207 protein-coding genes and 2 tRNA genes (1 of these 209 only partly in view) are annotated in these 224,903 nt (G+C 64.6%); 79 read left to right on the plus strand and 130 right to left on the minus strand.

Features of this window, described 5'->3' with window-relative positions; translation table 11 throughout:
- Both M2395_RS13510 and M2395_RS13515 read right to left on the minus strand, forming a co-directional pair.
- A protein-coding gene (locus M2395_RS13510) for a hemagglutinin repeat-containing protein (RefSeq protein WP_123430228.1) crosses the window boundary here: on the minus strand, positions 1-1,467 show its 5' portion. It extends 7,839 nt beyond the left edge of the window; only the first 1,467 of its 9,306 coding nucleotides appear in the window; the start codon lies at positions 1,465-1,467; its stop codon lies beyond the left edge, outside the window.
- Between the two features lie 27 nt (positions 1,468-1,494).
- Positions 1,495-3,237, minus strand: a complete 1,743-nt coding sequence (locus M2395_RS13515) for a ShlB/FhaC/HecB family hemolysin secretion/activation protein (protein WP_053156866.1) — start codon at positions 3,235-3,237, stop codon at positions 1,495-1,497.
- Positions 3,238-3,549: 312 nt separating this feature from the next.
- On the opposite strand from M2395_RS13515, the gene M2395_RS13520 reads away from it, so the two are divergent.
- On the plus strand, positions 3,550-3,825 hold the full coding sequence (locus tag M2395_RS13520; RefSeq protein ID WP_053156863.1) for a hypothetical protein: 276 nt from the start codon (positions 3,550-3,552) through the stop codon (positions 3,823-3,825).
- Between the two features lie 61 nt (positions 3,826-3,886).
- Here the strand turns inward: M2395_RS13520 and M2395_RS13525 are convergent, their stop codons facing one another.
- Positions 3,887-5,227, minus strand: a complete 1,341-nt coding sequence (locus M2395_RS13525; protein WP_011059887.1) for a DEAD/DEAH box helicase — start codon at positions 5,225-5,227, stop codon at positions 3,887-3,889.
- 193 nt (positions 5,228-5,420) lie between these two features.
- Here M2395_RS13525 and M2395_RS13530 point away from each other — a divergent pair, with 193 nt between their 5' ends.
- Positions 5,421-6,719 (plus strand): mechanosensitive ion channel family protein, encoded by a 1,299-nt coding sequence (locus tag M2395_RS13530; RefSeq protein WP_011059886.1) that lies wholly within the window; start codon positions 5,421-5,423, stop codon positions 6,717-6,719.
- 89 nt (positions 6,720-6,808) lie between these two features.
- Here M2395_RS13530 and M2395_RS13535 read toward each other — a convergent pair whose 3' ends face one another.
- The 3 genes from M2395_RS13535 to M2395_RS13545 form a co-directional block, all read right to left on the minus strand.
- Positions 6,809-7,672, minus strand: a complete 864-nt coding sequence (locus M2395_RS13535; protein WP_011059885.1) for a carboxylate/amino acid/amine transporter — start codon at positions 7,670-7,672, stop codon at positions 6,809-6,811.
- A gap of 259 nt (positions 7,673-7,931) precedes the next feature.
- On the minus strand, positions 7,932-8,531 hold the full coding sequence (locus tag M2395_RS13540) for an FMN-dependent NADH-azoreductase (RefSeq protein WP_011059884.1): 600 nt from the start codon (positions 8,529-8,531) through the stop codon (positions 7,932-7,934).
- A gap of 158 nt (positions 8,532-8,689) precedes the next feature.
- Positions 8,690-9,004 carry a hypothetical protein gene (locus M2395_RS13545; protein ID WP_011059883.1) on the minus strand — a complete coding sequence of 105 codons (315 nt, stop codon included), beginning with the start codon at positions 9,002-9,004 and terminating at the stop codon, positions 8,690-8,692.
- A 49-nt stretch (positions 9,005-9,053) separates the two neighbouring features.
- On the opposite strand from M2395_RS13545, the gene M2395_RS13550 reads away from it, so the two are divergent.
- From M2395_RS13550 to aqpZ, 5 genes are all read left to right on the plus strand, one after another.
- On the plus strand, positions 9,054-9,977 hold the full coding sequence (locus M2395_RS13550; RefSeq protein WP_011059882.1) for a LysR family transcriptional regulator: 924 nt from the start codon (positions 9,054-9,056) through the stop codon (positions 9,975-9,977).
- A 30-nt stretch (positions 9,978-10,007) separates the two neighbouring features.
- Entirely contained in the window at positions 10,008-10,811 is an 804-nt protein-coding gene (locus tag M2395_RS13555) for an alpha/beta fold hydrolase (protein WP_011059881.1), read from the plus strand.
- A gap of 3 nt (positions 10,812-10,814) precedes the next feature.
- Entirely contained in the window at positions 10,815-11,378 is a 564-nt protein-coding gene (locus tag M2395_RS13560; RefSeq protein WP_011059880.1) for a peptidylprolyl isomerase A, read from the plus strand.
- 90 nt (positions 11,379-11,468) lie between these two features.
- A complete protein-coding gene (locus tag M2395_RS13565) occupies positions 11,469-13,301 on the plus strand; it encodes an ABC transporter ATP-binding protein (protein ID WP_077933561.1) in 1,833 nt (610 codons plus the stop codon).
- Between the two features lie 218 nt (positions 13,302-13,519).
- Positions 13,520-14,218, plus strand: a complete 699-nt coding sequence (gene aqpZ, locus M2395_RS13570) for an aquaporin Z (protein WP_011059878.1) — start codon at positions 13,520-13,522, stop codon at positions 14,216-14,218.
- 16 nt (positions 14,219-14,234) lie between these two features.
- Here aqpZ and M2395_RS13575 read toward each other — a convergent pair whose 3' ends face one another.
- On the minus strand, positions 14,235-15,359 hold the full coding sequence (locus tag M2395_RS13575; RefSeq protein ID WP_041116577.1) for a GNAT family N-acetyltransferase: 1,125 nt from the start codon (positions 15,357-15,359) through the stop codon (positions 14,235-14,237).
- A gap of 75 nt (positions 15,360-15,434) precedes the next feature.
- Positions 15,435-16,340: a LysR family transcriptional regulator gene (locus tag M2395_RS13580; RefSeq protein WP_123430227.1), complete on the minus strand. Its 906-nt coding sequence runs from the start codon at positions 16,338-16,340 to the stop codon at positions 15,435-15,437.
- Positions 16,341-16,424: 84 nt separating this feature from the next.
- Between M2395_RS13580 and M2395_RS13585 the strand changes: the two genes are divergently transcribed.
- Positions 16,425-17,792, plus strand: a complete 1,368-nt coding sequence (locus tag M2395_RS13585; protein ID WP_011059875.1) for an MFS transporter — start codon at positions 16,425-16,427, stop codon at positions 17,790-17,792.
- Entirely contained in the window at positions 17,773-18,174 is a 402-nt protein-coding gene (locus M2395_RS13590; RefSeq protein ID WP_026019998.1) for a nuclear transport factor 2 family protein, read from the plus strand. The genes M2395_RS13585 and M2395_RS13590 overlap by 20 nt, the downstream gene beginning before the upstream one ends.
- Positions 18,175-18,278: 104 nt before the next feature.
- On the opposite strand, the gene M2395_RS13595 is transcribed toward M2395_RS13590, so the two are convergent.
- From M2395_RS13595 to aceK, 6 genes are all read right to left on the minus strand, one after another.
- A complete protein-coding gene (locus M2395_RS13595) occupies positions 18,279-19,613 on the minus strand; it encodes an OprO/OprP family phosphate-selective porin (RefSeq protein ID WP_011059873.1) in 1,335 nt (444 codons plus the stop codon).
- Positions 19,614-20,038: 425 nt separating this feature from the next.
- Positions 20,039-20,272, minus strand: coding sequence for an anti-sigma factor (locus M2395_RS13600; protein WP_011059872.1), 234 nt, complete (start codon positions 20,270-20,272; stop codon positions 20,039-20,041).
- A complete protein-coding gene (locus M2395_RS13605) occupies positions 20,266-20,880 on the minus strand; it encodes an RNA polymerase sigma factor (protein ID WP_011059871.1) in 615 nt (204 codons plus the stop codon). The genes M2395_RS13600 and M2395_RS13605 overlap by 7 nt, the downstream gene beginning before the upstream one ends.
- A 77-nt stretch (positions 20,881-20,957) precedes the next feature.
- Positions 20,958-22,079 carry a beta-ketoacyl-ACP synthase III gene (locus tag M2395_RS13610; RefSeq protein WP_019093329.1) on the minus strand — a complete coding sequence of 374 codons (1,122 nt, stop codon included), beginning with the start codon at positions 22,077-22,079 and terminating at the stop codon, positions 20,958-20,960.
- A 274-nt stretch (positions 22,080-22,353) separates the two neighbouring features.
- The gene (gene hrpA, locus M2395_RS13615) at positions 22,354-26,265 is read right to left on the minus strand and encodes an ATP-dependent RNA helicase HrpA (protein ID WP_123430226.1); all 3,912 of its coding nucleotides are present in this window, start codon (positions 26,263-26,265) and stop codon (positions 22,354-22,356) included.
- A 135-nt stretch (positions 26,266-26,400) separates the two neighbouring features.
- On the minus strand, positions 26,401-28,122 hold the full coding sequence (gene aceK, locus M2395_RS13620) for a bifunctional isocitrate dehydrogenase kinase/phosphatase (protein WP_011059868.1): 1,722 nt from the start codon (positions 28,120-28,122) through the stop codon (positions 26,401-26,403).
- 248 nt (positions 28,123-28,370) lie between these two features.
- Between aceK and M2395_RS13625 the strand changes: the two genes are divergently transcribed.
- Positions 28,371-29,270: a DMT family transporter gene (locus M2395_RS13625; protein ID WP_077933554.1), complete on the plus strand. Its 900-nt coding sequence runs from the start codon at positions 28,371-28,373 to the stop codon at positions 29,268-29,270.
- Positions 29,271-29,832: 562 nt separating this feature from the next.
- Positions 29,833-32,985, plus strand: coding sequence for an autotransporter domain-containing protein (locus tag M2395_RS13630; protein ID WP_233447051.1), 3,153 nt, complete (start codon positions 29,833-29,835; stop codon positions 32,983-32,985).
- A 110-nt stretch (positions 32,986-33,095) separates the two neighbouring features.
- Here M2395_RS13630 and M2395_RS13635 read toward each other — a convergent pair whose 3' ends face one another.
- The 4 genes from M2395_RS13635 to cysK form a co-directional block, all read right to left on the minus strand.
- A complete protein-coding gene (locus M2395_RS13635; protein ID WP_053156843.1) occupies positions 33,096-33,473 on the minus strand; it encodes a hypothetical protein in 378 nt (125 codons plus the stop codon).
- A gap of 348 nt (positions 33,474-33,821) precedes the next feature.
- Positions 33,822-34,685: a DMT family transporter gene (locus M2395_RS13640; RefSeq protein ID WP_019093320.1), complete on the minus strand. Its 864-nt coding sequence runs from the start codon at positions 34,683-34,685 to the stop codon at positions 33,822-33,824.
- A 354-nt stretch (positions 34,686-35,039) separates the two neighbouring features.
- Positions 35,040-35,978: an aspartyl/asparaginyl beta-hydroxylase domain-containing protein gene (locus tag M2395_RS13645; protein ID WP_053149623.1), complete on the minus strand. Its 939-nt coding sequence runs from the start codon at positions 35,976-35,978 to the stop codon at positions 35,040-35,042.
- Between the two features lie 226 nt (positions 35,979-36,204).
- Positions 36,205-37,179, minus strand: a complete 975-nt coding sequence (gene cysK / locus M2395_RS13650) for a cysteine synthase A (RefSeq protein ID WP_011059857.1) — start codon at positions 37,177-37,179, stop codon at positions 36,205-36,207.
- A 248-nt stretch (positions 37,180-37,427) separates the two neighbouring features.
- Between cysK and M2395_RS13655 the strand changes: the two genes are divergently transcribed.
- The 3 genes from M2395_RS13655 to M2395_RS13665 all read left to right on the plus strand — a co-directional run bounded on the left by M2395_RS13655 (position 37,428) and on the right by M2395_RS13665 (position 40,684).
- Positions 37,428-38,504 (plus strand): DUF748 domain-containing protein, encoded by a 1,077-nt coding sequence (locus tag M2395_RS13655; protein ID WP_065364374.1) that lies wholly within the window; start codon positions 37,428-37,430, stop codon positions 38,502-38,504.
- Positions 38,505-38,647: 143 nt separating this feature from the next.
- On the plus strand, positions 38,648-39,493 hold the full coding sequence (locus M2395_RS13660; protein WP_011059855.1) for a MoxR family ATPase: 846 nt from the start codon (positions 38,648-38,650) through the stop codon (positions 39,491-39,493).
- Positions 39,494-39,505: 12 nt separating this feature from the next.
- On the plus strand, positions 39,506-40,684 hold the full coding sequence (locus M2395_RS13665) for a VWA domain-containing protein (RefSeq protein WP_011059854.1): 1,179 nt from the start codon (positions 39,506-39,508) through the stop codon (positions 40,682-40,684).
- 71 nt (positions 40,685-40,755) lie between these two features.
- On the opposite strand, the gene M2395_RS13670 is transcribed toward M2395_RS13665, so the two are convergent.
- The 4 genes from M2395_RS13670 to M2395_RS13685 all read right to left on the minus strand — a co-directional run bounded on the left by M2395_RS13670 (position 40,756) and on the right by M2395_RS13685 (position 44,479).
- Positions 40,756-41,673: a biotin-dependent carboxyltransferase family protein gene (locus M2395_RS13670; protein WP_123430225.1), complete on the minus strand. Its 918-nt coding sequence runs from the start codon at positions 41,671-41,673 to the stop codon at positions 40,756-40,758.
- Positions 41,670-42,374: a 5-oxoprolinase subunit PxpB gene (gene pxpB / locus M2395_RS13675; RefSeq protein WP_123430224.1), complete on the minus strand. Its 705-nt coding sequence runs from the start codon at positions 42,372-42,374 to the stop codon at positions 41,670-41,672. The genes M2395_RS13670 and pxpB overlap by 4 nt, the downstream gene beginning before the upstream one ends.
- Complete coding sequence (locus M2395_RS13680) at positions 42,371-43,123, minus strand: 5-oxoprolinase subunit PxpA (RefSeq protein ID WP_053149614.1); 753 nt, start codon at positions 43,121-43,123, stop codon at positions 42,371-42,373. The genes pxpB and M2395_RS13680 overlap by 4 nt, the downstream gene beginning before the upstream one ends.
- Positions 43,124-43,195: 72 nt before the next feature.
- Complete coding sequence (locus M2395_RS13685) at positions 43,196-44,479, minus strand: MFS transporter (protein WP_011059850.1); 1,284 nt, start codon at positions 44,477-44,479, stop codon at positions 43,196-43,198.
- 137 nt (positions 44,480-44,616) lie between these two features.
- Between M2395_RS13685 and M2395_RS13690 the strand changes: the two genes are divergently transcribed.
- Positions 44,617-45,537 carry a LysR family transcriptional regulator gene (locus tag M2395_RS13690; RefSeq protein ID WP_053156822.1) on the plus strand — a complete coding sequence of 307 codons (921 nt, stop codon included), beginning with the start codon at positions 44,617-44,619 and terminating at the stop codon, positions 45,535-45,537.
- Between the two features lie 211 nt (positions 45,538-45,748).
- On the opposite strand, the gene M2395_RS13695 is transcribed toward M2395_RS13690, so the two are convergent.
- From M2395_RS13695 to M2395_RS13705, 3 genes are read right to left on the minus strand one after another with little or no spacing between them, the layout of a single operon-like run.
- Complete coding sequence (locus M2395_RS13695; RefSeq protein ID WP_011059848.1) at positions 45,749-46,291, minus strand: DUF2937 family protein; 543 nt, start codon at positions 46,289-46,291, stop codon at positions 45,749-45,751.
- A 10-nt stretch (positions 46,292-46,301) separates the two neighbouring features.
- Positions 46,302-47,078, minus strand: a complete 777-nt coding sequence (locus M2395_RS13700) for a class II glutamine amidotransferase (RefSeq protein ID WP_123430223.1) — start codon at positions 47,076-47,078, stop codon at positions 46,302-46,304.
- 33 nt (positions 47,079-47,111) lie between these two features.
- Entirely contained in the window at positions 47,112-47,609 is a 498-nt protein-coding gene (locus M2395_RS13705) for an MFS transporter (protein WP_123430222.1), read from the minus strand.
- Between the two features lie 100 nt (positions 47,610-47,709).
- Here M2395_RS13705 and M2395_RS13710 point away from each other — a divergent pair, with 100 nt between their 5' ends.
- Together M2395_RS13710 and M2395_RS13715 are read left to right on the plus strand one after the other, a co-directional pair.
- A complete protein-coding gene (locus tag M2395_RS13710) occupies positions 47,710-49,764 on the plus strand; it encodes a S9 family peptidase (protein WP_123430221.1) in 2,055 nt (684 codons plus the stop codon).
- A 102-nt stretch (positions 49,765-49,866) separates the two neighbouring features.
- Entirely contained in the window at positions 49,867-50,340 is a 474-nt protein-coding gene (locus tag M2395_RS13715) for a cyclic nucleotide-binding domain-containing protein (RefSeq protein WP_011059844.1), read from the plus strand.
- A gap of 30 nt (positions 50,341-50,370) precedes the next feature.
- On the opposite strand, the gene M2395_RS13720 is transcribed toward M2395_RS13715, so the two are convergent.
- Positions 50,371-50,682, minus strand: coding sequence for a hypothetical protein (locus tag M2395_RS13720; protein ID WP_123430220.1), 312 nt, complete (start codon positions 50,680-50,682; stop codon positions 50,371-50,373).
- A 75-nt stretch (positions 50,683-50,757) separates the two neighbouring features.
- On the opposite strand from M2395_RS13720, the gene M2395_RS13725 reads away from it, so the two are divergent.
- The 4 genes from M2395_RS13725 to M2395_RS13740 all read left to right on the plus strand — a co-directional run bounded on the left by M2395_RS13725 (position 50,758) and on the right by M2395_RS13740 (position 52,990).
- Positions 50,758-51,444, plus strand: a complete 687-nt coding sequence (locus M2395_RS13725) for a spermidine synthase (RefSeq protein WP_015634551.1) — start codon at positions 50,758-50,760, stop codon at positions 51,442-51,444.
- A gap of 49 nt (positions 51,445-51,493) precedes the next feature.
- Entirely contained in the window at positions 51,494-51,871 is a 378-nt protein-coding gene (locus M2395_RS13730; RefSeq protein ID WP_011059841.1) for a YajD family HNH nuclease, read from the plus strand.
- 197 nt (positions 51,872-52,068) lie between these two features.
- Positions 52,069-52,536 (plus strand): RNA methyltransferase, encoded by a 468-nt coding sequence (locus M2395_RS13735; protein ID WP_011059840.1) that lies wholly within the window; start codon positions 52,069-52,071, stop codon positions 52,534-52,536.
- An 82-nt stretch (positions 52,537-52,618) separates the two neighbouring features.
- Positions 52,619-52,990, plus strand: coding sequence for a DUF2892 domain-containing protein (locus tag M2395_RS13740; protein ID WP_011059839.1), 372 nt, complete (start codon positions 52,619-52,621; stop codon positions 52,988-52,990).
- Between the two features lie 44 nt (positions 52,991-53,034).
- Here the strand turns inward: M2395_RS13740 and M2395_RS13745 are convergent, their stop codons facing one another.
- Complete coding sequence (locus M2395_RS13745) at positions 53,035-54,270, minus strand: hypothetical protein (protein WP_019093313.1); 1,236 nt, start codon at positions 54,268-54,270, stop codon at positions 53,035-53,037.
- A 45-nt stretch (positions 54,271-54,315) separates the two neighbouring features.
- Entirely contained in the window at positions 54,316-54,765 is a 450-nt protein-coding gene (locus M2395_RS13750) for a YcgN family cysteine cluster protein (RefSeq protein WP_015634549.1), read from the minus strand.
- A 274-nt stretch (positions 54,766-55,039) separates the two neighbouring features.
- On the opposite strand from M2395_RS13750, the gene M2395_RS13755 reads away from it, so the two are divergent.
- On the plus strand, positions 55,040-55,633 hold the full coding sequence (locus M2395_RS13755; protein WP_011059836.1) for a nitroreductase family protein: 594 nt from the start codon (positions 55,040-55,042) through the stop codon (positions 55,631-55,633).
- A 113-nt stretch (positions 55,634-55,746) separates the two neighbouring features.
- Here M2395_RS13755 and M2395_RS13760 read toward each other — a convergent pair whose 3' ends face one another.
- From M2395_RS13760 to M2395_RS13775, 4 genes are all read right to left on the minus strand, one after another.
- On the minus strand, positions 55,747-56,679 hold the full coding sequence (locus tag M2395_RS13760) for a D-2-hydroxyacid dehydrogenase (protein ID WP_123430219.1): 933 nt from the start codon (positions 56,677-56,679) through the stop codon (positions 55,747-55,749).
- A gap of 120 nt (positions 56,680-56,799) precedes the next feature.
- The gene (locus M2395_RS13765) at positions 56,800-57,093 is read right to left on the minus strand and encodes a YcgL domain-containing protein (RefSeq protein WP_011059834.1); all 294 of its coding nucleotides are present in this window, start codon (positions 57,091-57,093) and stop codon (positions 56,800-56,802) included.
- Complete coding sequence (rnd, locus tag M2395_RS13770; RefSeq protein WP_011059833.1) at positions 57,090-58,223, minus strand: ribonuclease D; 1,134 nt, start codon at positions 58,221-58,223, stop codon at positions 57,090-57,092. Before rnd ends, M2395_RS13765 begins: the two co-directional genes overlap by 4 nt.
- Before the next feature lie 122 nt (positions 58,224-58,345).
- The gene (locus M2395_RS13775) at positions 58,346-59,008 is read right to left on the minus strand and encodes a class I SAM-dependent methyltransferase (RefSeq protein WP_072443303.1); all 663 of its coding nucleotides are present in this window, start codon (positions 59,006-59,008) and stop codon (positions 58,346-58,348) included.
- 163 nt (positions 59,009-59,171) lie between these two features.
- Between M2395_RS13775 and M2395_RS13780 the strand changes: the two genes are divergently transcribed.
- The gene (locus M2395_RS13780; RefSeq protein WP_019093311.1) at positions 59,172-59,960 is read left to right on the plus strand and encodes a transporter substrate-binding domain-containing protein; all 789 of its coding nucleotides are present in this window, start codon (positions 59,172-59,174) and stop codon (positions 59,958-59,960) included.
- Here M2395_RS13780 and cynR read toward each other — a convergent pair.
- Positions 59,933-60,823, minus strand: coding sequence for a transcriptional regulator CynR (cynR, locus tag M2395_RS13785; protein WP_011059830.1), 891 nt, complete (start codon positions 60,821-60,823; stop codon positions 59,933-59,935). The genes M2395_RS13780 and cynR overlap by 28 nt on opposite strands.
- Positions 60,824-60,932: 109 nt before the next feature.
- Between cynR and M2395_RS13790 the strand changes: the two genes are divergently transcribed.
- The 5 genes from M2395_RS13790 (at position 60,933) to M2395_RS13810 (ending at position 65,536) form a co-directional block, all read left to right on the plus strand.
- The gene (locus M2395_RS13790; RefSeq protein WP_011059829.1) at positions 60,933-61,592 is read left to right on the plus strand and encodes a carbonic anhydrase; all 660 of its coding nucleotides are present in this window, start codon (positions 60,933-60,935) and stop codon (positions 61,590-61,592) included.
- 36 nt (positions 61,593-61,628) lie between these two features.
- Positions 61,629-62,099, plus strand: coding sequence for a cyanase (gene cynS, locus M2395_RS13795; protein WP_123430218.1), 471 nt, complete (start codon positions 61,629-61,631; stop codon positions 62,097-62,099).
- A gap of 208 nt (positions 62,100-62,307) precedes the next feature.
- Complete coding sequence (locus tag M2395_RS13800; RefSeq protein WP_019093310.1) at positions 62,308-63,492, plus strand: cyanate transporter; 1,185 nt, start codon at positions 62,308-62,310, stop codon at positions 63,490-63,492.
- Positions 63,493-63,508: 16 nt separating this feature from the next.
- Positions 63,509-64,417 (plus strand): DMT family transporter, encoded by a 909-nt coding sequence (locus M2395_RS13805; RefSeq protein ID WP_015634544.1) that lies wholly within the window; start codon positions 63,509-63,511, stop codon positions 64,415-64,417.
- A gap of 180 nt (positions 64,418-64,597) precedes the next feature.
- Positions 64,598-65,536, plus strand: a complete 939-nt coding sequence (locus tag M2395_RS13810) for a LysR family transcriptional regulator (protein WP_041752006.1) — start codon at positions 64,598-64,600, stop codon at positions 65,534-65,536.
- 3 nt (positions 65,537-65,539) lie between these two features.
- On the opposite strand, the gene M2395_RS13815 is transcribed toward M2395_RS13810, so the two are convergent.
- The 7 genes from M2395_RS13815 to M2395_RS13845 all read right to left on the minus strand — a co-directional run bounded on the left by M2395_RS13815 (position 65,540) and on the right by M2395_RS13845 (position 72,431).
- Positions 65,540-65,905 carry a 5-carboxymethyl-2-hydroxymuconate Delta-isomerase gene (locus M2395_RS13815; protein ID WP_011059824.1) on the minus strand — a complete coding sequence of 122 codons (366 nt, stop codon included), beginning with the start codon at positions 65,903-65,905 and terminating at the stop codon, positions 65,540-65,542.
- An 82-nt stretch (positions 65,906-65,987) separates the two neighbouring features.
- Positions 65,988-67,175, minus strand: coding sequence for a low temperature requirement protein A (locus tag M2395_RS13820; RefSeq protein WP_015634542.1), 1,188 nt, complete (start codon positions 67,173-67,175; stop codon positions 65,988-65,990).
- A 301-nt stretch (positions 67,176-67,476) separates the two neighbouring features.
- Entirely contained in the window at positions 67,477-68,397 is a 921-nt protein-coding gene (locus M2395_RS13825; RefSeq protein WP_011059822.1) for a LysR substrate-binding domain-containing protein, read from the minus strand.
- Positions 68,398-68,496: 99 nt separating this feature from the next.
- The gene (locus tag M2395_RS13830; RefSeq protein ID WP_015634541.1) at positions 68,497-69,825 is read right to left on the minus strand and encodes an MFS transporter; all 1,329 of its coding nucleotides are present in this window, start codon (positions 69,823-69,825) and stop codon (positions 68,497-68,499) included.
- A gap of 72 nt (positions 69,826-69,897) precedes the next feature.
- Positions 69,898-70,830, minus strand: coding sequence for a 3-keto-5-aminohexanoate cleavage protein (locus M2395_RS13835; protein WP_011059820.1), 933 nt, complete (start codon positions 70,828-70,830; stop codon positions 69,898-69,900).
- Positions 70,831-70,929: 99 nt separating this feature from the next.
- Positions 70,930-71,718, minus strand: coding sequence for an SDR family oxidoreductase (locus M2395_RS13840; protein ID WP_011059819.1), 789 nt, complete (start codon positions 71,716-71,718; stop codon positions 70,930-70,932).
- Entirely contained in the window at positions 71,715-72,431 is a 717-nt protein-coding gene (locus tag M2395_RS13845) for a GntR family transcriptional regulator (protein ID WP_011059818.1), read from the minus strand. Before M2395_RS13845 ends, M2395_RS13840 begins: the two co-directional genes overlap by 4 nt.
- A 296-nt stretch (positions 72,432-72,727) precedes the next feature.
- On the opposite strand from M2395_RS13845, the gene M2395_RS13850 reads away from it, so the two are divergent.
- From M2395_RS13850 to M2395_RS13870, 5 genes are read left to right on the plus strand one after another with little or no spacing between them, the layout of a single operon-like run.
- Entirely contained in the window at positions 72,728-74,848 is a 2,121-nt protein-coding gene (locus tag M2395_RS13850; protein WP_123430216.1) for a 3-hydroxyacyl-CoA dehydrogenase NAD-binding domain-containing protein, read from the plus strand.
- A gap of 17 nt (positions 74,849-74,865) precedes the next feature.
- Positions 74,866-76,047, plus strand: a complete 1,182-nt coding sequence (locus M2395_RS13855; protein ID WP_015634539.1) for an acetyl-CoA C-acyltransferase — start codon at positions 74,866-74,868, stop codon at positions 76,045-76,047.
- A 10-nt stretch (positions 76,048-76,057) separates the two neighbouring features.
- Positions 76,058-77,245: an acyl-CoA dehydrogenase family protein gene (locus M2395_RS13860; protein WP_123430215.1), complete on the plus strand. Its 1,188-nt coding sequence runs from the start codon at positions 76,058-76,060 to the stop codon at positions 77,243-77,245.
- A 10-nt stretch (positions 77,246-77,255) separates the two neighbouring features.
- Positions 77,256-78,389, plus strand: a complete 1,134-nt coding sequence (locus M2395_RS13865) for an acyl-CoA dehydrogenase family protein (RefSeq protein ID WP_047284350.1) — start codon at positions 77,256-77,258, stop codon at positions 78,387-78,389.
- A 5-nt stretch (positions 78,390-78,394) separates the two neighbouring features.
- The gene (locus M2395_RS13870) at positions 78,395-78,613 is read left to right on the plus strand and encodes a hypothetical protein (protein ID WP_053149576.1); all 219 of its coding nucleotides are present in this window, start codon (positions 78,395-78,397) and stop codon (positions 78,611-78,613) included.
- Between the two features lie 56 nt (positions 78,614-78,669).
- Here the strand turns inward: M2395_RS13870 and M2395_RS13875 are convergent, their stop codons facing one another.
- From M2395_RS13875 to M2395_RS13885, 3 genes are read right to left on the minus strand one after another with little or no spacing between them, the layout of a single operon-like run.
- Positions 78,670-79,638 (minus strand): nitronate monooxygenase family protein, encoded by a 969-nt coding sequence (locus M2395_RS13875; protein ID WP_123430214.1) that lies wholly within the window; start codon positions 79,636-79,638, stop codon positions 78,670-78,672.
- Between the two features lie 31 nt (positions 79,639-79,669).
- The gene (locus M2395_RS13880) at positions 79,670-81,025 is read right to left on the minus strand and encodes an MFS transporter (protein ID WP_123430213.1); all 1,356 of its coding nucleotides are present in this window, start codon (positions 81,023-81,025) and stop codon (positions 79,670-79,672) included.
- Positions 81,026-81,073: 48 nt separating this feature from the next.
- Complete coding sequence (locus tag M2395_RS13885; RefSeq protein ID WP_077933537.1) at positions 81,074-82,777, minus strand: long-chain fatty acid--CoA ligase; 1,704 nt, start codon at positions 82,775-82,777, stop codon at positions 81,074-81,076.
- 322 nt (positions 82,778-83,099) lie between these two features.
- Between M2395_RS13885 and M2395_RS13890 the strand changes: the two genes are divergently transcribed.
- Positions 83,100-83,549, plus strand: coding sequence for a PaaI family thioesterase (locus tag M2395_RS13890; protein ID WP_015634532.1), 450 nt, complete (start codon positions 83,100-83,102; stop codon positions 83,547-83,549).
- 158 nt (positions 83,550-83,707) lie between these two features.
- A complete protein-coding gene (locus M2395_RS13895) occupies positions 83,708-84,496 on the plus strand; it encodes an IclR family transcriptional regulator (protein ID WP_015634531.1) in 789 nt (262 codons plus the stop codon).
- A gap of 197 nt (positions 84,497-84,693) precedes the next feature.
- On the opposite strand, the gene M2395_RS13900 is transcribed toward M2395_RS13895, so the two are convergent.
- The 13 genes from M2395_RS13900 to dapA all read right to left on the minus strand — a co-directional run bounded on the left by M2395_RS13900 (position 84,694) and on the right by dapA (position 103,137).
- Complete coding sequence (locus tag M2395_RS13900) at positions 84,694-87,681, minus strand: GLUG motif-containing protein (RefSeq protein ID WP_053149572.1); 2,988 nt, start codon at positions 87,679-87,681, stop codon at positions 84,694-84,696.
- A 143-nt stretch (positions 87,682-87,824) separates the two neighbouring features.
- A complete protein-coding gene (locus M2395_RS13905) occupies positions 87,825-88,967 on the minus strand; it encodes a fimbrial protein (RefSeq protein WP_227454107.1) in 1,143 nt (380 codons plus the stop codon).
- Positions 88,968-89,187: 220 nt separating this feature from the next.
- Complete coding sequence (locus M2395_RS13910) at positions 89,188-92,223, minus strand: GLUG motif-containing protein (protein ID WP_077933535.1); 3,036 nt, start codon at positions 92,221-92,223, stop codon at positions 89,188-89,190.
- Positions 92,224-92,298: 75 nt separating this feature from the next.
- Positions 92,299-93,930, minus strand: coding sequence for a ShlB/FhaC/HecB family hemolysin secretion/activation protein (locus M2395_RS13915; RefSeq protein ID WP_202602883.1), 1,632 nt, complete (start codon positions 93,928-93,930; stop codon positions 92,299-92,301).
- Between the two features lie 94 nt (positions 93,931-94,024).
- Entirely contained in the window at positions 94,025-94,783 is a 759-nt protein-coding gene (locus tag M2395_RS13920) for a fimbria/pilus periplasmic chaperone (RefSeq protein WP_077933533.1), read from the minus strand.
- The gene (locus tag M2395_RS13925; protein WP_169892597.1) at positions 94,783-97,365 is read right to left on the minus strand and encodes a fimbria/pilus outer membrane usher protein; all 2,583 of its coding nucleotides are present in this window, start codon (positions 97,363-97,365) and stop codon (positions 94,783-94,785) included. The genes M2395_RS13920 and M2395_RS13925 overlap by 1 nt, the downstream gene beginning before the upstream one ends.
- Before the next feature lie 175 nt (positions 97,366-97,540).
- The gene (locus tag M2395_RS13930) at positions 97,541-98,284 is read right to left on the minus strand and encodes a molecular chaperone (protein ID WP_011059801.1); all 744 of its coding nucleotides are present in this window, start codon (positions 98,282-98,284) and stop codon (positions 97,541-97,543) included.
- 27 nt (positions 98,285-98,311) lie between these two features.
- Positions 98,312-98,878: a fimbrial protein gene (locus M2395_RS13935; protein ID WP_123430211.1), complete on the minus strand. Its 567-nt coding sequence runs from the start codon at positions 98,876-98,878 to the stop codon at positions 98,312-98,314.
- A gap of 568 nt (positions 98,879-99,446) precedes the next feature.
- Positions 99,447-99,536, minus strand: a tRNA-Ser gene (locus M2395_RS13940).
- 84 nt (positions 99,537-99,620) lie between these two features.
- Entirely contained in the window at positions 99,621-100,334 is a 714-nt protein-coding gene (purC, locus tag M2395_RS13945) for a phosphoribosylaminoimidazolesuccinocarboxamide synthase (protein ID WP_011059799.1), read from the minus strand.
- A gap of 28 nt (positions 100,335-100,362) precedes the next feature.
- On the minus strand, positions 100,363-101,121 hold the full coding sequence (locus M2395_RS13950) for an MBL fold metallo-hydrolase (RefSeq protein ID WP_011059798.1): 759 nt from the start codon (positions 101,119-101,121) through the stop codon (positions 100,363-100,365).
- Between the two features lie 4 nt (positions 101,122-101,125).
- On the minus strand, positions 101,126-102,241 hold the full coding sequence (gene bamC / locus M2395_RS13955) for an outer membrane protein assembly factor BamC (protein ID WP_011059797.1): 1,116 nt from the start codon (positions 102,239-102,241) through the stop codon (positions 101,126-101,128).
- Positions 102,242-102,258: 17 nt separating this feature from the next.
- Entirely contained in the window at positions 102,259-103,137 is an 879-nt protein-coding gene (dapA, locus tag M2395_RS13960; RefSeq protein ID WP_123430210.1) for a 4-hydroxy-tetrahydrodipicolinate synthase, read from the minus strand.
- A gap of 326 nt (positions 103,138-103,463) precedes the next feature.
- Between dapA and M2395_RS13965 the strand changes: the two genes are divergently transcribed.
- Positions 103,464-104,024 (plus strand): glycine cleavage system protein R, encoded by a 561-nt coding sequence (locus M2395_RS13965; protein ID WP_011059795.1) that lies wholly within the window; start codon positions 103,464-103,466, stop codon positions 104,022-104,024.
- A gap of 9 nt (positions 104,025-104,033) precedes the next feature.
- Complete coding sequence (locus M2395_RS13970) at positions 104,034-104,507, plus strand: peroxiredoxin (RefSeq protein WP_011059794.1); 474 nt, start codon at positions 104,034-104,036, stop codon at positions 104,505-104,507.
- Between the two features lie 36 nt (positions 104,508-104,543).
- Here M2395_RS13970 and M2395_RS13975 read toward each other — a convergent pair whose 3' ends face one another.
- Together M2395_RS13975 and M2395_RS13980 are read right to left on the minus strand one after the other, a co-directional pair.
- Positions 104,544-105,614 (minus strand): AI-2E family transporter, encoded by a 1,071-nt coding sequence (locus M2395_RS13975; protein WP_123430209.1) that lies wholly within the window; start codon positions 105,612-105,614, stop codon positions 104,544-104,546.
- A gap of 40 nt (positions 105,615-105,654) precedes the next feature.
- Positions 105,655-105,894, minus strand: a complete 240-nt coding sequence (locus M2395_RS13980) for a sulfurtransferase TusA family protein (protein WP_011059792.1) — start codon at positions 105,892-105,894, stop codon at positions 105,655-105,657.
- A 232-nt stretch (positions 105,895-106,126) separates the two neighbouring features.
- Here M2395_RS13980 and M2395_RS13985 point away from each other — a divergent pair, with 232 nt between their 5' ends.
- Positions 106,127-107,560, plus strand: coding sequence for a M48 family metalloprotease (locus M2395_RS13985; RefSeq protein WP_011059791.1), 1,434 nt, complete (start codon positions 106,127-106,129; stop codon positions 107,558-107,560).
- A 75-nt stretch (positions 107,561-107,635) separates the two neighbouring features.
- Here the strand turns inward: M2395_RS13985 and M2395_RS13990 are convergent, their stop codons facing one another.
- From M2395_RS13990 to rpoE, 4 genes are all read right to left on the minus strand, one after another.
- Positions 107,636-109,066, minus strand: a complete 1,431-nt coding sequence (locus M2395_RS13990) for a DegQ family serine endoprotease (RefSeq protein ID WP_011059790.1) — start codon at positions 109,064-109,066, stop codon at positions 107,636-107,638.
- 224 nt (positions 109,067-109,290) lie between these two features.
- Positions 109,291-110,247, minus strand: coding sequence for a MucB/RseB C-terminal domain-containing protein (locus tag M2395_RS13995; protein WP_015634518.1), 957 nt, complete (start codon positions 110,245-110,247; stop codon positions 109,291-109,293).
- An 8-nt stretch (positions 110,248-110,255) separates the two neighbouring features.
- On the minus strand, positions 110,256-110,843 hold the full coding sequence (locus M2395_RS14000) for a sigma-E factor negative regulatory protein (RefSeq protein WP_123430208.1): 588 nt from the start codon (positions 110,841-110,843) through the stop codon (positions 110,256-110,258).
- Positions 110,844-110,874: 31 nt separating this feature from the next.
- On the minus strand, positions 110,875-111,456 hold the full coding sequence (gene rpoE / locus M2395_RS14005) for an RNA polymerase sigma factor RpoE (RefSeq protein ID WP_007930230.1): 582 nt from the start codon (positions 111,454-111,456) through the stop codon (positions 110,875-110,877).
- 558 nt (positions 111,457-112,014) lie between these two features.
- Here rpoE and nadB point away from each other — a divergent pair.
- Positions 112,015-113,631 (plus strand): L-aspartate oxidase, encoded by a 1,617-nt coding sequence (gene nadB, locus M2395_RS14010; RefSeq protein ID WP_011059787.1) that lies wholly within the window; start codon positions 112,015-112,017, stop codon positions 113,629-113,631.
- Here the strand turns inward: nadB and M2395_RS14015 are convergent.
- Both M2395_RS14015 and M2395_RS14020 read right to left on the minus strand, forming a co-directional pair.
- The gene (locus M2395_RS14015) at positions 113,600-114,052 is read right to left on the minus strand and encodes a protein YgfX (protein ID WP_077933489.1); all 453 of its coding nucleotides are present in this window, start codon (positions 114,050-114,052) and stop codon (positions 113,600-113,602) included. The two genes, nadB and M2395_RS14015, sit on opposite strands and share 32 nt — an antisense overlap.
- On the minus strand, positions 114,036-114,290 hold the full coding sequence (locus M2395_RS14020; protein WP_011059785.1) for a succinate dehydrogenase assembly factor 2: 255 nt from the start codon (positions 114,288-114,290) through the stop codon (positions 114,036-114,038). Before M2395_RS14020 ends, M2395_RS14015 begins: the two co-directional genes overlap by 17 nt.
- A gap of 149 nt (positions 114,291-114,439) precedes the next feature.
- Between M2395_RS14020 and M2395_RS14025 the strand changes: the two genes are divergently transcribed.
- The gene (locus M2395_RS14025) at positions 114,440-115,381 is read left to right on the plus strand and encodes a folate-binding protein YgfZ (protein WP_123430207.1); all 942 of its coding nucleotides are present in this window, start codon (positions 114,440-114,442) and stop codon (positions 115,379-115,381) included.
- A 37-nt stretch (positions 115,382-115,418) separates the two neighbouring features.
- Positions 115,419-116,240 (plus strand): HDOD domain-containing protein, encoded by an 822-nt coding sequence (locus tag M2395_RS14030; protein ID WP_011059783.1) that lies wholly within the window; start codon positions 115,419-115,421, stop codon positions 116,238-116,240.
- A gap of 7 nt (positions 116,241-116,247) precedes the next feature.
- Here the strand turns inward: M2395_RS14030 and M2395_RS14035 are convergent, their stop codons facing one another.
- Together M2395_RS14035 and M2395_RS14040 are read right to left on the minus strand one after the other, a co-directional pair.
- On the minus strand, positions 116,248-117,633 hold the full coding sequence (locus M2395_RS14035) for a sensor histidine kinase (RefSeq protein ID WP_011059782.1): 1,386 nt from the start codon (positions 117,631-117,633) through the stop codon (positions 116,248-116,250).
- On the minus strand, positions 117,626-118,297 hold the full coding sequence (locus M2395_RS14040) for a response regulator (RefSeq protein WP_011059781.1): 672 nt from the start codon (positions 118,295-118,297) through the stop codon (positions 117,626-117,628). The genes M2395_RS14035 and M2395_RS14040 overlap by 8 nt, the downstream gene beginning before the upstream one ends.
- A 236-nt stretch (positions 118,298-118,533) precedes the next feature.
- Between M2395_RS14040 and M2395_RS14045 the strand changes: the two genes are divergently transcribed.
- The 5 genes from M2395_RS14045 to M2395_RS14065 all read left to right on the plus strand — a co-directional run bounded on the left by M2395_RS14045 (position 118,534) and on the right by M2395_RS14065 (position 123,949).
- Positions 118,534-119,826: an OprD family porin gene (locus M2395_RS14045; protein ID WP_015634513.1), complete on the plus strand. Its 1,293-nt coding sequence runs from the start codon at positions 118,534-118,536 to the stop codon at positions 119,824-119,826.
- 79 nt (positions 119,827-119,905) lie between these two features.
- A complete protein-coding gene (locus tag M2395_RS14050; protein WP_011059779.1) occupies positions 119,906-120,892 on the plus strand; it encodes a tripartite tricarboxylate transporter substrate binding protein in 987 nt (328 codons plus the stop codon).
- 58 nt (positions 120,893-120,950) lie between these two features.
- Positions 120,951-121,409 (plus strand): tripartite tricarboxylate transporter TctB family protein, encoded by a 459-nt coding sequence (locus M2395_RS14055; protein ID WP_011059778.1) that lies wholly within the window; start codon positions 120,951-120,953, stop codon positions 121,407-121,409.
- 1 nt (position 121,410) lies between these two features.
- On the plus strand, positions 121,411-122,925 hold the full coding sequence (locus M2395_RS14060) for a tripartite tricarboxylate transporter permease (protein ID WP_011059777.1): 1,515 nt from the start codon (positions 121,411-121,413) through the stop codon (positions 122,923-122,925).
- On the plus strand, positions 122,918-123,949 hold the full coding sequence (locus tag M2395_RS14065) for an AbrB family transcriptional regulator (protein ID WP_072443256.1): 1,032 nt from the start codon (positions 122,918-122,920) through the stop codon (positions 123,947-123,949). The genes M2395_RS14060 and M2395_RS14065 overlap by 8 nt, the downstream gene beginning before the upstream one ends.
- Positions 123,950-124,103: 154 nt before the next feature.
- Here M2395_RS14065 and ung read toward each other — a convergent pair whose 3' ends face one another.
- Positions 124,104-124,796 carry a uracil-DNA glycosylase gene (gene ung, locus M2395_RS14070; protein ID WP_011059775.1) on the minus strand — a complete coding sequence of 231 codons (693 nt, stop codon included), beginning with the start codon at positions 124,794-124,796 and terminating at the stop codon, positions 124,104-124,106.
- A gap of 132 nt (positions 124,797-124,928) precedes the next feature.
- On the opposite strand from ung, the gene M2395_RS14075 reads away from it, so the two are divergent.
- Entirely contained in the window at positions 124,929-126,041 is a 1,113-nt protein-coding gene (locus M2395_RS14075; protein WP_011059774.1) for an enoyl-CoA hydratase/isomerase family protein, read from the plus strand.
- Positions 126,042-126,156: 115 nt separating this feature from the next.
- On the opposite strand, the gene M2395_RS14080 is transcribed toward M2395_RS14075, so the two are convergent.
- Both M2395_RS14080 and M2395_RS14085 read right to left on the minus strand, forming a co-directional pair.
- On the minus strand, positions 126,157-126,552 hold the full coding sequence (locus M2395_RS14080) for a hypothetical protein (RefSeq protein WP_011059773.1): 396 nt from the start codon (positions 126,550-126,552) through the stop codon (positions 126,157-126,159).
- Between the two features lie 274 nt (positions 126,553-126,826).
- Positions 126,827-127,036: a hypothetical protein gene (locus tag M2395_RS14085; RefSeq protein ID WP_227454106.1), complete on the minus strand. Its 210-nt coding sequence runs from the start codon at positions 127,034-127,036 to the stop codon at positions 126,827-126,829.
- A 339-nt stretch (positions 127,037-127,375) separates the two neighbouring features.
- Between M2395_RS14085 and M2395_RS14090 the strand changes: the two genes are divergently transcribed.
- The 5 genes from M2395_RS14090 (at position 127,376) to M2395_RS14110 (ending at position 131,234) form a co-directional block, all read left to right on the plus strand.
- A complete protein-coding gene (locus M2395_RS14090) occupies positions 127,376-128,863 on the plus strand; it encodes a sensor domain-containing diguanylate cyclase (RefSeq protein ID WP_123430206.1) in 1,488 nt (495 codons plus the stop codon).
- On the plus strand, positions 128,856-129,074 hold the full coding sequence (locus M2395_RS14095; RefSeq protein ID WP_011059771.1) for a cysteine-rich CWC family protein: 219 nt from the start codon (positions 128,856-128,858) through the stop codon (positions 129,072-129,074). The genes M2395_RS14090 and M2395_RS14095 overlap by 8 nt, the downstream gene beginning before the upstream one ends.
- 29 nt (positions 129,075-129,103) lie before the next feature.
- Positions 129,104-129,796 (plus strand): pseudouridine synthase, encoded by a 693-nt coding sequence (locus M2395_RS14100; protein ID WP_123430205.1) that lies wholly within the window; start codon positions 129,104-129,106, stop codon positions 129,794-129,796.
- A gap of 324 nt (positions 129,797-130,120) precedes the next feature.
- Positions 130,121-131,005, plus strand: coding sequence for an alpha/beta fold hydrolase (locus M2395_RS14105; protein WP_015634505.1), 885 nt, complete (start codon positions 130,121-130,123; stop codon positions 131,003-131,005).
- Between the two features lie 155 nt (positions 131,006-131,160).
- A tRNA-Gly gene (locus M2395_RS14110) sits at positions 131,161-131,234 on the plus strand.
- Positions 131,235-131,340: 106 nt separating this feature from the next.
- On the opposite strand, the gene M2395_RS14115 is transcribed toward M2395_RS14110, so the two are convergent.
- On the minus strand, positions 131,341-131,769 hold the full coding sequence (locus M2395_RS14115) for an SMI1/KNR4 family protein (RefSeq protein WP_123430204.1): 429 nt from the start codon (positions 131,767-131,769) through the stop codon (positions 131,341-131,343).
- A gap of 272 nt (positions 131,770-132,041) precedes the next feature.
- Between M2395_RS14115 and M2395_RS14120 the strand changes: the two genes are divergently transcribed.
- Positions 132,042-132,770, plus strand: a complete 729-nt coding sequence (locus tag M2395_RS14120; protein ID WP_041752001.1) for a bifunctional 2-polyprenyl-6-hydroxyphenol methylase/3-demethylubiquinol 3-O-methyltransferase UbiG — start codon at positions 132,042-132,044, stop codon at positions 132,768-132,770.
- A 79-nt stretch (positions 132,771-132,849) separates the two neighbouring features.
- Here M2395_RS14120 and M2395_RS14125 read toward each other — a convergent pair whose 3' ends face one another.
- Positions 132,850-134,625, minus strand: coding sequence for a sensor domain-containing phosphodiesterase (locus tag M2395_RS14125; RefSeq protein WP_053149541.1), 1,776 nt, complete (start codon positions 134,623-134,625; stop codon positions 132,850-132,852).
- A gap of 375 nt (positions 134,626-135,000) precedes the next feature.
- Here M2395_RS14125 and M2395_RS14130 point away from each other — a divergent pair, with 375 nt between their 5' ends.
- The 4 genes from M2395_RS14130 to M2395_RS14145 all read left to right on the plus strand — a co-directional run bounded on the left by M2395_RS14130 (position 135,001) and on the right by M2395_RS14145 (position 139,113).
- A complete protein-coding gene (locus M2395_RS14130) occupies positions 135,001-136,539 on the plus strand; it encodes a DUF1800 domain-containing protein (protein WP_174394858.1) in 1,539 nt (512 codons plus the stop codon).
- Positions 136,540-136,566: 27 nt separating this feature from the next.
- The gene (locus M2395_RS14135) at positions 136,567-137,754 is read left to right on the plus strand and encodes a DUF1501 domain-containing protein (RefSeq protein WP_072443248.1); all 1,188 of its coding nucleotides are present in this window, start codon (positions 136,567-136,569) and stop codon (positions 137,752-137,754) included.
- A gap of 476 nt (positions 137,755-138,230) precedes the next feature.
- Complete coding sequence (locus M2395_RS14140) at positions 138,231-138,518, plus strand: hypothetical protein (RefSeq protein ID WP_015634499.1); 288 nt, start codon at positions 138,231-138,233, stop codon at positions 138,516-138,518.
- A gap of 220 nt (positions 138,519-138,738) precedes the next feature.
- Positions 138,739-139,113, plus strand: a complete 375-nt coding sequence (locus M2395_RS14145) for a hypothetical protein (protein ID WP_015634498.1) — start codon at positions 138,739-138,741, stop codon at positions 139,111-139,113.
- A 59-nt stretch (positions 139,114-139,172) separates the two neighbouring features.
- Here M2395_RS14145 and M2395_RS14150 read toward each other — a convergent pair whose 3' ends face one another.
- The gene (locus M2395_RS14150; RefSeq protein ID WP_015634497.1) at positions 139,173-139,709 is read right to left on the minus strand and encodes a GNAT family N-acetyltransferase; all 537 of its coding nucleotides are present in this window, start codon (positions 139,707-139,709) and stop codon (positions 139,173-139,175) included.
- A 231-nt stretch (positions 139,710-139,940) separates the two neighbouring features.
- On the opposite strand from M2395_RS14150, the gene M2395_RS14155 reads away from it, so the two are divergent.
- Positions 139,941-142,097 carry a TonB-dependent siderophore receptor gene (locus M2395_RS14155; RefSeq protein WP_123430202.1) on the plus strand — a complete coding sequence of 719 codons (2,157 nt, stop codon included), beginning with the start codon at positions 139,941-139,943 and terminating at the stop codon, positions 142,095-142,097.
- 57 nt (positions 142,098-142,154) lie between these two features.
- Here the strand turns inward: M2395_RS14155 and M2395_RS14160 are convergent, their stop codons facing one another.
- The 4 genes from M2395_RS14160 to M2395_RS14175 all read right to left on the minus strand — a co-directional run bounded on the left by M2395_RS14160 (position 142,155) and on the right by M2395_RS14175 (position 147,539).
- Positions 142,155-143,165, minus strand: a complete 1,011-nt coding sequence (locus M2395_RS14160) for an Ldh family oxidoreductase (RefSeq protein ID WP_123430201.1) — start codon at positions 143,163-143,165, stop codon at positions 142,155-142,157.
- A gap of 115 nt (positions 143,166-143,280) precedes the next feature.
- Positions 143,281-144,855: an aldehyde dehydrogenase (NADP(+)) gene (locus M2395_RS14165; protein WP_053149527.1), complete on the minus strand. Its 1,575-nt coding sequence runs from the start codon at positions 144,853-144,855 to the stop codon at positions 143,281-143,283.
- 32 nt (positions 144,856-144,887) lie between these two features.
- Complete coding sequence (locus M2395_RS14170; protein ID WP_015634493.1) at positions 144,888-146,459, minus strand: APC family permease; 1,572 nt, start codon at positions 146,457-146,459, stop codon at positions 144,888-144,890.
- Between the two features lie 159 nt (positions 146,460-146,618).
- Positions 146,619-147,539 (minus strand): dihydrodipicolinate synthase family protein, encoded by a 921-nt coding sequence (locus M2395_RS14175; RefSeq protein ID WP_065364414.1) that lies wholly within the window; start codon positions 147,537-147,539, stop codon positions 146,619-146,621.
- Positions 147,540-147,815: 276 nt separating this feature from the next.
- Here M2395_RS14175 and M2395_RS14180 point away from each other — a divergent pair, with 276 nt between their 5' ends.
- The 5 genes from M2395_RS14180 to M2395_RS14200 are packed head-to-tail and all read left to right on the plus strand — an operon-like array spanning position 147,816 to position 152,217.
- Positions 147,816-148,748 carry a 4-hydroxyproline epimerase gene (locus M2395_RS14180; RefSeq protein WP_123430200.1) on the plus strand — a complete coding sequence of 311 codons (933 nt, stop codon included), beginning with the start codon at positions 147,816-147,818 and terminating at the stop codon, positions 148,746-148,748.
- Positions 148,745-149,866 (plus strand): FAD-binding oxidoreductase, encoded by a 1,122-nt coding sequence (locus tag M2395_RS14185; RefSeq protein ID WP_123430199.1) that lies wholly within the window; start codon positions 148,745-148,747, stop codon positions 149,864-149,866. The genes M2395_RS14180 and M2395_RS14185 overlap by 4 nt, the downstream gene beginning before the upstream one ends.
- On the plus strand, positions 149,863-150,096 hold the full coding sequence (locus M2395_RS14190; RefSeq protein ID WP_011059752.1) for a 2Fe-2S iron-sulfur cluster-binding protein: 234 nt from the start codon (positions 149,863-149,865) through the stop codon (positions 150,094-150,096). Before M2395_RS14185 ends, M2395_RS14190 begins: the two co-directional genes overlap by 4 nt.
- Positions 150,093-151,382, plus strand: a complete 1,290-nt coding sequence (locus M2395_RS14195; RefSeq protein WP_123397652.1) for an FAD/NAD(P)-binding oxidoreductase — start codon at positions 150,093-150,095, stop codon at positions 151,380-151,382. Before M2395_RS14190 ends, M2395_RS14195 begins: the two co-directional genes overlap by 4 nt.
- Before the next feature lie 58 nt (positions 151,383-151,440).
- Complete coding sequence (locus tag M2395_RS14200; protein WP_011059750.1) at positions 151,441-152,217, plus strand: AraC family transcriptional regulator; 777 nt, start codon at positions 151,441-151,443, stop codon at positions 152,215-152,217.
- Positions 152,218-152,224: 7 nt separating this feature from the next.
- On the opposite strand, the gene M2395_RS14205 is transcribed toward M2395_RS14200, so the two are convergent.
- Positions 152,225-152,998 carry a GNAT family N-acetyltransferase gene (locus M2395_RS14205; protein WP_041116421.1) on the minus strand — a complete coding sequence of 258 codons (774 nt, stop codon included), beginning with the start codon at positions 152,996-152,998 and terminating at the stop codon, positions 152,225-152,227.
- A 202-nt stretch (positions 152,999-153,200) separates the two neighbouring features.
- Between M2395_RS14205 and M2395_RS14210 the strand changes: the two genes are divergently transcribed.
- Entirely contained in the window at positions 153,201-153,611 is a 411-nt protein-coding gene (locus tag M2395_RS14210; protein ID WP_072451069.1) for a low affinity iron permease family protein, read from the plus strand.
- Positions 153,612-153,649: 38 nt separating this feature from the next.
- Here M2395_RS14210 and M2395_RS14215 read toward each other — a convergent pair whose 3' ends face one another.
- The 7 genes from M2395_RS14215 to yiaY all read right to left on the minus strand — a co-directional run bounded on the left by M2395_RS14215 (position 153,650) and on the right by yiaY (position 160,425).
- On the minus strand, positions 153,650-154,558 hold the full coding sequence (locus tag M2395_RS14215; RefSeq protein WP_072443239.1) for an SDR family oxidoreductase: 909 nt from the start codon (positions 154,556-154,558) through the stop codon (positions 153,650-153,652).
- A 43-nt stretch (positions 154,559-154,601) separates the two neighbouring features.
- Positions 154,602-155,132: a DUF4142 domain-containing protein gene (locus M2395_RS14220; RefSeq protein ID WP_123430198.1), complete on the minus strand. Its 531-nt coding sequence runs from the start codon at positions 155,130-155,132 to the stop codon at positions 154,602-154,604.
- Positions 155,133-155,291: 159 nt separating this feature from the next.
- Positions 155,292-156,641: a bifunctional diguanylate cyclase/phosphodiesterase gene (locus M2395_RS14225; RefSeq protein ID WP_011059745.1), complete on the minus strand. Its 1,350-nt coding sequence runs from the start codon at positions 156,639-156,641 to the stop codon at positions 155,292-155,294.
- 104 nt (positions 156,642-156,745) lie between these two features.
- On the minus strand, positions 156,746-157,384 hold the full coding sequence (locus tag M2395_RS14230; RefSeq protein ID WP_011059744.1) for a LysE family translocator: 639 nt from the start codon (positions 157,382-157,384) through the stop codon (positions 156,746-156,748).
- Positions 157,385-157,623: 239 nt separating this feature from the next.
- Positions 157,624-158,355 carry a hypothetical protein gene (locus M2395_RS14235; protein WP_015634482.1) on the minus strand — a complete coding sequence of 244 codons (732 nt, stop codon included), beginning with the start codon at positions 158,353-158,355 and terminating at the stop codon, positions 157,624-157,626.
- Between the two features lie 25 nt (positions 158,356-158,380).
- Positions 158,381-159,118 carry a hypothetical protein gene (locus M2395_RS14240; protein ID WP_123430197.1) on the minus strand — a complete coding sequence of 246 codons (738 nt, stop codon included), beginning with the start codon at positions 159,116-159,118 and terminating at the stop codon, positions 158,381-158,383.
- Between the two features lie 158 nt (positions 159,119-159,276).
- The gene (gene yiaY / locus M2395_RS14245; protein ID WP_011059741.1) at positions 159,277-160,425 is read right to left on the minus strand and encodes an L-threonine dehydrogenase; all 1,149 of its coding nucleotides are present in this window, start codon (positions 160,423-160,425) and stop codon (positions 159,277-159,279) included.
- Between the two features lie 158 nt (positions 160,426-160,583).
- Between yiaY and M2395_RS14250 the strand changes: the two genes are divergently transcribed.
- Positions 160,584-161,603, plus strand: a complete 1,020-nt coding sequence (locus M2395_RS14250) for a DUF4917 family protein (protein WP_041752724.1) — start codon at positions 160,584-160,586, stop codon at positions 161,601-161,603.
- 109 nt (positions 161,604-161,712) lie between these two features.
- Here M2395_RS14250 and M2395_RS14255 read toward each other — a convergent pair whose 3' ends face one another.
- Positions 161,713-162,255 (minus strand): helix-turn-helix domain-containing protein, encoded by a 543-nt coding sequence (locus M2395_RS14255; RefSeq protein ID WP_072451074.1) that lies wholly within the window; start codon positions 162,253-162,255, stop codon positions 161,713-161,715.
- Positions 162,256-162,416: 161 nt separating this feature from the next.
- Here M2395_RS14255 and M2395_RS14260 point away from each other — a divergent pair, with 161 nt between their 5' ends.
- Together M2395_RS14260 and M2395_RS14265 are read left to right on the plus strand one after the other, a co-directional pair.
- Entirely contained in the window at positions 162,417-163,199 is a 783-nt protein-coding gene (locus M2395_RS14260; RefSeq protein WP_011059738.1) for an aldolase, read from the plus strand.
- Positions 163,200-163,230: 31 nt separating this feature from the next.
- Positions 163,231-164,118: a dihydrodipicolinate synthase family protein gene (locus M2395_RS14265; protein ID WP_011059737.1), complete on the plus strand. Its 888-nt coding sequence runs from the start codon at positions 163,231-163,233 to the stop codon at positions 164,116-164,118.
- 69 nt (positions 164,119-164,187) lie between these two features.
- Here the strand turns inward: M2395_RS14265 and M2395_RS14270 are convergent, their stop codons facing one another.
- The 19 genes from M2395_RS14270 to M2395_RS14360 form a co-directional block, all read right to left on the minus strand.
- Entirely contained in the window at positions 164,188-164,721 is a 534-nt protein-coding gene (locus M2395_RS14270) for a hypothetical protein (protein WP_041116411.1), read from the minus strand.
- Positions 164,721-165,365, minus strand: a complete 645-nt coding sequence (locus tag M2395_RS14275) for a hypothetical protein (RefSeq protein WP_053156731.1) — start codon at positions 165,363-165,365, stop codon at positions 164,721-164,723. Before M2395_RS14275 ends, M2395_RS14270 begins: the two co-directional genes overlap by 1 nt.
- Positions 165,366-165,637: 272 nt before the next feature.
- Entirely contained in the window at positions 165,638-165,976 is a 339-nt protein-coding gene (locus tag M2395_RS14280) for a YegP family protein (protein WP_011059734.1), read from the minus strand.
- Positions 165,977-166,038: 62 nt separating this feature from the next.
- Positions 166,039-167,370, minus strand: a complete 1,332-nt coding sequence (locus M2395_RS14285) for an LLM class flavin-dependent oxidoreductase (protein WP_123430418.1) — start codon at positions 167,368-167,370, stop codon at positions 166,039-166,041.
- 13 nt (positions 167,371-167,383) lie between these two features.
- Positions 167,384-168,811, minus strand: a complete 1,428-nt coding sequence (locus M2395_RS14290; RefSeq protein ID WP_123430196.1) for an MFS transporter — start codon at positions 168,809-168,811, stop codon at positions 167,384-167,386.
- A 130-nt stretch (positions 168,812-168,941) separates the two neighbouring features.
- On the minus strand, positions 168,942-169,691 hold the full coding sequence (locus tag M2395_RS14295) for a tRNA-dependent cyclodipeptide synthase (RefSeq protein WP_011059731.1): 750 nt from the start codon (positions 169,689-169,691) through the stop codon (positions 168,942-168,944).
- 4 nt (positions 169,692-169,695) lie between these two features.
- Positions 169,696-170,472, minus strand: coding sequence for a 2OG-Fe(II) oxygenase (locus M2395_RS14300; RefSeq protein ID WP_011059730.1), 777 nt, complete (start codon positions 170,470-170,472; stop codon positions 169,696-169,698).
- A gap of 292 nt (positions 170,473-170,764) precedes the next feature.
- Positions 170,765-171,832: an aliphatic sulfonate ABC transporter substrate-binding protein gene (locus M2395_RS14305; RefSeq protein WP_123430195.1), complete on the minus strand. Its 1,068-nt coding sequence runs from the start codon at positions 171,830-171,832 to the stop codon at positions 170,765-170,767.
- 52 nt (positions 171,833-171,884) lie between these two features.
- The gene (locus M2395_RS14310) at positions 171,885-174,353 is read right to left on the minus strand and encodes a TonB-dependent siderophore receptor (protein WP_015634472.1); all 2,469 of its coding nucleotides are present in this window, start codon (positions 174,351-174,353) and stop codon (positions 171,885-171,887) included.
- A 25-nt stretch (positions 174,354-174,378) separates the two neighbouring features.
- Positions 174,379-174,876 carry a RidA family protein gene (locus M2395_RS14315; protein ID WP_123430194.1) on the minus strand — a complete coding sequence of 166 codons (498 nt, stop codon included), beginning with the start codon at positions 174,874-174,876 and terminating at the stop codon, positions 174,379-174,381.
- 88 nt (positions 174,877-174,964) lie between these two features.
- Entirely contained in the window at positions 174,965-176,542 is a 1,578-nt protein-coding gene (locus tag M2395_RS14320) for an FAD-dependent oxidoreductase (protein ID WP_123430193.1), read from the minus strand.
- Positions 176,543-176,808: 266 nt separating this feature from the next.
- On the minus strand, positions 176,809-178,020 hold the full coding sequence (locus M2395_RS14325; RefSeq protein ID WP_123430192.1) for a dipeptidase: 1,212 nt from the start codon (positions 178,018-178,020) through the stop codon (positions 176,809-176,811).
- A 203-nt stretch (positions 178,021-178,223) separates the two neighbouring features.
- A complete protein-coding gene (locus M2395_RS14330) occupies positions 178,224-179,192 on the minus strand; it encodes an ABC transporter substrate-binding protein (RefSeq protein ID WP_123430191.1) in 969 nt (322 codons plus the stop codon).
- A 12-nt stretch (positions 179,193-179,204) separates the two neighbouring features.
- Positions 179,205-180,014, minus strand: a complete 810-nt coding sequence (locus M2395_RS14335; protein ID WP_015634468.1) for a class II aldolase/adducin family protein — start codon at positions 180,012-180,014, stop codon at positions 179,205-179,207.
- A gap of 161 nt (positions 180,015-180,175) precedes the next feature.
- Positions 180,176-181,114, minus strand: a complete 939-nt coding sequence (locus M2395_RS14340) for a D-isomer specific 2-hydroxyacid dehydrogenase family protein (protein WP_123430190.1) — start codon at positions 181,112-181,114, stop codon at positions 180,176-180,178.
- Positions 181,111-182,316, minus strand: a complete 1,206-nt coding sequence (locus M2395_RS14345) for an acyl-CoA dehydrogenase family protein (RefSeq protein ID WP_015634467.1) — start codon at positions 182,314-182,316, stop codon at positions 181,111-181,113. The genes M2395_RS14340 and M2395_RS14345 overlap by 4 nt, the downstream gene beginning before the upstream one ends.
- Positions 182,313-183,092 carry an ABC transporter ATP-binding protein gene (locus M2395_RS14350; protein WP_011059720.1) on the minus strand — a complete coding sequence of 260 codons (780 nt, stop codon included), beginning with the start codon at positions 183,090-183,092 and terminating at the stop codon, positions 182,313-182,315. The genes M2395_RS14345 and M2395_RS14350 overlap by 4 nt, the downstream gene beginning before the upstream one ends.
- Positions 183,093-183,095: 3 nt before the next feature.
- Entirely contained in the window at positions 183,096-183,917 is an 822-nt protein-coding gene (locus tag M2395_RS14355) for an ABC transporter permease (RefSeq protein WP_123430189.1), read from the minus strand.
- A 222-nt stretch (positions 183,918-184,139) separates the two neighbouring features.
- Positions 184,140-185,039, minus strand: a complete 900-nt coding sequence (locus tag M2395_RS14360) for a LysR family transcriptional regulator (RefSeq protein ID WP_011059718.1) — start codon at positions 185,037-185,039, stop codon at positions 184,140-184,142.
- Positions 185,040-185,145: 106 nt separating this feature from the next.
- Here M2395_RS14360 and M2395_RS14365 point away from each other — a divergent pair, with 106 nt between their 5' ends.
- The 7 genes from M2395_RS14365 (at position 185,146) to M2395_RS14395 (ending at position 192,929) form a co-directional block, all read left to right on the plus strand.
- Positions 185,146-185,775 (plus strand): hypothetical protein, encoded by a 630-nt coding sequence (locus M2395_RS14365; RefSeq protein ID WP_015634464.1) that lies wholly within the window; start codon positions 185,146-185,148, stop codon positions 185,773-185,775.
- Entirely contained in the window at positions 185,772-187,355 is a 1,584-nt protein-coding gene (locus M2395_RS14370) for a rhodanese-related sulfurtransferase (RefSeq protein ID WP_123430188.1), read from the plus strand. Before M2395_RS14365 ends, M2395_RS14370 begins: the two co-directional genes overlap by 4 nt.
- 252 nt (positions 187,356-187,607) lie before the next feature.
- Positions 187,608-188,156: an RNA polymerase sigma factor gene (locus tag M2395_RS14375; RefSeq protein WP_011059715.1), complete on the plus strand. Its 549-nt coding sequence runs from the start codon at positions 187,608-187,610 to the stop codon at positions 188,154-188,156.
- Complete coding sequence (locus M2395_RS14380) at positions 188,153-189,115, plus strand: FecR domain-containing protein (protein ID WP_011059714.1); 963 nt, start codon at positions 188,153-188,155, stop codon at positions 189,113-189,115. Before M2395_RS14375 ends, M2395_RS14380 begins: the two co-directional genes overlap by 4 nt.
- A 121-nt stretch (positions 189,116-189,236) precedes the next feature.
- Positions 189,237-191,798, plus strand: a complete 2,562-nt coding sequence (locus M2395_RS14385) for a TonB-dependent receptor (protein WP_123430187.1) — start codon at positions 189,237-189,239, stop codon at positions 191,796-191,798.
- Positions 191,799-192,008: 210 nt separating this feature from the next.
- Positions 192,009-192,299, plus strand: coding sequence for a hypothetical protein (locus M2395_RS14390; RefSeq protein WP_225368733.1), 291 nt, complete (start codon positions 192,009-192,011; stop codon positions 192,297-192,299).
- 9 nt (positions 192,300-192,308) lie between these two features.
- On the plus strand, positions 192,309-192,929 hold the full coding sequence (locus M2395_RS14395; protein ID WP_123430186.1) for a hypothetical protein: 621 nt from the start codon (positions 192,309-192,311) through the stop codon (positions 192,927-192,929).
- Positions 192,930-192,932: 3 nt separating this feature from the next.
- On the opposite strand, the gene M2395_RS14400 is transcribed toward M2395_RS14395, so the two are convergent.
- The 8 genes from M2395_RS14400 to M2395_RS14435 all read right to left on the minus strand — a co-directional run bounded on the left by M2395_RS14400 (position 192,933) and on the right by M2395_RS14435 (position 200,731).
- On the minus strand, positions 192,933-194,141 hold the full coding sequence (locus M2395_RS14400) for a PotD/PotF family extracellular solute-binding protein (RefSeq protein ID WP_011059710.1): 1,209 nt from the start codon (positions 194,139-194,141) through the stop codon (positions 192,933-192,935).
- Positions 194,141-195,148 carry a GTP-binding protein gene (locus M2395_RS14405; RefSeq protein WP_065364433.1) on the minus strand — a complete coding sequence of 336 codons (1,008 nt, stop codon included), beginning with the start codon at positions 195,146-195,148 and terminating at the stop codon, positions 194,141-194,143. Before M2395_RS14405 ends, M2395_RS14400 begins: the two co-directional genes overlap by 1 nt.
- Positions 195,145-195,444: a hypothetical protein gene (locus tag M2395_RS14410; RefSeq protein ID WP_011059708.1), complete on the minus strand. Its 300-nt coding sequence runs from the start codon at positions 195,442-195,444 to the stop codon at positions 195,145-195,147. The genes M2395_RS14405 and M2395_RS14410 overlap by 4 nt, the downstream gene beginning before the upstream one ends.
- Positions 195,445-195,457: 13 nt before the next feature.
- The gene (locus M2395_RS14415) at positions 195,458-196,207 is read right to left on the minus strand and encodes an SDR family NAD(P)-dependent oxidoreductase (protein ID WP_015634457.1); all 750 of its coding nucleotides are present in this window, start codon (positions 196,205-196,207) and stop codon (positions 195,458-195,460) included.
- 96 nt (positions 196,208-196,303) lie between these two features.
- On the minus strand, positions 196,304-197,065 hold the full coding sequence (locus tag M2395_RS14420) for an SDR family NAD(P)-dependent oxidoreductase (protein ID WP_011059706.1): 762 nt from the start codon (positions 197,063-197,065) through the stop codon (positions 196,304-196,306).
- Between the two features lie 12 nt (positions 197,066-197,077).
- Complete coding sequence (locus tag M2395_RS14425) at positions 197,078-198,418, minus strand: MFS transporter (RefSeq protein WP_123430185.1); 1,341 nt, start codon at positions 198,416-198,418, stop codon at positions 197,078-197,080.
- A gap of 28 nt (positions 198,419-198,446) precedes the next feature.
- Positions 198,447-199,328: a polysaccharide deacetylase gene (locus M2395_RS14430; RefSeq protein ID WP_011059704.1), complete on the minus strand. Its 882-nt coding sequence runs from the start codon at positions 199,326-199,328 to the stop codon at positions 198,447-198,449.
- A 44-nt stretch (positions 199,329-199,372) separates the two neighbouring features.
- On the minus strand, positions 199,373-200,731 hold the full coding sequence (locus M2395_RS14435; protein WP_123430184.1) for an amidase: 1,359 nt from the start codon (positions 200,729-200,731) through the stop codon (positions 199,373-199,375).
- A 395-nt stretch (positions 200,732-201,126) separates the two neighbouring features.
- Here M2395_RS14435 and M2395_RS14440 point away from each other — a divergent pair, with 395 nt between their 5' ends.
- The gene (locus M2395_RS14440) at positions 201,127-202,128 is read left to right on the plus strand and encodes a GntR family transcriptional regulator (protein ID WP_011059702.1); all 1,002 of its coding nucleotides are present in this window, start codon (positions 201,127-201,129) and stop codon (positions 202,126-202,128) included.
- A 133-nt stretch (positions 202,129-202,261) separates the two neighbouring features.
- On the opposite strand, the gene M2395_RS14445 is transcribed toward M2395_RS14440, so the two are convergent.
- Both M2395_RS14445 and M2395_RS14450 read right to left on the minus strand, forming a co-directional pair.
- Positions 202,262-202,567 carry a ribbon-helix-helix domain-containing protein gene (locus M2395_RS14445; RefSeq protein ID WP_011059701.1) on the minus strand — a complete coding sequence of 102 codons (306 nt, stop codon included), beginning with the start codon at positions 202,565-202,567 and terminating at the stop codon, positions 202,262-202,264.
- A gap of 14 nt (positions 202,568-202,581) precedes the next feature.
- Positions 202,582-203,163: a DJ-1/PfpI family protein gene (locus M2395_RS14450; protein WP_011059700.1), complete on the minus strand. Its 582-nt coding sequence runs from the start codon at positions 203,161-203,163 to the stop codon at positions 202,582-202,584.
- Positions 203,164-203,359: 196 nt separating this feature from the next.
- Here M2395_RS14450 and M2395_RS14455 point away from each other — a divergent pair, with 196 nt between their 5' ends.
- Entirely contained in the window at positions 203,360-204,274 is a 915-nt protein-coding gene (locus M2395_RS14455) for a DMT family transporter (RefSeq protein WP_072443213.1), read from the plus strand.
- Here the strand turns inward: M2395_RS14455 and M2395_RS14460 are convergent.
- The 5 genes from M2395_RS14460 to M2395_RS14485 form a co-directional block, all read right to left on the minus strand.
- Positions 204,262-205,479 (minus strand): SAM-dependent methyltransferase, encoded by a 1,218-nt coding sequence (locus tag M2395_RS14460; RefSeq protein WP_123430183.1) that lies wholly within the window; start codon positions 205,477-205,479, stop codon positions 204,262-204,264. The genes M2395_RS14455 and M2395_RS14460 overlap by 13 nt on opposite strands.
- 258 nt (positions 205,480-205,737) lie before the next feature.
- Positions 205,738-206,355, minus strand: a complete 618-nt coding sequence (locus M2395_RS14465; protein WP_041116364.1) for a TPM domain-containing protein — start codon at positions 206,353-206,355, stop codon at positions 205,738-205,740.
- A 29-nt stretch (positions 206,356-206,384) separates the two neighbouring features.
- Entirely contained in the window at positions 206,385-207,143 is a 759-nt protein-coding gene (locus M2395_RS14470; RefSeq protein ID WP_123430182.1) for a YgcG family protein, read from the minus strand.
- Positions 207,144-207,176: 33 nt separating this feature from the next.
- Positions 207,177-208,097 carry a YgcG family protein gene (locus M2395_RS31670; RefSeq protein WP_053156709.1) on the minus strand — a complete coding sequence of 307 codons (921 nt, stop codon included), beginning with the start codon at positions 208,095-208,097 and terminating at the stop codon, positions 207,177-207,179.
- Entirely contained in the window at positions 208,097-208,705 is a 609-nt protein-coding gene (locus M2395_RS14485) for a LemA family protein (RefSeq protein WP_011059694.1), read from the minus strand. Before M2395_RS14485 ends, M2395_RS31670 begins: the two co-directional genes overlap by 1 nt.
- Positions 208,706-209,087: 382 nt before the next feature.
- Between M2395_RS14485 and bglX the strand changes: the two genes are divergently transcribed.
- Complete coding sequence (gene bglX, locus M2395_RS14490; RefSeq protein ID WP_053156707.1) at positions 209,088-211,379, plus strand: beta-glucosidase BglX; 2,292 nt, start codon at positions 209,088-209,090, stop codon at positions 211,377-211,379.
- Positions 211,380-211,622: 243 nt separating this feature from the next.
- On the opposite strand, the gene M2395_RS14495 is transcribed toward bglX, so the two are convergent.
- The 10 genes from M2395_RS14495 to M2395_RS14540 form a co-directional block, all read right to left on the minus strand.
- Complete coding sequence (locus tag M2395_RS14495; protein ID WP_015634449.1) at positions 211,623-212,780, minus strand: phosphatidylserine/phosphatidylglycerophosphate/cardiolipin synthase family protein; 1,158 nt, start codon at positions 212,778-212,780, stop codon at positions 211,623-211,625.
- Position 212,781: 1 nt separating this feature from the next.
- Complete coding sequence (locus tag M2395_RS14500; RefSeq protein ID WP_015634448.1) at positions 212,782-213,363, minus strand: YceI family protein; 582 nt, start codon at positions 213,361-213,363, stop codon at positions 212,782-212,784.
- A gap of 81 nt (positions 213,364-213,444) precedes the next feature.
- Positions 213,445-214,752 carry an OprD family outer membrane porin gene (locus M2395_RS14505; protein ID WP_015634447.1) on the minus strand — a complete coding sequence of 436 codons (1,308 nt, stop codon included), beginning with the start codon at positions 214,750-214,752 and terminating at the stop codon, positions 213,445-213,447.
- 183 nt (positions 214,753-214,935) lie between these two features.
- The gene (locus M2395_RS14510; RefSeq protein WP_015634445.1) at positions 214,936-215,703 is read right to left on the minus strand and encodes an IclR family transcriptional regulator; all 768 of its coding nucleotides are present in this window, start codon (positions 215,701-215,703) and stop codon (positions 214,936-214,938) included.
- Positions 215,704-215,783: 80 nt separating this feature from the next.
- Positions 215,784-217,247, minus strand: coding sequence for an amidase (locus M2395_RS14515; protein WP_123430181.1), 1,464 nt, complete (start codon positions 217,245-217,247; stop codon positions 215,784-215,786).
- Positions 217,244-218,554 carry an MFS transporter gene (locus M2395_RS14520; RefSeq protein ID WP_123430180.1) on the minus strand — a complete coding sequence of 437 codons (1,311 nt, stop codon included), beginning with the start codon at positions 218,552-218,554 and terminating at the stop codon, positions 217,244-217,246. Before M2395_RS14520 ends, M2395_RS14515 begins: the two co-directional genes overlap by 4 nt.
- A 101-nt stretch (positions 218,555-218,655) precedes the next feature.
- Positions 218,656-219,831, minus strand: a complete 1,176-nt coding sequence (locus M2395_RS14525) for a M20 aminoacylase family protein (protein ID WP_015634442.1) — start codon at positions 219,829-219,831, stop codon at positions 218,656-218,658.
- A gap of 171 nt (positions 219,832-220,002) precedes the next feature.
- Positions 220,003-220,332, minus strand: a complete 330-nt coding sequence (locus tag M2395_RS14530; protein WP_011059685.1) for a hypothetical protein — start codon at positions 220,330-220,332, stop codon at positions 220,003-220,005.
- A complete protein-coding gene (locus M2395_RS14535) occupies positions 220,329-221,426 on the minus strand; it encodes a serine hydrolase (protein ID WP_015634441.1) in 1,098 nt (365 codons plus the stop codon). Before M2395_RS14535 ends, M2395_RS14530 begins: the two co-directional genes overlap by 4 nt.
- A gap of 195 nt (positions 221,427-221,621) precedes the next feature.
- On the minus strand, positions 221,622-222,500 hold the full coding sequence (locus M2395_RS14540) for an acyl-CoA dehydrogenase (protein ID WP_011059683.1): 879 nt from the start codon (positions 222,498-222,500) through the stop codon (positions 221,622-221,624).
- A gap of 140 nt (positions 222,501-222,640) precedes the next feature.
- Between M2395_RS14540 and olsB the strand changes: the two genes are divergently transcribed.
- Together olsB and M2395_RS14550 are read left to right on the plus strand one after the other, a co-directional pair.
- The gene (gene olsB / locus M2395_RS14545; RefSeq protein WP_015634439.1) at positions 222,641-223,396 is read left to right on the plus strand and encodes an L-ornithine N(alpha)-acyltransferase; all 756 of its coding nucleotides are present in this window, start codon (positions 222,641-222,643) and stop codon (positions 223,394-223,396) included.
- Positions 223,396-224,190 (plus strand): lysophospholipid acyltransferase family protein, encoded by a 795-nt coding sequence (locus tag M2395_RS14550; protein ID WP_011059681.1) that lies wholly within the window; start codon positions 223,396-223,398, stop codon positions 224,188-224,190. Before olsB ends, M2395_RS14550 begins: the two co-directional genes overlap by 1 nt.
- Positions 224,191-224,295: 105 nt before the next feature.
- Here the strand turns inward: M2395_RS14550 and M2395_RS14555 are convergent, their stop codons facing one another.
- Positions 224,296-224,877, minus strand: a complete 582-nt coding sequence (locus M2395_RS14555; protein WP_053156698.1) for an ACP phosphodiesterase — start codon at positions 224,875-224,877, stop codon at positions 224,296-224,298.
- Between the last annotated feature and the right edge of the window lie 26 nt (positions 224,878-224,903).

Genomic DNA, 224,903 nt, shown 5'->3' on the forward strand with positions numbered 1-224,903 from the left:
GCTGCCCTGGCTCGACAGCTCGCCACCGCTGTTGCCCAGGTGGCCGAGGGTGGCATTGAGGGACTGCTGGCTCTTGATCAGGCCGCCCTGGCCGTTGCGCACTTGCTCGGCATCGAGTTGCAGGCGCTCGGCGCTCAGCAGCTTGCCCTGATGGCTATTATCCAGAGCCCCGGCACTGACCTTCACCTGGCGCTGCCCGCTCAGGGTGCCGCCTCGGTTGTCCAGGATCTGTGCCGTGTTCAGGGTCAGGTCGCGGCTGGCGACAATGCTCTTGCCGCGGTTGTCGAGATCCCGGGCGTTGAGGCTGATATCGCCGTTGGCGTTGCGAGAGTTATCGGCATTGACCCCGGCTTCGATGATGCCCTGGTTGCTCAGTTGGCCACCGCTGTCGAGGGTGATGCGGTCCCGGGCGGCGAGGGTTTTCTGGCTGCTCAGGTCGCCCCGGGTCTGTACCTTGAGTTCGCTACCGGCGTAGACCGCGCCCTGGGCCTCCAGGCTGCCGGCCTTGATCGCCACCGCGCCCTTCTCGGCAGTGGCGTCCGCCATGCGCAACTGGCCGTTGGCATCCAGTTGGATATCACCGCCACTGGCAATCAGCTTGCCGTCGAGCTTCACCCCCACCCCGGCCTCGGTGCCCACCAGTTTGATGGCCCCGGCGTACATGCCGCCCAGGGCTGATGAGTCGATGGCCAGTTGCGGTGCATCCGCCGGGTTGGCGGTGCGGGCCGTGGCATTCAAGGTCTTGGCGTCGACGTCGTTGGCCCCGGCGATCACCGTCAGGTGCCTGGCCTGGATCTCGGCGTTGAGCTTGGCGCTGCGGGTGATGATTTCGAACTGGTCGATATTGCTCGCGTTGAGGCCCGCGCCTTCGATGGCGACGCTGCCCTGGTCCACCTGGTAACGCTGGACCTGGCCGTTCTCGATCACCGGCTTGCCGGTGGTCAGGGTGGCCTTGGGGGTGTTGATGAAGCCGCAGCCGTTGCAGGTCACGCCGTAGGGGTTGGCGACGATGACATGGGCCGCTTGCCCGGCCACTTCGGTGTAGCCCTTGAGCTGGCTGGGGCTGCCGCCGTTGACCTCGTTGAGGATCACATTGGCCGCGCGGCCACCCAGGTTGGAGTTGCCGAGAATGATTCCGCCCAGTTGGGTTTCCTGGGTACGACCGGTGGCGTTGTTGAGGATCACACCCTGCTGGCCGACGTTGTAGTCGCTGAACTTGTTATGCGACAGCCCGCCGCCATTGGGCGTGGCAATGTTGACGATGGGCACGCCATTGCCGGCCTGGCCGAGGCTGGTGCCGCTGCCGTTGACTACGATGCCGTCGGCCATCGCCACCAGCGGCTGCCAGAACATCACATTGGCCAGGATGAACGCCAGACCGCGTTTGGACAGCCCCCAGAACGTATCCCGCGCTTGCAGGGTGGCGGAAGGCTGGCGGGCCAGAAAGGCGAACTGACGAGCGTCCATGTCGTATATCTCGGGCAAAGAGCGGAGTTAAAGGAACAGGTCCAGGCGGAAATAGATCGGGGCTTCCCGTTCACTCAGGGCTTCGGGCCGTTCGAGGGAATGGGCAAAGGTCACGCTGGCGGCAAGGTGCTTGCCCCGGGCGAAGAATTCGATGGAGTCGCTGGAGACCCGGCCATGCTGCTCGGCGTTGTAGCGGTCGTTGCGGATCGCGCCGAAGTCATAGCCCAGCCCCGTGCCGTATTCGGCGAACACCGGACGCAGCCAGTCCCAGCCCACCGGACGAGTCCAGCGCAGGTCGTTGCGCCAGTAGTAGCCGCTGTCGCCGTTCAGGCTCTGGTCCTTGTAGCCGCGGATCGAGGACTGGCTGCCCAGGCTCATGCGTTGCGAACTGAACAGCAGGTCCTCGCTGCGCTGGCCGGTGACCAGGCTGCTGAACACCAGGGACTCTTCCCCCAGTTTGAACGGCTGCAGGTAGCTGGCGGTGGCGGTGTACTTGCGGTAGCGGGCGTTGGCCTGGCGATTGCCGTATTTGTCGCGCTGGTTTTCGCGCTGGGCATCGAAGGCGCCAATACCGTCCTGCAGCCCCAGGTCGAGGTTGAGGAAGGCACTGCCGATACGCCGGCCGTGGTTGATGCCGAACTGGGCTTCGCTGAGGCGGTTGCTGCTGTTACTCAGCTTGCTGTCTTCGATGTAGTTGTTGGTGCGCAGGTAGCTCAGGCCGCTGTTCAGCGAGGTCTTGCTCAGGGCGTCGCGATGGATCACCCGCTCCAGGCGCAGTTGATGGTTCTGGCTGTCGCCGGTCTGCTTGAAGTTGAAGCCCTGGCCCTGGGCCAGGGAACGGTATTCGCTCTGGCTGTAGCTGTAGCTGAGGTTCCACCAGCCAAACGGCAGGTTGTAATAGAGCATGGCGTTGCGCGAGGTTTTCTGGTGGTCGCTGATGGCGTCGTGGCCGCCGCGCAGCACCAGTTGGTCGGCCAGCCCCAGGGGGCTGTCCCATTCGAAGGAGCTGCCCCACTGCTGCTCGCCGGTGCTCTTCTGGCCCTCGTTGCTGCGTGATAGGCCAACGCGCCAGGGCTTTTGCGCGTTGTTCTTGACCAAGACCTCGCTGCCGCCCACGGCCTGGCCCGGGGCCAGTTCCATCTGCGCCTGGTTCGACGGCAGGCGGTTGAGCTGGTCCACCATCTGTTCGATCTGCCGCAGGTTGAGCAGCTCACCGCTACTGCCGGGGAAGGCCATGTTCAGCTCACGGGCACTGAGCTTGCTGTCTTCGGCGGCCTTGAGCCCTTCGAGCTTGCCTTCCACCACCAGCACTTGCAGGTGGCCGCTGGAGAGGTCTTGCTGCGGCAGGTAGGCACGGCTGGTGACCAGGCCTTTTTCGATATAGCGGTCGGTGATGACCTTGAGCAGTTCATTGAGCTGCGCTACCCCCAGGCACTGGCCGATGTAGGGCTGGAGCAGGCGCTCGCGCTCGGCAGCCGACAGCGAGTCGGCGCCCTTGAGCTGGATGTCCTTGATCGGGAAGCAGCGGCTGTCGGCCGGCGCCGTGGGCGCTACAGGCGCGGCGCTCTTGCCGGGCAGGTCCTTGAGTTCTTCGAGGCGCCGCTGCTGTTCTTCCAGCAGGCGATTCTGGCGGTCGCGGATCAGGTCCTGGTCGCCGGGGTTGAAAGCCGGGCCCGGCAACGGCGCGGCAGTGGCGCTGGGCAGCGCAGTGACCAGCAGCAAGCAGGACAAGGCACAGCACAACCTCATCCCGAGGGTGGAGAGAGACATATTCGGTCCTTCGAAACGGCAGCAAGGGTAGAGAAAGGGCGCGCGATGTTAATGTGCCACCATTCTGACGTCAATTAAGCGCGAGCATCGTCGATGGATGGCTGGTTTTGCGGGGCACGCGCCCTGCTACAAGGCCGGATGCTAGAGCTATCGGCGACGCCGGCAAATCAGATCCATCTGAATTGCCGAGTAAGAATTCCTGATCAGGCACGGCAATCAAAGCCGCGGCCACCGGCTCAATCCAACTGAACTTTCCCTGCCTCCGCTGCCTCAACCGGATGACTGCCCGTTCCGAATCACGAGGCCTACGCCATGAACAACCTGAGCATTCTTACCCTCGCCAGCAGCCTGCTGTTCGCCCTGCCCACCTGGGCCTGCACCCCGGACGAAGCCACCGCCAAGCGCGAACAGCTGGCCCAGGAAGTCAGCAAGATCACCGAGCAGAACCCGGCCAAGGCCAAGGAGATCAATGCCGAACTGCAGAAGATGGACCTGAGCACCTCCAGCAAGGACCTGCCGGACAATTGCCAGTTGATCGATCAGCGGCTCAAGGAACTGGCCACTGCCGAGAAAAAGGCCGAGAGCTGACACCCGCAAAGCAAAAAGCCCGGACCAGGTCCGGGCTTTTCATCTGCATCAGGCGCCAGGCTTATTCAGCGGCGGGGGCCTGTGGCTTGCGGCGTTTGAGCGGCGCCAGGCCATCCTGGCTGACCAGGCTGTCGCTCTTGGGCCGGTTGGCGGTCTTGCGCTTGGTCGGGGCCTTGGCCACGGCCTTTTTCTTGTCGCCCTTGGCGTCGGTCTTTTTCTTCTTCACGCCCACCGCCTTGCCGGAGGCCTTGACCTTCTTCGGCCCGCTGTAGGTGCCTTTGACTTCCTTGATGGTGCGGCGCTCGAAGCTCTGCTTGAGGTAGCGCTCGATGCTCGACATCAGGTTCCAGTCGCCGTGGCAGATCAGCGAGATGGCCAGGCCATCGTTGCCGGCACGGCCGGTGCGGCCGATGCGGTGCACGTATTCGTCGCCGCTGCGCGGCATGTCGAAGTTGATCACCAGGTCCAGGCCGTCAACGTCCAGGCCGCGGGCAGCGACGTCAGTGGCCACGAGGATCTTCACCCCGCCCTGCTTCAGGCGGTCGATGGCCAGCTTGCGGTCCTTCTGGTCCTTTTCACCGTGCAGGACGAAAGCCTTGTAGTCCTGGGCCACCAGGCGGCCGTAGATGCGGTCGGCCATGGCCCGGGTGTTGGTGAAGACGATGGCCTTCTGGTAGGTCTCGTTGGCCAGCAGCCAGTTGACGATCTGTTCTTTGTGCTGGTTGTGGTCGGCGGTGATGATCTGCTGACGGGTGGTTTCGTTCAGCTGGCTGACGCTGTTGAGTTGCAGGTGCTCAGGGTTGTTGAGGACCTTGGCGACCATTTCCCGCAGGCCGGAGCCGCCAGTGGTGGCGGAGAACAGCATGGTCTGCTGGCGGTTCGGGCATTCGTCCACCAGGCGCTGCACGTCTTCGGCAAAGCCCATGTCGAGCATGCGGTCGGCTTCGTCGAGCACCAGCACTTCGACTTCCTTCAAATCCAGGTTGCCGGCGTTGAGTTGCTCCAGCATGCGCCCCGGAGTGCCGATGAGGATGTCCGGCACCTTGCGCAGCATGGCAGCCTGGACCTTGAAGTCTTCACCACCGGTGATCAGGCCCGACTTGATGAAGGTGAACTGGGAGAAACGCTCGACTTCCTTGAGGGTCTGCTGGGCCAGTTCCCGAGTCGGCAGCAGGATCAGGGTCTTGATGCTGACGCGGATCTTCGCCGGGCCGATCAGGCGATTGAGGATCGGCAGGACAAAAGCCGCGGTCTTGCCGCTACCGGTTTGTGCCGTCACCCGCAGGTCACGCCCTTGCAGCGCGAGCGGAATAGCCGCTGCTTGCACCGGCGTCGGCTCGACAAATTTAAGCTCGGCCACGGCTTTGAGCAGGCGTTCGTGCAGGGCGAATTGGGAAAACACGGGTGCTACCTCGAAGATATGCAAAAAAACAGCTGCATAGGGTACCGGTTTCGAGCGCGAAGGCCGAGTTTCTTTGTGCAAACGGTGGCAAAGAGTTGGTTTTTTGTTAACCGATTTGTCCTTAACCGTAACTTTCCCAGGGTTAAATGCTCTAATCCCCCTCCTGTGCCTTATAGAAGAATCGTTTTAGCCCATGGATTTCAAACAGCTCTGGCTCAATACCCAGGATCTCTGGGGAGCACTCGACCAACACCCTCTCCTGCACGCCGGCATCGGCCTGGCCCTGTTACTGGTGGTCGCCCTGCTGGTCGGACGAGTGGCACGCTACCTGGTCCTGCACGCGGTCAAGCTGCTGGGCCGCCAGCCGGCCCTGCACTGGCTCAACGACCTGCGCCACAACAAGGTGTTCCACCGCCTGGCACAGATGACTCCATCCCTGGTGATCCAGTTCGGCCTGCACCTGGTACCGGAGCTGAGCAAGACCAGCCTGCTGTTCCTCGGCAACCTGGCCATGGCCTTCACCATCCTGTTCCAGCTCCTGGCCCTGAGCGCCCTGCTCAATGCCCTGCTGGACATCTACGCGCGCACCGAACACGCCCGCACCCGCTCGATCAAGGGCTATGTGCAGTTGGCGAAAATGGTGTTGTACGTGTTTGGCGCGATCATCATCGTCGCCACCCTGATCGACCGCTCGCCGCTGTTGCTGCTGTCGGGCCTGGGCGCCATGTCGGCGGTGATCCTGTTGGTCTACAAGGACACCCTGCTGTCCTTCGTGGCCAGCGTACAGTTGACCAGCAACGACATGCTGCGGGTCGGCGACTGGATCGAAATGCCCCAGGTCGGCGCTGACGGCGACGTGGTGGACATCACCCTGCACACGGTCAAGGTGCAGAACTTCGACAAGACCATTGTCTCCATCCCCACCTGGCGGTTGATGAGCGAATCGTTCAAGAACTGGCGCGGCATGCAGCAGTCCGGCGGCCGGCGGATCAAGCGCAGCCTGTACATCGACGCCAGCGGCGTGCGCTTCCTGCATGACGACGAAGAAGTGCGCCTGAGCAAGGTGCGCCTGCTCACCGACTACATCGGGCGCAAGCAGTCCGAGCTCAAAAGCTGGAACGAAGCCCAGGGCAACGTCGCCGCGCTGTCGGCCAACCGCCGGCGCATGACCAATATCGGCACCTTTCGCGCCTATGCCCTGGCGTACCTGAAGAGCCACCCGGAAATCCAGCCGAACATGACCTGCATGGTGCGCCAGATGCAGACCACGGCCCAGGGCATTCCCCTGGAGATCTACTGCTTCACCCGCACCACCGCGTGGGTGGATTACGAGCGCATCCAGGGGGATATCTTCGATTACCTGCTGGCGGTGATGCCGGAATTCGGCCTGAACCTGTACCAGCAGCCCAGCGGCACCGACCTGCGGGCCGGCCTGCTGCCGGCGGTGCTGGGTGCCAGCCATGTACCGACAGTAGAGAAGCAGGCTCTGTAACCCGGTAGGAGCTGGCTTGCCAGCGAAGGCGTTGGCCGGCCAGACGCAACGCTTGCGGGCCCTTTCGCCGGCAAGCCGGCTCCTACAGGTTAGGGCGTCAGGCGCGGCGCCGCGCCCCGGCGGCTGATCCACACCGCCCCCAGAATCACCAACCCGCCCAGCAACAGCCGCCCCAGGTCTTCGTGCTGGTTCCAGATCAGCAGGTTGATCAACAGCCCCACCGGCACATGCAGGTTGTTCATCACCGCCAGGGTGGCGCCCGTCACCAGGCACGCGCCCTTGTTCCACCAGTACATGCCCAGGGCCGTGGACACCAGGCCGAGGAACAGCAGCACCGCCCATTGCAGCGGCGCGTCGGGCAGGTAGTGGGCCTTGCCGAACAGCAGGAACGCCGGCAACACCACCAGCAGCGCCCCCAGGTAGAAGTAGCCGAAGCGCCGGTAGTGCGGCTCGTCGCTGGGGTAGCGCGCCACCAGGTGCTTGTACAGCACTTGCCCGGCGGCATAGGTGAAGTTGGCCAGTTGCAGCAGCAAGAAGCCCATGAAGAAGTCCGGGTTGACGCTGTCGTAGCGGATCACCACCGCGCCTGCCACCGCCACCAGCGCCGCCAGCAGGCCCCAGGGGTTGAAGCGCCGGTTCAGGGCGTCTTCGATCAGGGTCACATGCAACGGCGTGAGGATGGTGAACAGCAGTACTTCCGGCACCGTCAGCACGCGAAAGCTCAGGTACAGGCACACGTAGGTGATGCCGAACTGCAGCGCACCGATCAGCAGCATGCCGCGCATGAAGGCCGGGGCCACCCGGCGCCAGCGGGTCAGTGGAATGAACACCAGCCCCGCCAGCAGCACCCGCACCAGCACCGCGAAGTAACTGTCGACATGCCCGGCCAGGTATTCGCCGATCAGGCTGAAGGAAAACGCCTGGATCAGCGTGACAAAAAGTAGATAGCCCATGTTCGCCTCGTCTTGAATGGCGGCGACGATAGCGGTTTTGCCCCCTCAGATGAAATCCCGGGCAAAAAAAAGCCCGATCTCGCTAGGCGTGCAATCGGGCGTCGGTACTGAAGGAGCAACCAGTACAAAGGGAGGTTCGATGCGCGAACCGGCTTGAAGGGGGATGCGCAGGCGCTACTTGAACACCGGTGGATTATCTGCAGATTAACGGCGCCGCCCTGCCCTTCGCTGAGCGGCGCCTGGGCTCAAGAGTCGCGGCTCAGGCCACCTGGGCCAGCTTGGCATTGGCCTGGTTCAGGCCCTTCTCGTGGAAGTCCCCCCCCAGGTTCAGGCCTTCGGCGTGGATGAACTCCACATCGTGGATGCCGATAAAGCCCATCACCTGGCGCAGGTAGGGTTCCTGGTGGTCCGCGGTGCTGCCGGCGTAGATACCGCCGCGGGCAGTAAGCACGTAGGCACGCTTGCCGGTGAGCAGGCCCTGGGGCCCGGTGTCGGTGTACTTGAAGGTCACCCCGGCGCGCAGTACGTGGTCGAGCCAGGCCTTGAGGGTGCTGGGAATGGCGAAGTTGTACATCGGCGCGGCCATGACCAGGACGTCGGCGGCCAGCAATTCCTCGGTCAATTCATTGGAGCGTTGCAGGGAGTCCTGCTCGGCGGCGCTGCGCTGCTCGGCGGGTTTCATCCAGCCCCCCAGCAGGTTGGCATCCAGGTGCGGCACCGGGTTGCGGGCCAGGTCGCGTACCGTGATCGAATCACCCGGGTGGGCGGCTTGCCATTGCTGGATAAAGGTCTGGGTCAACTGGCGGGATACGGAATCCTGCTGGCGGGCACTGCTTTCAATGATCAGGACGCGGGACATGGCACAAATCTCCATCGGGGTATGCGTAAGTCGATGGAGCGCAGATTAAACAGAGTGATATCGATGAAAAAGCGCAAATAACTGCTATAACCAATCAACAAATTCGTTTATAAGCGGAGCCAGCCCTGCAGCAACCGGCCGGGCCGGGCCCACTTCGATCATTTGGCCTGGCAGGTCAGGTCCAGGCGCAGCTTGATGATCTTGCGATTGAACTTGGCGGTAACGTTCTTGCTCTGCCCTGCGGCGACTTCCACCTTGCGGGTGCGCGGCGCTTCGGGGCCATTGCGAAACACCACCGAGCACAGCGCATCGCTCTTGCCGTAGTTGTTCAACTGGATGGAGCCGATGTCTTCATCGGTGTCATAGGCCGTGTAATCGATGCTCTGGCCGTTGAGCTGCTTCTCGACTTCGATGGGATAGGCCCAGGCGCTCAAGGGCAACAGAGCCAGCAACACACAACAGAATTTTCTCATTCGGCAGTCTCCAGTAAGGAGCGCCAGCTTAGGACAAGAGGAGCCCCTCATGAAAGCGCCCCGCGTGACCCTGGATCAATGGCGCACCCTGCAGGCGGTGGTCGACCACGGCGGTTTCGCCCAGGCCGCCGAAGCGCTGCACCGGTCCCAGTCCTCGGTCAGCTACACCGTGGCCCGCATGCAGGACCAGCTCGGCGTGCCGCTGCTGCGCATCGACGGCCGCAAGGCAGTGCTCACCGAAGCCGGCGGCGTGTTGCTGCGCCGCTCCCGGCAACTGGTCAAGCAGGCCAGCCAGCTGGAAGACCTGGCCCACCATATGGAACAGGGCTGGGAAGCCGAAGTGCGGCTGGTGGTGGACGCTGCCTACCCCAACGCGCGCCTGGTACGCGCCCTGACCGCCTTCATGCCGCAAAGCCGTGGCTGCCGCGTGCGCCTGCGCGAGGAAGTGCTGTCCGGGGTCGAGGAAGTGCTGCTCGAAGGGGTGGCCGACCTGGCCATCAGCGGCTTCAACATTCCCGGCTACCTGGGTACCGAGATGAGCTCGGTGGAGTTCGTCGCCGTGGCCCACCCGGAACACGCCCTGCACCGCCTGCAGCGGGAACTGCACTTCCAGGACCTGGAAAGCCAGCTGCAAGTGGTGATCCGCGACTCCGGCCGCCAGCAACCGCGCGATGTCGGCTGGCTCGGCGCCGAACAGCGCTGGACCGTGGGCAGCCTGGCCACCGCCGCGACCTTCGTCGGCAGCGGCCTGGGCTTTGCCTGGCTGCCCCGGCACCTGATCGAGCGCGAGCTGCGCGAAGGCCTGCTCAAGGTCCTGCCCCTGGACCAGGGCGGCAGCCGCCACCCGACCTTCTACCTTTACTCCAACAAGGACAAACCCCTGGGCCCGGCGACGCAGATCCTCGTGGAGCTGCTGCGCACCTTCGACACCGCGCCCCTGGATGCGCCCTTTGCCGCCCCCGAGCAAGCCTGACGCCCCACCCACCAGAACAGGAGTTCTGCCATGGCCTATTTCGAGCATGAAGGTTGCACCCTGCACTACGAGGAATACGGCCGGGGCGAACCCCTGCTGCTGGTCCATGGCCTGGGTTCCAGCGCCCTGGACTGGGAAAAACAGATCCCCGCGCTCTCGGCCCGCTATCGGCTGATCGTCCCGGACATCCGCGGCCACGGGCGCTCCGACAAGCCCCGGGAGCGCTACAGCATCAAAGGCTTCACCGCCGACATCGTGGCGCTGATCGAGCACCTGAACCTGGGCCCGGCCCACTACGTCGGGCTGTCCATGGGCGGCATGATCGGCTTCCAGCTGGGGGTGGACCAGCCGCAGTTGCTCAAGAGCCTGTGCATCGTCAACAGCGGCCCCGAGGTCAAGCTGCGCAGCGCCAACGACTACTGGCAGTGGTTCAAGCGCTGGAGCCTGGCCCGGGTGCTGAGCCCGAGCGCCATCGGCAAGGCCCTGGGCCCGCGGCTGTTTCCCAAGCCGGAACAGGGCGAGCTGCGACAGAAGATGGCCGAGCGCTGGGCAAAAAACGACAAACGTGCTTATCTCGCCAGCTTCGACGCCATCGTCGGTTGGGGGGTTCAGGAACGTCTGTCGCGAATCACCTGTCCAACCCTGGTCGTCAGCGCCGACCGCGACTACACCCCGGTGGCGCTCAAGGAGGCTTATGTCAAACTGCTGCCGGACGCGCGGCTGGTGGTGATCGAGGACTCCCGACACGCCACGCCGCTGGACCAGCCGCAGCGCTTCAACCAAACCCTGCTGGACTTCATGACCACAGTCGACACCACCACCCAGGATCACTGACCCATGCTGAAAAAAATCGCCCTCGTCGCCGGCTCCGTACTCTTCGCGGCCAACCTGATGGCCGCGCAACCGGCCAAGGCGCCCCACGTCCTGCTGGACACCAGCTTCGGCAAGATCGAAGTGGAACTGGACCCGGTCAAGGCACCGATCTCCAGCAAGAACTTCCTCGACTACGTCGACAGCGGCTTCTACACCAACACCATCTTCCACCGGGTGATCCCGGGGTTCATGGTCCAGGGCGGTGGCTTCACCGCGCAGATGGTGCAGAAAGACACCCGCGACCCGATCAAGAACGAAGCCTCCAACGGCCTGCATAACGTGCGTGGCACCCTGTCCATGGCCCGTACCTCGAACCCCAACTCGGCCACCAGCCAGTTCTTCATCAACGTCGCCGACAACGCCTTCCTCGACCCGGGCCGCGATGCCGGCTACGCCGTATTCGCCAAGGTGGTGAGCGGCATGGACGTGGTGGACCAGATCGTCAACTCCCAGACCACCACCAAGCAGGGCATGCAGAACGTGCCGATCGACCCGGTACTGATCAAGTCGGCCAAGCGTATCGACTGATACTTCGCAGCCTGTCCCGACGGCGGCGCCCTACCCGGCGCCCCGTCCGTTTTCTGCACAGGAGAGCCCGTACCCCGGGCTTCAGACCCCATGCTCTTTCGTCGTTTTGAACAACTGATCGACATCTTCCGCGACGCTCCCAGCGCCACCCCGCCCAACCGGGTCCTGCCCTTCTACTTCCACTACATCAAGCAAGTCTGGCCGAGCTTCGTCGCCCTGCTGGTGGTGGGCCTGTTCGTGGCCCTGATCGAGGTGTCGCTGTTCAGCTACCTGAGCACCATCATCGACCTGGCCCAGGGCACCCCCAGCGTCCAGGTGTTCACCGACCACGGCCTGGAACTGGCCTGGATGGCGGTGGTGGCGCTGCTGTTCCGGCCCCTGATGGTGGGCCTGCACGACCTCCTGATGCACCAGACCATCAACCCTGGCATGACCAGCCTGATCCGCTGGCAGAACCACAGCTACGTGCTGCGCCAGAGCCTGAACTTCTTCCAGAACGACTTCGCCGGGCGCATCGCCCAGCGCATCATGCAGACCGGCTATTCGCTGCAGGACTCCTCGGTGCAGGTGATCGATGCCCTGTGGCACGTGACCATCTACGCCATCGGTTCCCTGGTGCTGTTCGCCGACGCCGACTGGCGCCTGATGATCCCGCTGCTGCTGTGGATCGCCGGCTTCATCGGTGCCATGCGCTACTTCGTGCCACGCATCCAGAAGCGCTCGGTGGACGCCTCCGACGCCCGCTCCAAGCTGATGGGGCGAATCGTCGACGGCTACACCAACATCACCACCCTCAAGCTCTTCGCCCACACCCACTTCGAGCAGAGCTACGCCCGCGAGGCGATCGCCGAGCAGACCGAAAAGAGCCAGCTGGCCGGGCGCGTGGTCACCGCCATGGACGTGACCATCACCAGCCTCAACGGCCTGCTGATCGCCGGCACCACCGGCCTGGCCCTGTGGCTGTGGAGCCAGTCGCTGATCAGCGCCGGGGCCATTGCCCTGGCGACCGGGCTGGTGATCCGCATCGTCAACATGTCCGGCTGGATCATGTGGGTGATCAACGGCATTTTCGAAAACATCGGCATGGTCGAGGACGGCCTGAAGACCATCGCCCAGCCCCTGCAACTCACCGACCGCGAGCAGGCACCGAAGCTGGCGGTGGCCCAGGGCGGCGTGCGTTTCGAACATGTGGAATTCCACTATGGCAAGGCCAATCGGGTCATCAGCGACCTCAACCTGGAGATCCGCCCCGGGGAGAAGATCGGCCTGATCGGCCCGTCCGGGGCGGGCAAGTCGACCCTGGTCAACCTGCTGCTGCGCCTCTACGACCTGCAGGGCGGCAAGATCCTCATCGACGGCCAGGACATCGCCGGGGTAACCCAGGAAAGCCTGCGCGAACGCATCGGCATGATCACCCAGGACACCTCGCTGCTGCACCGCTCGATCCGCGACAACCTGCTCTACGGCCGCCCCGACGCCACCGACGAGCAACTCTGGGAAGCAGTGCGCAAGGCCCGCGCCGACGAGTTCATCCCGTTGTTGTCCGACGCCCAGGGCCGCACCGGCTTCGATGCCCATGTCGGCGAGCGCGGGGTCAAGTTGTCCGGAGGCCAGCGCCAGCGCATCGCCATTGCCCGGGTGCTGCTCAAGGATGCGCCGATCCTGATCATGGACGAAGCCACCTCGGCCCTGGACTCGGAAGTGGAAGCGGCGATCCAGGAAAGCCTGGAGACCCTGATGCAAGGCAAGACCGTGATCGCCATCGCCCACCGCCTCTCCACCATCGCCCGCATGGACCGCCTGGTGGTCCTGGAACAGGGGCGCATCGCCGAGACCGGTACCCACGCCGAACTGCTGGCCCACGGCGGCCTGTATGCGCGCCTGTGGCAGCACCAGACCGGAGGCTTCGTCGGCATCGACTGACCGGCGGCGGCTACAGGGTGCTGATCAGCTACAGAAAGTTGCCGCACAATGCGCCAGAGCCCCGTTTTCAGGGGGCTCTGGCGTTTTTCATGGGCGAGTGGAATTGCGCCGAAAGCCTGCTGTAATGAGCCTAGGTTCCGGAGCGGAACCTGTAGTTAACCTGCGGGATGCATAACAGTTGTATCGCGTTGATAGGTTGACCTATCAAGGACTCTCTCATGTCTTTGTTCAAACGTTCTGTCACCGAATTGCTCGGTACGTTCTGGCTGGTCCTGGGCGGTTGCGGCAGCGCCGTTCTGGCGGCGGCCTTTCCCAACGTCGGTATCGGCCTGCTCGGGGTCGCCCTGGCCTTCGGCCTGACGGTGCTGACCATGGCCTTCGCCATCGGCCATATCTCCGGTTGCCACTTGAACCCCGCGGTGTCCGTCGGGCTGGTGGTGGGTGGACGCTTTCCGGCCAGGGAACTGCCGGCCTATATCGTCGCGCAGGTGATCGGCGGGGTAATCGCCGCGGCGCTGCTGTACTTCATCGCCAGCGGCAAGCCGGGGTTCGAACTGGCCTCGGGGCTGGCGTCCAACGGCTATGGCGCACACTCCCCCGGGGGCTATTCCATGGCCGCGGGTTTTGTCTGTGAGTTGGTGATGACCTTGATGTTCGTGGTGATCATCCTCGGTGCCACCGACAAACGCGCCCCGGCGGGGCTGGCGCCCATCGCCATCGGCCTGGCCCTGACCCTGATCCACCTGATCTCGATCCCGGTCACCAACACCTCGGTCAACCCGGCCCGCAGCACCGGACCGGCGCTGATCGTCGGCGGCTGGGCGTTGCAGCAGCTGTGGATGTTCTGGCTGGCGCCGATCCTTGGCGCAGTGATCGGCGGCGTGGTCTATCGCTGGCTGGGCAAGGAAGACGGCTGAGCAACGCCGGCGAGGGTCACGCCTGCCGATAGGGCAAGGCGTCCCTCGCCTCTTGCGCATAGGCGCGGATTCCGGCCTGTTCCTGTTGCAGGAAATCCTTCACCGCAGCCTTCAGCCCAGGATGGCGCAGGTAGTGCCAGGAGCGGGTGAGCACCGGTTCGAAGCCGCGAATCAGCTTGTGCTCGCCCTGGGCGCCGGCGTCGAAGCGCTGCAGCCCCTGGGCGATGGCGTACTCCATGCCCTGGTAGAAACAGGTCTCGAAATGCAGGCGGTCGAACTCCGCCAGGCAACCCCAGTAGCGCCCATAGAAACTGTCGCCGCCCACCAGGCTGAAGGCCATGGCCACCGGGCGCCCGCCCTGCTTGGCCAGGACCACGCGGATCGCTTCGGGCATACGCTCGGCCAGCAGGCTGAAAAATGCTCGGGTCAGGTAGGGTGACTGGCGCCGCACCGCGTAGGTGTTGGCGTAGCAGGCATAGACGAAATCCCACTGCCCCTGGTCCAGTTCATGGCCTTCAAGCCACTGGAAATCAATGCCCTGCCCCGCCACCTGCTCGCGCTCCTTGCGCATCTGCTTGCGCTTGCGCGAGCTCAGGGCATCGAGGAAATCCTGAAAGTCCCGGTAGCCACGGTTCTGCCAGTGAAACTGGCAGCCCAGGCGCTGCAGCCAGCCCGGTTGCTGCGCCAGGGCCGCGTCGCTGAAATCGTCGGTGAAGTTGATATGGGCACTGGAAAGCCCTTCGATCTCCAGGTAGCCGGGCAGGCTTTTCAGCAGTTCGAGCGCATCTGCCTGGGTCGCTGCCAGCACCCGGGCGCCGCTCACCGGGCTGAACGGCACCGCCGTCAGCAGCTTGGGGTAGTAGTCGATTCCGGCCCGGTCGCAGGCATCCGCCCAGCCATGATCGAACACGTATTCGCCGTAGGAATGCCATTTGCGATAGCTGGGCAGCGCCGCCAGCAGCCGACCGTCTTCGACATGCAGCAGGTGCTCGGCCTGCCAGCCAGAGCGCGGGCCAAGGCTGCCGCTGTCTTCCAGCGCACTGAGAAAGGCGTGGCGCACAAAGGGTTGCCCGTCCTTGAGCAGGCCATCCCATTGCGCAGGATCGACGGCGGACAGGCTGTTCAAGGATTGCAGCGGCATCGGGGTCCCCGGAATTCAGATCGAACAACCCGGGGAGTATCCTCCATCCCCGGGTTCACCGAAACCGCCGCAGCGCTAGCGCCCCAGGTGCTCCGCCAGAAAGTCGATGAACACCCGGGACTTGCGCGGCAGGTGCGCACTGTTGGGAAACAGCACATGCACCGGCTGCGTGGCCAGCCGGTACTCGGGCAATACCCGCACCAGCCGGCCGTTGCCCAGGTCATCGAGGACCATCCACTCTGGCAGCACCGCCAGCCCGAGGCCGGCCAGGGCCATGGCGCGAATCGCCGTCGCCGAGTTGGACTCGTGCCCGGGGCTGACCTTGACCTCCACCTCGCCACGGCGCGGATGGCTGAAGGTCCAGCCCGGCGGCCCGCCCAGGTTGCTGTTGCCAATCCAGGGCCAGGCATCGAGCTCTTCAGGCTGCGTCACCTGCCGGTCCTTGAGCAGCGCCGGGCTGGCCACCAGGACAATGGCGTAGTCCGCCAGCTGGCGCCCCTTGAACCCCGAGTCCGCCAGGTGCCCGAGGCGGATCACTAGGTCGAGCTTTTCCGCCACCAGATCATTCAACGACGAGTTGAAGTGATAACTCAGGCGCACCTCGGGATAACGCGCGGTGAACAACGGCAGGATCGGCAACACGAACGTCTCGGCATACTCCGCCGTGGAGCTGATACGCAACTTGCCACTGACCCGGTCGCGCCCGTGCAGCACATTGTCGAAGGCGGTGTCGATATTGGCGACAATCCCCTTGAACTCGTCGTAGAGGGCCTGGCCGGTCTCGGTCAGTGTCACCTGCCGCGTGGTGCGGATCAGCAAGGTGCTCGCCAGCGCTTGCTCCAGGGCCTTTATGTGCAGGCTGGCCATGGCCTTGCTGATGCCCAGGTACTGCGCGGCGCGGGTGTATGAGCCGAAGTCCACCACCACAAGAAAGGTCTGTACCCGGTGCAGCTGGCCGTGAAAATTTTCGCTCACTGTCAAATCCCATTAAACAATGCGTCAAGTATAGGCACCTCGACACCCTGCCCCCAAGCTCCCTAAGCTGCGCGCCAAAAGGGAGACGGCATGACTTACAGATACAAAGTGGCGGTGGTATTCCTTCTCGGATTCTTCATCGACTGCGTCAACATTTTCATGTCGGCGGTGGCCCTGCCCACTATCGCCGCCCAACTGCAAGTGTCCAGCGCCGCCGTGGCCTGGGTCGCCAATGCCTACATCCTCGGCCTGACCCTGGTGATCGCCATCAGCACCTGGCTCGCGGCGCGTTTCGGCAACCGCCAGGTGCTCTGCGCCTCGATGCTGCTGTTCAGCGTTGCCGGGCTGATGTGCGGGCTGGCCGACAGCTTCATGCCACTGGTGTTCTGGCGGCTGGTCCAGGGCATGGCCGGCGGCCTGCTGATTCCCCTGGGGCAGGCACTGACCTTCAACCTGTTCCAGGGCACGCAACGGGCGCGGATCTCCACCCTGGTGATGGCCGTGGCGCTACTGGCGCCAGCGCTGTCGCCCACGGTGGGTGGCGCCATTGTCGACCACAGTTCCTGGCGCTGGGTGTTCTTCGCCAGCCTGCCGCTGTCGCTGCTGGCGGCGTTGCTGTCCTGGTGCTGGATCAACGCCGAGCGCTCGGCGCCACCGCCGCGCCCGGACCTGCGCGGCCTGCTGCTGGTGACTGCGAGCCTGGGCTGCCTGTTGCTCGGCATGTCGCTGTACGGCAGCGGCTACCCGGCCCATCAGGCCGCACCGGGCCTGGTTGCCGGCCTGCTATTGGCCGAGTGCTACCGGCGTCACTGTCGGGCCTGCGCCCGGCCCATCGTCGAACTGCGGCTGCTGAAAAATCCGCGCCTGGGCCTGTCGGTGGCTATCTATCACGCGATCCCCGGGCTCTTCACCGGGGTCAATCTGCTGAGCCTGTTCTTCCTTCAGGAGAGCCTGCACCTGAGCGCCCAGCACAGCGGCATGTTCATGCTGCTGTATGCCGCCGGCGCACTGCTGGCGATGCTCGCCTGCGGACGTTTGTACAATCGCCTGGGCGCCGCACGGCTGTTCGCCATCGCCCTGGTGCTGCACAGCGCCGGCATCGCCAGCCTGTACGGGGTCGATTCGCTGGCCGATCTGCCCCTGATCAGCCTGGCCTACCTGCTGATGGGCCTGGGCGGCGGCGCCGGTGCCAATACCGCGCAGACCACCGCCCTGCTGGACTTCGACGGCGCCGATACGCACAAGGCCAGCGTGATCTGGAACATCAACCGGCAGATGGCCTTCAGCCTCGGCGCGGCCTTGCTGTTGATGCTCTACAACCTGCTGCTGGGTTATCGGGGCGTCACCGGCGCCTACCACCTGAGCCTTTTGCTGGCCGCCGCAGCCGGCCTGCTACCCCTGTTGACCCTGAACCGACTCCCACCACCCGAGGCCTCCCATGCCCAACTCGATCGCTAGACAGGCGCAATACAGCGTGCACTGGATTCACCAACTGATTCACAGCGTCTTCACCAACCAGCGCGGGGATGCCGAGGCCTGCATCGATCCCTTGCTGGGGCTGTTCGCCGAAGACTTCCAGATGGTCACCACCGGCGGCGCCATGGTCGGCCGCGAGCAGGTGGAACAGCTGTTTCGCGAAGGCCTGGGCCAACGCCCCGGTCTGGAAATCAGCATCAGCCAGGTGCGCTGTGTGTGGCAGGAAGGCCAGAGCGCGGCGATCCACTACAAGGAAACCCACCGCCTGGGCCAGGTCGAAAGCGCGCGCCTGTCCCTGGCGATCATTCGCGTGCAGGGCGATGCGGCGCAGTGGCTGTACCTGCACGAAACCGCCTGCCCTTGAGAGGCGCCCGTGCAGCGGGCAAAAAAAACCCCGCCGGGGCGGGGTTAAAAACGAGAGGAGCTATAACGGATGAGAAAGAGCTCTACCTGGGTGTTGCAACAGCCTTAGAACACGTACTGCACACGGGCTACGAGGGCATCGCCGCTGTCATCGCCAACGTTGTTGGTGATCTTGTCGGTGTTGACCTTGATGTAGTTGGCGGAAATCTTGATCGCCTCGTTGGCGTACCAGTTGACCCCGATGGTGTTCATGGTGGCCTTGGCATCGCCGACGTCACGGGTGGCGGTGGCGGCTACGACGTTCTTGTCATCGACCTTGATGTTGTCGTAGCGGTAGAACACTTCCCAGGCACCGTACTGCTTGTTCTCGGGCTTGATGGTGTCGAACTTGGCGCCGTCGAGTTTGTACACCCGGGCCTCGCCGGTCAGGGTATAGGCCAGTTGGCCGTAGAAACCGGTGGCCTTGACGTCCTTGTAGGCGTTGCTGTCGGCCTGCAGCTTGCGGGTCAGGTATTCCGCCTGGGCCGAGAACGGGCCGGTGGCGAAGGCGAATTCACCGCCGAACACCCGGTCATTGTCATAGGCGCCAACGGCCGTCTGGCTCGACGCGTTGAGGCCGGCGCCGCCGCCGAAGGTGGCACGGTTGCCGTTGGTGCCGGCATCGTTGCCGCCGTTGGTGGCGATACCACGCACGCCCAGGCGTGGGCGGATCCGCGAGTCGAAAGCGGTGTCGCTCACATCACGGCTGGCAAAGTCCAGACCGAAGTGCAGGACGTTGCCGGTCTCGTGCATCGGGGCGAACACGGCACGGGCGTTGAACTGCTTGACGCTGTCGCCGTCCTTGTCGTTGATGTCCTTGGCCGCCACGCTGCCGGACAGGTAGGCCATGTCGGCGACCACCGAGCTGGCCTGCAGGCCCATGCCGTTCTCGTGGGAGTTGACCCAGTCGGCCAGCTCGTAGGCGGCGTTACGCTCCATGGCGGTAACCCACTTGGAACTGGTGGCCTTCTCCAGGCCGAAGTCTTCGTCGAAGCGGCCGGCGCGCAGGGTCACCGGCTTGAAGCCGACGTAGGAGATGGACGCCTCGTCGAAGTAACCGTCATCGGCGGTGCCCGAGTTGTGGGAGAAGTCGTAGTTGATCTGGTATTTCCAATCCTTGTAGGCGGTGCCGCCCAATTCCAGATAGGCGCGGCGGAAGTACGCGCCGTCGCCGCTGTCACCATTCTTGGTGTAGAACCCGTCGAAACGGCCATAGTCGGCTTGCAGACGACCGCCCAGCTTGAAGCTGAACGCGGAGTCGGTGGTAGCAACCTCAAGGCCGCCCTTGGTTTTGACTACGATATCGGCGCCGTCGGTGGTGACGGTGCCAGCGAAAGCCTGGGCGGTTACTGCCAGGGCCAGGGCGCTGGCGGCAAAACCGGCGAAGTGCTTACGGATCATCGAAGAGTTCCCCTAATTGGTGGTCTGTAGCGTTGGAAAACACGCGGGGTTGGCCCGCTGGTGTTGGGTGGGAATCTTGGCGAGGGGTTATTTCAGCCGGGTTGCTAATAGATAAAGATTTGATTACAGGGGAACTTTTTTACTTCGAAATGAAATAAGGCAAAAAGCCTGTACTAGAGCCTTTGCCCTGGGTTTTGCGGGGGAATAGGGGGACACAAGAACACTGTCACCTTTGATCGGATGACAGTTTCATGTGGCGTCTGTAGCCGTCGAGCCCCGGCGAGGCGGCGAACGGCTCTGTAGGAGACGCCGCGATCCTGAGGGCGCTGGAGGTTCGACGGGAGACCGTCAAGCAAGGCCCTGAGGGCCTTTTCGCAGCCTCGCCGGGGCTCGACAGCGGCTACCGAGCCATGGGGGAGGCAGGATCAGCGGTGGTTCTGGCGCTCGGCGGCCAGACGCTCGGCCAGTTCGTCGAGACCTTCCAGGGGCGGCTCCGGAAGCACCCGCAAGGTGGCCTGGAGCAGGCGCATCTGGCGAATGAAACGCCGGCAGTTGGGGCAGAACAACAGATGATGGCGCACCATCAAGCGCTCGCGAAAGCTCAACTGGCCATCGAGATAATCGCTGGATCGTGCCACTTGTTCCTTGCAGGTCAGCATTGGCCGGTTTCCTCAAAATGCTCCACGGTGGCGAAGACCTTCAGACGCGCCCGGTGCAGCAGTACCCGGACATTGGAGAGCGTGAGCCCCAAAAGGTTACAGATCTCTTCCAGCTCCAGGCCCTGGCGTTCGCGCAACAGCAGGACACTGCTCTGCAACTCCGACAGGCTGAGCAAGGTGTGCTCCAGGCAGTCACGCAGTTCGGACTCGGTCAGCAGGGCCTCCGGGGTGTCTTCGTGCCAGGCGAAAGGCGCCACCAGCCAGTGACCATCGCTGGAGGAGAAACGCTCATCACCCACGGTGCCATGGGGCGCCGGCAGATCGTCTAGCAACACTTCCCGGCGGTTCTGCTTGTAGCGGCTCTTGGCCGCGTTGGCGGTGATGGTCAGCAGCCAGGTCTTGAGGCTGGAACGCCCCTGGAAACCCGCCAGGTTGCGCACCACCGACAGCCAGGCGTCCTGTACCACTTCGTCGGCGTGGCGGTTGCCGACAATGGCGTAGGCCACGGCGCGCATGGCGCTCTGGTAGGTGCCGACCAGTTCCTTGTAAGCCTTTTGTTCGCCCGCCAACAGGCGCTCTAGCAGTTGCGTGTCATCAGCAGCGGCCATTCGTGCCTCGTTCAATCATGCAGGTTTGAGGGGGTGTGACGCGCCAATCCCGCCCGACGCCACACCCCAACCCTGAATCAACGCTTGCGCAGCAACACGCTACCGATCGAATAACCGGCGCCAAAGGAGCTGAGCACGGCCAGGGAACCGCTGGCCAGGTCGTCCTGGTACTTGTGGAAGGCAATCACCGAACCCGCCGAACTGGTGTTGGCGTAAGTGTCGAGAATCACCGGCGCTTCTTCCACCGAGGCTTCGCGGCCCAGGAGCTTCTTGACGATCAGGTGGTTCATGCTGAGGTTGGCCTGGTGCAGCCAGAAGCGCTTCACGTCGCTGACGTTGAGCTGGTTTTCTTCCAGGTGCGCAGCGATCAGCTCGGCCACCATCGGGCATACATCGCGAAATACCTTGCGGCCTTCCTGGACGAACAGCTTGTCGCGGGCACCGATACCCTCTTCCGCGGCGCGGTTGAGGAAGCCGAAGTTGTTGCGGATGTTGTTGGAGAACTGGGTCAGCAGCTTGGTGCTGACGATGTCGAACTGGTGCTCGGAGGTGGCCAGGTCGGCTCGCTCGATGACCACCGCGGTGGCGGCGTCGCCGAAGATGAAGTGGCTGTCGCGGTCACGGAAGTTCAGGTGCCCGGTGCAGACTTCCGGGTTGACCATCAGGATCGCCCGGGCCTGGCCCAGTTGCACGCTGTTGCAGGCCGCCTGGATGCCGAAGGTCGCCGAGGAGCAGGCCACGTTCATGTCGAAGCCAAAACCCTGGATGCCCAGTGCGGCCTGGACTTCGATGGCGATGGCCGGGTAGGCGCGCTGCAGGTTGGAGCAGGCGACGATCACCCCGTCGATGTCGGCGGCAGTCTTGCCGGCCCGCTGCAGGGCTTGCTCGGCGGCGGCCACGGCCATCTGGCAGAGTACCGACCATTCGTCGTTGGAGCGTTCCGGCAGGCGTGGAGCCATGCGCTGCGGGTCGAGGATGCCGTCCTTGTCCATGACGAAGCGGCTCTTGATGCCCGAGGCCTTTTCGATGAAGGCGGCGTTGGATTCGGTCAGGGCCTGCACTTCGCCGCGCTCGATGGCGGCAGCGTTGTCACTGTTGAACTGGTGGACGTAGGTATTGAACGATTCCACCAGCTCTTCGTTGGAGATGCTGTTGGCCGGGGTAAACAGGCCGGTGCCGCTGATGACGACGTTGTGCACGGTCGTTCCTCTAATGTGTTGAGGCAGAAGGTATTGGCACTCACGTGCCAAACCGTAAAGGGACGACTCCCGCCAAGGGAGCCGTTTCTGGCATCGCTTTATTCCGATCCGCCCAGGCTGCCTGCGATGCAGAAAGCCGGGGCCGGCATTTATGACGGCGGAGTTTGCCATAACCTCCGCCATTTCGCCGCAACTGCAAGATCGACGGAGTCAACCCTGTGCCGCCCCTGGCGGCGCTTTCGCTGGCACGCCAGCGCCTGCGAAGGGCTTTAGATCAGGCGTCGACCAGGCTCCACTGCTTGCTCAGGCGCTTGTCGGAAATCGGCACCTTGGTCCCCAACTGCTGGGCGAACAGGGACACCCGGTACTCCTCCAGCCACCAGCGGTACAGCTCCAGCTGCGGGTCGCGCTTGCCTTCCTGGGCATGCTTCTGGGCCCGGGTCTGGTACTGGCTCCACAGGCCCGAGAGCTCGCTGCTCCAGACCCGGTCCTTCTGCACCTGGCTGCCGAGTTTCTCGAAGCGCAGTTCCACGGCCTTGAGGTAACGCGGCAGTTCCTTGAGCCACAGGGCCGGGGTTTCCCGGACAAAGCCCGGGTACACCAGGTTCGCCAGCTGGGCCTTGATGTCGTTGAGGGCCACGGCCTGGGCCAGGTCGATCTTGCCCTTGAAGCGCTTTTGCAGGCCGTGCCAGAGCTTGAGGATCTCCAGGGTCAGGCGTGCCAGGCGCTCGGCGTGCTCGGTCCAGGCACCACGCTTGCGCTCGGCCAGGGAGGCCAGGCCCGCGCCATCCCGAGGCAGCACGGCCTCGCCTTCAAGAATGCAACTGTCGAGGCTGGCCAGGAGAATGTCCTCCACCAGCGCATCGACCCGGCCCAGTTCGCGGTACAGCAGGCCCAGCTCGGTAAGGCCCGGCAACTTGCCCCGCAGGAACTTGGCCGGCTCGGCCAGTTGCTGCAACAGCAGGCGCTGCAAGGCCCGGCGATGCTGGAACTCGGCTTCGGCAGCGGTGGAGAAGCGCCCTTCCTTGACCGTACCCGCCTCCTCCACCAGGGCCGGGTACACCGTCATCGACAGCCCGGCGATCTTCTGCTGGGTCTTTTCCGCCACCGCGGCAAATACCTTGGCTTGCACCGGTTGCTGGCTCTTGGCAGTCTGCGGCACCGCCAGGGCAGCCTGGCTGGCTTCGGCGAAACGCGCGGTCAGTTCGGCCAGGTCGCGGCCTTCGCCGAGGAACTTGCCCTGGGCGTCGACGATTTCCAGGTTCATCCGCAGGTGGCTTTCTACCTGTTGTTCGGCTTCGCTCCAGGCCTCGTCGCTGACCCGGGTACCGGTCATGCGCAGCAGCTCGCGGCCCAGGGCCTGGGGCAAGGAGCCCTCGGCGAAGACCATGCGCTGCAGGGCGGCCTTGACGAAGTCCGGCACCGGCACGAAGTTCTTGCGCAGGGCCTTGGGCAGGTTGCGCACCAGGGCGATGCACTTGGCCTCGATCAGCCCCGGCACCAGCCATTCCAGGCGTTCGGCGGGCAGTGCCGGCAGCAGCGGCGCTGGCACCCGCAGGGTCACGCCGTCCCGGGGATGGTTGGGTTCGAAGTGGTAACTCAGGGCCAGTTCCAGGTCACCGATATGCAGGGTGTCCGGGTACTGCTTGGCGGTGACCTCGCTGGCCTCGCGGGCCAGCACGTCTTCCTCGCGCATGATCAACAACTGCGGGTTCTTCTGGCTGTGCACCCGGTACCAGCTGTCGAAGGTCGCGGTCTGGTGGATCTCCGCTGGCAGGCGCGCGTCGTAGAAGGCGAACAGGGTTTCCTCGTCGGCCAGGATGTCGCGGCGCCGGGCCTTGGCCTCCAGCGCATCGAGCTGTTCCAGCAGTTGGGTGTTGGCGCTCAGGCACTTGGCCTTGGACTGGATTTCGCCACGCACCAGGGCCTCGCGGATGAACAGCTCGCGGGACACCACCGGGTCCACCGGGCCGTAATGCACTGGCCGGCGGCCGACCACGATCAGGCCGAACAGGGTGATCTGCTCGTAGGCCACTACCTGGCCGCGCTTCTTCTCCCAATGGGGCTCGAAGTGGTTCTTCTTCACCAGATGGCCGGCCAGGGGCTCGATCCAGTCCGGCTCGATCTTGGCCACCATGCGCGCATAGAGCTTGGTGGTTTCCACCAGCTCGGCGGTCATCAGCCATTGCGGGCGCTTCTTGCCCAGGCCCGAGGACGGGTGGATCCAGAAGCGCCGCTGGCGGGCCCCCAGGTAGTCGCCGTCTTCGGTCTTCTGGCCGATCTGGCTGAGCAGGCCTACCAGCACCGCCTTGTGCAGTTTCGGGTAGTCCGCCGGCTCCTTGTTCAGGCTCAGTTGCAGGTCGCGGCAGATCAGGCTCAATTGCCGGTGCGAATCACGCCACTCGCGCAGGCGCAGGTAGTTCAGGAAATTCTTGCGGCACCAGTTGCGCAGCGGGCTGGCGGTGAGGGCCTGGCGCTGTTCTTCGAAGCCGCGCCACAGGTTGACCAGCCCGGCGAAGTCCGAATCCACGTCCTTCCACTGGGCGTGGGCCTGGTCGGCGGCCTGCTGGCGCTCCGGCGGACGCTCGCGGGGGTCCTGGATCGACATGGCGCTGGCGACGATCAGCACTTCCTGGAGGCTGCCGAGCTTGGCCGCTTCCAGCAGCATGCGGCCCATGCGCGGATCCACCGGCAGGCGCGCCAGTTGCCGGCCCAGTGGTGTCAGCTGGCTGTTGCGGTCGACTGCCGAGAGTTCCTGCAGCAGGTTGAAACCGTCGCTGATGGCCTTGCCATCCGGCGGTTCGATAAACGGGAAGGCGGTGATTTCCCCCAGGCGCAGGTGCAGCATCTGCAGGATCACCGCCGCCAGGTTGGTACGCAGGATCTCCGGGTCGGTGAATTCCGGCCGGCCGAGGAAATCTTCCTCGCTGTACAGGCGCACGCAGATCCCCGGTTCGACCCGGCCGCAACGGCCCTTGCGCTGGTTGGCGCTGGCCTGGGAAATCGCCTCGATGGGCAGGCGCTGGACCTTGGCCCGGTAGCTGTAGCGGCTGATGCGCGCAGTGCCGCTGTCGATCACGTAGCGGATGCCCGGCACGGTCAGCGAGGTTTCGGCGACGTTGGTGGCCAGCACCACGCGGCGGCCCGGGTGGGACTGGAAGATGCGCTGCTGTTCGGCCGGCGACAGGCGCGCGTACAGCGGCAGGATCTCGGTGTGCTTGAGCTGGGCCTTGCGCAGCATCTCCGCGGCGTCGCGGATCTCCCGCTCGCCGGGCAGGAACACCAGCACGTCCCCGGGGCTGCGCCTTTCACTGCGTTCATGGGCGGCGATTTCATCCAGGGTGGCGAGGATCGCCTGGTCCACCGTGAGGTCGTCCTCGACCCGGTTGCCCTCCTCGTCCTGTTCCAGGGTCAACGGGCGATACCAGGTTTCCACCGGGAAGGTGCGGCCGGAGACCTCGACGATCGGCGCGTTATCGAAGTGCTTGGAGAAGCGCTCAAGGTCGATGGTCGCCGAGGTGATGATGACCTTCAGGTCCGGGCGCCGCGGCAGCAGGGTCTTGAGGTAGCCGAGGAGGAAGTCGATATTCAGGCTGCGCTCGTGGGCCTCGTCGACGATGATCGTGTCGTAGCGTTCCAGGTAGCGATCGTTCTGGGTTTCCGCCAGCAGGATGCCGTCGGTCATCAGCTTGATCAGGGTGCTGGAATCGCTCTGGTCCTCGAAGCGCACCTGGTAGCCCACCAGCGAGCCCAGGGGCGTGGCCAGCTCTTCGGCGACCCGGCTGGCCACGCTGCGGGCGGCAATCCGTCGGGGCTGGGTATGGCCGATCAGGCCATGCTGGCCACGACCGATTTCCAGGCAGATCTTCGGCAACTGGGTGGTCTTGCCCGAGCCGGTCTCGCCGGCAATGATCAGCACCTGATGCTTGAGCAGCGCCTCCTTGATCTCGTCGCGCTTGGCGGCAATCGGCAGGCTGTCGTCATAGCGGATCTGCGGCACGCTCTGGCGCCGCGCCGTCACCAGGTTGCAGGAAGCCTGCATGCGCTCCAGCCACTGGGCGAGCTTGGCCTCGTCTGGCTTCTTGCGCAGTTCGAGCAACTGCCGGCGCAACCGGTGACGGTCGCCGAGCATGGCTTGATCGAGGTTTTTCAGCAGTTGGTCGATTGCAGGCGATTCGTCAGTCATCAGGTACGCAAGGGTCGTCTATTTAGGCAGGGCGCGATTGTCGCAGAAAAGTCCATGCAATACGTAGGAGCCGGCTTGTCGGCGAAGGGGCCGGTGAGGACGCCCTCGCCGGCAAGCCGGCTCCTGCACGTCTATTTATTCGTCTTCCAGGCCTTGGCGCCGGTAAGGGAAGACATCGATCACCTTGCCGGCGCGGATGGCCTCCTGCAGGCCCTTCCAGTAATCGGCGTTGTACAGCTCGCCGTGCAACTGGTCGAACAGCTTGCGCTGGCCGGCATCGGCGAACAGGAACGGCGGGAACTCCTCGGGGAACACGTCGTGGGGGCCGATGGAGTACCAGGGTTCGGAAGCCATTTCATCTTCCGGGGTACGGGGGGCCGGAATGTGGCGGAAGTTGGCTTCGGTGAGGAAGCAGATTTCGTCGTAGTCATAGAACACCACCCGGCCATGGCGGGTGACGCCGAAGTTCTTCAGCAGCATGTCGCCGGGGAAGATGTTGGCCGCCGCCAGCTGCTTGATCGCCAGGCCGTAGTCCTCCAGGGCCTCGCGCACCTGGGCTTCGTTGGCATGCTCCAGGTAGAGATTGAGCGGGGTCATGCGCCGCTCGGTCCAGCAGTGGCGGATCAGTACCGTCTGGCCTTCCACCGCCACCGTGGAGGGCGCCACTTCCAGCAGTTCCTCAAGGCACGCCGGGTCGAACTTGCTCAGGGGGAAGCGGAAGTCGGCGAACTCCTGGGTATCGGCCATGCGGCCCACCCGATCCACGCTTTTCACCAGCCGGTATTTCTCGATCACCGTGGCCCGGTCGACGTTCTTCGACGGCGAGAAGCGGTCCTTGATGATCTTGAACACGGTGTTGAAGCCCGGCAGGGTGAACACGCTCATGACCATGCCGCGCACCCCGGGGGCCATGATGAAGCGATCGTCGGTGCTGGCCAGGTGGTTGATCAGGGCACGGTAGAACTCCGACTTGCCGTGCTTGTAGAAACCGATGGAGGTGTACAGCTCGGCGATGTGCTTGCCCGGCAGGATGCGCTTGAGGAAGCCGATGAATTCCGCCGGCACCGGCACGTCCACCATGAAGTAGGAACGGGTGAAGGAAAAGATGATCGAGACGTCCGCCTCGTCGGTGATCAGCGCGTCGATCTGGATCCCCCGGCCTTCGCGGTGCAGTAGCGGGATCACCAGCGGCCACTGTTCTTCATGGGTGAAGATGCGCCCCACCAGGTAGGCGCCCTTGTTGCGGTAGAGCACCGAGGAAAACAGTTCCAGGGTCAGTTCCGGGTCCTTGCACACCCAGTCCGGCAGGTTCTCCCGCAATTGCGCCTCCAGGCGCCGCAGGTCCCCCGGCAGGTCGGCGTAGTCCTCGCTGAAGCGGTAGTCGGCGAACACCTGTTCGAGCATCGTCGCCAGTTCGCCCTGGGGCTTGTAGCTGCGGGTCTGCGCGGCCCGGGCCCGGCGCAGGCTGGGCCGGGTAGTGTGGATGAACATGCAGCCATCGCTGATCAGGTCGTGGCTGAACAGGCCGCAGAAGATCGAGTTGTACCAGGTCTCGGACAGCTCATCGTCAAAGCGCAGGTCGATCAGGCTGATGTAGGCGCTTTTCACCAGTGGCCACTGGCTGACATCCATCAGCGACTCGGTGCTGAAGGCCTGGTGCAGACGCGCCACGGTCTCGCCCACCTTCTCTTCATACAGGTTGATCCGCGCTGCCGAGGCCTTTTGCGCTTGCTGCCACTGCGCCTGCTCGAAGCGTTGCCGGGCACCGTCGGTGATCTGGCGAAAGTGCTCGCGGTAGTCGTCGAAGCCATCGAGGATCATTCGAGCGATATCGGCGGCGGGCCATGACTGCGACATAAAGAGACCTCTGCGGGAATTTACGATGCCAGAGCTTAGCCAGTGAAACGAGGTGAAGAGAAGCGTATTTTTGTGATGGGATGTACGCCGAAAAATGACCCGGCGGTCGCTCTGTCTCCAGGCCTCTGCAACGCAGGATTGAACGCAACAATCGGGGTGCGGGTTTTCTTCGCCCCGTGCGCCAATAAGGTTTGCCATGCCCGGCCACGCTGGGCAAGATCCCTCGCCCCGAACCCAAGGAACCTCCTGTGAAACCTGTCGATCTGCTGCGCCTGCTGTCGCTGGCCGCCATCTGGGGCGCGAGCTTCTTGTTCATGCGCATCATCGCCCCGGTGCTGGGCAGCGTGCCCACGGCCTTCTTCCGGGTGTCCATCGCCGCGCTCGGGCTGCTGGTGATGCTGGCGTTGATGCGGGTCGACTGGAACTTTCGTGGCAAGCTCAAGACCGTGCTGCTGCTCGGGGTGATCAACTCCGGGATACCCGCGACGATGTACTCGGTGGCGGCCCAGGTGCTGCCCGCCGGCTACTCGGCGATCTTCAATGCCACCACGCCGTTGATGGGGGTGTTGATCGGCGGCCTGTTTTTCCATGAACGCCTGACCCCGAGCAAATTCGCCGGGGTCTGCCTGGGCCTGCTCGGCGTCGGCATCCTGACTCGCGCCGGCCCCGTGGCCTTCGACCGAGACCTGCTGCTGGGCGCCCTGTCCTGCTTGATGGCCACCACCTGCTACGGCTTCGCCGGGTTCCTCGCCCGACGCTGGCTGGACCAGGCCGGCGGCCTGGACAGCCGCCTGTCGGCCCTGGGCAGCATGCTGGGAGCGACCCTGCTGCTGTTGCCGCTGTTCGCCTACAACGCCATCAGCCAGCCGCCCCCCAGCTGGGGTGGCTGGAGCGTATGGCTATCGCTTTTGGGGCTGGGGCTGGGCTGCACCGCGTTTGCCTACGTGCTGTATTTCCGCCTGCTCAGCGCCATCGGCCCGGTGCGTTCGATGACCGTGACCTTCATGATCCCGCCATTCGGCGTACTGTGGGGCGCGTTGCTGCTAGACGAGCCGCTGTCCATGGCCCACCTGTATGGCGGCGCGCTGATTGCCGCCGCGCTGTGGCTGGTGCTCAGGCCGGGACCCCGGGCCATCCCGAGCGAATAGCTGACCGATCGCTGATCTCCCCCAGATACCTGCGGTGGTGGAATAACCAGGAAAGTTAAAAACAACTTTCAAGCACTCCCCCCACCGCCTCATCTAAAACACACTTCCATCCTCGCCACACTCCCCCGCAAAAAATCTGGAAAGATGAAATTCTACTGATCCAGAAATCAAGTATCAGACACTTCCAATCTAAAACAACTTAAACAACCTACAAATAACAAAGACGATTCTGCGCCTTTAATCAGATATTCCTTACTCCCCCGAAATACTCCATCTCCCCTCTGCCCCTGCCTGTAGCACGCCCCTATCCTCTTTGAACCACCGAACCCATTGCAACTTCCCGGACCGTTCCAACACCGCCAGAACTTGCATGAATACAACACTCGAGTCGGACTTTTTTACAGCACGAGCCTAGGACAACTCACAACCCAATAGTTCTTATTTCGTCTCGAGAGTTAGCCCCTCCAACGCTGTAACTCCCCCCTTGCACAACGCTATTTGCCAACACGCTCAATGTTGTTTTCAAACCCTCGACTGAACAGGCATCTCCTTGAAGAATAAAATGTTGCAAAAGAACCATTTCAAATACGCCAGTACCACGACCGCTGTTGCTCTAGCACTGAGTTCGTTATCCCCCGCGGTCCTTGCCGAGACGACCTGGACCGGGGATGCCTACCACCTGGCAGTCGACCCGAACGGCAACGCCTATCGGGTCAACGAAGACAACGCCTGGGAAAGAAATGGCAACTGGAGCAAAGGCGCTCCCGCCAGCAATGAAGTCGTCAACGTTGACAGGCCGCTCAGCAGGGGAACCAACGATGTCGCGCAATTGGATAGCGCACAAATGATCGGCAGTCTCAACGTCGGCACCAGCAGCAATGGCCTGGGCCAGTTGAATGTGGGCGGCAACGGCTGGCTGGAAATCGCCGACGCACTCACCCTGGGCAGCGTACAAGGCGCCGTGGGCAAGGCCTCATTCAACAACGGCGCAAGACTGGGCACAGCCGGTGACTTGATCGTCGGCAAAAGCGGGTCCGGCGAGTTGAACCTGGGCAGCGGCTCGCGAGCCCACACCCAGGGCAATGCTCTGATCAGCGCCGAGCAGGGTGCATCTGGCGCGCTCAACGTCGATGGCGGCGCAACCCTGACCAGCGACAAGACATTGACTGTCGGCGGTGCCGGCAACGGTTCGCTGACCGTCGGCAACGGCGCTCAGGTCAACGCTCGGGACAGCATTGTGGCGGCCGACCCGGGCGCCACCAGCGCTATCAACATCAGTGGCGCAGGCAGCCAATTGAACGTCTCCGGCAACATGACCCTGGGCCAGAGCGGCAAGGCGGCCCTGACGCTGGCCGATCAAGGCCAGGCCAGGGTCGGCAGCGGCGCCCTGCAGATTGCCCGGGACGCCAGCGCCAGCGCTGCGCTCTATGTGGGGGCGGCCAGCGCCAATGCCGCTGACGCTCGGGCTGCGGGCCAACTGGATGCTGCACGGGTGATCTTCGGCCTGGGCCAGGGGCTGGTCCAGTTCAACCATAGCGACAGCGACCACTCGTTCGACGCCGGCTTCGAAGGCCATGGACGCATCAGCCACATCGCCGGACAGACCCTGTTCAACGGTGACTCCAGCACCTTCAGCGGCGAACTGCATGTCCAGGGTGGCGAACTGCTGCTGAACAACGCCATGGCCGGACAGGTGCAGGTCGATCGCAACGCCAGCCTGCACATCGGCGCCCACAACGGCAGTGCCGGCGCAGTACTGAGCGATATCGGCAACGATGGCCAGGTGGTGTTCGATCGCAACAACTCGTACCAGTACGACCAGGTGATTTCCGGTAGCGGCTCGGTCGAGCAACGTGGTACCGGTACCACCGTGCTCACCGCAGAAAACACCTACAGCGGCGGCACGCTGATCAGCAACGGCACCCTGCAACTGGGTGCCGGCACAAGCGGCGGCCGCAGCGGCTCGATTCTCGGTGACGTGCAGATCGATGCGCCCGGCAACCTGGTGTTGAACCGCGCCGACAGCTACCGCTTCGGGGGCTCAATGGCGGGTAGCGGTACGCTCAACAAGCGCGGTACCGGCCGCACCGAACTGAGCGGCGACAGTTCCAACTTCCACGGCCAGAGCCAGGTCGAAGCCGGTATCCTCGCCGTCAACGGCACCCTCGGTGGCTCCACCGACGTGCATGCGGGCGCGACCCTGGCCGGCAATGGCCAGGTCGGCAATGTCACCCTGCACGACGATGCCACAGTGGCCCCGGGCAACGACATCGGCACCCTCACCGTGTCTGGCAACCTGGACCAGCACAGCGGCTCGACCTTCTACACCGAACTGCTGAGCACTGGCGCCAGCGACCGACTGCAGGTGAACGGCGCAGCGCGGCTGGACGCCGGCAGCATCGTCAACGCCGACAAGCTCGACAGCGCCCGCTACGAGCTGGACAGGCGCTACCTGATCCTCGCGACCCAGCAGGGCCTGAGCGGTCGCTACAACCTGACCGGCGATACCCGAGTCTCGACGTTCTACAATCTGGTGGATAACTACGACAGCCACAACGCCTACCTGGATGTACAGCAGACCCGTCTGTTCCAGGACGCCGCCCTCTCGCGCAACCAGCGCGCCACGGCCACTGCGCTGCAAAGCCTGAAGGGTTCTGCCGTACCGGCTCTGACGCCACCGGTGCACAACAAACTATTCGAGGCCATCGCCTACCTGCCCGACGATCACCAGGCCCGCGCGGCCTTCGAGCAACTGTCCGGGGATTTCCACAGTTCGACCCGTTCGGCGCTGATCCAGGACAGCCGCCTGGTCCGCGACGCGGCAAACAGTCGCCTACGTTCGGTGACCGCCACCCAGGACAGTGGCGCCAGCCGTGACAGCGATTCAGGCCTGACCCCCTGGATCACCACGCTGGGCAACTGGGGGGAGCTCAAGGGGGGCAGCAATGTCGCCAGATTGCGCAGCGACACCCAGGGCGTGCTCGCCGGTGTCGACACCCAGGTCGGTGACAGCGGTCATATCGGCGCGTTAACCGGTTACAGCCGAACGGAACTGAAAAGCTCGTCACGGGATGCTTCCAGCGACAACGACAATATCCACCTGGGGGTCTATGGCGGGGCCCAGGTCAGCGACTTCGACCTGCGTGGCGGCCTGGCCTACACCTGGAGCCGGATCGACGCCAAGCGTTCGGTGAACTTTGCCGGCTACAGCGACCATCTGCAGTCCACCCATCAAGCCGGCATCCTGCAGGCGTTCGGTGAAGTGGGCCGGCGCCTGGACTTCGGCCCTTCAGTACAGCTGGAACCCTTTGCCAACCTGACCCACGTGCAGGTCAAGAGCGATGGCTTCAAGGAACATGGGGGCCTCGCGGCCCTGAGCGCCAAACAGGTCTCGGACCAACAAACGTTCGCCACCCTGGGGTTGCGTGCCAGTGCCAGCAAGCCACTGGACAGCGGCAAGTCGCTCAGCCTCTTTGCCAGTGCCGGCTGGAAACATGCCTTGGCCGGCGCTACACCGGCCAACACCTATCGTTTCGACGCAAGTGATGCTTTCCGTGTCGAAGGCGTGGCCTATTCACGCAACAGTGCAGTACTCGAAACGGGCGTGGAAACCAGGCTGACCCCTGAGTTGAGCCTGGGCGCCGCATACAGCGCGCAACTGGGTGATGCGTCCAGCGAGCACGGCCTGCGCCTGAACGCTAGCTACCAGTTCTGACCCGGCCATGACCACGGTGCGGCGGCTACGCCGCGCCATATCGCTGATCGGGCGGCAGCCAGGCCCTCAGCTTGGCGTGCTATGGCCAGAGGCTGCCGACGGCTGCGGCTTCAAGGAACACTCAGGGTGATCAGGTAGGCGCCCGAGGTCACGGCCTTGCCTGCCTGGTCGATAACGGCATAGTGCTGGTCGTAATAGCGCCCCTCGCGCCCGCTGTCGGCCAGGAGCTTGACCTTGACTACGGAGTTTCCCGGGCCGCTGGCGCTGGCCAGCGGGCCGACCCGCCGAACGTCAATGGATCCCCCACGCGAGCCCTGAGGGCACTGCCGCAAGTTCAGCCCATCGCTGGCAGCATTGGAGGTGCAGTTGGACTCTACGATCTTGCCGTAAAAACGGATGATGCCTTGCCCTGAGGGAGTGGCGGCAAGGCAACTGCCCGATAGCCCAAGGAACAGACTCAAAGCAGTGGAAGCAAGCGCTACGTTCATCCTGACTCTCCTTGTGTGTAAGGACTGTATCGTCAGTCTAGGTACGGGCTTTAGCTTTTGAGAAAAGTCTGATGGACTGTTTGGAAGCATTAGAAAAGAAGTCCAATCAACTGGTTATCAAAATCACCTGCAAGCGTTGCTCAGGCGACTCTTCGAGCTGCCTCACGCGGCGCTGAAGCCCTATCCCAATGCAGTTGGCGAGTACCTTTTCGACAATGATGCCATATGGCCACCATTCGACATAAAAGTCGACCCTTCATGCCATAAATAGGGAAAACAACCGACCGGGCATTGCACCCGGCCGGTGTCGTCAGCGACGGCGCGCAGAGCTCACGCCGCCCAGGGCGGTCAAGGCTGCTTGCGGAACACGAACACCAGCCCGACGATGATCAGGCCCATGCCCACCAGGCTCAGCAGCCCCAGGCGGTTGCCGAAGAACAGGTAGTCCATCAGCGCGGTCACCGCGGGCACCAGGTAGAACAGGCTGGTGACATTCACCAGGTTGCCCTGGGCAATCAGCCGATACAGCAACAGCGTGGCCAGCACCGACACCACCAGCCCCATCCACAGCAGTGGAATCACGAAACCTGCACTGTGCTCGAAGTGAAACGGCTGGAACGGCACGAACAGCGCGCACAGCAGCAGCCCTGCCAGGTACTGCACCGGCAGCGTGCCCAGGGGATTGTCGGTGATGCGTTTCTGCATGATCGAACCGGCGGTCATGCTGACCAGGGCCAGCAGCCCGCACAGCATGCCGGTGATGGACATCCCCGCCAGGCCGATGCTCTGGTAGACCACCATCACCAGCCCGGCCAGCCCCAGGCTCAGGCCAAACAGCCGGCTCCAGGAGCGCTGGCGCTCCATCAGCACCACCGTGAGGATCGGCTGCACCCCCATGATGGTGGCCATGACCCCGGGGGTCACCTTCAGGTCCAGGGCCAGGATGTAGAAGATCTGGTAGGCCCCCAGCAGCACCAGGCCGGTGGCCACGGCAAAGCCCATGGCCCGGCGCCCCCGGGGCAACCTGAGCTTGAGCAGGGGCGCCAGCAGCATCAGACCGATCAGGGCAATGACGAAGCGCAGCAGCAGGAAGGCAAAGGGTGAAGCGTGGGCCAGGCCCCATTTGGAGAAGATGGCGCCACTGCTCCAGAGCAGGACGAACAGGCTCGTGGAAGCGGCCGCGAGCGCGGACTTTTTTGAAATGAGCAACATGAAAACCACCTGTAATCAGGCAAGAAGCCAATTCAGCCGAGGCTGAAGTTCAGTAGTGTTTTTTTCAGGCGGGCGCAGGGAACAGCAGCGGTTGCTGATCAGCCCGAGAAGCCAACGCCCGGCGGTGATACGACTGCGTACACCGGCGTGCTACTGACAGGTGGGGGGTACTGACCGATCTGCACAGGCTGCTGATTCCCGCACGGCACGACGCCAGCGTTGACCGCTGAAACCACTACCGCGTTGAGGAGGGAAAAGGCCATGTACTGATGGTTCTCGAGAGAGGAAAAACCTGAGCCGCTGTGGACTCATCGGACGCCGAATATAACCAGCGCCCGATATTCATTGCAAGATTTATCCGAACAGCCACTTCCACAGGACTACCAGCACCACCACGGCCAGCACCGGGCGCAGGATGCGGTACAGCTGGGGATGGCGGCGCTTCCACTGCTTGACCACGCCACTGAAGCTGTCGCTGAAGCGCTTGCTCCAGGCGTAGGCCTGGTTGATCCCGCCGACACGCTCGTCATCCAGGTTCTGCGGCGCGGTGGCGCGGCCCAGTTGGGCGCTGACCCAACGGTTGATGCGGGTCATCAGGCGGCTGCTCAGCGGACGCTCGATGTCGCAGAACAGGATCACCCGGGTGATCTCGGTTTCGTTCTTCACCCAATGCACGTAGGTCTCGTCGAACATCACGTCTTCACCGTCGCGCCAGGCGTACTCCTGGCCATCGACGAAGATCCGGCAGGCGTCGGAGTTGGGGGTCGACAGGCCCAGGTGATAACGCAGGGAACCGGCGAAGGGATCGCGGTGCGGGTTGAGGTGGCTGCCGCCGGGCAACAGCGCGAACATCGCGCCCTTGACGTTGGGAATCGCGCTCACCAGCTCGACGGTCTTCGGGCACAGGGCCTCGGCCGAGGGCAGCGGCTTGTCGTACCACTTGAGGTAGAAGCGCTTCCAGCCCTTCTTGAAGAAGGAACCGAAACCGGCATCGTTGTTCTTCTCGGCGGCGCGGATGTAACCCTCGTCGAACAGGTGCATGGCCTCTTCGCGGATCACTTCCCAGTTGTCCCGCAGGATGTCCAGCTCGGGAAACTTGCTGCGGTCCAGGTACGGCTTGGAAGGCACCCCGGAGAACAGGTACATCAGGGCGTTATAGGGGGCGAACAGCGCCGAATGGTTGACGAACTGGCGCAGTACCGGCAGACGCGCCTTGCCGCGCAGGTGCACGTAGAGAATGCTGCCGACGAACAGCGACAACACCGCGACCTTGGCGGTAAAGGAAAAGCTCATGCAACGACTCCTTGGAAATAGGCACCTGTAGGGGGAGCGTTCACCCGACCTGGCAGCCGGCAATGATAAACACTCCTGGGTCCTGGAAAAACCCGCACAACCCAACATTCAGCGTTAACGGTTATGCAACAAAGGCGTTAAGTAGCATAAGCAGCCAGGCCCTGGCCTGATATGGGTCAGCATTCGCCGGCAAGCCGGCTCATGCGGGCGAATGCCTGATCCGTGCTTACTGCTGGTTTTCCTGCTCGGTGAACAGGTCGCTGAAGAGCATGCTCGACAGGTAGCGCTCACCGGAGTCCGGCAGGATCACCACGATGGTCTTGCCCTGCATTTCCGGGGTTTCCGCCAGGCGTACCGCCACCGCCATCGCCGCGCCGCAGGAGATGCCGCAGAGGATGCCCTCTTCCTGCATCAGCCGCAGGGCCATGGCCTTGGACTCTTCATCGGTCACCAGCTCCACCCGGTCGACCATCGCCAGGTCCAGGTTCCTGGGCACGAAACCGGCACCGATGCCCTGGATCTTGTGGGGGCTGGGCTTGATCTCTTCACCGGCGAGTTTCTGGGTGATCACCGGAGAAGTCGCCGGCTCCACCGCCACCGAGAGAATCGGCTTGCCCTGGGTCTTCTTGATGTAGCGCGACACACCGCTGATGGTGCCCCCTGTGCCAACCCCGGCCACCAGCACGTCCACCGCGCCGTCGGTATCGTTCCAGATTTCCGGACCGGTGGTCTTTTCGTGGATCGCCGGGTTGGCCGGGTTATCGAACTGCTGCGGCATGAAGTACCTGGCCGGGTCGCTGGCAACGATTTCCGCCGCCTTTTCGATCGCCCCCTTCATGCCCTTGGCCGGCTCGGTGAGCACCAGCTCGGCGCCCAGGGCCTTGAGCACCTTGCGCCGCTCGATGCTCATCGACGCCGGCATGGTCAGCATCAGCTTGTAGCCACGGGCGGCGGCGACGAAGGCCAGGCCGATCCCGGTGTTGCCCGACGTGGGCTCGACGATGGTCATGCCCGGCTTGAGCTTGCCGCTGCTTTCGGCGTCCCAGATCATGTTCGCGCCGATCCGGCACTTCACCGAATAGCCCGGGTTGCGCCCTTCGATCTTGGCCAGGATGGTCACCCCGCGCGGGGCGATGCGGTTGATCTGCACCAAGGGCGTATTGCCGATGGAATGGGCGTTATCAGCAAAAATTCGGCTCATGGCTGGGTCCTTATGCAGCAGTGAAGAAGTCCCCAAGGGTATGCCTGGCGCCCTTGAGCGTCCAGTCGCGCAACACCCGGGCCAGCCGGGTCGGTCGCGCCTATACAAGAGACACATCAGCGACGCCGAGTTCATGGCCCGGCTCCTGCGTTCCCCGAACCTGCGCCCCAGGCCACCCCGGGAACATTGACTCGAACGTCTGCCAACGGACGCAGTCAATGCCTGTATACGGCTGGAGGCTGCTGATCATGAAAGCTCGTTACCGTTGGCCCCTGTGGGTCCTGGCAAGCCTGGTGGTGCTGCTGGTGGCCCTGCATATCGCCCTGCCCTACCTGGTGCGCGACTACTTGAACGACAAGCTGGCGGACATGGGCGACTACCGCGGACGCATCAGCGACATCGACCTGGCCCTGTGGCGCGGCGCCTACCGCATCAATGGCCTGGAGATCGTCAAGGTCAGCGGCAAGGTGCCGGTGCCCTTCGTCAAGGCGCCGCTGATCGACCTCTCGGTGAGCTGGCATTCGCTGTGGTACGACCACGCGGTAGTGGCCAAGGTGCAGTTCATCCAGCCGGAGCTGAACTTCGTCGACGGCGGGGCCGACAAGCAGGCATCGCAGACCGGTGAGGGCACCGACTGGCGAGCCCAACTGGGCAAGCTGCTGCCCATCACCCTCGACGAACTGCGGATCGATGACGGCAAGATCCACTTTCGCAACTTCAGCTCCAAGCCGCCGGTGAACATCGGCGCGACCCAGGTCAACGCCAGCTTCTACAACCTGACCAACGTGGTGGACACCCAGGGCAAGCGCGATGCGCGCTTCGACGGCAAGGCCCTGCTCCAGGGCCAGGCGCCCATGGAAAGCACCGCCACCTTCGACCCCTTGAGCAACTTCGAGAACTTCGAGTTCCGCCTGCGGGCCCGGGATATCGAGCTCAAGCGCTTCAACGACTTCGCCTCGGCCTACGGCAAGTTCGACTTCAATGCCGGGCACGGTGACGTGGTGATCGAAGCCCAGGCCGAGAAGGGCCAGTTGCACGGCTATATCAAGCCGCTGTTGCGGGACGTGGAAGTCTTCAACTGGCAGCAGGACGTGGAGAACCGCAACAAGAGCATTTTCCGCTCGGTGTGGGAGGCCCTGGTGGGCGCCGGGGAAAACCTCCTGAAGAACCAGCGCAAGAACCAGTTTGCCACCCGGGTCGAACTCAGCGGCAGTGTGCACCAGCAAGATATCAGCGCGTTCCAGGCGTTTTTGCAGATTTTGCGCAATGGGTTCATCCAGGCCTTCAATGCCCGTTACGAACAACCCAAGCCCTCGCCTGACTGAGTCACCCCGTGACGCTCCATTCAGAGACTGAATGGGGCGTCCACGTTCACAGTCGACCGGGCAGCGCGTTATAGTCGCGCCATCACTCCCCATTCAATCGACCTGCCCCGGGCAGCTCGCCGTCACCGTTCGAGGAATTGCAGATGAAGTTCGAAGGCACCAGCGCATATGTCGCCACCGATGACCTGAAGCTGGCAGTCAATGCCGCCATCACCCTGGAGCGTCCGCTGCTGGTCAAGGGCGAACCCGGCACCGGCAAGACCATGCTTGCCGAGCAACTGGCCGAATCCTTCGGCGCCAAGCTGATCACCTGGCACATCAAGTCCACCACCAAGGCCCACCAGGGCCTGTACGAGTACGACGCGGTCAGCCGCCTGCGCGATTCGCAACTGGGCGTGGACAAGGTGCACGACATTCGCAACTACCTGAAGAAGGGCAAGCTGTGGGAGGCCTTCGAATCCGAGGAGCGGGTGATCCTGCTGATCGACGAGATCGACAAGGCCGACATCGAGTTCCCCAACGACCTGCTGCAGGAACTCGACAAGATGGAGTTCTACGTCTACGAGATCGACGAGACCATCAAGGCCAAGCAGCGGCCGATCATCATCATTACCTCCAACAACGAGAAAGAGCTGCCGGACGCCTTCCTGCGTCGCTGCTTCTTCCACTACATCGCCTTCCCCGACCGCACCACCCTGCAGAAGATCGTCGATGTGCACTACCCGGACATCAAGAAGGACCTGGTCAGCGAAGCCCTGGACGTGTTCTTCGATGTGCGCAAAGTGCCGGGCCTGAAGAAGAAGCCCTCGACCTCGGAACTGGTGGACTGGCTCAAGCTGCTGATGGCCGACAACATCGGCGAAGCGGTGCTGCGCGAGCGCGATCCGACCAAGGCCATCCCGCCCCTGGCCGGCGCCCTGGTGAAGAACGAGCAGGATGTGCAATTGCTCGAACGCCTGGCGTTCATGAGCCGTCGCGGTAGTCGTTAAGAGGCTGATGCCATGCTGCTCAACCTGTTCAATGAAATGCGCGCGGCCAAGGTGCCGGTGTCGGTGCGCGAGCTGCTGGACCTGATCAACGCGCTCAAGCAGCGCGTGACCTTCGCCGACATGGACGAGTTCTACTACCTCGCCCGGGCGATCCTGGTGAAGGACGAACGGCATTTCGACAAGTTCGACCGGGCCTTCGGCGCCTACTTCAACGGCCTGGAAAAACTCGACGACCACCTGCAGGCGCTGATCCCCGAGGATTGGCTGCGCAAGGAGTTCGAGCGCTCGCTGACGGATGAAGAGCGGGCGCAGATCCAGTCCCTGGGCGGCCTGGACAAACTCATCGAAGAGTTCAAGAAACGCCTGGAAGAACAGAAGGAACGCCATGCCGGCGGCAACAAGTGGATCGGCACCGGCGGCACCAGCCCGTTCGGCTCCGGTGGCTTCAACCCGGAAGGCATCCGCGTCGGCGATGCTGGCAAGCGCCAGGGCAAGGCGGTGAAAGTCTGGGACCAGCGCGAGTACAAGAACCTCGACGACTCGGTGGAACTGGGCACCCGCAACATCAAGGTGGCCCTGCGCCGGCTGCGCAAGTTCGCGCGCCAGGGTGCGGCGGAGGAGCTGGACATTGACGGCACCATCGACCACACCGCCCGGGATGCCGGGCTGCTGAACATCCAGATGCGCCCGGAACGGCGCAACAGCATCAAGTTGCTGTTGCTGTTCGACATCGGCGGTTCCATGGATGCCCACGTGAAGATCTGCGAGGAACTGTTCTCGGCCTGCAAGACCGAGTTCAAGCACCTGGAGTACTACTACTTCCACAACTTCATCTATGAGTCGGTGTGGAAGAACAACATGCGCCGCGGCTCCGAGCGCACCTCGACCCAGGACCTGCTGCACAAGTACGGCGCCGACTACAAAGTGATCTTCGTCGGGGATGCCGCCATGGCGCCCTATGAAATCACCCAGGCCGGCGGCAGCGTGGAGCACTGGAACGAAGAAGCCGGCTACGTGTGGATGCAGCGCTTCATGGAGAAGTACAAGAAGCTCATCTGGATCAATCCCTATCCCAAGGACACCTGGGGCTACACCGCTTCAACCAATATCGTTCGCGAGTTGATCGAAGACCAGATGTACCCGCTAACCCTGCGTGGCCTGGAAGAAGGCATGCGCTTCCTGTCCAAATAAACCCGTTCGCCGGCAAGCCGGCTCCTACAGGGCGATGTAGGAGCCGGCTTGCCGGCGAAGCTTTCAGCCCCTCACTGGAACCGGCGCAGGAACGCCACCTGCTGCCGATGCGCCGTTTCCTGTACCACCGGCGCCAGGCGCACTTCGCTGCCCGGCAGGCACTGCGCCAACCGCGCCAGGGACAGTGGGGTCAACGCCCCCAGCCGTGGATAGCCGCCAATGGTCTGCCGGTCATTGAGCAGGATGATCGGCTGGCCGTCCGGCGGCACCTGGATCGCCCCCAGGGGAATGCCCTCGGAAATCATCGGCCGGCCCTGGTACTGCAAGACCGGCCCGAGCAAGCGCGCGCCCATGCGGTCGGCCCGGCTGTCCAGGCTCCAACTGCTATTGAAGGCATCGTACAGGCTCAAACCGCTGAACTGGCCGATCTGCGCCCCCAGGATCACCTCCAGCGGTGCAGCGGATTGCCAATCCGGCAGTTGCTCCGCCGACAGGCTCTTGAGCGCACCGCCAGCTCCCGAATAACTCAACACCCCACCCTCGCTCAGGGCGCGGCCATAACCATCGGGGCCACCCAGGGCTTCACGCAACACACTGGCGCAACTGCCCAACACCTTGGGCGCGTCGAAACCGCCAGGGGCGGCCAGATAGGCCCGGGCCCCAGAAAATGGCTGGGTGAATTGCAGCCGCTGGCCCTTTTGCAGGATGAAACTGCGCCCCGGGGTCAAAGGCCGCTCATCCACATAGGCCCCAAGATCAGCCCCGGCCAAAGCCAGCAGGCAATAGTCCTCGGCCTGCAGGGTGAAACCGCCCAGGGTGATTTCCACCACCGGCGCATCCAGGGCATTGCCCAGCAGCCAGTTGGCCCAGGACATCGACACCCAGTCCAGCGCCCCGCCCTGGGTCACGCCCAGGTGGCGCACGCCAAAGCGCCCGGCATCCTGCAGCAGGCACAGCGGGGTGCTGGCCTCGATCGTCAGTCGGCTCATGCAGGCACCTCCAGTGGCGTGTCATCGCCCCCCAGGCGCAGGAACTCGGCCCGCTCCACTGGGGCAAAGCGCACCCGGTCCCCCGGTTGCATCAGGCTGTAGCCGTCGCGCTCGCGGTCGAACAACCGGCTCGGGGTGCGGCCGATCAGGTTCCAGCCCCCCGGCGATACCACGGGGTAAGCCGCGGTCTGCCGTTCGGCGATCCCCACACTGCCCGCCGCCACCCGCTTGCGCGGGGTGTTCAGCCGCGGCGCCGCGAGTGCCTCCTCCACCAGCCCCATGAAGGCAAACCCGGGAGCGAAGCCCAGGGCAAACACTTGATATTCACGCTGGCTGTGACGCTCGATCACCTCGGCCACCGACAGCCCGCTGCGCCGGGACAACAGCACCAGTTCCGGCCCGACACTGAGGTCGTACCACACCGGCAGCACGTGCTCGCGCCCGGCCTGGGTGGTGCCGGGCGCCAGGTCGGCCAAGGCGACCTCGATCCGCTGCCGGGCCTCGGACGGGCTCAGGGCCAGCAAATCGTAATGCACCATCAGCGTGGTATAGGACGGCACCAGGTCGACCAGAGACTCGCCGAAGGCCCGCCGCAGTCCTTCGGCGGCGGCCAGCATCCAGGGCATGTTGTCCTCGGCGATCACCTCGAACAGCCGCACCATCAGGCAGTCGATGGCGACTACTTCAACCTGTGGCTTCATAGGCCGGACTGCTGGTTCAGGGCCTCGCGAATGCGCTGCACCGCCGCCACCGAACTGGCGTTGTCGCCATGCACGCACAGTGTGTTGGCGTGCAGCAACAAGGCGCTGCCGTCGCTGGCGGCCAGGGGCTCGCCGCGGGCGATGGTCAGGGCCTGCTGGAGGATGGTTTGCGCGTCATGGTGCACCGCCCCCGGCAACTGCCGCGACACCAGATGCCCGGCGTTGTCGTAGGCGCGGTCGGCAAAGGCTTCGAACCACAGGGTCACGCCGTACTCATCGCCCAGGGCCTGGGCCGCGCTGTTGTCGCGGGTGGCCATGAGCATCAGCGGCAGTTGCGGGTCGTAGGCTGCCACGGCCTGGATCACCGCCCGCAGTTGCGCAGGCTTGGCCATCATGTCGTTGTACATCGCGCCGTGGGGTTTGACGTACTCGACCCGGCCGCCCTGGGCTTGGCAGATGCCGTCCAGCGCACCGATCTGATAGTGCAGCAGGTCCTGGATTTCCTCGGGCGAGTAGCTCATGGAGCGGCGGCCAAAGCCTGCCAGGTCCTGGTACGCCGGATGGGCACCGATGCGCACGCCATTGGCCAGGGCCAGGGCCACGGTCTTGCGCATGATGCCCGGGTCACCGGCGTGGAAACCGCAGGCGATGTTGGCGCAGTCGATAAAGGGCATGACTTCGGCATCCAGGCCCAGGGTCCAGTTGCCAAAGCTTTCGCCGATGTCGCAATTCAATAACAGGCGGCTCATGGTCAGTGTTCCTGTGTTTTTTATAAGGGGTCAGCTGCGGGGCAGCGCTGGCAATGCCCGGCAGATTATCAGTTAGCGTGCCTCAAGTTCCTTGCCGCGGGTTTCCGGCAGGCTCAGCGCTGCCAGCACCACCACGCCGTAGGACACCGCGGCAAAGGTGCCGATGGCCGCGCCCAGCGGCACATGCTGGCTGAGCAGGCCGATCAGCAGGGGGAACAGCGCCGCCAGCGCCCGGCCGCTGTTGTAGCAGAAACCCTGGCCGGAACCGCGGATGCGGGTGGGGAACAGTTCGGTGAGGAACGCTCCCATGCCGCTGAAGATGCCCGAGGCGAAAAAGCCCAGGGGAAAGCCCAGCCAGAGCATCACCGCGTTGCTCACCGGCATTTGCGTATAGAGCAGGACGATGGTGAAAGAGCCGGCGGCGAACAGTACGAAATTCTTCTTGCGCCCGAGAATATCGGTCAGGTAGGCGCTGATCACATAGCCCATGTAGGAGCCGAAGATCACCATGGCCAGGTAGCCGCCGGTGCTCAGCACGCTCAGGCCACGCTCGGTCTTGAGGAAGGTCGGCAGCCAGAAAGTGATGGCGTAGTAGCCGCCCTGGGCCCCCGCCGCCAACAGCGATGCGCGCAGGGTGGTGCTGAGGATCCCCGGGGCGAAGATCTCGTAGAACCGGGCCGGGTTGCTGGGCTCTTCCCGGGCCCGGGTTTGGCGATAGACCTCAGGGTCCTTGACCAGGCGGCGGACGAAAATCACGAAGATCGCCGGCAGGATGCCCAGCAGGAACAGCCCGCGCCAGGCGTCTTCCGGCGGCAGCAGGGAGAACAGCAGCGCATATAGCAACGCCGTTATGCCCCAGCCCAGGGCCCAGCCGGACTGCACCATGCCCACCGCCTTGCCACGGTTCTTGGCACGGATCACCTCGCCGATCAGTACCGCCCCGGCGGTCCACTCGCCACCGAAGCCGAAGCCCATCAGGGTCCGGGCGATCAGCAACTGCTCGTAGTTCTGCGCCAGGCCACACAGAAAGGTAAAGAATGCGAACCACAGGACCGTGAGTTGCAACGTGCGTACCCGGCCAATGCGGTCGGAGAGGATCCCGGCGATCCAGCCCCCCAGGGCGGAGGCCAGCAAGGTACTGGTATGGATCAGCCCGGCTTCGGCGGAGGTGATGCCCCACAGTGCGATCAGGGTCGGGATCACGAAACTGAGCATCTGCGTGTCCATGCCATCCAGGCCATAACCGAGCTTGCAGCTCCAGAATGTCCGGCGCTCCTGCTGGTTGATGTCCCGGTACCAGTCAAACGGGCCGGCGCGGCGCGGGGCCTTGGCGGCCAGTGTTTCGGGCGCACTCATGGCGATCTCCAGGGTAATTTATTGGTGTTGTTCTGGGCCCCGACGACGCATATCGTGGGTTGGCGCATTCTTCGGCTCGAGCGCCAACTGCGTCCAACTAATAAAAACTGCCCTTATGCATAAGAAAAGTTGATCCCATGAACCTCAAGTTCCTCGAAACCTTCGTCTGGGTCGCGCGGCTGAAGAGCTTCAGCCACACCGCGGAAAAACTCTTTACCACCCAGGCGGCGATCTCCAGCCGCATCGCGGTGCTGGAGGGCGAGCTGGGCGTGAAGCTGTTCCTGCGGGACTCCCGGGGCGTCAGCCTGACCCCGGAAGGCGTCAAGGTGCTGGAGCACGCCGAGCAGATGCTCGACACCCTGCAGGTGCTGAAACAGTCCATCCAAGCGCCGTCGAGCAAGGTCGGGCGGGTTCGCATCGGGGTCATGGATACGGTGATCCACACCTGGCTCAGCCCCCTGGTGGCGGAGATGATGGACCACTACCCGCAGGTGGAAATCGAGCTGGTGGCCGACACGTCGCTGAACCTGTGCGAACAGTTGCAAAAGGGCTTTCTCGACCTGGTGCTGCAAACCGACCTGCTGCGCCAGGAAAGCATCCGCAGCCTGGAACTGGCCAGCTATCCCATGGGCTGGATCGCCGCCAGCAACTCGATCTACAACCGCGACTACGCCAACGTCGCCGAGCTGGCCCGGGAACGGATCGTCACCTACTCGAAGAACTCCCTGCCCCACCAGCAGGTGCTGAGCCTGATGCAGGCCAACGGCGTGCTGGCGCCGCGGCTCAACTGCGTCAACTCGGTGTCGGCCATCACCCGCCTGCTGCGGGACGGCTTCGGCATCGGCGCCCTGCCGCCGGTGCTGGTGCGCGAGGAACTGGCCCGGGGCGAACTGACCCTGCTGGCCATCGAACAGCGCCCGCCGAACCTGCAAGTGGTGGTGTCGTGGCGAGTGGGAGTGGAATTGGTGGAGGACATAGTCGAGCTGTGCCAGCGCGTGGTGCAGCGCTATGGGCAGAAGGTCGGCGCGGATTACCTGGTGCTCAGCGAACCCCAGTGAACATCGCCATCGCCCCCCTCGTAGGAGCTGGCTTGCCAGCGAACCGCGCGCAGCGGTGTGTCAGGCGCGCCGCTTTCGCCGGCAAGCCGGCTCCTACACAGAAAACAAAATCGATACGGCTCCCGTAGGAGCTGGCTTGCCAGCGAAGGCGATCTTCAGTCAGGCGCAAGCCACGCGGCCCCCTTCGCCGGCAGCCGGCTCCTACAAGGGGTCAGAGGCCTTTGAGGTCGCGCTCTTCAATCGGGCGGCTCTGGCGCAGGCGCTTGCCGCCCAGCACTACCCAGTCGATCAGCCGGTACAGGCATTCCAGGCCGAAGGACAGCAGCAAGGCGCCACTGATACCCCAGATCATGGCTTCCGGGGTCAGCAGGATCTGGTAGCTGTAGCCGTCCCAGGTTTCCTTGCGGATTTCCGGGTCGGGGGCCAGGGCCACTTGCAGCAGGCGGATGTACCAGGGCCCCTGCATCGCCTGGTATTGCTTGTCCAGGGCCAGCTGGCGGCTGAGCAAGCCGCTCAGGCTCTCGGCATCGCTGCGAAACACCGGATCGTCGCTGGCCCGGTAATGGGCCACCAGGGCGTTCATGTCGCCCTTGAAGAACTGCTGCGCGGTGCCCTGGAAGCCCTGCAGGCTGTGCTGCGACTCGATCAGATGCGCCTCGACGCGCTTGGCGTAATCACTGATGAAACCCGGCACTTGCACACCGATCAACAGGCCGGCGGCGAACAGCACCAGCCGCAGATAACTGAGCAACATAGGGATGTCCTTATTCGGTCTGGCCATGGCTGACGCATTCACCGCGCCGCCACAGGCTCCACTGGCCCGGCTGGTAGCGGGTCCAGGTTTCGTTTTCGGTCAAGGGTTCAGTGGCGATCACCGTGACCACGTCGTTGGGCGTGGTTTCGGCCTGGAAGTCGACGATCACATCCACATCCTTCAGCCGCGCCGGGCCGAATGGGGAGCGCCGGGTGATCTGCGCCAGTTTGGTCGAGCAATAGCAGAACAGCCAGTCACCGTCGCTGAGCAGGCCATTGAACACGCCCTTGCTGCGGTATTCGCTGCAGGCCTGGATCAGGGTCGGCAGCAGTTCCTCGATTTCCACCGGCTCGGGAAAGGCGGCCCGCACCCGGTTCAGCAGGTCACAGAAAGCCGCTTCGCTGTCGGTATCGCCCACCGGGCGGTAGAAGCTGGCCTGGGGCTGGAAATCCGCCAACTGGCCATTGTGCGCAAAGCACCAGTTGCGGCCCCACAGCTCGCGGACAAAAGGATGAGTATTGGCCAGGCAGACCTTGCCGACGTTGGCCTGGCGGATATGGCCGATCACCACTTCGCTCTTGATCGGGTAACGCTGAACCAGGTTGGCCACTTCCGACTCGCTGCTGGCCGCCGGGTCCTGGAACAGGCGCAGGCCGCGGCCTTCATAGAAAGCGATGCCCCAGCCGTCGCGATGGGGGCCGGTGCGGCCGCCGCGCTGCATCAGCCCGGTAAAGCTGAAGACGATATCGGTCGGTACATTGGCGCTCATGCCCAACAACTCACACATGCTCGGACTCTCGCTTCAATGCCGGGGGCAGCGTTACAAACGCGGTTCGACCCGCGTATTCAGGGGGGTGCCGGCTGCAGGCTGGCGGCCGTAACGGTCATTGCCGGCGCCACCGAAGGGCTGGTCATCCTCCACTTCGGCAGCCTTGGCGGCAGCTTTCGCCGCTTCGTTGCGTTCCCGGCGCTCCCTGGCCGCGCGCTCGACGGGCCAGCGGATCAGCACGAACAGCAGGTAGACGCCAAAGGCGATCATGCCGTACATGAACAGGTCGGATACCGCACGCCAGGCGTTGTTGCCGACCTTGAAGGCTATATCCAATGCGGTGATGGCCACGGCCGGGGCAAATTTTTCCTTGACCGGGTCGATGATGGTCGGGCTGAACAGCAGCACCGCCACCAGCACTCGCAGCGGTTCGCGCAGCCAGCGCCACATCCAGCGGGTCAGGCGCATCCACACCAGCAGGCAGCCCAAGGCGGCGAAGGCATAGAGCCCCCAGGCGATCAGATAGTCGTTCTCGGTCATGGTGTCCATGGCAAGGCAGGCAAAGAGGCGCTTATGATAACGACTTTTGCCGTGTCAGGCTGCACCGCCGTCTGCCCAGCCCTCATTTGTCATCGCCCGAGAGCCACCCATGCCCTTAACCGCCAACGACAGCAGCGCCCCGATTGCCCACAAGGCCGAAGGCGCTGACCCGTATGCCTGGCTGCAGGAACGCGACACCGACGCGGTGCTCGATTACCTGAAGGCTGAAAACAGCTACCTGGACGCCCAGTTGGCGCATCAGGGGCCCCTGCGTGAAACGCTGTTCCAGGAGATCAAGGGGCGGATCCTCGAAACCGACCTGTCCCTGCCCTCGCCCTGGGGCCCGTACCTGTACTACACCCGCACCACCGCCGGCGACGAATACGCCCGCCACTACCGCTGCCCGCGCCCGGCGGACGACAGCCTGACGGTGGACGAAAGCCGCGAGCAACTGCTGCTGGACCCCAACGCCCTGGCCAATGGCGGCTTCTTCTCCCTCGGGGCCTTCAGCATCAGCCCCGACCACCAGCGCCTGGCCTACAGCCTCGACACCACTGGGGAGGAAATCTACACCCTGTTCGTCAAGGAGCTGGCCAGCGACAAAGTCAGCGAGCTGTCCTTCGACAACTGCGACGGCAGCATGACCTGGGCCAACGACAGCCTGACCCTGTTCTTCGGCGAGCTGGACGATACCCACCGCCCGCACAAGCTGTTGCGCTACCGGCTGGATGGCACCGCCGCCGAGGAAGTGTTCCACGAGCCGGACGGACGCTTCTTCCTGCATTGCTACCGTTCCAGCTCCGAACGCCAACTGCTGCTGTCCCTGGGCAGCAAGACCACCGGCGAGACCTGGGCCCTGGACGCCACGCAGCCACAGCTGCCGTTCACTTGCCTGGCGCCGCGGGTCGAAGGCCATGAATACGATGTCGACCACGGCCTGCTGGACGGCCAATGGACCTGGTTCATCCGCAGCAACCGCGACGGCATCAACTTCGCTCTCTACCAGGCCGCGGACAACGGCGTGATCCCCGAGCAGGACGACTGGCAACTGCTGGTGCCGCACAACCCCGAGGTGATGCTCGACGGCGTGACCCTCAACGCCGCAGCCATGACCCTGAGCCTGCGCGAAGGCGGCCTGCCGATCATCGAAGTGCACCCCCGGGACCTGCCGGTGTACCGCGTGCAACTGCCGGATGCGGCCTACAGCCTGCACGTGCAGAACAGCCTGGAGTTTTCCAGCGAGCGCATCCGCCTGCGCTACGAGGCCCTGAACCGCCCGGCCCAGGTGCGCCAGCTGCAACTGGCCGACGGCCAGCAGCAGGTGCTGAAGGAAACCCCGGTACTGGGCCCGTTCGACCCCGAGGCCTACGTCAGCCAGCGCCTCTGGGCCACCGCCGCCGACGGCACCCAAGTGCCCATCAGCCTGGTGGTCAAGCGCGACTGCCTGGGCCAGCCGACGCCGCTGTACCTCTACGGCTACGGTGCCTACGGCGAAAGCCTGGACCCCTGGTTCTCCCACGCCCGCCTGAGCCTGCTCGATCGCGGCGTGGCCTTTGCCATCGCCCACGTGCGCGGCGGCGGCGAGCTGGGTGAGGCCTGGTACCGCGCCGGCAAGCAGGAACACAAGCAGAACACCTTCAGCGACTTCATCGCCTGCGCCGAACACCTGATCGCCCAGGGCCTGACCAGCGCCCAGCAGTTGGCCATCAGTGGCGGCAGCGCCGGCGGCCTGCTGATCGGCGCGGTACTCAACCAGCGCCCCGACCTGTTCAAGGTCGCCATCGCCGAAGTGCCCTTCGTCGATGTGCTCAACACCATGCTCGACCCGGAGCTGCCGCTGACCGTCACCGAATACGACGAATGGGGCAACCCCGAGGAGCCCGAGGTCTACGCACGGATCAAGGCCTACGCGCCCTACGAGAACGTGCGCGCCCAGGCCTACCCGGCAACCCTGGTGATCGCCGGCTACAACGACAGCCGCGTGCAGTACTGGGAGGCGGCCAAATGGGTGGCCAGGTTGCGGGCCACCAGGACCGACGACAACCCGCTGCTGCTCAAGACCGAGCTGGGGGCCGGCCATGGCGGCATGAGCGGGCGTTACCAGGGATTACGTGACGTAGCCCTCGAATACGCCTTTATCCTGAACATTCTGGGCCTGGCCTGAGGAACTCCCGGCGGCGTTCCTGTCTTAACCCAGAACGCCGCCGGCAACCGCCGGACCGGGCCTGCGCCCGTGCAACAGACACAAGAAAAAGACCGTGATCCCATGTCCGAACCCACCTTACTGAACAACGAGATCCGCGACTGGCTGATGGACTGCGGCCTGTTCGACCAGTTGTTGCCCGCCGACTTCAACGCTGCGGCCGGCTACTTCAGCATCAGCAGCATCGCCGAGGGCGAAGCGATCTTTCATGAGGGCGATGCCGGCAGCTTCATGTGCATCATCCACAGCGGCCAGGTAGCTGTGCAAAAGCGCAACCACGACGGCCAGCCCCTGACCATCGCGACCCTGCGCAGCGGCCGGGCCTTTGGCGAAATGGCGGTGCTCGATGGCGAGCGACGTTCGGCTACCTGCGTGGCCGCCAGCCATTGCCAGTTGCTCAACCTGGGCAAGGACTCCCTGGAAAAGATGCTCAACGATGCGCCAAAGATCGCCGCCAAGATCATCCGCGCCCTGGCCGTGTCGCTGTCCAAGCGGCTGCGCATGGCCGACGGCCAGTTGCTCGCGCAGCAGATCTGAGCCCCGGGGTACCCTCGCCCGCTACATCCATCAACCCTGAACCTTGGGTTTGCTGTCGTTCTGCTGCAGCCCTGGCAGGGTCTGGTCCTTGGGCGGCTTGGGCATGTCGATCGGCGGCAGCAGGGGCGCGCTGCCACTGCTGCCGGCTTTCGGCGTGCTGGGCGGGGTGACTTGCGGATAAGGCGTAGGGGTCGCGGTACCCGGGGTGCCGAGGGTCGGCGCCGGGGTCACCACCGGGGCGCTTTGCGGCTCGTCGGCCAAAGCCGGGCCGGCACCAAGCGCCAGGGCTGCGGTGAGGGCGAGCGCCGCTTGGGCAATCACCGTTAGAATAGTGCGCTTCATCAATGGCTCCATTGCTATTGTCTGGCGTCAGGCTACTCCCAACCGGGGCGTTTTGCCTTCCTCAATGAGATCTCCATGAAACGTTTCGTACTGCTGGACACTACTGCGATTCCTGAAAACGGCGGTGCCTTGTGCCTGTTCGAATACGGTGAGGATTTCGTCATCAAGATCCAGGGCGGCGACGGCGGCCAGTTGATGAACACGCGCATGCACGGTTCCGAGGATGCCCTGGCGCAGATCCCCTGCAGCAAGGTCGCCGGGCGCCCGAACTCACGGGTGCTGATCGGCGGCCTGGGCATGGGCTTCACCCTGGCCGCGGCTCTCAAGCACCTGGGCAAGAGCGCCGAGGTGGTGGTCGCCGAGCTGGTGCCCGGGGTGGTGGAATGGAACCGTGGCCCGCTCGGCGAAAAGTCCGGCCGGCCGCTGCTGGACCCGCGCACGGTGATCCGCCTGGAAGACGTGGCCAAGGTCCTGCAGGCCGAGCCCCAGGGCTTCGACGCGATCATGCTCGACGTCGACAACGGCCCCGAAGGCCTGACCCAGAAAGCCAACAGCTGGCTCTACTCCAGCGCCGGCCTGGCCGCCTGCGCCCGGGCCCTGCGGCCCAAGGGCATTCTTGCGGTGTGGTCGGCCAGCGCCGACCGGCAGTTCTCCGAGCGCCTGCGCAAGGCCGGCTTCAAGGCCGAGGAAGTGCAGGTCTTCGCCCATGGCAATCGCGGCACCCGGCACACCATCTGGATTGCCGAGAAGCTCAAGGCCTGAGCTAAACTTTGTCCATTACCGTCATTAGTCCTTCTACAAAGGTGAACCCATGAGTTCGTCCACTCCCCCGTCCAACACCGCCAAGCTGGACCGTATCCTTGCCGACGCCCAGCGCGACCGGGAAATGGGCTACCGCGACAAGGCACTGAAAATGTACCCCCATGTCTGCGGCCGCTGCGCCCGGGAGTTCTCCGGCAAGCGCCTGAGCGAGCTGACCGTGCACCACCGCGATCACAACCACGACAACAACCCCCAGGACGGTTCCAACTGGGAACTCTTGTGCCTGTACTGCCACGATAACGAGCACTCGCGCTACACCGACCAGCAGTACTTCGGCGAAGGCTCCCTGAGCACCCCGAAAGTCGCCAAGGCGACCCACAACCCGTTCGCCGCCCTGGCCGGGTTGATGAAGAAAGACCCGGAGTAAGCACCAGCCGCCGGGCATATTGTGGCCAGCGAGCGTGCTCCCGTTCGGCGGCAAGGCAGCCGTAAACCCTGTGTCCCCGGCCGGCCTGCTATACCGCATTGGCCGGCGTCGGGAGCAAGCTCCCTCGCCACAACAAGCCACCGAGCCGTGGGCAATCCCCGTATAATCGCGCTCTTTTCCCCCAAGGCGCTTTGTTCGTGGCAAACAAAAGGTACAGCTGCATCGGTTTGTATAACCCCAAGTCACCGGAGAACGTCGGTTCGGTGATGCGCGCCGCCGGCTGCTATGGCGTCGCCTCGGTGTTCTACACCGGCAAGCGCTATGAGCGGGCCCGCGACTTCGTCACCGACACCAAGAAGGTCCACCAGGACATTCCGCTGATCGGCATCGACGACCTGAAGAAAATCCTCCCCCTGGGCTGCATTCCGGTGGCCGTGGAACTGGTCGAGGGTGCCCGCCCACTGCCCGAATACACCCACCCGGATCGCGCCCTGTACATCTTCGGCCCGGAAGACGGCTCCCTCGACAAGGAGATCCGCGACTGGTGCGAGGACGTGGTCTACATCCCCACCACCGGTTGCATGAACCTGGCAGCGACAGTCAACGTGGTGCTCTACGATCGCCTGGCCAAGGGTAACAACACCCGCTCCGGTCCCAAGTTCTGAGCACACGCCGGTCATTGCCCGGGAACCTGTGACGCCTTCGTGCAGTCAGCCTTGTATCCCTTACCGCCCTTGGAGACAGATCATGAGCGAGCGCAAACAGCTGCAAACCATCGAATCGACCCCGTTCCAGAGCCAGCCCACCCAGAATGTCCAGGGCTGGGAGCGCATCGGCTCGCTGGCCGGCGGCGTGGTGATGATGGGCAAGGGCCTGCGCCGTGGCGGCGTATTCGGCCTGATCCAGGTAGCCATCGGCGGCGTGGCCCTGGCCCGGGGCATCACCGGGCACAGCTCGGCGAAAAGCCTGCTGGAGAAAAGCCGCCAGGACATGAACAACGTGCGCAACAAGATCGAACGCGCTGCAGAAGAGCTGCGCAACCTGAAAGCCGATGCCGAAGCCGCCGGCCGCAACGCCAAGGCCGCCAGCAATGATGAAGTGAAGGTGCCCAAGGCCTGAAGCCGGGGCGTCCTCATGGACGCCTGGGCCCCAGCCGCGCCGGGTCAGCGCAGCAGGCTGGTGTCGAGGACCCTGGAGGACTCGCCCAGCACGCTTTCACTGAGCTGGATGAATTCGGCGGTGCTGACGCTTTCCAGGCGCATCGCCGCTTGCAGGACATCGTCCAGGGAGCGCTTGTTGCGGGTCTTGAGGCGAATCTCCCGATCCAGCTCCTGCAATAGCAACACCGCCTTGGCCACTGTGGCGCTGTCCACCTGTTCGCCGCGCAGGCTGGTGACCTTGTGGCCGTCCCGGGCCAGGCGCTTCTCCAGCACCTGGTAACGTTCATCGCTGATGCCACCGGCACGGCGCAGCAGCTCGATGGCGTAGTACTGCGCCAGCCCTTCACTGATCCAGTCGCTGCGCTGGCTGTCGTTGATCCGTGCCAGAGATTGCACCAGCTCCCGCAGCAAGGGGCTGGCGCCGCTCTCGCTGACCAGCGGCAGGCGGCTGTGCAGGAACAGTGAATCGCGCCCGGCCAGGCTGCCGCGCCACATCGGATCGGCCGCGCCGACGATCAACAGCTTGCTCGGCTGGCGGGGAAACACCGCCTGCACCTGCGGCCAGACAAAGGTCAGCAGGGTCAGCACATCCATGCGCCGCATGCCCTGGCCCAGTGGCGAGACCACGCTGACGTCGGTTTCCCCCAGGCGCGTGCGGCGGCTGCCCAGGGTGCCGGCGAGCATCCAGCCGGCGGGACGGTCGAACAGCCGCGAGGGGTTGTCGATGCGAAAACGGTGCTTGCCGATCCGCGGCCAGGCGGTCTCGATGCTCTTCCAGCCGGCGGGCAGTTCGAAATCCAGGCGCGCCACCAGCTCGATGCCGTCCTGCTGGTCCAGGTGCGCCGGCGGCACCAGGGTTTCGCCGCGCAGCAGGGCCCAGTTGGCAGTACTGCGGCTGTCATAGCTGCCCTTCTTGATGCTGTGGTTCAGGCGTACCCGGTAGCTCAGGCTGGCCTTGCCGCTGGCCGGGCGCCAGACCCCACGCTGACCGCCGGCACCGGCGGGGGCGGCCTGCCATTGGCCGTCGGCCTTGAAGTCGCTGTAGTCGCCGGTCGAGCCCAGATCGAAATCCAGGCTGCGCAGCGCCGCGCCGTCGGCCAGGGTCAGGCGCACTTCGGCCTGATCGCTCTGGGGCAGGAAGCGCACGTGATAATCCAGATCGACCTTCTTCGCCGCAAACGCCGATGCGCTCAATGCCAGCATCGCAGCGGCCAGCGCCAGCTTCGCCCCCACCCTCATACCCTCTCCTTGCTATTGAAACCTTGAAGCCGGCGCGGCGAACCCTCAGCCTGCGCGGAAAATCAGATGATCCTCCCAATCCTCTTCCGCCACGCTGCCTTCGGCGAGCATGCGGCCGGACTGGGAAATACGTTCGTGGTGCACCGCATCGCGGTCGCCGCACACCAGGTGGTGCCACAGGGGCAGGTCCTTGCCCTCGCTCACCAGGCGGTAGCCGCAGGTGGGAGGCAGCCACTTGAATTCGTCGGCCTTGCCCGGGGTCAGCTGGATGCAGTCGGGCACCGAGTCGCGGCGGTTGGGGTAATCGCTGCACTGGCAGGTCTTGAGGTCCAAAAGCTTGCAGGCGATGCGCGTGTAATAGACGCTGTTGTCGTCCTCGTCTTCAAGCTTTTGCAGGCAGCACAGACCGCAGCCATCGCACAACGACTCCCATTCGTCCTGGTCGAGTTGTTCGAGGGTTTTGCGTATCCAGAAAGGTTCGACTTTGGCGGCCATGGCTCAAGCATCAATATCCGAGGGTGAAAAGGCCGCCAGTCTAGTGCCGAAGAACCGGCGGGCCAAGCGCTGGCGACTGTCGGTAGGCCGGGACTTGTCAGCGGGCCATGGGCACAGTAGCTTTGCCCCTCGGACCGACCCGCGTCCGTGTGCCATTAACGCTTGACCGCGTTGCACCCGGCAAACCGCACGGGGTCAGGAATACCCCTTCGCTCAGCTCATCTGCGCTTGCCGGTTTATTCCACTCATCTCACATGCTGCCAGGAGTTTTTCCATGAGCGCCAACACTCGCGTTGCCGACTACGCCATCCACCCGCAGTTCACCCAGCGCTGGTCGCCCCGGGCCTTCACCGGCGAAAGCATCCCCGAAGAAACCCTGCTGAGCTTCTTCGAAGCCGCACGCTGGGCGCCTTCGGCCTACAACTCGCAGCCCTGGCGCTTCCTCTATGCCCGCCGCGACACGCCGAACTGGGAACGCTTCCTCGGCCTGCTCAACGAATTCAACCGTGGCTGGGCGCAACACGCTTCGGCCCTGGTGATCGTGATTTCCAAGACCACCTTCACCGTGCCCGGCGCCAGCGAGGAAACCCCGGCCCTGTGGCACACCTTCGACACCGGTTCGGCCTGGGGCCACCTGGCCCTGCAAGCCAGCCTCAGTGGCTGGCACACCCACGGCATGGCCGGTTTCGACCAGGAACTGACCCGCAAGGAACTGAAGATCCCCGAAGGCTATGCCGTGCACGCCGCCGTGGCCGTGGGCAAGCTGGGAGACAAGTCGACCCTGGCCGACTACCTCCAGGCCCGGGAAGAGCCAAGCCCGCGTCGCCCCCTGAGCGAAACCGTGGCCGAAGGCGATTTCAGCCTCTAAAGCCGCGATCGCCTCTGTAGGAGCGAGCTTGCTCGCGAAGCCCTGAAGGGCGCCGCGCTTGCCTGGCAAGCGCGGCTTTCGCGAGCAAGCTCGCTCCTGCGATCAGGTCCGTTTCAATAGCCCCGGGCGAAATCCACTTCGCCGCGCAGGGCCTGCCCAGCCTGATAAGCCCGCAGGTTGTCGGCGAACAACTGCACCATCAATTCCGGCGAGGTCGGCGCCGAACTGTGGCCCGTCAGCAGCAAGCCCCAGGCGGTCCAGAACGGATGCCGTTGCGGCAAGGGCTCCTGGCGGCAGACATCGATCACCGCCCCCGCCAGATGCCCATCCTTGAGGGCCTGCACCAGGTCCGCATCGACCACCGCCACGCCCCGGCCAACATTGATGAACAACCCCGTGGGCTTGAACTGCTTGAACAGCGCCGCGTCGTACAGGTCGTGAGTGCTCGGGGTGTTGGGCAGCAGGTTGACCACGTAGTCCACCTCCCCCACCAGGCGCCCCAGGTCTTGCAGGCCGGCCACTTCGATAAAGGGCGCCTGCTCCCGGGGCTGGCTGGCGATGCCGTACAGCTTCACGCCAAACGGCAGGAGGAACTGCGCCACGCTCTGGCCGATGTCGCCGGTGCCGACGATCAGCACCTTGCGCCCCACCAGGCTCTGGCCCAGGCGGTTGTCCCACTTGCGCTCGACCTGGCTCACCAGGCGCGCCAGCACCTCGCGCTCATGGCCCAGGATGTAGGTCAGCACGTACTCGGCCATCACCTGGCCGAAGATGCCCACGGCCCGGGTCAGGCGGTAGTGCCGCGGCAGGCCGTCGGCCAGCAGCGGGGTAATGCCGGCCCAGGTGGATTGCAGCCACTGGGGCTGGTGCCCCTGGCGCAGCAGGGTGGCCAGCAGGTCCGGCTGCCCCAGCCAGACCGGACAATCCGCCGCCAACCGTGCCAGCTCGGCGGAGTCGCCACTGGTCAGCACTTCCAGCTCCGGGGCCGCCTGACGCAACAGGCGGGCATAAACAGCGTGATCGTGTTCGGCAATCAGAACGCGCATGGCTCAAACCTTAAAAAACGGTGCAGGCAGCCGCCGACGGAGAATCGCTCCATCGATCAAGGCGGCTGCCAGGTCAGTCAGTTGCACTTACAAGGAGGCCCGGGACCGGGCGCCTACAGGTCAGACCGGATCATTGCGACGCAGCAGCTCTTCGGGCAAGTGCTCGATGTACTCGTCTTCTGCCGGTGGCATCTGCAGGTGGTAGCCCTGCTTGTCGAGGTTTTCCAGCACCTGGTGGATGTCCTCGCGGGACAGCTTGCGCTCCGGGCTCAGCACCAGGTCGAAGGCATGTTGCGGCTTGCCGAAGGCCAGCAGCAGGTTTTCCGGCACGCGTTCCAGAGCCTCGCTTTTGAGCACGTAGAGGTACATCTCGTTCTTGCGCGGGCTTTTGTAGATGGAGCAGATACGTTTCAAGGCTGTTCTCCGGCGGTGGCCAGGCTGTCCAGCAGCGCCTGGCCCATCAATTCGCGGCGCCAGCCACGCAACGAATCAGGCAATTGGTAAGGCCCGTTGGGGAAGCCGCTCTTGAGCAGGCTCTCCAGGGTTTTCTTGCGCAGCATCACTTCCGGGGCGATCCCCAGGCGCTCGGCCTGGGCCTGGCCCACGGCCTTGAGGCGCTTGAGCAGGGCCGCGGCTTCGATCGGCAGGGGTTCGGGCACGGCCGGCGGCCATTGATCCGGGCCGACGCTGGCGGTGCGCTTGATCAGGTCGAGGAGGAACTCGCCGTCCTGGCGCACGGTACGCGGGTGCATGTCTTCGATCTTGGCCAGCGCCGACAGGTTGTCCGGCTGGGTCTTGGCCAGGGGCCACAGGGCATGCTCGCGCACGATACGGTTGCGCGGCAGGTTGCGGGCACGGGCCTCGCGCTCGCGCCAGGCACACAGTTCACGCAAGACCGCCAGCTGGGCGCGGGACAGTTTCCAGGCCAGCTTGGCTTCGCGGTAGACCTCGTAGGGGTCCACTTCGCGGCGCAGGTTGGCCACCAGCTCGGCGCCGTCTTCCAGCACCCAGCGGTACTTGTCCTCGGACAACCTGGGCCGCAGTTCGGTGAACACCTGGGCCAGGTGCACGGCGTCTTCGGCGGCGTAGCTGACCTGGGTTTCCGACAGCGGGCGCTGCAGCCAGTCGGAACGGGTCTCGCCCTTGGGCAGGTCGATGCCCAGGACTTCCTGCACCAGGCGCGAATAGCCCATGGAGAAACCCAGGTTCAGGTAGGCGGCCGCCAGTTGCGTGTCGAACAACGGCGCCGGCAGGCTGCCAGTCAGGCGCAGCAGGACTTCAAGGTCCTCGCTGCAGGCGTGCACCACCTTGACCACTGCCGGATTCTCCAGCAGGGCCGCCAGTGGCTGCCAGTTGTCGATGGTCAAAGGGTCAATCAGGTAGGCGCGCTGCCCATCGCCAATCTGCAACAGGGCGGCAATGGGATAGAAAGTGTCGACCCGCATGAATTCGGTGTCGAGGGCGACGAATGGCAACTGCTGCCACTGGGCGCAAAGCTGACCGAGGCTATCGTTGTCGCGAATCCAATGTATATCGATGGCCACACGGCTCTCCCTTGAAGAATGGCGCGCAGTATATATCGCCTCCGGCGATTTCCGAGCATTCACCCGACAAGAGCAAGTGAGAAACCATCTGCCGGAGGGCAAGAATAGTCCGAGACTCTGGGCTAACCCTGTTTTCTCAGCACATAGACCCGCGAAGGCGCCCAACCGGGCAGCAGGTCCCGATGGTCGAGCACTTCAAAACCGGCTTCGCGGAACTCCGCTTCCAGCTGCACCTTGCTGGCCAGCGGCAGCATGCCGGAGCTGGCAGAAGCGGGTCGGGCGATCTGCAACAGCGGTTCGATCCGCGTGGCCAGGATCACCGTGTCCCGGCTGACCCGGTAGAACTCGCGCAGCAAGGCCAGGCGATCCTCACCCCGGGTCACGTGGGCAAAGAGTTGCATGCAGATGATGCAGTCCACCGCATTGGCCGACAGGCCGATATTGAACGCCGAACTGTGAAAGGTCTTGACCCGTTTCAGCAGGCTGGCCGGGTGGTGGGTCTGGGCATGGTTCAACATGTCCTGGGAAGGGTCCGCCGCCAGAATCACCCGGTTGCCGTGCTCGCCCAGCACCGGCCAGTAGCGCCCGGCGCCGCAGGCCACATCCAGGATCAGCCCCGGCTCGCCGGCTTCCTTCAGGGCGTGACGCACCAGGCGTGCCGTGCGCCAGGCGGCCAGGCGCGCGCCAATCCCGGCTGGCCGGGGCTCGCGACAGACGCGCGCGTGCTCCTGGTCGTAGCGCCGAGCGAACTCAAGTTCGATGGACGGTGGGGGATGGGACGACATGAACGGCGAACTCTTTTTGGAATCCAGGGGCCACAGGTTAACGTGCCATTCGTGAAAAAAAGGTCGAAAGCCCGCATCGCCTTCCAGCACCGGTACTTGCCTTGCCTGGCCGGCGGCTGGCGCCAATAATGCTCCGCCCCCCTGCCCCTCAAGGAACGATTCCATGCTCCCGCGCCTGCTGTTGTGTACCCTGCTGGGCCTCAGCGCCCCAGCCCTGAGCTTCGCCCAGGAGCCCACCTCGCACCTGGACCAGGTGATCGAGCGCGGCCATCTGACGGTCTGCACCACCGGCGACTACAAGCCCTACAGCTACCTGCGCGACGACGGCCACTACGAAGGCATCGACATCAGCCTGGCCGAATCCCTGGCCGAGAGCCTCGGGGTGCGGGTGAAGTGGGTCAACACCACCTGGAAAGGCCTGATGGCGGACTTCCAGAGCCAACAGTGCGACATCGCCGTCGGCGGTATTTCGGTGTCACTGGAGCGGCAGAAAAAAGCCTTCTTCAGCCAGCCCCTGGGCATCGATGGCAAGATCCCCCTGGTGCGCTGCCAGGATCTCAAGCGCTACCAGACCCTGGAACAGATCAACCAGCCCGAGGTGCGCCTGATCGAGCCACCGGGCGGCACCAACGAAATCTTCGCCCGGGCCCACCTGCCCAAGGCCAGCCTGACCCTGTTCGCCGACAACGTGACGATCTTCGATCAGTTGCTGACCCACCGCGCCGACGTGATGATCACCGACGCCTCGGAGGCGCGCTTCCAGCAACGGCACAAGCCGGGGCTGTGCGCAGTCAACCCCGAGCGCTATCTGCAATACAGCGAGAAGGCCTTTCTCCTGCCTCGGGACGATGTGGCCTGGAAAAGCTACGTCGACCAATGGCTGCACCTGAGCAAGGCCACCGGCGCCTACGACCGGGTGGTCAATCAGTGGCTGGCCGCGCCCTCGTCCTGATCCAGCAGCAGCTGCCGGAAAGCCTGGCAGGCGGCGCTGCGATAGGCGCCCTTGCGCCCCAGCAGCACCACGCTGCGCGGCGCCGGTGGTGACTGCAAGGCCAGGGTGCGCAGCCCCGGCTGCTCCCGGGCAATGGAGCTGGGCAGGATGGTCGCCAGTTGCCCGCGCCGGACCATCTCGACAATCGCACTGACCGAATTGGCCTCGGCGGCGATCGGCGGGGCAATGCCCTGCTGCCGGCAATACAGGTCGATGTGCCGGCGGGTGGCGAAGTCGGCGCTGAGCAGCACCAGGGGCTGGCGGCCCAGGGCCTCGGCACTCAAGGGCAGGCGCTCGGGCTGCGGATACTGCGGGCCGACCATCAGGCTCAGGGTCTCGATGAACAGCGCCTGACTCTCGATCTCCGCCAGGTGCTCGCCGGCGAAGGCGATACCCAGGTCCAGGCGGTCTTCGGCCAGGGCCGCCTCCAGGCGGTCCTGGGTCATTTCCTCGATGCTCAGGCCGATTCCCGGGTGCTGCCGGTAAAAGCGGCTGAGCAAGGGCCCGGCCAGGTAGGCGGTAAAGGTCGGGGTCAGTGCCAGGCGCAGCGAGCCGCGGCTCAGGTCCTGCACATCGTGGATCGCCCGCCTGGCCGCCTCCAGGTCCTGCAGGGCGCGGCGGGCATAGGCGACATAGGCCTGGCCGGCATCGGTGAGGCGCACGCTGCGCCCGGAACGGTCGAACAGCGGCGCCCCCAGGCCCTCCTCCAACTGCTTGATCTGTTGCGACAGGGTCGGCTGGGACACATGCAGCGCCTCGGCAGCCCGGGTGAAGTTGCAATGCTCGGCCACGGCCAGCAGGTAACGGATGTGACGCAACAGCATGGGGAATTCCAACTATAGGCTGTACTTATGGAAAGCATAATAAGCCGGTCTTGGACGCTATAGCTGAAAACTTCCATCCTTGCCCCATCAGCGACGCAAGGAGAACCCCATGCAGAACATCATCGACGGCTTCCTCAAGTTCCAGCGCGAAGCCTTTCCCCAACGCAGTGAACTGTTCAAGCAACTGGCCAGCACCCAGAACCCCGGCACCCTGTTCGTCACCTGCTCCGACAGCCGGGTGGTGCCCGAACTGCTGACCCAGCAAGAGCCCGGCGACCTGTTCGTGATCCGCAACGCCGGCAACATCGTGCCCAGCTATGGCCCCGAGCCGGGCGGCGTATCGGCCACCGTGGAATACGCGGTGGCAGTGCTGGGGGTGAGCGACATCGTCATCTGCGGCCACTCCGACTGCGGCGCGATGACCGCCATTTCCACCTGCAAGTGCCTCGACCACCTGCCCGCCGTGGCCAACTGGCTGCGCCATGCCGAGTCGGCCAAGGTGATCAATGCCGCCCGCCAGCACGCCTCGCCCGCCGAGCACCTGGACGCCCTGGTGCGCGACAACGTGATCGCCCAACTGGCCAACCTCAAGACCCATCCTTCGGTGGCCCTGGCCCTGGAACAGGGCCGGCTCAACCTGCATGGCTGGGTCTATGACATCGAGAGCGGCGCCATCGTCGCCCTCGACGGCAACACCCAGCGTTTCGTCTCCCTGGCCGAGTACCCGCACACCTGTGCCCTGGCCAGCCAAGCTTCCAGCGCTGCCTGAGCAGCCCCCGTTTCGTCACTCAAGAGGAGTCACCCCATGCTGCAATCCCAATTCGCCCAAGCTCCACGCCTGGCCCTGGCCGACACCATCATCGACGCCAAGGCGCGCAAGAACCTGTCGTGGCAGGACCTCACCGACGGCACCGGGCTGAGCCTGGCTTTCGTCACCGCCGCTCTGCTGGGCCAGCACGCCCTGCCGCCCACCGCCGCCGACCTGGTGTGCGACAAGCTGGGCCTGGACCAGGACGCCAGCCGCCTGCTGCAGAGCATTCCCCTGCGCGGCAGCATCGCCGGCGGCATCCCCACCGATCCGACCGTGTATCGCTTCTATGAAATGCTCCAGGTCTACGGTTCGACCCTCAAGGCCCTGGTCCACGAGCAGTTCGGCGACGGCATCATCAGCGCCATCAACTTCAAGCTGGACATCAAGAAGGTCGAAGATCCGGAAGGCGGTTCCCGCGCAGTGATCACCCTGGACGGCAAGTACCTGCCGACCAAGCCGTTCTGACCCCGGGTTGCAGGTTGCTCCAGCGGTAGGTGCCTGCCGGGCGTGCGTATCGTCCGGTTTGCGGCCCTGCGGCCCGGATCGCAGCCTGCGGCAGCGGCTACAGGTCCGCGGTGTTATTTAGTTTTTAAATAACACCGCGGACTTTCTGATTTGCCCCCACTCCAGACCGAGCCGCCTAATCGGGTCCTTGTTTGTTGAAGGTCCGACCATGGAAAACGTTCGTGCAACTTCCCGCCCCGCACTCTGGCTGATGGTCAGTGTGATTCTGGTGGCGCTCAATCTGCGTCCGTCGATGGCCGCCGTCGGCCCGCTGCTGTCGGGCATTCGCGGCGATATCCCCTTGAGCTTCAGCCTGGCTTCCCTGCTGACCATGCTGCCGGTCATGGCCATGGGCCTGGCGATGTTCTTCGGCATGGGCATCAGCCAGCGCCTGGGCGAGCACCGCACCGTGGTCCTGTCGCTGCTGGTCATCGGCCTGGCCACGGTCTCGCGACTGTTCATGGATTCGGCGGCCGAGCTGATTCTCAGCGCGGTGCTGGCCGGCATCGGCATCGCCCTGATCCAGGCACTGCTGCCGGCGCTGATCAAGTCGCGCTTTGCCGACAATGTCTCGTTGTTCATGGGCCTGTACGTCACCTCGATCATGGGCGGTGCAGCACTGGCCGCGTCCTTCTCCCCCCTGGTGATGAACCACAGTGGCAGTTGGCGCCTGGCCCTGGCGATCTGGGCCGCCCTGGCGCTGCTGGCCCTGGTGTTCTGGTACGCCCAGCGCGCGGCCCTGCCCAGGCTGCCGGGCAAAGGTGGAGCACGGGAGTCCTTTGCCGGTAATCGCCGGGCCTGGCTGCTGGCGGTGTTCTTCGGCCTCGGCACCGCTTCCTACACCTGCGTGCTGGCATGGCTGGCGCCCTACTACGTGGAGAACGGCTGGAGCGAGCAGAACGCGGGCCTGTTACTGGGCTTTCTCACCGCCATGGAGGTGATTTCCGGGCTGGTCACCCCGGCCATCGCCAACCGCAGCCAGGACCGGCGCCTGGTGCTGGTGGCCCTGCTGGTACTGATCATCGCCGGCTTCTGCGGCCTGATCCTCAGCCCCAAACACCTCAGCCTGCTGTGGCCGTGCCTGCTGGGCCTGGGAATCGGCGGGCTGTTTCCCATGAGCCTGATCGTCTCCCTGGACCACCTCAGCGACCCGCGCCGCGCCGGTGGCCTGACCGCTTTCGTGCAGGGCATCGGCTACCTGATTGCCGGGCTGTCGCCGTTGCTGGCGGGCATGATCCGCGACCAGCTGGGCAGCTTCGAATGGGCCTGGTGGTCACTGGCCGCGGTGATGCTGGTGATGATCCTCATGGCGCTGCGCTTCGATCCGAAGCATTACCGCCAGCACATCCGCTGAGCCGAGGGAAGCCATCATGAACCCGGCGAACTTCACCCAGGCCAACCTTGGCATGCTGCTGTGGGCGGTGCTGATTGCCGCTTCGTTCTTTGCCGCCGCCGAGGTCAGCCAGGCCATCGACCCGGTACTGCTGACCGCCCTGCGCCTGTTGTTCTCGGCGCTGATGTTCGTGCCTCTGTTGTGGCTCAAGGGTTCGGCGCCCATGACCCTGGCCGGCTTGCGCGCCCATGGGCTGCTGGGCCTGCTGCTGGCGCTGTATTTCGGTTCGCTGTTCGAAGCCCTGCGCTATACCTCGGCGGTCAACACCGGGACCCTGTTCACCCTGGTGCCGCTCCTGACCCTGGTGTTCGAAGCCTGGCTGCTGCCTGGCAGCGGCCTGCGGCGCCGCCTGCTGCCGATGCTGGTGGCGGGGGCCGGGGCGCTGCTGCTGATCCTCAAGGGCGGCGCGCCAGGGCAATTGCCGTCGCTGTACGCCATGGGTATCTACGCCCTGGGCTGCCTGGCCATGGCCGCCTACTCGCCGCTGAGCCAGCGCTTCAAGGCCGGCAGCCTGCAAGGGCGCAGCCCGGCGGCCATGACCTTCTGGAACATGCTGTTCGGATCGCTGTTCCTGTTTGTCGCCAGCCTGGCCAGTGGCGGCTGGCGCAGTGCCGCGCTACTGCGCGGCAACGACCTGCTGTGGCTGCTGTACCTGGCGCTGTTCGCCACCCTGGCAACCTTCTGGCTGCTGCATCGGGCCATCGGCGTCATCGCCCCGTCCACGGTGATTTCCTACATCTACCTGAGCACCCTGTTCCTCACGCTGTTCCACTGGTTGTGGCTGGGCCAGGGGCCACAGTTGACAGAAATGCTCGGCGCCCTGCTGGTGGCCCTGGGCATGCTCGGCCTGGTGCGCGGCAGCCGCCCGACAGCCGCGGCGGCCTGAAATCTACCCGGGACAAGCACCATTGCAGTGCGCGAAACTGCGCAGGTCGTGTTATCGGACATTTATGTCCCGATGCTGTCCGCGAATCCCCGCCCCGGGCATTTAATTAGGACGATCGTTCCGCTAGCATCGATCCGGTTTGCGCGCCACCGGCGCCAGGTGCTCAGCGGGATGGAACGGATGCTCATCAGCAATGTGCTCAGAAAACTCGACATGCAGGACCTCATGGTCTTTATCGCGGTGTACGAGCAAAGCAGTGTCACCGGGGTTTCGGAAACCCTCTGCGTCAGCCAGTCGACCGTCAGCTACTGCCTGAAGAAACTGCGCAACGGCTTCGAGGACGAACTGTTCATCAACACCCGCACCGGCATGCGCCCGACCTACAAGGCCACCAGCATGTACAACCACGTGCTGAGGATCCTGGAGAGCATCAACCTGTGCCACAGCGGTGTGCCGGCCTTCGACCCGACCCGCCAGGCCGTGACCTTCAATCTCTGTGCCCCGGAATACTTCGAGCTGTTGATCCTGCCGCGCCTGCTCAAGGGCTTCGACTACGCCGACCTGCCGGTGACGGTCAACGTGCAGAAGCTGGAAAGTGATATTCCCGCCGAGGACCTGCGCGATGGCAGCGTCGACCTGGTGATCTGTTTCGGGCCCGACTTCCATCGCCGCCACGCCGACTTCAAGTCGCAGATGCTGCTGGAGGACGACCTGGTGTGTGTCTTCGACAAGCGTGCGACCCCGCCCAGGGAACCGCGCTTCAGCCTGCAGTCGTTCATCGAGCGGCGGCACGTGTTTCCCACGCCCTGGACGTCGGACAGCAACATGGTGGACGGCTGGCTGGCGCGCCAGGCCCACAAGCGGCAGATCGTCGCCCGCTCCAACAGCTACAGCGCAGCGCTGAAGATGATCACCGGCACCGACTTCCTCCTCACCCTGCCCCGGCGCATCCAGGCACTGCTGGCCAACGAGGCAGTGTTCAACCATTGCGAGGCCCCCAGCGGCCTGCCGGGATTCAGCCTGGACATGCAGTGGAGCCAGCACACCGATCAGGACAGCGCGCAGACCTGGTTCCGTGAACAGATAGTCAAGGTCTGCGCCGAGCAGGGGCTGGCCTGATCCTCAGCGGCCGACGGCGGCCTTGCTGTAGGACGCGCGGTCGATATCGACGATCTCCACGCACAGTTGCACCTGGACATCCGCCGGCCATGGCGCCAGATCCTGCAACACCGCCAGCAGGCTCTCGGACAACTGCTTCTTGACCTCTGGCGAGCGGCCGCTGAGCAAGGCCAGCTTGACGTGGACAAAGCCGCGCTCGCCAATCCCGGTGCCGACCCGGAACGCTTCGACCTTGACTGCACGGCTCTTGATGTCGAACTCGTCGGAGAACTGCCCGGACGCCACCAGCCCATGATTGAGTCGCAGCAGCGCCTTGTCGACGTCCAGTTGCGGCAGGTTGGCGGTGTATTCCATATGCAGGTGCGGCATGGCAAAGCTCCCGGTCAGTCAGGGGTAAAAAGGCGCTCCATACTACACAACCCGCCCCACGCCGCCGCAGTAGCCGTTAGCCTCATTGCCTGGACGCCGCCCTTTCCCGCAGGGCCAGGGTTTCCCAGGCCGCCACCAGCAGCATCACCAGGGTGGTCAGGCTGCCCAGCGCCAGGGCGGAAAACCACTGGTTCCAGGCCGCGGGCAACAACAGCAGCAAGGCCGCGAGCCCGGCCAGGTGCGACAGCGGCGGCAACGGCCGCTCGTTCATCACCCACTTGAACAGCGCGCAACCGAGCAGGAACAGCCAGGGCCCGCCGACGATCACCAGCACCGCGGCCTGGCTGGCATGCTGCGGGTGCACCAGCACCAGTTCGTCGGCCACCGCACTGACGATGATCCCGGCGACGATCAGCACATGCAGGTAGGTGTAGGCAATACGCGCCTGGCGCCCCGGGTCGCTGGAGTGGGCGATGCGGTGGTGGGCACGCTCGGCGCCGCTGTCGAAATACACCCACCACATGGCAATGCTGCCCAGCACCGCCACCACGAAAGCCAGTACCCCTTCGGCACTGGTGGCCAGCTCGGCGAAGGTGGCGCCGGTGACCAGCAGGGATTCACCCAGGGCGATGATCACGAACAGAGCGCAGCGCTCGGCCATGTGGTTGCCTTCGACATTCCAGTCTTCCAGGGTCGAGCGGCCGAGCCCCGGCACCCAGAAATACAGCGACGGCGACAGCACCTCGATGGCCAGGGCCAGCCCCCAGCACGCCAGGCGCTGCGGGCCTTCGAGCAGGCCACCGGTGATCCAGAAAACGCCCGAGAACATCAGCCACAAGAGGATCCGCTGGAAGTTGCGGGTCATGTTCAGCGGCTCGCCGCGCACTGCCCACAGCGAATAGGCGGTGCGCCCCACCTGCATGAACACATAGGCGCCGGCGAACAGCAGCCCACGCTCGCCGAAGGCCTGGGGAATCGACGAGGACAGCAGCAACCCGGCCACCATCAGCACGAACAGGCCGAGGCGGATCGGCAGGGCTTCCGGGTCCAGCCAGTTGGTGATCCACGAGGTGAAGATCCACACCCACCACACCGCCACCATCAGCAACGCCACCTGCAGCGCTCCGCCCAGGGACAGATGAGCCAGCAGGGAGTGGGACAGTTGGGTCACGGCAAACACGAACACCAGGTCGAAGAACAGCTCGACCATGCCAACCTTGCCGCTGTCGTGGCTGCCACGCCCACGCAACAGGGAACGGGAACGACTCATGGGCAAACTCCACCGATCAATGTTTCAACAGACGATCCACACAGCAAAGCAGCCGCCTGTGCCTATGCCAAGCTGGCGGCCTCCGTTCACTGCGCCGCCGTAGCCGCTGTAGCCTCTGTAGCCGCTGTAGCCTCTGTAGCCTCTGTAGCCTCTGTAGCCTCTGTAGCCTCTGCCGCAGACTGCGACCCGGTCCGCAGGACTGGCAAGGCCGCCCACCCGATCCGCCAGGCATACCGCATGGGCAGGTTTGGGGCCCGCTGCGCGGTCCATCGCAGCCTGCGGCAGCGGCTACCAGGCGCGATTAGCTCGCGAGGGGCGCCCGCTCGCTCATGAAGGCTTCCAGCCGCGAGCGCAGCCAGCGTTCGGCGGGGTCGGTGTCCACATGGCTGAGCCAGACCATGGACAGGTCCAGGGTCGGGGTCTTGAACGGAAACGGCTCGCAGTACAGCTGCCCCGAGGCGGCCATGGCGGCGGCGGCATAGTCGGGCAGGCTGGCGATCAGCTTGGTGCCGGCGAGCAGGGCCGGCAGCGAGCTGTACTGGGGCACCGACAACACGACCTGGCGGGTGCGGCCGATCTCCGCCAGCCACTCATCGGCGAAGCCGGCGACATTGGCGGTGTGGGACACCAGCACATGGGGCCGCGCGCAGTACTCATCGAGGGTCAGCGGTGTGTCGCTGGCATCGGCCCGCAGCACGCTGGGCTGGATATGCCGCAGCAGCTTGCGCTTGGCGTTGGCCGGCAGGCCGCGGGTCTGGCTGATGCCCACGGTGATATCGCCGGACGCCAGCAGGTCGGGAATCCGCCAGTAGTCCACGTGCTGCACCACGACCACCACTTGCGGCGCTTCCTGGCGCAGGGCCCGCAGCAGGGGGGGCAGCAGGCCGAACTCGACGTCGTCGGACAGGCCGATGCGAAAGGTCATGGTGCTGCTGGCGGGATCGAAATCGTGGGTCAGGCTCAGGGCCGAGGACAGTGCGTCCAGGGCCGGCGACAGGTGCTGGATGATCTGCTCGGCACGAGCCGTGGGCTCCATGCGATGGCCGACGCGAATGAACAGCGGGTCGTTGAACATCGCCCGCAGGCGGTTGAGCGCGGAACTGATGGTGGGCTGGCCGAGGAACAGCTTCTCCGCCACCCGGGTGACATTGCGCTCGAGCATCAGCGCCTCGAACACCACCATCAGGTTGATATCGGCCTTGCGCAGTTCATTGCGATTCATTGATGTTGCCCCCGGTCCCCAGACGGGAAGCAGTGTAGAAAGGCCGGAGGGCTGGCGTCCAGGCAAGATCTGCCAAGCGACGCCAACCCCGGGCAGACCTCAGGCGGAGTTTCTCGCCAGCCCACTCGCCCTTTGCTCACAGCGGTCCTCCTGGCCCTGGCGCAAACGCAGTGCCGCCAATGCCGCCACCAGCAGCACCAGGGCAATCACCTTGAGGCCATTCATGGCATTGCCGGTGCTCATCTCGATCGCGCCCATCACCGAAGGGCCGACAAAACCGCCCAGCAGCCCGCAGGAATTGACGAAGCCCAGGCCACCCGCCAACGCCGCGCCTTTGAGCCGTGAAGCCGGGTACAGGAAGATGATCGACTGCACCACGAAGAACATCAGCGCCGCCACGCAGAACCCCAGCAGGCTGAACACCGGCCCGGAAAACGCCGCGATCGACAGCCCCGCCGCCATCACCAGCAAGCCACAGACCAGCAGGCGCCGCGAGCGTTGCGGGCTGTTGGCCAGCCGGGGCAAGGCGATAGCCCCGACGGCTGCGGCGATCCAGGGCAGCGAGGTCAAAAGGCCAACGCTCATGATGCTCAGGTTGCCGTACTTGCCGATGATGCTGGGGAGGAAAAAGATCACGGTGTAGATGGTGATCTGATGGCAGAAGTAGACAAAGATCGCCAGCAGGATCTGTGGCGTGAAGCATTGCCGGAACGAGTGCCCGCCCTGCCCCGCGCCCTCGTCGGCTTCCCGGGCCAGGCGCTGTTCGATGGCCGCCGCTTCCTCGGCGCTCAGCCAGGGAGCACGGCTCGGGCGGTCCGGCAGGCGCCGCCATACCACCCAGGCGAAGAACACCGCCGGCAGGCCTTCGAGCAGGAACATCCACTGCCAGCCGTGCCAGCCCAAAAGGCCGTCCATCTTCATCAGCGCCGCGCCCAGCGGGCCGCCAATGATATTGGCCAGGCACACCCCCAGCAGGAAATAGCCGGTGGCCCGGGCCCGCTGCTGGCGGTCGAACCAGTAGGTCAGGTACAGCATGACCCCGGGAAACAGCCCGGCCTCGGCGATCCCCAGCAGCAGGCGCAGCACATAGAAGGAGGTCTCGCCCTGGACGAAAGCCATGGCAGCGGAGATCAGCCCCCAGGTCACCATGATCCGGGCGATCCAGAAGCGCGCGCCGACCTTGTGCATGATCAGGTTGCTCGGCACTTCGGACAGCGCATAGGTGAGGAAGAACAGTCCGGCCCCCAGCCCGTAGGCCGCGGCGGAAATCCCCAGGTCCACATCCAGCTGATGCTTGGCCAGGGCGATATTGGTGCGGTCGAGAAAACTCAGGACATAGGCCGCGATCAGCAGCGGCATCAGCTTGAGGAACATCAGCCGGGTCAGTTGTTGCGGGTCCCGGGGCGGCGCGGCGGTTGCAGTGTTCATGGGCATATCCCTTTGTAATTGTTATGCGGGATCGCCAGCGCCCGGAAGGCGCCGGCAGCGGGCCTGCGGGGCTTAGAACGCGACCTGGTCGCGTCCCTTGAGCCCGAGCAGGGTGCGGGCTTCGTCCGCCGTCGCCACCCGGCCGCCCAGGGCCTCGATGACGCTGCGGATGCGTCGTACCTGGTCGGCGTTGCTCGCCGCCAGCTTGCCGGGGCCGTCCCACAGCGAGTCCTCCAGGCCGACCCGGGCATGGCTGCCCATGGCCAGGCCCATGGTCGCCAGGGGAATCTGGTTGCGCCCGGCGCCGAGGATCGACCAGTGATAGGCATCGCCGAACAGCCGGTCAGCGGTGCGGCGCATGTGTGCCAGGTCCTCGGGGTGGCCGCCGATGCCGCCCCGCAGGCCGAACACCGACTGGATGAACAGCGGCGCCTTGAGCAGGCCGCGCTCCAGGAAATGCGCAGCGGTGTAGAGGTGGCCGATGTCGTAGCACTCGATCTCGAAGCGCGTGCGGTTCTCGGCACAGGCACTGAGGATATGGGCGATATCGCGGAAGGTATTGCGGAAAATCCGGTCGTCGCTTTCCTCCAGGTACGGCCGCTCCCAGTCGTGCTTGAACTCGGTGAAGCGGTTGAGCATTTCGTACAGGCCGAAGTTCATCGAGCCCATGTTCAGCGAGGCCAGTTCCGGCTTGAACTCCAGCACCGGTTGCAGGCGCTCCTCGACACCCATGGTCGGCGCGCCGCCGGTGGTGAGGTTGATCACCACGTCGCAGGCGGCCTTGATCTGCGGCAGGAAGCGCCGGAACAGCTCGGGGTCCTGGCTCGGCCGGCCGTCCTCCGGGTCCCGGGCGTGCAGGTGGACGATGGCCGCCCCGGCCTCCGCGGCGGCGATGGCCTCGGCGGCGATCTCCCCGGCCGTGACCGGCAGGTGGGGCGACATGGACGGGGTATGAATGGCACCGGTAACGGCGCAAGTGATGATGACGGGTGTTTTTCCAGGCATGACGGTACTCCGACTTTTATTCTTGATGAAAAAAATCCCAGGGTGTCGCTACAGGTTTCAGCGCCGGCGGTCCTCGCCGGCGCGGCCAGCCGGCGGGAGCTAGAGGTATTCGACGTTGCCGTCGACGCTGATCGCCTGGCCAGTGACGTTGCATGCCGCCGGCGAACAGAGGAACAGCGCCATGGCCGCCACGTCTTCGGCACTGACCATGCGCTTGAGGGAGATCTTCTCCAGGTACTGCTCGCGCATCTGCGCCACCGGTACCCCGGTCTGTTCGGCCCGGGCCTGGATCACCGCCTCCATCCGCGGCCCCTCGACTATCCCCGGCAACAGCGCGTTGACCCGGATATCGCTGGCACCCAGCTCCGCCGCCAAAGACTTCATCAACCCGACAATCGCCCATTTGGTAGCGGCATAGGGCGTGCGCCAGGCGTAGCCCAGGCGCCCGGCCACGGAGGCGATGTGCAGCAGGTGGGCCTTGTCCGAGGCCTTGAGCAGGGGCACCGCGTGGTGGGCGAAGCGGTATTGCGCGGTCAGGTTGATATCGATGGTGCGCTGCCAGTCGGCATCGCTGACGGCATCGATGCCCGCGGTCGGCCCGGCAATGCCGGCGTTGTTGACCAGCACATCGAGGCCACCGAAGTGCTGCACCTGAAGCTTGAACAAGGCTTCGATCTGCGCCGGGTCGGCGACATCGGTACGGGTTGCCAGGGCCTCGGGGTAGCGATCGCGAAAGGCCGCCAGGGCCGCTTCACTGACATCGCACACATGCACCTGGGCGCCGGCTTCAAGGTAGGCAGCGGCCAGCACTTCACCGATGCCCGCCGCGCCACCGGAAATCATCACCCGCAAGCCCGGATAAGGCTGCAAACGCTGAAGGATGCTCATGCCCGGCCTCCTTTGCGCTGAGCTGCACCGTCGCTCTTGGCCAGCAGGCGGCCCAGGGAATCCGCCGCCTGCATGATGTCGTCGGTGACCGCCGCTCGCGCCGCCGGGCCATCGCCGGCGACCAGGGCCTCGACGATTCGGTTGTGGGCTTCCATGGAACGTTGCAGGTGGGCCTTGTCCGGCGCCACCAGGGCGAAGCAGGGGCCCATGTGCAGCCAGAAGTTCTCCACGGCGGCCATGGTCAGTTCGGCCCGGGCCACCGCATAGATGCGCCGGTGGAAAGCGAAGTTGGTCCACAGGTAGCGGGAGACATCCACCTCGTCGGCGGCCTTCTGCATCTGCCGGCAGAGATCGGCGATCTCCTGCATATCGGCCTTGTGCAGATGCTGCACGGCCTTTTCCGCCAGCAGCCCCTCCAGGGCCACCCGTGCATCACGGATTTCCCGCAGGCGCTCCACCGTCATCATGCGTACCCGCAGGCGGGAGGTTTCCGTGACCTCGAAGGCATTTTCCGCACTCAAGCGCTGCAGGGCTTCGCGCACCGGCATCGGGCTGGAACCCAGGGCTTCGGCCAGGCCACGAATGGTCAGTTTCTGGCCGGGCTGGAATCGGCCACTCATCAAGGCTTCGCGAATCTGTCGATACACCTGTTCCTGCAAGGTATCGCGAGAAACCTGACGCAAGGTAGGCAGGGGGATAGGACCTTCGGACATGGGGGTGACACCTGTGTTGTGATTCTTGTGGGCAGCAATATGTGATCACAAATCAAATATGTCAAATATTCATCCTCACGTCTCTGAAGCAATCAAGGGCTTAAATCAAGTAAAAAGAATCTTTTTATTCCGCACTGCGAAACATCATTCCGTATTGACCCACTAATTTATTGATGACAGGATTATTTTCACCAGCCGATTCAAACAGCGGAATCCAATCCTGATTTCCGTTCAGCGCCCGGAGCCCCTGGGCAACCATCGGCCTCACGCTGCCCTTTCCTCGGGAGACTGCTGCAATGAGTCGCGACACCGCCCAGCCCTCTGTGGCATCCGCCCTGCACGGCAACATTCTGGTCCTTACCCTCGACAACCCACCGGTGAACGCCCTTGGCGTGGAGGTCAGGCGCGGGCTGCTGGCCGCCCTGGACAGCGCCGCCGACGATCCGACGGTGGCCGCCATCCTGCTGGTCGGCGCCGGGCGCCACTTCTGTGGCGGCGCCGATATTCGCGAATTCGGCCAGACGCCCCAGGCCCCGGCATTGCCAGCGGTGGTCAAGCGCATCGAGGACAGCGCCAAACCGGTGGTGGCGGCCATCCAGGGCGTGGCACTGGGAGGCGGCCTGGAAGTGGCCCTGGCGGCCCACTACCGCCTGGCCCTGGGCAGCGCCCGCCTCGGCCTGCCGGAAGTGCTGCTCGGCCTGCTGCCCGGGGCCGGTGGCACTCAGCGCCTGCCACGCCTGATCGGTGCCCGGGCGGCCCTGGAACTGATGCTCAGCGGCCGTCACCTGAATGCCCGGGAGGCCCTCGACCTGGGGGTGGTGGACCGCCTGGCGGAGGGTGAGGATACCCTGGCTGCCGGCCTGGCCTATGCCCGCGAGCTGGTGGACAGCCATGCCGGCGTGCGGCGCACCCGGGACGCCCGGGCCCTGGGCGATCAGCATCGGCAACGCGAACAGATCAACGCCGCCCGCGAACAGCTCACGCACAAGGCCAAGGGCCTGCTGTCGCCGCAGAACATCATTCGTGCGGTCGAGGCGGCCCTTGACCGGCCCTTCGATCAAGGCCTGGAGGAAGAACGCCGGCTGTTCCAGGAATGCCTCGACAGCCCGCAGCGTGCCGGGCTGGTACACGCCTTTTTCGCCGAGCGCGAAGTGCTCAAGGCCCCGGAAACCCGCATCGCCCAGCCTCGCCCCATCGAACAGGTGGCCGTGGTCGGCGGCGGCACCATGGGCGCCGGCATCGCTGTCTCGGCCCTCGACGCCGGCCTGCAGGTCACCATGATCGAGCGCGACCAGCAGGCCCTGGACCGCGGCCGGGGCAACGTCGAGAAGGTCTATGACGGGCTGATCGAAAAAGGCCGCCTGGATGCCGCCGGCAAGGCCGCGACCCTGGCCCGCTTCCGCGCCAGCCTGGACTACCAGGACCTGGCCCGGGCCGACCTGGTGATCGAAGCGGTGTTCGAGGACATGGCCGCCAAGCAGGCGGTGTTCAAGGAACTGGACCGGGTGTGCAAACCTGGCGCGGTACTGGCCAGCAACACCTCCTACCTGGACCTCAACGCCATCGCCGACAGCGTCTCGCGGCCTGCCGATGTCATCGGGCTGCACTTCTTCTCCCCCGCCAACATCATGAAGCTGCTGGAGATCGTGGTCCCGGCCAAGGTCGCACCGGACGTGGTGGCCACGGCCTTCGAACTGGCGAAGAAACTGCGCAAAGTGCCGGTGCGTGCCGGGGTCTGCGATGGTTTCATCGGCAACCGGATCCTCGCGGTCTACCGCCAGGCGGCGGACTACATGATGGAGGACGGCGCTTCGCCCTATCAGATCGACCAGGCCCTGCGCGACTTCGGCTTCCCCATGGGGCCCTTCCAGGTGGCCGACCTGGCCGGCGGCGACATCGGCTGGGCGACGCGCAAACGCAAGGCCGCCACCCGCAATCCCGACGCGCGCTACGTGCAGATTGCCGACCGCCTGTGCGAGCGCGGCTGGTTCGGACACAAGACCGGCCGTGGCTACTACCTCTATGCCCAGGGCCCGCGCAGCGCCACCCAGGACCCGGAAGTCCTGGCCATCATCGACGCCGAACGGGCCCGGGCCGGCATCACGCCCCGCACCTTCGGCAACCCGGAGATCCTGCGGCGCTACATGGCGGCGATGATCAACGAAGGCGCCAACGTGGTGCACGAAGGCATCGCCCTGCGCCCCCTGGATGTGGACATCACCTTTATCCATGGCTACGGCTTCCCGCGCTATCGCGGTGGCCCGCTCAAGTACGCCGACCAGTACGGCCTGCCCCAGGTGCTGGCGGACATCCGCGAATTCGCCGAACAAGACCCGCTGTTCTGGAAAGCCTCGCCGCTGCTGGAGCAGTTGGTGGAGCGCGGCGAGAACTTCGACAGCCTCAACCACAGCCATTGACTCAAGGAGCACGCGCCATGCGCGAAGCCGTCATCGTATCCACCGCACGCACGCCCCTGACCAAGGCCCACCGCGGCGAATTCAACATCACTCCCGGCCCGACCCTCGCCGCTTTCGCGGTACGCGCCGCCGTGGAACGGGCCGGCATCGACCCGGGGCTGATCGAGGACGCCATCCTCGGTTGTGGCTACGGCGAAGGCACCACCGGGCGCAACGTCGCGCGCCTGGCGGTGGTCCGCGCCGGCCTGCCCATCGGCATCGCCGGCACCACGGTGAACCGCTTCTGCGCCTCCGGCTTGCAGGCCATCGCCATGGCCGCCGGGCGTATCGTGGTCGATGGCGCCCCCGCCATCATTGCCGGTGGCGTGGAAAGCATCTCGCAGATCCGCGGCCGCGGCAGCGACGACCCGGACCTCGATCCCTGGCTTGTGCAGCACAAGCCGGAGCTGTTCCTGCCGATGATCGAGACCGCGGACATCGTCGCCGCGCGCTACGGCATCAGCCGCGAGGCCCAGGACCGTTTCTCGCTGCGCAGCCAGCACAAGACCGAAGCGGCGCAACGGGCCGGGCACTACCGCGAGGAAATCATTCCCTGCACCACCACCATGGCCGTGACCGACAAGCAGAGCGGCGAGGTCAGCCAGCACCAGGTCACGGTGGACGCCGACACCTGCAACCGCCCGGGGAGCACTTACGAGGCCCTGGCCAAACTGGAACCGGTGCTGGGCCCGCAGCGCTTCATCAGCGCCGGCAACGCCTCGCAACTGTCCGACGGCGCCTCGGCCTGCGTACTGATGGAGGCCCGAGAAGCGGCCCGCGCCAACCTGCAACCACTGGGCGTGTTCCGTGGCATGGCGGTGGCCGGTTGCGAACCCGACGAAATGGGCATCGGCCCGGTGTTCGCCGTACCCCGGCTGCTGGCCCGGCACGGCCTCAAGGTGGACGACATCGGCCTCTGGGAACTCAACGAAGCCTTCGCCTCCCAGGCGCTCTATTGCCAGCAGCGGCTGGGCATCGCCGATGAATGCCTGAACGTCAACGGCGGGGCCATCGCCCTCGGCCACCCGTTCGGCATGACCGGTGCGCGCCTGGCCGGCCATGTGCTGCTCGAAGGTCGGCGCCGCGGGGTCAAGTACGCCGTGGTCAGCATGTGCATTGCCGGCGGCATGGGCGCCGCCGCGCTGTTCGAAATCTATTGAGGACGCCGACATGGACCTGAGTTTCACCCCCCAAGAAGAAGCCTTCCGCAATCAGGTGCAGGCCTTCCTCGCCGAACACTTGCCCAGCGAACTGAGTGACAAGGTGGCCAATGGCGAACGCCTGTCCAAGGCCGACATGGACCATTGGCATTCGACCCTCAACACCCGCGGCTGGCTGGCCAACCACTGGCCCGAGGCCTTTGGCGGGCCGGGCTGGAGCGCCGTGGAGAAATTCATCTTCGAACTCGAATGCGGCCTGGCCAACGCGCCGCGCATCGTGCCGTTCGGGGTCAACATGCTGGGCCCGGTGCTGATCAAGTACGGCACCCCACAGCAGCAGGACTACTGGCTGCCGCGCATCCTCGACGGCCGCCACTGGTGGTGCCAGGGCTATTCGGAACCCGGTGCCGGCTCGGACCTGGCGGCGGTCAAGACCACGGCCGTGCGCGACGGCGATCACTATGTGGTCAACGGCCAGAAGACCTGGACCACCCTGGGCCAGCACGCCAACATGATTTTCTGCCTGGTGCGCACCGACCGCGAGGCCAAGCCCCAGGAAGGCATCAGCTTCCTGCTGATCGACATGGCCAGCCCCGGGGTCGAGGTGCGTCCGATCATCACCCTGGAAGGCGACCACGAGATCAACGAGGTGTTTTTCACCGACGTGCGGGTGCCGGTGGCCAACCTGGTGGGCGAGGAAAACAAGGGCTGGACCTGTGCCAAGTACCTGTTGACCTACGAGCGCACCAACATTGCCGGGGTCGGCTTGTCCATGGCCGCGCTGCAACGCCTCAAGCGCGTGGCAGCACAGCGCACCCGCAATGGCCGGCCACTGCTGGAAGACCCGCAGTTCGCTGCACGCCTGGCCCGGGTCGAGATCGACCTTGAGAACATGAAGACCACCAACCTGCGGGTGATCGCAGCGGTGGCCGGTGGCGGCGCGCCCGGCGCGGAAAGCTCGATGCTGAAGATCTGCGGCACGGAAATCCGCCAGGAGCTCACCGCTCTGCTGCGCCGGGCCATGGGCCCCGCCGCCCGGGTCATGCAGGACGCAGGCGACACCGGGGCGATGGACCTGGGCCCGGCCTTCGCCAGCAGCGCGGCGGCGCAGTACTTCAACAATCGCAAGCTGTCGATCTTCGGCGGCTCCAATGAAATCCAGAAAAACATCATTTCGAAAATGATTCTCGGGCTCTGAGGGTGCGCACATGAACTTCGAACACAGCGCAGAACGGCGCATGCTCGGCGACAGCTTGAACCGCTTTATCGCCCAGCACTACAACCTGGAAAAACGCCAGCAGAGCCTGCAGTCAGGCCAGGGTTTCAACTCCGGGATCTGGCAGCAGCTGGCAGAGATGGGGGTGATCGGCGCCCTGTTCAGCGAAGCCGACGGTGGCTACGGCGGCGGTGGTTTCGACCTGGCCCTGGTCTTCGAGGCCGTGGGCCGCGGGCTGCTGGTGGAACCGCTGCTGGGCAGCGCGGTGCTGGCCGGGGACGCCATCGCCAGCGCCGGTAGCGAAACGCAGAAGATCGAGCTGGCGCAGATCATCGACGGCAGCCTGATCGCCGCCCTGGCCCATGACGAACCCGACAGCCACTACGAACTCAACCGGGTCGCCTGCCGCGCCGAACCCCAGGCCGACGGCTGGCGCCTGGATGGCACCAAGAGCCTGGTGCTGCACGGCGAGCAGGCCGGGTTGCTGGTGGTGTCGGCCCGCACCGCCGGAGCCATTGACGACAGCCAGGGCATTTCGCTGTTCCTGGTGCCCAGGGACACCCCGGGCCTGGAGATCCGCGGCAGCGCCACCCTCGATGGCGGCCCCGTGGCGCAGGTGCGCCTGAACCAGCTGCTTGTGCCGGGCTCCGCCCTGCTGGGCACCCTGCACCAGGGCCATGCCACCCTGGAGCGGGCCATTGGCCGCGGCGTGCTGGCGTTGTGCGCCGAAGCCCTGGGCGCCATGGAAGTGGCCAAAGTGGCGACCCTGGATTACCTGCGCACCCGCCAGCAGTTCGGCCGCCCGATCGGCAGTTTCCAGGCACTGCAACATCGCATGGCGGTGCTGCTGCTGGAGATCGAACAAGCGCGCTCGGCGGTGATCAATGCCGCCTCGGCCCTGGAGGCCGATCGCCTGGACCGCGAGCGCGCGCTGTCAGCGGCCAAGGTCAGCATCGGCCGCATCGGCACCCTGGTGGCGCAAGAATGCATCCAGCTGCACGGCGGCATCGGCATGACCTGGGAGCTGCCCCTGGCCCATTACGCCAAGCGGCTGGTGATGATCGACCATCAGTTGGGGGACGAGGATCACCACCTGCAACGCTACATCGCCCTCGGCAAGCAATAGGCCCCATGAATCGCGGCCCGGGCGGCCACCTGAGCCTGTCGCAAGGGCAGCAGGTGTCGCCGCCTTCCTTGCCCGGTGCGCAGCGCGCTGCCCGACGCTGCGCTCAATCCCCCCTGCTGAACCCAGGCAAGGGCGTGGCCAAGGTCGACAACCGCTACCTGGAGGTCATGGAGAGCCTGGCCTACCGCGGCCACGCCCTGAGCCTCATCCACAAGATCTGGTAGATCGCGAAAACGACGCTGCCGGCCATTGCCGGCAGCCTCCCCTTCCCACTTGCGCGTTACAGCAACCGGGTGCGCAACCCCTGGCAGGCCTGCTGATACTCCCTGCCCAGGCGCGCCACCAAGTCTCCGGCGCTCGGTACGCCGTCAACCACGCCAATCCCCTGGCCACAGCCCCAGATCTCCTTCCAGGCCTTGGGCTTGTGCCTGTCTGCGCCGAAGTTCATCTGCGAGGGATCGCTGCTGGGCAGGTCATCGGGGTCCAGCCCCGCGGCCACCAGCGAGGCCTTCAGGTAATTGCCGTGCACCCCGGTGATCAGGTTGGTGTAGACGATATCCTCGGCCGTCGACTGGCTGATCATCTGCTTGTAGCCCGCCACCGCGTTGGCCTCCTGGGTGGCGATAAAGGCCGAGCCGATGTAGGCCAGGTCCGCCCCCAGGGCCTGGGCCGCGAGGATCGAACGCCCCGAGGCAATGGCCCCGGAAAGCAGCAGCGGGCCATCGAACCATTGGCGGATTTCCTGCACCAGGGCAAACGGCGACTGGGTACCCGCATGCCCTCCGGCGCCGGCCGCCACGGCAATCAGGCCGTCGGCGCCCTTGTCGACGGCCTTGCGCGCAAAACGGTTGTTGATCACGTCGTGCAGCACGATGCCGCCGTAGCTGTGCACCGCCTGGTTGATCTCGGGGCGCGCGCCCAGGGAGGTGATGATGATCGGCACCTTGTGCTGCACGCAGACCGCCATGTCCTGCTCCAGCCGGTCATTGGAGCGGTGGACGATCTGGTTCACCGCAAACGGCGCGGCGGGCCGCTGCGGGTGCAGCCGGTCGTGCTCGGCCAGGGCCTGGGTGATCTGCTCGATCCACTCCCCCAGGCGCTCGGCCGGCCGTGCGTTCAACGCCGGAAAGGAACCGACGATCCCGGCCTTGCACTGGGCGATCACCAGCTCGGGAGTGGAAATGATGAACAGCGGCGCGGCCACCACTGGCAGGCGCAAATGCTGGGTGAGAATCTTCGGCAGGCTCATGTTCGGGCTCCTGGGCAATCCAATGGGTAGTTCATGATTCGGCGACGACCGCAGCGACCTTGGGCACCCGGGCGATGCGCGCGGTCACCAGTACCAGCCCGCCCGCCAGCAGGTACATGACAATCCCCAGGTACATGCTCGACACGTGGCCGCCGGTATGGCTGTTGATCACCCCGTTGAGCCAGGGTGTGACCGCCGGGCCGAGGTTGCCCAGGCTGCTGATGAAGGCAATGCCCCCGGCGGTGGCCGCCACCGACAGGTACTCGCTGACCAGGGCGAAGAAGATCGGCGTGCCGGCCTTGATCCCCACGTAGGCAAAACCCAGGGCCGTAACCGACAGCAGCAGGTGGCCGTTGAGCAAGGTGGTGACCGCCAGGCCGAACACCGCGATGGCCATGCAGCCGACGAAGTGCCAGCGCCGCTCCCGGTGCTTGTCGGAGTGCTGCCCGATCAGCACCATGCCGACGATCCCGACGATATTGGGGATCGCGGTGATCAGCCCGACCTGCAACAGGTCCTTGCTGCCCCAGCCCTGGATCAGGCTCGGCATCCAGAACACCAGCATGTAGGTGGCGCCCAGGAACATGAAATAGGCCGTGGACAGCAGGTAGATCCTGGGGTCGCGAAACATCTGCGCCAGGCTGTCCTGGGATTTGTCCCGGGCGTTCGCCAGATCCCGGGCCATGTCGGCGTCCAGCAGGCGCTTTTCCCCGGGGCTGAGCCAGCGGGCCCGGGCCGGGCTGTCCTGCAGATAGAGAAAGGCCACCACCCCCAGGACACTGGCCGGCAGCCCCTGGATCATGAACATCCATTGCCAGCCGTGCAGGCCGACCGCGCCGTCCAGGTACTTGAGGATGCTGCACGAGACCGGCCCGGCAATCAGCCCGGCGACCGCGGCGGCGGTCATGAAGATGGCGATCACCTGCCCCCGGCGCGGCGCCGGGAACCAGTAGGTGAAATACAGGATCACTCCGGGGAAGAACCCGGCCTCGAAGGCCCCCAAAAGAAAACGCAGAACGTAGAACTGCATCGAGGTGCTGACGAACATCATCGCCGCGGCCACCAGGCCCCAGCAGAACATGATCCGCAACAGGGTCTTGCGCACGCCGCTGCGCTTGAGCATCAGGTTGCTGGGCACTTCGAAGATGAAGTAGCCGATGAAGAAGATCCCCGCCCCCAGGCCATACACCGCATCGCCGAACGGCAGGGTCTGCTTCATCTGCAACTGGGCGTAGCCGATGTTCACCCGGTCCAGAAAGGCCACCATGTAGCACAGCATCAACAGCGGCAGCAGACGCCAGCGGATCCTGGCGTACAGCGTGTCGAGCTGCCGGGCATGCTCGGGTGAGGCGTGGGGATCCTGGACCGTTATTGTTGTTGTAGTCATTGTCGTCTCCGACGCAGTCGCGGGTTGGCCCGCCAGGGAAATCACTCTTCAGCTATGGGTCGCCTCGCGATCCTGGAGCACGCGCCACATCACCTTGCCGGAGCCGGACTTGGGCAGGCTGTCGACGAATTCCAGCACCCGCGGCACCTTGTAGGCGGCCATGTGCTCGCGCGCCCAGGCGATGATCTCTTCGCTGGCGGTGTGGCCCCGGGCCTCGCTGCGCAGCACCACCAGGGCCTTGACGCTTTCCCCGCGGTAGGCGTCCCGGGTGGCGATGACACAGGCTTCGTGCACCGCCGGGTGCTTGAACAGCAGCGCCTCCACTTCCGCCGGCCAGACCTTGAAGCCGCTGCTGTTGATCATTCGCTTGAGGCGGTCGGTGAGAAAGAAATAGCCCTCCTCATCCATGTGCCCCAGATCGCCGGTGCGCAGGAAACGCTTGCCCTCGAACTCGATGAACGCCGCCTCGGTAGCTTCAGGGTTGCGCCAGTAGCCTTTGAACAGCATCGGGCCAAAGGTGATGATTTCCCCCACCTCGCCGGGTGCAAGTTCCTCCAGGGTGCGCGGGTCCACCACCCGTGAATCGACGCCAAAGAACGGCATGCCCAGGCATTGCAGCTTGGCCCGCTCAGGGGGGTTGCCATGGCTGGCGGCGGCGGTTTCGGTGAGGCCGTAGCCTTCGAGAAAAGTCAGGCCGAACTCCTGGCGCAGGCGCTGCGCCACCGCCTCGGGCATCGCCGCCCCGCCACCGTTGATATGCACCAGGCTCGACAGTTCGAAGTCCTGGTAATGGGGGCTGGCGAACAGGTCGATGACCATGGTCGGGATGCAGGTCCAGTGGGTCACCCGGTACCGCGAGATCAGCCGCCCGGCCAGTTCCCGATCCCAGCGCGGCATGATCACCGTACTGGTGGCGTCGAACACCGCCCGCAGGACAAAGCACACCAGGCCGGTGATGTGGAAGAACGGCACGACCCCAAGGCCCACCGACTCCACGGTGGATTGGGTCCAGCTGCCGCTGACCGCGTTGCTCATCAGGCTGCGATGGGTGTGCATACAGCCCTTGGGATGGCCGGTGGTGCCCGAGGTGTATTGCAGCAGCGCCAGGTCATCAGCCTGGGCAGTGTGCGGGCCGGGGCAACGTGCCTGGGCCAGGGCCTGGTTCCAGCGCTGGTAGCCCTCGGGCAGCGGTGGCTCGCTGCGCAGCCAGGCATCGATCTCGGCGCTGGCGACCTCCGCCGGGTGCATGTCCGCCGGCGCCGGCATGGCATCGCTGTAGCGGGTCACCAGGACCCGGTGCAGTCGCTGCTCGGGTTCGAGGCTGGCATTCGCCGCCTGGGCGATGGGCGCCAGGTCCGCGGCGCAGATCAGTACCCGCGCCTGGGCATCGCCGAGCTGGTAGCTCAGCTCTTGCACCTTGTTCATCGGGTTGATCGGCACCAGCACCGCATTGGCCCGCAGGATGGCGTAGCAGGCGATGATGAATTGCGGGCAGTTCTGCAGGTACAGCGCCACCCGGTCACCGGGCTCGACCCCTTCGCCCTGCAACCAGCCGGCCAGCGCCAGGGCCTCGGCCTGCAACTGGGCAAAGCTCAGCGTGTGGCCGAAAAACCGGTAGGCGACCTTGTCCGGGTAACGCCGGGCCGCCACCTCCAGGTTGAACCAGAGCGAGGTGGCCGGCACCGACAAGGCCAGGGGCAGGCGCTTGGGCCAGACACGGTGATGGGGGCGCTGGGTACGAGCGGTGGACATGGAAGACTCCTTCAAGCCCGGGAATGATCGAGGGAACAGCCATGGACAGCGTCATCCGGTGCCGGCTGGCCAGCCAGGCCGCACGTTGATGGGCCACCGCCCCGGGTCGATCCTGCCCCATGCGGGGCGTGATTTTCAACCACTTATATTCCGCTGTGCGAAATAACATTCCATATTGACCGGTAGAATATTCGCTGACATCCTGCATTTCAACGAGCCATTTGCCCTGCGAAACACAATCAGAACAATCACTGCTGCCTGGCCACGGGAAACACCTGCCCTCCAGGACACCCGACCGGGACTGACCCAAGAGCCATCGCCCATGAGTGCCGTACCCGAAGTTTCGATGCTGCAAGGCCTGTTCAGCGGATTCGCGGCCCATCTCGGGTTGAACCTGCGGGAATACCAGCAGGCGCAAACCGTTATCGCGGTCACCGTCCAACCTCATCACCTCAACCAGGCCGGCAATCTGCACGGCGGTGTCATCGCCTCCCTGGCCGACACCGCCATGGGCATGAGCGGCACCTGGCATGCCGACCCCGCCCAGTGGCGGCTGGCCCTGACCCTGTCCCTGAACATCAACTACATGGCCGCGATCCCACCGGCCACCGAGGTCCGGGCCGTGGCTCGCCTGCGCGGCGGCGGGGCCAAGATCTTCATGGCCAGCTGCGACCTGCTGGATGCCCAGGACCGCCTGCTGGCCAGCGCCGAAGGGGTGTTCAAGCGCGGCCGCCTGCGCGCGGCAGCCACTGAGGTTGTGGCTTGCCCTTGATTGGCCGGTGATGGCGTCAGGAACGGAATCGGGTTTCGTCAGGGAATCGCAGATTTCAATTGCGGCGGTTCCGGGATAACATTTTTCCTTTGTTTCCACGAATCCGCTGCGTGGTCAACCGGCATTGCGCCCGGCACCAGCCCCTACCGGAAGACCCCATGCAAGACCCGAACGACTCCCCGGAACAAGCGCCCAAAGACCGTAAGTTCGTCGAAGCCCTGGCCCGAGGCCTGGAAGTCCTGCGGGCCTTTACCCACGGTCACGCGGTACGCGGCAACCAGGACATCGCGCGCATCACCGGCCTGCCCAAGCCCACGGTGTCGCGCCTGACCTACACCCTGACGCAGCTGGGCTACCTCAAGTACAACCAGGACCTGGAGAAGTACCAGCTGGATTCAGCGGTACTGGCCCTGGGCTACGCCTACTCCGCCAGCCTGCGGGTGCGCCAGCTGGGCAAGCCGTTCATGGACGAGTTCTCGCGCCGCACCAACACCACCGTCAGCCTGACTTGCCGCGATCGCCTGTCGATGATCCACGTCGACAGCAGCCGCCCGCCGGAAGTCGCCAGCCTGCGCATGGAGCCCGGGCTGCGCCTGCCCCTGGCCACCAGCGCCGCCGGGCGCGCCTACCTGGCCGCCACGCCGAAAATCGAGCGTGACCATCTGTTGGGGGAAGTGGCGAAAAAGCTCGGTGATGAATGGCCTGCCCTGGAAAAATCCCTGGAAGACTCCTTCCGTGAATACGAAGAGTTCGGCTTCTGCCTGTCGCTGGGCGAGTGGGACCGCAACGTCAACGGTGCCGGCGTGCCACTGCGCCTGGCCGACGGCAGCATCATGGCCCTGACCTGCGGCGCCCCGAGCTTCCAGCTGTCCAGCGAAAAACTCGAAAGCTCCCTGGCCCACCAACTGGTGATGCTGGCACGGGACCTGGAAAGCCTGGGCGTCTGAGGCAGGCCATAAAAAACCCCTGATCCGCGATGGATGCAGGGGTTGGTTTCAAGGTTGCCCAAACGCCAGCCAATCGAAAGTGCCCAAGGGCAGGACACTCCATCGATGCTGAAGCAGGCAGCCGATTCCGGACACGCCCTGGGTTGCCAGGGCATATCCGAAGTGGGCAAGTGCCTCTATCGACGGCCGGGGGCGATTCAGTTGCCCATCACCCCCTGGTTGAAGTCGGCCGCCTGACTGAATGGGCGGTCGTAACCCAGGCTTGCGTAGTTGGGCGCAATCACCTGGATATTGCCGAAGGATGCGGACTGGCGAATGTCACCCAGGTCCACCCCCGCCAAGCCGCCAAGCCGTGCATCCCGGCTGCCTGAAACCTCACCACTGGCAAGCGCGTTGACGATCCGCGCGTTGTTCTGCCCCACCAGGCCACCGACCACGCTGTAACTGCCCCCGGAGACATTGCCCTTGGCCGAAGCGGTGTCGATAAGGCTGTCACCCTTGAGAACGCCATGCGTACCCACCAGGCCGCCCACCGCGCTCTTGGCGCCAGCACTGGCATCACCACGGGCTTCCACCGACTTCAGGTCCCCGGCGTTGTAGCCGATGAGCCCGCCGACATGGCTTTGGTCCTTGCCCACGACGTTGCCCCAGGCCGTTGAGTTGGCAACCAGCCCGCCCACGTTGTAGCCGACCAGCCCGCCCACGTTGCTGTTGCTCGCGCCCTGGACCAGGCCGAAGGCCTCGGCAAGGCTGATGTGGCCGTCGATGTTCTGCCCCACCAGACCACCGATGTGCAGGCTGCTGCCGCCATTGACCGAACCACTGGCCGTGACGTTGTGCAACGTGCTGTCCTGGTTCAGGCCCACCAGGCCACCGGCCGTGGCAAAGTTCTTGCCCAGCAGCCCGCCGCTGGCGACAGAGTCACTGATGCGGCCCGACTCGTTGCGCCCCACCAGGCCGCCGGCATGGCTCGCGCCATTGCCCGAGACCGCCGTCGAAGACTGGGAACCCTCGATGCGGCCGCCCTGGTTGTAACCCACCAGGCCACCCAGGTTGGTGCCCTTGTAGCTGTAGCTGTCACCACTGGAAACCGTTCCAGAACTGGAGGAACCGGCAATCAGCCCTTGATGATTGACGCCCACCAACCCGCCCACACCGCCCTCGGCGTTGCTGGCGATGCTGGCGGTGAGCCGGACATCGGCGCTGCTGTTGGTCACGGTGCCGCCACTGCCCGCCACCTGACGGTTTTCGCCCACCAGGCCACCGGCCGCCGAGGTAAAGCTATTGCCCAATACCACACCGGCCACCGACGACGCGTCGATGGAGCCACCGGCGTTGCTGCCCACCAGGCCGCCGACCAGGTTGTCCTGCCGGCCCTTGGCATTCACCCGCAGTTTGCTGGCACTGACGTTGGCGATTTTCCCGCTGTTGCGCCCCACCAGGCCACCGACGGCACTGCTACCGGTGGTGGACGTGGCGCCGTTGATGGTCATCGAGGCCAGCTTGAGGTTGCCGATGCTGCCGGACGAACTGGCGAACAGCCCGCCGTCGGTGCCGTTGCTGTTGACCGTCAAACCGCTGAGGGTGTTACCCAGGCCCTCGAAGACGCCGCTGAAGGTTTGCTGCCCACCGATGGAGGTCAGGCGTGCACTGCTGTCGATGGAGTTGCCCAGCACGTAGCGGCCCGCCAGATCCTGGTCGATCGCCTGCAACTGCGTGGCGTTTTGAATGACGCTGTAGGCTTCGCCGTTGGCATCGAAGCGGGCGCCGTTGCCGGACAGGGTGACGCCGCCATTCTGGCCCAGCGCAAAGTTGCCGCCATGGTTCAGCCCGAGGCTGCTGTTGCTGCCGCTCAGCGTCAGCTGACGATTGAGCTTGATGTCCCCCTGGGCGTTGAGTTCCACCCGGGCATTGGCGCCACCGGCAAACAGGCTGTCATCCAGGCGGATGTCCTTGGCCGAAGAGAGGGTCAACTGGTTGCCACTGAACCAGAAGAGCCCGTTTTCCACCGCCACGTCGCCCTTGCCACTGGCCAGTTCGATATGAGTGGTTGCCAGGTTGCGCGACAAGGTGTCGGCATGGGCAGTGTTGCTCTTGGCGGTGAGGAAGGAGCCCACCTTGACTTCGTTGCTGGCGATCTTCCAGGTGCCCGTCTGGCCATCCCTGGCCTGGGTGTCGACCTTGGTCGTCAGTTGCACCCGAGTGTTGGCGCCCCGGGTTTCGATCACCCCGCCATCGCCCTTGCCGTCCAGCGCACTGGCGCGCAGCGAGCCATCGACGCTGACCACGCCCACGTCGCCGCCATCCAGGGTAATGCGCCCGGCCTTCTGCGACAGGGTGTTGGCTTCGACGGTGCCCTGGTTGTTGACCACCGTCTGCAGCATGGAGCTCGCGCTCTTGGCGGTCATCAGCACCTGCCCGCCATCGGCCTTGAGCAGGCCGGTGCCGGTGTTGTGCACCAGCGCGTTAAGCGCTGCGCTGTCGACATGCAGGTCCAGCAGTTGGTTGTCATCGAAGCTGACGGTGAAGCCATCGCCTGCGGCCAACGCCACACGGCCGTTCTGCGCCTTGATGGTGCCCTGGTTGGTCACCCTGGCCCCGAGCAGCGCCACGCCACCGCCGTCAGCGGCAGTGATGGAGCCCTGGTTGACCACCTCGGCTGCCGAGGTGCCGGCGAACTTGTAGTTGCCGGCCTTGAAATCGGCATCGCTGATATCCCGGGTCGAAGCCACCAGGCCACCGACATTCACCTGAGCGCCCTGGCCGAACACCACGCCGTTGGGGTTGATCAGGAACACCCGACCATTGGCGTTGATCTGCCCGTGAATCTGGCTGCCATTGACACCCACGACCCGGTTCAGGGCGATCGAAGTGCTGGTGGGCTGGTTGAAGGTCACCGACTGACCGTTCTGCACGTTGAAATCCTTCCACTGAGTGACCAGCTTGTCCGTCTGCTGATTGATGGACATGTGCTGGCCCTGGGTATGGAAATCGGCACTGCCGGACACCACCTCCCCTCCCGTGGGCAAGGCAAACGCCGAAGGCAACCCGGTCAATGCCAACAGACTGGCAACTGCCACCACCAGGCCCTTGCCGGAGCCGGCACGCCGACGCCGGGCGCCTTCGTGAGTGACGTTCCAGCAGCCCTGGGCCTGGTTCCATACCAATGCATAGATCTTGTTCATGAAAACTCCATATCGATTTATCTACGTACTGCAAACCTTTGCAGCACGGCACTGCCGCTGAAGTGCGCGCTAGGCCTTCAAACTGGACGACGGTGTTGGGTAGAACTTGCCCACGGACGGCCCGGCTCAATGAGCGGTCGCGATCATGGGAAGGTAAAAGTGAACTCTGCAGCCCCGTTGGCAGCCCCTCCGGCGTGAACCTCCTGGTCATTGCCGATGCGGATGTAGCTGGCTCGCAGGGGAATGCTTGCGCCATCGCCGATGCGCTGCATCTCGTAGCTCTGGCCGCTGTACTCGATGCGCTCCGAGGTCAGCCCATTGGTCATGACAATGCCGAACCCGCGGGTGGTGGAATCGATCAGGCCCAGCACGCCCTTGACCGCAGAGCCCCCTGACTTGTCGATAAAGCTGATGCGAGGCCGGGCCTGCATCGAACAGCGGCTCAACCCGATGCTGAAGGGAACCTCGGGCGAGGTGGCATTGACCTGGGGAAAGTCCGCCAGGGAGAAGCGCCCCAGGCGCACGCCGATCTCCTTGTAGGCTTCCACCACACAGGTCTTGGGCAGCTCGATGTCCATGTTGAAGTCCAGGCCGCCCATGACCAGGCTCTTGCGGCAGCTGTAGGTCAGCGGCGGGCTGAGCTTGCCCAATTGGGATCCCAGGGTTGATTCGTTTTTTTCCAGGTCGTACGCATACAACTGCAGGTAGGACGAGCCTGTTACCTGGGTCACTTTGAGAGTGCCCGTGGGCAACTGATCCGGCGGTACGGTCAGGATCAGCGATTGAATAATCTGGGTGACCATGGTCTGAGCGGGTAAACCGCTCTCGTAGATCAGGTCATCATTTTTTTCCAGGACAATGGGAGAAGTGACCTGGGTCACTCGTATTCTCTCCCGCCCTTGCGGAGCTACGTCCAGTCGCAGGCCAATGCCGGCGACATCGGTAGGCGCGGCGTCATCGGTCTGCGGCGTACCGGGGCTCCAATGTCCGGCGGTCACCAGCTCCCGCGGTTTCCCGGAGATCGCCAGGTTGAAACTGGTATGCAAGGTCACCGTACGCTCCCACAACACGGTTCCCACCGGGGTATTGGTGTTCAACGGGTTGACCAGCCTCCAGGGGGAACCGGCCTTGCTGCTGAGGTTGCAATCCCTGGCATAACCGTTCAACGAGGCCGCTTGCGCCTCTGCGCCGCCCCAGCCGCAAAGCACCCCTGCGAGCATGACGCCATGAACCCACAGGGGCAGCGGTCTGCAATCGGCTACAAGCCTCAGCCATTGGCGAATCATCTGTCTTTCTCCCTGTCTGCGCCTTGGTGATACCGCCCATGACAAGGGCAGCGTTCTGCACAAACGAGATGGATTGCCCAACAGTGGCCGGCTGCTCGCGGCCACCCCTAAAAAAGATCATCAAGGAACGAGACAAGCAGGTACCCGCCAGCAGCCGGAACCCGGTGCGCCAGGCGCACCGGGGGCAACTGCCATTCCTCGGATCAGTGGTTGTGGATCATCAGTTGCGAATGTCGCCCTGGTTCAGGCCGACCGCGGGTACCTGAGTCGCCAGGCCCAGCGCCGTGTTGTTGCGCATGTCGCCGTAGTTGACCCCGACCAGGCCGCCGTAGGTCTGGGCGTAGTTCGACACGAACTTGACGTTGCCGTAGGCCACGGAGTTGCGCAGATCGCCCATGTTCAAGCCGACCAGGCCACCCAGGCGGGCATAGGTGCCGCCGCTCACCTGACCATTGGCCAGGGAGTTGGTGATGAACGAATTGTTCTGGCCGACCAGGCCACCCACCGAACTCTGGCTACCGCCCACCACATTGCCTTTGGCCGAGGCACTGTTGATCCGGTGATCGACAAAGTCGCCGTTGGTCCCCACCAGCCCGCCGACAAAGCTGTTGGCGCCGCCGCTGACGTCACCGCTGGCCTCGGCCGAACTCAGGTCACCGTCGTTGTAGCCCACCAGGCCGCCGACGTAGCTGAGGTTGCCGCCGCTGACCTTGCCACGGGCCACGACATATTCGGTGTTGCCACCAAAGTTGTGCCCGATCAGGCCACCGATGTTGCCGCTGGCTCCGCCGACCACATCACCTGTCACTTCAGCCCTGTGGATCCGACTGTTGTCGTTCTTGCCCACCAGCCCGCCGACGTTGGCACCGGTCGAATCGCTGACCTTGCCTGTGGCCTCGACGTTATTGAGCTCGCTGTTCTGGTTCCAGCCCACCAGGCCACCGGCAGCCACGGAGCCCGCCCCGACCACCGCGCCACTGGCGCTGGAGTAGACGATAGCGCCGTTGTTGTTGAAGCCCACCAGGCCGCCGATACGGCTGGCGGTGTACCCCCAGACGCCGACCGAGGAGCTGGCGCGTTCGATCCTGCCACCCTGGTTGTAACCCACCAGGCCACCCAGGTTCGGGTCCTGGACGTAACGGTTGAACCCGGTACCGACGGTGCCAGCACTCGAAGAGTCGCTAATCAGGCCGCCCTTGTTGACGCCTACCAGGCCGCCCATGCCGCCATTGGTGGTGACCTGCATGGTGCCCAGCACCCGCACGTCGGTGGTGCTGTTGGTAATGGTGCCGAGGCCAGTCGAAGCGACGTTGTTTTCCCCCGCCAGCCCACCGACGGCGGAGGTGTTGGCATTACCGGTCACCGTACCGGCCATCGAGCCACGATCGATGGTGCCGCCGGCGTTGACACCGACCAGGCCGCCGACAATGTTGTTCTGGTTGCTGTTGGCGAAGACGTTGAGGTTGGTGCCACTGACGTTTTCGATGCGGCCGGTGTTTACGCCGACCAGACCACCGATTTTGCCGAAGCCTGCGTTGGAGGTGGCACCGTAGATGTTCATCGACGCCAGCTTGAGGTTGCTGATGGTGCCGGACGAGCGACCGAACAGACCGCCGTAAGGGCCGTCGGTATTGACCGTGAAACCACTGATGGTATTGCCCAGGCCGTCGAAGACCCCGTTGAACTCTCGACTGCCACCAATGGACTTGATGCTGCCGGTGCCCTTGATGTCGTTGCCCAGCACATACAGGCCGTCGAGGCTGGTACCGATCGCCTGCAATTGCGCGGCGTTCTGGATCACCTTGTACAGGTCGCCATTGGCGTCGAACCAGGCGCCACTGCCGGACAGGGTGACCTGACCCTTCGGCCCCAGGGCGTAGCTGTTGCCGTAGTCCAGGCCCAGGCTGCTGTTGACCCCGGTCAGCGCTACGGCACCATTGATCTTGATGTCCCGATTGGCATTGAGCTCGATACGGGCGCCCGCACCGCTGCTCTTGAGGTTCTTGTTGAGGCTGATGTCCTGGGCCGAGGCCACGCTCAATTGATTGCCGCTGGCCCAGGCGATATCACCATCGATCGACACGTTGCCGGCCTTGCTGTTCAACTCGATGTTGGTGGTAGCCAGGTTGTGCGACAGGGTATCGGCATACACGGTGGTTTCACCGGGCGTGGAGGTCGGATTGACCGTGACGTCCGAAGAGCTGATCTTCCAGGTCCCGGCCCGGCCATTGTTGGCCAGGGTGTTGACCCGGGCGGCCAGTTGCACCTTGGTGGTGGCGCCCTTGGTTTCCACCACGCCGCCATCGCCGATGGCAGTCAGTGCATTGGCGCTCAGCGAGCCGCCGACGTTGACCACGCCGACGTCACCGCCGTCCAGGGTGATCTTGCCGGCCTTGCGCGACAGGGTGTTGGCTTCGATGGCGCCCTGGTTGTTGACCACGGTCTGCAGCATCGAGCCTGCGCTCTTGGCGGTCATCAATACCTGCCCGCCGTCGGCCTTGAGCAGCCCGCCGTTGCTGACCAGCGCATCGATCGCCGCGGCATCGACTTTCAGGTCCAGCAGGTTGTTGCTGTCGAAGCTGACGGTGAACTCGTTGCCGCCACCCAGGGCCACGCTGCCCTTCTGCGCCTTGATGTCACCTTCGTTGCGCACGGTCTTGCCGATCAGCGCCACGCTGCCGCCATCGGTGGCGGTAATCATGCCGTTGTTGACGACTTCAGCCTGCGAGGTCCCGGCGAACTTGTAGTTGCCGGCGGTGAAGTTGGCATCGGTGATGTTCTGGGTCGAGGCCACCAGGCCACCGACGTTGACCTGGGCGTTGTTGCCGAATACCACCCCGTTGGGGTTGATCAGGAACACCTGGCCGTTGGCATTGATCTGCCCCTGGATGTTACTGCCATTGACGCCAATCACCCGGTTCAGGGCCACCGAGGTCTTGGTCGGCTGGCTGAAGGTCACCGTCTGGCCACGGTTCACGCTGAAGTCGTTCCAGTTGGTGATCAGCTTGTCGGAGTGCTGGTTGATCGACATCTGCTTGCCATTGTCGAACGTCAGGATGTCCGCCGTGCCGGAGACCACCGTGCCTCCCGTCGGCAACGCGAAGGCCACAGGCAGAACACCAATGCCCAGCAGCCCGGCCACCATCACCACCAGGCCCTTGCGTGTTCCGGAGCGGCGACGACGGCGTGCGCCCTCGTCGGTCACACTCCAGCAGCCCTGGGCCTGATTCCACACCAATGCATAAACCTTATTCACGTTGACTCCTTATCTACTTATTAACGCCCTGCAACCTATGCAGGACGGCACCACCTCCGAAGCACACGCCGGCCTTCAGAAATACTGTGTCGCGCTGGCCCAGATCCGCGGCGTGCGCTCGGGCCCGCTGCCTTCCTGGTTGTTGTCCAGGGCCCAGGCACTGGTCACGCTGATCTGTTGCGAAGGACCGCTCCAACTGGCACCCACACCGGCGCCCGACAACTGGCGGCGGTTCTCGTCGTGGATCCAGGGGCTCTTGTTGACCTGCACCGCGCCGTGATCGACAAACGCCTTGAGCTGCCAGCGCGGGGCCAGGAGAAAGCGCAGTTCCAGGCTGGCCTGCCAGCCCTGGTCGCCACTGCCGCTGCCCTGGGGATAGGCGCGCACATCGAAGGGGCCGCCGATGCCGAATTTTTCCGAGCTGTCCAGGTTGGTCGAGGACCATTGGCCGTTGAACTGGCCATAGAGCTGAAAGCGCGGGCTCAGGTACTGCAGGCGCGCGGCATTGAGGTTGAGCTTCTGAAAGCCACCGTTGGTGCCGGCCGTGAAATGGTCGCGCCACTGGTCCATCGGGTCGTCGATGCTCAACCGGCCACTGCCGTAGGTGAGGTAGAAGAAGTTCTGCCCGCCGCCGAGCAGGCTGTCCTGGGAGTTGCCGTTGAGGCTCAGGCTCCACAGTTCCACATGCTTCTGGCTGCTGACTTCGAACAGGTCGATGTCGTCGCGCAGGCGCTTGTCCTCGTACTGCAACTGGGCGCTGAGATCGAAGGTGCGGCTGCGGATCAGCGGCTGAGTGATGAAGACACTGCCGATGCTCGCCTGGCCGTGGGCCTCCAGCACCTCGAAGTCCCGGCTCAACTCGTAGTTCATCCGCGAATAGGCCACGCCCACACTGGTGGACCAGGGGCCCAGGGGAAGCTTGTAGGCGGCGCGGTAGTAACGCTGGTCCTCGTCGCTGCCGAGCAGGCGCAGGTTGAACTGATCGCCCAGGCGCAAGGGGTTGTTGAGGTTGAGGCTGCCCCCGAGGCGGTATTCGCCGGTGTAGTAGCCGCCGAAGTTGTCGGCTTCCAGGGTGCCGCTGGCCCAGGGCCCGGGCTGCGCATTGACCAGCAGGTCGGTGGTGCCGCGCTGCTCGCCGGCACTGAGAGTGCCCTTGACCCGGACCCCGGGAAGGTCGCTCAACAGCAGCAGGCTGCGTTCAAGATCTTCACTGCGGACCGCGGTATCGCTGTGCAGTGACGACAGCGGGCCTGTGATCACCGAGTTCAGGGCCCGGGACTGGTTGTTCACTTGAATACGACCATAGCGACCTTCCATGACCTCGATACGCACCACGCCGTCCTCGATGTCCTGGGCCGGCAGGAAGGCCCGGGCCAGCATGTAGCCCTGGTCCTGGTAATAGGTCGTCAGGCGCTCGGCGGCCGCGCGCAGCTGGTTCAGGTCCAGCTCCTGGCCCTTGAGGTCCGCCAGCAGGGCTTGCAGCGTCTCGTTGCTGAACACCTGGTTGCCGACGATCACGAAGTCGTTGACCTGCAAGCGGATGCCGGAGGTGTCCGGAGCCTGGGCAGGGGCGCTCGGCGGCTTCGCCGGCAGGTCCAGCTCCGGTGCCGGCTGCTCCGGCAAGGCCGGTTGCGTGGCCTGGATGTCGCGCATCGCCTGCCCGGCGTTGGGCACATACACCGCGGCAGCCGCCACTGCGGGCAACATCAGCAGCAAGCCCAGGCAGCCCCCGGACAATCGCTGCCAGCGCCGTTCAAGGCCCCCCGCAAGCAGGCTGTTCGATGACTTGCCCAAGGCAACTTCAGTCTTGTATCCGCGCACTTCCACTCAGCGTCTCCCCGCTGTCAGTTGCCACTTGGTAATGAACCACCGCCTGATCCGGGGTAATTCCCTGCATATCGGGCAGGGCGATCCGCGCCGAGCCGAAGGGCTCCACGGTGATCCCCTGCAATGTGATTGATCGATTGCCGCTGCCCAGCGCCACCTCAGCGAAGGACACGTAGTACGGGGTCGGGTTGCCGGCCAGCAGCGCCGCGCCGCCCGCCCCCGCCGCCACAAGGCTCCAGCGCAACTGGCGGACCGCTTCGTCAGCCTTGCCGGACAAGCCCTGGGGGCGGTACAGCAGCTTCATGCGCATGCGCGATGCCAGCCGCAGCAAGTCGTCCTTCGCGGCCGCCAGGGGCGGTACTTCGAGAAAGTTGATCCAGAACACCGACTCCCGATCGCCGGGTAATGGCTCGCCGCTGTAGCGCAGGACCAGGGCTGCGTTCTGCCTTGGCTCGAGCCGGGAGATGGGTGGCGACAGCACGAACGGCACCACCAGGGCGCTGGGGTCGACCTCGGCGTCGCCCTTGTCCAGCCAGGCCTGCAACAGGATCGGCGCACGGCCGCTATTACCGACCCGGATGCTGATGGCCGGCTTGCCGGCGGGATAGATGAACCGTGTGCCGACAATCGACAGGTCGGCCTGGGCCCAGCCGCTGGACAAGGCCAGCAGCCCCAGCAGCCACCGGCAACCACGCAGGGAGCAAAGACGGCCATATCCGCCTTGATGGTCCATCAAGGCCGCTCCTCTACGGAACCTGCCGGCATCGCCCGGCAGGGGCGCTGAAGCACCACATAGCCCGTGGCGGAGGCCGTATCGCGGGGCGGCAACTGGTAGTCGATCAGGCACTGCTGATCCGGCTCCTGGCCCCATTCCACGCGAATCGTGCCCTGGTCCTGCTCGGTACGCAGCACCAGGCGGCTGCCCTGGCCCACCGCCCCCAGCTCGGCACCGTCCTGGGCATCGACAGCCACGGCAGCAAACGGCAACTGCTGGCCATCGGGCTGCTGGCTGTCGATCAGCACCGCACGCGCCCTGCGGGTCGGGTACGAAAGCATCACCACCGCCCCCGCCACCGGCGCCACATGGCGTGAGCTGAGCAGCAGCTCGACGTCGTCGGCAACGCCAGTGGGGTCGATGTCCACGGTGTTCAATTGATAGGGGCTCAGGCTGGAGACCACGGCATAGCCGCTTCCATCCACCCGCGTATCGGCATAGCCGACCCGGGCGCCCTTGGCATCGGGAGCATGCACCAGGCCCGTGGTTTCACTCAGGGTCTGGGCGAAGGTCAAGCCACCCGAATGCAGCACCATGCCCCCGGAAGCCCCCAGAGACTGCTGGCGATAGTCGCGCCCCTGGGAAAAGCTCGAACTCAGGGAAACCTCGGGCAGGAAATAGTTGAGGCTGGCGTTGGTCGAGGTTTCGCCCTGGCGCTGGTCATGGGCGGCGGACAACGCATAGGTGGCGTCGCCATCCTTGTCCAGTACGCCGGAAATGCCGCTGGTGTAGTGCGCGCCAGAACGCTTGTCATGGCTGGCGTAGCTGTTGATCGTGGTACCCCGGCGCCCTTCCCGCCCCAGGGGAATCGACAGGCTGAAGCTGAAAAACGTGTTGTCCGCCCCCGCGCCTGCCCGTGAACCACTGCTGGAAGCACGCATGCGCTGAGCCATGAAGGAGTAGCTGTTACCGCGCCACTGGTTGCTGTAACCCATGGCGAAGTTCAGGGTCTGGCCCTGGCGATTCCAGTACTGGAGGCTGGAGCCCGTGGCATAGAGCTGCCCTGCGCCGTCGCCCAGTTGCTGGTTGATGTTGATATCCAGGCGGTCACGGACCCGGGCGAACGAGTCGACACTTTCGCCCTGGTTGACGTGGTCCTGCAGGGTGATGGCGTCCTGCAGGCCCAGGTAACCGCTGGTGGAATAGCGGTAGGCCAGCAATGAGAAGTTGGTCCCGCTGTTGGGCAGGTTCTTGCTGTAGGACAGGCGCACGCTTTGGCCCTGCATGCTGCCGCCCCGGGGCAGCTCGGTTCTGGCCTGGGTCAGGTCCAGGCCAAAAGCCCCGAGGGAAGTATTCAGTGCGCTGCCGATCAGCGCCGACATGTAGCTGCCGGTGAGTGCCGTGCCGGCATAACCGGTCAATTGGTTATCCAGGCCGTAGTGCAGGGTGCCCTGGGCCACATATTGCTCGCTGCCACCGAGCCCGGGGTTCGCCACCTTGCCCGCCGTCAGGCTGTAGCGTGAGGTGCCGGGGCGCAGGGTTTGCACGGTGGTGGCAAAAGGTACGGTAAAGCGGCTGGTCTGGCCGTTGGCCTCGGTGACCGTCACGTCCAGATCCCCACCAAAGCTTGCCGCTTGCAGATCGGAAATCTCGAACGGCCCCGGTGCAACGGAGGTTTCATAGATCATGTAGCCGCGCTGATAGACCGAGACCTTGGCATTGGTGCTGGCCGTGCCGCGGATCTGCGGTGCGTAGTAGCGCTGGCTCTCGGGCAGCATGCGCGGGTCGCTGGCCAGCCGGACACCGCGAAACGATACCGAGTCGAACAGATCGGCTTCGGTCACGCTCTCTCCCACCAGCAACTGCGAGTGCCAGGCCGGCAGGTCGGTCTGGGCATAGATGTAACCGCGCTGATAATGGCCGCCCACCTCCGGCGACCAGGTGGCGGTGCCGCTGTGACGCAGACGCCAGTCACCCAGGTTGAGCCCCAGGTTGAGCCCGGCATAGCCATCGGTCTGGCTTCGCCCATTGCTCTGGGAACTGAACAGGCTGGTGTTGTAGTTGAGCGTGGCCGCGGACACGCCGTAATCCCAGCTCGCCGGATCGACATAGGTTTTCGACAGGTTCTGCTGCAGGAAAAGCTGCGGCACCGACAACTCGATCTTCTGTTCCGCAATTTTGACGCGGGTGGTCGCGCCAGGGATGTAGCTGCCCAGGTCGCCGCAAAACAGCCCATCGCCCATGAGAGGGTGAGAGGAATGGGTGCCCAGACTCGCATCGGTCTTTTTCAAGTCGATACCCAACTGCTGCAACAACGAACGGTCGTAGCACGGCTGGCTGCCCTGGGGGTCATCGCTGGCGCGGAACTGGATTTCCTGCAACGCCCGCCACTGACTGCTCACCAGCACATCAAGCAAGTATGTGCCGGGCGCGACATAGCCCAATTGTTGAAAGCGCGAGGTATCGATGGGAGTGCCCTTACCTTGAAATAGCATCTGGCTGTCGAACAACACATCCTGGCTGGAGCCCGTATCCGCAGCCTCTGCCGTCGCCGGCGCGATGCCGTCCTGGTCGGCCACCAGCACCATGGAATTGCTCATCAGCACCGCCGCCAGACACAGTGACTGCGTCGCCGGAACCCGTCTGCGGCCGGATGAAGGCCCAGAACAGCTCGCACGCAAATGCCGATGGCACGGAATACGCGACATAACGAGATCCCTGCCCCTCAAGAAAACCAAGCCACTGAAAAGCCCGCAGAAGTGATGAGGAACCCCGTCAAAGAAGCGACTTTTTCAGCAGGCCTCGGCCGCCGAAATCATCGATCACCTCATATTCAATTGATGCCTTGGTCGGCTGTGACGGAGCGCTCGCTGGCCAGGGGAAAGACTCATATCCGAAGGGTGCGACCATGCCTGGCTTCAAATCGATTCGACGGCCTGACACAGCAACTTCCATGCGTCCGAAGGACACGTAATAAGGTGTTGGATTGAACACTTTGATAACCGGAACTTGCGAAGCGCCTGCTCGACTTAATTCCCACTTGAGCTTTTCGCCAGCCATGCCCGCATTGCCAATCAAGTTGTCAGGACGGAAGAAAATCTTGATCCGAGTCCTGAATGCAAACTGCAACACGTTCTCGTCCTGTTTTCGCCGTGGTGGCGTTTCCAGTACATTCAGCCAAAACAATGACTCGCGATCTTTTGCCAAGGGTTCTTTTGAATAAGACACACGCAATATTGCCGAGCCTCCCGCTTCCACCCGGCTGACTGCTGGGGCCAGAAGAAAGGGAACCTTGATTTCCTCAGGAGACTTGTTGGCATCGCCTTCGTCGATCCAACTTTGCGCCAACAAGGCCACAGAGCCGGTGTTACTCAACTTCAATGTAACTTCACGAGCCTCTGCTGGATAAACCAGGCGCGTACCTTCCAGTACTATCCCGGCATGCGCGACCCCCGACAGTATCCCCAGGAACATGACACCGATAACGAGAGAATGAACAAAACGCGCAGTCGGCGTCATGACCTGCCCCTTAATAACTAACTGCTGTTATTGGTATGCAAGGGTGTAGCGGATGTAGGACACGCCCGAACCCGCACCGACGGAGGCTTCAGTAGATACGTAAGCGGCCTGGTACTTCAGGGTTGCAGTCTTTTCAGTGGAGATCGTAGCGACCTGGGGTGCGGCTTCCGCCTGACCCAGGACGATCTTCGCCGGAGTAGTGCCGTGGTCGTTGTAGATCTGGATCTGCACGCCCCTTGCAGGCTTGCTACCGATCAGCTTGAGGTTGCCGGAGGCAGGGTCGACGTTGCCGAGTTGATCGAACTCGATGGAAACGCTCTTACCAGCAGTACAGCTGGCACCCGAAAGCTGTAGTACGAACGGTTTCAGCGTAGAGGTCTTGCCGATCTCGCTAAATACAGACGGGTTGATAGTACCGAGTTCAACGTTAGTCTCGTTACCTTCGCCCGGGGCCTTGCCGTTGATATCGCAGGTGGTGTCAGAGATGCTGCCACTGAACTTCACCACGCCATCGGTAGCCTGGGCAAAGGATGGAATCAATGCTGCCAGCATCAACCCGGAAGTTGCCATGGACAAGAGAGTCTTGCGTTTCATCTGATTTCCTTTTCCAAATGATTATAAGGAAGCAACAACAAAACACTTCCCTCCGAAAGCAACCGACAATAATACTGCCGCCAGCCTGGAAGAACGGATTTGCCTGACCTTATAAAAGTTAATTAATGCTGCTTGTTCCCGGCATCCCGGCCGGCTTGAACTACAAGTTCGGATCGGGTCTGCCAGCAGCGACCAAGCATATAGAAGAGTCGATTTATTTGGATCAAGATCACTACAGCATGATTTCCGGGAATGCTCGCGCAGAGAAACAGGAAATTTCTCGGAAGGGAAAACCGACTTAAACAACAGACAAACTAAAGTTACTCGCCAATAACAACTTCCTGGAATATCAATCCAATAGCCGATAACAGCATCAAGTATTGTGGACTATTGATATTTGGCCACGCACCGCCGAATCGACCGGGCGCAGGACGCACTGATTCCGCCGGCGCTAACAGTTCGGCAGAAGGCGTTGCTGGAAAACGAGGGGGGCGCACGGCCCGGGGCGGCCGATTGCGAGCAACAAAAAAGCCCCGGAAATCGATGATTTCCGGGGCTTTCATTTGTATGGCGGAGAGATAGGGATTCGAACCCTAGGTACCGGTGAAGGTACAACGGATTTCGAATCCGTCCCATTCGGCCACTCTGGCATCTCTCCAACGGCGCGCATCATAACAGCACCTTTGCTCGAAGCGAAGCCCCCCGAGCAAATTTTTTCCGTGCTATCAGATGCTTGCGTCGATTACAGCGGTACGCCGAGGCGCTGGGCCACTTCTTCGTAGGCTTCGATCACATCGCCCAGGCCCTGGCGGAAGCGGTCCTTGTCCATCTTCTTCTTGGTGTCCTTGTCCCACAGACGGCAACCGTCCGGGCTGAACTCGTCGCCCAGGACGATGGAGCCGTCGCTGAACACGCCGAACTCCAGCTTGAAGTCCACCAGCAGCAGGCCGGCGTCATCGAACAGCTTGCTCAGCACTTCATTGACCTTGAGCGACAGCTCTTTCATGCGCGCCAGTTGCTCGGCAGTACCCCAGCCGAATGCCACCACGTGGGATTCGTTGATGAACGGGTCGCCCTTGGCGTCGTCCTTGAGGAACAGCTCGAAGGTGTAGGGGTTGAGCTTCATGCCCTCTTCCACGCCCAGGCGCTTGACCAGGCTGCCGGCGGCGTAGTTGCGCACCACGCACTCCACCGGAATCATGTCGAGCTTCTTCACCAGGCATTCGTTGTCACCCAGCAGCTTGTCGAACTGGGTCGGCACGCCGGCGGCTTCGAGTTTCTGCATGATGAAGGCGTTGAACTTGTTGTTCACCATCCCCTTGCGGTCCAGCTGCTCGATGCGCTTGCCGTCGAACGCCGAGGTGTCGTTACGAAACAGCAGGATCAAGCGGTCGGCGTCGTCGGTCTTGTAAACCGATTTGGCTTTGCCGCGGTAGAGTTCTTCACGTTTTTCCATGATGGGCTCCGCTTGCTAAGTAGGTGGGCTAGGCGATGTGGCGCCAGTCGAGCCCTGAATCTTGATCGGCCAGTTGCAGCCAGTCCGGGTCGCACCCGAGGGTGTCGACAAAACATTGCCGGGCCAGCTGCGGCAGGTTGTTCTTGCTGCTCAGATGAGCCAGGACCAGGTGCTGCAGGTCCTGCCATCCCAATTCGGCCACCAGGCTTGCGGCCTGATGGTTGTTCAAATGTCCCAGGTCGCCGCCAACCCGCTGCTTGAGAAAGTACGGGTAATAACCCCGTGCCAGCCGATCCCGGCAATGGTTGGCCTCGATCATCAAGGCATCCAGGCCACGGTAGCCGTCCAGCACCCCGGCGCAGTAGGAGCCGAGGTCGGTCAGCAGGCCGAAGCGCCGCTGGCCATCACTGAAGACAAATTGCGTAGGTTCCTGGGCGTCGTGGGCCACGGCAATCACGTCGATGCGCAAGGCGCCGATCTGCAGCGACTCGCCACCGCGGACAAAACCCGCGACCTCCACCGGTTTGCGCATCCCGCGCAAGGTGCCCTGGCTGAGGTAGACCGGTAGATTGTAGCGCCGAGACAGCAAACCCACGCCATGCACGTGGTCGGCATGTTCGTGGGTTACCAGGATGGCGCTCAACTGCGCGGGATCGACTCCCAGACGCAGCAGGCGCCGCTCGGTTTCCCGCAGGGAGAAACCACAATCCACCAGAACGCAGGTGTCGGCACTGACGATCAGCGTGCCATTCCCTTGGCTACCACTGCCGAGAACGGCAAAACGCATCGGATCAGCCCAGGTTGTCCTGAATCACGCCCAACACTTTGCGTGCCACATCGGCCGGCGCCACGGTGTTGATGTTCTTCTCGACGGTGACCTGGACGTTCTCGCCTACCTTGCTCAGGCGAACCTGATAGCGCTCGGCACGGGCTTCGATCTCTTCCTTGGCCGGCTTGCTGCCGAACAACTTGCCGAAGAAGCCCGGCTCGTCGTCTTTCTTCTCGGCTTTTTCCGCCAGGTTGATGTAGTACAGGCCCAGGCTGCGGTTGATGTCCTCAACCCGCCATTCGCCCTGTTCCAGGGCACGGCCAACACTGGACCAGGCGCGATCGAGGTCGGCGCCCAGGTTCAGTACCGGGTTGCCGCTGCCATCCTCGCTGAGGCTGACTCGGCTCGGGGTATCGAAATCGCGGGCCGCCAGCAGAGACACCGAACCGCCCTTCTCGGAGGTGCGGCTCATGCTTGCCAGCATGTCGTCCACCAGCGCTGCGTCCAGGCCGGTGTTGACCGAACGGTTGGTGAACTCCACGTCGGCAGTGCTGCCGGCGGGACGCTCGGCACTGACCACATAGACTTCACTGGTGTTGCGCTGCACGCCTGGCTCGATGCGTACCCGTACGCGGGTTTCGCTGTCGGCGGCGACGCCGGCACTGCTCAGGCGCTTGGCCACGGCCGCGGAAAGCTCGTCGGAACGCTGCCAGCCGGTGGTGAACTCACCGGTTTGCGGGCGCTGCTGATCCAGGCGGAAACCGTTGTCCTGGAAGAACTGCACCGCCACTGGCCAGACTTCGGCCGGTGGATGCTGGGCCATGACCCAACGCGAATCGCCGCTCTTTTGCAGGGTGTAGTCGCTGGCATCGGCAATGGCCGACAGCGGCTGGGGACGAGGCACTTCGTACTCGCCCTTGACGTTGTCGTCGGCCACGTTGCGCGGAATCGGCAGCAGAGGGTCCAGACGCTTGGCGGTCTGTACATCCGGCGGCAATTGCATCGGTGCTGTTTGTTGCGCTTGCAGGTAATCGCTACCCCGGTCACGGAAGTAGCCTTCCGGGCCCCAGATCCAACCGCAGCCACTGGTGCTGGAGATAATCAAGGCAAGTGCGGAAAGTCCGGCCATTCGCTTCATGCGTTGTACTTCCTCAATTAAACCAAGACGCCGGACTGGCGCATGGCCTGCCGCAGCGGTTCGTGACAGGCGGCACTGAGCCAGGTGAGCGGCAGACGGATACCGTCCGGCATCAAGCCCATTTCGTGCAGGGCCCATTTCACGGGAATAGGGTTGGATTCGATGAACAGAGTCTTGTTCAGCGGCATCAGGGTCTCGTGGATCTCCCGGGCCTTGGCGGCATTGCCGGCCATGGCCGCGGCGCACATCTGGCTCATGGCCCGTGGCGCGACGTTGGCGGTCACCGAGATATTGCCCTTGCCGCCCAGCAGGATCAGCTCGACTGCGGTGGCGTCATCGCCGGAGTACACCAGGAAATCGCCGGGCACGCCGGCCAGGATGGCCTTGGCGCGCTGCAGGTCGCCGGTGGCTTCCTTGATCCCGATGATGTTCTTCACGCTGGACAGGCGGATCACGGTCTCGGCCTGCATGTCGCATGCGGTGCGGCCCGGAACGTTGTAGAGGATCTGCGGGATGTCCACGGCCTCGGCAATGGCGCGGAAATGCTGGTACAGGCCTTCCTGGGTCGGCTTGTTGTAGTACGGGGTCACCAGCAGGCACGCATCGGCGCCGGCGATCTTCGCATTGGTGGTCAGCTCGATCGCTTCGCGCGTCGAGTTGGCGCCGGTACCGGCGATCACCGGAATGCGCCCTGCAACCTGGGTGACCACCCGACGAATCACTTCGATGTGCTCGTTCACATCCAGGGTGGCCGACTCACCTGTGGTGCCGACCGCCACGATGGCGTTGGTGCCCTCTTGCAGGTGGAAGTCCACCAGTTTGCTCAGGCTGTCCCAGTCGAGATTTCCCTGTGCATCCATGGGTGTGACCAGTGCCACCATACTGCCCGCAATCATGCAACCGCTCCTGCCGGAAAAAGAGAGCGGTAATGGTACTGGCGCCAAGTTCCTTGCACAAGCGAAGTCCCGCGCCATGAGCATTCCCCTGAGCGATGGTTTTCGCTACCCTTCAGGCTTTGATCGCTACTGATAAGCGTGTAGACCGGGTTATCGCCTGCCTGTTGGATCTGCAAAGCCCCACTCCCGCGTTGCCAGCCTGTGTTCCGAGCGTTTCGGGGCCAGTCGCCGGCTTGTGGTCCGAGGCCTTGAAGTTCCGCCGGCGACGCTTGCCCGGTACTGGCTTGTCAAAAAGTACCGACCGCTCATCGCTTTAGGAATGCTGCATGTCCACCCCCACAGTTCGCGAACAATTCCTTGTCATCAGTGCCCTCGGCGCCAACCCCATGGAGCTGACCAACGTCCTGTGCCGCGCCAGCCATGAAAACCGCTGCGCCGTGGTGACGTCGCGCCTGACCCGGCATGGCGAGTGCAGCGCGCTGGTTCTGGAGATTTCCGGCAGCTGGGACGCCCTGGCGCGCCTGGAAAGCAGCCTGCCGTTCCTGGCCAAGAAGCATGCCTTCACGGTCAACGTGGTGCGCAGCGCCGCCCTGGAAAGCCGCCCCCAGGCCCTGCCTTATGTGGCCTACGTCAGCGCCGCGTACCGCTCGGACATCGTCAATGAGCTGTGCCAGTTCTTCATCGACCATCAGGTCGAGCTGGAAAACCTCACCTGCGATACCTACCAGGCTCCACAGACCGGCGGCACCATGCTCAATGCCACCTTTACCGTGACCCTGCCCGCCGGCACCCAGATCAGTTGGCTGCGCGACCAGTTCCTGGACTTTGCCGACGCCATGAACCTCGACGCGCTGATCGAACCCTGGCGCCCACAGAACCCTATGTAAGGAAGCCCCATGGCCGTTGCTATCGATCAACCTATTGCCGATTTCCAGGCCCCCGCCACCAGCGGGCAGACCGTCAGCCTGTCCGACCTCAAGGGCAAGCAAGTGGTGATCTACTTCTATCCCAAGGACAGCACCCCGGGCTGCACCACCGAAGGCCAGGGCTTTCGCGATCAATACGCCGCCTTCCAGGCTGCCAACACCGAAGTCTTCGGCGTTTCCCGCGACAGCCTGAAGTCCCACGAGAACTTCAAGTGCAAGCAGGAATTCCCCTTCGAGCTGATCAGCGACAAGGACGAAGCCGTCTGCCAGCTGTTTGACGTGATCAAGCTGAAGAAGCTCTACGGCAAGGAATACCTGGGCGTGGACCGCAGCACCTTCCTGATCGACAAGGACGGTGTGTTGCGCCAGGAATGGCGCGGGGTGAAGGTACCCGGGCACGTCGACGCCGTACTGGCCGCGGCCCAGGCCCTGAACAAGGCCTGAAATGACCGGGGCGGCTGTATCAGCCGCCCCGTTTATCTAGAGTAGAGGTGCCACCACCGGGTCCTTCCTGGGCCAGGCATCCAGCACTGCCTTGAACAGGGTCGCCAGGGGAATCGCAAAGAATATCCCCCAGAACCCCCACAGCCCGCCAAACAGCAGCACCGCACAGATGATCGCCACCGGGTGCAGGTTCACCGCGCCGGAGAACAGCAGCGGCACCAGCACGTTGCCATCCAGGGTCTGGATGATCCCGTAGACCGCCATCAGGTAGATGAACTGATCGCTCCAGCCCCACTGGAACAGCGCAATCAGCGCCACCGGTACCGTTACCACCACGGCGCCGACATAGGGCACCACCACCGAGCCCCCCACCAGCAGAGCCAGCAGGGCCGCATAGTTCAGGCCCAGGGCGACGAAGGCGATGTAGGTCACCCCGCCACAGATGACGATCTCGATGACCTTGCCGCGAATGTAGTTGGCGATCTGCCGGTTCATTTCATGGGCCACGCGAGTAATCAGCGTACGTTCGCGGGGCAGATAGCTGATCACCCAGCGGCTGATCATCGCCCGATCCTTGAGGAAGAAGAACACCAGGATCGGCACCAGCACCAGGTAGATCATGATGTTCACCAGCAAGGGCAGGCTGGACAGGGAGAAGGTCAGCGCCCACTGGCCGAACTTGCCGATCTCGCCCCTGGCCACTTCGATGGCCTGCAGCACCTGCTCGTCGGACACAAGATGCGGGTAGCGCTCGGGCAACAGCAGCAACAGCGACTGCCACTTGGCGAGCATGCCCGGCAGCTCGTTGAACAGGGTGATCAACTGATGCCAGAGCAACGGCACCACCACCAGGATGAACACCAGCAGCAGCCCCATGAACAGCGCGAACACCAGCCCCACGGCCGCCCCGCCAGGCAGGCGCAGCCGCTCCAGGCTCACCACCAGCCCCTGCATCAGGTAGGCCAGGACCATCCCCGCCAGCACCGGCGCGAGCATGCCGCCCAGGGTCAGGACGGCAGTGAAGGCCAGAAACAGCAGAACGGCCAGCACCACCGCCTCTTCATCCGAGAAGTAGCGCTGAATCCAGTCACGTAGCACTTTGAACATCGATGTTCCTTAGATGAAGGCCCTCAAGGGCAGACTGCGCTCAGGCCTTTTTCAACCAGTAGCGATACACCCCGGCCTCATCCTCTTCACGCAGCAGGGTATGACCGGCCAGGCGGGCGAAAGTGCGGAAGTCACGCTGGGAGCCAGCATCGGTGGCAATGACCTTGAGTACCGCGCCACTGGCCAGGCGATTGAGTTCCATCTTGGCCTTGAGCAGCGGCAGCGGGCAGTTCAGGCCGCTGGCGTCCAGCTCGGCATCATGGGCGACAACATCGGTCATTGGGTTACTCCGATCATCAATTCAAGGCGTCTAGAATACCCTGCAAGCCAGGCCCACCGGCAATAAAGAAGCCCGACACCAGAGCACTGCCGCGCGCTGCCGGAGCCACGATCAGGTAGACGCCGGAATTTACCCAAAAGCACTTTTTATCCTCAGAGTTTTCACTGGCTTTGTCTGGTCCCCGGCCAGGTGTCCAGCTACAGTAGAGCCTTTGTCGATTAAGGCTTTGTGCATGAATGTATTGCGCCCTACCCTGCTGACGCTCGCTTGCCTGCTCGCCTCACCGGGCTTCGCCGACGACCTGCCGTCACTTGGTGATGCCAGTTCAGCCATTGTCTCTCCGCAACAGGAATACCAACTGGGCCGTGCCTGGCTGGCGTTGCTGCGCAGCCAGGTTTCGCAGCTCAACGACCCGCAACTCAAGGACTATGTCGAAACCAGCGTCTACAAACTGGTGGAAACCAGCCAGGTCAACGACCGGCGCCTGGAATTCATCCTGATCAACAGCCCGCAGCTCAACGCCTTCGCCGCTCCCGGGGGAATCATCGGGGTCAATGGCGGGCTGTTCCTCAATGCCCAGACCGAAGGCGAGTACGCCTCGGTGCTGGCACACGAACTGGCGCACCTTTCCCAGCGCCACTTCGCCCGGGGGGTCGAAGCCCAGCAGCGCATGCAGGTGCCGATGATGGCCGCCCTGCTGGCCGGGATCGTGATTGCCGCCGCTGGCGCCGGGGACGCGGGGATCGCCACCATCGCCGGCACCCAGGCCGCAGCCATCCAGGAACAGCGGCGCTTCTCCCGGCAGAACGAGCAGGAAGCCGACCGCATCGGCATCCTCAACCTGGAAAAAGCCGGCTACGACCCGCGCTCGATGCCCACCATGTTCGAACGCCTGATGCGCCAGTACCGCTTCGATGCCAAGCCGCCGGAATTTCTCCTGACTCACCCGGTGACCGAATCGCGGATCGCCGACACCCGCAACCGCGCTGAACAGGCCAGGCAAGGCGGCACCGAAGACAGCCTGCGCTACCAGTTGATCCGCGCCCGGGTGCAACTGACCTATGAGGAATCGCCAGGGCTGGCCGCCAAGCGCTTTCGCGCGCAGCTCGATGAGAACCCGAAGAACGACATCGCTCGCTACGGCCTGGCCATCGCCCAGATCAAGGGCAGCCAGTGGAACGAAGCACGGGAAAACCTCAAGCCCCTGCTGGCCAAGTCGCCCAACGACGTGACCTACAACCTGGCTCAGATCGAACTGGACATGGCCAACAGCCGCCTGCCGGACGCGCAGACTCGGGTCGAAAGGATGCTCAACCTGTACCCGGGCAATTACCCCTTGAACCAGATCCGCGTGGACCTGCTGCTCAAGCAGAACCGCCCGGCCGATGCCGAAAAGGCCCTGGAAGGCCTGCTGAAAAGCCGCCCGGACGACCCGGATGTCTGGTACCTGGTGGCGGAAACCCGCGGCCTGTCGGGCAATATCATCGGCCTGCACCAGGCCCGGGCCGAGTACTTCGCCCTGGTGGGCGACTATCGCCAGGCCATCCAGCAGCTGGACTTCGCCAAACGCCGGGCCGGCAGCAACTTCCCCCTGTCGTCGAGGATCGACGCTCGCCAGCGCGAGATGATGGACCAGGAACAGATGGTCAAGGACATGATGCGCTGACATTGACGCAAGCCACAAAAAAGCCCGCCTCTTACGAGGCGGGCTTTTTATTGGGCAACCTCAGGGGCTGGCGAATTACTCGGCCAGCTTGAAGGTGATGAAGCTGGCTCGCCCCTGACGCAGTACCCGCATGGACACCGAGCGGTTCTTCGGCAATGCCTTGGCGATTTCAGTGAACTCCTTCGCCGAAGTGATCGCCTGATTGTTCAGGTGAGTGATCACGTCGCCCGGCTGCAAGCCGATCAGCGCCGCAGGACCGTCCTGGACTTCCTTGATGACTACCCCGCCCTTGAGGTCGAAGGCTTTCTTCTGCTCATCGTTGAGCTCGACCACCGCTACACCCAGACGGTTGCTGCTGCGCTCGACACCCGACTTGGGCAGCATGCTCAGGTCTTTGTCTTCTTCAGGAATAGCGCCGACGGTCAGCTCGACATTCTTGCGCTTGCCGTCGCGGATCACTTCCAGGTTGGCCTTGGCCCCGGCCTTCAGCGCGCCTACCAGGTGCGGCAGGTCGGCCGACATGACGATGGGCTGGCCATTGAGGCTGAGGATCACGTCACCCACTTGCAGGCCGCCCTTGGCCGCCGGGCCATCATCCTGGATCTGTGCCACCAGCGCGCCGGCCGGTTTCTCCAGGCCGAAGGATTCAGCCAGGTCCTTGTTGACCTCCTGGATTACCACGCCAAGCCAGCCACGGCTGACTTTGCCACCGGTTTTCAGCTGGTTGGAAACGTCCATCGCCACATCGATCGGGATGGCGAAAGACACGCCCATGAAACCACCGGAGCGGGTGTAGATCTGCGAGTTGATCCCCACCACTTCACCGGCCAGGTTGAACAGCGGGCCACCGGAGTTGCCCGGGTTGATCGGCACGTCGGTCTGGATGAACGGCACGTAGTTTTCGTTCGGCAGGCTGCGACCGATGGCACTGACGATACCCTGAGTCACGGTATGGTCGAAGCCGAACGGCGAGCCGATGGCCACCACCCACTGGCCGGCCTTGAGGTCCTGGGATTTACCCAGTTTCAGCACCGGCAGGTCTTTGCCATCGATTTTCAGCAGTGCTACATCGGAGCGTGGGTCGGTACCGATCAGCTTGGCTTTCAGCTCACTGCGATCGGCCAGACGCACAAGAATTTCGTCCGCATCGGCGATCACGTGGTTGTTGGTGAGGATGTAACCGTCCGCGGAGATGATGAACCCGGAACCCAGCGACTGCGCTTCGCGCTGACGATCCCCGCGCGGAGAGCGTGGCTGGGGCATGCCCCGTTCGAAGAACTCGCGCAGCATTGGCGGCAGGCCTTCGAGATCGGGCATCTGCGCCGAATTGGAAACCCGGCGGTCCGGCAGTTTCTGCGTGGTACTGATGTTCACCACCGCAGGCGAGGCCTGCTCGACCAGTTGGGTGAAATCAGGCAGCTCGGCCGCCTGGGCAGAAACGGCCTGCCCAAGCACCAGCACGGTGGCAAGAATGGTGAAGTAGGACTTCAAGCGTGGTATCGACATACGGCTCCCGTTACGACGAGCGTGGTTAAGCGATATGGAACAGCAAATACCGAAACTGCAGGGGCGGCATCTTTGTTCCAGGAACGACAAATAAGGTCAGAACCGAGGGGGTTCTGACCTATAGAAAAACTCTGGGAATTTTGCAAATGAAATTGCTGACCAAACATTTCATCTTCTCAATTGTGGAGCGGGCATCACTGACCTCTTACACAACCAACAAAGGCTCATTGCTTGGCAGTGGTATCGGAACGCATCGACAGCGCAATACGTTCAGCAGTACCAATGGGGATCTCCCCGACCACCGTGACCATCATCTCGCCATCGGGGGTAGTCAGGCGGCGTGATACAGCCACCGTAGGTCCGAGCTGAGTGCGGGTATCGGTGACCGATGCGCCGTTGAGCGGCTCGAGAAACACCGAAAAGCGCGCAAGACCATCGTCATACAGCAGGCTGTTGACCATGGATTTGGTTTCCGGATCCTTGCGGGCACTGCTGCTGGTCAATTCGAAGCCCGGAGGCAGCCAGTCGGAATGCCAGGTTTGCACAGTCTTGACCGCCGAGGCCTTGTCGCTGTCCAGAGACACCGGCTTGCAGCCAGCGCTGGGACGCAACTCGACGTCGTCAGGCACATCCGCAGTATCCAGGCGAGTGAACTGGAAGCGCTCCAGCAACTGCCCCTTGTCGTTGAGCAACAGGGACTTGAGCGGCAGCCCGGTCTCACGATCCAGGTGCAGCTCGAAACCATAGCGATGCTGGTCCTTGGGCGTGACCGAAACGATCACCGCCTGGCGACCGGCCACGCGCGACTTGCCGATGACAGCAAGGTTGTACCAATTCTTGAGTTTTTGCGGGTCCAGGGCTCGGGCCGCACCGTCCGGGGAATCCCCGAGACCTGCCACCAACTCGCCACTGACGCACTGGGTACGACCATCGACACGCACCACCTCTTGAGCGGACCCATCGAGCTGGATCAACCGCTCACGGACCTTTCCATCCTGGACACGATGCCAGATGTTATGGGTAGAAAAACTACCGTTGCGCTCGTAAACGAAAGTGCCCTGAAAGCTTTGCTGCTGTTCCGCTTGCCCAAGACGCTGCAACCAGTCCTGGGCTTCGTCGGCATGGGCTGGAACCACAAACCAGCCACTGAGCAGAAGCGTTAGTAGAGGTATGGCGCGCATGATCCTCCTTAGCGGTTTTCCAGGCTCGCCGCACGGGCGTAAGGCAGAGCGCTTTCAGTGCCTTTGAGTGCAGCTTGCTGGGCATGCTGGCGCAAGTAGCTTGGCAGACGCTGATCGTGCCAGCCTGGCTGCCCTTGCAGTACGCCATTGGCCATGGGGCCAGTAGCTTCCGAGCTTTCATTGTAGCCGGCCAGTACTGCCGGCCCTTTGACTTGTGGAGTCGCCAGGGTGGGCTGGCCGGTTTGCTGTGCCAACTCGACACCTGCGATCTCGTCCTGGTTGTACAGGCGAACACCCGCCAGCACGGCCATGGTCACCGAGGCAGCTACTGCCAGACGGCCCAGGCTGCGCCAAGGTCCGCGGGAGGCTTTGGCCGGCACGGCCTCATCAGCCAGAGCTGCAGAAACGGCAGCGGCGATGTCCAGACGCGGAAGCAGCAACTCCTTGTGCATGGCTGCCCGGGCGATTTGATAACGGGCCCAGGTCTCACGGGTTTCCACTTCGTCGACGGCATTCAATACCCGACGCAATTCCAGTTCGTCCGCTTCGTTATCCATCACCGCGGACAGCGATTCCTGCAGGGCTTCACGACTCATGGCGGTTCCTCTCTTGGCTGTCGCCGCTGTCTCAGGTTTCCTGCAACAACGGCTGCAGGGCTTTATCGATGGCTTCCCGAGCGCGGAAAATCCGGGAGCGCACGGTACCCACCGGACACTGCATGACGCTGGCAATGTCCTCGTAACTCAGACCATCGAATTCACGTAAAGTTAAGGCCGTACGCAAATCTTCAGGCAGTTGCTGGATGGTTCGATGGACGGTGCCCTCGATCTCATCCCGCAGCAACGCACGCTCCGGCGATTCGAGATCCTTCAGGCCATGATCGCCGTCATAGAACTCCGCATCCTCAGAACTTACATCGCTATCCGGCGGCCTGCGGCCGCGTGAAACCAGATAGTTTTTCGCCGTGTTGATGGCGATACGGTACAGCCACGTGTAAAACGCGCTGTCACCCCGAAAATTACCTAGCGCACGGTAAGCCTTGATAAAAGCTTCTTGTGCAACATCCTGGGCTTCATGGGTGTCGTGCACGAAACGCACGATCAACCCGAGAATTTTGTGCTGGTACTTCAGCACGAGCAGATCGAACGCTCGCTTGTCGCCACGCTGAACGCGCTCGACCAGCTGCTGATCCTCTTCCTGGGTTAGCATGAACACTCCTCGATAAGCTCGGAGGAGGCTTGCATCACTAAACGATCAGGCTTGCAAACATAGACTCGGGCTTTTCGCAAAAGTTCTCCCCCTCCAAGCAAGTTTCCTGCGGGCTCTGATCCGGCACGCACGAAAAACGCAGCACGGGCGAGGCCGGCTGCGCGAATAATCCTGTCGTCGAATTCTGTCACAAGGGACACACTGTAAACCTTGGATATAACCGACGCTGTCCCTTCTTTCAGGCAACCTTCTATTGAGTTTGGGGCCTTGGCAAAAGTTCCCAATCTTTATAGCTGCGCCAGACGAAGATTGTGTAACGGTGACAAGAAAAACCGCCCTATGTCTTCGATCAGCCGCTCCAGAGGCTGGAATGCTCCGAATATCGGACTGACCGAGAGCAACGCTTTTGCTCGGTGAAGTCGCACAATGCCATGAAGGCGCGACTATTGTGCCGATCCCCCCCTCTATATACTAGTGGGCTGTGTGGCTGCTTTGACTTGCCGATTCAGGCGTCTTGCGCCAACCCCTTCCCGGGTCGCTTTGAGCGGAATCCTTCAAATGAGCCAACAGTTTCAACACGATGTTCTGGTGATTGGCAGCGGTGCCGCCGGCTTGAGCCTGGCCCTGACCCTGCCCAGCCACCTGCGTATTGCCGTCTTGAGCAAAGGCGACCTCGCCAACGGCTCGACATTCAGGGCCCAGGGCGGCGTCGCGGCCGTGCTGGATGATACCGACACCGTAGAATCCCACGTCGATGATACCCTCAATGCCGGCGGCGGCCTGTGCCACGAGGATGCGGTGCGCTTTACCGTTGAACACAGCCGCGAGGCCATCCAGTGGCTGATCGACCAGGGCGTGCCCTTTACCCGCGACGAAGACTCCAGCAGCGACGACAGCGGCTTCGAATTCCACCTGACCCGCGAGGGCGGCCACAGCCACCGGCGGATCATCCACGCGGCGGATGCCACCGGTGCGGCCATCTTCAAGACCCTGCTGGCCCAGGCTCGGCAACACCCCAATATCGAATTGCTGGAACAACGGGTCGCCGTCGACCTGATCACCGAAAAACGCCTGGGGCTGGAAGGCGACCGCTGCCTGGGAGCCTACGTGCTCAACCGCAGCACCGGCCAGGTCGACACCTTTGGCGCACGCTTCGTGATCCTCGCCTCCGGCGGCGCAGCCAAGGTCTACCTCTATACCAGCAACCCCGACAGTGCCTGCGGCGACGGTATCGCCATGGCCTGGCGCTCGGGCTGCCGGGTGGCCAACCTGGAATTCAACCAGTTCCACCCCACCTGCCTGTATCACCCATTGGCCAAGAGCTTCCTGATTACCGAAGCCCTGCGTGGCGAAGGCGCCCACCTCAAGCTGCCCAACGGCGAACGCTTCATGCCGCGCTTCGACCCTCGGGCCGAGCTGGCACCACGGGACATCGTGGCCCGGGCCATCGACCATGAAATGAAGCGCCTGGGCATCGACTGCGTGTACCTGGACATCAGCCACAAGCCGGAAGCCTTCATCAAGAGCCACTTCCCCACCGTTTACGAGCGTTGCCTGGAGTTTTCCATCGATATCACCCGGCAGCCGATCCCGGTGGTGCCGGCCGCGCACTACACCTGCGGCGGGGTGATGGTGGACCAACAGGGCCGCACCGACGTGCCGGGCCTGTACGCCATTGGCGAAACCAGCTTCACCGGCCTGCACGGCGCCAACCGGATGGCCAGCAACTCGTTGCTGGAGTGCTTCGTCTACGCCCGTTCGGCGGCGGCCGACATTCTTCGGCAACTGCCCCAGGTGTCGATCCCCATCGCCCTGCCCGCCTGGGATGCCAGCCAGGTCACCGATTCCGATGAAGACGTGATCATTGCGCACAACTGGGACGAGTTGCGGCGGTTCATGTGGGACTACGTAGGCATAGTGCGTACCAACAAGCGCCTGCAGCGGGCCCAGCACCGGGTGCGCCTGCTGCTGGACGAGATCGACGAGTTCTACAGCAACTACAAGGTCAGCCGTGACCTGATCGAGCTGCGCAACCTGGCCCAGGTGGCCGAGCTGATGATTCTCTCGGCCATGGAGCGCAAGGAGAGCCGCGGCCTGCACTACACCCTGGACTACCCGCAGATGCTGCCCGAGGCCCGGGACACTATTCTGGTGCCGCCCACCTACGCCGGCTGAACTTGAGCCGCAGCCGCAGGCGCCGATGCTGGTCGGCGGCCTGCGCGTCCCGCGGTACACAGAGGGAGCGCACCCAGCGCTCCCCCCGCAGCCGAAAACGCAGCACCACGATCAATGGCAGCGCCAGGCTGTCGGCGCGCAACTGCACGGCCTGCCACCCCTCGGATCGACTCCACAGCTGCCAGCCTTCGGGCGAATGACGCAACCCGGTGAAGGCCCGTGGATGGCTCAAGAGAATCTGCCGCGGCAACACCCAGCCGGCGTGCAGCAGGCACAACCCTAGCCCCACGAGCCTGGCGACAGACGGAAGATCCAGCAGGAAAAACGCGCCCAGGGCGAACGCCTGGGCCAGCAGGTAGGCCGCCAGCAGTTGCCGTGAGGCACGCCAGCGGCATTCGAACAACCTACTTGGGTTGGACACGGTCCAGAATCATGCGGACCATGCGCTGCAGCTCGGGGTCCTCGGACTCGCTGCGCTCCATGAACCAGCCAAACATGTCCTGATCCTCGCACTCCAGCAGCTTGCGATAGCACTCGCGGTCGGTCTCATTGAGATGCGGGTACACCTCCCTGACGAACGGCACCAGCAATACGTCCAGCTCAAGCATGCCGCGGCGGCTGTGCCAGTAGAGGCGATTCAGTTCAACATCTTCAACCATGGAGCGCTCCTCAAATAGAGCGCAAGTATACAGCCCGGGGGAGACGAGAACAGTCGGCTTTGGTCGGTGGCCATCCATCCTTTGTGAACTATCCATTTCAGGGGCGCCCCCTTATGATGTGCTCCAGACTTTTTACCCTGCGATGAACCATGGCTGACTCCGCTTATTTCTGCCCCCTCTCCCACGAAGGCGTGCTCGCTGTCCGCGGGCCTGACGCCAGCAAATTCCTTCAGGGTCAGTTGACCTGCAACCTCAATTACCTCAGTGACAGCCAGTCCAGCCTCGGCGCCCGCTGCAATCAGAAAGGCCGCATGCAATCGAGCTTCCGCATCCTTCTGGAAGGCGACGGCTGCCTCCTGGCCATGGCCCGCGAGCTGATCGAGCCGCAACTGGCGGACCTGAAGAAGTACGCGGTGTTCTCCAAGGCCAAGCTTGCCGACGAAAGCGCCAGTTGGGCGCGTTTCGGCCTGGCCGATGCCCAGGTCGCCCTGAGCGGTCTGGGCCTTGAGCTGCCCGAGGAAGACGGCTCCGTGGCCCGCGCCGATGGCCTGATCGCCTTGCGCGTATCCAGCCAGCGCGCCGAACTCTGGGTGCCGGCCGAGCGCGCCGCCAGCCTGCGCCAGCAACTGGCCGCGCAACTGCCCGAGGGCGAGCTGAACCAGTGGCTGCTGGGGCAAGTCCGCGCGGGCCTCGGCCAAGTCATGCCCGAGACCCGTGAACTGTTCATTCCACAGATGCTCAACCTGCAGGCCGTTGGCGGCGTCAGCTTCAAGAAAGGCTGCTACACCGGCCAGGAAATCGTCGCCCGCATGCAGTACCTGGGCAAGCTCAAGCGTCGCCTGTACCGCCTTGCCCTGCCTGGCGACACCCTCCCCGTTCCAGGCACTGCGCTGTTCGCTCCCAGCCACAACAGCGCCATTGGCGAAGTGGTCCTGGCCGCCCGGGCGCAGCAGGGCGTGGAACTGCTGGCCGTGTTGCAGGCCGAAGCGGTGGAAGGGGGCGAACTGCACCTGGAAACACTCGAAGGGCCAACCCTGCAACTGCTGGACCTGCCGTACCAGCTGGATCGCGACCGCGAGATCCAGCGCTGATTGCCTGCCTTTTCTTGCAACACCCTAGAGAACTTACATGACTGAGCTGGCGCAAAAGGTCCAACAGGATTTGCTGGAGGCCATCGGCAACGATGACCTGGTTCTGCCAACCCTGCCGGAGGTGGCCCTGCAGATTCGCCAGGCCGCCGAAGACCCGGAAATCAGCGTCAGTACCCTGAGCAAGGTGATAGGCCGCGATACCGCGCTGTCGGCGCGGCTGATCAAGGTGGTCAACAGCCCCTTGCTAAGGGCGGCCCAGGAAGTCACCGACCTGCACACGGCAATCACCCGCCTGGGGGTCAACTACAGCAGCAACCTGGCCATCGGCCTGGTGATGGAGCAGATCTTCAACGCCCGCTCCGAAGTGGTGGAACAGAAAATGCGCGATGTCTGGCGCCGCAGCCTGGAGGTGGCCGGGGTCAGTTATGCGCTGTGCCGCAGCTACAGCCAGCTCAAGCCGGACCAGGCGGCCCTGGGCGGCCTTGTGCACCAGATTGGCGTGCTGCCGATTCTTACCTACGCCGAAGACCACTACGAACTGCTCTCCGACCCGGTCAGCCTCAATCACGTGATCGAGCGCATCCACCCGTTGCTGGGAGACAAGCTGCTGCGGGTCTGGGAGTTCCCCGAGCAACTGGTGGAGATCCCCGGGCAATACCTGGACTTCAGCCGCCAGTCGAGCCGGATCGACTACGTCGACCTGGTCCAGGTGGCGACCCTGTACTGCCACAAGGACACCGAGCACCCGCTGTCGCGGATCGACGCCTTCAGCGTGCCGGCCTTCAAGAAGCTGGGGATAGACCCGGACAACAAGGCCATGTGCCTGGACCTGGAAGAATCCCGCTCCATGCTCTATTGAGCATCCCCTAGCCGGCTGTAAAGCTCACCCGCACCTTCAACCCCGACGGCTCGCCATCGTGCAGGCTGATCTGTGCCAGGTGCGCGCGACAGATCTCACCGACGATCGCCAGCCCCAGGCCCGAACCCGCACCCTGCTGATTGCGCCGGTAGAAGCGCTCGAAGACCCGATCACGGTCTTCCAGGGGAATGCCCGGCCCATCGTCCTCCACCTCCAGCACCCCGGGCGGTGACACCCGCAGCACCACATTGCCACCCGGCGGAGTATGGGCCAGGGCGTTGTCCACCAGGTTGCTGAGCAGTTCATTGAGCAGGGTCGGTTCGCCCCTGAGCCACACCGGTTCGTCGGCCTCCAGGGCCAGGGCCACGCCCCGGGCATGGGCCAGAGGCGCCATGGCCATGCCCAGTTCACGGGCCAGCTGGCTGAGGTCGAGCAACTGCGCCCCGCCCTCGGCGATCGCCCGGGCGCCGTTTTCCACCCGGGCCAGGGACAGCAACTGATTGGCCAGGTGGGTCAGGCGGTCGGTGCCCTGGGCCGCACTTTCCAGAGTGGCGCGCCAGGTATCCGGCTCACTCGCGCGCAAGCCCAGTTCCAGGCGGGCCTTGAGCGCAGCCAGCGGGGTGCGCAACTCATGGGCGGCCTCGGCGATGAACTGCGCCTGGCGCTCGAACTGCCCGCGCAGGCGCTCGGTGAAATGGTTCAAGGCGCGTACCAGCGGCCACAGTTCGCGCTGCACCGAGACCAGGGGCAGCGGCCGCAGGTCGTCCGGCTGGCGCTCTTCCACCGCCCCGCGCAGGCGTTCCAGGGGGCGCAAGGCCGCACTCACCGCAAACCACACCAGCACCAGGGCGCCGATGGCCAGCATGCCCAGGCGCAGCAGGGTATCAGCCATCAGGCTGCGGGCCATGGCCACCCGCGCCTCGTCGGTCTCCGCCACGCGGATTTCCGCCATGCCGTTCATGTTCGGCTCGCTGACCGCCTTGAGCAGGCTCACCACCCGTACGTTCTGGCCCTGGTAGCGGGCGTCGTAGAAGCGCGCCAGGGCCGGGTAATCATCGGTTCGCGGCGTGCCGGGCGGCGGCCCGGGCAGGTTCTCATAACCGGAAATCAGTGTCTGATGGATGTCGTTGACCTGGTAGTAGATGCGCCCGGCGCTGTCGTAGGCAAAGGTGTCCAGGGCCACATAGGGCACGTTGGCACTCAGGCTGCCATCGCGCTGGGACAAGCCGGCGGCGATGGTTCGCGCCGAAGCCAGCAAGGTCCGGTCATAGGCGGTATCGGCGGCCTCACGGCCGTTCCAGTAGGCGCTCAGGCCGCTGGCCAGCATCAGCACCACCAGCAGCAGTGCGAGGTTCCACAGCAAGCGCCAGCGCAGGCTGCTGGGCTTATGCATCGCGGCTTTCCAGCAGGTAGCCCAGGCCGCGGAAGGTGACGATGGCGACCGCATGGCCGTCGAGCTTCTTGCGCAGGCGGTGCACGTAGATCTCGATGGCGTCGGGGCTGGCCTCTTCGTCCAGGCCGAACACCTGGGAGGCCAGTTGCTCCTTGCTCATGACCCGGCCGGGGCGGGCGATCAAGGCTTCGAGCACCGCCTGTTCGCGGGAAGTCAGGGTCAGCAACTCCTCGCCCAGGGTGAAACGCCGGGTGTCCAGGTCATAGGCCAGCACTCCGCAACGCTGCTGGCGCTCGCCCCCCAGCACGCTGCGGCGCAACAGGGCCTTGACCCGGGCCTCCAGCTCGGTCAGCTCGAAGGGCTTGGCCAGGTAATCGTCGGCCCCCAGGTTCAGGCCGTGGACCCGGTCCTTGACGTCACTGCGGGCGGTCAGCATCAGCACCGGCAGGTTCTTGCCGCGGGCCCGCAGGCGCGCCAGAACTTCGAAACCATCCATGCGCGGCAGGCCGACATCAAGGATCGCCACGGCGTATTCCTCGCTGCCCAGGGCCAGGTCGGCCGCCACCCCATCGTGCAGCACATCCACGGTCAGGCCGGTGCTCTTGAGCGCCTGGGCGATACTTTCGGCCAGTTGCAGATGGTCTTCCACGAGCAGGACTCGCATGGCTGTTTACCTCGTTTCAGGGGGGATCGACGCCGCTCTTTGGCGCGGAGTGTACCGCCGCAACCGCCGCTGTGAAGCCCGAAAGCCACGAAAGTGCACTGAAAGGTTAGCGAAAGGTTGGCCCTTTAGAGTCCCGCCACGGACAGTCTCGACTGCCCTGGCCGTGAAGGCCGCTGACCCGCAAAACGCCTCGAAGCGTTTTCGTCAAAATAAGAACAATAACGGAGTACTCCAGGATGCCATCCACGCACCCTCAGGCTGTCCAGCCCGCGCGTTTTTCCCGTCTGACCCCGACTGCTCTTGCCAGCGCCGCCACCCTTGCCGGTTTCGCGCCCTTGAGCCAGGCCGCCTTTATCGAAGACAGCAGCGCCACCTTCGAAACCCGCAACATGTACTTCAACCGCGACTTTCGCGACGGCACCAGCGCCCAGCAGTCCAAGCGCGACGAATGGGCCCAGGGGTTCATGCTCAACCTGCAGTCGGGCTACACCGAAGGTACCGTGGGCTTCGGCCTGGACGCCCTGGGCATGCTCGGGGTCAAGCTCGACTCCAGCCCCGACCGCACCGGCACCGGCCTGCTGCCGACCCACGATGACGGGCGCGCGGCCAACGAGTACTCCAAGCTCGGCCTGACCGGCAAGGTGAAGATTTCCGCCACCGAACTGAAAATCGGCAGCCTGATTCCGGAACTGCCGATCCTCAAGCCCAACGACGGGCGCATCCTGCCGCAGACCTTCGAGGGCGGCTTGCTGACCTCCAGGGAGATCAAGAACCTGACCTTCACCGGTGGTCGCCTGGACAAGGCCAAGGACCGCGATGACAGCAACTACGAGGATATCCGCCTCAACAACAAGAACAGCCGCTTCGCCGGCACCGTGGCCGGCAAGCACTTCAATTTCGGCGGCCTGGACTACAAGTTCACCGACAAGATCACCGGCAGCTACCACTTCGCCCAACTGGACGATGTCTACAACCAGCACTTTCTCGGCCTGGTAGCCTCCCAGCCCATGGGCCCGGGCACCTTCGGCACCGACCTGCGCCTGGCCATCAGCGACGACCAGGGCCAGGCCCGCGGCGGCAAGATCGACAACAAATCCCTCAACGGCCTGGTGAGCTACGCCCTCAACGGGCATAAACTCAGCGCCGGCTACCAGCACATGTCCGGCGACAGCGCTTTCCCCTACGTCGATGGCAGCGACCCATACCTGGTGAACTTCGTGCAGATCAACGACTTCGCCGGGGCCGAGGAGCGCTCCTGGCAAGCCCGTTACGACTTCGACTTCGCCAAGCTGGGAGTGCCCGGCCTGAGCTTCATGACCCGCTACCTCAGCGGCGACAACATTGCCCTGAAGAACGGCGACACCGGCAAAGAGTGGGAACGTAACACCGAGGTCAAATACGTAGTGCAAAGCGGCACCTTCAAGGACGTCGCCGTGCGCCTGCGCAACGCCACCTACCGTTCCAACTATTCGGCACGCGATGCGGATGAAGTGCGCCTGCTGGTGAGCTACAGCGTAGCGCTGTGGTAAGCCCCCCCTATCACGCTCCTACGAAAAACGGGTCGGGGATGACCCGGACATACCTACAACAACTCCTGTGGAGACGCTCATGGACCTTTCACTGCGCAAACTCGCCCTCGCCGCCGGCTGCATGTTGTTCGCCGGCCAGTTGCTGGCAGCCTCCGCCGAGCCCAAGCGCCCGGAATGCATCGCCCCGGCCTCCCCTGGCGGCGGTTTCGACCTGACCTGCAAGCTGGCGCAAAGCGCCCTGGTCAACGAGAAACTCCTCTCCAAGCCGATGCGCGTGACCTACATGCCCGGCGGTGTCGGGGCCGTGGCCTATAACGCGGTGGTGGCCCAGCGTCCGGCCGATGCCGGGACCCTGGTGGCCTGGTCCAGTGGTTCGCTGCTGAACCTGGCCCAGGGCAAGTTCGGCCGCTTCGATGAAAGCGCGGTGCGCTGGCTGGCGGCGGTGGGCACCAGCTACGGCGCCATCGCGGTGAAAAGCGATTCGCCCTACAAGAACCTCGACGATCTGGTCCAGGCCCTGAAGAAAGACCCGAGCAAAGTGGTGATCGGCTCCGGTGGCACCGTCGGCAGCCAGGACTGGATGCAGACCGCGCTGATCGCCAAGGCCGCAGGGATCAACCCAAGGGACCTGCGCTATGTCGCCCTGGAAGGCGGCGGCGAGATCGCCACTGCCCTGCTGGGCGGGCATATTCAGGTTGGCAGTACCGACATCTCCGACTCCATGCCGCATATCCTGGCCGGCGACATGCGCCTGCTGGCTGTGTTCTCCGAGCAGCGCCTGGACGAGCCGGAAATGAAAGACATCCCCACCGCCAAGGAGCAGGGCTACGACATCGTCTGGCCGGTGGTACGCGGCTTCTACCTCGGGCCTAAGGTCAGCGATGCGGAGTACGCCTGGTGGAAAGAGGCCTTCGACAAGCTGCTGGCCTCCGAAGAGTTCGCCAAGCTGCGCGACCAGCGCGAGCTGTTCCCCTTCGCCATGACCGGCCCCGAACTGGATACCTACGTGAAGAAGCAGGTAGCCGACTACAAGACCCTGGCCAAAGAGTTCGGCCTGATCCAGTGACCGTCCCTTTCTGACGGCCCGGCCCTCGCGCATCGGGGGCCGGGCCCGGGAGTTAGCCATGCTCGTTCAACGTCTCTTCGCCGCGGTGTTGCTGCTGGCCTGTGCCGGCCTGGCACTGATGGCCTGGCCCTACCAGGCGGCCTTTTCCTACGAACCGGTGGGCCCGCGGGCCTTCCCCCTGCTGATGCTCGGGCTGATGGGCCTGGCCCTGCTGTACATGCTGTTTCGCCCGGCACCGATCAAGCACAGCGAAGAAGAACCGCCCCTGGACCGGCAGACCCTGACCAAGATCGCCCTCTGCGTGGCCTTGCTGCTGGTCTTCGCCGGGGCCTTCGAACCCTTGGGCTTCATCGTCGCCAGTATTCTCATCGGCGTGCCCATGGCCCGCCTGTACGGCGGCCGCTGGCTGCCCAGCCTGGTGATCATCTGCCTGCTCAGTGTCGGCCTCTACTGGCTGTTCGACCGAGTCATGGACGTCCCCCTGCCCCTCGGCCTGCTCGACGTTCTGGAGAATTGATATGGATACCCTCAGCTATCTGGGCCAGGGCTTCGGCGTTGCACTGACCCCCTACAACCTGGTCACCGCCCTGTCCGGCACCCTGATCGGCACCGTGGTCGGGCTGCTGCCGGGCCTTGGCCCGATCAACGGCGTGGCGCTGCTGATCCCCATCGCCTTCGCCCTGGGCCTGCCGCCGGAATCGGCGCTGATCCTCTTGGCGGCTGTGTACCTGGGCTGCGAATACGGCGGCCGGATCAGCTCGATCCTGCTGAACATTCCCGGCGAAGCCTCCACCGTGATGACCACCCTCGACGGTTACCCCATGGCACGCAAGGGCCTGGCGGGCGTAGCCCTGTCGTTGTCGGCCTGGAGCTCGTTCATCGGTGCCTTCATCGCCACCTGCGGCATGGTGCTGTTCGCCCCGCTGCTGGCCAAGTGGGCGATCGCCTTCGGCCCGGCGGAGTACTTCGTGCTGATGGTGTTCGCCATCGTCTGCCTGGGCGGCATGGCCGGCGACCGACCGTTGAAGACCTTCATTGCCGCGCTGATCGGGCTGTTCCTGTCGGCCGTGGGCATCGACGCCAACAGCGGCGTGTACCGCTTCACCGGGGACAACATCCACCTCACCGACGGCATCCAGTTCGTGGTGCTGGTGCTGGGCCTGTTCTCCATCAGCGAGATTCTCCTGCTGCTGGAAAAGACCCATCGCGGCCAGGAAGCGGTGAAGGCCACCGGGCGCATGATGTTCAACTTCAAGGAAGCGGCCTCGGTGTTCGTGGTGAACATCCGCTGCGGCCTGCTGGGCTTCATCATGGGCGTGCTGCCCGGAGCCGGCGCGACCCTGGCCAGCGCCGTGGCCTACATGACCGAGAAACGCATCGCCGGTGCCAGCGGCACCTTTGGCCAGGGCGACAAGCGCGGCCTGGCAGCCCCGGAAACCGCCATCGGCGCCTCGGCCTGTGGCGCCCTGGTACCAATGCTGACCCTCGGCGTGCCCGGTTCCGGCACCACCGCGGTGATGATCGGCGCCCTGTCGCTGTACAACATCACCCCCGGCCCGCTGCTGTTCCAGCAACAGCCGGATATCGTCTGGGGCCTGATCGCCTCGCTGTTCATCGCCAACATCATGCTGGTGATCCTCAACATTCCGATGATCCGCATCTTCACCCGCATCCTTGCGGTGCCGAACTGGGCCCTGGTGCCGGTGATCGCCATCATTACCGGGATCGGCGTCTATGCGGTACACGCCACCACCTTCGACCTGTTCCTGATGGTGGGCATCGGCATCTTCGGCTACATCCTGCGCAAGCTGGACTTCCCGCTGTCGCCAGTGCTGCTGGGCTTCATCCTCGGTGGCCTGATGGAGCAGAACCTGCGCCGGGCGCTGTCGATTTCCAACGGCGCCATGGAGATCCTCTGGTCGAGCCCGATCACCGTCGGGGTCTGGGTGCTGACCGTGATCATGCTGCTGATGCCGCTGCTGCGTATCTGGCGCAAGCGCGCGGCCCAGCAACGTGCCGTGGCCGATGTCTGAATCCACTTGGAAACAGTGGTGGGGCACGCCCCTGGTGGGCCTGGCTGGCGGCTACCTCGCCAGCCAGATCGGCTGGCCGCTGCCGTGGATGGTCGGCTCGTTGCTGGCGATCATCCTGGTGCGCTGCCTGACGCCCTGGCAACTGGCGGAAATCCCCGGCGGGCGCAAATGCGGGCAATGGGTGGTGGGCATCGGCATCGGCCTGCACTTCACTCCGCAGGTGATGGAGCAGGTGCTGAGCCATTTCGGCCTGATCTTCTTCGGCGCCCTGGTCACCAGCCTGTCCAGCGTGGTCGGGGTCTGGCTCTTGCGGCGCACCGGCGAGGACCGGGCCACCGCGTTCTTCTCCAGCATGCCCGGCGGCTCAGGGGAGATGGTCAACCTCGGCGCGCGCAACGGCGCGGTGCTCAGCCGGGTAGCGGCCGGGCAGAGCCTGCGGGTACTGACGGTGGTGCTCTGTGTGCCGGCGGCGTTCAAGTACCTGCTGGGGGAAGGCACGCCCGCCCTGCATGCCGCTACGGTGGACTGGCGCTGGCTGGCCCTGCTGTTTCCGGCCGGTGCCCTGCTGGCCTGGCTCTGGCAGCGCCTGCGCCAGCCCAACCCCTGGCTGTTCGGCCCCCTGCTGCTCAGCGCGACACTGAGCATCGCCTGGGACCTGCACATCGGCCTGCCCGACGGCGCCAGCCAGATGGGCCAGTGGCTGATTGGCAGCGGCCTGGGCTGCCACTTCAACCGCCAGTTCTTTCGCCGGGCCCCTTCGTTCATGGGCCGCACCCTGATCGGCACCGCCCTGACCATGCTGATCGCCGGCCTCGCAGCCCTGGGCCTGAGCGCCCTGACCCGCCTGGACCTGCGCTCGCTGACCCTGGGCATGATGCCCGGCGGCATTGCGGAAATGAGCCTGACGGCCGAGGTCCTGCAACTGTCGGTGCCATTGGTAACGGCGATGCAGGTCATGAGGTTGCTGTTCGTGCTGTTTCTCGCCGAGCCCCTGTTCCGCCACTGGAACAAAGGCCCCCTGTAGCCGCAGGCTGCGACAAGGTCCGCAGGACCTTCAGTGGCCGAACCACCGCTGCGTCCCCACGGGCCGTTCGCAGCCTGCGGCAGCGGCTACAGATATGCCTTGGTTCAAGTCGCGAGCGGGGTGGCCGCCAAGCAGCCTCCCCATCGAGCACTGGTTACAACGGCGGCAGGCGCCACTCGATCGGCGTCTCGCCGTTCTGCTCGAGGTATTTGTTGGTGCGGCTGAAGTGCCCGCAACCAAGAAAGCCGCGATAGGCCGACAAGGGCGACGGGTGCACCGAGGTCAGCACCAGGTGCTTGGTGGCGTCGATCAGCTTCTGCTTGCTCTGGGCATGGGCGCCCCACAGCAGGAACACCAGGTGCGGCTGATGTTCGCTGACCACTTCGATGATCCGGTCGGTGAAGAACTGCCAGCCCTTGCCCGCATGGGAAGCGGCGTTCGCCCGTTCCACGGTCATGGTGGTGTTGAGCATCAGCACGCCCTGTTCGGCCCAGCTCTGCAGGTAGCCATGGTTGGGGATGTCGATGTTCAGGTCGCGCTTGAGCTCTTTATAGATATTCACCAGCGACGGTGGCGCGGGCACCCCGGGCTGCACCGAGAAGCACAACCCATGGGCCTGACCCGGCCCGTGGTAGGGGTCCTGGCCGAGGATCACCACCTTGACCTTGTCCAGCGGCGTGGAGTTCAAGGCGTTGAAGATCATCGGTCCCGGCGGGTAGATTTCCTTGCCGGCGGCATGTTCCTGGCGCAGGAACTCCCGCAGTTCGCTCATGTAGGGCTGGTCGAATTCGGCACGCAGGGCCTCCTTCCAGCTCGGTTCGAGTTTGATACGATCGTCAGCAGTCATGGCCATGCCCGTGAAAAAACAATGGCCGCACCCTAGGAAAGCCCACTTCGCTTGTCAATTGATCTGACACAGAACCGGCACTTTCCCTTACAGCGATCATACTGACCGCTTAAATTTCCCATCGAGGTCACGATGAACCTGCACGTCGAAGAACTCACCGGCACCGATGGTGCACGCATCGCCATTGCCACCCTGGACGCGGAAAAATCCCTGAACGCCCTGTCCCTGCCCATGATCCAGCAGTTGAGCGAACACCTCGACACCTGGGCCAAGGACCCGCAGGTAGTGTGCGTGCTGTTGCGGGGCAACGGCGCCAAGGCTTTCTGCGCCGGCGGCGAAGTGCGCAGCCTGGCCCAGGCCTGCCTGGCCCATCCCGGCGAAGTGCCGCCGCTGGCCGGGCACTTCTTCGCCGCGGAATACCGCCTCGACTATCGCTTGCACACCTACCCCAAACCACTGATCTGCTGGGGCCACGGTTATGTCCTCGGTGGCGGCATGGGGCTGCTGCAAGGTGCTGGCATTCGTATCGTCACCCCCAGCAGCCGCCTGGCGATGCCGGAAATCAGCATTGGCCTGTACCCGGACGTGGGCGCCAGTTGGTTCCTGTCGCGCATGCCCGGCAAGCTCGGGCTGTTCCTGGGCCTTACCGGCGCCCATATGAACGGCCGCGACGCTCTGGACCTGAACCTTGCCGACCGTTTCCTGCTCGATGAGCAACAGGAAGCGCTGATCGAGGGCCTGCTGCAACTGAACTGGCAGGAACAGACCCCAAGGCAGCTCAACAGCCTGCTCAAGGCCCTGCAACAGGAAGCCCTGGAGCAGATGCCCGACGCTCAATGGCTGCCGCGCCGGCAACAGATCGACAGCTGGCTGGATGTCAGTGACGTGGGCTGTGCCTGGCGTGCTATCAGCCAATTGCACAACCACAGCGATGCCCTCTACAGCCGTGCGGCCAAGACCCTTGTCGAAGGCTGCCCGCTGACTGCACACCTTGTGTGGGAACAGATCCGCCGCGCCCGCTACCTGTCCCTGGCCGAGGTGTTCCAGATGGAGTACACCCTGAGCCTGAACTGCTGCCGGCATCCGGAATTTGCCGAAGGCGTGCGCGCGCGGCTGATCGACAAGGATCATCAGCCGCACTGGCACTGGGCGGATATCAACAGCGTGCCCGAGGCCGTGGTGGAGGCGCATTTCCACAAGGCCTGGGAAGGTCGCCATCCCCTGGCGGACCTGACGGATTACTAGATCGTCACAGGCTGCGCACTGCCCGAAGGGACCCGGCGACAGCGGATTCGCCGAAGGTCCTGCGGACCTGGTCGCAGCCTGCGGCAGCGGCTACGGGGTTCAGCTCAGTACCGGCTCAATGACCGCGGCCACCGTGGCCATGGTCGCCGCGCCCGTGATCACCGCGCCCGCCATTGTCACGCCCGCCGTGGCCGCCCCAGTCCTGGTTGCTCCAGTTGTTCGGCCGGCCATGCCCACCCCAACCCTGGTTGGGATAAGGCCGGTATACCGCGCGCGGTGGCTGGTAGTAACGCGGGGCCGATTGGTAATAGCGCGGCGCGGGCTGGTAGTAGCGCGGTGGGTAGTAACTGCGCCCCGTGGAATAGTAGGAAGACCCGCCACCGTAGTAATAGGCCGGCGCGGGAGCGCTGTAGACCTCCGAGCTGTAGTAGCCGGAGCCTCCACCGTAATAAGGGGCACACGCAGCAAGGCTCGAACCCAGTAAGGCAATCAGTAGAAGTCGACGATACATGGCGGCCTCCTGGACCGCGAAGAAGCCTCGCCAGCGACGCTGGCAGGCGGCAATCAGCAACAGGCTGACTGACGCAATATCTGACCGCGAAAAGCGCTTGTGGTGCGATTTGCGCAACACTTTGAAACAAGTGCTGCTGACGTCCTTTCCCGCGGTTTTCCACGCCCACGAAAAAGCGCTGCCTCAGGCAAAGGCAGCGCTGTGGGCAACGACTCTCGGCCCTTGGCCTCTTGTCATCCGAGGCGGTGGCCTGTTGTACGGGCCTTGGTGCCGGCTAGTGGTGCCAGCGTCGGTAGCCGCCGTAGTAGTGCGGCCCGTAGCCCCCGTGATAGTAGGGCCGGTAATAGTAGTGAGGCCTGTAGCCGCCTCCATAGTAGGGGTAGCCACCGTAGTAATAGGGGCCTGGAACCGCATACACGTCAGTGCGGTAGTACCCCGGCTCGACGTAATAGGGCACACAGGCGGACAGACTCAAACCAAGCACAACACCGAGCAAGATTCGACGGAACATGGCGGCCTCCCGGACCGCGTGCAAGCCGTACCAGCGACGCTGGACGACGCCAATCGAAACGGCATGACTGGCATTGCATAGGACCGCAAAAAGCCTTTGTGGTGCGCCGCGCAGCAGTGCCCCGATGGCTTCACCGACCAGTGGCGGGGCCTGCTCGGCGGCCTTGCAGGCTCCAGTTGCAACGAGCCCCCCGCTGGCCTTCCAGCGCCTGGCAAACGTATCGAACTCGAGACAATTCAGGCGCGTGATGAACGAGTTATTTGCGCGCCGTGCCACTAGAATGCGTCATCGGGCCACTATCACGGAATCACCATGCCGCGCCGCTCTCCCCTGTATTCCCAGCGCTCGCTGGTTCTGGTCCTGATCGCCCTGCTGGGCAGCGGTTTTCTCGCCACCTCGCTGCTCAGCTACTACGCCTCGCGGGATTCGATCCGCGACAGCATCGTCAATACCGAACTGCCCCTGACCTCCGATACCGTGTACTCGGAAATCCAGAAGGACCTGGTGCGGCCGGTGCTGATCTCCTCGATGATGGCCCGCGCTACCTTCATGCGCGACTGGGTGGTGGCCGGCGAGCGCGACCCGAGCCAGATGACCCGCTACCTCAACGAGGTCATGACCCACTACGACGCCTACACCGCGTTCTTCGTCTCCAACACCAGCCTCACCTACTACCAGGCCAAGGGCGTGCTGAAGAAGGTCAAGGCCGATGAGCCCCGGGACGCCTGGTACTTTCGCGTACGCGACATGAGCACGCCCTACGAGATCAACGTCGACCCGGACCTGGCCAACCAGGACAAGTTGACCTTCTTCATCAACTACAAGGTCTACGACTACCAGGACCGCTTCATCGGCGCCGCCGGGGTCGGCCTGACCGTGGATGCGGTGATCAAGCTGATCGACAAGTACCAGCAGCGTTACCAGCGCAGCGTGTACTTCGTCGACGCCTTCGGCCGCATCGTCCTCACCGGTGCCGACGGTGGCCCCCAGGGCGCCCGCAGCGGCCAGTCGCTGCATGAACTGGGCAGCCTCAAGGAGCTGCTGAGCCAATTGCCCAAGCCCCACAGCGGCAGCTATGAATACAATTCCCAGGGCCAGGGGCACTTTCTCAATGTGCGCTTCATTCCCGAGCTGAACTGGTACCTGTTCGTCGACAAACGCGAAGACGGCGCCCTCAACAGCATCCGCCAGTCGCTGTACCTGAACCTGCTGATCTGCCTAGTGATCACCGCCATCGTGCTGGTCCTGCTCAGCGCCGTGGTGCGCCGCTATCAGCGCAAGATCGAAGCCCAGGCCACCCTCGACAGCCTTACCCGTCTGCCCAACCGCCGCGGGTTCGACCTGCTGGCGGCCCAGGCCCTGCAAGAGGCCTGGCGCGACCTGACGCCGCTGTGCGCCGTGCTGCTGGACCTGGACCACTTCAAGCGCCTCAACGACACCTACGGCCACCTGGCCGGGGACCAGGTGCTCAGTGGCTTCGCCCGGGACCTGCAGGGCTGCCTGCGCCAGTCCGACATCGTCTGCCGCTGGGGCGGCGAAGAATTCATCGTCCTGCTCAAGGACACCGACAGCAGCGTGGCCCTGGGCATCGCCGAGAAGATCCGCCTGCTCACCGAACAGCAGCGCTATCACTATGAAGGGCAGCCGCTGCAACTGACCGTCAGCATCGGCTTGACCAGCCTGCAAGCCCAGGACACCCTGCACAGCCTGCTGTCCCGTGCCGACCACGCGATGTACCGTGCCAAGCACACCGGACGCAATCGAACCTGCGTGGAAATGCCTCACTCCAGCCATGAATGAACCTGAACTCTGCCCCGCCTGCGGTGCCCGCAACGACTGCACCCTGGCTGACCCGCGCCGCGCCGGCCAGGCCTGCTGGTGCTACAGCGTGGACATCGACCCGGCGATCATCGAAGCCCTGGCGCCGGAGCTGCGCAACCAGGCCTGCCTGTGCCCGCGCTGTGCCGGGGTCGACGCGCAGCTGCGCGCCGCTACCCTGCCCCGTCCCTAAGCCCCTCCAGCCGATAGCCACCGATCACCATGCGCATTGACCGTTTTCTCAGCAACCTGCCCCGTTTCAACCGCCAGCAAGTGCGCGTGCTGCTGGTGCAACGACGCATTCGCATCGATGGGCAGCCGGTCAGCGACCCCAAGGCCGAGGTCCGCGAGTTCAGCCGGGTGGAGCTGGACGACGAAGTGCTGCAGGCCGGCAAGCCGGCGCGCTACTTCATGCTGCACAAGCCCATGGGCTGCGTCAGCGCCACCCGCGACCCCGAGCACAAGACCGTGCTCGAACTGATCCATGAGCCGGACCCGCAGGAACTGCATATCGCCGGGCGCCTGGACTACAACACCACCGGGCTGATGCTGATCACCAACGATGGCAACTGGTCGCGGCGCCTGACCCAGCCCCAGACCAAACTGCCCAAGCTCTATTACGTGGAAACCGAGCAGGAGATCGGCCCCGAATACGTCGAGACTTTCGCCCGTGGCCTGTATTTCGCCTTCGAGGACCTGACCACCCAGCCCGCTCAACTGCAGATCCTCGGCCCCCGCAGCGCCCGGCTGAGCATCGTCGAAGGGCGCTATCACCAGGTCAAGCGCATGTTCGGCCACTTCAACAACAAGGTGCTGCGCCTGCACCGCGAACGCATGGGCCCGCTGCTGCTGGACGAACGCCTGGCCCCCGGTGAATACCGTGCTCTGAGCGACGCCGAAATACGCCTGATCTGAGCGTTGCGCCGCGCCACACGACCGCTGGGCAGAAGCTGTCGAACAATTTGCCCAATGACCTTGCAGGTTCCCGGTTGCCCTGCTTGAATCTGTCCGTCGGCCGAATTGTGACCGATGAGTCACAACCACACATCTAAGAAACCCTTTGCCGGCCTGAGCCCTGCCTGCTCTGCCTTCCCCCGGCAAATCGCCCGCCTATAACAACACCCGTCGACCTGCCTTACCGGATCGACATGGGCTCCGATTCCAGGCGTATGCCTACCTGTCACATTGCCCGTGCACACTCACGTTGCGCGCATACCCGCTTGCCAGGAGTCTTATGACATGAGGCCAGAAATCGCTGTGCTGGATATACAGGGTCAGTATCGGGTTTACACGGAGTTCTATCGCGCAGATGCCGCAGACAAGACCATCATTCTGGTCAACGGCTCACTGGCCACCACTGCGTCCTTTGCCCAGACCGTGAAGAACCTCCACCCGCAGTTCAATGTGGTGCTCTACGACCAGCCCTACGCGGGTCGCTCCAAGGCCCACAACAGGCACGAACGGATGCTCACCAAGGAAGTAGAGGGGCAGATCCTGCTGGAGTTGATCGAGCACTTCGCCGCCGAACATGTGCTGTCGTTTTCCTGGGGCGGCGCCGCCGCCCTGCAAGCGCTCTCCCAGCGCCCGCGACGCATCGAGAAGGCGGTGATCAGCTCGTTCTCGCCGGTGATCAACGAGCCGATGCGCGACTACCTGGAACGCGGTGTCGACTACCTCGGCAGCCGCGATGGCCATCGCGTCGGCGACCTGGTCAACAACACCATCGGCAAGCACCTGCCGTCGCTGTTCAAGCGTTTCAATTATCGCCACGTCAGCAGCCTGGCGGAACATGAGTACGGGCAGATGCACTTCCACATCAGCCATGTGCTCCATGGTGATCGCCAGTGCTACCTCAGGGCCGCACGCAACATCCAGGTCCCGGTGCTGTTCATCAACGGCGAATGGGACGAGTACACCTCGGCCAACGATGCCCGGCTGTTCGCCAACCATGTGCAGCAGTCGAGCTTCAGTACCATCCAGGCCACCGGGCACTTTCTCGACATGGAGCACAAGGCCGCCTGCCGCGACACCCGCCAGGCCCTGATGGGGTTCCTCAAACCGGGCCAGTACGACAACCGTTCGCGTGCCCCGCATGTCCAGGAGCAGCATGTACGAGCCCTCTGAAAAGCCCTCCTCGCAGGCCGCCTGCATACCGTGACAACCCCGGTTTTCACGGTATGGGGCGGGCTGGCGATGAAGGTCAGCGGCGCGCAAGCGCAAGTCAGCTAAAGAAAAACTTCAAATCCACGGCCACATCTGGTACAAAGTCAGCCGTTCGAGCGGGTGTCGTATAATGGCATTACTCCAGCTTCCCAAGCTGATAACGAGGGTTCGATTCCCTTCACCCGCTCCACTTCCCCAATCTGCGTACCCACGCAGAAGCTCCAAGCAGTTTCCCAGTCGTTGAACCGCAACGATCTCTCCCTCCAGACCTGACCATTCAAGCCCAAGCCTTGTGCCTACCCGGGCCGATCGGCGCTGGCCAGAAAAGCTGCATAGCCATCGGCAACCACGGACGTGGCGCCAGTCTCATGGGACCAGAGCACCACCACCGGCTCACCGGCCTCCCCCAGCACGGCGTAATCGAAGCAGTAGTAGTCGCCCGTGCCGAACTGGGCGAACGGCAGCAGGCTGGAGAAACCCGCCGGGTCAGCGCAGACGTTGTCCTGCCAGGCCCGCCAGCCGCCTTCGAAATGGCGGACTATCGACTCCCAGGTCTTGCGCGGATCCCGGGCATCGAAGACCGGAAACACCTCCAGCGCCCCCAGGGCCTTGCCGTTGTGCTCCAGCAACCAGCGGGCGAACGAGCAGGGCAAGGTACGCTCCAATGCCATCTCTGCCGCGCGGATCGCCTCGATCGTCGTGCCTGTCACTCTCGCTTTGCCCATGATGCCTCTCTTGGGGTACGAATTCGGAGCCGGGGACACTCGGTGTTCCCGGCCGGCGATTGTGCCGATGAAGATCCTGGCGTGCAAAGCATCCGGCGATGGCCCAGCCCGCAAAACTGGCTAAGATATCCGACCTGTTTTGCTGCACCACCTGCCCGGCCATCGACGATACCTGCGTCGCGCCCTGCGAGGGAGAAGCCCCTCAGCTGTTTCAACTGCATGACATTCCCTGCCCACCAGGGCTGCACACGAACCTGATAGAGCCTCCCGACATGACTCAGAACATCTACGACGACCCGATTTTTTTCCAGGCCTACAGCCAGATGGGCCGCTCCCTCGGCGGCCTCGACGCCGCGCCGGAATGGCCGGCCCTGCAAGCCCTGCTGCCACCGATGAACGGCCTGCGGGTGCTGGACCTGGGCTGCGGCTATGGCTGGTTCAGCCGCTGGGCCAGCGAGCACGGTGCCCGCCAGGTAGTGGGCCTGGACGTTTCGCAGAAGATGCTGGCCACCGCCCGCGCCACCACCTCGGCACCCAATGTGCAGTATCAGCAAGAGGACCTGGAGCAACTGCGCCTGCCCGCCTGCAGCTTCGACCTGGCCTATAGCTCACTGGCCCTGCACTACATAAAGGATTTGCCCGGCCTGTTCGCCCAGGTCTATGCGGCCCTGGTACCGGGGGCGCGCCTGGTGTTCTCCATCGAGCACCCGATCTTCATGGCACCGCGCAACCCGGGCTGGCAGGTGGACGCGCAGGGCCGCCAGTCATGGCCGGTGGACAGCTACCAGCAGGAAGGCGAGCGGGTGACCCACTGGCTGGCCGAAGGGGTGATCAAGCAGCACCGTACCCTGGGCACGCTGCTCAACACGCTGATCGATACCGGCTTCAACCTGCGCCATGTGCAGGAGTGGGGCCCCACGGCGCAGCAGATCGAGGACCTTCCGGCGCTGGCAGAGGAGCGGGTGCGGCCGATGCTGTTGCTGGTGGCAGCGCAGCGGTGAGGAGGTGCGGCGCCCTCAAGGTTTTTTAACGCCCCTTCGGGCCGCTCGCAGCCTGCGACAGCGGCTACAGAAGCCGCAGTCAGTAGCCTTGCTGTAGTGGAAAGCGCTGGGCCGCGCTGCGGGCCAGGAATTTTTCCTGGACCATGGGCCGGGCCAGGAAATAACCCTGGGCCTCATCGCAGCCGAAGGTGCGCAGCATCTGCAGGCACTTGAAGCTTTCAATGCCCTCGGCCACGGTGCGGTAGCCCAGTTCCCGGGCCAGGGCGATGACCGAGCGGGTGATCTTCTGGTGCTGGGCACTGCTCTCAAGGTCGGTGACCATGGATTTGTCGAGCTTCACCACGTTGGCCGGAATCTGATGCAGATAGGCGAAGTTACTGTAGCCGGTACCGAAATCGTCGATGGCCACATCCATGCCCAGGGCGCGGATCTTGCTCAACTGGTCCAGCACCCGCGGGTTGGAACGCAACCAGGCACCCTCGGTGATTTCCACTTCCAGGCGATGGGGTTCGATGCCGTGGCGGCGACAGGCCGCCTTGAGCACATCAGCGATGTCCTGGTCCTCGAAATCCTGGGGCGAGAGGTTGATCGACAGGCGCTGCACTTCACCGTCGCTCCAGGCCTGCAGCTTGCCGAGCACCGCATTGATCACCCAGTGGGTTACGCGGTGGATCAACGCATTGCGCTCCATCACCGGAATGAACTCCGCCGGTGAAATCGGCCCCAGCCAGGGGTGATCCCAGCGGATCAGCGCCTCGGCGCTGACCTGGGCGCCGTCGGGCAGGGCGAAACGCGGCTGGAACATCAGGTAGATCTGCCCACTGTCCAGGGCTTCGCTGATATCCGAGGCCAGGTTGAAGGCTCGCCGGTAGGCCTGGTCCCGCACCACGTCGTAAGGCGCCCAGGTGCTGCGGTTGAGGGTCGCCAGTTCCAGGGCGAACATGGCCTTGCGCAACACGTCGGGCACGGCGTCGCGGTCCGTGGAGAACTCCACCGTGCCCGCGCACACCCCGGGAATCATCGGCAGTTCCAGCCCTGGCGGCTGACGCCGCAGGCGCCGCACCAGGCCTTCCAGGAAGCGCTCGATCCCGGGAGCCGCCGGCAGCAGGAAGCCGAAGCGCTTGACCGATACGTGATACACCCGCACATGGCGCCCCAGGTAGGCGAGCAGTTGCTGGGCCAGGAAACGCACGATGGTCTCGAACGGCGCCAGGCCCATGGCCAGGGTCAGCTCGTGGGCCACGGTCATGTCCACCGCGTCCACCAGCACCAGCACGCGCCGTTCTCCCGGGTTCTCATCCGCCAGGTCGTACAGGTCGCTCTGAAATTGCTCACGGTTGGGCAGCCTGCTCACCGGGTCGCGCCGGGTCAGGCGCTGACGCTGCTCCACCTGCTCCATCACCAGGGATGCCAGGTCGCGCAGTTGCTGACGCTCGGCAGCGTTCAGGCGCTGGGGCTGGCGATCGATGACGCACAGGCTGCCGATCGCATGCCCGGTGGAGGTAATCAGCGGCGCGCCGGCATAAAAACCGATGCCCGGGTCTTGGGTCACCAGGGGGTTGGCGTGGAAACGCACATCCTGGCGGGCGTTTTCCACCTCGAATACATCACCGGACTTGATGGTATAGGCGCAGAACGATTGCTCGATGGGGGTCTGCTCGGGCGCAAAGCCCACCCGCGACTTGAACCACTGCCGATCACGGTCCACCAGGGTGATCAGGGCCGTGGGCACCTTGAAGTACTCTGCGGCCAGCCGGCAGATGCGGTCAAAACGCTCGCACCGGGCCGTATCCAGCAGTTCCAGGGCATACAGGGCAGCCAGGCGCTGCTCCTCGGCCAGCGCCTTATCGGGCATATTGCGCCTCGGGCAGGATCAACACACTCATCACCAATCTATCTCACCAACGCAGGGATGGAACGACACCCGGAAACCGGGTCGGGCCTTGAAGTAGTGGCACTACGACATCCATCGACAGCATGACGCAGTGACTAGTGCTTGCCAATTCCATCCGTCGGACGAACGGTCGACGGCAAGCCCCCCAACCCTGCGTTGAAACACTTGTCCTAGAGCATTGCCGACTGAAAGCCGGAACAACCCTCTGGTAGCCTGCGACGCTATACCGCTGTGCTGCCCAGGGAGCCGGGACAGGCTTCACGCCCTGCCCTGAACCTGGCGACGGACGGCGAAAATCCCCATCGGCCGCGACCTCTCACTTCGGACCAACCGCCCATGCCAAGGCTTTCCCCGTTGCCCCGCTGCCTGTACCTGTCGACTGCCCTGGCTGTGCTGCTGCCAATCCTGGCCCACGCCGCACAACCTCAAGCGCCCAGTGCCGCCGACATCGCATGGCTGCGGCGTGACGGCTTCGACCTGGACGCGGCGCAACTCCAGCGCCTGCGCACCCTGGGGCGCAATGAGCTGCTGAGGGCGCAACTGGACGATCGCCTGCACGATCCGTTGCCACCGGCCATCGACACCCTGCTGCGCAGTTATCCGGCCCTGAACGATTCGCCCCGCTCCCTGCTGGAGGAGTTCCGGCAGCGCCAGGAACAGATCAAGGCAATGCCCGAGGGCGAAGCGCGCAACCAGGCGCAAAAAGACCTGCGCCAGTACGCCGCCCAACTGGCTGAACAGACTCAGTCCAGTGTGCTGCTGCAAGCTGTCTACGGCCCCAACCAGCTCAAGGAACAACTGGTGTTGTTCTGGCTCAACCATTTCAGCGTGTTCCAGGGCAAGGGCAGGGTGCGGCTGCTGACCGCCGATTACCTTGAAAACACCCTCCGCCCCCACGCCCTGGGCAAGTTCAAGGACCTGCTGCTGGCCACCCTGCAAAGCCCGGCCATGCTCGAATACCTGGACAACAGCAGCAACGCCAGGGGCAAGGTCAACGAGAACTACGCCCGTGAACTGATGGAACTGCACAGCCTGGGCGTCGACGCCGGCTACAGCCAGGAAGACGTGCAACAGCTGGCGCTGATCCTCACCGGAGCCGGGCTGGCGCCCCTGGACGGTCGCGAGCAGCACTTTCCCCGCAACCTGCAGCCCCTGGTGGTGCAACAGGGCCTGTTCCAGTTCAACCCCACACATCACGACTTCAGCGACAAGCACCTGCTGGGCCATACCATCAGGGGCAGCGGGTATGACGAGATCACCCAGGCCGTGGACCTCATCACCCGGCAACCGGCCTGCGCGCGGTTCATCTCGCGCAAGCTGGCCCAGTACTTCGTCGCGGACGAGCCGCCGCCGGCGCTGGTGGCGCGCATGGCCAAGAGCTTCAGTGACAGCGATGGCGACATCGCCCAGGTCATGGCCACCCTGATGCAATCGCCGGAGCTGCTGCACACGGCCGGCAAGAAATTCAAGGACCCGCAACAGTTCGTGGTCTCGGCGCTGCGCCTGACCTATGACGGCAAGCCCCTGGCCAACCCGCGACCATTGCTCAACTGGCTGAATCAGATGGGCCAGCCGCTGTTCGGGCGCATCACTCCCGACGGCTGGCCGCTGGTAGCCAGTGGCTGGTCGAGTTCCGGGCAGATGGCCAAGCGCTTTGAAATCGCCCGGGCCATGGGCTCGGGTAACAACCGGCTGTTCACCGCCGAGGGTAGCCAGGTCCCGGGGCCGGGGTTTCCCATGATCACCACGCCGATGTATTACCAGGCGATCGCCCCCTACCTCTCCAGCACCACCCGCAACGCCCTGGAGCAGGCCGTTTCCCCCCAGGAATGGAACACCTTCCTGCTGTCCTCGCCGGATTTCAACAATCGCTGAGAGCGCCCCACCTGACCAGGAGCCGTCATGAATCGTCGCCAATTGTTGATCGCAGCCGCCGCCCTGCCCAGCCTGACGTTTTGTGCCCGGCTATTCGCCGCACCGGCCTCGGCGCCGCGCACCCTGCTGGTGTTCCTGCGCGGCGGCTATGACTGCAACAACCTGCTGGTGCCCTACAGCAGCGACTTCTACTACGAGTCGCGCCCGACCCTGGCTATAGCCCGGCCCGATGGGCATAACCCGCAGAGCGCCATCGCCCTGGACAGCCACTGGGGCCTGAACCCGGTGCTGCGCGATTCGCTGTACCCGCTGTGGCAGCGCCAGGAACTCGCCTTCGTGCCCTTTGCCGGCACCGACGACCTGTCCCGCAGCCACTTCCAGACCCAGGACACTATCGAGGCCGGCCAGCCGAGCCAGCAGCACCGGCGCTACGACTCGGGGTTCCTCGCACGCCTGGCGCGGCAGGTGCCCGACAGCGCGCCTATCGCCTTTACCGACGCCCTGCCCCTGAGCTTCCAGGGCGGCCAGGAGATTCCCAACCTGTCCTTGCGCAGCGCCGGCAAGACGCCCTTCGATGAGCGCCAGGCAGCGATTCTGGCCTCCATGTACCAGCACACGCCCTATGCCGCCGCGGCCAGCGATGGACTGGCCCTGCGCCAGAAGGTCTCCCGGGAGCTGCAGCAAGAGATGCTCGCAGCCAATCGCGGGGCGGCCAATGCACAGAGCTTCGCCGCCCAGACCCGGCGCATGGCCGGCCTGATGCGCGAGCAGTATCGCCTGGGCTTCGTCGATGTCGGCGGCTGGGATACCCACGTCAACCAGGGCAGCACACAGGGCCAGTTGGCCAGCAACCTGGCCAACCTCGGGCAAGGGCTGGCGGCCTATGCCGAGGCCATGGGCGAGCACTGGAAGGACAGCCTGGTGGTCGTGGTCTCCGAATTCGGCCGGACCTTTCGCGAGAACGGCGCCCGGGGCACCGACCACGGCCATGGCACGGTGTACTGGGTGTTGGGCGGCAGCATTCGCGGCGGGCGCCTGGCCGGCGAGCAAGTGACGGTGAACGCGCAAAGCCTGCTGCAGAACCGCGACTACCCGGTGCTCAACAACTACCGGGATCTGCTCGGCGGCCTACTGGGCGCTACCTGGGGGCTTTCCAGCGCTCAGGTGCAGGCGGTGTTCCCCGGTTCCCGGCCCGCGACCCTGGGCCTGGTCTGATGCCATTGCTGAAACGCCCGGGTGCAGGCAAAAAAAGAGCGATCCCAGGGTCTGTACGAAAACTCGCCGAGCAAAGATCAGGCAAGGCAAAAACAGGCGAGGAAGCGGAGTTTAGGAACCTAAATGAGCATTCCGAGCCTGTTTTTAACGCAGTCTGATCGAAGCGCAGGTAGTTTTCGTACAGAGCCCACGATCGCTCTGCGGCTTGCAAACGGATGCACCGGGCCATTCGCCCCGGCAGACTCTTGGCAACCTGCCGTGAATCCGCTTGAAACCATTTGCCCCCTGTCACCGCCCGGCTCCTGCCAGGCGTGCCGATATTTTTACCAGTGCGCAACTGTCTGCTTGCTGAACCTGAAGCCAATCCCGCCATCGATGCTGTCCCCCCTCCTGCCCGAGCGCTTGCCAAGCCGGGGAAAAACCTGAAGCATTCGCAGCCCGCGCCCCTGGCGCCCCCCCACGGAAGGAGCCGTGCCTTGAAAACACTGCTGTTGCTGCTCTCCCTCATCCTGCTGATGGTGCTCAACCTCGGTTACTACACCGAGCTTGAAGAGGCTGAAACCCATACCCGCTGGTTTATCAAGACATCCCCGACCCTGCGCCTGGAATTCTTCAACATCCACGCCAATGACGGCGACTACCGGCGCGTGGAAAAGCTCACCGATGAACAGCGCCAGATGATCATCGACTATTGCAAATACCGCCTGGGCATCGACACCCAGGTCACCACCCAGGCCGATGTGGAGCGTTGCGCCAAACTCTAGGGCCGCCCTGCCCCCCCCCTCTCTCCCAGCCTCCGACCAGGGCTACGACCGCGCTAAACAGCCCTGATGCGGCGCTCATTGACCCCTGGGTACCGGAGCACCTGCGCCCGACACCGCTCCCAAAGTGCTATGGTGGCCGGCTGCCCTGCGTGCCAGGGCTCACTGGAGGAGCAATACGCTGAGCGCGTGGTCGCCACCTTGAGGAGGTCACTGAAGAGATATGTGTAACGCAAAAGATATCTATACCGCGGGTTGGGTCCTGGTGGTCATGGCCGGGCTGGTGTCCCTGGCGATCCAGGTCTACCTGGGCTATTTCAGGCTTGATGACATGGTCAAGCACCTGTCGCGCTGCCGGGTCATTGCCATCCGCATGCCGCTCCTGGGCAAGGACCCCCTTAGCCGTTTCTTCATGCTGCTGTGCATCGGCGCACTGTTCGCCATGCCCCACCTGTTCCTGCGCAACGGCGGCCTGAACGTGAAGGACTACAGGAAATTCCCCCTGGGCCTGAAGTGGCTGATCAATCTGTTCCAGTTCGCGGCCCTGGTGGCCGTCATTGCCTTCCTGGTGCTGTGGTGGGTCAGCCGCCACCTCTGACGGCAGGCATGGACCATACGGGGCGCCGCCAACGGCGCCCCACGCTTGCCCCCCCCGCCTCAGCCAGCCGACCGTTGCTGGCAAAAATCCTCACGGGTCATTGCAAAGAAGCGGCAGGGCAAGCCTTCGAAATCGGCATTGTGGGTGAAGCGAAAACCGACCTTGCGCGCCACCGCCAACGACGCCTCATTGTCGACATGGGCATCGGCGACTATGCGCTGCACCGCCGGGTCGGCAAACGCATGCTCGACGATCCGCCGCGCGGCCTCGCTGGCAAAACCCCGCCCCCAGGCCCGCCGCACCAGGCGCCAGCCCATTTCCAGCTCGGGCCCCACAGCATCGAAGGGAATGAAGGAAACCCAGCCCAGCAACTCATCCGGCGCGTCCTTGGCGAAGATCGCCCAATACCCGCAGCGCGGGCCGAAATCCTGGGTCATGCGCCCCTGTAAAAAGTCCCTGTGCCACTGCCCGCCATCCCAGGTCCCGGGGATGAAGCGCGTGACTTCGGGATCCTGATCCATACCCAGGCACGCCTGGAAGTGCTCAAGGGTACGGGGGCGCAGCAACAGGCGGGCGGTTTCGAAATGCAGGTTCATCCGTGAGCTTCCTGAAAGGGGGCGCTCATGAAACCGCAACGCCGGAAAAAAAAGAACCCTCCGGTTCAGCAACAGGCCACGGCCCCTTGGTAGCGGTCCTGAGGAGGGGCCGGCTATCGCGCATACAACGACGCATACACTTTTCGACATGATTGTTCAGATAGTTCTGATTGAATGACATAAATTCGCATATGAGAATCGCTTCCAAATAAAACGGAGGCTTTATCTGAAATGTCCAGTCCTGCCCGCCCACACCCATGGAAGTTGTGGTCCACATCCCTCGGTTTGATGGCCCTTAGCGAAGCCAGCCTCGGCGCCACCGAGCAATCCACCGAACGCCCATCCGACACGGCATCCGTCACCCTCGGCACCACCCACGTCAAGGGCGAACACAAGCCGGGATACAAGCGCGAAACATCGGATTCGGTGAAGTTCACCGCACCGCTGCGCGAAACCCCGAAGTCGGTGACCATCATCACCGAATCCCTGATGCAGGAGCGTGCGGTGTCGACCCTGGCCGATGCCCTGCGCACCACGCCGGGAATCACCTTCGGCGCGGGCGAAGGCGGCACGCCGCTGGGCGACCGGCCCTTCATCCGTGGTTTCGAAGCCAGCACCGACATCATGATCGACGGCATTCGCGATGTCGGGCGCATGACCCACGAAGCCTTCAACGTCGAGCAGATCGAGATCGTCAAGGGCCCGGGCTCGGCCTACGCGGGGCGCGGTTCCACCGGCGGCACCATCAACCTGGTCAGCAAAGTGCCGCAGCAGGAAACCTTCGCCGCCGGCAGCCTGACCCTGGGCACCGATCAACTGCGCCGCACCACCGTCGACCTCAACCAGTACCTGCCCGAACAGAACATGGCGCTGCGCCTGAACGCCATGAAGCATGAAGCCGATACCCCCGGGCGCGACGATGTGGAAGTCACCCGCTGGGGCCTGGCGCCGAGCTTTTCCTTCGGCCTGAACACCGATACCCGCGGCACCCTCAGCTACTACCACATGCAGAGCGACGACATTCCCGACCAGGGTGTTCCGGTATCGGCCATCAGCGGCAAGCCGGTCAAGGTCGACCGGGACAATTTCTACGGCTTCAGCAAACGCGACTTCCGCAAGACCTCGGCCGACCTTTTCACCCTGCAACTGGAACACGACTTCAATGACCACCTGACCCTGCGCAACACCACACGCCAGGGGCGCAGCATGCAGGACTACATCATGAGCCGGCCGATTGCGACACCGGCCCAGGAGCGCAACAACCTCGCACAACGCACCGCTCGCCCACGTAACGTGGTCAATACCTCGCTGATCAACCAGACCGATATTTTCGGCAAGTTCGACACTGGCTCCATCGGCCACAGCTACAGCGCCGGCCTGGAATTCTCCCGGGAACGGATCGACGAGAAAAACCGCTATGGCAGCGCGGGCAGCGCCGACCTCGGTGACCTGAACCACCCTAACCCCAAGGATCCCTTCACCCCGGTGCCACGCGGCGATGGCCAGCATCGCGTCACCAAGCACAACAACCGCGCCCTGTACGTGATGGACACCATGGCCCTGCATGAACAATGGGACCTGAACCTGGGGGCGCGCTTCGACAACTACCACGTGCGAGATGGTGTGCAGAGCAACCGCAGCAACCTCTGGACCTACCAGAGCGGCATCGTCTTCAAGCCCCTGCCGTACGGCAGCATCTACCTGTCCTACGGCACTTCGTTCAACCCATCGGGGGAAACCGCCGGGCAATCCGGGGGGGCCGACGGCGCCGCGGGCGGGCGGTTGAGCAACCTGGATCCGGAAAAGAGCCGCAGCATCGAGCTGGGCACCAAGTGGGACCTGCTGAACGAACGCCTGTCCCTGACCGCGGCCCTGTTCAAGACCGAGAAGACCAACGCCCGGACCTACGACCCGATCAGCAACGAGGTCACGCTGGACGGCGACGTCGAGGTGAAGGGGTTTGAAGTGGGAGCCACCGGCCATCTCACCGAGCAGTGGGAAGTGATGGCGGGCTACACCTACCTGGATGCCAAGACGGTCAAGTATGCGTCCGGAAAAAACACCAACTTCGATGGCAACCAGGCCAAGTTCATCGCCCCCAACAGCGGCTCGGTCTGGACCACCTACGCCCTCACCGACCGCTGGAAGGTCGGCGGCGGCGCCAACTATGTGGACAAGCGCTATACCAACGATGAAAACACCCGCAGCCTCGATTCCTACTGGCGCTACGACGCCATGCTCGCCTACCGGGTGAACAAGAACCTGGACCTGCAACTCAACGTGCTCAACCTCACCGACGAGACTTACTACGACGCCTCCCACGTGGGGATGTTCGCCACCGTCGCGCCGGGGCGCTCCGCCGAGCTGGCGGCCAACGTACGCTTCTGATGCCGTAAAGCCGGCTCCTGCACTCATCCGCAGGAGCCGTCTGCCGGTGAACAGGCCTCAGAGCAACCCGCGAATATCCTCCAGCAGCCCTCGGGGAATCTGCACTCCGTGCTCCAGGCTGCGGGCCCGGGCCGCAAAACGCCGCTGTGACGGCAGCCGTGCGCCCTGTCGGGCAATCGCCGCGAACAACCCTTCCGCCCGTTCCAGCCCCTGCTCATAGCCCTCCCCCAAAAACACCCTGGGATCGAACGCCAGCACCAGTTCCCCATGGCAGGGCGTAGCCCCCACGCCTCCATCGAAGGCCATGGACTCGGCACTGGTCAGGTCGCCGATCAGGGCACCGGCCAGCAACTCGATCATCGCCGCCAGGGCCGAGCCCTTGTGCCCGCCGAACGTCTGCATGGCGCCCTGCAACGCCGCCTTGGCATCAGTGGTGGGCTGGCCATCGGCGTCGATGGCCCAGTGCTCGGGAATCGGCTTGCCCTGGCGTGCATGCAGTTCGATATCCCCCCGGGCAATGGCACTGGTGGCGAAGTCAAAGACAAAAGGCTGGCCCCCCGGGCGCGGCCAGGCAAAGGCCAGGGGGTTGGTGCCGAACACCGGATGACGCCCGCCCGCCGGGGCCACCCAGCTATGGCTGGGGTTCATCGCCATCCCCACCAGGCCGTAGTCGGCAATCGCCTCCACCTCCGGCCACAACGCGGAAAAGTGGAAGCAGCGCTTGATCACCATGGCGGCGATGCCCTGGCTGCGGGCCTTTTCCACCAGCAGCGGCAAACCGGTATGAAAACCCAGCAGGGAGTAGCCGTAATGGGCATCCACCTCCAGCACCCCGGGAGAAACATGCCGCAGGCTGGGTTCGGCCCGGGGGTCTATCCGGCCCTCGCGCACCGAACGTACGCAGCCCAGCAGACGATACACCCCATGGGAGTGGCACTCGTCACGCTGGCCCTGGGTGATGACTTCGGCGATCGCCCGGGCATGGGCGTCGGACAGGCCGTGGCGAGTGAGGACCTGATAGGACAGAGCACAGACTTCATCCAGTGACAGGGTGATGTATTCAGACATGCAGGAACCTCTATGGCAGGTGGGGAACGCTCCTGTGGGAGAGTTTGCGGATAGGTAAGGCAAGAAGGATGAGCAGGCGCGCCGGCACTCCCGAGGAGAGCAGGCGCGCCTCGGGTCAGCCCGGGCCCTGGCCGTCGAGCAGCTGCGGCACCTGCAACGGATTGGCGCTGTGCAGTTCAGCCGGCAACAGCGACTCGGGCAGGTCCTGGTAGGACACCGGGCGCAGGAAGCGCTGGATCGCCAGGCTGCCCACGGAAGTGCTGCGGCTGTCGGAAGTGGCCGGGAACGGCCCGCCATGGACCATGGCATGGGCCACTTCGACACCGGTGCCGAAACCGTTGGCCAGCAGGCGCCCGGCCTTGCTCTCCAGCAGCGGCAGCAGCGCCCGCACCTGCGGCTGATCGCCCTCGACCAGGTGAATGGCAATGGTCAGCTGGCCCTCCAGGCTGCGCAGTACCTGTTGCAGGACAGTCAAGTCGGCGCAGCGGACAATCAGCGAGGCCGGGCCAAAGATCTCCCCGCGCAACTCGGGGCACGCCATGAACGCCGCGGCCGAGGTGGCGAACAATGCCCCGCGCGCCTGCTGGCCCTGCCCTTCCGGGCCCTGGGCCAGGAGCTGCACCCGGGCATGCGCCGCGAGGCTGGCCACGCCTTGGCAGTAGCTGCGGTAAATGCCCGGCGTGAGCATGGTCTGCGCCGCCACGTGGCCGAGGGCCTCGGCGGCGGCCCGCTCAAAACGCTGCAACGCCGGCCCATCGACGGCCAGGATCAACCCCGGGTTGGTGCAGAACTGCCCGGCGCCCTGGGTCAGCGAGGCGACAAACGCCGGGGCGATCTGCTCGCCGCGCTCCTCAAGGGCATGGGGCAACAGCAGCACCGGATTGATCGAACTCATCTCCGCATACACCGGGATCGGCTCGGCGCGCGCCGCGGCGATCTGCATCAGGGCCATCCCGCCGCTGCGCGAGCCGGTGAAACCCACGGCCTTGATCCGCGAGTCCGCCACCAACCCCTGGCCGATATCCCGGCCACTGTCGAACAACAGTGAAAACACCCCTTCGGGCATTCCCTGCTGCCGTGCCGCCCGGGCGATGGCCTGGGCCACCAGCTCCGAGGTGCCGGGGTGGGCCGAGTGCGCCTTGACGATCACCGGGCAGCCCGCCGCCAGGGCCGATGCGGTATCGCCGCCGGCCACGGAAAAGGCCAAAGGAAAGTTCGACGCACCGAACACCGCCACCGGCCCCAGACCCATCTGCCGCAAGCGCAGGTCGACCCTGGGCAAAGGCTGGCGCCCGGGCTGCGCCGGGTCGATCCGCACCCCGAGAAACCCGCCCTTGCGCACCACCGCGGCAAACAGCCGCAACTGGCCAACGGTGCGCCCGCGCTCGCCTTCCAGGCGGGCACGGGGCAGGCCGGTTTCCAGCAGGCAACGCTCGATCAGTTCATCCCCCAGCTCAAGAATCTGGCTGGCGATACTCTCCAGAAACGCCGCCCGCCGCTCCAGCGGCAACAGCCGATAAGGCTCGAACGCCGCCTGGGCCAGGGCACAGGCACGCTCCAGGTCGGCCGGTGCGGCCCCGCCAAAAGCCGGTTGCAGCACCTCGCCGGTGGCCGCGTTCAGCCCATGGATATGCCCGTGGGTGCCTAAGCCGGCTTGCTGGCCGATCAGCATCTGTCCAGTAACAGTCATGGTTTGCCTCGTCTGCTTGAAAGTGGGCACCCTCATTCCACCTCATCGCCGTCCAGCACCAGCTTGGCGCCGGGCACGCCGGTGTTGGCGCCCCAGTAGTAGATACACAGGGCCATGAGGGTGACGGTCAGGGTGTCGAAGGGGTGAGCCAGGGCGCCGATGCCGCCGAAGCTGCCCAGGTAGGAAATGACGATGGTCAGGGCATAGAACGCGATCAGCCACAGGGACGAACGCACCTGTTCGCCAAGGCTCAAGTGATCGGTGGGCACCAGGCGCTTGCACAATAGGTAGATCACGAACATCAGGATCTGCAGCCCCAGCAGCCAGGACACCGTGCCCCAGCCCGACCAGTAGACGATCAGCGCCGCGATCACGAAGGACACCGGCCCCAGCAGGGCAAAACCACGCACGCGGAACGGTCGCGCCAACTCCGGCGCGCTCTTGCGCAAGGCCGCGACACTGATGGGCGCCACTGCATAGCTCAGTACCAGGGCTGCCGAGACCACATTGATCAGGGCTTCCCAGGAAGGGAACGGCAAGGTCCAGAACACCGACAGGCCGAAGGTCAGCCACAGCGCCGGACGCGGAATGCCGGACTCTTCGTCGATGCGGGTGAAGATCTTGAAAAAGGTCCCGGTGCGGGCCCAGCCGTAGACCACCCGCGGCGTGGCGTTCATGTAGATGTTGCCGCAGCCGCTGGGGGAGATCACCGCGTCGGCTACCACCAGGTAGGCCAGCCAGCCGACCCCGAGCGTCAGGGCGATATCGCGGTACGGCAGAGAGAACTCCTTGCTGATGCCACTCCAGCCGTTGGCCAGCATTTCCGTGGGAATGCTGCCCAGGAAGGCCAGTTGCAGCAGGCCGTAGATCAGAGTCGAGAGCAACACCGAAAGGATCAGGGCAATGGGAATGGTGCGCTGCGGATTGCGCACCTCGCTGGCCACGGAAATGATCGGGGTCAGCCCCAGGTAGGCAAAGATGATGCCCCCCGCCGAGACTGCCATCTCGATCCCCGAGAGACCGAACGGCGCAAAGCCCTGGACATGGAAGTTATCGGGCTTGAAGAAGGTGAACAGCACCCCGATCACCAGCAGCGGCACGATGAACTTGAACAGGCTGATGAAGTTGTTGGATTTGGCGAAGGTCTTGACGCTGTAGTAGTTGAGCCAGAAGAACAGGCACAACAGGGCGAACTGCACCAGCCAGCCGATGATCGTCGGGTTGCTCGAACCCTCGTGGGTCAGCGCCGGGAACCAGGCCGCGGCGTACTGCCGGGCCGCCACCACTTCAATCGCCACCAGGCTGGAAAAGGCGATCAGGGTGATGAACCCCATCAGGTAGCCCAGCAGCGGCCCGTGGGAAAACACCGGATAGCGCACTACCCCGCCGGCCCGGGGCAGGGCTGCCCCCAGCTCGCAGTAGACGATGCCCAGCAGCAGTACGGCAAAGCCGCCCAGCAGCCAGGAAAAGATCCCCGCCGGCCCGGCAATCGCCGAAACGTGGCTGGCTGCGAACAGCCAGCCGGAACCGAAAATCGCACCCAGACCGATAAAGGTCAGGTCCACCAGAGAGAGTTGTTTCTTGAATTTGCCTTTGCCTGACATGGGGCTGCGCCTGTTTTGGATTATTGGAATGGGCAGATGGAATGTCACGTCGGCGGGGCCGTCCGACGCTTGCAGCACTGCACCCGGGCTGTGCCTTGTGGCTGCCCGGAGCTGTTGTTTGGAAGCGGGCGCCCTTCACCCTGGGCGCCCGTGAACGCCTTACAAGCCGACGTTGGGCAGGCTCGGGCGCGTGGCCAGGGCCTTGGCGACAATCGCCTTGACCTCGGCCAGGGTCTCGCCCTGCAGTGGCAAGCGCGGCGGCCGGGTAATGGACGAACCACGCCCTACCAGTTCCTCGCAGAGCTTGATGCACTGCACCAGGTCCGGACGGGCATCCAGGTGCAGCAGCGGCATGAACCAGCGGTACAGGGCCAGGGCTTCCTCGAAGCGCTTTTCCTTGGCCAGGCGGAACAGCGTCTCGCCCTCCTTGGGGAAGGCCACGGACATCCCGGAGACCCAGCCCTCGGCGCCCACCGCAACGCTTTCCACCACCACGTCATCGAGCCCGGCGAACAGCACGAAGCGGTCGCCGACGGCATTGCGCAGGTCGATGAAGCGCCGGGTATCGCCGGAGGAATCCTTGAAGCAGACGATGTTCTCGCAGTCCTGCAGGGCGATCAGTACGTCGGGGGTGACGTCGTTCTTGTAGATGGGCGGGTTGTTGTAGACCATCACCGGCAGGTCGGTGCCGGTGGCCACGGCGCGAAAATGCGCGGCGGTCTCATGGGGCTTGGCCGAGTACACCAGGGCGGGCATCACCATCACCCCGTCGGCCCCGGCCCTGGCGGCCTCGCGCACAGTGTTGCGGGCAAACTCGGTGGTGAATTCGGCCACCCCGGCAATCACCGGCACCCGGCCGCCGGCGGCGTCCTTGGCCACTTCGATCACCGCGAGTTTTTCCGCGGTGGTCAACGAGGTGTTCTCCCCCACGGTGCCGCACACCACCAGCCCCGAGACGCCATCGTCCACCAGGCTGCGCATGACCTTGTGGGTGGCTTGCAGGTTCAGGGAAAAATCGGCGTTGAACTGGGTGGTCACTGCGGGGAACACACCGCTCCACTGGATGGTTTTACGGCTCATGGTCTTGTCCTTGTATGAGGTCGGCCGGGCCGACAGGCGTTGGATACGAAATCCAGAGTCGCCTTTTATCCCCGTCGCAGCTTGAGACTTTTCACCCCCGAAGGAGACGAAATCGGCACACTTGCCCGGCGCTCGCGGCTCACCGGCATGTTCCTCGCACACCGCCTCTACAGCCGAACGGACTGTGCCGATTTCGTCATCCACGACAGCGAAAACCCACAAGCGGCAGCGCCCCTGCCAAGGCCACTCTGTAGCTCTTTGCCCTCAGGTGCCCTCATGAAAAAAATAACCGTGATCGACTCCCACACCGGGGGTGAACCCACCCGCCTGGTCATCGACGGCTTTCCCGACCTGGGCCGCGGCTCCATGGCCGAACGCTTGCAGATCCTGGAGCGCGAGCACGACCAGTGGCGCCGGGCCTGCGTCCTCGAACCCCGGGGCAGCGACGTACTGGTGGGGGCCCTGCTGTGCCAGCCGCAGGCCCGCGACGCCTGTGCCGGAGTGATCTTCTTCAACAACAGTGGCTACCTGGGCATGTGCGGCCACGGCACCATTGGCCTGGTGCGCTCGCTGTATCACCTGGGGCGCATCGACCAGGGCGTGCACCGTATCGAAACCCCCGTGGGCACCGTCGAGGCCACCCTGCACGAGGACCTGTCGGTGAGCGTGCGCAACGTCCCCGCCTACCGCTACCGCACCCAGGTGATGCTGCAACTGCCCGGCCACGGCAAGGTGCACGGCGACATCGCCTGGGGCGGCAATTGGTTCTTCCTGATCAGCGACCACGGCCAGCGCATTGCCCTGGACAATGTCGAAGCCCTGACCCACTACACCTGGGACGTGCGCCAGGCCCTGGAAGCCGCCGGCATCACCGGCGCCGACGGCGGGGTCATCGACCACATCGAATTGTTCGCCGACGACCCGCAAGCCGATAGCCGCAACTTCGTGCTCTGCCCCGGCAAGGCCTACGACCGTTCGCCCTGCGGCACCGGCACCAGCGCCAAGCTGGCGTGCCTGGCGGCGGACGGCAAGCTCGCCCCGGGCCAGGCCTGGCGCCAGGCCAGTGTCATCGGCAGCCAGTTCAGCGCCCACTATGAGAAGGTCGGCGAGCAACTGATTCCGATCCTTCGCGGCAGTGCCCACATCAGCGCCGAAGCCACTCTGCTGCTGGACGACAGCGATCCGTTCGCCTGGGGCATCGGCTCGTGACGCCGGTGGCCGAGGCCGAAGTGATAGTGGTGGGCGCCGGCATCATCGGTGCCGCCTGCGCCCATGAGCTGGCCCGGCGCGGCCTGCGGGTGCAGGTGCTCGACGATGGTCGGGGCGGTGCCACCGGGGCCGGCATGGGCCATCTGGTGGTGATGGACGACAACCCGGCGGAACTGGCCTTGAGTCACTACTCCCTGGGCCTCTGGCGGCAGTTGCGCGAACGCCTGCCCGAGGCCTGCGCCTACCGGAACTGCGGCACCTTGTGGTTGGCCGCCGACCACCACGAGAGGGACCTGGCGCGGGCCAAGCAGCAGGCCCTGGCCGACCACGGCATCAGCGGCGAGCTGCTGGACAGCACCCGGCTGGCGAGCCTGGAACCGATGTTGCGCAAAGGCCTGGCCGGTGCGCTGAAGATTCCCGGCGACGCGATCCTCTACGCCCCGGCCACCGCCCACTGGCTGCTCGGCAACGCTTCGCTGATCAGGCTCCAGGCAGCCCGGGTGCGCAGCGTCGCCGGGGACCAGGTGGAGCTCGCCGACGGTCGCGTGCTGAGGGCACAACGGGTGCTGCTGGCCAACGGCTTCGCTGCCCGGGAACTGTTGCCGGCCCTGCCCCTGCGCCCGAAGAAGGGCCATCTGCTGATCAGCGACCGCTACCCGCAACAGGTCGGCCACCAACTGGTGGAGCTGGGTTACGCCGCCAGCGCCCACGCCAGCCACGGCACCTCGGTGGCGTTCAATGTCCAGCCGCGGCCCACCGGCCAGTTGCTGATCGGCTCGTCCCGACAGTTCGACACCCTCGATCCGGCCATCGAACCCAGCGTACTGGCGCCCATGCTGCGGCGCGCCGTGGACTACCTGCCGGCGCTCGCCGAGCTCAACGGCATCCGCGCCTGGACCGGCTTTCGCGCTGCCACGCCGGATGGCCTGCCGATCCTCGGCGAACACCCGCGGCAACCGGGCCTGTGGCTGGCGGTCGGGCATGAAGGCCTGGGAGTCACCACCGCCCCCGGCAGCGCGCGACTGCTGGTGGACCTGATGCTGGGCGAATGCCCGGCGCTCGACCCGCGCCCCTATCTGCCCGGGCGCTTCGCCGCCCTGACTGGAGACTTGCCATGATCATCTACCTGGACCAGCAGGCCCTGCAGGTGGCCGACGGCCTCAGCGTGGCCGCCGCCGTGGCCGGCAGCGCCGACCCGCGCACCCGCACCTCCTGCGGTGGCCAGCCGCGGACCGTGTTCTGCGGCATGGGCATCTGCCAGGAATGCCGGATGACCATCGATGGCCGCCGCCAGCTGGCCTGCCAGACCCTGTGCCGGGACGGCATGCAGGTGGAGCGCAGCCAATGACCGCCCGCCACCTGCAGTGCCAGATCCTCATCGTCGGCAGCGGCCCGGCGGGGCTGGCCGCCGCCCAGGCCGCCAGCCACAGCGCCAGCTCGATCCTGATCGTCGATGACAACCCGCGCCCCGGCGGCCAGATCTGGCGCCACGGCCCCCAGCATCCGCCCAGCGCCGCCCAGGCCGAGCACTTCAAGGTGCTGCAGCACCCGGCGGTGCGCTACCTCAGTGCCACCCGCATCATCTCGACCCTGGGCACCCACAGCCTGTTACTCGAAGATGCCCGGCAGGCCTGGCACGTGGAATTCGAACAACTGATCCTGTGCTGTGGCGCCCAGGAACTGCTGCTGCCCTTCCCCGGCTGGACCCTGCCCGGGGTGACCGGGGCCGGCGGCCTGCAAGCGCTGCTCAAGAACGGCCTGGCGGTGGCAGGAAAGACCCTGGTGATCGCCGGCAGCGGTCCCTTGCTGCTGGCCAGCGCCGCCACCGCGCGCCGCGCCGGCGGCCGGGTGGTGCGGGTGCTGGAACAGGCCCCGGCGGCCTCGCTGCTGGGTTTTGCCGCCCAGTTGTGGCGCTGGCCGAACAAGCTGGCCCAGGCCCTGAGCCTGGCCACCCCGAGCTATCGCTGCAACGCCCACGTGGTCGAGGCGCTGGGCGAGCAGCACCTGCAGGCCGTGCGCATCCGCCAGGGCCGGCGCACCCTGGAAATCCCCTGCGACTACCTGGCCTGCGGCTTCGGTCTGGTGCCCAATGTGCGCCTGGCCAACCACCTGGGCTGCCGCCTGGAACAGGGCGCCATCGCGGTCGATCAGCAACAGCGCAGCAGCCTGCCCCAGGTCCTGGCCGCCGGCGAGTGCACGGGCATCGGTGGCAGCGAACTGGCGCTGATCGAAGGCCGGATCGCCGGCTGTGTGGCCAGCGGGCAGGCAGACCGGGCCGCCGAACTGATCCAGCAGCGCCGTCACTGGCAGCATTTTGCCGAGCGCCTGCTGCGGCATTTCGAGCTGCAACCGCAGGTCCTGCAACTGGCCCGAGCTGATACTCTGCTGTGCCGGTGCGAGGATGTGCCCTACGCCGCCGTGGCCGCAGCCCCCGACTGGGCCCAGGCCAAGCTGCAGAGCCGCTGCGGCATGGGCGCCTGCCAGGGCCGGGTCTGTGCCAGCGCGGCCCACCGCCTGTTCGGCTGGGCGCCCACCCCGCCACGGGCACCCCTGGTGCCGGCGCGGATTGCCACGCTGCTGCTCGACAGCCAGCAGGCACGCCCCGGCGCCGACAATGCAACCGGCGGCCCCTGAACCATTGGCTTTATCGACCCAGATCCATCCCCCAAGCCCCCATAGAGAGAGGCAGACGATGATCGATGGCGCACAGCTGCACCACTTGCCCCGGGCCATCGCCGCCCATGCGCCCCGGGACCTCAATGGCCTGCTGGCCAATATGGCGCCGATCACCCCGCTGCTGGACTGCATCCCCAGCGCGGTGTTCTTCATCAAGGACCTGCAGGCCCGCTACCGAGTGGCCAACCTGACCCTGGCCCAGCGCTGCGGTTTCAAGAATGTGCGGCCCCTGCTGGGCAAGACCTCCGCCGAAGTCTTCCCGGCGGTGCTCGGCCCGGTCTACACCGAGCAGGATCAGCGCGTGCTGCGCCAGGGCATCACCATCAAGGGCCAGCTGGAACTGCATCTGTATGGCAGCCGCGAGCCCGGCTGGTGCCTGACCCACAAACTGCCGCTGTACGGGCGTGACGGGCAGATCATCGGCATGGCCGGGATCTCCCTGGACCTGCAGGCCGCCCATGACACCCATCCGGCCTATGAACGCCTGGCAGCGGTGGACCGGCATATCCGCGAGCACTACAGCGAGGCCATCCGCCTGGACGACCTGACCCGCATCGCCAGCCTGTCCACTGCCCAGCTGGAGCGCTACTGCAAGCGCATCTTCCACCTCACGCCACGGCAGATGATCCACAAGGTCCGCCTGGAACACGCTTCGCAGTTGCTGCTCACCGAAGAACCCATCACCGAGGTGGCGCTGCAATGCGGCTACACCGACCACAGCGCCTTCAGCCGCCAGTTCAAGGCCCTGACCGGGCTCAGCCCGCGCCAGTTCCGGCAGAACGCTGCCCGCTAGGGCGGGCTCATTCCTGGCAGAAGGTGCGGTAGTCGAACAGCGGTTTGAAGCCGGCCTTGCGGTAGATCGACAGGCCATCGAGGGAGGCCTCCAGCACGCAGGTCCTGGCGCCCCTGGCCCGGGCGAACGCCAGCACCGCTTGAATCAGCGCCGTGGCATAGCCCTGGCCCTGGCAATCCTGCACGGTGCCGATGTCATCCAGGCGCGCCAGCCCCGGCAGCAGCGAGAGGGTCAGGGCACTCACCGGGCGCTCCTCGACATACAGGGTGAAATGGCTCAGGGCCCGGCCCGCCGACAGCGCCGCCCGATGCCGGGCCAGGTACTGCTCGATCCCCCCCTCGCCGGACTCGAATGCACTCTGCACGGGCTGCGCCCAATCCTCCAGGCGCAGGTCGGTACAGCGCACCTGGGCCTGCGCCGCAAGCGCTTGCCGGGGCTCATGGCGCGTCAGATCGAGCACCATGCAGGTGGTCTTGTCTGCCGCCAGCAGATGCTGCTGGTGCAATTGCCCGCTGACCCGAGGCACCAGCGCCTCGGGCACCACCACACAGAACGGCATGCCCGTGCGCTGCAGGAACGCCACGCCTTCGGCCAACGCCCCCGGCTCGTCGACGGCGCAGACATTCATCATCAACAGGTTCAGGCTGCTGGCTTCGACCCCGGTGCAATAGGCACTCAGGCCACTGCCGAAACGTCGATAGAACTGGGAGATGGAAACGAAGAAATAGTCTTGCGCCTGGTGATACAGGTCGATGACCGAAGCACCGGTACTGGCCGACATAAGCTGCCTCCTTGAGCGTCGTGGCGCCCCATGGGGCACCTGGCCCGGGCCACGTTAAGCCCAGCGCCCCGACAGCTCCAGCACAATCCTGTTTTATTGTGCGAAGGAGTGTTGTGAGGTGTAAGCGGGCACTGGAAAAAAAGCACTTTCGCCAGAGCCCTGCTGTCACACCTTCAGACACCTCCCCATAAGGAACACGGCCATGAAGTTCTCGAAGATTTCGCAAGCGCTGTCGATGTGGGCCGGCAGCCCGAAAACCTTTCTCGGCGCGCTGTTGCTGATTCTGATCTGGGGGCTCAGCGGGCCGGTGTTTCACTTCAACGACACCTGGCAGTTGATCATCAATACCTCCACCACCATCATCACCTTCCTCATGGTGTTCCTGATCCAGAACACCCAGAACCGCGACAACGACATTCTGCACTTGAAGATCGACGAGCTGCTGCGGGCCACCAAGGCGGCCCACAACGCCATGCTCAGCCTGGACGGGCTGGACCTCAAGCAGCTGGAGCAGATGCGCCGCGAATACCGCGAGATCGGCCAGGGCGGCGATTCCGAGCTGTCCGTCAGCACCTCCAGCCAGCAGGACAAGACCGATCTCAACCAGTGCTGAGATCGGCTCGGCGAAGGCAGGCCCCTGCGTCGATCATCCTAGGGCAAAGGGTTGCCGCCGGTGACCCCGAACACTTCGCCGGTGATGTAGCTCGATTCCTGCGACGCCAATAGCACGTACAGGGGAGCGCATTCGGCCGGCTGTCCCGGACGCTTCATGGGGGTTTGCAGGCCGAACTGCGGGATTTTTTCCCGAGGCTGGCCACCACTGGGTTGCAGTACGGTCCAGATCGGCCCCGGCGCCACGGCGTTGACCCGGATCCCCCGCCCGATCACCTGTTTGGCCAGGGCCTTGGTGAAAGCCACGATCGCCGCCTTGGTGGTGGCGTAATCCAGGAGGCTGGCCGAAGGCTGGTAGGACTGGATCGACGCGGTGTTGATCACCGTGGCGCCAGCCGGCATCAGCGGCAAGGCCGCCTGACAGATCCAGAACAAGGCATACACGTTGGTCTTCAAGGTGGCGTCGAACTGAGCGGTGCTGATGTCGGCGATGTCCTCCTGCGCCACCTGCTTGCCCGCCACGTTGACCAGGATGTCCAGCCCACCCAGTTGCTCATGGGCACGGCGCACCAGGTCGCGGCAGAAACGTTCGTCGCTGATATCGCCGGGAAGCGCAACGGCCTTGCGCCCGGCGGCCTTGATCAGCTCTATCACCTGGCGGGCGTCGCGCTCTTCCTCGGGCAGGTAGTTGATGGCAACGTCCGCGCCTTCACGGGCATAAGCAATGGCCGCCGCGCGGCCGATACCCGAATCGCCGCCGGTGATCAGGGCCTTGCGCCCCAGCAACCGGCCAAAACCGTGATAGCTGTGCTCGCCGTGGTCGGGACGGGGAATCATGTCCTGGTCAATGCCCGGCGCCGTTTGCGGCTGGTCGGGAAATTCCGGCTGGGGGTACTGGGTCAGGGGATTCTGCATCGCGTACTGATTGGATACGGGTTGAGTCGACATGGTGCTCTCCAACTAAAGGGCAAGGATGGGGCAACGGCGGGGCTCAACCGTCCAGCCGGTCGGACCGGCGCCCGGCCTGCAGGGCCTTGGCCATCTGCAGGTGGTTTTCCAGCTTGGGCAGGGTCTCTTCGGCAAATGCCTTGAGCTCCGGCACCTCGCTGGTCTGCGCCTGCTGCTGGATCTGCTCGATGGCTTCTTCGGTGGCCTTGACCTGGCTGGCGGCGTAGGCGCGATCGAAGTCCTCGCCCTCGGCTTCAGGTACACGGGGCATCAGGCGCTTGGCCTGGTCCATCACCTGGTCCCGGGGGGCGACCGGCAAGTCCAGCTGCTTGGCGATCTTGGCCAGGTGCTGGTTGGCGGTGGTGCGGTCGTTGATCACCTGAATGGTGTATTCCTTGACCGCCTTGGATGAGGTCTGCTGGTGGGCCAGGCGGCTGGCTTCGATATCGGCCATGCCCTTGGCCGAGGCGTCGTCGATGAAATCCGCGGGGGACTGGGCCAGGGCGCTGGTGGCGCCAAGGCCCAGGAGCAGTGCCAGTCCGGCACCGCGCATGACTGTGGCCATGGGGTTCATGAGGTGGCTCTCCGCTTGCAAATTGATCTGCCGGAAGCCATGGCTCCCGTCTGCATAGGGAAAGGTGGGGGGCGCAAAGGTTTAGAAAAACCCTCGCTTGCACGACGAACGGTGAACCCCGGCACGGCCGGGCCAGGGCTTCATCCGGTGCTTGCCGGCTCAGGCGTTGGAGCGGCTTTTCTGTGCCCGCTTGACCGCGTACATGGCTTCGTCGGCGTGCTTGAACAGCTGCTTTTCCTCCAGGCCATGCTCGGGATACAGGCCGATGCCGATGCTCGGCAGGATGTTCAACGAGTGGCCGTCCAGGCGCAGCGGCTCGCCCAGCGTCCGCCGGATCTTCTCCGCTACCCGCTGGGCATCCTCGCTGTGCTGCACGCTCTCCAGCAGGATCACGAACTCGTCGCCGCCGATCCGCGCCACGGTGTCGGTTTCCCGCACGCAGCCCTTGAGCCGGTTGGCCACCGCTTGCAGCAGCATGTCCCCCACCGCGTGCCCGCAGGTGTCGTTGACCTCCTTGAACTTGTCCAGGTCGACATACAGCAGGGCCATGCGCCCCGACTCGCGCCGGGCCCGGGCCAGGGCCGAACGCAGGCGCTCGCGCAGCAGTTCGCGGTTGGGCAGGTGAGTCAATTGATCGTATTCGGCCATGTAGTGCAGGCGTGCATGCAGCTGCTTGCGTTCGATGGCCGCGGCCAGCTGCGCGCTGACGTACTGCAAGAGTTCCTGGTCCTGTTCGCTGTAGCTTTCGGTGCCCGGGGCACTCTTGACCATCAGCACGCCGATGGTGCCCTTTTGCGAATTCAGCGGCACGCCCAGCCAGCAGCGCGAACCCTGGATAGCCGCGAACTCGCTCCAGAGCACCCGGTTCACCGGGCACTCCGGCGCCAGCAGCAAGGGCTGGCCGCATTGCAGCACCTCGACGCAGAAGCGTTCGATCAAGGTGCCCGGCAGTTCCGGGCTGCCTTCGCAGTCATCGACGTGATAGGGAAAACTCAGGCTGGCGCTGCGCTCGTCGTAGAGCGCCAGGGAACAGTTCAGCGCCGGCAGCCATTCGCCGATGATCCGATGCACATGCCGGAACAGCACCAGCAGGTCTTCGGTGGCATGGGCCGCCTCGGAAATCGCGTACAGCGCCGCCTGCCGGGATTCCGCCTGCTTGCGCTCGGTGATGTCGCGGGCCACGGCGATGCGCAACTGATCCACTTCCGACCAGCGCGCCGACCAGAGAATATGCGCCACCCGCCCGTCCTTGCGCACGTAGCGGTTCTCGAAATTCGGCTTGGGCACCCCGCCCATGATTTCCCGGGCGGCCTGCAAGGTACGTTCACGATCGGCCGGGTGCACCAGCTCGATCATCGGGCGGCCGATCAGCTCGTCGGCGGTGTAGCCGAAGACCCGCTCACAGGCGGCGCTGACGAACACGAAGCGACCCTCGACATCCACGGCGCACACGGCGTCCAGGAGCAGGTCGATGAAACTGGCCAGAGGCGCGGAGTTCTTGGTTGCCATCAGAGAAAGCTACTACCCATGAAAAATGCACTGAGTACCCATCCCTTGAGCCCGGTCGCAGGCCGAAGCCTGCAACTGCACACCGTCGCAACCCGCGCGGCGCGTCACGCCTTGTTGCCGACCAACCCTGGCACTGCGTGCAGCAGGGCATTGATCGCGAAACCGATGAACATCACCCCGCAGACCCGGGTGATCGCCAGCTCGTGGCGCTGGTACCAATTGCGTACCTTACGCGCGCCGACGATGCCGATGAGGATAGCGTATGCGCCAAGGCCGCCAAGGAAACTCAGGGCAATCAGCCCCGGCAGCATCGACCAGGTCAACAGCTCCGCGCGGCTGGAGAGCAGCGCGGTGAAGGTTGCCACCGCCACCGGATAAGCCTTGGGATTGGTCAGGCCGAACAGGATCCCGTGCCAGAACGGGTTGCGCGCCGGGCCCTGGGGTTCGTCGCCATCGCGCGGTTTACTGCGGATGGCCCGCAAGCCGAGCCAGAACAGGTACAGGCCGCTGAGCACGCCAAGGATATTGAACGCATCGCTGCCGATCTCCCGGGCCCCGACAATGGCGATCAGCGCCGTGCTGCACCAGACCACGTCGCCCAGCATGTGCCCGCAGAGAAAACCGGCCCCCGCCTGCCGCCCGCGGGCCGCGCCGATGCCGAACACCGCCAGCACTCCGGGCCCGGGGGTGATCGCATAAATGAAACCCGAGGCGATAACGGCCAGCAACAGCGATGAGGTCATCAGCAAGACTCCAGGACGATGCGCCTGACAAAAACGCCAGGCACAGGGGGAATGTGGCGGATTCTGCACGATCAAGGCACCTTGCCACCAGCCGCTTTCGTCAGCTGCCCCTGTGGAACAGTCTCTCAATCGGCGGAGTAAAAGCGCATTCCCGGGTAAGGATGATCGCGCCAGGCCAGCAATCGCGAGGCCAGATCGCTGACGGCCAGGCTCAGGTGGTTGAGCCCCTTGTGCATGGTTCACGCTCCCGTCAAGGTTTTCGGCAAGGGGTAGCGCTGGCCGTCGTAGTGCAAGGTGACACGGCTGTCCCTGGGCGCCAGGTCGCGGCTTTCGCAACCGGCCGGCCCCTTGAAATGCTCGGTGTCGACGATTCGCGTACGCACCAGCAGGTCGGCATGGCCGTTGCGCTGGCCGTTGCCCAGTTCCAGGGTCCGGTGCAGGGTCCGGCTGCGCCCGACACACTCACCGCCCCGGCCGAGCTCAGCGCGGCGCTCATCCACCACCAGCCCTTCGAGCCTAGGCGGAAGGCCCTTGCCATCACGTACGAACAGGGTCAGCACGGTTTTCTCATGGGGGTGGGTGCTTGAGGCGCGGCGGTAGGTGGCCCGCAGGCCAAAGGCCCGCTCCTCTTCGCTCAACTGGTAACGCCCGGTATCGATCTGCAACCCCTGCAAGGCCAAGCCATCGGAACGCCGGGCCAGGTCCTTGTTGTAGCTGGCCACGGCCCAGCCGCTGTCGTCGAGCAGCAGCGCCACATCCAGGTTGTAGCGAGGTACCTTGGCGTTTTCGGCCCCTTGCACCGGCGTTGCTCGAACCCCGATGTTGATGCCGTCTTCCGCCGGCCAGGGTTTGCAGACATGGAGTTCTCCCGGGGAATTGGGGCTGTTGTCGCACTCGGCCAGCGCCATCGTCGCCACGCCCAGCAACGCGCACAGCACCAGCCCGCGGGTCGATTGTTCAAGCAGGTTCATCAAGCTTCCTTATCGATCGCCGGTATCAGATGCCACTGAAGCCATTGGGCAGGACGTAGCGTTGGCCATCGTAGTGCAGGGTGCTGACCACCGGTTTGGCGGCCACGGAGGTGGACTGGCATTCTTCCCCGACTTTTTTGCTCTGGGTACTGACGCTGACCGAACGCACGATCAGGTCGGCGTAACCGTGGCTGCGGGTCTTGGCGATATCCAGGGTGCGCGTGGTTTTAGTGCCCTCGCCGGTGCACTGGCCATCCCATTCGCCGTTGTAGGAATGGGCCACGAACTTCTCCAGCACCGGGCGCAGGGTACTGCCCTCGCGCACGTAGAGGCTGAGCCAGGTCTGATTGAAGGGGTTGACCCTGGAGGAACCCTCGAACGCGGCCCGGACCCCGAACGCTCGAACCTGAGGCGTCAGTTGGAAGCGCCCGGTATCGAGCTTCACGCTCTCCAGGCGAAAGGCGTCGGAGACAAAGGCGGCAGGCTGCTCATAGCTGGCCAGGGCCTGTCCGCTGCTGCGGTCCAGCACTGCCAGTTGCAGGTTGTAGGTGCCGTCATCGGTGCCGGTGTCGCTGGGGTCCGGAACCTGCTCGGACAGCAGGCTGATGCTCTGGTCGGCAAAGGCCGGCCAGTCCTTGCACAGGGAAAAGCCCGGGACTTCGGCATTGCGTGGCGGCGGCAGGCACTGGGCGGCGGCGGATGTGGCACCGGCCAGCAGGGCCAGGCTGCCCAGAAGCGGGGCCAGGGAAGAGCAACGGATCATTCACGACTCCTTGTGACAGGCGGATAGAGCGCCATTTCAGGTCGCACTATCCTCCGCGGCGCGGGCGCTTTCAACGCCGGGAGCAGTTGCTCGGGAGTCTGTGGTGCCGGGCGTGCGGATGAACCCTTCGCAGGCTTGCCAGCGAAGGGTCCCGTCCCTCAGAACGCGTTGCGGAAAATCTCCTCGATCTGCCGCTGATCCGCCGGACGCGGGTTGGTCAGGCCGCAGGCATCCTTGAGGGCATTGGCCGCCAATAGCGGAATGTCCTGCAACTTGGCGCCCAACTCGCGCAAACCGGCGGGAATCTCCACATCACGGGCCAGGGTGCGGATCGCCGCGATGGCCGCCTGGGCGCCCTCTTCCGGGCTGAAACCGCGAATGTCCGCTCCCAGCGCGTGGGCCACATCGGTCAGGCGCTGGGCGCATACCGTGGCGTTGAAGCTCTGCACATGGGGCAACAGCACCGCGTTGCACACGCCATGGGGCAGGTCGTAGAAGCCGCCCAGCTGGTGGGCCATGGCGTGCACGAAACCCAGGGACGCATTGTTGAATGCCATGCCGGCGAGGAACTGCGCATAGGCCATGTTCTCCCGTGCCAGCAGATCGTTGCCGTCGTGCACCGCCTGGCGTAGGTTGGCGCTGATCATTTCCACGGCCTTCAGGGCGCAGGCGTCGGTAATGGGGTTGGCCGCGGTGGACACATAGGCTTCCACCGCGTGGGTCAGGGCATCCATGCCGGTGGCGGCGGTCAGGCCCTTGGGCATCGCCACCATCAGTGCCGGATCGTTCACCGACAGCAACGGCGTGACGTTGCGGTCGACGATGGCCATTTTCACATGGCGCGATTCGTCGGTGATGATGCAGAAACGGGTCATTTCGCTGGCAGTGCCGGCGGTGGTGTTGATGGCGATCAAGGGCAGTTGCGGCTTGGCCGACTGGTCGACGCCTTCGTAATCGCGGATCTGCCCGCCATTGGTGGCACACAGGGCAATGCCCTTGGCGCAGTCATGGGGCGATCCGCCGCCCAGGGAGATGACGAAATCGCACTGTGCCTGCTGCAATTGCGCCAGGCCCTGCTCGACGTTGGCAATGCTGGGGTTGGGCTTGGCACCGTCGAAGATCACCGAATCGATGTCCTGCATGGCCAGCTTCTCGGCCACCATGCTGGCCACGCCAGCCTTGGCCAGGCCCGTGTCAGTGACGATCAGCGCCTTGCGAAATCCATAGTTGCGGATGGCGCTCATGGCCTCGTCGAGACAGCCGATGCCCATGATGTTCACGGCTGGAATGAAAAAGGTGCTGCTCATCAGAAGGTCTCCCGGCGAATGCCGATTTCACGGTGTCGATGCAATGTTTGCCAAACAGGATCGACCGATCGCTCACCGGCGTTGTTGATCTGGCTCAAGGGTCGGTCGTGATAAAGTCGCCAGCCGAAATACCTCCAGCCTTGAGACCGATGACCGCGATGATGGATTTCCAGGAATTTGATGCCGAACTTGAAGACTGGAACGCCCTGGGTGCCAGCACACCGTTCAGTGGCCTGCTGATCGGCAACGGCGCCAGCCGTGCCGTGTGGGAAGACTTTGCCTACGACTCACTGTTCGAAAACGCTCGCACAGTTGAAGAAAAACCCCTCAGCCAGTCCGAGCTCAGCGTATTCGAGGCCCTGCAGACCCGCAGTTTCGAGCAGGTACTGGGCGCCCTGAAAACCACCAGCCGAGTCAACAAGGCCCTGGCAGTCAGCTCGGCGGCGCCACGCAATCGCTACTACGCCATCAAGGAAGCGCTGATCAACACCGTGCACGCGGTGCACATTCCCTGGCGCCTGGTCCAGGAGCAGAGCCTGGCGGCGATCAACCAGGAACTGCGGCGCTATCCCACGGTGTTCACCAGCAACTATGACCTGCTCAACTACTGGGCCGTGCAACAGGACAGCCAAGGCATCGACGACCTGTTCCACGGTGCCGATCCGGCCTTCGAACTGGGCAGCGCCCCTAGCGCCCCAACCCGCATTCTCTACCTGCATGGCGGCCTGCACCTGGTGCGCAACCTGGACGGCAGCGCACGCAAGCTGACCTCCACCGAAGGCACCCTGCTGGGCAGCTTCGCCATCAACAACACCCTCAAGACCCTGGACGACGTGCCGCTGTTCGTCAGCGAGGGGCCGCTGGCGGACAAGCTCAAGACCATCCGCAGCTCGGATTACCTGTCGTTCTGCTACCAGCAGTTGCTGGATCACAGCGGCGCGCTGTGCATCTTCGGCCACAACCTGGGGCCCCAGGACAGCCACCTGGTCCAGGCGATCCGCCAGTCGGCGACCCAGACCCTGGCGATCTCCATCTACCCGCGCAGCGCGGCGTTCATCCAGCACCAGAAACGCCACTACGCCAAGCTGTTCGAAGGCCTGGACCTGAGTCTGCGTTTCTTCGACTCCAAGACCCACGCCCTGGGCAACCCGGCCCTGTCGGTGCCCGTGGAGCGCTGAGCACTCCCGCCCTGTAGGAGCTGGCTTGCCAGCGAAGACGTCCGCCAGGGCGATGCATGTCTTGGTGCCCATTCGCCAACCAGCCGGCTCCTGGCGGTGCTGAACGCCTTCAGTCCTCGCTGCTGTGCACCACCACCAGCAACTGCGCCTGCTCGTCCCCCACGGAACGGATGCGGTGGGGCTTCTGCGCATTGAAATGCAGCGCGTCGCCGCGGTTGAGAATCACCCGTTCGTTCATGAAGTCCACTTCCACCTGGCCTTCATGGACAAACAGGAACTCCTCCCCCAGGTGTTCCTTGAAGGTCTTGTCACTGAACTCTTTGGCCGGATAGATGATGAACGGCAGCAGATTGCGTTCACTGACCTGATGGGCCAGCACCGCATAACCCGGGACCTGCCCATTGGCTGCCAATGACTGGCGCTGGTCGCTGCGCACCAGGCTGTAGCTGTCGAGGCTGATGCTGTCCTCGGCGAACAGTTCCTCGACCTTGACGTTCAGCGCCTTGGCCAGCTTCAACGCGGCAGCGATCGACGGCGTGTTCAGCCCGCGCTCGACTTTCGACAGATAGCTCTTGGTCATCCCGGATTTCTCGGCCAGGGCTTCCAGGGTCACGCCCAGTTTTTTTCTCAGTAATTTCAAACGGATAGACATGTAGAGCGGTTAATCCATCTAGAAAACAACGATTGGCGCTTGCCAATGACACAAAGTGTCATATAGCCTCTTAAGTGTCATCGCGATTCACCCAGCGCCGTCGCAAGCAGCAGGTGAAGCGCAGATCCGACGTCCATTGCACTTCTCAAAGGACCTTCGACATGGCCAAGACATTAGCATTGCCCAAAGACCAACTGGTCAAGCAAGCCCTGACCCAGATGCAAAATACCCTGGCGGATAATACGTGGACCGACCGACAAAAGCTGGCCCTGACCTGCCGCATTCTGTTCGAGAACGGCCACGACTCGGGCCTCGCCGGGCAGATCACCGCCCGCGGCCCGCAACCCGGTACCTACTACACCCAGCAACTGGGCCTGGGCTTCGATGAAATCAGCGCCAGCAACCTGCTGCTGGTCAACGAAGACCTGGAGGTCCTCGAAGGCCACGGCATGCCCAACCCGGCCAACCGCTTCCACAGCTGGGTGTACCGCGCCCGGCCGGACGTGAACTGCATCATCCACACCCACCCGACCCACGTCGCCGCGCTGTCGATGATCGAAGTGCCGCTTGCGGTGTCGCACATGGACCTCTGCCCACTGTACGAGGACTGCGCCTTTCTCGAAGCCTGGCCGGGGGTGCCGGTGGGCAACGAAGAAGGCGAAATCATCTCCGCCGCCCTGGGCGACAAGCGCGCGATCCTGCTTTCCCACCACGGCCAGCTGTCCACCGGCGCGAGCATCGAGGAAGCCTGCGTGATCGCTCAACTGATCGAGCGTGCGGCCAAGCTGCAACTGCTGGCCATGGCCGCCGGCACCATCAAGCCGATCCTCCCGGAGCTGGGCCGCGAAGCCCACGACTGGATTTCCAAGCCCAAGCGCCACAGCGCCGCCTTCAACTACTACGCTCGGCAAAACCTGAAAAAACACGCCGACTGCCTGAACTGATCCACCCCTTATGCCTTGCAGGAGTTGCACCATGCCTACTACCCAGATCCACGGCATCATCGGCTACACCGTCACCCCCTTCGGCCCCAACGGCGAAGGCCTGGACCTGGACGCCCTCGGGCGTTCCATCGACCGCATGATCGACGCGGGCGTCCACGCCATCGCCCCCCTGGGCAGCACCGGCGAAGGCGCCTACCTGAGCGACGCCGAATGGGACCAGGTCAGCGAGTTCAGCATCCGCCACGTGGCCAAGCGCGTGCCGACCATCGTCAGCGTCTCCGACCTGACCACTGCCAAGGCCATCCGCCGCGCGCGTTTTGCCGAAGCCAAGGGCGCCGACGTGGTGATGGTGCTGCCCGCCTCCTACTGGAAGCTCAGCGAAGCCGAGATCCTCGCTCACTACCAGGCCATCGGCGCCAGCATCGGCGTGCCGATCATGCTCTACAACAACCCGGCCACCAGCGGCACCGACATGTCGGTGGAACTGATCCTGAAGATCTTCCACGCCGTGGAAAACGTCACCCTGGTCAAGGAAAGCACCGGCGACATCCAGCGCATGCACAAGCTGCAACTGCTGGGCGAAGGCCAGGTGCCGTTCTACAACGGCTGCAACCCGCTGGCCCTGGAAGCTTTCGCTGCCGGTGCCAGTGGCTGGTGCACAGCGGCGGCGAACCTGATCCCGCAGCTCAATCTCGACCTCTATCAGGCCGTGCTGAGCAACGACCTGGCCCGCGCCCGGGCGCTGTTCTACCGCCAGTTGCCGCTGCTGGACTTCATCCTCAAGGGCGGTTTGCCGGCCACGGTCAAGGCCGGGCTGGAACTCGCCGGGCTGCCCACCGGCGAGCCGCGCAAGCCGGTATTCGCGCTGAACGAGAGCGGTCGCCAACAGTTGCAGACGCTGCTGCAGAGCCTGGGTTGATTTCCTGAAAAAAAAGCCCGGACGGCTGACACCGTTCGGGCTTTGGCATGGGCCGCGTCCAAGCGTGGCTCAGTGACTGTCCAGCGCCACCGGGGCCTGGGCCTTGAACTGCGGGTCCTGCAGCATCTGCGCAATGAAGTCGTCGGTGATGCGCCGCACATGCTGGTATTGGCCGCCATCAGTGTTGGCCCACCCACGCCAGGAGCGGGTCTGGTTGCTGACCCGATACTTGGCCACCTCCTGGTCACCGCGGCTGACATGGAACATCACCTGGCTGTCCCAAGTGGTCCGGCCCGGTACGATAAACAAGGTCATGGCACTGAGCAGCCCCATGGGAATGTTCTGCCAGCCAAAGTAATCACTGTTGGCCATCACGATCACGTTGTAGCCATCGGCACTGAACCCCGGCTGCACCTGCTCGAAGGTGCCGCGACGACGCAGTTCGTCACGGATCAGGCCGGCAGGGATGGCCCCCATCACACTGACGCTGATCGCCGGTAGCCGCTGCTGATAATCCACCTCGGCCGGCTTGAGACTGTGGCTGGTCTGGCAACCGCCAAGCCCCAGCATCAGCACCATCAAAAACCACAATTGATTACGCATTAGAGATCCCCCGACAGCATGGCCTTGAGCATCGACGCCTTGGGCCCCTGCTCCCTGACGATCAACGACGTGACCTCCTCCATCTTCTCCAGATCGACCCGTTGCAGGTCCGGCACCTGCGGGTATTTGGCGCGCACCAGGGCGGCGTCGCGCTCCAGGTGGTCGCTGTGCAGAAACACGCACTTGGCCCCCGACGCCGACAGGCAGCCGGCGCGAAAATCACCCAGGTAATAAGCCTTGCCGGCTTCCAGTTCCAACGGGATGGAGAAGTCTTCGCGGCTCCAGGCGGTGGCGTTGCCGCGGTCGAAATGCAGGTTGTAGATCTCGTAGCGCCCGGGTTTGAGCGGCATCACGAACAGGCTGCCGATGCCGTGCCAGGTCTCGCGCACATCCCGTGGCGTGCGGCCGTAGATCTGGTTGTACAAGCGCGCCGAGGCGAACCCGTCACCGCCGCGCGGGCGAATCAGCAGCATTTGTTCGTTGGCGGTGTGCACCGCCTTCGGCCAGATGCCGACCACCCCCACCACATAGGCCACCCCCGACTGCGAGTCGGGGCGCATGCTCTCGGCAACTTTCGTGGAAGACAGGCTGTAGCAACCGCTCAACGCCAGCAGCGCGGCGAGTAATACGAGAGGGCGAATCATGAGGTCGCAGATCCCTTGGACAATGATTGATAACGTCAACCAGAGTGCCAGGCCTGCCGAGCGCCCGGTGACGGGCGCGGAGGATAAGGCAAATGATGGCATTGCGCCATAACTCCGTCGCCAATCGGCTGGCGGCCTGCCAGATCACAATACGCTGCCCTCGCCCGGCCTCCAGGCAAATGCCAGGTGCTCGTGAAAACCCGCTGACAGCACAAAGCCCGAACGCTGCATGGGTTCGGGCCTGGTGCTGTCGAGGGTGTGTGGAGCCGGGCCTAAACGGACGTCAGGTCCTTGATGTTGTGGCTGGGGCCGTTGGCCTTGACGCTGGCGATGCCCTTTTCCCGGGCCGCTTCCGAGGAATAGGTTTCACTGTTGCCGATGATCTGGTGGTTGGCCGCCTTGAGGTTGAAATAGGGTTTGCCATCCTTGGCGCTCTTGCGCTCGTAGCGCTCTTCCAGGGGACTGTTGGCCTGCACCGAGGCGATGCCGTTCTCGGCTGCGGCGCGGGTGGTGTACTGCTCGCTGCTGAGAATGACCTCGGCATTGGCCGCCTTGAGCACGAAGCGAAACTGGCCGTTGCTGCTTTTCTTCAACTCATACCATCCGGACATGCTGTAGCTCCTGGGTTGATCGATGGGCGTTGCGCCTTGAGAGTAAAGACTCTTTCAGCCATTCAGCCATTGCCCCGGTGGCTGAAGAAACGGTTTTCCACCCGCGCCAGCCCCAGGTGTTCACGCAGGCTGTGGCCGGTGTAGCGCTGGCGAAACAGACCCCGGCGCTGCAGCTCGGGGGTGATCAGTTGCACGAAATCGTCGATGGCCCCCGGCAGATGGGTGAACAGCACATTGAAGCCGTCGGCGGCGTATTCCTGGTACCAGGTAGCCAGCTCATCGACGATCTGCCCCGGCGTGCCCACCAGTACCTTGTGCCCGCTGGCCGACAGGCTGCGCAGCAGTTGCGCCAGGCTCGGCCGCTCCCGGCGGATCAGCTCCTGCACCAGGTGCCGGCGGCTTTTATGCCGCTCGGTGGGGGCGGCGTCATCCAGCAACGGCACCTGCGTATGCAGGGGCAGATGCGACAGGTCGATACCCAGGTCCAGCAGGTAGGACAGGGCCTTGAGCTGTGCCTGGGGGTCCTGCAGTTCCTGCAATTGCTGGTACTTCTCCTCGGCTTCGTTGAGGGTGCGGCCCACCGTGGGGGCGATGCCGGGGAAGATTTTCAACTGCCCGGCATGACGCCCGTAAGCGGGAAGCCGTTCCTTGAGTTCGCGATAGAAAGCCTTGGCCTGCTGCAGGTCGGTCTGGGCGGTGAACACCAGCTCGGCGCAGCGCGCCGCCAGCTCACAGCCCGGCCCGGACGACCCGGCCTGGGCGATCACCGGCCAGCCCTGCAATGGCCGCGGTGCATTCAACGGCCCCTGTACCTGGAAGTGCCGCCCCCGGTGCTGCAACAGGTGCATGCGCTCCGGGCGCAGCCACTGGCCGCTGGCCTTGTCCCGGGGAAAGGCGTCGTCGGCCCAGCTGTCCCACAGCCCGCTGGCCACACTGAAGAACTCCTCGGCCCGGGCGTACCGCTCGGCGTGGCTCAGGGGTTCGGGGTGGTTGAAGTTCTCGCCGCCGACCAGCCCGGTTACCAGGTTCCAGCCAGCCCGGCCCTCACTCAAGTGGTCCAGGGAGGCGAACTTGCGCGCCAGGTTGTAGGGCTCGTTGTAGGAGGTGCTGGCGGTGGCGATCAGGCCGATATGCCGGGTCACCACCGCCAGGGCCGGCAGCAGGGTCAGCGGGTCCCAGCGCAGGCTGTAGGAACTGCGGGCCAGTACTCGCGGGTCCAGGTCCCCCACCGCCACGTTGTCGTTGAGAAACAGGGCGTCGAAACAGCCCCGCTCCAGGGTTTGCGCGTAGTGCCGGTAGCGCTGGAAATTCAACGAGGCGTCGGCATCCGCCTGGGGATGGCGCCAACTGCCGCCATGGGCGCCGGAGCCGGAGAGAAAGGCCCCCAGCCCCATCTGCCCGCCGCGCTCAGCCACGGCTGGTGCCCTCCTCGGCCGTCGGCACCGGGGCCGGGGCCGTGCGCAAGAGCAGGCTCACCGAGGCCCAGACCAGCAGCGTGACCACCGCCAGAAAGCCCATCACCGCGCGGTAACCATTGAGAAAGGCGCCCTGGGCATCGTCCAGCGGCGTGGCGGAAAAGTGATGGAACAGCCCCACCCCCACCGCCAGCCCGACACCGCCACCGACGTTGTGCAAGGTCATCAGCGAGCCCATGGCCACCGAGCCCACTTCCTGGGGCACCGAGGAAATCCCCAGCACCGTGGACGGCCCGAGAATGCTGGCCCACCCCAGGCCCATGACGACAAAGGCGCCCAGCAGATAAGGCAGCGAAGTCTGGCCATCGAAACCGGCCTGCAACAGCGCCGACAGCACGAACAGCAGCAGCCCGGTCTTGATCAGCAGCGCCGGCCCCTTGCGATCCACCAGGCGCCCCACCAGCGGTGACAGCAGCGCCACCCCCAGGGTGGTGGGCAGCAACAGCAGGCCGCTGGCCTGCACCGTTTCGCCGCGGATCTGCGCCAGGTACAGCGGCATGACGAAAAACGCCACGCAGTAGAACAGCGCCAGGCCGAAACTGGCCGCCACCCCGGCAACGAAACGCCGGTTGGCGAACAGCTTGAGGTCGATGATCGGCGCGGCCACCCGCCGCTCCACCGCCAGGAATGCGCCCAGGGCCAGCAACGCCAGCGCCACCAGGGCCAGGGTCAGGGGTGAGCCCCAGCCCCAGCTGCCGCCCTGGACGATCACCAGCACCAGGCTCGGCAGGCCGATCAGCAACAGCAGCGCGCCCCAACCATCCAGGCGCGCCCCGGTCTCGGCCGAACGCGACTCCTTCACGCTGAAGCTGCAAATGCCCAGGCTCAGCAGTACGAAGGGCACGTTGATGAGAAAGATCCACTGCCAGCCGAAGGCGCTGGTTATCAGCCCGCCCAACACCGGGCCGACCGCCAGCCCCACTCCATTGACCCCGAACAGCACCCCGAAGGCCCGACCCTGCTCGGCGGTCTCGAAGGTGCTGGAGACAATCGCCCCCGAGGCGGTATAGAGCACCGCGCATGCCAGCCCCTGGGCCACCCGCGCGCCGATCAGGGTATCGATCTGCCCCGCCAGCCCGGCCGCCAGGGAGGCCAGGCCGAACACCGTCAGGCCGATGAACAGCACCCGCTTGCGCCCATGCAGGTCGGCCAGGCGCCCCACCAGCACCATGAAGCTCGACAGGGCCAGGATGAAGCCGTTGATCACCCATTGCAGGGCGTCCACCGAGGCCCCGAGGTCGGCCTGCAGGGCCGGTAACGCGGTGTTGACGATGGTGAAATCCACACAGCCGAGAAAACTGGCGATGCTCACACCGAGCAATGCCCACCATTTGCGTTGCTGTTGCGCAAAAACGCCCATGGAAACTCCTTGTCAGTCATAAAAAAACGCTCTGTAGGAGCCCGCTTGCCGGCGAACAGCCCCTTGAGTCCGGCATCGCCGGCAGGGGCGCTTTCGCTGGCAAGCCAGCGCCTACATTGATCGCGGCGGATCAGATGGCGATGGCGCCGCTGGTCCAGTTGGGGTGAATGGCGCCGGGCAAGGTGAAGGGAATCGGGATCCCCCGCTTCTTGAACTTCAGGGGCAGCCAGCGCACCCGGTCCGGGCTGTGGGGTTCGATCAGCAACTCGCGGCTGGTGGCCATGGCCGTGGTCATCTGCTGCGGGTAGAGCACATAGTGGTAACCCTCGTCGGCCCACAGCGGCAGGATGATCGGGATCTCTTCCAGGATGTACTCCCGGCACTGGGCCGCCGCCCGCTCGATGTCCGCGTGTTCGTCACGCAGGCGCAGGCGCTCGGTGAATACGCCGATGGTGCTGTCGATGGCGTCGCGCAGTTCCTCGCGCTGCTGGTAGACCTGGTTCAGTTGCTGGCGCAGCTCGGCATAGCGGTCGCTGGCCAGTTCCTGGTTCCAGCGGGTGATGTGGTACGGCACCCGCAGGCCGTCGAGGATGCTCTGGTTGCGCGCCAGCCAGGCATCGCCATCGCGGATCGCCGCCGACAGCGCCTCCCCGGGGGACTTGCCGTGCTTGTTGTGGCGTTGCAGGGTATCGGCCACCACCACCTTGACGTGGCTGAAGCCGGACTGGTTGATCAAGTGAATGGTGGACCGCAGCTTCTGGTCCTCGTGATATTCCTGGCCGACGCTGACCGCCAGTACCACGCGCTTGCCGTCGAATTCGTGCTCCTCGCCGCCCTTGTTGAAGTAGGCCTTGAGGTTGATTTCCTGCACCTTGCTCATGAGTTCAGCTCCAGTAGGCCAAAGGCTGGTGTTCGCCGTAGTAACCGATAAAGACCCCGAGGGTGACCCGGGTGCTGCTGGCCGAAGGGCGCACGGCGTGGATCAGCCGCGGGTTGAGGAGGATCAGGTCGCCAGGCTCGGGCTTGACCACGAAATCCGGCGGCGGCAGCAGGTGGCGTTCGATGCCGTAGGCCCGTTCGCCCTTGAGGCGGTTGTACTCCTGCTCGTCCGGCTCGATGCCCCAGATCTCCAGCTCGCCGCCATCCTCGGGGATCTCCAGGTAGATGTTGGTGGACAGCTGGGTCAGCAACTGCGGGCTGTGGCCCTCGGGGGCATTGCGTTCAAGCTTGTCGGTGTGGGGCGTGAGATCGACCCCCGAACCCTGGAAGCGGGCAATACCGACGAAACACTTCTGCCCGTCCACCTGCAACAGGTGCGCGCCCTGCGGCCAGACTTCGTCCAGCAGCAGGCGCAGTTCGTCGATGGGCGAGGCCAGTGGCCGGAACAGATTGCGGATCTTGCGAATGTTGGGCAGGGCCAGGGCGTGGTATTCGGCCCGGCTCTGCTCATCCTGGATCTCGATATAAGCCTTGCCGACCCGGACGAATTCCTGCTGCTGGCTGAAGGCACTGCGCAGTTCCTGCTGATACAGATGATCCCGCGCCACCTGCAAGGTATCCGGTGGGCAGAAACCTTTGAGCTGAACGCCGTAAGAGCGTTTTTCCACAACATCGAGGATATGCCGCGCTTCAAGTTTGTCGGCCGTAGTGACTGTGAACATGCAAGCTCCCTTAATTCCCTGGAAGTAGCGACGAAGTACAACATCGGTAGAACGTAATAATTTGTTTCAGGGCCACCTTAGGCAGTTGCGATGGCCTTGTGAAATATCCTTTATCTCTAATATCCAAACTTAAAAATGTATCGAAAATCAGGCAAATAGCGGCCACCACAGGCACTTTGAAAGTGCTGCGAGAAGATTATGAAATTTGCTGATAGTTAAATTAAGCGAAGGACATTATTGCTCTTTATTTATTTAAAACCTCCCGAGATCAATTAATAAAACTGCCACACACTCATTCAACTTCATTGAATTGAGCATCCATGTAAGCTGCGGCATCGAAAGTCTTCTGAATAATGCCCTCCTCGCGGTAGAGATCGGCGGTGTGCTGCACGTCCTCCACCACGGCCGGGCCTACGGCGATACGCCGGGGCACCGAGTAGCGATTGGAACGCTCATGCACCTCCACCGGCAAACCGCTGTAGCCGGCCTGGATCTTTGAAAACTCGCTCTGATGCTGGTTGGCCCAGGCATAGGCACGATCCAGGCGCTGCAGGAAGTCGGCGATCTGCTGCGGCTTGTCGCGAATCGCCTGGTCGTTGGCCACCAGCAGCATGTGCCCGGCGAACAGCCCTTCGCCACTGATCAGCACCCGGCTGCCGCCCTCCATCTGCACCATGCTGGTATAGGGGTCCCAGGTCGACCAGGCATCGGCCTGGCCGTTGCTCAGCAGGCTGCGGGATTCGGCCGGCTGGAGAAAGATGAACTGCGCATCCGCGCCGTGCAGGCCCACCGACCGCAGGGCGGCCAGGGCCAGGAAATGGCCGATGGAGCCCCGGGTGGTGGTGATGCGCCGGCCCTTGAGGTCGGCGGCCTGCTTCAGCGGCGAATCCTCCTTGACCACGATCGCCACCGCGGTCGGCGTGACCTTGAGCTTGATCACCCCCACGGTCTTGAGCGGCGCCCCGGCCGCGGCGGCAAACACAAAGGGCGCATCCCCCAGGCTGCCGATATCCACCGCCCCGGCGGCCAGGGCCTCGGCGGTGGAGGCCGCGGCAGCGAAGGAGGCGAACTCGATGGGGTACGGCACCTGCTCCAGCTCGCCTGCCGCCTGCAGCAGAATCTTCAGCGACTGCTTCTGGCTGGACACCCGCAGCGCCGGCTGCGCCAGTGCACTACCCAGCCACAAACACAACACCAGCCCTTGCAGGAGCCGGCTTGCCGGCGAACCGCCCCTGCCCCCTGCGCCCTTCATGCCGCCTTCGCTGGCAAGCCAGCTCCTACCAGGTGAACGACCGGCAGGACGCCACGGGTGTAGGAGCCAGCTTGCTGGCGAATGGCCCTTGAACCCTGCGCCGGTCATGCCGCCGCCTTCGCTGGCAAGCCAGCTCCTGCGAGAGTGATCGTGGTCATGCTCAGAACGCCAGACTGACGCGGCTGTAGTAGTAGCCGCCGCCCAGGCCATAGGGCGAGAACATTCCGTATTCATAGGTTCCCGCCCAGGCCTTGAGGCCGATCTTGTCCGGGTATACGTCGAACAGGTTGTTGGCGCCCACGGCCACGGTGAGGTTCTGGGTCACGTCGTAGGCCACGTCCAGGTCGGTGATCCACTTGGCGCTGTAGGTGCGATCGTTGCTCGGGATGTTCGAGCCTTCGGTGTACTCGCCAAATCGGGTCAACTGCAGGTTGGTGGTCCAGTCGCCGACCTTGTAGTTGCCGGAGAGGATCCACTTGTCCTTGGGCGTGGATTTAGTCAGGTCGATCTGCTGCTGGCGGTCGAACAGCACATACCCCGCCCCCAGGCGCGACAGGGCCGCCGGGGTGTCCGCCAGGTCGCGGATGGTGGTCTTGTTGTGGTTGTAGGCGACGCTCCATTTCGCCGTGCCGTACTCGCCGAAGGACTGGCGGTAGTCCGCCACCAGGTCCACGCCCTTGGTCCGGGTGTCGGCAGCGTTGGTGTAGTACTGCCCGGCGAGGTTCGGCGAGAGGCCGTTCTCCACCAGGATCTGCGACACCGCCGGGCCCTTGAGGATGCCGGTCTGGAGAATGCGCTTGTCGATGTCGATCAGGTAGAAGTCGGCCGTCAGGCGCAGCCGATCGGTGGGCTCGGCGGTGAACCCCAGGCTGTAGTTGCGCGAGGTTTCCGGCTCCAGGTCCTTGGCGCCCAGGGCCACCGCTTCCGGCGAGTTGGGGCGCATCTGCTTGGTACGCACCGAGGTGGTGGTGCCACCGGCGCCGAATTCGGTGACCGTGCTGGTGGTGGAAAAGACGCTCTGGGCCAGGGACGGTGCACGGAAACCGTTGCTCACCGCGGCCCGCACCGCGTACCCGGGGAGGAACTCGTAACGGGTGGTGAGCTTGCCGCTGGTGGTGTCGCCTACCCCTAGGTTGTACTTCTCGTAGCGCGCCGCCGCGCCGACGTACCAGTTGGGGGTGATGTTCAGGCCCAGGTCGATATAGGCCGCCTCACTGTGGCGCTTGAGGCTGTAGGCATCTTCCGGGGTCGTGCCGTTGACCGAGAACAACCCCGGGTCCGGCACCACACCGGCGAAAGGCCCGGTGTTGGGGACATAGCTGCCCTGGTTGTAGGAGTTGGCCTCGCCCTCCTCCAGCGCATATTTCTCCCAGCGGTATTCCACGCCGAAGGAGGTTTCCAGCGGGCTGCTCCAGCCGATGTCCAGGGCCCGGGAGAAGTCCAGGTTGTTGGTCCACTGGTCGAACACCAGGTTGCCCAGGTGGAAGTCGTGCTGGCTGTAGGGGCCATTGGAAATGTTCAGGTTGTTGGCCGTGTCGAGCACGCCGCGATCCTTGCCGTAGGTGCTCGACAGGTCCCAGTCCCAGCCACCGAGCAGGCCCTTGGCACCACCGGCGACCTGGAAATCGGTCTCGTGGATTTCCCGCCGCGCCTGGCCGCCGTTGGGGTAAGGCGCATTGGGAATGCCCGCCAGGCTGGTGATGTCGGTGGGCTTGCGGTGCCCCAGGTCCTTGTTGCTGTTGCGGTAGCTCAGGGTCGAGAACGAGTACAGCTTGAGGTCGTCCTCCAGAGGCAGCTCGGCGTTGTAGGCCAGGCTGGTGGTGCGATCGCGGCCCAGGCCGTACTCGGTGCCCCAGCCCTGGCGATTGCTTTCCCGGGGGTCCGGCGAGCCGTCGGCCTGCTTGAAGTACAGCTGGCCGCTGGCGGCACTGGAGCGCTCGTAGGGTTCCTGCAGCTTGGCGTCCCAGGACAGGTTGATGAAGCCGCCGTTCTCTCCCAGTTTGTTGCCCCAGTTGAAGGCTTCGTGGCCGGTGGTGCCGTCGCCGTCGTAGTACTGGCCCAGGGTGGTGTCGGAGGTCAGGCCTTCGGCATTGCGCTTGAGGATGATGTTGATCACCCCGGCGATGGCGTCGGAGCCGTACTGCGCCGCCGCGCCGTCGCGCAGCACTTCGATGCGCTCGATGGCGGCGGTGGGAATCAGGTCCAGGTCCACCGGCACCGAGGCGTTGCCGACCCGTGCGCCGTTGTTGATCAGCGCCGAGTTGTGCCGGCGCTTGCCATTGATCAGCACCAGCACCTGGTCGCCGCCCAGGCCGCGCATGCTCACCCCGCGCACCAGGAACGCCGTGCCGCCGCCGTTGATGGTCGGTACGTTGAACGACGGCAGCAGGCGCCCGAGCATCTCTTTCAGGCCGTTCTGGCCGATGCTGCGCAACTGCTCGCTGTCGATCACATCGATCGGCGCCGGGCTGTCGGTCACCGTGCGTTGCTGGCTGCCGCGCACCCCGGTGACCACCACCGTGCCCAGGGTTTCGTCGGCCGCCAGCAGTTCGGCGGGCAGCGCCAGGCCCAGCAGGCCAAGGCTCAGGGGGGCCGCGCCGAAGAGGATTTTATGCAAGGAAATACTCATGACTTCAGATCCTTTGACAGGCGGTTCAGCGCGCTCGGGCGGCAACGGTTTCGACTTCGATCAAGGCGCCGGGCAGCACCAGCCCCGCCACTTGCACCGTGGTCCGGGCGGGCTTGAGCGGCTGCTTCTGGGTGCCGAAGAACTCGCGGAAGGCCACTTGCAGGCCGTCGAAATCCAGCTTGCCGCCCAGGGCCGGGTCCCCTACCAGGTAGATGCGCAGTTGCACCACGTCCCCCGGGGTCAGGCCCTGGCTGGCGAGGATCGTCTCCACCTTGCGCAGCACCACCCGGGCCTGGGCCTCGGTGTTGCCCTCGGCGTGGATCTGCTCCTTGGACGCCTTGGGGTCCACCGGGTCCGGCAGCAGCCCGGAGAGGTAGGTCACCTCGCTGTTGGCGGGCAGGGTCACCGATTGCAGGATCGGCGAATTGGGGTAGCTGGACGGCACGCGCTGGATTCCCGCGGCCCAACTGCTGCTGGCGGCGAACAACAGCCCCAGCCCTACGACGGTGTTTTTCAAAGACATGCAAAGACGCTCCCAAGGTTGTGTGTGCCAGCCTCGGAGGTCCGCTACCCGGCATGGGTTACCGCTGTTGTGTGAGTGCTCGGCTTTTTCAGGCCGTTTGCTGTAGCGACGAGCCTTGCGCCCGTTGGAAAAGTTGCCGCACCACCCGCCGCGCCGCGCCGGCGGCGGCTTCCTGCCAGATGCCCACGCCGCTGTGGGCCAGGCCGTCGCTGGTGAGGTAGACCCGGCCCTGGGGCTGGTTGAGCAGGCCGTAGTCCGGCTCGGCCACTTCATGGCTGATCCAGGGGCCGAAGTTGTAGGGGATCTTGCTCCAGGCAATCACCAGCGGATTGCGCAGTTCCTGGCTGTGCCCGGGGTGCAGGAGCTCCACCGCCTGACGGGAAATCTCGATCTGCTGGGCCAGGGTTTTCTCCCCGAACCGTCGGGCGGTTTCGCCGTTGTTGTAGGCCGCCACCAGCACCCCTTCGGCCTGGTTGAAACCGCCGCTGGGGTACCACAGCCCGGAGGCTTCCTGGTTGATGAACGACAGCCCGCCGTAGATCTGGTACTGGCTTTCCCAGAAGCGCCGCGACTGCCAGGCCACCTTGTTGGCGTAGCCGAACTGCACCGCGCCGATGGCCTGGCGCACCGGGGCGCTGAAGTTGTTCTGCACCTTGGCCAGCAGCGGCAGGGGCAGGCTGCTGATCACGTAGTCGGCCTTGAGGTTGTGGGTGCGGCCGGTGCGCCGGTCCAGATAGACCACTTCGGCGCTGTCGGCCTGGTTGCTGATGGAACGCACCTCGCTGTGCAGCCGCAACTGGCCTTTCAGGCGCCGGGCAAAGGCCTGGGGAATGTGGTCCATGCCCCCCACCGGCTGGAACATGGTGGGCGAGAACTCCGGGTATTCGTCGATCATCAACGCCGTGGTCAGCGCCGGGTTGAGCAGGGTCTGCAACGGCAGCGGATCATTCTTCTGCGCCAACTGGTCGCCAGCGCCGGGCCAGACCTTGTAGCCGGAGCGGGCCGACCCCAGGTACTCCAGCTTGTCGGAAAGATCACCCCAGGTTTTCAGGAAACTCAGCAGGTTGCTGCGATCGGCTGGTGTCAGCTCCTGATCCAGGGCATGGCGATTGACGGCCTTGGCCAGCAGCTCGGAAAAATGCCCGCGGCTGTCATTGACCGCCTGGCGGATCTGCAACGCCGGCTGGTCAAGGTCCGGACGCACCAGGGCGTTGCGGCTGGTATTGACCAGCACCTCCAGCTCCACCCCCAGCTCGCGGCAGTAGCCGAGCATCAACTGATGGTGGCTGGGCAGGCGGCCGGCCCCGGCATTGAGGTAGAACCCCTCCCCGAATTGCGCGACCTGGGTGCTGCCGTCGCTGTACTCCACCCGATCGCCACCACGCACCGTCCAGTTGCGCCCGCCGACCCGGTCCCGGGCTTCCAGCAAGGTCACCTTGAACCCGGCCTTGCTCAACTCGTAGGCGCTGACCAGGCCACCGATCCCGGCGCCGATCACCACCACGCTGGCGCCCTTGCCCAGCGCCGCCGTGGGCAGCGCCGCGTAGTTTTCCTCGAACGCTTGGGCCGTTGCGCTGGCGCCGAACAGGCCCATGACCGCACTCGCCGCCTGGACCCCGCCGACAGCGGCAATACGGGCGATCAATTGTCTTCTGGTCAGTGGCATGCAAGCGCTCCCTGCTGCGGATGGATAGTGCGTTCGGTTATAGATCGGCGACTTATGCAGTCACTTGGGTCTATGTGAAGCCATCCTAGGGGCGCTTATTTAATAAGAGAAATACATTTTAAGCATATGCAAATATTACTTTGTTTCATATTCAAGCCAAAAGATTCTGCGCTCCGCGCATAGCCCTGCGCCTGGCCGTGCCTGGCCATACTCGCCCCGCCAGGAACCGGCTTGCCAGCGAAGAAGCCCCACGGCTCGCGCCGGCATCAGCGCCCCTTCGCCGGCAAGCCGGCTCCTACGGCCTGGGCGGCGTCGAGAACGCGCAACAAGTTGCCGCCCCAGATCTTCGCCAGGTCCGCTTCGCTGTAGCCCGCCGCCAACAGGCGCTGGGTAATCCGTGGCAGTTGCGCGACATCTTCGAGCCCCTGTACCCCGCCACCGCCGTCCCAGTCGGCGCCGATGCCCACATGATCCGGGCCGACCACTTCCAGGATGTGCAGCAGGTGGCGCAGGTAATCGTCCAGGCTGGCCCTGGGCTGCGGGTAGCGGGCTTCGACCTGGCGAATGCGTTCGGCCAGGTCCGACACCTGTTCCGGGCTCATGCTCGCCGCCAGGCGGAACTCGCGGTACAACGGCCCCAGGGCCTTGTCCCGCTCGGGATTGGGCGCAAGGTTGATCAGGTCGCTGGGAAAGCTGTTGACCTGCACCACACCGCCCCTGGCCGCCAGTTGCCGCAGGCGCCGGTCATCCAGGTTGCGTGGATGGGCGGTGATTGCACGGCTGCTGGAATGGGAGGCAATGATCGGCGCCCTCGACAGCGCCAGGACCTGGTCGAACACCTGGTCCGAGGCATGGGAGACATCCAGCAGTATCCCCAGGCGATTGGCCTCGGCCACCAGCTCCCGGCCCGCCGGGCTCAGGCCGCGCCACTGCGGCAGGGCGGTGGCCGAGTCGGCGAAATCGTTGTTGGCCGAGTGCACCAGGCCGAGCATGCGCAGGCCCTGGCGGTAATAGGTGTGCAAGCGTGCCGGATCGGCGGCCAGGGGCTGGGCGTTTTCCATGCTGATGAAAATCACACGCTGGCCACGGGCGACGATGGCCGGTACATCGCCAGCCGTCAGGGCCAGGGCGAAATCATCGGGGTGGGCGCCCAGCAGGTCGCGGATCCGCGCCAGCACCGCCAGCCCATGTTCGCTGGCCTGGGTCCGGCCTTCGGCGGTGAGCGGCCCCTGGGGGGTGAAAATGGCCCAGAAACCGCCGTCCAGGCCGCCCTCTTTCATCCGTGGCAGATCGACCTGGGACAGGTCGTCCTGGTAGCGATGGCGCTGGGTGATGTCCCAACCGGGGCGGGCCAGTTGCATGGGGGTATCGAGGTGACTGTCGAGCACGATCAGGCGCTGGTGCAGGGCTTGGGCGGGGCTGTCGGCCAAGGCCCAGGGGCTGGCCAGCGCCAGGCACAGCAAGGTTCGGGTAAACATGCGGCCTCCTGGCCAATGAAAGAATTTCCCCCCGGATCGCAAGAGCTGGCTTGCCAGCGAAAGCGTCATCCTGGCCAGCGCAAGGCTTGAGGGCCTCTTCGCCGGCAAGCCGGCTCCTACGTGGGGTGTCGGGTGTTCCGTAGGAGCTGGCTGGCCAGCGAAGGCGTCATCGCCCTTTCGCCGGCAAGCCGGCGGCTACAGGCTCAGGTCCAGTGGAAGCTGCGGTCCCACAGGCCGGATACATCCAGTTGCTGGGGCAGCACGCCGGCCTCGAAGAACAGGTCGGCCACGTCCTGCTGGGATTTCACCGCTGCGTCGTCCACCGGTTGCAGCAGGCGCGGGCCGCTCTGGGCCCGGTACTGGGCAAGGAACACTTCCCGGGGCATGCCGAGAATCTGCGCGCTCCTGGTCGCCCATTCCTCGGGGTGGCTGGCAATCCACTGCCAGGAGCGGTACTCGCGCAGGATGTAGTCGGTGATCGCCGCGTGCTTGGCCGGGTCGGCGATGCTCTGCTGGTTGGCGGCGATCACGTAGTTGCCGGACAGGTAGCCCTGGCCGGTCTTCAATACCCGGGCCCCGGCCCGCAGTTCCGCCAGCTGGATGAAGTAGCCGAAGCTGACCCAGGCATCCAGGGCACCGTTCTGGAACGCGGCGAAACCGTCCTGCGCAGTCAACGCCATGGGCACGATATCGGCAAAGCCCAGGCCCTGCTCCTTCAGCGCCTTGAGCAGAAAGTAATGGGAACTGGTGGAGCGGATATAACCGATGCGCTTGCCCTTGAGCTCGGCCACCGACTGCACTGCAGAGCCCTTGGGCACGATGAAGGCCTGGTTGTTGACGTCGCCGGTGAGCACCGCGATCAGCTTCACCGGGGCGTGGTTCTTGATCCCGAAGATCGGCGGGATCTCGCTCATCGGCGAGATGTCCAGGGTGCCGCTGACCAGGGCCTCGAAGCTCAGGTTGCCGCCGGTGAACTCAGCGTACTTGACCTTGTAGGGCGGGGGCTCGATGCCCGCCTCGGCAAAGAAGCTCGGCGCCGCCCCCTTGTAGGTGGCGACGTTCAGGGTGACCCCGGACAGGTCCACGGAGGCTCCCAGGCCCAGGCCCAGGCGCGGCAAGGCCGCGGCCAGACCGGCCAGGGCCGAGAGTTGGAGAAAATGACGACGCTGCATGGGCAATGGTCCTTAATCGAGAAAGTCCGGTTCTTCGCGCACGATCCGCTCGCGGTAAGGCTGGAAACTGAACCAGCCGCCAAACTCGGTGCCGACCTGGCGTGCGGTGTGGCGCGCCACCTCATGGGGAATGGGCCGCGGGGTGCCGGCAGCTTCCGCCAGCAGTTGAGTCTGGGCGGCGTTGTCCATGGCGATGAAGCGCCACACCGCCGCCTCGACGGTTTCACCCACGGTGAGCAGGCCGTGGTTCTGCAGGATCAGCGCCTTGCGCCCCGCCAGTGCGGCGGCGATCCGCGCGCCCTCGCTGGCCTCCAGCACCACCCCGGAAAAGTTGTCGAACAGCCCGTGCCTTTCATAGAAAGCGCAGGCGTCCTGGGTCAGCGGATCGAGCAAGCGCCCCAGGCTCGACCAGGCCTTGCCGTACAGCGAATGGGCATGGGCCGCGGCGACCACCTCGGGATGGGCTTCATGCAGCGCCGCATGGATGGCGAACGCCGCCAGGTTCAACGCGCCCTCGCCTTCGATCACCGCCCCTTCGGGGTTGACCAGCAACAGGTCGCGGACCCGTACATGGCCGAAATACACCCCCACCGGGTTGACCCAGAAATGGTCCGGGCGCCCCGGGTCACGCACCGTGATATGCCCGGCGCCGCCCATGTCGAACCCCAGCCGGGCGAACACCCGGAACGCCGCGGCCAGGCTCTGCTTGCGCTGCAGGCGCTCCAGCTCGACGGTGGCCTGCTGGGGCGGATGCTCCCAGCGAAAAACCGTATGGCCATCGCGGGGCAAGTCATACACCGCGGGGCGAAAATGTGCGGTCATATCCGCTCTCCTTGAAATTGTCGAAAAGGCCCGCAGGGCCTTGCTTGGCGATCTCCCGCCGAACCTTCAGCGGCCTTGAGAACCCCGGCGCCCCTTCGGGCCGTGCGCTGCCTGCGGCAGCGGCTACACGAAGCGCTGCCGGCCAGGGCTGGAACCGCGCGTTAGTAGCCACGCTGGATCTCCACCGGGTTTTCCAGGGGTAAGCCATCGCCCCAGCGCTGGAGATTGCGCCCCAGCAGGCGAGCGATATTCAGGTAGACCCGGGGCGAATTGGCCGAGGTGTGGGGCGACAGGCGAATACCCGGGTGGCGATAGAAAGGATGCCCCTCGGGCAACGGCTCGGGGTCGGCCACATCCAGGCTGGCCAGGGCGATGCGCCCGGTGTCCAGGGCCTGCAACAGCGCCGGCTGATCGATCAGCGCACCGCGAGCGATATTGATCAGGTGCAACCCTGGCTTGGCCGCTGCCAGTACATCGGCATCAATGATGCCCCGGGTCTGCTCGGTCAACGGCACCGCCAGCAGCAGGTGATCGGCGCGGGCAAACAGCTCCTGCAGGTCGGCCACCGCCTCCACCCCGGGCACCTCGAACGGCTGCGCCGAACGCCGCAGGGCCAGTACCTGCATGCCCAGGGCCTGGGCCTTGGGCGCCAGTTCGCGGGCGATGCTGCCAAAGCCGAACAGCCCCAGGGTGCTGCCGGCCACCGAGGCCAGCGGCCGTTGCTGCCAGTGTTCGGCGCGCTCGATCCACACCTGGGGCAGTTGCTTGGCGGCGGCGAAGATCGCCGCCAGGGCAAACTCGGCAATGCTTTCGGCGGTGCTGCCTCGGGCACTGGCCACCGGCAGGTCCTGGAACAGCCAGCGAGGAAAATAATCCAGGCCCGAAGTCACCAGTTGCACGAAGCGCAGGCCAAACGGCCAGCCCGCCGGCGGCTCTGGCGCGTTGCGAAAATCGGCGTGGGGCGCGGCCAGCAGCACTTCGATATCGGCGGGCAAGCCACACGGCAGGCCCCGAGGCAGGCTCAATACTTCCACCCCCGGCAGCCACTGGCGCAACTGCTGGTTGAAGTGCTCGTCGAGCTGGCTGGCGATGCGCGTCACGCCTGGGCTCCGCGGCTGGGCAAGGCAAAGGCGGCGCGCCCCACGGCACCGAGAATCGCGTCGTTCTGCGGGGTATGAATGCGGCTGCACAGCACATCGCGGTAATGCCGCTCGATGGGGTTGCCCCGGGCCAGCCCGGGGTTGCCGATGGCTTCGATGCCCAGCTCCACGGCGCTGATGGCGTTGCTGGTCACCAGGTATTTGATCTGGGTCGCCTCCCCCGGGGCGATCCGCCCTTCGGCGGCGGCATCGAGCAGCACCCGGTTGTTGAGCAGCAAGGCGTCGATGCGCCCGATCAGTTCCTGAAAGCGCGGCAGGCTCGACAACGGTGCGCCAAGGTTGGCCGGGGCACGCTGGGCCAGCCAGCCCAGCAGCCAGTCGCGCGCGGCCCGGGCCACGCCGTCGTAGATGGCCGAGAGCAGCACCGCCAGCCAGAGCACGCCCTTGCTGTCCAGCTCGGAGGGCCGGGGCACGTGAGCCGGCTGGATATCCACCGCCTGTTCCTCGGGCACGAACACCTCATCGAAGATCACGTCGTGGCTGCCGGTGGCGCGCATGCCCAGGTGGTCCCAGGTTTCCTCGACGCTGATCCCGGGGCTGTCACGGTGGACCAGCCAGGTGCCCACTTGCGGCTCGGCCTCGTCGCTGCGGGCCCAGACCGCAAGCCAGGTCAGCCCGGGAATGCCGGTGGAGTAGATCTTGCGCCCGCTGAGCAGCCAACCGCCCTCGACCCGTCGTGCCAGGGTCGCCGGCAAACCGCCCCGGGCCGGCGTACCCAGGTCCGGCTCGACCCGCAGGGCGTTGATCAGGGCACCCTCTTGCACCGCCTCCCGGGCCACGCGCTGGCGCAGGTGCAGCGGCCAGGCCGTGTTCTGTTGCAGGCGCGTGTGCTGCAGGTACTGCATCACCAGCACCAGCGCGGTGGAAGGCTCGCCCCGGGCCACGGCGCCTATCACTCGTCGCGCCTGGGCCAGGGTCGCCTCGCTGCCGCCCAGGGCCCGGGGCACGGTCAGGGCCAGCAGGCCATGCTGGTGCAGGCGTTGCAGGTTGGCGTGGGGAAATTCGCTGTGACGGTCGTAGTGCGCTGCGGTGGCGGCGAATTCTTCACTCAGTTGCTGCAGCAGGTCGGCGAACTCGCTGGAGTCTGGATCAGGGACGGGACGGGACACGGACGGAGACGGTTGCACGCTGGAAAGGCTCATCGGCTGGCAGTCCTGCTCAAGGGAAGGGAGATGTCGACGGCCGGCTCGGCCTCGGTTTCCACACCCAGCAGTTGCAGCAACCGCGCGCGCAGTGCCTGGAACCCAGGGGTGGAGGCCTGACGCGGACGCGGCAGGCGGATTGGCAATTGCTCGGCGATTTGCCCGTTGGCCAGCACCAGCACCCGATCGGCCAGCAGCAGCGCCTCGTCGACATCGTGGGTCACCAGCAGCACCGCCGGGGTGTGCACCCGCCACAGGCGGATGATCAGTTGGTGCATGCGGATCCGGGTCAGGGCGTCCAGAGCGGCGAAGGGCTCATCCAGCAGCAACAGGTGCGGCTCGCGTACCAGGGCCCGGGCCAATGCCACTCGCTGGGCCTCGCCGCCGGACAAGGTGCCTGGCCAGGCATTGAGCCGGTGGGCCAGCCCGACCTCCTCCAGCGCTGCCTCGGCCCGCTCCCGGGCCCCGGCCCCACGCACGCCCAGGGCAACGTTGCGCCACACGCGCTTCCAGGGCATCAACCGTGGCTCCTGGAACACCGCGGCCATGGCCGAAGGCACCTGCAACTGGCCCTGGTCGATGGGTTCCAGCCCGGCCAGGGTTCGCAGCAAGGTGGTCTTGCCCGAACCGCTGCTGCCCAGGAGGGCCACGAACTCCCCGGGAGCGATGTCCAGATCCAGGCCATCGAGCACCGCCTGCCCGGCAAAACGCCGGGTGATCCGGCGGCATTCGACGGCAGCGCGCAGGCGGCCCTGCTGGGGCAATGACAGAGTCATGGGTCAGTTCCTGATAAAGGTCGGGCGCCAGGCCAGGGCGCAACGTTCGAGGCCGCGCACCAGCCCGTCGATGCCCAGGCCGAGCACGCTGTAGACCAGGAGGCAGATGACGATCACGTCGGTGCGCATGAAGTCCCGCGCGTCGTTGACCAGGTAGCCGATACCGGCGCTGGCGTTGATCTGCTCCACCACCACCAGCCCCAGCCAACTGATGCCGAAGGCATAGCGCAGGCCGACGAAGAACGCCGGCAGGGACCCGGGCAGGATCACGTGGACGATCAGTTCCCAGCGTTTGAGGCCCAGCAGGGTCGCGGCCTCCACCAGCTTGGGATCGAGGCTGCGAATGCCGGAAAACAGCGTGAGGTAGATAGGAAAGGTAGTGCCCAGGGCGATCAGCGCGATCTTCGGCGTCTCGCCCACGCCGAACCAGAGAATGAACAGCGGCACTATGGCCAGGAACGGCAGGGTGCGCAGCATCTGCATGGGGGAATCGATGGCGAGCTCGCCGCGCCGGGACAACCCGGCCACCAGGGCCAGGAGCGTGCCCAGGCTGACACCGATGGCCAGGCCACTGAGGGCGCGCTTGAGGGACACCCACAGGTGCCCGGCCAGTTCGCCGCTGCCGAGCATCTGCCACAGGGTGCCGCCGATGGTACTGGGAGCGGCGATGATCCGCGCCGGCAACAGCCCGCTGCGCGAGGCCAGTTCCCACACCAGCAGAAGCAGCAACGGGCTGACCAGGCGCAGCAGCAGGTTGCCCAGGAGCTGGTATCCGGGGCGCTCGGCCCAGCGACGGGACGAGGTGAGGGGGGCTGGCGCAGGCATCGCAACATCCTTATTTCAGCGCGTTCGAGCCCCATGCTAACTACATAAAAAACGTCCGTGAAATTCGTTTTGGTTCTAACTTAATATACAAAAATTGCATTCAATGATTGCCAAGACATGCAAATCAATAATCAAAAACAATCCGAAGGAGCCGGCTTTCCGGCGAACAGCCCCCTGCGGTTTGCGCCGGCCTTGAGGGCGCCTTCGCTGGCAAGCCAGCTCCTACGGCGCAGCCTTGCCGACGCGGGCGGCGACCATCTCGCCGAACATGCTCACCGGCTCTTGCAGGTTGCCGAGGAACCGCGGGTGGACCAGCCACAGGTCGATCACCGGCTTGAAGTCGCTGACCGGGACGATCTCCAGCTTGTCCCGATGGCTGCTGTTTTCCAGCAGCGGCAGCGGCACCAGGCCATAGCCCAGGCCATTGGCGATCAACCCCAGTTGCAGCTCGGTGCCGAAGGTTTCCAGGTTGATCTGCAACGACAGCCCCTGTGCGCTCAGCGCCCGTTGCAGGCCGGCACGAAAGCCGCAGCCGTCCGGGTTCAGCACCCAGCCGCGCTGGTAACAGTCGGCCAGTTTGCACGAGCGCTTGCGCACCTCGCCCTTGGCCGCCACCACCACCAGGTTCATGCTGCCCAGGGAACGGCCCACCACCCCTTCGGGGAAGACCTTGCCAGCGGGAAACAGCGCCGCCACCACATCCAGCTCACCGTTCTCGACCTTGCTCAACAGGTGGCTGCCCCAGCCCGTGGCCACCGAGGTCTGCAACTGCGGATACAGCGCCTTCAACTGGCTCAGGGCATCGAGCAGCACCACATCGCCGATGGTCTGCGGCACGCCGATGCGCAGGGCACCACTGGGGGCGCCGTCATTGGCCACCAGTTCATTCAGCGCGTCGATGCTGCGCAGCACTTCCAGGCACTGGCCATAGACCCGCAAGCCCATGCTGGTGGGCTTGAGCGGCTTGGTGTTGCGGTCCAGCAATTCCACCCCCAGGGCTTCCTCGAAATTCTGCACCCGGCGGGTAATGGCTGGCTGGGTCAACTGCAGGGCATCGGCCGCCTGGCTGATGGTCTGGCAGCGGATTACCGCCACGAACGCATTCAGATCATCTATCTTCATTCTTTTTTCGCATAATAAATGACTGGAAAAATGTTCGATAAGAATAATACCTTTTAGCTCGCCCGTGTAGTTCGCGTCATTTGCCTTGTGTCCACGGAGGGAGCCCATGCCCCACAACGCCACGACAGTCGCCATCGAATCAGCCAACTTCGCCCGCCTGCGGGACTTTATCGCCGCTCTGGCCGAGCTGCTGGACAGCCATCCCGATGAAGCCCGGGTGCTGGACCAGGGCGCCGCGCTGCTGCACCAGCTGGTGAGCCAGGACGACTGGCTGCCCGCGGCCTTCGCCCAGCCGGATCCGCAGCGCTACCAGCAGTTCCTGCTGCATGCCGACTCGCGCCAGCGCTTCTCCATCGTCAGCTTCGTCTGGGGCCCTGGGCAGCGCACACCGATCCACGACCACCGGGTCTGGGGCCTGATCGGCATGCTGCGCGGCGCCGAGGACAGCCAGGGGTTCGAACGCCTGGCCGACGGCCGCCTGCAGCCTGCCGGCGCGCCGCTGCGCCTGGTGCCGGGCCAGGTGGAAGCGGTGTCGCCACGCATTGGCGACATCCATCAGGTGAGCAATGCCCATACCGATCGGGTATCCGTCAGCATCCATGTGTATGGCGCCAATATCGGTGCCGTGCAGCGCGCCGTGTACGACCTGGACGGCCAGGAAAAACCCTTTGTCTCCGGCTACTCCAACCATTTGCTGCCTAACCTCTGGGACTTGTCGAAGGAGCCCCTGCAATGACCGATTTCCCGACCCGCAGCCCGGCACAGATCCGCCAGGCCCTGCTCGACCGCCAGGAGCTGGCACTGATCGATGTGCGTGAAGAAGCGCCCTTCGCCGAGGCCCACCCGCTGTTCGCGGCCAACATCGCGCTGTCGAAACTGGAGCTGGAGGTGTATGCGCGCATCCCCCGCCGCGACACCCCGATCACCCTCTACGACCAGGGCGAAGGGCTGGCCCAGCGCGCCGCCACGCGCCTGCGGCAACTGGGCTACAGCGATGTCGCCCTGCTGGCAGGCGGCCTGGAGGGTTGGCGCAGCGCCGGCGGCGAGCTGTTCAAGGACGTCAACGTGCCGAGCAAGGCCTTTGGCGAACTGGTGGAAGCCGAGCGCCACACTCCGTCCCTGGCCGCCGAGGAGCTCCAGGCACTGCTCGACCAGCAGGCCGACCTGGTGGTGCTCGATGCCCGGCGCTTCGACGAATACCAGACCATGAGCATCCCCGGCAGCACCAGCGTGCCCGGGGCCGAACTGGTGCTGCGGGTGCGCGATCTGGCCCCCGATCCCCGCACCCGGGTGGTGGTCAATTGCGCCGGGCGCACCCGCAGCATCATCGGCACCCAGTCCCTGGTGAATGCCGGCATCCCCAACCCGGTGGCGGCACTGCGCAATGGCACCATCGGCTGGACCCTGGCCGGGCAGAAGCTCGAACACGGTCAGAGCCGGCGCTTCAAGGCCATCAACGAGGCCCAGCGGGCCCCAGCCCAGGACGCCGCTCGGGCCGTGGCCGACCGCGCCGACGTGGCACGCATCGACCTGGCCCAGTGGCGGCGCTGGCAGGCCGACCCCAAGCGCACCAGCTACCTGTTCGATGTGCGCACCCCGGAGGAATTCGCCGCCGGCCACCTGCCCGGCGCCCGCTCCACCCCCGGTGGGCAACTGGTGCAGGAAACCGACCACTTCGCCAGCGTGCGCGGTGCGCGCCTGGTCCTGGTGGACGACGACGGCGTGCGCGCCAACATGAGCGCTTCCTGGCTGGCCCAGATGGGCTGGCAGGTGGCGGTGCTGGACGGCCTGCGCGACAGCGACTTCAGCGTGCGCGGCCCCTGGCAGGCGCCACTGCCGGACACCTCGCCGGCCGAAGAAATCAGCCCCCGCACCCTCGCCACCTGGCTCCAGGAGCCCGGCACCCTGGTACTGGACTTCACCGCCAGCGCCAACTACGTGCAGCGCCACATCCCCGGCGCCTGGTGGGCATTGCCCAGCCAGTTGCAGGAAGCCCTGGCCCAGTTGCCACAGGCGGAGCGCTATGTCCTGACCTGCGGCAGCAGCCTGCTGGCGCGCTTCGTGGTGCCGCAGCTGCAGGCCCTGACCCAGCGTCCGGTGTTCCTCCTCAGCGGTGGCACCGCGGCGTGGATCGAAGCCGGCCTGCCCGTGGAAGAAAGCCGCCAGCAACTGGCTTCACCCCGGATCGACCGCTACCGGCGCCCCTATGAAGGCACCGACAACCCGAAAGAAGCCATGCAGGGCTACCTGGACTGGGAATTCGGCCTGGTGGCGCAGTTGGGCCGGGATGGCACCCACGGCTTCTTCGTCATCTGAACCGCTTCGCTGGCAAGCCAGCTCCTACAGACCCCGCCTTTGCACTGTAGGAGCCGGCTTGCCGGCGAAGAGGCCGCAGGCCTGGCATCGCTCGCAAGGGCACCCTCGCGGGCAAGCCCGCTCCTGCGAGGAGGGGTATTTCGGGCGCGTAGGCGGTGCTGGTGGATCATCAATCGGCCTGGATGGCAAATAGCAATAATTCTCGATATCATTCGCGACCTTGTGCTCACCGCGTCGTCAAGAAGGATATCCATGTCTCGCTCCAAGCCCGACTCTGCGTCGGCGGACTCTGTTCGCGGGTTCTATGCGGACATCCTGCATTTCCTGCGTAAACGCACGGACAACGCCAGCGACGCGGCGGACATGACCCAGGACGTGTTCACCCAATGGCTCGACTACCGTGACCGGGCCCAGGTCGAACAGCCCCGGGCCTTCCTGTTCCAGATGGCACGCAACCTGCTGCGTGATCATTGGCGGCGCCAGCAGGTACGCTCCCGTGCTCATCAGGACGGGCACCACGAGCAAAGCCTGGACAACGAGCCCCTGGCCGACGAGCAGCACGAGCCCCTGCCCGCGGCCCAGCGCCTGCAACGCCTGGAACAGTTGAAAGAAGTCCTCGCCCAACTCTCGCCGCGCCGCCGCGAAGCCCTTATGCTGCACCGCTTCGAAGGGCTGAGCCAGACGCAGATCGCCGAGCGCATGGGCATTTCCGTGAGCATGGTGGAAAAACACATCGCCTTTGCCCTGCTGCACTGCAAGCAGCACCTACAACGAGAAAACGGCAAGGAGCAGCCTGAATGACCCGCTTTTCCGGCACCCACAACGACCTCGACAGCGAGCAGATCGACGCCGAGGCCGCCAGCTGGTTCGCCCGCAACCGCAACGACCCGGACCGCGCCACGCGCAAGGCCTTCGATGCCTGGGTCAGCGAGCCGGCCCACGCCCGGGCCTATGCCGAGTTCGAAGAACTGTGGGTCGATCTTGCGCAATTGCAGCAACTGAGCCGGCCCATTCCCCTGCCCCGGCGCAAGCCCGCCCCCTGGCGCCCGGCCCTGGCGGCGGCCGCGGCGGTGCTCTGTGCGGTGCTGGCAGTCAACCTGGGCACGCCCCAGGGGCCCTACATCCAGCAGGTGGCGGCCCAGGAAAAGGGCGCCCGCGCCTTCAAGCTGCCCGATGGCAGCACCCTGTACGTCAACGCCAACACCCAGGTGAAAGTGGATTTCAGCGCCCAGCAGCGTGATATCTACCTGCAACAGGGCCAGTTGTACCTGGAAGTGGCCGCCGACAAGGAGCGCCCGCTGTGGGTGCACAGCGGCGCGGCCAAAGTGCGGGTGGTGGGCACCGCCTTCGACGTGCGTCGTGGCCAGCGCCAGCTGGTGGTCAGCGTCGCCCACGGCCAGGTGGCCTTCAGCCCGGACGGTAAGCCCGGGGAGTTGACCCTGCTCGGCGCCCGCCAGCAAGCCACCTATGACCTGCACAAAGGCACCCTGCGCCAGCAGACCCTGGACAGCGATGAGGTCGCGGACTGGCGCAGCGGGCACCTGGCCTTTCGCAACCGCGACCTGGCCAGCCTGGTGGATGAGTTGAACCTGTATCGGCGCCAGCCGGTGCAACTGGCCGAGGGTTCGCTGGGGGCCTACAAGGTCTCGGGCAACCTCGATGTCAACGACCCCGACGCCCTGATCAAGGCACTGCCCGTGCTGATTCCGGTAAAAGCCGTCCCCCTGGCCGACGGCCAGCTGAGGCTCGAGGCTCGTTGATCCACTCATATGAGAATATTTTGCATTCGCATATGAGGTTTTTTTTCACTGCCGCGTCTTCCTCCCGTCTGCGATCTGTACGCAGCGCTTTTTTGGCCTTTAAGCCGCTCTGGGGGAAGTCATGTTTCGCGCGCTCTTGCCTGTTCCGTTAGTCCGTACCCGCCCTACCCTGCTCGCCGCCTGCCTGGCATTCAGCCTGCAGGCCTACGCCGGGCCGCTGCATTTCCAGTTGCCGGCGCAGCCTCTGGCCGCGTCCCTGAGCCAGATCGCCCAGCAGGCGAAGATCCAGCTGCTGTTCGATGAGCAACTGCTGCGCAACGCCAAGGCGCCGGCCCTGCAGGGTGACTACAGCCCGGAAGAGGCGATTCGCACCTTGCTGCAGGACGGTCGGTTCAACCTGGTGAAGGTCGACAACACCTACATCGTGCGCCCTGCCGACACCAACCTGAGCAGTGGTTCGGCCCTGCAACTGGGGGCCATGAGCGTGATCGGCAACGGCACCGAAGTGGACTCCTCGAGTGTCGGCCGCTCGACCCTGAACCAGGCGGAAATCGATCGCCACCAGGCCACCAACGTGGTCAGCCTGATCGACACCCTGCCCGGCGTGAGCCTGGGCGGCTCGCTCAAACCCGGTGGCCAGACCATCAACATCTGGGGCCTGGGGGATGCCGAAGACGTGCCGATGAGCGTTGATGGCGCCACCAAGAGCGGCTTCGAACGCTACCAGCAGGGTTCGGTGTTCATCGAGCCGGAGCTGATCAAGCGCATCGAAGTGGAAAAAGGCCCGCACTCCCCCGAGACCGGCAACGGTGGTTTCGGCGGCACCGTGCACATGGAGACCAAGGACGCCCCGGACCTGCTGCAGGAAGGTCGCAACGCCGGCGCCATGGTCAAGTACGGCTACAGCAGCAACAGCCATGAACAGGCCTACACCGGCGCGGTGTACGGCCGTACCGATGATCACCGCTTCGATGCCCTGGCCTACTGGACCAAGCGCGACGGCGACGACATGAAGATCGCCAGCGCCCAGCCCGACCCCCGCAACGCCTACCCGATCAACCCCAAGCGCCTGCCCAATACCGCCCAGGACATGGAAGGCGAGCTGTTCAAGCTGAACATGCAACTGACCGACGAACATCGCCTGGGCTTCAGCTACATGCGCTCCAACAGCGACATCTGGGCGCCCTTCTCGGCCAAGAGCTACCCGACGCCACCGAGCCAGAGCGACATCAACAAGTACGGTTATGACGGCGCCACCCGCCGCTTCCTGGCCCAGCGCAATACCATCGACACCACCTGGATCGCCAAGTACCAGTACACCCCCGTGGACAATCCATGGATCGACTTCGAGGCCAAGTACTCCGATTCCACCACCGACCAGACCGACGAACGCGGGCCGAACGCCTTCTTCCAGCCGGCCTCCGGTGGCCGCAAGATCACCGTGGGCTATGACGACAAGATCCTGGCCCTGAAAAACACCAGCCGCTTCAGCACCGGCCCGCTGGAACACGCGCTGACCAATGGCATCCAGATCCGCAAGCACACTCGCGAAGTGGACATGTGGATGCCGGGCAAGACCTATGAAGTGCCCAAGTACAACTACGGCCACTACCAGCCTGGCTTCATGCCCCACGGCAAGGTCGACAACAATGCCTTCTACATCCAGGACGCCATCACCCTGGGGAATTTCACCCTGACCCCGTCCCTGCGCTACGACCATGTGCGCAACCGCGGCGAGAAGAACGACGCACCGTTCTACAACAGCCCCGACCCGGTGGCGGGCCACGATTACGGCGACAAGACCTACACCGGCTGGTCGCCTCGGCTGTCGGCGTTCTGGACAGTGACCCCGCAATTCGCCCTGTTCGCCGACTACAGCAAGACCTGGCGCGCGCCGGTGATCGACGAGCAGTACGAGGTCCAGTCGGCTGCCTCCACCCGTTCCGCCACCAGCCGAGACCTCGACCCGGAACGCATCACCGCGTTGCGCGCCGGTAACATCACCAGCTTCTCCGACGTGTTCACCCAGGCCGACCGCGTACAGGTGCGTACCACGCTGTTCCACAACACCATCAAAGACGAAATCATGAAGAACCTCGGGATCGGCTGCCCCGAGCAACTCACCAGCGGCAAGAGCATCGGCCAGGTGTGCAACCAGCCGACCATAGGCGTCTACCGCAATATCGGCGACCTGACCATCAAGGGCTTCGAGGTGGAAAGCTTCTACGACTCGACCTACCTGTTCGGCTCGCTGTCCTACTCGTGGATTACCGGTAAGCATGAAGGCGCCTACACCAACCCCTGGGGGCCGAACGTCTGGGCCCGGGACATTCCGCCACGCAAGTGGGTGGCCAGCCTGGGGGTGAAGATTCCACAGTGGGATGCGCAAGTGGGCTGGCAGGGCCAGTGGGTGCGCCAGACTGACCGGGTACCCAGCGACATCTATGCCGGCGGCCCGGCCAGCGCCCTGGGCGACGCCTACTGGGACCAGTACAAGAACGACCGCTACAACGTGCACGGCCTGTTCGCCAACTGGAAACCCCAGCAGCCTTACCTCAAGGGCACCGAAGTCAACTTCACTCTGGACAACATGTTCAACCGTGACTATCGCCCACCACTGAGCGGCGATAACGCATCCAGCCTGGGGCGCAACGCCAAGATCAGCGTGACCCGCTTCTTCTGACGGCAACTGGCTGCGGTGCATCGGACGCACCGCAACAGGCCAGCCGTTGGCCATCACGGATGTATTGCAAACCGTTAGCCAAGCCCTGCCGCCCGCACCTGCCGGGCTAAGATCGACTCCCCTCTGAAAACCGCTGAAATGCCTTTGGGCACTTTCAGTCAACTTCCCATTGATTCCGTACGACACTTGTCGTACAAACCAAAAGACGTCATGGACAGAGGCTTCAGGAAGGTCAGGCGGGACCTGATCAATGCCTTACAAAGCGGCCACTATCTGCATGCCGCGCGCGGCTCGATCGAGGTCAAGAACCTGCTGGCCACCGGCGAGATCTCGACCAGTCAACTGATCGAGGTCATCAATGCCTGCAAGGGCCAGGACCACAGTTGCAGCGCCCACCACAGCGTCCCGGGCATCGCGGTCCACGTGCTGAAAAAGGCCGGCTGGTACATCAAGTTCTACTTTATCGAGCCAGATGCGTGGTTCATCAGCGTTCACCGATGAGGGCAACCCATGAAACTCTTTCTGCAAGGCGACCGGGGCAAGGCGCTCTGCGAGCATTGCCAACAGGTCGTCGGCATTACCTACCTGCGGCGCGACGTCCCTTTCAGCGACGGCCATGGCCTGGCCCGGGACATCCTGGTGGGGGTTTGCGACCTCTGCGCCACGGTGGTGGCCATCCCGCCCCAGTCCACACCGGCGATCAAGGAAGCGCGCAAGCAGTCATTGACCTCCATCGAGGCGCGGCTGCCAGCGGTCTACCTCGATGTACTGGATGCGGCGATGCACTGCGTGGCCCCGGATGCCGGAGTGCAGATGCGCAAACTGTTCCTCGGCTACTACTTCAGCGCCCCCGCGGCGTCTTCCCTGGAGCAAGTGCACAGCGGCTTCGCCGCGTACCTGGCCGAGCAGGCCGAGGCCCGCCAGTTGCCTGCCGTGCATGCCATGAAACGCCTGTCGCTGAAGGTCAACCACTATGTGGCCGAGGATCTTGCGCGCCTGCTGCAAGCCACCCGGATGACCCAGACCGAGCTGCTGAAAGCGCTGATCGCGCAGATGCGCCTGGATGTGCTCGAAGGCGGCAACCCCGCGGTGATCGCCGACCTGAGCCAGCTGGCGCGCCTGGGGCTTTGACCTTCAGCCTTTGCCCCGGCCCGCGACCCGCCCCGCCCGCAGGAAATCCCCCCAGCGCCGCACCAGGTAGTTGTGCTCGTCCATCACCGAGTTCCACACGGCGATATGCCCCATGCGCTGCTGGTAGGAACCGCCATCGCGGGTCTCGCCGATATCGATCAGCGGTTCGCCGTCGCTGCCCGGCAACTCTTCCCGGGCCGGTTTGCCGGCGTACCAGTAATCCCACTCGGCGCTACTCAGGTGATCGCGGGTACGCGCCGGGTTGCCGATGTAGTAGCCCTGGCGTGCCATCACCGCACCGGGCCAGCCCGACAGCCACCAGTTGAGGTAGGCATAGGCTGCATCCAGCACCGCGCCCTTGGCGTGGCGCGACAACGACAGCCCGCCGAACCAGGCGCGGTAGCCTTCCTTCGGCACTGCCAGGCGGTATTTGACCCCCGCCCGGTGCAGGCGCATCAGCGTCGGCGACCACAGGCTCTGGATATCGATGCGCGGGCTGAGCATCAATTGCGCGGCCTCTTCATCGTCCGACCAGAACGCCGCGAAATGCCCTTCACGCTGCTTGCGCACCAGGATCCCTGCCAGTCGGTCGATCTCTTCGATGCTCAGGTTGCCGATGTCCTTGAAGGATTCCAGGCCACAGCCCTGCACCGCCAGGGCGGCGTCCAGGGCACCTATCGCCGCATCGCTCTGCAAGGCAATGCGCCCGCTCCAGGCCGGCTCCAGCAGCCAGCCCCAGCTTTCGTTGGCGCTGGAAAAACCCGCCGGCAGGCGCTCCGGGCGGTAGGCGAAACTGTCGGCGTTGTGGGTCAGCGGCAGCATGCTGATGCGCTCGCTGGCCGTGCTGCCCAGGCTACCGTCGTGCTGCACATAGAGCCGTTCGCTGGGCACGCTGCCACTGCCCAGGCGATCGTCCGGCGACAGGCGCCCACGCTTGGGCAGATCGTTGATCTCGTGCCACAGGGCAATGCGCCGGGTATCGATGGGCTGGATCGCCTGGGCCGGCCAGACAAAATCGACGTTGTGAAACCACTGGTCATAGAGGTCGTAGCTGTCCGGCTGCATCACCGCGATGCGCTGGGCCTGCTCCACATCGTGTACCTGATACACCAGGCGGATGCCCAGGTCCTGCTCGGCGCGCACCCGCAGGGATTCGAGCAGGGTCACCGAGGTGCCCAGCACCCGCAGGGTGACCGGTTGCGTCGCCGCCATCAGGCACCCTCCCCGGCGGCCGGGGCGAAACTGCGGGCGAACACTTCGAAGGAGCGGCGCAGTTGTTCGGGCTCCAGCCCGCGCAGGATAAACACCAGCCGCGAGCGATGGTCGGCACTGGGCCAACGGGGCAGATGCACGGGTGCGTGCAGGCAATGCTGCACGCCATGGATGACGATGGGGGCCTGGTTGGCGTTGATGTTGAGCAATCCTTTCACCCGCAGAATTCGTTCGCCGTGGCATCTTAGCAGCATCGACAACCAGACCCCGAAGCCCACCCAATCCAGGGCTTGCTCGAACTCCAGGCTGCACACTTGCGCCGCGCCATGCTGTGGCGCAGCCGCTTTGAGTGGCCCCTGCAACTGCCAGCGCGCCACTTCCCGCTCTGCCGTCGCACCGCGCAGCCCCTCCCCCAGCAACAGCTGATCGCCACTCTGGATCGCCTGGGTCAGCAACAGGGGCGCCCCAGGATTGAGCTGCTGCAAATGCTCGCGCAACGCTGCCTGGGTTGCTTCGTCGACACAATCGGTCTTGCTCAGCAGCAAGCGATCCGCGGCCGCCACCTGGGCCAGCCACTCCGGGTGCAGGCGCTCCTGCAACGCCGCGTGGCTGGCGTCCACCAGGGTCACCAGCAGGCCGATGTGCACCCGCCCGCGCAATTGCGGATCGTTGTTCACCGTGGCCAGGATCGGCGCCGGGTCGGCCAGCCCGGTGGTTTCCAGCAGCACCCGGCGAAAGGCCGGAACCTCGCCCCGGCTACGCCGCGCCAGGAGCGCCAGCAGCGCCTCTTTCAGTTCGCCGCGAACCGAACAGCAGACACAGCCGCTGGGCAGCAGCACGGTGTCCGGCGCCACCTCCTGCACCAGCAAATGATCGATGCCGATATCGCCGAACTCGTTGATCAGCAGCGCCGTGTCCCCCAGGCTCTGGTCCTGCAACAGGCGGTTGAGCAAGGTGGTCTTGCCACTGCCGAGAAACCCGGTGATGACGTTCAGGGGCAGGCTCATGGCTGTTGCTCCAGGTGCTTGAGGATCACAGGGTCGAGAGGATCGAGGGGCCGGCCGAGCATGGATTCGGCCAGGCTCCACAACTGCTCCAGGCCGCTGGCCAGTTCCTGGCGGCCGGTAGCCCCCAGCAGCAGATAGGCCGAGCCCTGGAAGTCTTCGACCTTGAGCCGCAACGGCACCAGTACCCGGTTGATCGCGGCGATTCTGCGCAAGCGTTCGCGACGCCGGGGCAGTTCATCCCCCAGCGGATCGCTCCAGTGCACGTCTTCGCCCAGCAGCCCGCATAACCCGCACATGTTCAGCCCTCCTTCATGGCATGACGTCCCCGGAGTTCGGGCCCAGGGTCTGGCCGACGAACAGGTTGCCCCCCGGCTCGCTGGCCAGCAGCACCGCGGTGGGCGCCACTTCATCGGCCAGGCCGAAGCGCCCCAGGGGCAGCTCGGCGGCCTTGGCGGTTTTCCAGGCGCTGCTGATGCCAGACACCAGCGGCGTCTCGATCGGCCCCGGGGCGATGGCGTTGACCAGCACATTGTCCATGGCCACTTCCAGGGCCAGGGACTTGGTGAAGCCGATGACCCCGGCCTTGGCCGCGGCGTAGTGGGTCAGCTCGGCGCCGCCCTTGATTCCCAGCTGCGAGGCGACATTGATGATCCGCCCCCAACGCTGCGCCAGCATATGGGGCAAGGCCCGCTGGCTGGCGACGAAGACGCTGGTGAGATCGACCCGCAGCATGTCGTTCCACATCTCGATGGACAGATCGACGCAGCGCGCCTGGGTCAGCATGCCGGCGTTGTTCACCAGGATATCGATACCGCCGAAATGCTCGACACAGGCATCGACTCCGGCCTGGGCCCCTTCGACGCTGCCGACATCGGCCACGCATTCGACGACTTCAGCGCCCAGCTCGCGGCAGGCTTGGGCGCTCTCGGCCAGGCGCGCGGGGTCGCGGTCAGCCAGCAGCAGGCGTGCTCCCGCCACCGCGTAGGCCCGGGCGATAGCGGCGCCGATACCGCTGCCGGCGCCGGTGATCACGGCGCGGCGGTTGTGCAGGTGTTGCATGGGACTTTCTCCTTCAAGGGTGTGCGGTTCGCTGGCCAGCCAGCTCCTACGGAGGCGGTGAGCCGCCTGCACGAGCCGGCTGGCTGGCGAAGGGGTTCAATCCGGCCAGCGCACCGTCAGGCCGCCATCGATGACGATGCTCTGCCCGGTGAGGTAGCTGGACTCCTCGCTGGTGAGAAAGCGCACCAGGGACGCCACTTCATCGGCCCGCCCGACCCGGCCCAGGGGGATGGCCCGGGCCGCCTTGGCCAGGCCTTCCGGGCCCAGGGAGTTCTGGCTGTCCAGCGACTGCGGGGTCTCGATCAACCCTGGGATCACCGCGTTGCAGCGAATGCCCCTGGCCGCCAATTCCACCGCCAGCGAGCGGCACAACCCCGGCACCCCGGCCTTGGCCGCTGCATAGTGAGCGTGTTCCTGCCAGCCGTAGACGCCACCGGCAATCGACGAAATCGCCACCAGGGCACCGCCCTCACCCATGTGTTTGACCGCCGCGCGGAAGGTGCGCATGACCCCGGTCAGGTCCACATCGAGCATGGCGTTCCAGGCCGCATCGGTCATGTCCAGCAAGGGTGCGCGGCGCAACAGGCCGGCATTGGCCACGGCGTAATCGAGGCGGCCAAAGTGCGCCACGGCCTGCTCGGCCAGGGCGTCCACCGAGGCGCTGTCGGTCACGTCCAGGGGCAGCATCAGGCAGTGCCCGCCCGCCTCGGCCACGCGGTCGCGGGTGGCTTGCGGGTCATGGGGGTCGGCGGGGAAATACCCGCCCACCACCGCCACACCGGCCCGTGCATAGGCCACGGCCAGGGCCTGGCCGATGCCGCTGGCGGCACCGGTGATCACGGCGACTTTTTGAGTCATGGATAACTTTCCTTATTGAACGGATTCAGGACGCACATGGCGCGCGGCGAACATCAGCGCACCGGAGAGGAAACAAGGCAGCGCGCCGAAATACAGCGCCGAGGTCTGCCAGTCGCCACCGGCGGACAGCACCTGGGTGGCGCCAAAACCCGCCACCACCGCGCCGATCGGCCCCATGGCGTGGATGATCGCGCCGCCGGTGGCGCGGATGCTGGTAGGGAAGCTTTCGCTGATGAAGAACAGCGCCGCCGAGTACGGGCCGATCAGGAAGAACAGGCCCAGGCTGTAGAGACCCACCACCATCGGCATGTTGCTCGGGCCGTAGAGCATGCCGGCGAACGACAGGCCGCCGAGCATCCAGCCCAGGCCGATGACATTGCGCCGGCCGATCTTGTCGCCCATCCAGCCGTGGCTCAGGTAGCCGCAGTAGCCCACCAGGTTGGAGAGCACCAGGATGATCAGCGAGTTCTCGAAGGAGATGTGGTGCACGCTGACGATCACCGACGTGCCGAGCACGCTGAACACCTGGATCGCCGCCCAGTTGAGCAGGATCGCCGCGCCGATCACCAGGGTCGCGCGCCGCGCCGGGCCACGAAAGGCCGCAGCCAGGCCGGCCTTGCTGTGCTCGTCATAGTCCACGCCATAGGTCAGCGCCACCGCCTGGGCCTCGCTCACCGAACCACTTTTGCGCAGCTGGCTGATGCGCTGGTGGATCTGGAACTGCGGGCTCTCCTTGAGCTTGCGCGCCATCACCGCAATGACGATGGCCGGGATCGCGGCGAAGATGAAGCAGCCTTGCCAGCCGATGATCGGCAGCAGCACCGCGGTCAACCCGGCGGCGATCAGCGCCCCCACCGGCCAGCCACCCTGCACCAGGCTGTAGATGAAGCCCCGGCGCTTGGCCAGTTGCGGGTCGTCGGATGCCGCGTACAACTCGCTGAGGTAGGTGGCGTTCACCGTTTCCTCGGCATAGCCCAGGCCGCCCAGGGAGCGGATCAGGATCAGCGGCGACTTGCCCCAGGCGCCGCCGATGGCGGTCAGCGCCGAGCAGATGGCCGAGCCGCTGACGGTGAAAATGATGCCCATGCGCCGGCCCAGCTTGTCCACCAGCGGCCCGATGGCCAGGGCCACCACCGCGGTGCCCACCGCCACCCTGGTGGCGATCTCGGCCTGCTCGACCTCGCCCCAGCCGAAGTGCCGGCCGATCTCCGGCAGCAGGGTGCCAAACAGAATGAAGTCGTACACCGCAAACACCCAGGCGAAGAAGGCGATCCAGGTGGCGAAGCGCACTTGGGCCGGGGTCAACTGCTGGGGTTTCCAGCCAGTCAGGTCGAGCTTGTTATAGATAGACATCAGTCACGCCTCGATGAAGTGGCCGGGGTCAGCGGTTGCGCGGGTGGCGGCGGATAAAGTCGTCGGCGATCTCGTCGAAGGTGACGAAGCGCACGCCGGCATGGCTCTGGATGTGTTCGATCAGGCGTTCGAGCATCAACAGCACTTGCGGGCGGCCGGAGACGTCGGGGTGGATGGTCATGGTGAACACCGCGTGCTCATGCTCGCGGTAGACCCAGTCGAACTGGTCGCGCCACATTTCCTCCAGGTGCCGCGGGTTGACGAAACCGTGGCTGTTGGGCGCCTTCTTGATGAACATCATCGGCGGCAGGTCGTCCAGGTACCAGTTGGCCGGGATCTCCACCAGGTCGGTTTCCTGGCCCCGCACCAAAGGTTTCATCCAGGTGTCGGGGTGCTGGCTGTAGTCGATCTTGGTCCAGCTGTCGCCGACCCGCACGTAGTAGGGATGGAAGTCGTTGTGCATCAGGCTGTGGTCGTACTTGATGCCCTTTTTCAGCAGCAGCTCATTGGTCACCTTGCTGAATTCCCACCAGGGCGCAACGTAGCCGGTGGGGCGCTTGCCGGTGACCCGGGTGATCAGCTCGATGGATTTGTCGAGGACGATCTCTTCCTGTTCCGGGGTCATGGCGATGGGGTTTTCGTGGCTGTAGCCGTGCACGCCGATCTCGTGGCCGGCCTCGGCAACCGCCTTCATCTGCTCGGGAAAGGTCTCCATGGAGTGGCCGGGAATGAACCAGGTGGTGCGCAGGCCATAACGCTCGAACAGCTTGAGCAGGCGCGGCGCGCCGACCTCGCCGGCGAACAGGCCGCGGGAGATGTCGTCCGGCGAATCCTCGCCGCCGTAGGAACCGAGCCAGCCGGCCACCGCGTCCACATCGACACCAAATGCACAGAGAATTTCTTTAGCCATGAGCGGCCTCCAGTGATTGCTTGTGGTTGAAAAAATCGTCGAAGCTAGCGCGGCAACGCCGCCTCCAGCGCCAGGGCCGCATCCAGCAGTTGCCGGTCATGGCCCTGGGGCAGGCTCAGCAACAGCCCGGTGGGCAAGCCCTGGGCATCGCGGCCGCTGGGCAGGGCCACGCCGGGCATGTCGAGGAAACTGCCGGGCATGGTCAGGCGCAGGGTCGCCAGGTTGGTCCGGGCAAAGAGCTCTTCGTCCTGCTCCAGGGGCGCCAGGGGCGGCGCCACATGGGCCACGGTGGGGGTAATCAGCACCGCGCCGTCCAGTTCGTCCTGCACCTGTTGCTGCAACTGGCGCCGCGCCTGGTACAGCCGCAGCAACTGGCTGGCGGGCATCTGCCGGGCGCTTTCCAGGCGCCGTCGCACCCGAGGATCGAGCTGTTCGGCGTACTCGCTGTCGAGCAACGGCTGGTGCAGGGCGAAGGCTTCGGCGGCGCCGAGCCAGCCTTGTTCCTGGATCAGTTGCAGGGTGGCTTGCAGGCTGTGCAGCGGCCGTTGCTCCACCAGCGCCCCGGCCTGTTGCAGGCTTTCGATGACCACCAGCAGATTGGCCCGCACGGCGGCCTGGGTACGGCTGTCGTCAAGCACTTGCGAATCGACCCAGAAGCGTTGCCCGGCCAGGCTGCGGGGCGGCGGCAATTGCCGGGGGTCGCCACCGCGCAACAGCTCGTCGATCAGCCAGGCATCGCGCACGCTGCGGGTCAGCGGCCCGAGGCTGTCGAGGCTTTCGGCCAGGGGAAACACCCCCTCGCGGTCATAGCGCAGGGAGGTGGCGCGGTAGCCCACCAGGCCATTGAAGGCTGCGGGAATGCGGATCGAACCGGCAGTGTCGGTGCCCATGGCGATCGGCACGATACCGGCCGCCACCGCCACCGCGGAACCTGCCGAGGAACCACCGGGAATCCGTGGCTGGGCATCACTGTGGGGGTTGATCGGAGTGCCGAAGTGCGGGTTCAGGCCGAGCCCGGAATAGGCGAACTCACTGAGGTTGGTCTTGCCCAGGCTGACCAGCCCGGCCCGGCACAGCTGCCGTACGCTGGGCGCATCCACCTTGGCCGGCGGCGCCTCGCGACGCACCTGGGCGGCGGCGGTGGTGATACTGCCGGCCAGGTCGAACAGGTCCTTCCAGGCCAGGGGCACGCCATCCAGCAGGCTCAGCGGCTGGCCGGCCCGCCAGCGGGCAGCCGCCGCCTCAGCCTCGCGCCGGGCCCGGGCCGGGCACAGGGAAATGAACACATGGGGCGTTGCCTCGGCCAACGCCAGGGCCTGCTCCAGAACCTGGACCGGATCGGTGCGGCTCGAGGCAAAGGCTTGCGCCATGGCCGTGGCGTCGTTCAGCGAATCAGGGGGCATGGCTCACTCCGCAAAAATCTAAAAATGTACTAAATATTAAAATGTACATTTTATACAGAGCAGATTCCGTGCCAGCTCAAAACGCAGGGAGCACCGCGTGCTTTCGGAAAATCCCCCAGATTCGCCTGTAATAGCGAGCCAGAGTGGGTTACTGACAGAGATCGCGCGACGACCGACGGAGAAAATCCTCGCCCAAGGGTCTGCCATTGAAATAATGTATCTTTTATTAAAAAGTACATTTTGGTGCAGAAAGGTAACAACCCACCCAGGGCGGCCCCAGGACGGGGCAACCAAACGTGGCACTCAGTGACACTTGGCAACTGTGAGAGAATCCCCGGCCACCGCGGCCCGGCAACGGGCTCGTCACCCACCGGCAACAGCCCCTAGAGGAACCGATGAAAGCAGTGTCAGCAGAGGACCCGCGCACCGCATCGCGCTACGCCATGATCCGTCAGGTCTTGCGCGACGCCATCCTCCAGGGCACCGCCCTGCAGGGCCTGGTACTGCTGGAAGCGCCCCTGGCGGAACTGTTCGGCACCAGCCGAGTGCCGGTGCGCAAGGCCCTCGATCTGTTGCACGGCGAAGGGCTGATCAGCCGTTTTGACGGCCGCGGCTACCTGATCAACCCCCAGGGCCTGGAGATCGAGCCGCTGCGCCTGCCCCTGAGCCATGCCCACCTGGGGCTGGCCAGCGACGAAGAACTGGTGGACACCCGGCCCCTGGGGGAACGGATCTACGAAGAACTGGGCAGTGCCCTCTCCACCTGCATCGCCTTCGGTCACTTTCGCCTCGACGAACAGGCCGCAGCCGAGCACTACGGCGTCAGCCGCGCGGTGGTCCGCGAAGCACTGATGCGCCTGCGCGATCGCGGCCTGGTGGAAAAGGAACCCTACTCCCAATGGTTGGCCGGACCGCTGACCGCCCGGGAAGTCACCGAAGACTACGAACTGCGCGCCTGCCTGGAACCCGAAGCCCTGCGCCAGAGCGCGCCGGGCCTGGGCCGCGAACGCCTGGAACAGATGCTGGAACGGGTGACCCAGGCGCAACAGGCCGAGCACTGTGGCCTGGAGGCCCTGGAACGCCTGGAAGAAGACCTGCACCAGCAATGCCTGGGCGGCTTGCAGAACCGCAAGATGGCGGCGCTGATCCGTCAGGCCCAGAGCCCGATGATCATCAACCGGATCTTCTACCGCCTGCTGGGCATCGGCGCCGACCCGGCGATGCTCGCCGAGCACCGACTGATCCTCGAACTGCTGCTGCACGGTGCCTACGACGCTGCGGCCCTGAACCTCAGAGAACACCTGCAACGCGCCCGCCAGCGCATGTTGCAACGCCTCAAAGTGCTGTCGGTGCTCCCGGAACCGGAACTACCCGGCTTCCTCAGCAAAATCAGCTGAGCCCTATAGCCGCTGCCGAGCCCGCGAGGCTGCGCAAAGGTCCGCAGGACCTTGCTTGGCGATCGCCTGCCAAACCTCCGGTGGCCTTCAGAATCCCGCGTCCCTGCGGGCCGTTCGCAGCCTGCGGCAGCGGCTACAGTGCGTTGCGCTTTACCAGGCTGAGGTCGGGGACGGTGCTGCGGCGCTGGCTCAGGTAGCGGGTGCAACTGACCCGCAGGAAGGAGGCGAAATTCACCACTTCGCCGCGGTAGTCCATGACCTCCTCATACAGCTTGGCAATCAGCTGGTTGGTGGTCATGCCGTCCACTTCGGCGATCTCGCTGAGAATGTCCCAGAACTGGTTTTCCAGGCGCAAGGTCGTGACCACGCCACAGATGCGCAACGAGCGGGAACGGGATTCGTAGAGAATCGGGTCGGCCTTGACGTACAGCTCGCACATGGCGTGGCCCTCGCTTACAGGGTGATTTTGGTGCCCAGCAGGCCCAGGAAACCGGCCAGCCAACTGGGATGCGCCGGCCAGGCCGGGGCGGTGGCCAGATTGCCTTGAACATGGCCTTGGGTCACGGGGATATCGATATAGGTGCCCCCCGCCAGCCGCACTTCCGGGGCGCAGGCCGGGTAGGCGCTGCATTCGCGGCCTTCGAGGATGCCGGCCGCCGCCAGCAGTTGCGCGCCGTGGCACACCGCGGCAATCGGCTTGCCGGCCTGGTCGAATTCCCTGACCAGTTGCAGGACCTTTTCGTTCAGGCGCAGGTATTCCGGGGCACGGCCACCGGGGATCAGCAGGGCGTCGTAATCGCTGGACTTCACTTGGGCGAAATCGAAGTTCAGGGCAAACAGATGGCCCGGCTTTTCGCTGTAGGTCTGGTCGCCCTCGAAGTCGTGGATCGCCGTGCGCACGGTCTGCCCGGCGCTCTTGTCGGGACACACCGCATGCACGTTGTGACCGACCATCAGCAGGGCCTGGAACGGCACCATCACTTCGTAGTCTTCGACGTAATCGCCAACCAGCATGAGAATCTTTTTCGCGGCCATGGAGTGGACTCCTTTCAGTGAAAGACGGGGGCGCAAGGAGTATTCAAGGTAGCCCCAATCCACCGGCCCGGGTAATAACCCGGTACTACAGCGACAACTGTACGGACAACTCTGCACCCAGCTGTAGCACCAGGATCGCGCGGCTTTATGGCTAGATGCAGGCACCTGTGTCCCTGTACGAATTCTGGTAGCCATCATGTCCTCGCGCGAAAACACCGGCATGGCCCTCGGCCTGCTGGGTGTCATCATTTTCAGCCTGACCCTGCCCTTCACCCGGATAGTGGTGGAGCAGATGCACCCCTTGCTCAACGGCCTGGGCCGCGCGCTGTTCGCGGCGATCCCGGCGGCCTTGCTGCTGCTCTGGCGCCGGGAAAGATGGCCGACCTGGAAGCAGGTCAAGGGCCTGAGCGTGGTGATTCTCGGGGTGATCCTCGGCTTTCCAGTGCTTTCGGCCTGGGCCATGCAGACCCTGCCCGCGTCCCACGGCGCGCTGGTCAATGGCCTGCAACCGTTGTGCGTGGCGCTGTATGCGGCGTGGCTGTCCCACGAACGGCCGTCGAAGGCCTTCTGGGCTTGCGCCGCCCTGGGCAGTGCGCTGGTGCTAGGTTATGCGCTGCTCAGTGGCGCGGGCAGCATCCAGGCCGGTGATGTGCTGATGCTCGGGGCGATCGCCGTGGGCGGCCTGGGTTATGCCGAAGGGGGCCGGCTGGCGCGGGAGATGGGTGGCTGGCAGGTGATCTGCTGGGCTCTGGTGCTGTCCACGCCGCTGCTGATCGGACCGGTGTGGTACCTGGCGGCGCAGCACCAGGGGGCGATCTCCATGAGGACCTGGTGGGCCTTCGGCTACGTTGCGCTGTTCTCGCAGTTCCTGGGTTTTTTCGCCTGGTATGCCGGGCTGGCCATGGGCGGAATTGCTCGGGTGAGCCAGATCCAGCTACTGCAGATCTTCTTCACCATCGCCTTTTCCGCCCTGTTCTTCGGTGAACAGGTGCAGCCCATTACCTGGGTGTTCGCGGTGGGCGTGATCCTTACCGTGGTCCTGGGGCGCAAGACCGCGGTGCGCCCGGCCACGCCACTGCCCACGCCGCCGGCCAGCCCTCAGCCGAGGTAACCGTCGGCCTTGAGCAGGGTTTCCAGGCAGTGTTCGCTGATCTGGTAGAAGGCCTTGAGCTCTTCGATCCTGGCCAGCAACTGGCTGGGATCCTGCGGTTCGGAACGCTTGACCGCCAGAATCATCTTGTTCTTGTTGGTGTGCTCCAGGGAGATGAATTCAAAGACCTTGGTTTCATAACCGCAGGCTTCGAGGAACAGCGCCCGCAGGCTGTCGGTGACCATTTCCGCTTGCTGCCCCAGGTGCAGGCCGTATTGCAGCATCGGCTTGAGCAGCAGCGGGCTCTGGATCTGCTGGCGGATCTGCTTGTGGCAGCACGGCGAGCACATGATGATCGCCGCGCCGGAGCGGATACCGGTGTGGATCGCGTAGTCGGTGGCGATGTCGCAGGCGTGCAGGGCGATCATCACTTCCAGCTGGCTGGGGGCCACGCTGCGCACGTCACCGCACTTGAACACCAGGCCCGGGTGCTCCAGGCGCTGCGCGGCGGCGTTGCACAGGGTCACCATGTCTTCACGCAACTCGACGCCGGTGACTTCGCCCTCGGCCTTGAGGGTATTGCGCAGGTAGTCGTGGATGGCGAAGGTCAGGTAGCCCTTGCCGGAGCCGAAGTCCGCCACCCGCACCGGCTGGTCGAGCTTGATCGGCGAGCTGCCCAGGGCGTGGCTGAAGACCTCGATGAACTTGTTGATCTGCTTCCACTTGCGTGACATCGCCGGAATCAGCTCATGCTGCTTGTTGGTCACCCCCAGGTCGGCGAGAAACGGCCGGCTGAGGTCGAGGAAGCGGTTCTTCTCCCGGTTGTGCTCGGCGGACGGCGCATCGCGCTGGGTTTGCGGCTTGCCCTTGAACAGCGAACTCTTGCCCTTCTTGCTGTATTCGAGCTGTACCTCGTCGGTGAGGGTCAGCAGGTGGGCGTTCTTGAACGCAGCCGGCAGCAGCTCGGCGATGGCGGCGATGCCTTCGTCCAGGGAGAAGTTCTTGGTGATGTCCCGGGTCTTGTAGCGATAGACGAAGGACAGGCACGGCTGCTCCTTGACCGTCAGTTGCTTGATGATCAGGCGTTGCAGGTCCGCCTCCGGGCCCACGTGCTTGGCCAGTACCAGCTTGATAAAGGCGTTCTGCGTGAGGCTGGTGTCGAGCAGTTGCAGGAACTGGGCGTGATGATCCGGCGCGGGGCGGGCGGAAGGTGCGGTAACAGACATGGGGGCAGGAGCCTCGGGCGATGCGCGGTGTCGATCAGGGAATGGCGGGTATTTTAGGGAGCAAGCCCCGTCGGGGCACGAAGTTATTCACCCGACGGTAAAAAATCGTCGCCCCCCGGAAAAATCCCCCCAATCCCGCCCCGTAGGAGCTGGCTTGCCAGCGAAGGCGTCCCCAAGGGCGGTGCAAGGCTCACGGGCCTCTTCGCCGGCAAGCCGGCTCCTACACAGGTAGCACGCCATAGTCCCCAGCTGGGTGGGTCAGTTGAGCACCACCAGGCGGTTGGGCAATTCGTTGCGTACCTGGGTCAGGGGCACATGGGTCTTGAGCAACTCGCCGCTGGCTTCAATGCAATCAAGGAAGCCCTGCAGGGTCTGGCCTTGCCGGACCTGCTGGGTAAAGGCCTGGACAATCGCGTTCCAGTTCTTGTTGTCCAGGCGCCTGGAGATGCCCTCGTCCACCAGGATCTCCACATAGCGCTCGGCTTCGCTGACAAAGATCAGCACCCCGGTGCCGCCCACGGTGTGGTGCAGGTTCTGTTCGAGGAACTGGCGCCGGGCCAGGTTGGAAGCGCGCCAGTGACGCACCGATCGCGGAATCAGCCGGGTGGTGACCCGCGGCAGGCGGAACACCAGGCACAGCACGATAAAGGTCGCCCACTGCGCCAGCAGCAACAGGTGCATGTTCAGCCAGCCGGTGGCGTAGTGCACCAGCCCCGGCACCACCAGCGCCAGCAGGCTGGCCCAGAGCAGCGGGATATAGGCGTAGTCGTCGGCCCGGGCCGCCAGCACCGTCACCAGTTCGGCGTCGGTCTGCTGTTCCACCCGGGCGATGGCTTCGGCCACCTGCCGTTGTTCGAATTCACTGAGTAATGCCATGTCGTTGGATTTCCGCTTTTTATTGTCAGTTACCAGCCGCCGGAGGAACCGCCGCCGCCAAAGCTGCCGCCGCCACCACTGAAGCCGCCCCCGCCGCCGGAGCCGCCACCAAAACCGCCGAAGCCACCGCCTCCGCCACCGCCGCGTCCGCTGGTGGTGGTGATGAACCCGAGCGCCTGCGCCACCATCACCACCAGGATGAACAGCAGCACCATGAAGATGAACAGCCACGGGTGACGCTGGACAAAATCGTCCTGGTCGCTGCTCTGGCCGCCGCTGTCGTAGGCCGTGGCCGGCTCGTCCAGCGGCGTACCGCCGAGCACCAGGAGCATGGCCGAAACCCCGTCGCTGATGCCCTTGCTGAACTGCCCGGTCTTGAACGCCGGGGTGATCACCTGGTTGATGATCACCGAGGCCTGGGCGTCGGTCAGGCGCTCCTCCAGGCCGTAGCCCACTTCGATGCGCAGCTTGCGCTCGTCCCGAGCGACGATCAGCAGCGCGCCGTTGTTCTTGTCCTTCTGGCCGATGCCCCAGTGGCGCCCCAACTGGTAGCCGAATTCCTCGATGCTGGCGCCTTGCAGGTCCGGCAGGGTCACCACCACCAGCTGTTCGCCGGTGGCCTGTTCGTGGGCTTGCAGTTGCCGAGTCAGCAGGGCGCTGATGGTCGGCTCGATCATCTGCGCGTCGTCCACCACCCGCCCGCTCAGGGCCGGGAACTTCAGCTCGGCCTGGGCCGAGACCGCAAAGACCCAGAGCAACAGCACCAGGCCGATTTTATAAAGTCGCATCAGCACCTCATCCTTAATGTTTGTCCGCGTGTGCTACCAACTGCCGGACGCCCCGCCACCGCCAAAACTGCCGCCACCCCCGCTGAAGCTGTCCGAGCTTGAACTGGAGCTGGAGCTGCTGGAGTCGAACCAGTCGAACGCACTGCTGCTCGAACCTGCGTCGCGCTCGGCCCTGGTTTCGCGCCTGGCCGAATCGTCGCTGGCAACAACCGGCGAATCATTGCCGCTGCGCCATTGGGTCAGGAACCCGAACAACGGTACACCGACGAACACCAGGTAGAAAAACCTCTCGAACCACCACATCCACTCGATGCCCTGGTACCAGCTTTTCTCCACCGAGCGGTACACCAGCATCGGCCGGTCGGTGGACGACAGTACGTTCACGATGGACGTGGCCCCGGCAATGATCCCCGAGGAATACAGGTCGTCCTTGAAGTACGGAATGATCGAACCATCGATGATGAAGTGGGCCACCATGTCGTTGAGCCGCCCCTCCAGGCCGTAACCGACCTCGATCCGCACCTTGCGATCGTCCTTGGCCACCAGCAGCAGGACGCCGTTGTTCTTGTCCTTCCGGCCGATCCCCCAGTGCCGGCCCAACTGCAGGCCGAACTCCTCAATGCTATGGCCACCCAGGCTAGGCACCGTGGCCACCACGACCTGGTCGGTGGTGGTCTGCTCGAGCCGCTCCAGCATCTGCGCCAGGTAGACCTGCGCCGATGGCGTGAGCAACTGCGCGGTATCCACCACCCGCCCGGTCAGCTTGGGAAACAGGCGTTCAATCGGTGCCGCTGTCGCAGTGGTCGGTGCGGGCTCGACCTGGACAGCGGGTTGCGACGAACGCAACGGCACCCCATCCGTGGGTGTGGGCCCGGGTGGTTGCGCCAGTACGGCGCCACCCACCAGCCAAAGCCACAGCAGCGCGCCTTGCAGCACGCGCCGCCCGGGGCTCATCAGAATTTAACTTGCGGCGCTTTGTCGGCGTCGGGGCTGGTGGCCTCGAAGGATTCACGCACCGGCATGTCGCTGTACATCAGGCTGTGCCACAGGCGGCCGGGGAAGGTACGGATCTCGGTGTTGTACTTCTGCACCGCCAGGATGAAGTCGCGACGGGCCACGGCGATGCGGTTCTCGGTGCCTTCAAGCTGGGATTGCAGGGCCAGGAAGTTCTGGTTGGCCTTGAGGTCCGGGTAGCGCTCGGAGACCACCATCAGACGGCTCAGGGCACCGCTCAACTGGTCCTGGGCCTGCTGGAACTGCTTGAGTTTTTCCGGGTTGTCCAGGGTGCTGGCGTCCACCTGGATCGAGGTGGCCTTGGCCCGCGCCTCGATCACCGCGGTGAGGGTCTGCTCTTCGTGCTTGGCGTAGCCCTTGACGGTTTCCACCAGGTTGGGGATCAGGTCGGCGCGGCGCTGGTACTGGTTCTGCACCTGGCCCCAGTCGGCCTTGACCTGCTCGTCCAGGGTCGGAATGTTGTTGATGCCGCAGCCGCTGAGCAGGCTGGTAAGCAGCAACAAGGCAGCGATGGGCCAGCTCGAACGCAGGCTTTGAGTGATGTTCATGGGTGAGGCTCCTTGCACAACCTGATTGAAATGAAGCTTTTGCCCGCTTTCACACATCCTGTGGGCAAAATCTGCCTGCGCCACTGGAATGCATCGGGCTGATGGGCTAAAAGATGCCCAGCGCGAAAAAGAGTTCAGAAATAAGGCGGTGTGAAAACGTCGCGAGTGAAGGCAAGACAAGGCAAAAACAGGCGAGGAAGCGGAGTGTAGGAGCCTACATGAGCATTCCGAGCCTGTTTTTAACGCCGTATTGCCGAACGCAGCAGTTTTCACATGGCCTGAAGTGTGCGGGAATTATCTGAACAACAATAGTCGCTCCCTAAATTTTGGCTGTTCGACGCGTCACTCATGCGTCGGTCTTGAGCCCTTGAGAACAATATTCATGAAGAAGCTGTGTTTGCTGGGCCTGCTGGTCAGCCTGGCCAGTCACCCTGTATTGGCCGAAACTGCCCCGGTCCCCCTGGAAAACAAAGAAGCCTTTATCAGCGACCTGCTCAAGCGCATGACCCTGGAAGAGAAGATCGGCCAGCTGCGGCTGATCAGCATCGGCCCGGAAATGCCCCGCGAGCTGATCCGCAAGGAAATTGCCGCGGGCAATATCGGCGGCACCTTCAACTCCATCACCCGCCCGGAAAACCGGCCGATGCAGGACGCGGCCATGCGCAGCCGGCTGAAGATCCCGATGTTCTTCGCCTACGACGTGATCCACGGCCACCGGACCATCTTCCCCATCAGCCTGGCCCTGGCCTCCAGCTGGGACATGGATGCCATCGGCCGCTCCGGGCGCATTGCCGCCAAGGAAGCCAGCGCCGACAGCCTGGACATCACTTTTGCGCCGATGGTCGATATCTCCCGCGATCCGCGCTGGGGCCGTACCTCCGAAGGCTTTGGCGAAGACACCTACCTGGTCTCGCGCATCGCCAAGGTCATGGTCAAGGCCTACCAGGGCCAGAGCCCGGCCCTGCCGGACAGCATCATGGCCAGCGTCAAGCACTTCGCCCTGTATGGCGCGGTGGAAGGCGGTCGCGACTACAACATCGTCGACATGAGCCCGGTGAAGATGTACCAGGACTACCTGCCGCCCTACCGCGCGGCGATCGACGCCGGCGCCGGCGGGGTGATGGTGGCCCTGAACTCGATCAACGGCGTGCCCGCCACCTCCAACACCTGGCTGATGAACGACCTGCTGCGCAAGGAGTGGGGCTTCAAGGGCCTGGCGGTGAGCGACCACGGGGCGATCATCGAACTGATCCGCCATGGCGTCGCCAAGGACGGACGTGAAGCGGCCAAACTGGCGATCAAGGCCGGCATCGACATGAGCATGAACGATTCGCTGTACGGCAAGGAGCTGCCGGGGCTGCTCAAGTCCGGCGAGATCGAACAGAAGGACATCGACAACGCCGTGCGTGAAGTGCTGGCCGCCAAGTACGACATGGGCCTGTTCAAGGACCCGTACGTGCGCATCGGCAAGGCCGAGGACGACCCCGCCGACACCAATGCAGAAAGCCGCCTGCACCGCAGCGACGCCCGGGATATCGCGCGACGCAGCCTGGTGCTGCTGAAGAACCAGAACGACACCCTGCCACTGCAGAAAACCGCGAAGATCGCCCTGGTGGGCCCGCTGGCCAAGGCGCCGATCGACATGATGGGCAGTTGGGCCGCCGCCGGGGTGCCGGCGCAATCGGTGACCCTCTACGACGGCATGCGCAATGTACTGGGAGACAAGGCCCAACTGGTGTACGCCCGGGGCTCCAACATCACCGCCGACAAGAAGGTGGTGGACTACCTGAACTTCCTCAACTTCGATGCCCCGGAAGTGGTGGACGACCCGCGCACGGCGCAGCAGATGATCGACGAAGCGGTGAAGGCCGCCCGGCAATCGGATGTGATCGTGGCCGCGGTGGGTGAATCTCGGGGCATGTCCCACGAATCCTCGAGCCGCACCGACCTGCACATTCCTGCCAGCCAGCGCGACCTGATCAAGGCCCTCAAGGCCACCGGCAAGCCACTGGTGCTGGTGCTGATGAATGGCCGGCCGCTGTCGCTGCTGGAAGAAAACCAGCAGGCCGATGCGATCCTGGAAACCTGGTTCAGCGGCACCGAAGGTGGCAACGCCATCGCCGACGTGCTGTTCGGCGACTACAACCCGTCGGGCAAGCTGCCGATCACCTTCCCCCGCTCCGTGGGGCAGATCCCCACCTACTACAACCACCTGACCATCGGCCGGCCGTTCACCCCGGGCAAGCCGGGCAACTACACCTCGCAGTACTTCGACGACACCACCGGCCCGCTGTTCCCGTTCGGCTATGGCCTGAGCTACACCAGCTTCAGCCTGTCGGACATGGCCCTGTCCTCCACCACCCTGAACAAGAGCGGCAAGCTCGACGCCAGCGTGACGGTGAAGAACACCGGCAAGCGTGACGGCGAAACCGTGGTGCAGCTGTACATCCAGGACGTGGCCGGCTCGATGATCCGCCCGATCAAGGAATTGAAGAACTTCCAGAAAGTCATGCTCAAGGCAGGTGAAGAGAAAGCCATTCACTTCACCATCACCGAGGACGACCTGAAGTTCTACAACGCGCAGCTCAAGTACGCCGCAGAGCCGGGCGACTTCAATGTGCAGATCGGCCTGGATTCCCAGGACGTCAAGCAACAGAGCTTCGAACTGCTCTGAGCCTGCCAGCGGCCGGCGCAGGACCTGCGCCGGCCGACTCCTTCTGTAATCCCCACAATCGCTGCAATATCTGTCGCCGCTGCCGAGCCTGCGAGGCTGCGCAAAGGTCCGCAGGACCGTGCTTGTCGATCTCCCGCCAAACCTCCATCGGACTCACGACCGCCGCGACCGCTTCGCGCTCGTTCGCAGCCTGCGGCAGCGGCCACAGCCAGCCGTGTCAGCCGTGACAGTCAGCCACGTGAGTCAGCCGCGCCGATCCAGCAGGTTGACCACCAGACGGTCGACCCAACCCCAGATCCGCTGCTTGATCCGCCGCCACAGCGGTCGCTTGCGCCACACCGCCAGGCTGACTTCCTCGCTCTGGGCAAAGTCGGCGTCAAAACTCGCCACCACTGCCTGGGTCAACGCAGGGTCCAGGGCTTCCAGATTGGCTTCCAGGTTGAAGCGCAGGTTCCAGTGGTCGAAGTTGCACGAGCCCACGCTCACCCAGTCGTCCACCAGTGCCATCTTCAGGTGCAGGAAACGCGGCTGGTACTCGAAAATCCGCACCCCGGCCTTGAGCAGGCGCGGGTAGTAGCGGTGCCCGGCATAGCGCACCGCCGGGTGGTCGGTGCGCGGCCCGGTCAGCAGCAGGCGTACGTCGAGGCCTCGGGCCGCCGCCTTGCGCAACGAACGGCGCACCGACCAGGTGGGCAGAAAATACGGGGTCGCCAGCCAGATGCGCCGCTGCCCGCTGCTCAGGGCCCGGATCAGCGAATGCAGGATGTCGCGGTGTTGGCGGGCGTCGGCGTAGGCCACCCGGCCCATGCCCTCGCCGGTATCGGGCAGGCGCGGCAGGCGTGGCAGGCCGAAATCGGCACCGGGCTTCCAGGCCCCGCGATACAGGTTGGCGCTCCATTGCCGGTCGAACAGTTGCTGCCAGTCGCTGACCATGGGGCCGGCAATCTCCACCATCACCTCATGCCAGTCGCAGCTGTTGTCCTCGGGCTTCCAGAACTCATCGGTGACTCCGGTGCCGCCCACCACCGCCAGGGCCTGGTCCACCAGCAGCAGCTTGCGATGATCGCGGTACAGGTTGAGAAAGCCCTGGCGCCATTTCAGCCGGTTGTAGAAGCGCAGCTCGACACCGGCCTCGGTCAGGCTGCGGCGCAGGGCCTGGGTAAAGGCCAGGCTGCCGTAGTCGTCGAACAGGCAGCGCACCCGCACCCCGCGCTGCGCTGCCTGCACCAGGGCCTGGACCATGGCCTCGGCGCAGGTCCCGGCTTCCACCAGGTACAGCTCCAGTTCCACCTGGTGCTGGGCGCGGGCAATGGCCACCAGCATCCGCGGGAAGAACTGCGGGCCGTCGATCAGCAACTCGAAGCGGTTGCCTTCGCGCCAGGGGAACACCGCTGCGCGCATGTCAGCGCGCCGTGAAGATCAGCACCGCACCCACCGGCACCGAGAAACTGATGGCCGACAACCCGGCCATCTTGCGCAGGCTGTCGAGGCCGGGGGCCAGGTTGAAGTCCTCGGCGTTAAGCACCAGAGGCTCCAGGGTCACCACCTGGAAGCGCCGGTCATCCAGGCGGGTGGCCAGCAGTTCGGCGTTGTAGGTGTGTTCCTGGCCGTGCAGGGCGACGGTGACCGGCAGCAGCAATTCGATCTGTGCGCCGGGGGCCAGGTCGTTGATCGGTCGCAGGTTGATCTGTGCACTGATCCGCGCCTCGGGAAACTGGGCGATCTGGAACAGTTCCTGGCGCATGCGCTCATCGCGCAAGGGAATCCCGCTGCTCACCGACTCCAGTTCGATCTGCAACTGCGCCTGGCCCTTGCCATCGACCTTGCCATGCAGCACCAGAAAGCGCTGGACCTCGGAAACACTGGCGTTCTTGGTGGTGACGAAGGACACGCGGGAAGATTCGTTGTCCAGGTACCAGTTGGCCTGGGCCGGCAGGGCCAGTACCCCGAGCAGGCTGAAAAGAAGGCGGATCGGCGTACGCATGCAAGCTCCCATGTACAGAAGGCGCCACCTTAACCGCCCGCCAGAAGGCTGGCAAACGTCACGGCAGGCGGCGCAGTAGAGCTAGAAGCGGTAGGTATAGTTCAGGTAGAAGCGTTCGGCGCTATGGCTGATGATGCCTGCCGGTCCTCCGGAGAGGCTCTGGCGCTGGATGCCGTCGGGCTCCCCGTGGGTACGAAAGCGCCCGTGCAGCCAGGCGACATCGAGCCCATCGAACCAGCCGTCGAAGGCATAGCGCAGCACGCTCTGAAATTCCCGGCGGGAAAAACCTGCGTAGCCTTTGGCGTGATTGGAGGCAGCGTAGTGCATATCCAACTTCAGCCGCGGCAAGCCGAAGTCGGCGAAATCCATGCCTCCCAGCAGCTTGAACATCTCCTCGTCCTGCAGGCCGAAGTAGTAGAACAGCTTGCCGCTGCTGTTCCAGGTGCCGTTGTCCTGGGCGAAGAAGGTGCGGTCATAGTCGTCACCCCAGACCTTGTTCCAGGTCAGCCCGGCGTAGTAGCGGCTGAACCGGTACTTGAACAGCAGATCCAGATGCCGAGCATCGTGAGAGCGCTCCGCCTCATACAGGCCGCGCACGCCGGAATACTCGAAGCGCTTGCCGGCATCCTGTTGGCGCCCCCAGATGGCATACACATCGATGCCGCGCTCGGGGGCCAGTTCGAAACTGTGGGTCAGTTTCACCGAGGACGCGCGCAGGTAGTCCCGGGCCACGCCGTATTCAAGCTGCAGGTTGCTGCCACCAGGCAACACATGACCCAGGGCATAGAGCCGCAGGTCATCGATCCTCTGCCCTCGATAGTTGCGCAGGTCCTGGCTCCAGCCCGAGTCGTTGCGCGGGCTGAAACCGTCGATGCGGCTGAAGTTCAGGCTCAGCGCGCCACGCTCGTAGCTCAGGTCCTGGCCCAGGGTGGCCGCCGGCAGGATGCGCGAATAGCGATCGTCGCGGTAAAGCTGGTATTGCCGGCTTTTTTTCCCCACTCCGGCGCTGAAGGTTCCGGCTTCATCCACCCAGCGCCCACGCAGGTACAGCTCGAGTGGCTTGGCGATGCCATGGGGCTGCTGCACGCTGCGGTCGGCTCGCAGGTTGCTGATGTTGTTGGCGTCTCGCCCTACGTGCAAGGCATCGGCCAGGCCATAGCTGTAGTCGAGCCCCAGCACCTCGCGGTACCAGCCGGAACTGAAGCTGAACTGGGTGGCCTGTACCCATTCATCCCGGGTCGGACCGAACCCTCCCCCGTCGTTTTCCTTCCAGTAGGACTGGCTGTAACGCAAGGACCTGCGGCTGTCCTCGAAAAAGCCCTCGGCCAAGGCCCCACCGGCCACCAGACAACACAACAGCCCGCTCAGATAACGTTGCTCAGCCCGCATGAGATCACCTGTTCTTATTATTGGAATTGGCGTCATGGCCGCCGAAGGCGGACCAGGCTTCATTCTCGGAGCAGCGGGGCAAAGGGCAATGGGCACTGGTTCCGCAGAATGGAACCCGGTGTCTGAGGAGAGCGTTGTCCGCGCAGCACGATCAGGGCAGCCGGAAGGCCCGAGCGGGAGGTTTCAGGCGATGTCTTTCTGCACCTGCTCGACGGTTTCCGCCAGTAGCCACAGGTGGCGGTTGCGCACCTGTTCGACACAGGCCAGGTCCCGCGGCCAGTGCAGGGCGATACTGCCGATCACCCGGCCTTCGGCCTGCAGCGGCAAGGCCACGGCGCGGATCAGGAACGGCAGGCGCACCGGGTATTCCCAGTGCCCTTCGGTGCGCTGGCCGAACCCCAGGTGCTGGGATTCCAGGCACTGTTGCCGGGCTTCGGCCGGCACCTGCTCCTGCTCGGCCAGACGCTCGACTTCTGCACTGGCCAGGGCCCCCAGGCAGGCCTTGCCCATGGCCGAATGAAACAGGCTGGCATGCTGGCCGACAATCCGGCTGTTGCTCGGGTAGCGCTTGCGCAATACCTCGGGCACCGCACTTTCCAGGACCTCCAGGCTCTCGCCGTCGAAGCTCGACAGGTCGGTGACCAACCCGGTACGTGCACTCAATTCCAGCAACCAGGGCGCCGCCTGCTCCACCATCTGGCGCTTGAAGCGCTGCCGGCTGTCACCGAACAGGCTCCGGGCGCTCAGGCGGTAGCGCCGGTCACTCAGGCCTCGATAGATCCAGCCCTGTTCCTGCAGGGTCAGCAGCATGCGCGATACCGTGGCCTTGGCCAGGCCCGTCAGGTAGTGCAGCTCCTCCAGGCCCAGGGCCTGGTGCTGGCCGATCAGCTCGACAATGGCCAGGGCCCGCTCCACAGAGCGCACGCTGCCGGTTTCTACCTTGCTGGCCATAGTCCGAGCTCCCTGACTGAGGAAAAGGTTTTACCCAGCAAGATGCGGGCCTGCGGACCTTGGCGACCACACCCCTTTGATTACCGCAGGTTGCCCTGCGGCCGCTGCCGCACCCACTGCGTCAGCTGCTCATGGGCGTAAGCCAATTGCAGCACGGCGTGGTCGGCCTGGGCCGGACCGATGATCTGCAGCCCCATGGGCAAACCGGCCAGGTTGAAACCCACCGGAATGCTGATACTGGGCAAGCCGGCCAGGGTCGGGCCGATCACCACTTCCATCCAGCGGTGGTAAGTGTCCATTTCCTGCCCATCGATCTGCCGCGGCCAGGCTTGCCGTGCATCGAAAGGGAACACTTGGGCGGTGGGCAGCAGCAGGAAATCGTAACGCTCGAACAGGCGCTGCAACGCGCGATACCAGTCGCTGCGGCTCTGGGAAGCGCGATACACATCCGCCGCGCTCAGCTTCGCCGCGCCCTCCACTTCCCAGCACGCTTCCGGCTTGAGCCAGCGGCGCTTGTCCGGGTCGTCGTACAGCGCCCCCAGGGAGCCCTGGACCAGCCAGTGGCGGTGTACCAGCCAGCAATCCCAAAGCTGGGCCAGGGAAAAGTCCGGCTGGCAGCTTTCCACCTCGCAGCCCAGGCTGGCGAAATCCCCGAGGGCCTTTTCGCACAGGCCCAGTACGCCCTGCTCCATGGCCAGGTAGCCGTTGTAGTCCCCCAGCCAGCCCAGGCGCAGGCCCTTCACATTTCGTTGCAGCGCCGCCTCCGGTTGCGCCGATAGGTCCTTCAGCGACAGAGGCGCCCGGGCGTCAAACCCGGCCTGGGTACCCAACAGCCGCGCCACGTCCGCCACCGTGCGCCCCATGGGACCTTCGGTGGCCAACTGCTGCACGAACAGTTCCGGAGTCGGGCCGAACGGCACCCGGCCCTGGGAGGGGCGCATGCCGAACACGTTGTTGAAGGCTGCGGGGTTGCGCAACGAGCCCATCATGTCGCTACCGTCGGCCACCGGCAGCATGCGCAGGGCCAGAGCCACCGCGGCGCCGCCGCTGCTGCCGCCGGCACACAGGGTGCTGTCGTAGGCGTTGCCCGTGGTGCCGAACAGCTGGTTGTAGGTATGGGAGCCCAGGCCAAACTCGGGCACGTTGCTCTTGCCGACGATGATCGCGCCACTGGCCCGGACCCGCGCCACGCTGATGGCATCCTCCTGGGGCACATGCTCGGCAAACAGCGGCGAACCCACGCTGGTGGTCATCCCGGCGGTGGCCGCCAGGTCCTTGATCGCCTGGGGCATGCCGTGCATCCAGCCCATGGACTGGCCCTGGGCCAACTGCCGGTCTCGCTCGTCGGCCTGCTCCCGCAGGGCCTCGGGGTCCCCCAGCGAGACCAGGGCATTGACCAGTGGATTGCAGCGCTCGATCTGCGCCAGGTAGGCCTGCATCACTTCGCGGCAGGACAGCTCGCGGGCATGGATGGCCCGGGACAGCGCCAGGGCATCCAGGTCGACAATCGACGCATTGATCGATGGTTCTGCGGGGTTGATCAAGACTCACCTCCCAGGGTCACGGCATCGGGTTTTTCGTCTCTGACCGCGTCATACATGCAGTAGGTACCCAGCAGGCTGAGGACCGAGGTCAGCAGGACATAGAAGGCTGGCGCCACCGGCGTGGCCATGACCTTGCTCAGCCAGGTCACGATCAACGGCGCAAAGCCACCGAACAGCATGACCGTGACGTTATACGCCACCGACACCCCGGTGGAGCGCACCTCGATGGGAAACTGCTCGGCCAGGGCCGTGGGGCCGGGGCCGAAGAAACCGCCGATGGCCCCGCAAAGCAGCATCTGCATCACCAGCAGGCGCTCGATGGACGGCGCCGCAGCGACCCACACATACAAGGGATAGACCATGACAAAAAACGCCAGGGTGAACGCCATCAGCACTGGACGTCGCCCAATGCGATCCGACAAGGCCCCGGCAAAGGGAATCACCAGGGTCATCAGGGCCACGGCGAACATCTGCACCAACAGCACCTGATCCAGGGGCAGGCCGAGGTTGGTGTGGGCACAGGTCGGCATGTTCACCAGCACCACATAAAAGGACACGGTGCCCCCGCAGCACATGCACATGGACACCAGGATCGCTCGGCGATAGGCCGATACCACCTGCCACAACCCGGGCCCTTTGCCACGCACCTGCTTGCGTGCCTCGACAAAGGCTTGCGGCTCTTCCATGTACTTGCGGATCCACAGCCCCACCGGACCGATCAGCAGGCCGATCACGAATGGCAGGCGCCAGCCCCAGAGTTCCAGGGTCTGGGGCGAAAAGAAATGGGTCACCGCCGCCACCATCGCCGCCCCGCTGAATACCGCCAGGCACTGCCCCACCAACTGCCAGGAGCCGTAAAGGCCCTTGCGGTGGGGCGGCGCACTCTCCACCAGGTAGGCCGTGGCGCTGGCGTACTCGCCACCGGTGGCAAAGCCCTGGAGCATGCGTGCCACCACGATCAGCAGCGGCGCTCCGATACCGATGGCCGCATAGTTGGGGGCGAACACGATCATCGCGATGGCCAGGGTCATCAGTTGGATGATCACCAGCATCGCCGCCTTGCGGCCCCTGCGATCGGAATAGATCCCCAGCAGCACACCGCCCACCGGGCGCATGAAGAAACCCACGCCGAAGGTGGCCAGGGCCATCAGCAGCGAGGTGTATTCGTCTTCCGCGGGAAAGAACTGGCGAGCGATGAAGCTGGCGAGAAAGCCGTAGACGATGAAGTCGTACCATTCCAGGGCGTTGCCGACCACGGCGGCAACCACCTGCCGGGTCCTGGAAACAGAGGGAGTCGAGACGCTCATGGGATGTTCCTTGGAGACTTTTGAGCCTTCTGGCGGGCTCGCTAAAGTGCCGGGCGCCTACAACACGCCCGGGGCAGTCAGGGACACAGGAACAGGAAGGGTCAGGACGGTTTGAGCCAGCTTTCCGCCAGGGCACCCCAATAGGCCGCGCCGGTGAGGAGGATGTCGTCGTTGAAGTCGTAACCCGGGTTATGCACCATCGGCTGGGCCACGCCGTTGCCGATGAACAGGTAGCTGCCCGGGCAGCGCTGCAGCATCCAGCCGAAGTCTTCGCTGCCCATCAGCTTCGGCGTATTGCCGTTGACCGCCTCGGCCCCCACCAGCTCGACACCGATCTTGCGGGCGAACTCGGTTTCCTCCGGGCTGTTGACCAGCACCGGATAGGCCGGGCGATGCTCGATGCTGACCGAGCAACCGAAACTCTCGGCCTGGCTGCGGATAATGGCCTTGACCCGCTCCAGCATCTGCTCGCGCACCGGTGCGTTGAGGGCCCGCAGGCTCAGGCGCAGCAGGGCCTGCTGGGGAATGACGTTGGCCGCCTCGCCCGCTTGCAGGGCCCCGACGGTGACCACCGCGGCTTCCTGGGCATCGATGTTGCGCGCTACCACTGTCTGCAAGGCCATGACCATGCTCGCCGCTGCCACCAGCGGGTCTACCGTCAGGTGCGGCATGGAGCCATGGCCGCCGACGCCTTCGACTATCACGTTGAGCAGGTCCTGGGAGGCCATCATCGGCCCCTCGCGAAAGCCCAGGTGCCCGGCCGGCAGCCCTGGCATGTTGTGCAGGCCAAACAGGGCATCACAGGGGAAACGCTCCAGCAGGCCGTCGGCAAGCATGGCCTCGGCGCCACCCTGGCCCTCCTCCGCCGGCTGGAAGATCAGGTTCAGGGTGCCGTCGAACTGCCGGGTGGCCGCCAGGTAACGGGCCGCCCCGAGAAGTAGGGTGGTGTGGCCATCATGCCCGCAGGCGTGCATGCAACCGCTGTAGCGGCTGCTGTAGGGCACCCCGGTGTTCTCGATGATCGGCAGGGCGTCCATGTCGGCCCGCAGGCCCAGGGTGCGGGGGCTGCTGCCGTTGCGCAGCACCCCTACGACGCCGGTCCGGCCCACGCCGGTGTGCACTTCATAACCCCACTCTTCAAGGCTGCGGGCCACCAGCGCCGCGGTGCGGTTTTCCTCGAAACCCAGCTCGGGGTGGGCGTGAATGTCCTGGCGGATGGCCCGCAGGTCGCTGGCGACATCGTTGAGCCAGGCAAGAATGTGCTGGTGTCGGGTCATGGCGTATCTCCTCTGGGCCGGGTGGGTTCCCGTTCTTTTTTTCGGAGCGCTGCACGAGGGCCAGGGCGTGCTCGAAGCTCTGCGTCAGATAACCGCGAGCCGGGGCACAGGACAATCAAATGTGGTTCCACTGGATGGAACACAAAGCTGCCGCCATCGTTTCGACCCCGGTCAGGGGTCCAGGCGGCAACCTTCACGGGCACTGCGCCAGACCGCGCTATGGGTGCGCCCCAGCGCGCTGGCGGTGACACGACGGGGCTGCGGCTCATCGAGAAAAGCGCTGGTGGGCAGGTACTGGCGCACGTAGGCGCGGCAGTAGTCGGCAGGTTGTTGCATGACGTAACGGCAGGAGCAGTACTCCTTGGCGGTGTAGGCCCCGAGGATGTCCGGGAAGGCCTGCAACGCCACCCGCTGCTGCCAGCCCCAGCCCAGCAGCAGGAGCAGCCCGAGCGCCAGCAGGCTGAGCAGCGGACGCCGACGGATCAAGGGCCAGGGCTTCATGGCTGCTCCGGCGTGGCGAAGGCGGCCAGCACCCGCTTGAGCAGTTCATTGTGCTGGTAGCTGCCGTCACGGTCGTCGCCATAGCGCACGATCACCAGGCGCTGCGCCGGCAGCACATACAGCGCCTGGCCCCAGTGTCCCAGCGCGGCGTAGGTATCGGCGGGGGCATCCGGCCAGGGCCTTGGCGCCCCGTCCACCTCGCGGTTGAGCCACCAGTGCCCGCCCGCCACGGCCACGTCCTGGTTGGCCCGATAGCCACGAAAGGGCGTGCGGCAGAATTCGACCCAGGCCTTGGGCAGCAATTGCCGGTCGCGCCAACGGCCATCGCGCTGCATCAGCAGGCCAATGCGAGCCAGATCGCGGGCCGTCAGGTAGAGGTACGAGGAAGCGACGAAAGTGCCAGCAGCATCCCGCTCCCACACCGCCTGGGTGATGCCCAGGGGTTCGAACAGGGCACGCCAGGGATAGTCCGCATACTGCCCCTCCCCCACCATGCCCCGCAGGCTGGCCGCCAGCAGGTTGCTGTCGCCGCTGGAATAGCGAAACACCTGGCCCGGCGGGCCGGAGGCGGCCTGTTGCGCGGTGAAGGCGGCCATGTCCCGGTGCCCGCGGGTGTAGAGCATGGCCACCACCGAAGAGTTGAGAGGGGCGTATTCATAGTCTTCCTGCCAATCCAGGCCCGAGGCCCAGTGCAGCAGGTCCGCCAGGGTGATGTCGGGATGGGCCTCGAGCGGCGGGTAGAACTTCGCCGCCGGGTCCTGCAACTGGAACCGCCCCTCGCCAAAGGCCACCCCCAGCAGCACCGCCAGCAGGCTCTTGCTGGCAGACCAGGCGAGATGGGGCGTCTGTGGCCCGGTTGCCCCGGCGTAGCGCTCGTAGAGCAGTCGACCGTCGCGGATCACCAACAAGGCGTCGGTGCGAATGCCCTGGCGGGACTCATCGTCCCGGGGCACAAAGGCGTAATACTCCAGGGCCTGCAGCGCCGGGCCGCTGGCTGGCGTGCCCTGGCTCCATTGCAGCGCCGGCCACTCCTCGGCCCGGGCCGGCAGGCTGAGTAATAGAAGCAGGGCCAGCAGCAACCAAGCTTTGGGCATGAAGGACACTCGAGAGCCGTCTGGGGCCGAGCCTATTGCGGGCACATGACCGTTTCGCGACAACCTTCGCCGGCAAGCCGGCTCCTACAGGGTTGGCCGAATATTCGATAGGGCGCGAGAACCGCTTCTTGTAGGAGCTGGCTTGCCAGCGAATGCGGTTTCGGAGACTGCACACTCCTCGCGGCAAGCCGGCTCCTACAGGGAGGCCAGGGCCTTGGCCAGGCGCTGTGCGCGAGCGCTGGCGGCGAGGTCCAGCAGGGCCTGGTCGCGGGTCCATTGCTCGCGCCAGAGCTGTGGCCCCTGGGCGAAGGCAATGCCGATCTCGGGTTTCAGCGCCTCGAACTGCACGAACAGGCCCGCCAGCAGAATGTGCCCGCTGCTCAGCGCCGGGTTCTGCCGGCTGGCTTCGGCACAGCCGGCCAGCAAGCCCAGCAGTTGCAACTGCAAAGGCTGCGGCCAGCCGCTGTCCTGCCCCACGCCATACAGCCAGGCCAGCATGGCGCTCAGGACATAGATGTCTTCCAGGGTGCGGAACGGCTTGACGTAGGCATCCCAGCCGTCGCCGGCGAGCAACTCGCAGGCGGCGTTGTCCAGCTCCAGGCAGCCGTGGCTGATCTCCGGCATCAGGGCAATGGCAGGCAAGGTCTGGACCTTGACCCCGGGCTCGCCGGGATAGACCACCGTCAGGCGCAGGGCTGCGCGCTCCCCCGGGGCTTCGCAGCGAGCCGCCACCAGCAGCCAGTCGGCGGCATCGCCGGCAGTGACGAAATCCTTGCGCCCGTGCAGGCGCAGATCCTCCAGGCGGGTCTGCATGTCCGCCGGGCGCAGGCTGCGGCGTTCGGTCGCGCACAAAGCCCCCAGACTGGACGGCGCGCTGGGCCACAACATGCGCAATGCCGCCTGGTAGCCCACCAGGAAGGCCAGCCCCGGGGTGGCCATCAAGCGCCCGCCGCGCACCGCCAGTTCGAAGGGCGTGACGTTGCCCAGGTGCGCCAGCAAAGCCCCGTAGCCCTCGGCCAGGTCGGGGTTGGCGGGCAATCGTTCACGGCTCTCGAGCAGGGCTTGCCAGGGCATTCGAAGGTCCTCAGGGGCTGTCATATAAGCATCACCAAAGCTTCATGGCGATGACACCGGGGCTACATAGCCTGACTTTGCACAACAAAGTCGATTGGCTGCAACCCAAGGCGGGTCAGTAGCCCGCACGGAGATTCACGATGACTCAGATCGCCCGCATCAGCGACACCGGCACTGAACGCCGCCTGCAAGCCGAACGCCTGATCGGCGCGAAGGCTCTGCAAGAAGCCCAGGCCCTGCGTTTCAACGTCTTCAGTGGCGAGTTCAACGCCAAGCTCAAGGGCGCGGAACTGGGTCTGGACATGGATGACTATGACGTTCATTGCAGCCACATCGGTGTGCGCGACCTGAACACCGGGCGCCTGGTGGCCACCACCCGCCTGCTGGACCACCAGGCCGCCAGCAGCCTGGGGCGTTTCTACAGCGAAGAAGAATTCAGCCTGCACGGCCTGGTGCAGCTCAAAGGGCCGATCCTGGAGATCGGCCGCACCTGCGTCGACCCGGCCTACCGCAACGGCGGCACCATCGCCGTGCTCTGGGGCGAACTGGCGGAAGTGCTCAATCAGGGTGGCTACAGCTACCTCATGGGCTGCGCCAGCATTCCCATGCAGGACGGCGGCGTGCAGGCCCAGGCGATCATGCAGCGCCTGCGCGAGCGCTACCTGTGCACCGAGCACCTGCGGGCCGAGCCGAAGAACCCGCTGCCGAGCCTGGACATTCCGTCCAATGTGATCGCCGAGATGCCGCCCCTGCTCAAGGCCTACATGCGCCTGGGCGCGAAGATCTGCGGCGAGCCGTGCTGGGACGAGGATTTCCAGGTCGCCGATGTGTTCATCCTGCTCAAGCGCGACGAGCTGTGCCCGCGCTACGCCCGGCACTTCAAGGCGGCGGTCTGATGCGCCGGCTGCGGGTCTACGGGCGCATCGCCCGAGTACTGCTGGTGGTGGCGCTGGGCCTGAGCATGGCCAGTATCTTCGGTTTGCTGGAACGCTTGGGGGTCGCCAACTCCATGGTCCGGCGCCAGCGCTGGTCGCGCTTCTTCATGGCACGCTTGAGCAATGCCCTGCCCTTTCAGGTCTCGGTGCATGGCGAGCTGCCCCGCCAACCGATGCTCTGGATCAGCAACCATGTGTCCTGGACCGATATCCCGCTGCTGGGCATGCTGACGCCGCTGTCCTTCCTGTCCAAGGCCGAAGTGCGCACCTGGCCGGTGGCCGGTTGGCTGGCCGCCAAGGCCGGCAGCCTGTTCATCCGCCGCGGCGCCGGTGACAGCCAGTTGATCCGCAAGCAGATGACCCGGCATTTGCAGGAGCAGCACCCACTGCTGCTGTTCCCCGAAGGCACCACCACCGATGGCCGTGGCCTGCGCACCTTCCACGGGCGCTTGCTGGCCAGCGCCATCGATGCCGACGTCTGCCTGCAACCGGTGGCGATCCGTTACCTGCGCGACGGCCAGATCGATACCCTGGCGCCCTTCATCGGCGACGACGATCTGCTCTCGCACCTGATGCGCCTGTTCGCCAATGACCGGGGCCAGGTGGAGATCCACCTGCTCAAGCCGATTGCCTGCCAGGGCCAGGAACGTGCGGCGCTGGCCTTCCAGGCCCAGCAAGCAGTGCAGAAGGCGCTGTTCGGTGATGTCATGCTGCCCGCCGAACCACGCCGCAACGGCGAACTGGTCGCGGCCTGAAACTCTCTGCAGGAGCCGGCTTGCCGGCGAAAAGGCCCTTGAAACCTGCGTCGGTCATGAGAGCACCTTCGCTGGCAAGCCAGCTCCTAAAACAGCCATCGTGAGTCAGGGCAATTGGATGTGCTGCGCGGCGAATGCCTGCAATTGCGGGTAGAAAGCACGGAAGTCTTCGCTCAACGGTTCATACAGCCGTTCCAGCTCGACCATCGCCGCGGTCAGCTCCTCTGGCCGTGACAGGCGCCGGGCAATCCCCCGCAACACCGGCTCCAGCACCGCGAACTCGCGATAGGAACCCAGCCAGTCATCCGCCGCCATGTAAGGCGCAATCTGCGCCAGCCGCGCCGGCAACTGCGGCTCGGCCGCCAGCACCCGGTACACCTCGGCGGTGAACAGCGGCAGGGGCCGGTCGGCGTAATGCTGCCAATCCCGGGCCAGGCAATGGTCGAAGAACACGTCGATGACGATGCCGGCGTAACGCCTTCGCGTCAGGGAGAAACGCGACAGCGCCGCCGCCACCAGCGGGTGACTGTCGGTGTAGGTATCGATGCGCCGATGCAGCTGGATCGCCGCCTCGACCTCGGGCGAAAACTGCCCTTGCAGGCGTCCCTTGACGAAATCGCCATACAGGCTGCCGAGTAATTGACCCGGGCGCTGGCCGCCAAGGTGCAGATGTGCGAGATAATTCATGGACGCAGCTTAGCACTGCGACCGAC

Origin of the sequence: Pseudomonas sp. BIGb0176, assembly GCF_024810175.1 — a bacterium.
Taxonomy (GTDB): Bacteria; Pseudomonadota; Gammaproteobacteria; order Pseudomonadales; family Pseudomonadaceae; genus Aquipseudomonas; species Aquipseudomonas protegens.

What these genes read in the sequence shown, in the direction of transcription:
- M2395_RS14440 (WP_011059702.1), top strand. Translation starts at nt 201,127, where the DNA reads ATGAAAGCAGTGTCAGCAGAGGACCCGCGCACCGCATCGCGCTACGCC.
- M2395_RS14115 (WP_123430204.1), bottom strand. Translation starts at nt 131,769, where the DNA reads ATGGGCAAAGCGAGAGTGACAGGCACGACGATCGAGGCGATCCGCGCG.
- M2395_RS14370 (WP_123430188.1), top strand. Translation starts at nt 185,772, where the DNA reads ATGACCGATTTCCCGACCCGCAGCCCGGCACAGATCCGCCAGGCCCTG.
- M2395_RS14130 (WP_174394858.1), top strand. Translation starts at nt 135,001, where the DNA reads ATGCCAAGGCTTTCCCCGTTGCCCCGCTGCCTGTACCTGTCGACTGCC.
- M2395_RS14540 (WP_011059683.1), bottom strand. Translation starts at nt 222,500, where the DNA reads ATGCCCTGGCAAGCCCTGCTCGAGAGCCGTGAACGATTGCCCGCCAAC.
- M2395_RS14025 (WP_123430207.1), top strand. Translation starts at nt 114,440, where the DNA reads ATGGCTGACTCCGCTTATTTCTGCCCCCTCTCCCACGAAGGCGTGCTC.
- M2395_RS14200 (WP_011059750.1), top strand. Translation starts at nt 151,441, where the DNA reads ATGATCGATGGCGCACAGCTGCACCACTTGCCCCGGGCCATCGCCGCC.
- M2395_RS14450 (WP_011059700.1), bottom strand. Translation starts at nt 203,163, where the DNA reads ATGGCCGCGAAAAAGATTCTCATGCTGGTTGGCGATTACGTCGAAGAC.
- M2395_RS14455 (WP_072443213.1), top strand. Translation starts at nt 203,360, where the DNA reads ATGTCCTCGCGCGAAAACACCGGCATGGCCCTCGGCCTGCTGGGTGTC.
- M2395_RS14150 (WP_015634497.1), bottom strand. Translation starts at nt 139,709, where the DNA reads ATGAACCTGCATTTCGAAACCGCCCGCCTGTTGCTGCGCCCCCGTACC.
- M2395_RS14510 (WP_015634445.1), bottom strand. Translation starts at nt 215,703, where the DNA reads ATGGCCAGCAAGGTAGAAACCGGCAGCGTGCGCTCTGTGGAGCGGGCC.
- cynS (WP_123430218.1), top strand. Translation starts at nt 61,629, where the DNA reads ATGCTGCAATCCCAATTCGCCCAAGCTCCACGCCTGGCCCTGGCCGAC.
- M2395_RS13930 (WP_011059801.1), bottom strand. Translation starts at nt 98,284, where the DNA reads ATGACGCCGACTGCGCGTTTTGTTCATTCTCTCGTTATCGGTGTCATG.
- M2395_RS13595 (WP_011059873.1), bottom strand. Translation starts at nt 19,613, where the DNA reads ATGATCCGTAAGCACTTCGCCGGTTTTGCCGCCAGCGCCCTGGCCCTG.
- aceK (WP_011059868.1), bottom strand. Translation starts at nt 28,122, where the DNA reads ATGTCGCAGTCATGGCCCGCCGCCGATATCGCTCGAATGATCCTCGAT.
- M2395_RS14525 (WP_015634442.1), bottom strand. Translation starts at nt 219,831, where the DNA reads ATGACCCGACACCAGCACATTCTTGCCTGGCTCAACGATGTCGCCAGC.
- M2395_RS13950 (WP_011059798.1), bottom strand. Translation starts at nt 101,121, where the DNA reads ATGCGTTTTGCCGTTCTCGGCAGTGGTAGCCAAGGGAATGGCACGCTG.
- M2395_RS14290 (WP_123430196.1), bottom strand. Translation starts at nt 168,811, where the DNA reads ATGGGCGTTTTTGCGCAACAGCAACGCAAATGGTGGGCATTGCTCGGT.
- M2395_RS13575 (WP_041116577.1), bottom strand. Translation starts at nt 15,359, where the DNA reads ATGCCGCTGCAATCCTTGAACAGCCTGTCCGCCGTCGATCCTGCGCAA.
- M2395_RS13810 (WP_041752006.1), top strand. Translation starts at nt 64,598, where the DNA reads ATGCTCATCAGCAATGTGCTCAGAAAACTCGACATGCAGGACCTCATG.
- M2395_RS13805 (WP_015634544.1), top strand. Translation starts at nt 63,509, where the DNA reads ATGAACCCGGCGAACTTCACCCAGGCCAACCTTGGCATGCTGCTGTGG.
- M2395_RS13915 (WP_202602883.1), bottom strand. Translation starts at nt 93,930, where the DNA reads ATGTTGCCCGCAGTGGCGGCTGCCGCGGTGTATGTGCCCAACGCCGGG.
- M2395_RS14165 (WP_053149527.1), bottom strand. Translation starts at nt 144,855, where the DNA reads ATGACTGTTACTGGACAGATGCTGATCGGCCAGCAAGCCGGCTTAGGC.
- M2395_RS14360 (WP_011059718.1), bottom strand. Translation starts at nt 185,039, where the DNA reads ATGAAGATAGATGATCTGAATGCGTTCGTGGCGGTAATCCGCTGCCAG.
- M2395_RS14265 (WP_011059737.1), top strand. Translation starts at nt 163,231, where the DNA reads ATGCCTACTACCCAGATCCACGGCATCATCGGCTACACCGTCACCCCC.
- M2395_RS13780 (WP_019093311.1), top strand. Translation starts at nt 59,172, where the DNA reads ATGCTCCCGCGCCTGCTGTTGTGTACCCTGCTGGGCCTCAGCGCCCCA.
- M2395_RS14275 (WP_053156731.1), bottom strand. Translation starts at nt 165,365, where the DNA reads ATGATTCGCCCTCTCGTATTACTCGCCGCGCTGCTGGCGTTGAGCGGT.
- M2395_RS14300 (WP_011059730.1), bottom strand. Translation starts at nt 170,472, where the DNA reads ATGTTCACAGTCACTACGGCCGACAAACTTGAAGCGCGGCATATCCTC.
- M2395_RS14175 (WP_065364414.1), bottom strand. Translation starts at nt 147,539, where the DNA reads ATGAGCCGTAAAACCATCCAGTGGAGCGGTGTGTTCCCCGCAGTGACC.
- M2395_RS14060 (WP_011059777.1), top strand. Translation starts at nt 121,411, where the DNA reads ATGGATACCCTCAGCTATCTGGGCCAGGGCTTCGGCGTTGCACTGACC.
- M2395_RS14285 (WP_123430418.1), bottom strand. Translation starts at nt 167,370, where the DNA reads ATGGGGCTGGGGGCCTTTCTCTCCGGCTCCGGCGCCCATGGCGGCAGT.
- M2395_RS13920 (WP_077933533.1), bottom strand. Translation starts at nt 94,783, where the DNA reads ATGGACCATCAAGGCGGATATGGCCGTCTTTGCTCCCTGCGTGGTTGC.
- M2395_RS14180 (WP_123430200.1), top strand. Translation starts at nt 147,816, where the DNA reads ATGAAAAAAATAACCGTGATCGACTCCCACACCGGGGGTGAACCCACC.
- M2395_RS13760 (WP_123430219.1), bottom strand. Translation starts at nt 56,679, where the DNA reads ATGCGCGTTCTGATTGCCGAACACGATCACGCTGTTTATGCCCGCCTG.
- M2395_RS13870 (WP_053149576.1), top strand. Translation starts at nt 78,395, where the DNA reads ATGAATCGCGGCCCGGGCGGCCACCTGAGCCTGTCGCAAGGGCAGCAG.
- M2395_RS13635 (WP_053156843.1), bottom strand. Translation starts at nt 33,473, where the DNA reads ATGAACGTAGCGCTTGCTTCCACTGCTTTGAGTCTGTTCCTTGGGCTA.
- M2395_RS13895 (WP_015634531.1), top strand. Translation starts at nt 83,708, where the DNA reads ATGCAAGACCCGAACGACTCCCCGGAACAAGCGCCCAAAGACCGTAAG.
- M2395_RS14280 (WP_011059734.1), bottom strand. Translation starts at nt 165,976, where the DNA reads ATGTCCGGATGGTATGAGTTGAAGAAAAGCAGCAACGGCCAGTTTCGC.
- M2395_RS14320 (WP_123430193.1), bottom strand. Translation starts at nt 176,542, where the DNA reads ATGCCACTGACCAGAAGACAATTGATCGCCCGTATTGCCGCTGTCGGC.
- M2395_RS13720 (WP_123430220.1), bottom strand. Translation starts at nt 50,682, where the DNA reads ATGAAGCGCACTATTCTAACGGTGATTGCCCAAGCGGCGCTCGCCCTC.
- M2395_RS14420 (WP_011059706.1), bottom strand. Translation starts at nt 197,065, where the DNA reads ATGACTCAAAAAGTCGCCGTGATCACCGGTGCCGCCAGCGGCATCGGC.
- M2395_RS14350 (WP_011059720.1), bottom strand. Translation starts at nt 183,092, where the DNA reads ATGACTCTGTCATTGCCCCAGCAGGGCCGCCTGCGCGCTGCCGTCGAA.
- M2395_RS13705 (WP_123430222.1), bottom strand. Translation starts at nt 47,609, where the DNA reads ATGGACACCATGACCGAGAACGACTATCTGATCGCCTGGGGGCTCTAT.
- M2395_RS14460 (WP_123430183.1), bottom strand. Translation starts at nt 205,479, where the DNA reads ATGTCTGTTACCGCACCTTCCGCCCGCCCCGCGCCGGATCATCACGCC.
- M2395_RS13520 (WP_053156863.1), top strand. Translation starts at nt 3,550, where the DNA reads ATGAACAACCTGAGCATTCTTACCCTCGCCAGCAGCCTGCTGTTCGCC.
- M2395_RS14250 (WP_041752724.1), top strand. Translation starts at nt 160,584, where the DNA reads ATGATGGATTTCCAGGAATTTGATGCCGAACTTGAAGACTGGAACGCC.
- M2395_RS14470 (WP_123430182.1), bottom strand. Translation starts at nt 207,143, where the DNA reads ATGCGACTTTATAAAATCGGCCTGGTGCTGTTGCTCTGGGTCTTTGCG.
- M2395_RS14035 (WP_011059782.1), bottom strand. Translation starts at nt 117,633, where the DNA reads ATGCATAAGCCCAGCAGCCTGCGCTGGCGCTTGCTGTGGAACCTCGCA.
- M2395_RS13835 (WP_011059820.1), bottom strand. Translation starts at nt 70,830, where the DNA reads ATGCCTGGAAAAACACCCGTCATCATCACTTGCGCCGTTACCGGTGCC.
- yiaY (WP_011059741.1), bottom strand. Translation starts at nt 160,425, where the DNA reads ATGAGCAGCACCTTTTTCATTCCAGCCGTGAACATCATGGGCATCGGC.
- M2395_RS14100 (WP_123430205.1), top strand. Translation starts at nt 129,104, where the DNA reads ATGCGCATTGACCGTTTTCTCAGCAACCTGCCCCGTTTCAACCGCCAG.
- M2395_RS13640 (WP_019093320.1), bottom strand. Translation starts at nt 34,685, where the DNA reads ATGTTGCTCATTTCAAAAAAGTCCGCGCTCGCGGCCGCTTCCACGAGC.
- M2395_RS14425 (WP_123430185.1), bottom strand. Translation starts at nt 198,418, where the DNA reads ATGTCTATCTATAACAAGCTCGACCTGACTGGCTGGAAACCCCAGCAG.
- M2395_RS13535 (WP_011059885.1), bottom strand. Translation starts at nt 7,672, where the DNA reads ATGGGCTATCTACTTTTTGTCACGCTGATCCAGGCGTTTTCCTTCAGC.
- M2395_RS13865 (WP_047284350.1), top strand. Translation starts at nt 77,256, where the DNA reads ATGAACTTCGAACACAGCGCAGAACGGCGCATGCTCGGCGACAGCTTG.
- M2395_RS14195 (WP_123397652.1), top strand. Translation starts at nt 150,093, where the DNA reads ATGACCGCCCGCCACCTGCAGTGCCAGATCCTCATCGTCGGCAGCGGC.
- M2395_RS13850 (WP_123430216.1), top strand. Translation starts at nt 72,728, where the DNA reads ATGAGTCGCGACACCGCCCAGCCCTCTGTGGCATCCGCCCTGCACGGC.
- M2395_RS14325 (WP_123430192.1), bottom strand. Translation starts at nt 178,020, where the DNA reads ATGTTTACCCGAACCTTGCTGTGCCTGGCGCTGGCCAGCCCCTGGGCC.
- M2395_RS14485 (WP_011059694.1), bottom strand. Translation starts at nt 208,705, where the DNA reads ATGAACATCACTCAAAGCCTGCGTTCGAGCTGGCCCATCGCTGCCTTG.
- M2395_RS13560 (WP_011059880.1), top strand. Translation starts at nt 10,815, where the DNA reads ATGCTGAAAAAAATCGCCCTCGTCGCCGGCTCCGTACTCTTCGCGGCC.
- M2395_RS14375 (WP_011059715.1), top strand. Translation starts at nt 187,608, where the DNA reads ATGTCTCGCTCCAAGCCCGACTCTGCGTCGGCGGACTCTGTTCGCGGG.
- M2395_RS14205 (WP_041116421.1), bottom strand. Translation starts at nt 152,998, where the DNA reads ATGTCGGCCAGTACCGGTGCTTCGGTCATCGACCTGTATCACCAGGCG.
- M2395_RS14315 (WP_123430194.1), bottom strand. Translation starts at nt 174,876, where the DNA reads ATGTCTTTGAAAAACACCGTCGTAGGGCTGGGGCTGTTGTTCGCCGCC.
- M2395_RS14410 (WP_011059708.1), bottom strand. Translation starts at nt 195,444, where the DNA reads ATGTGCGGGTTATGCGGGCTGCTGGGCGAAGACGTGCACTGGAGCGAT.
- M2395_RS13845 (WP_011059818.1), bottom strand. Translation starts at nt 72,431, where the DNA reads ATGTCCGAAGGTCCTATCCCCCTGCCTACCTTGCGTCAGGTTTCTCGC.
- M2395_RS14385 (WP_123430187.1), top strand. Translation starts at nt 189,237, where the DNA reads ATGTTTCGCGCGCTCTTGCCTGTTCCGTTAGTCCGTACCCGCCCTACC.
- M2395_RS14380 (WP_011059714.1), top strand. Translation starts at nt 188,153, where the DNA reads ATGACCCGCTTTTCCGGCACCCACAACGACCTCGACAGCGAGCAGATC.
- M2395_RS14355 (WP_123430189.1), bottom strand. Translation starts at nt 183,917, where the DNA reads ATGCCTGCGCCAGCCCCCCTCACCTCGTCCCGTCGCTGGGCCGAGCGC.
- hrpA (WP_123430226.1), bottom strand. Translation starts at nt 26,265, where the DNA reads ATGACTGACGAATCGCCTGCAATCGACCAACTGCTGAAAAACCTCGAT.
- M2395_RS13995 (WP_015634518.1), bottom strand. Translation starts at nt 110,247, where the DNA reads ATGCGCGCCATACCTCTACTAACGCTTCTGCTCAGTGGCTGGTTTGTG.
- M2395_RS14310 (WP_015634472.1), bottom strand. Translation starts at nt 174,353, where the DNA reads ATGAGTATTTCCTTGCATAAAATCCTCTTCGGCGCGGCCCCCCTGAGC.
- M2395_RS13755 (WP_011059836.1), top strand. Translation starts at nt 55,040, where the DNA reads ATGAGCGCCAACACTCGCGTTGCCGACTACGCCATCCACCCGCAGTTC.
- olsB (WP_015634439.1), top strand. Translation starts at nt 222,641, where the DNA reads ATGACTCAGATCGCCCGCATCAGCGACACCGGCACTGAACGCCGCCTG.
- M2395_RS13900 (WP_053149572.1), bottom strand. Translation starts at nt 87,681, where the DNA reads ATGAACAAGATCTATGCATTGGTATGGAACCAGGCCCAGGGCTGCTGG.
- M2395_RS14445 (WP_011059701.1), bottom strand. Translation starts at nt 202,567, where the DNA reads ATGTGCGAGCTGTACGTCAAGGCCGACCCGATTCTCTACGAATCCCGT.
- M2395_RS13840 (WP_011059819.1), bottom strand. Translation starts at nt 71,718, where the DNA reads ATGAGCATCCTTCAGCGTTTGCAGCCTTATCCGGGCTTGCGGGTGATG.
- M2395_RS13980 (WP_011059792.1), bottom strand. Translation starts at nt 105,894, where the DNA reads ATGACCGATGTTGTCGCCCATGATGCCGAGCTGGACGCCAGCGGCCTG.
- M2395_RS14230 (WP_011059744.1), bottom strand. Translation starts at nt 157,384, where the DNA reads ATGACCTCATCGCTGTTGCTGGCCGTTATCGCCTCGGGTTTCATTTAT.
- M2395_RS14295 (WP_011059731.1), bottom strand. Translation starts at nt 169,691, where the DNA reads ATGAGCAAGGTGCAGGAAATCAACCTCAAGGCCTACTTCAACAAGGGC.
- M2395_RS13745 (WP_019093313.1), bottom strand. Translation starts at nt 54,270, where the DNA reads ATGAGGGTGGGGGCGAAGCTGGCGCTGGCCGCTGCGATGCTGGCATTG.
- M2395_RS13630 (WP_233447051.1), top strand. Translation starts at nt 29,833, where the DNA reads ATGTTGCAAAAGAACCATTTCAAATACGCCAGTACCACGACCGCTGTT.
- M2395_RS14465 (WP_041116364.1), bottom strand. Translation starts at nt 206,355, where the DNA reads ATGGCATTACTCAGTGAATTCGAACAACGGCAGGTGGCCGAAGCCATC.
- M2395_RS13890 (WP_015634532.1), top strand. Translation starts at nt 83,100, where the DNA reads ATGAGTGCCGTACCCGAAGTTTCGATGCTGCAAGGCCTGTTCAGCGGA.
- M2395_RS14145 (WP_015634498.1), top strand. Translation starts at nt 138,739, where the DNA reads ATGTGTAACGCAAAAGATATCTATACCGCGGGTTGGGTCCTGGTGGTC.
- M2395_RS14305 (WP_123430195.1), bottom strand. Translation starts at nt 171,832, where the DNA reads ATGACCGGCGCAGGGTTCAAGGGCCATTCGCCAGCAAGCTGGCTCCTA.
- M2395_RS14220 (WP_123430198.1), bottom strand. Translation starts at nt 155,132, where the DNA reads ATGAACCCCATGGCCACAGTCATGCGCGGTGCCGGACTGGCACTGCTC.
- M2395_RS13715 (WP_011059844.1), top strand. Translation starts at nt 49,867, where the DNA reads ATGTCCGAACCCACCTTACTGAACAACGAGATCCGCGACTGGCTGATG.
- M2395_RS13990 (WP_011059790.1), bottom strand. Translation starts at nt 109,066, where the DNA reads ATGTCGATACCACGCTTGAAGTCCTACTTCACCATTCTTGCCACCGTG.
- M2395_RS13585 (WP_011059875.1), top strand. Translation starts at nt 16,425, where the DNA reads ATGACTTACAGATACAAAGTGGCGGTGGTATTCCTTCTCGGATTCTTC.
- M2395_RS14335 (WP_015634468.1), bottom strand. Translation starts at nt 180,014, where the DNA reads ATGACCGCACATTTTCGCCCCGCGGTGTATGACTTGCCCCGCGATGGC.
- M2395_RS13590 (WP_026019998.1), top strand. Translation starts at nt 17,773, where the DNA reads ATGCCCAACTCGATCGCTAGACAGGCGCAATACAGCGTGCACTGGATT.
- M2395_RS14030 (WP_011059783.1), top strand. Translation starts at nt 115,419, where the DNA reads ATGACTGAGCTGGCGCAAAAGGTCCAACAGGATTTGCTGGAGGCCATC.
- M2395_RS14430 (WP_011059704.1), bottom strand. Translation starts at nt 199,328, where the DNA reads ATGGCTAAAGAAATTCTCTGTGCATTTGGTGTCGATGTGGACGCGGTG.
- M2395_RS13775 (WP_072443303.1), bottom strand. Translation starts at nt 59,008, where the DNA reads ATGTCGTCCCATCCCCCACCGTCCATCGAACTTGAGTTCGCTCGGCGC.
- M2395_RS13545 (WP_011059883.1), bottom strand. Translation starts at nt 9,004, where the DNA reads ATGAGAAAATTCTGTTGTGTGTTGCTGGCTCTGTTGCCCTTGAGCGCC.
- M2395_RS13905 (WP_227454107.1), bottom strand. Translation starts at nt 88,967, where the DNA reads ATGATTCGCCAATGGCTGAGGCTTGTAGCCGATTGCAGACCGCTGCCC.
- M2395_RS14400 (WP_011059710.1), bottom strand. Translation starts at nt 194,141, where the DNA reads ATGGCGGCGACGCAACCGGTCACCCTGCGGGTGCTGGGCACCTCGGTG.
- M2395_RS13600 (WP_011059872.1), bottom strand. Translation starts at nt 20,272, where the DNA reads ATGCTGACCTGCAAGGAACAAGTGGCACGATCCAGCGATTATCTCGAT.
- M2395_RS14535 (WP_015634441.1), bottom strand. Translation starts at nt 221,426, where the DNA reads ATGCCCAAAGCTTGGTTGCTGCTGGCCCTGCTTCTATTACTCAGCCTG.
- M2395_RS13660 (WP_011059855.1), top strand. Translation starts at nt 38,648, where the DNA reads ATGAAGTTCGAAGGCACCAGCGCATATGTCGCCACCGATGACCTGAAG.
- M2395_RS13700 (WP_123430223.1), bottom strand. Translation starts at nt 47,078, where the DNA reads ATGTGTGAGTTGTTGGGCATGAGCGCCAATGTACCGACCGATATCGTC.
- M2395_RS14345 (WP_015634467.1), bottom strand. Translation starts at nt 182,316, where the DNA reads ATGAGCCTTTCCAGCGTGCAACCGTCTCCGTCCGTGTCCCGTCCCGTC.
- M2395_RS14135 (WP_072443248.1), top strand. Translation starts at nt 136,567, where the DNA reads ATGAATCGTCGCCAATTGTTGATCGCAGCCGCCGCCCTGCCCAGCCTG.
- M2395_RS14405 (WP_065364433.1), bottom strand. Translation starts at nt 195,148, where the DNA reads ATGAGCCTGCCCCTGAACGTCATCACCGGGTTTCTCGGCAGTGGCAAG.
- M2395_RS31670 (WP_053156709.1), bottom strand. Translation starts at nt 208,097, where the DNA reads ATGAGCCCCGGGCGGCGCGTGCTGCAAGGCGCGCTGCTGTGGCTTTGG.
- M2395_RS14120 (WP_041752001.1), top strand. Translation starts at nt 132,042, where the DNA reads ATGACTCAGAACATCTACGACGACCCGATTTTTTTCCAGGCCTACAGC.
- cynR (WP_011059830.1), bottom strand. Translation starts at nt 60,823, where the DNA reads ATGCTGTTGCGTCACATCCGTTACCTGCTGGCCGTGGCCGAGCATTGC.
- aqpZ (WP_011059878.1), top strand. Translation starts at nt 13,520, where the DNA reads ATGTCTTTGTTCAAACGTTCTGTCACCGAATTGCTCGGTACGTTCTGG.
- M2395_RS14055 (WP_011059778.1), top strand. Translation starts at nt 120,951, where the DNA reads ATGCTCGTTCAACGTCTCTTCGCCGCGGTGTTGCTGCTGGCCTGTGCC.
- M2395_RS14045 (WP_015634513.1), top strand. Translation starts at nt 118,534, where the DNA reads ATGCCATCCACGCACCCTCAGGCTGTCCAGCCCGCGCGTTTTTCCCGT.
- M2395_RS14040 (WP_011059781.1), bottom strand. Translation starts at nt 118,297, where the DNA reads ATGCGAGTCCTGCTCGTGGAAGACCATCTGCAACTGGCCGAAAGTATC.
- M2395_RS13550 (WP_011059882.1), top strand. Translation starts at nt 9,054, where the DNA reads ATGAAAGCGCCCCGCGTGACCCTGGATCAATGGCGCACCCTGCAGGCG.
- M2395_RS13695 (WP_011059848.1), bottom strand. Translation starts at nt 46,291, where the DNA reads ATGTTGCTCAGTTATCTGCGGCTGGTGCTGTTCGCCGCCGGCCTGTTG.
- M2395_RS14495 (WP_015634449.1), bottom strand. Translation starts at nt 212,780, where the DNA reads ATGCGCGCAGCGGTGTTCCCCTGGCGCGAAGGCAACCGCTTCGAGTTG.
- M2395_RS13540 (WP_011059884.1), bottom strand. Translation starts at nt 8,531, where the DNA reads ATGTCCCGCGTCCTGATCATTGAAAGCAGTGCCCGCCAGCAGGATTCC.
- M2395_RS14390 (WP_225368733.1), top strand. Translation starts at nt 192,009, where the DNA reads ATGGACAGAGGCTTCAGGAAGGTCAGGCGGGACCTGATCAATGCCTTA.
- M2395_RS13565 (WP_077933561.1), top strand. Translation starts at nt 11,469, where the DNA reads ATGCTCTTTCGTCGTTTTGAACAACTGATCGACATCTTCCGCGACGCT.
- M2395_RS13750 (WP_015634549.1), bottom strand. Translation starts at nt 54,765, where the DNA reads ATGGCCGCCAAAGTCGAACCTTTCTGGATACGCAAAACCCTCGAACAA.
- M2395_RS14080 (WP_011059773.1), bottom strand. Translation starts at nt 126,552, where the DNA reads ATGTATCGTCGACTTCTACTGATTGCCTTACTGGGTTCGAGCCTTGCT.
- M2395_RS13825 (WP_011059822.1), bottom strand. Translation starts at nt 68,397, where the DNA reads ATGAATCGCAATGAACTGCGCAAGGCCGATATCAACCTGATGGTGGTG.
- M2395_RS13555 (WP_011059881.1), top strand. Translation starts at nt 10,008, where the DNA reads ATGGCCTATTTCGAGCATGAAGGTTGCACCCTGCACTACGAGGAATAC.
- M2395_RS14225 (WP_011059745.1), bottom strand. Translation starts at nt 156,641, where the DNA reads ATGGCAACCAAGAACTCCGCGCCTCTGGCCAGTTTCATCGACCTGCTC.
- M2395_RS13530 (WP_011059886.1), top strand. Translation starts at nt 5,421, where the DNA reads ATGGATTTCAAACAGCTCTGGCTCAATACCCAGGATCTCTGGGGAGCA.
- M2395_RS13800 (WP_019093310.1), top strand. Translation starts at nt 62,308, where the DNA reads ATGGAAAACGTTCGTGCAACTTCCCGCCCCGCACTCTGGCTGATGGTC.
- M2395_RS14125 (WP_053149541.1), bottom strand. Translation starts at nt 134,625, where the DNA reads ATGCCCGATAAGGCGCTGGCCGAGGAGCAGCGCCTGGCTGCCCTGTAT.
- M2395_RS14555 (WP_053156698.1), bottom strand. Translation starts at nt 224,877, where the DNA reads ATGAATTATCTCGCACATCTGCACCTTGGCGGCCAGCGCCCGGGTCAA.
- bglX (WP_053156707.1), top strand. Translation starts at nt 209,088, where the DNA reads ATGAAGAAGCTGTGTTTGCTGGGCCTGCTGGTCAGCCTGGCCAGTCAC.
- M2395_RS14105 (WP_015634505.1), top strand. Translation starts at nt 130,121, where the DNA reads ATGAGGCCAGAAATCGCTGTGCTGGATATACAGGGTCAGTATCGGGTT.
- nadB (WP_011059787.1), top strand. Translation starts at nt 112,015, where the DNA reads ATGAGCCAACAGTTTCAACACGATGTTCTGGTGATTGGCAGCGGTGCC.
- M2395_RS13875 (WP_123430214.1), bottom strand. Translation starts at nt 79,638, where the DNA reads ATGAGCCTGCCGAAGATTCTCACCCAGCATTTGCGCCTGCCAGTGGTG.
- M2395_RS14435 (WP_123430184.1), bottom strand. Translation starts at nt 200,731, where the DNA reads ATGCCCCCTGATTCGCTGAACGACGCCACGGCCATGGCGCAAGCCTTT.
- purC (WP_011059799.1), bottom strand. Translation starts at nt 100,334, where the DNA reads ATGGAAAAACGTGAAGAACTCTACCGCGGCAAAGCCAAATCGGTTTAC.
- M2395_RS13970 (WP_011059794.1), top strand. Translation starts at nt 104,034, where the DNA reads ATGGCCGTTGCTATCGATCAACCTATTGCCGATTTCCAGGCCCCCGCC.
- M2395_RS14240 (WP_123430197.1), bottom strand. Translation starts at nt 159,118, where the DNA reads ATGATCCGTTGCTCTTCCCTGGCCCCGCTTCTGGGCAGCCTGGCCCTG.
- M2395_RS13665 (WP_011059854.1), top strand. Translation starts at nt 39,506, where the DNA reads ATGCTGCTCAACCTGTTCAATGAAATGCGCGCGGCCAAGGTGCCGGTG.
- M2395_RS14270 (WP_041116411.1), bottom strand. Translation starts at nt 164,721, where the DNA reads ATGCGTAATCAATTGTGGTTTTTGATGGTGCTGATGCTGGGGCTTGGC.
- M2395_RS13655 (WP_065364374.1), top strand. Translation starts at nt 37,428, where the DNA reads ATGAAAGCTCGTTACCGTTGGCCCCTGTGGGTCCTGGCAAGCCTGGTG.
- M2395_RS13685 (WP_011059850.1), bottom strand. Translation starts at nt 44,479, where the DNA reads ATGAGTGCGCCCGAAACACTGGCCGCCAAGGCCCCGCGCCGCGCCGGC.
- M2395_RS14255 (WP_072451074.1), bottom strand. Translation starts at nt 162,255, where the DNA reads ATGTCTATCCGTTTGAAATTACTGAGAAAAAAACTGGGCGTGACCCTG.
- M2395_RS14530 (WP_011059685.1), bottom strand. Translation starts at nt 220,332, where the DNA reads ATGAAGCCCTGGCCCTTGATCCGTCGGCGTCCGCTGCTCAGCCTGCTG.
- cysK (WP_011059857.1), bottom strand. Translation starts at nt 37,179, where the DNA reads ATGAGCCGAATTTTTGCTGATAACGCCCATTCCATCGGCAATACGCCC.
- M2395_RS13605 (WP_011059871.1), bottom strand. Translation starts at nt 20,880, where the DNA reads ATGGCCGCTGCTGATGACACGCAACTGCTAGAGCGCCTGTTGGCGGGC.
- M2395_RS14520 (WP_123430180.1), bottom strand. Translation starts at nt 218,554, where the DNA reads ATGAGCGTCTCGACTCCCTCTGTTTCCAGGACCCGGCAGGTGGTTGCC.
- M2395_RS14190 (WP_011059752.1), top strand. Translation starts at nt 149,863, where the DNA reads ATGATCATCTACCTGGACCAGCAGGCCCTGCAGGTGGCCGACGGCCTC.
- M2395_RS13815 (WP_011059824.1), bottom strand. Translation starts at nt 65,905, where the DNA reads ATGCCGCACCTGCATATGGAATACACCGCCAACCTGCCGCAACTGGAC.
- bamC (WP_011059797.1), bottom strand. Translation starts at nt 102,241, where the DNA reads ATGAAGCGAATGGCCGGACTTTCCGCACTTGCCTTGATTATCTCCAGC.
- M2395_RS13965 (WP_011059795.1), top strand. Translation starts at nt 103,464, where the DNA reads ATGTCCACCCCCACAGTTCGCGAACAATTCCTTGTCATCAGTGCCCTC.
- M2395_RS13925 (WP_169892597.1), bottom strand. Translation starts at nt 97,365, where the DNA reads ATGAGCAATTCCATGGTGCTGGTGGCCGACCAGGACGGCATCGCGCCG.
- M2395_RS14160 (WP_123430201.1), bottom strand. Translation starts at nt 143,165, where the DNA reads ATGTCTGAATACATCACCCTGTCACTGGATGAAGTCTGTGCTCTGTCC.
- M2395_RS14500 (WP_015634448.1), bottom strand. Translation starts at nt 213,363, where the DNA reads ATGCGTACGCCGATCCGCCTTCTTTTCAGCCTGCTCGGGGTACTGGCC.
- rpoE (WP_007930230.1), bottom strand. Translation starts at nt 111,456, where the DNA reads ATGCTAACCCAGGAAGAGGATCAGCAGCTGGTCGAGCGCGTTCAGCGT.
- M2395_RS13855 (WP_015634539.1), top strand. Translation starts at nt 74,866, where the DNA reads ATGCGCGAAGCCGTCATCGTATCCACCGCACGCACGCCCCTGACCAAG.
- M2395_RS14395 (WP_123430186.1), top strand. Translation starts at nt 192,309, where the DNA reads ATGAAACTCTTTCTGCAAGGCGACCGGGGCAAGGCGCTCTGCGAGCAT.
- ung (WP_011059775.1), bottom strand. Translation starts at nt 124,796, where the DNA reads ATGACTGCTGACGATCGTATCAAACTCGAACCGAGCTGGAAGGAGGCC.
- M2395_RS14000 (WP_123430208.1), bottom strand. Translation starts at nt 110,843, where the DNA reads ATGAGTCGTGAAGCCCTGCAGGAATCGCTGTCCGCGGTGATGGATAAC.
- M2395_RS14090 (WP_123430206.1), top strand. Translation starts at nt 127,376, where the DNA reads ATGCCGCGCCGCTCTCCCCTGTATTCCCAGCGCTCGCTGGTTCTGGTC.
- M2395_RS14075 (WP_011059774.1), top strand. Translation starts at nt 124,929, where the DNA reads ATGAACCTGCACGTCGAAGAACTCACCGGCACCGATGGTGCACGCATC.
- M2395_RS13725 (WP_015634551.1), top strand. Translation starts at nt 50,758, where the DNA reads ATGAAACGTTTCGTACTGCTGGACACTACTGCGATTCCTGAAAACGGC.
- M2395_RS13830 (WP_015634541.1), bottom strand. Translation starts at nt 69,825, where the DNA reads ATGAACACTGCAACCGCCGCGCCGCCCCGGGACCCGCAACAACTGACC.
- M2395_RS14235 (WP_015634482.1), bottom strand. Translation starts at nt 158,355, where the DNA reads ATGAACCTGCTTGAACAATCGACCCGCGGGCTGGTGCTGTGCGCGTTG.
- M2395_RS14260 (WP_011059738.1), top strand. Translation starts at nt 162,417, where the DNA reads ATGGCCAAGACATTAGCATTGCCCAAAGACCAACTGGTCAAGCAAGCC.
- M2395_RS13880 (WP_123430213.1), bottom strand. Translation starts at nt 81,025, where the DNA reads ATGACTACAACAACAATAACGGTCCAGGATCCCCACGCCTCACCCGAG.
- M2395_RS14330 (WP_123430191.1), bottom strand. Translation starts at nt 179,192, where the DNA reads ATGCAGCGTCGTCATTTTCTCCAACTCTCGGCCCTGGCCGGTCTGGCC.
- M2395_RS14065 (WP_072443256.1), top strand. Translation starts at nt 122,918, where the DNA reads ATGTCTGAATCCACTTGGAAACAGTGGTGGGGCACGCCCCTGGTGGGC.
- M2395_RS13985 (WP_011059791.1), top strand. Translation starts at nt 106,127, where the DNA reads ATGAATGTATTGCGCCCTACCCTGCTGACGCTCGCTTGCCTGCTCGCC.
- M2395_RS14215 (WP_072443239.1), bottom strand. Translation starts at nt 154,558, where the DNA reads ATGTCGACTCAACCCGTATCCAATCAGTACGCGATGCAGAATCCCCTG.
- M2395_RS13645 (WP_053149623.1), bottom strand. Translation starts at nt 35,978, where the DNA reads ATGAGCTTTTCCTTTACCGCCAAGGTCGCGGTGTTGTCGCTGTTCGTC.
- M2395_RS14210 (WP_072451069.1), top strand. Translation starts at nt 153,201, where the DNA reads ATGAAGTTCTCGAAGATTTCGCAAGCGCTGTCGATGTGGGCCGGCAGC.
- M2395_RS14415 (WP_015634457.1), bottom strand. Translation starts at nt 196,207, where the DNA reads ATGCAACACCTGCACAACCGCCGCGCCGTGATCACCGGCGCCGGCAGC.
- M2395_RS14365 (WP_015634464.1), top strand. Translation starts at nt 185,146, where the DNA reads ATGCCCCACAACGCCACGACAGTCGCCATCGAATCAGCCAACTTCGCC.
- M2395_RS13740 (WP_011059839.1), top strand. Translation starts at nt 52,619, where the DNA reads ATGAGCGAGCGCAAACAGCTGCAAACCATCGAATCGACCCCGTTCCAG.
- M2395_RS13690 (WP_053156822.1), top strand. Translation starts at nt 44,617, where the DNA reads ATGAACCTCAAGTTCCTCGAAACCTTCGTCTGGGTCGCGCGGCTGAAG.
- M2395_RS13515 (WP_053156866.1), bottom strand. Translation starts at nt 3,237, where the DNA reads ATGTCTCTCTCCACCCTCGGGATGAGGTTGTGCTGTGCCTTGTCCTGC.
- M2395_RS14095 (WP_011059771.1), top strand. Translation starts at nt 128,856, where the DNA reads ATGAATGAACCTGAACTCTGCCCCGCCTGCGGTGCCCGCAACGACTGC.
- M2395_RS13710 (WP_123430221.1), top strand. Translation starts at nt 47,710, where the DNA reads ATGCCCTTAACCGCCAACGACAGCAGCGCCCCGATTGCCCACAAGGCC.
- M2395_RS14505 (WP_015634447.1), bottom strand. Translation starts at nt 214,752, where the DNA reads ATGCGGGCTGAGCAACGTTATCTGAGCGGGCTGTTGTGTTGTCTGGTG.
- M2395_RS14050 (WP_011059779.1), top strand. Translation starts at nt 119,906, where the DNA reads ATGGACCTTTCACTGCGCAAACTCGCCCTCGCCGCCGGCTGCATGTTG.
- M2395_RS13680 (WP_053149614.1), bottom strand. Translation starts at nt 43,123, where the DNA reads ATGAGCCGCCTGTTATTGAATTGCGACATCGGCGAAAGCTTTGGCAAC.
- dapA (WP_123430210.1), bottom strand. Translation starts at nt 103,137, where the DNA reads ATGATTGCGGGCAGTATGGTGGCACTGGTCACACCCATGGATGCACAG.
- pxpB (WP_123430224.1), bottom strand. Translation starts at nt 42,374, where the DNA reads ATGAAGCCACAGGTTGAAGTAGTCGCCATCGACTGCCTGATGGTGCGG.
- M2395_RS13820 (WP_015634542.1), bottom strand. Translation starts at nt 67,175, where the DNA reads ATGAGTCGTTCCCGTTCCCTGTTGCGTGGGCGTGGCAGCCACGACAGC.
- M2395_RS13935 (WP_123430211.1), bottom strand. Translation starts at nt 98,878, where the DNA reads ATGAAACGCAAGACTCTCTTGTCCATGGCAACTTCCGGGTTGATGCTG.
- M2395_RS13670 (WP_123430225.1), bottom strand. Translation starts at nt 41,673, where the DNA reads ATGAGCCGACTGACGATCGAGGCCAGCACCCCGCTGTGCCTGCTGCAG.
- M2395_RS13790 (WP_011059829.1), top strand. Translation starts at nt 60,933, where the DNA reads ATGCAGAACATCATCGACGGCTTCCTCAAGTTCCAGCGCGAAGCCTTT.
- M2395_RS14170 (WP_015634493.1), bottom strand. Translation starts at nt 146,459, where the DNA reads ATGTCAGGCAAAGGCAAATTCAAGAAACAACTCTCTCTGGTGGACCTG.
- M2395_RS14155 (WP_123430202.1), top strand. Translation starts at nt 139,941, where the DNA reads ATGTCCAGTCCTGCCCGCCCACACCCATGGAAGTTGTGGTCCACATCC.
- M2395_RS14550 (WP_011059681.1), top strand. Translation starts at nt 223,396, where the DNA reads ATGCGCCGGCTGCGGGTCTACGGGCGCATCGCCCGAGTACTGCTGGTG.
- M2395_RS13730 (WP_011059841.1), top strand. Translation starts at nt 51,494, where the DNA reads ATGAGTTCGTCCACTCCCCCGTCCAACACCGCCAAGCTGGACCGTATC.
- M2395_RS13885 (WP_077933537.1), bottom strand. Translation starts at nt 82,777, where the DNA reads ATGTCCACCGCTCGTACCCAGCGCCCCCATCACCGTGTCTGGCCCAAG.
- M2395_RS13860 (WP_123430215.1), top strand. Translation starts at nt 76,058, where the DNA reads ATGGACCTGAGTTTCACCCCCCAAGAAGAAGCCTTCCGCAATCAGGTG.
- M2395_RS13975 (WP_123430209.1), bottom strand. Translation starts at nt 105,614, where the DNA reads ATGTTCAAAGTGCTACGTGACTGGATTCAGCGCTACTTCTCGGATGAA.
- M2395_RS14020 (WP_011059785.1), bottom strand. Translation starts at nt 114,290, where the DNA reads ATGGTTGAAGATGTTGAACTGAATCGCCTCTACTGGCACAGCCGCCGC.